This is a genomic window from Psychrobacillus sp. FSL K6-2843, assembly GCF_038626375.1.
GTDB classification, from domain to species: domain Bacteria; phylum Bacillota; class Bacilli; order Bacillales_A; family Planococcaceae; genus Psychrobacillus; species Psychrobacillus faecigallinarum.
In genome coordinates, this window is the sequence record NZ_CP152021.1 from 1 (window position 1) to 230,686 (window position 230,686).

At 38.4% G+C, this 230,686-nt stretch carries 214 protein-coding genes, 14 tRNA genes, 12 rRNA genes, 1 other RNA gene, 3 pseudogenes, 2 riboswitches and 1 other annotated feature (1 of these 247 cut by a window edge); of the genes and pseudogenes, 180 read left to right on the forward strand and 64 right to left on the reverse strand.

Annotated features, from left to right (window positions below; genetic code table 11):
• From dnaA to MKY94_RS00060, 12 genes are all read left to right on the forward strand, one after another.
• A complete protein-coding gene (dnaA, locus tag MKY94_RS00005) occupies positions 1-1,344 on the forward strand; it encodes a chromosomal replication initiator protein DnaA (protein WP_144540297.1) in 1,344 nt (447 codons plus the stop codon).
• A gap of 170 nt (positions 1,345-1,514) precedes the next feature.
• Complete coding sequence (gene dnaN / locus MKY94_RS00010) at positions 1,515-2,651, forward strand: DNA polymerase III subunit beta (protein WP_144540300.1); 1,137 nt, start codon at positions 1,515-1,517, stop codon at positions 2,649-2,651.
• Positions 2,652-2,816: 165 nt separating this feature from the next.
• Positions 2,817-3,044: a S4 domain-containing protein YaaA gene (yaaA, locus tag MKY94_RS00015; protein ID WP_144540301.1), complete on the forward strand. Its 228-nt coding sequence runs from the start codon at positions 2,817-2,819 to the stop codon at positions 3,042-3,044.
• A gap of 1 nt (position 3,045) precedes the next feature.
• Positions 3,046-4,158: a DNA replication/repair protein RecF gene (recF, locus tag MKY94_RS00020; RefSeq protein ID WP_144540304.1), complete on the forward strand. Its 1,113-nt coding sequence runs from the start codon at positions 3,046-3,048 to the stop codon at positions 4,156-4,158.
• Between the two features lie 48 nt (positions 4,159-4,206).
• Positions 4,207-6,129 carry a DNA topoisomerase (ATP-hydrolyzing) subunit B gene (gene gyrB, locus MKY94_RS00025; RefSeq protein WP_144540335.1) on the forward strand — a complete coding sequence of 641 codons (1,923 nt, stop codon included), beginning with the start codon at positions 4,207-4,209 and terminating at the stop codon, positions 6,127-6,129.
• 27 nt (positions 6,130-6,156) lie between these two features.
• On the forward strand, positions 6,157-8,667 hold the full coding sequence (gene gyrA / locus MKY94_RS00030; protein ID WP_144540306.1) for a DNA gyrase subunit A: 2,511 nt from the start codon (positions 6,157-6,159) through the stop codon (positions 8,665-8,667).
• 106 nt (positions 8,668-8,773) lie between these two features.
• The gene (locus MKY94_RS00035; protein ID WP_151111899.1) at positions 8,774-9,883 is read left to right on the forward strand and encodes an HD-GYP domain-containing protein; all 1,110 of its coding nucleotides are present in this window, start codon (positions 8,774-8,776) and stop codon (positions 9,881-9,883) included.
• A 384-nt stretch (positions 9,884-10,267) separates the two neighbouring features.
• Positions 10,268-11,821, forward strand: a 16S ribosomal RNA gene (locus MKY94_RS00040).
• A gap of 196 nt (positions 11,822-12,017) precedes the next feature.
• Positions 12,018-14,945, forward strand: a 23S ribosomal RNA gene (locus MKY94_RS00045).
• Between the two features lie 133 nt (positions 14,946-15,078).
• A 5S ribosomal RNA gene (gene rrf, locus MKY94_RS00050) occupies positions 15,079-15,194 on the forward strand.
• The 16S, 23S and 5S rRNA genes sit together here, the layout of an rRNA operon.
• 604 nt (positions 15,195-15,798) lie before the next feature.
• Entirely contained in the window at positions 15,799-17,265 is a 1,467-nt protein-coding gene (guaB, locus tag MKY94_RS00055; RefSeq protein WP_151111895.1) for an IMP dehydrogenase, read from the forward strand.
• A gap of 93 nt (positions 17,266-17,358) precedes the next feature.
• Complete coding sequence (locus tag MKY94_RS00060; RefSeq protein WP_191963799.1) at positions 17,359-18,729, forward strand: serine hydrolase; 1,371 nt, start codon at positions 17,359-17,361, stop codon at positions 18,727-18,729.
• 127 nt (positions 18,730-18,856) lie between these two features.
• Here the strand turns inward: MKY94_RS00060 and MKY94_RS00065 are convergent, their stop codons facing one another.
• Positions 18,857-20,260: a PLP-dependent aminotransferase family protein gene (locus MKY94_RS00065; RefSeq protein ID WP_151113807.1), complete on the reverse strand. Its 1,404-nt coding sequence runs from the start codon at positions 20,258-20,260 to the stop codon at positions 18,857-18,859.
• A gap of 108 nt (positions 20,261-20,368) precedes the next feature.
• Between MKY94_RS00065 and pdxS the strand changes: the two genes are divergently transcribed.
• The 3 genes from pdxS to serS all read left to right on the forward strand — a co-directional run bounded on the left by pdxS (position 20,369) and on the right by serS (position 23,441).
• Entirely contained in the window at positions 20,369-21,253 is an 885-nt protein-coding gene (pdxS, locus tag MKY94_RS00070) for a pyridoxal 5'-phosphate synthase lyase subunit PdxS (RefSeq protein WP_191963915.1), read from the forward strand.
• 1 nt (position 21,254) lies between these two features.
• The gene (gene pdxT / locus MKY94_RS00075; RefSeq protein ID WP_151113805.1) at positions 21,255-21,848 is read left to right on the forward strand and encodes a pyridoxal 5'-phosphate synthase glutaminase subunit PdxT; all 594 of its coding nucleotides are present in this window, start codon (positions 21,255-21,257) and stop codon (positions 21,846-21,848) included.
• A gap of 24 nt (positions 21,849-21,872) precedes the next feature.
• Positions 21,873-22,087: a binding site (T-box leader), on the forward strand.
• 79 nt (positions 22,088-22,166) lie between these two features.
• Complete coding sequence (gene serS, locus MKY94_RS00080) at positions 22,167-23,441, forward strand: serine--tRNA ligase (RefSeq protein WP_144541964.1); 1,275 nt, start codon at positions 22,167-22,169, stop codon at positions 23,439-23,441.
• A gap of 220 nt (positions 23,442-23,661) precedes the next feature.
• On the opposite strand, the gene tadA is transcribed toward serS, so the two are convergent.
• Positions 23,662-24,138 (reverse strand): tRNA adenosine(34) deaminase TadA, encoded by a 477-nt coding sequence (gene tadA / locus MKY94_RS00085; protein WP_144541962.1) that lies wholly within the window; start codon positions 24,136-24,138, stop codon positions 23,662-23,664.
• Positions 24,139-24,214: 76 nt separating this feature from the next.
• Here tadA and MKY94_RS00090 point away from each other — a divergent pair, with 76 nt between their 5' ends.
• The 4 genes from MKY94_RS00090 (at position 24,215) to MKY94_RS00105 (ending at position 27,374) form a co-directional block, all read left to right on the forward strand.
• Positions 24,215-25,351, forward strand: a complete 1,137-nt coding sequence (locus MKY94_RS00090) for a glycosyl hydrolase family 18 protein (RefSeq protein WP_151111888.1) — start codon at positions 24,215-24,217, stop codon at positions 25,349-25,351.
• Positions 25,352-25,456: 105 nt separating this feature from the next.
• Positions 25,457-26,089 (forward strand): deoxynucleoside kinase, encoded by a 633-nt coding sequence (locus MKY94_RS00095; protein ID WP_144541958.1) that lies wholly within the window; start codon positions 25,457-25,459, stop codon positions 26,087-26,089.
• Position 26,090: 1 nt separating this feature from the next.
• Positions 26,091-26,765: a deoxynucleoside kinase gene (locus tag MKY94_RS00100; RefSeq protein WP_151111886.1), complete on the forward strand. Its 675-nt coding sequence runs from the start codon at positions 26,091-26,093 to the stop codon at positions 26,763-26,765.
• 93 nt (positions 26,766-26,858) lie between these two features.
• Entirely contained in the window at positions 26,859-27,374 is a 516-nt protein-coding gene (locus tag MKY94_RS00105) for a GNAT family protein (RefSeq protein WP_342577780.1), read from the forward strand.
• A gap of 119 nt (positions 27,375-27,493) precedes the next feature.
• On the opposite strand, the gene MKY94_RS00110 is transcribed toward MKY94_RS00105, so the two are convergent.
• Positions 27,494-27,586: transfer RNA gene (locus MKY94_RS00110), tRNA-Ser, on the reverse strand.
• 151 nt (positions 27,587-27,737) lie between these two features.
• On the opposite strand from MKY94_RS00110, the gene ffs reads away from it, so the two are divergent.
• The 19 genes from ffs to rsmI all read left to right on the forward strand — a co-directional run bounded on the left by ffs (position 27,738) and on the right by rsmI (position 44,580).
• Positions 27,738-28,004, forward strand: an RNA gene (gene ffs, locus MKY94_RS00115) — signal recognition particle sRNA large type.
• A gap of 149 nt (positions 28,005-28,153) precedes the next feature.
• Complete coding sequence (gene dnaX / locus MKY94_RS00120; RefSeq protein WP_342577781.1) at positions 28,154-29,905, forward strand: DNA polymerase III subunit gamma/tau; 1,752 nt, start codon at positions 28,154-28,156, stop codon at positions 29,903-29,905.
• A gap of 14 nt (positions 29,906-29,919) precedes the next feature.
• Entirely contained in the window at positions 29,920-30,240 is a 321-nt protein-coding gene (locus MKY94_RS00125; RefSeq protein WP_144541950.1) for a YbaB/EbfC family nucleoid-associated protein, read from the forward strand.
• A gap of 11 nt (positions 30,241-30,251) precedes the next feature.
• A complete protein-coding gene (gene recR, locus MKY94_RS00130; RefSeq protein WP_144541947.1) occupies positions 30,252-30,848 on the forward strand; it encodes a recombination mediator RecR in 597 nt (198 codons plus the stop codon).
• Between the two features lie 17 nt (positions 30,849-30,865).
• Positions 30,866-31,078, forward strand: a complete 213-nt coding sequence (locus MKY94_RS00135) for a YaaL family protein (protein ID WP_144541945.1) — start codon at positions 30,866-30,868, stop codon at positions 31,076-31,078.
• 58 nt (positions 31,079-31,136) lie between these two features.
• Entirely contained in the window at positions 31,137-31,394 is a 258-nt protein-coding gene (locus MKY94_RS00140) for a pro-sigmaK processing inhibitor BofA family protein (protein ID WP_186318286.1), read from the forward strand.
• A gap of 289 nt (positions 31,395-31,683) precedes the next feature.
• Positions 31,684-33,237, forward strand: a 16S ribosomal RNA gene (locus MKY94_RS00145).
• Between the two features lie 196 nt (positions 33,238-33,433).
• Positions 33,434-36,361 (forward strand): 23S ribosomal RNA (locus tag MKY94_RS00150).
• Positions 36,362-36,540: 179 nt separating this feature from the next.
• A 5S ribosomal RNA gene (rrf, locus tag MKY94_RS00155) occupies positions 36,541-36,656 on the forward strand.
• 741 nt (positions 36,657-37,397) lie between these two features.
• Positions 37,398-38,819: an aminotransferase class I/II-fold pyridoxal phosphate-dependent enzyme gene (locus MKY94_RS00160; protein WP_151111876.1), complete on the forward strand. Its 1,422-nt coding sequence runs from the start codon at positions 37,398-37,400 to the stop codon at positions 38,817-38,819.
• A 2-nt stretch (positions 38,820-38,821) separates the two neighbouring features.
• Positions 38,822-39,463, forward strand: a complete 642-nt coding sequence (gene tmk / locus MKY94_RS00165) for a dTMP kinase (protein WP_151111874.1) — start codon at positions 38,822-38,824, stop codon at positions 39,461-39,463.
• Between the two features lie 49 nt (positions 39,464-39,512).
• Positions 39,513-39,842: a cyclic-di-AMP receptor gene (locus tag MKY94_RS00170; protein WP_151111872.1), complete on the forward strand. Its 330-nt coding sequence runs from the start codon at positions 39,513-39,515 to the stop codon at positions 39,840-39,842.
• Between the two features lie 24 nt (positions 39,843-39,866).
• Positions 39,867-40,307: a YaaR family protein gene (locus tag MKY94_RS00175; RefSeq protein WP_151111870.1), complete on the forward strand. Its 441-nt coding sequence runs from the start codon at positions 39,867-39,869 to the stop codon at positions 40,305-40,307.
• A 138-nt stretch (positions 40,308-40,445) separates the two neighbouring features.
• Positions 40,446-41,456: a DNA polymerase III subunit delta' gene (gene holB / locus MKY94_RS00180; protein WP_144541583.1), complete on the forward strand. Its 1,011-nt coding sequence runs from the start codon at positions 40,446-40,448 to the stop codon at positions 41,454-41,456.
• The gene (locus MKY94_RS00185) at positions 41,449-42,279 is read left to right on the forward strand and encodes a stage 0 sporulation family protein (protein WP_151111868.1); all 831 of its coding nucleotides are present in this window, start codon (positions 41,449-41,451) and stop codon (positions 42,277-42,279) included. Before holB ends, MKY94_RS00185 begins: the two co-directional genes overlap by 8 nt.
• A gap of 9 nt (positions 42,280-42,288) precedes the next feature.
• Entirely contained in the window at positions 42,289-42,645 is a 357-nt protein-coding gene (gene yabA / locus MKY94_RS00190) for a DNA replication initiation control protein YabA (protein WP_144541563.1), read from the forward strand.
• A gap of 64 nt (positions 42,646-42,709) precedes the next feature.
• Positions 42,710-43,456 (forward strand): tRNA1(Val) (adenine(37)-N6)-methyltransferase, encoded by a 747-nt coding sequence (locus MKY94_RS00195; protein ID WP_342577782.1) that lies wholly within the window; start codon positions 42,710-42,712, stop codon positions 43,454-43,456.
• The gene (locus tag MKY94_RS00200) at positions 43,443-43,700 is read left to right on the forward strand and encodes a GIY-YIG nuclease family protein (protein WP_151111862.1); all 258 of its coding nucleotides are present in this window, start codon (positions 43,443-43,445) and stop codon (positions 43,698-43,700) included. Before MKY94_RS00195 ends, MKY94_RS00200 begins: the two co-directional genes overlap by 14 nt.
• Before the next feature lie 4 nt (positions 43,701-43,704).
• The gene (gene rsmI / locus MKY94_RS00205; RefSeq protein WP_144541557.1) at positions 43,705-44,580 is read left to right on the forward strand and encodes a 16S rRNA (cytidine(1402)-2'-O)-methyltransferase; all 876 of its coding nucleotides are present in this window, start codon (positions 43,705-43,707) and stop codon (positions 44,578-44,580) included.
• A gap of 45 nt (positions 44,581-44,625) precedes the next feature.
• Here the strand turns inward: rsmI and MKY94_RS00210 are convergent, their stop codons facing one another.
• Positions 44,626-44,901 (reverse strand): AbrB/MazE/SpoVT family DNA-binding domain-containing protein, encoded by a 276-nt coding sequence (locus tag MKY94_RS00210; protein ID WP_144541581.1) that lies wholly within the window; start codon positions 44,899-44,901, stop codon positions 44,626-44,628.
• Between the two features lie 333 nt (positions 44,902-45,234).
• Here MKY94_RS00210 and metG point away from each other — a divergent pair, with 333 nt between their 5' ends.
• Positions 45,235-47,196 carry a methionine--tRNA ligase gene (metG, locus tag MKY94_RS00215; RefSeq protein ID WP_342577783.1) on the forward strand — a complete coding sequence of 654 codons (1,962 nt, stop codon included), beginning with the start codon at positions 45,235-45,237 and terminating at the stop codon, positions 47,194-47,196.
• Between the two features lie 409 nt (positions 47,197-47,605).
• Here metG and MKY94_RS00220 read toward each other — a convergent pair whose 3' ends face one another.
• From MKY94_RS00220 to MKY94_RS00230, 3 genes are all read right to left on the reverse strand, one after another.
• A complete protein-coding gene (locus tag MKY94_RS00220; RefSeq protein ID WP_225216180.1) occupies positions 47,606-47,821 on the reverse strand; it encodes a spore coat protein in 216 nt (71 codons plus the stop codon).
• 230 nt (positions 47,822-48,051) lie between these two features.
• On the reverse strand, positions 48,052-48,474 hold the full coding sequence (locus MKY94_RS00225; protein ID WP_151111857.1) for a spore coat protein: 423 nt from the start codon (positions 48,472-48,474) through the stop codon (positions 48,052-48,054).
• A 30-nt stretch (positions 48,475-48,504) separates the two neighbouring features.
• The gene (locus MKY94_RS00230; protein ID WP_144541551.1) at positions 48,505-49,014 is read right to left on the reverse strand and encodes a spore coat protein; all 510 of its coding nucleotides are present in this window, start codon (positions 49,012-49,014) and stop codon (positions 48,505-48,507) included.
• Between the two features lie 758 nt (positions 49,015-49,772).
• On the opposite strand from MKY94_RS00230, the gene MKY94_RS00235 reads away from it, so the two are divergent.
• From MKY94_RS00235 to MKY94_RS00360, 26 genes are all read left to right on the forward strand, one after another.
• On the forward strand, positions 49,773-50,543 hold the full coding sequence (locus MKY94_RS00235) for a TatD family hydrolase (protein WP_144541549.1): 771 nt from the start codon (positions 49,773-49,775) through the stop codon (positions 50,541-50,543).
• 122 nt (positions 50,544-50,665) lie between these two features.
• Complete coding sequence (locus MKY94_RS00240) at positions 50,666-51,883, forward strand: G5 and 3D domain-containing protein (protein ID WP_144541547.1); 1,218 nt, start codon at positions 50,666-50,668, stop codon at positions 51,881-51,883.
• A gap of 173 nt (positions 51,884-52,056) precedes the next feature.
• A complete protein-coding gene (rnmV, locus tag MKY94_RS00245; protein WP_144541545.1) occupies positions 52,057-52,623 on the forward strand; it encodes a ribonuclease M5 in 567 nt (188 codons plus the stop codon).
• Complete coding sequence (gene rsmA / locus MKY94_RS00250; RefSeq protein WP_342577784.1) at positions 52,620-53,501, forward strand: 16S rRNA (adenine(1518)-N(6)/adenine(1519)-N(6))-dimethyltransferase RsmA; 882 nt, start codon at positions 52,620-52,622, stop codon at positions 53,499-53,501. The genes rnmV and rsmA overlap by 4 nt, the downstream gene beginning before the upstream one ends.
• 154 nt (positions 53,502-53,655) lie before the next feature.
• Positions 53,656-53,919, forward strand: coding sequence for a Veg family protein (locus MKY94_RS00255; protein ID WP_144541541.1), 264 nt, complete (start codon positions 53,656-53,658; stop codon positions 53,917-53,919).
• A gap of 134 nt (positions 53,920-54,053) precedes the next feature.
• Entirely contained in the window at positions 54,054-54,230 is a 177-nt protein-coding gene (locus MKY94_RS00260) for a small, acid-soluble spore protein, alpha/beta type (RefSeq protein ID WP_144541539.1), read from the forward strand.
• A 152-nt stretch (positions 54,231-54,382) separates the two neighbouring features.
• On the forward strand, positions 54,383-55,249 hold the full coding sequence (gene ispE / locus MKY94_RS00265) for a 4-(cytidine 5'-diphospho)-2-C-methyl-D-erythritol kinase (RefSeq protein ID WP_144541538.1): 867 nt from the start codon (positions 54,383-54,385) through the stop codon (positions 55,247-55,249).
• Between the two features lie 55 nt (positions 55,250-55,304).
• Positions 55,305-56,135, forward strand: a complete 831-nt coding sequence (gene purR, locus MKY94_RS00270) for a pur operon repressor (RefSeq protein WP_144541536.1) — start codon at positions 55,305-55,307, stop codon at positions 56,133-56,135.
• Positions 56,135-56,506 carry a RidA family protein gene (locus MKY94_RS00275; RefSeq protein WP_144541577.1) on the forward strand — a complete coding sequence of 124 codons (372 nt, stop codon included), beginning with the start codon at positions 56,135-56,137 and terminating at the stop codon, positions 56,504-56,506. Before purR ends, MKY94_RS00275 begins: the two co-directional genes overlap by 1 nt.
• Positions 56,507-56,697: 191 nt before the next feature.
• Complete coding sequence (spoVG, locus tag MKY94_RS00280; protein WP_144541534.1) at positions 56,698-56,994, forward strand: septation regulator SpoVG; 297 nt, start codon at positions 56,698-56,700, stop codon at positions 56,992-56,994.
• A gap of 422 nt (positions 56,995-57,416) precedes the next feature.
• Positions 57,417-58,787, forward strand: coding sequence for a bifunctional UDP-N-acetylglucosamine diphosphorylase/glucosamine-1-phosphate N-acetyltransferase GlmU (gene glmU, locus MKY94_RS00285; RefSeq protein WP_144541532.1), 1,371 nt, complete (start codon positions 57,417-57,419; stop codon positions 58,785-58,787).
• A gap of 22 nt (positions 58,788-58,809) precedes the next feature.
• The gene (locus MKY94_RS00290; RefSeq protein WP_144541530.1) at positions 58,810-59,769 is read left to right on the forward strand and encodes a ribose-phosphate diphosphokinase; all 960 of its coding nucleotides are present in this window, start codon (positions 58,810-58,812) and stop codon (positions 59,767-59,769) included.
• Positions 59,770-59,857: 88 nt separating this feature from the next.
• A complete protein-coding gene (locus MKY94_RS00295) occupies positions 59,858-60,460 on the forward strand; it encodes a 50S ribosomal protein L25/general stress protein Ctc (protein ID WP_144541528.1) in 603 nt (200 codons plus the stop codon).
• 169 nt (positions 60,461-60,629) lie between these two features.
• On the forward strand, positions 60,630-61,193 hold the full coding sequence (gene pth, locus MKY94_RS00300) for an aminoacyl-tRNA hydrolase (protein ID WP_144541526.1): 564 nt from the start codon (positions 60,630-60,632) through the stop codon (positions 61,191-61,193).
• 46 nt (positions 61,194-61,239) lie between these two features.
• Complete coding sequence (locus tag MKY94_RS00305; RefSeq protein ID WP_144541524.1) at positions 61,240-61,470, forward strand: anti-sigma-F factor Fin; 231 nt, start codon at positions 61,240-61,242, stop codon at positions 61,468-61,470.
• 93 nt (positions 61,471-61,563) lie between these two features.
• Positions 61,564-65,091, forward strand: a complete 3,528-nt coding sequence (gene mfd / locus MKY94_RS00310; RefSeq protein ID WP_340843969.1) for a transcription-repair coupling factor — start codon at positions 61,564-61,566, stop codon at positions 65,089-65,091.
• 88 nt (positions 65,092-65,179) lie between these two features.
• Entirely contained in the window at positions 65,180-65,716 is a 537-nt protein-coding gene (gene spoVT, locus MKY94_RS00315) for a stage V sporulation protein T (protein ID WP_144541520.1), read from the forward strand.
• A gap of 84 nt (positions 65,717-65,800) precedes the next feature.
• Positions 65,801-67,411 carry a polysaccharide biosynthesis protein gene (locus MKY94_RS00320; protein WP_342577786.1) on the forward strand — a complete coding sequence of 537 codons (1,611 nt, stop codon included), beginning with the start codon at positions 65,801-65,803 and terminating at the stop codon, positions 67,409-67,411.
• A gap of 12 nt (positions 67,412-67,423) precedes the next feature.
• The gene (gene mazG, locus MKY94_RS00325; protein WP_144541516.1) at positions 67,424-68,881 is read left to right on the forward strand and encodes a nucleoside triphosphate pyrophosphohydrolase; all 1,458 of its coding nucleotides are present in this window, start codon (positions 67,424-67,426) and stop codon (positions 68,879-68,881) included.
• A 7-nt stretch (positions 68,882-68,888) separates the two neighbouring features.
• Positions 68,889-69,179: an RNA-binding S4 domain-containing protein gene (locus MKY94_RS00330; protein ID WP_144541514.1), complete on the forward strand. Its 291-nt coding sequence runs from the start codon at positions 68,889-68,891 to the stop codon at positions 69,177-69,179.
• A 210-nt stretch (positions 69,180-69,389) separates the two neighbouring features.
• A complete protein-coding gene (gene yabP / locus MKY94_RS00335; protein ID WP_144541512.1) occupies positions 69,390-69,692 on the forward strand; it encodes a sporulation protein YabP in 303 nt (100 codons plus the stop codon).
• Entirely contained in the window at positions 69,689-70,195 is a 507-nt protein-coding gene (gene yabQ / locus MKY94_RS00340) for a spore cortex biosynthesis protein YabQ (RefSeq protein ID WP_144541510.1), read from the forward strand. The genes yabP and yabQ overlap by 4 nt, the downstream gene beginning before the upstream one ends.
• Before the next feature lie 11 nt (positions 70,196-70,206).
• Positions 70,207-70,605 (forward strand): septum formation initiator family protein, encoded by a 399-nt coding sequence (locus MKY94_RS00345; protein ID WP_225321614.1) that lies wholly within the window; start codon positions 70,207-70,209, stop codon positions 70,603-70,605.
• Positions 70,606-70,745: 140 nt separating this feature from the next.
• Positions 70,746-71,177 (forward strand): S1 domain-containing RNA-binding protein, encoded by a 432-nt coding sequence (locus tag MKY94_RS00350; protein WP_144541508.1) that lies wholly within the window; start codon positions 70,746-70,748, stop codon positions 71,175-71,177.
• A gap of 321 nt (positions 71,178-71,498) precedes the next feature.
• Complete coding sequence (locus MKY94_RS00355; RefSeq protein ID WP_151111847.1) at positions 71,499-71,957, forward strand: DinB family protein; 459 nt, start codon at positions 71,499-71,501, stop codon at positions 71,955-71,957.
• A gap of 119 nt (positions 71,958-72,076) precedes the next feature.
• Positions 72,077-72,268 carry a hypothetical protein gene (locus MKY94_RS00360; RefSeq protein WP_342577787.1) on the forward strand — a complete coding sequence of 64 codons (192 nt, stop codon included), beginning with the start codon at positions 72,077-72,079 and terminating at the stop codon, positions 72,266-72,268.
• 435 nt (positions 72,269-72,703) lie between these two features.
• On the opposite strand, the gene MKY94_RS00365 is transcribed toward MKY94_RS00360, so the two are convergent.
• The 3 genes from MKY94_RS00365 to MKY94_RS00375 all read right to left on the reverse strand — a co-directional run bounded on the left by MKY94_RS00365 (position 72,704) and on the right by MKY94_RS00375 (position 73,653).
• Positions 72,704-73,435: a nucleotidyltransferase domain-containing protein gene (locus MKY94_RS00365; RefSeq protein ID WP_154311957.1), complete on the reverse strand. Its 732-nt coding sequence runs from the start codon at positions 73,433-73,435 to the stop codon at positions 72,704-72,706.
• Positions 73,436-73,501: 66 nt separating this feature from the next.
• A tRNA-Glu gene (locus MKY94_RS00370) sits at positions 73,502-73,573 on the reverse strand.
• Between the two features lie 6 nt (positions 73,574-73,579).
• Positions 73,580-73,653 (reverse strand) — tRNA-Met (locus MKY94_RS00375).
• Between the two features lie 297 nt (positions 73,654-73,950).
• Here MKY94_RS00375 and MKY94_RS00380 point away from each other — a divergent pair.
• The 36 genes from MKY94_RS00380 (at position 73,951) to MKY94_RS00555 (ending at position 105,410) form a co-directional block, all read left to right on the forward strand.
• Positions 73,951-76,323: a SpoIIE family protein phosphatase gene (locus MKY94_RS00380; protein ID WP_144541500.1), complete on the forward strand. Its 2,373-nt coding sequence runs from the start codon at positions 73,951-73,953 to the stop codon at positions 76,321-76,323.
• 62 nt (positions 76,324-76,385) lie between these two features.
• Entirely contained in the window at positions 76,386-77,780 is a 1,395-nt protein-coding gene (gene tilS / locus MKY94_RS00385; RefSeq protein ID WP_151111838.1) for a tRNA lysidine(34) synthetase TilS, read from the forward strand.
• A gap of 12 nt (positions 77,781-77,792) precedes the next feature.
• Positions 77,793-78,335 carry a hypoxanthine phosphoribosyltransferase gene (hpt, locus tag MKY94_RS00390; RefSeq protein WP_144541496.1) on the forward strand — a complete coding sequence of 181 codons (543 nt, stop codon included), beginning with the start codon at positions 77,793-77,795 and terminating at the stop codon, positions 78,333-78,335.
• Positions 78,336-78,520: 185 nt separating this feature from the next.
• Positions 78,521-80,554, forward strand: a complete 2,034-nt coding sequence (ftsH, locus tag MKY94_RS00395; protein WP_144541493.1) for an ATP-dependent zinc metalloprotease FtsH — start codon at positions 78,521-78,523, stop codon at positions 80,552-80,554.
• 113 nt (positions 80,555-80,667) lie between these two features.
• Positions 80,668-81,450: a type III pantothenate kinase gene (locus tag MKY94_RS00400; protein ID WP_144541491.1), complete on the forward strand. Its 783-nt coding sequence runs from the start codon at positions 80,668-80,670 to the stop codon at positions 81,448-81,450.
• Positions 81,451-82,332 carry an Hsp33 family molecular chaperone HslO gene (hslO, locus tag MKY94_RS00405; protein ID WP_151111834.1) on the forward strand — a complete coding sequence of 294 codons (882 nt, stop codon included), beginning with the start codon at positions 81,451-81,453 and terminating at the stop codon, positions 82,330-82,332.
• Positions 82,316-83,245: a peptidyl-prolyl cis-trans isomerase gene (locus MKY94_RS00410; protein WP_151111832.1), complete on the forward strand. Its 930-nt coding sequence runs from the start codon at positions 82,316-82,318 to the stop codon at positions 83,243-83,245. Before hslO ends, MKY94_RS00410 begins: the two co-directional genes overlap by 17 nt.
• Before the next feature lie 310 nt (positions 83,246-83,555).
• Entirely contained in the window at positions 83,556-84,479 is a 924-nt protein-coding gene (gene cysK / locus MKY94_RS00415; protein ID WP_144541485.1) for a cysteine synthase A, read from the forward strand.
• Positions 84,480-84,651: 172 nt separating this feature from the next.
• Positions 84,652-86,031, forward strand: coding sequence for an anthranilate synthase component I family protein (locus MKY94_RS00420; RefSeq protein ID WP_342578637.1), 1,380 nt, complete (start codon positions 84,652-84,654; stop codon positions 86,029-86,031).
• Positions 86,028-86,615, forward strand: a complete 588-nt coding sequence (gene pabA, locus MKY94_RS00425) for an aminodeoxychorismate/anthranilate synthase component II (RefSeq protein WP_342577788.1) — start codon at positions 86,028-86,030, stop codon at positions 86,613-86,615. The genes MKY94_RS00420 and pabA overlap by 4 nt, the downstream gene beginning before the upstream one ends.
• Positions 86,616-87,455, forward strand: a complete 840-nt coding sequence (gene pabC / locus MKY94_RS00430) for an aminodeoxychorismate lyase (protein WP_151111826.1) — start codon at positions 86,616-86,618, stop codon at positions 87,453-87,455.
• 1 nt (position 87,456) lies between these two features.
• Positions 87,457-88,314 (forward strand): dihydropteroate synthase, encoded by an 858-nt coding sequence (gene folP, locus MKY94_RS00435; RefSeq protein WP_342577790.1) that lies wholly within the window; start codon positions 87,457-87,459, stop codon positions 88,312-88,314.
• Between the two features lie 3 nt (positions 88,315-88,317).
• Complete coding sequence (gene folB, locus MKY94_RS00440; protein WP_342577792.1) at positions 88,318-88,683, forward strand: dihydroneopterin aldolase; 366 nt, start codon at positions 88,318-88,320, stop codon at positions 88,681-88,683.
• Positions 88,680-89,198, forward strand: a complete 519-nt coding sequence (gene folK / locus MKY94_RS00445; RefSeq protein ID WP_151111820.1) for a 2-amino-4-hydroxy-6-hydroxymethyldihydropteridine diphosphokinase — start codon at positions 88,680-88,682, stop codon at positions 89,196-89,198. Before folB ends, folK begins: the two co-directional genes overlap by 4 nt.
• Before the next feature lie 2 nt (positions 89,199-89,200).
• Complete coding sequence (locus MKY94_RS00450; RefSeq protein ID WP_340843977.1) at positions 89,201-89,371, forward strand: helix-turn-helix transcriptional regulator; 171 nt, start codon at positions 89,201-89,203, stop codon at positions 89,369-89,371.
• Entirely contained in the window at positions 89,371-90,396 is a 1,026-nt protein-coding gene (gene dusB, locus MKY94_RS00455; RefSeq protein ID WP_151111818.1) for a tRNA dihydrouridine synthase DusB, read from the forward strand. Before MKY94_RS00450 ends, dusB begins: the two co-directional genes overlap by 1 nt.
• A 169-nt stretch (positions 90,397-90,565) precedes the next feature.
• The gene (gene lysS, locus MKY94_RS00460; protein ID WP_151111816.1) at positions 90,566-92,056 is read left to right on the forward strand and encodes a lysine--tRNA ligase; all 1,491 of its coding nucleotides are present in this window, start codon (positions 90,566-90,568) and stop codon (positions 92,054-92,056) included.
• A 372-nt stretch (positions 92,057-92,428) separates the two neighbouring features.
• Positions 92,429-93,982 (forward strand): 16S ribosomal RNA (locus MKY94_RS00465).
• 196 nt (positions 93,983-94,178) lie between these two features.
• Positions 94,179-97,106, forward strand: a 23S ribosomal RNA gene (locus MKY94_RS00470).
• Positions 97,107-97,231: 125 nt separating this feature from the next.
• A 5S ribosomal RNA gene (gene rrf / locus MKY94_RS00475) occupies positions 97,232-97,347 on the forward strand.
• A 26-nt stretch (positions 97,348-97,373) separates the two neighbouring features.
• A tRNA-Val gene (locus MKY94_RS00480) sits at positions 97,374-97,449 on the forward strand.
• A gap of 13 nt (positions 97,450-97,462) precedes the next feature.
• A tRNA-Thr gene (locus MKY94_RS00485) sits at positions 97,463-97,538 on the forward strand.
• Between the two features lie 6 nt (positions 97,539-97,544).
• Positions 97,545-97,617 (forward strand) — tRNA-Lys (locus tag MKY94_RS00490).
• Positions 97,618-97,640: 23 nt separating this feature from the next.
• Positions 97,641-97,725, forward strand: a tRNA-Leu gene (locus MKY94_RS00495).
• 17 nt (positions 97,726-97,742) lie between these two features.
• Positions 97,743-97,817: transfer RNA gene (locus tag MKY94_RS00500), tRNA-Gly, on the forward strand.
• Positions 97,818-97,832: 15 nt separating this feature from the next.
• Positions 97,833-97,921: transfer RNA gene (locus MKY94_RS00505), tRNA-Leu, on the forward strand.
• 16 nt (positions 97,922-97,937) lie between these two features.
• Positions 97,938-98,014: transfer RNA gene (locus MKY94_RS00510), tRNA-Arg, on the forward strand.
• Between the two features lie 6 nt (positions 98,015-98,020).
• Positions 98,021-98,097: transfer RNA gene (locus MKY94_RS00515), tRNA-Pro, on the forward strand.
• 15 nt (positions 98,098-98,112) lie between these two features.
• A tRNA-Ala gene (locus MKY94_RS00520) sits at positions 98,113-98,188 on the forward strand.
• Between the two features lie 135 nt (positions 98,189-98,323).
• Positions 98,324-99,877, forward strand: a 16S ribosomal RNA gene (locus MKY94_RS00525).
• A gap of 107 nt (positions 99,878-99,984) precedes the next feature.
• Positions 99,985-100,061: transfer RNA gene (locus MKY94_RS00530), tRNA-Ile, on the forward strand.
• A 16-nt stretch (positions 100,062-100,077) separates the two neighbouring features.
• Positions 100,078-100,153: transfer RNA gene (locus tag MKY94_RS00535), tRNA-Ala, on the forward strand.
• Positions 100,154-100,270: 117 nt separating this feature from the next.
• Positions 100,271-103,198 (forward strand): 23S ribosomal RNA (locus MKY94_RS00540).
• A gap of 179 nt (positions 103,199-103,377) precedes the next feature.
• A 5S ribosomal RNA gene (rrf, locus tag MKY94_RS00545) occupies positions 103,378-103,493 on the forward strand.
• 85 nt (positions 103,494-103,578) lie between these two features.
• A complete protein-coding gene (locus tag MKY94_RS00550; RefSeq protein WP_144538267.1) occupies positions 103,579-103,764 on the forward strand; it encodes a hypothetical protein in 186 nt (61 codons plus the stop codon).
• Between the two features lie 428 nt (positions 103,765-104,192).
• Positions 104,193-105,410, forward strand: a complete 1,218-nt coding sequence (locus MKY94_RS00555; RefSeq protein WP_342577793.1) for an alpha/beta hydrolase — start codon at positions 104,193-104,195, stop codon at positions 105,408-105,410.
• 103 nt (positions 105,411-105,513) lie between these two features.
• Here the strand turns inward: MKY94_RS00555 and MKY94_RS00560 are convergent, their stop codons facing one another.
• Positions 105,514-106,419, reverse strand: a complete 906-nt coding sequence (locus tag MKY94_RS00560; RefSeq protein WP_144538268.1) for a DMT family transporter — start codon at positions 106,417-106,419, stop codon at positions 105,514-105,516.
• Positions 106,420-106,438: 19 nt separating this feature from the next.
• A complete protein-coding gene (locus MKY94_RS00565) occupies positions 106,439-107,008 on the reverse strand; it encodes a GNAT family N-acetyltransferase (protein WP_144538269.1) in 570 nt (189 codons plus the stop codon).
• Between the two features lie 85 nt (positions 107,009-107,093).
• Between MKY94_RS00565 and MKY94_RS00570 the strand changes: the two genes are divergently transcribed.
• The 6 genes from MKY94_RS00570 to MKY94_RS00595 all read left to right on the forward strand — a co-directional run bounded on the left by MKY94_RS00570 (position 107,094) and on the right by MKY94_RS00595 (position 110,998).
• Positions 107,094-107,291 (forward strand): PLDc N-terminal domain-containing protein, encoded by a 198-nt coding sequence (locus tag MKY94_RS00570; RefSeq protein WP_225216048.1) that lies wholly within the window; start codon positions 107,094-107,096, stop codon positions 107,289-107,291.
• The gene (locus MKY94_RS00575; protein WP_144538270.1) at positions 107,288-108,187 is read left to right on the forward strand and encodes an ABC transporter ATP-binding protein; all 900 of its coding nucleotides are present in this window, start codon (positions 107,288-107,290) and stop codon (positions 108,185-108,187) included. The genes MKY94_RS00570 and MKY94_RS00575 overlap by 4 nt, the downstream gene beginning before the upstream one ends.
• A complete protein-coding gene (locus MKY94_RS00580; protein ID WP_144538271.1) occupies positions 108,184-108,966 on the forward strand; it encodes an ABC transporter permease subunit in 783 nt (260 codons plus the stop codon). The genes MKY94_RS00575 and MKY94_RS00580 overlap by 4 nt, the downstream gene beginning before the upstream one ends.
• A gap of 17 nt (positions 108,967-108,983) precedes the next feature.
• Complete coding sequence (locus MKY94_RS00585) at positions 108,984-109,688, forward strand: CBS domain-containing protein (protein ID WP_144538272.1); 705 nt, start codon at positions 108,984-108,986, stop codon at positions 109,686-109,688.
• Between the two features lie 100 nt (positions 109,689-109,788).
• Entirely contained in the window at positions 109,789-110,076 is a 288-nt protein-coding gene (locus tag MKY94_RS00590; protein ID WP_229653977.1) for a hypothetical protein, read from the forward strand.
• A gap of 121 nt (positions 110,077-110,197) precedes the next feature.
• Entirely contained in the window at positions 110,198-110,998 is an 801-nt protein-coding gene (locus tag MKY94_RS00595) for a metallophosphoesterase (protein ID WP_342577794.1), read from the forward strand.
• A gap of 52 nt (positions 110,999-111,050) precedes the next feature.
• Here the strand turns inward: MKY94_RS00595 and MKY94_RS00600 are convergent, their stop codons facing one another.
• The 5 genes from MKY94_RS00600 to putP form a co-directional block, all read right to left on the reverse strand.
• Positions 111,051-111,650, reverse strand: a complete 600-nt coding sequence (locus tag MKY94_RS00600; RefSeq protein WP_154311947.1) for a hypothetical protein — start codon at positions 111,648-111,650, stop codon at positions 111,051-111,053.
• 114 nt (positions 111,651-111,764) lie between these two features.
• Positions 111,765-112,364, reverse strand: a complete 600-nt coding sequence (locus MKY94_RS00605) for a response regulator transcription factor (RefSeq protein ID WP_144538275.1) — start codon at positions 112,362-112,364, stop codon at positions 111,765-111,767.
• Between the two features lie 2 nt (positions 112,365-112,366).
• Positions 112,367-113,497 carry a sensor histidine kinase gene (locus tag MKY94_RS00610; RefSeq protein WP_154311946.1) on the reverse strand — a complete coding sequence of 377 codons (1,131 nt, stop codon included), beginning with the start codon at positions 113,495-113,497 and terminating at the stop codon, positions 112,367-112,369.
• A gap of 86 nt (positions 113,498-113,583) precedes the next feature.
• Positions 113,584-114,624, reverse strand: coding sequence for a fatty acid desaturase (locus MKY94_RS00615; protein ID WP_144538277.1), 1,041 nt, complete (start codon positions 114,622-114,624; stop codon positions 113,584-113,586).
• Between the two features lie 155 nt (positions 114,625-114,779).
• Positions 114,780-116,273, reverse strand: coding sequence for a sodium/proline symporter PutP (putP, locus tag MKY94_RS00620; protein ID WP_342577795.1), 1,494 nt, complete (start codon positions 116,271-116,273; stop codon positions 114,780-114,782).
• Between the two features lie 146 nt (positions 116,274-116,419).
• Between putP and MKY94_RS00625 the strand changes: the two genes are divergently transcribed.
• Genes MKY94_RS00625 through MKY94_RS00635 form a run of 3 tightly spaced genes read left to right on the forward strand, consistent with a single transcriptional unit; the run spans position 116,420 to position 121,176 of the window.
• Positions 116,420-117,586: an exonuclease SbcCD subunit D gene (locus tag MKY94_RS00625; RefSeq protein WP_342577796.1), complete on the forward strand. Its 1,167-nt coding sequence runs from the start codon at positions 116,420-116,422 to the stop codon at positions 117,584-117,586.
• Positions 117,583-120,663 carry an SMC family ATPase gene (locus tag MKY94_RS00630; RefSeq protein WP_342577797.1) on the forward strand — a complete coding sequence of 1,027 codons (3,081 nt, stop codon included), beginning with the start codon at positions 117,583-117,585 and terminating at the stop codon, positions 120,661-120,663. The genes MKY94_RS00625 and MKY94_RS00630 overlap by 4 nt, the downstream gene beginning before the upstream one ends.
• Positions 120,664-120,675: 12 nt before the next feature.
• Complete coding sequence (locus tag MKY94_RS00635) at positions 120,676-121,176, forward strand: nucleoside deaminase (protein ID WP_154311945.1); 501 nt, start codon at positions 120,676-120,678, stop codon at positions 121,174-121,176.
• A 318-nt stretch (positions 121,177-121,494) separates the two neighbouring features.
• Here the strand turns inward: MKY94_RS00635 and MKY94_RS00640 are convergent, their stop codons facing one another.
• A complete protein-coding gene (locus MKY94_RS00640) occupies positions 121,495-122,844 on the reverse strand; it encodes a M48 family metallopeptidase (protein ID WP_154311944.1) in 1,350 nt (449 codons plus the stop codon).
• 122 nt (positions 122,845-122,966) lie between these two features.
• On the opposite strand from MKY94_RS00640, the gene MKY94_RS00645 reads away from it, so the two are divergent.
• From MKY94_RS00645 to MKY94_RS00660, 4 genes are all read left to right on the forward strand, one after another.
• Complete coding sequence (locus MKY94_RS00645; protein ID WP_144538283.1) at positions 122,967-123,794, forward strand: ABC transporter permease; 828 nt, start codon at positions 122,967-122,969, stop codon at positions 123,792-123,794.
• Between the two features lie 4 nt (positions 123,795-123,798).
• Positions 123,799-124,578, forward strand: coding sequence for an ABC transporter ATP-binding protein (locus tag MKY94_RS00650; protein WP_144538284.1), 780 nt, complete (start codon positions 123,799-123,801; stop codon positions 124,576-124,578).
• A 12-nt stretch (positions 124,579-124,590) separates the two neighbouring features.
• Positions 124,591-125,673: an ABC transporter substrate-binding protein gene (locus MKY94_RS00655; protein ID WP_342577799.1), complete on the forward strand. Its 1,083-nt coding sequence runs from the start codon at positions 124,591-124,593 to the stop codon at positions 125,671-125,673.
• 262 nt (positions 125,674-125,935) lie between these two features.
• Positions 125,936-126,382, forward strand: coding sequence for a YaiI/YqxD family protein (locus MKY94_RS00660; RefSeq protein ID WP_144538286.1), 447 nt, complete (start codon positions 125,936-125,938; stop codon positions 126,380-126,382).
• 2 nt (positions 126,383-126,384) lie between these two features.
• Here the strand turns inward: MKY94_RS00660 and MKY94_RS00665 are convergent, their stop codons facing one another.
• On the reverse strand, positions 126,385-127,251 hold the full coding sequence (locus MKY94_RS00665; RefSeq protein WP_342577800.1) for a glycerophosphodiester phosphodiesterase family protein: 867 nt from the start codon (positions 127,249-127,251) through the stop codon (positions 126,385-126,387).
• A 220-nt stretch (positions 127,252-127,471) separates the two neighbouring features.
• Here MKY94_RS00665 and ugpC point away from each other — a divergent pair, with 220 nt between their 5' ends.
• The 7 genes from ugpC (at position 127,472) to MKY94_RS00700 (ending at position 134,634) form a co-directional block, all read left to right on the forward strand.
• Positions 127,472-128,602, forward strand: a complete 1,131-nt coding sequence (gene ugpC / locus MKY94_RS00670; RefSeq protein WP_144538288.1) for a sn-glycerol-3-phosphate ABC transporter ATP-binding protein UgpC — start codon at positions 127,472-127,474, stop codon at positions 128,600-128,602.
• Positions 128,603-128,622: 20 nt separating this feature from the next.
• A complete protein-coding gene (locus tag MKY94_RS00675; RefSeq protein WP_144538572.1) occupies positions 128,623-129,534 on the forward strand; it encodes a sugar ABC transporter permease in 912 nt (303 codons plus the stop codon).
• Positions 129,531-130,343 carry a carbohydrate ABC transporter permease gene (locus MKY94_RS00680; protein ID WP_154311942.1) on the forward strand — a complete coding sequence of 271 codons (813 nt, stop codon included), beginning with the start codon at positions 129,531-129,533 and terminating at the stop codon, positions 130,341-130,343. The genes MKY94_RS00675 and MKY94_RS00680 overlap by 4 nt, the downstream gene beginning before the upstream one ends.
• Before the next feature lie 34 nt (positions 130,344-130,377).
• Positions 130,378-131,739 (forward strand): ABC transporter substrate-binding protein, encoded by a 1,362-nt coding sequence (locus MKY94_RS00685; RefSeq protein ID WP_151111800.1) that lies wholly within the window; start codon positions 130,378-130,380, stop codon positions 131,737-131,739.
• A 126-nt stretch (positions 131,740-131,865) separates the two neighbouring features.
• Complete coding sequence (locus MKY94_RS00690; RefSeq protein ID WP_340843991.1) at positions 131,866-132,660, forward strand: endonuclease/exonuclease/phosphatase family protein; 795 nt, start codon at positions 131,866-131,868, stop codon at positions 132,658-132,660.
• A 321-nt stretch (positions 132,661-132,981) separates the two neighbouring features.
• Positions 132,982-133,926, forward strand: coding sequence for a rhodanese-related sulfurtransferase (locus MKY94_RS00695; protein WP_151111798.1), 945 nt, complete (start codon positions 132,982-132,984; stop codon positions 133,924-133,926).
• A 270-nt stretch (positions 133,927-134,196) separates the two neighbouring features.
• A complete protein-coding gene (locus MKY94_RS00700; RefSeq protein ID WP_342577801.1) occupies positions 134,197-134,634 on the forward strand; it encodes a GNAT family N-acetyltransferase in 438 nt (145 codons plus the stop codon).
• A 72-nt stretch (positions 134,635-134,706) separates the two neighbouring features.
• On the opposite strand, the gene MKY94_RS00705 is transcribed toward MKY94_RS00700, so the two are convergent.
• Entirely contained in the window at positions 134,707-134,910 is a 204-nt protein-coding gene (locus MKY94_RS00705) for a hypothetical protein (protein ID WP_144538294.1), read from the reverse strand.
• Positions 134,911-135,160: 250 nt separating this feature from the next.
• Between MKY94_RS00705 and MKY94_RS00710 the strand changes: the two genes are divergently transcribed.
• The 3 genes from MKY94_RS00710 (at position 135,161) to MKY94_RS00720 (ending at position 137,623) form a co-directional block, all read left to right on the forward strand.
• Positions 135,161-135,805 (forward strand): FMN-dependent NADH-azoreductase, encoded by a 645-nt coding sequence (locus tag MKY94_RS00710; protein WP_144538295.1) that lies wholly within the window; start codon positions 135,161-135,163, stop codon positions 135,803-135,805.
• 322 nt (positions 135,806-136,127) lie between these two features.
• Complete coding sequence (locus MKY94_RS00715; RefSeq protein ID WP_151111794.1) at positions 136,128-136,511, forward strand: GntR family transcriptional regulator; 384 nt, start codon at positions 136,128-136,130, stop codon at positions 136,509-136,511.
• Positions 136,511-137,623: a DUF5808 domain-containing protein gene (locus MKY94_RS00720; protein WP_342577802.1), complete on the forward strand. Its 1,113-nt coding sequence runs from the start codon at positions 136,511-136,513 to the stop codon at positions 137,621-137,623. Before MKY94_RS00715 ends, MKY94_RS00720 begins: the two co-directional genes overlap by 1 nt.
• A 201-nt stretch (positions 137,624-137,824) precedes the next feature.
• Here the strand turns inward: MKY94_RS00720 and MKY94_RS00725 are convergent, their stop codons facing one another.
• The 7 genes from MKY94_RS00725 to MKY94_RS00755 form a co-directional block, all read right to left on the reverse strand.
• A complete protein-coding gene (locus tag MKY94_RS00725; RefSeq protein ID WP_151111790.1) occupies positions 137,825-138,784 on the reverse strand; it encodes a glycosyltransferase in 960 nt (319 codons plus the stop codon).
• Between the two features lie 14 nt (positions 138,785-138,798).
• Positions 138,799-139,842: a glycosyltransferase family 4 protein gene (locus tag MKY94_RS00730; protein ID WP_342577803.1), complete on the reverse strand. Its 1,044-nt coding sequence runs from the start codon at positions 139,840-139,842 to the stop codon at positions 138,799-138,801.
• Positions 139,843-139,927: 85 nt separating this feature from the next.
• On the reverse strand, positions 139,928-140,734 hold the full coding sequence (locus tag MKY94_RS00735) for a hypothetical protein (protein ID WP_342577804.1): 807 nt from the start codon (positions 140,732-140,734) through the stop codon (positions 139,928-139,930).
• A gap of 439 nt (positions 140,735-141,173) precedes the next feature.
• Positions 141,174-141,383 carry a YjcZ family sporulation protein gene (locus MKY94_RS00740; RefSeq protein WP_144538299.1) on the reverse strand — a complete coding sequence of 70 codons (210 nt, stop codon included), beginning with the start codon at positions 141,381-141,383 and terminating at the stop codon, positions 141,174-141,176.
• A 131-nt stretch (positions 141,384-141,514) separates the two neighbouring features.
• Positions 141,515-141,706: a hypothetical protein gene (locus tag MKY94_RS00745; protein ID WP_144538300.1), complete on the reverse strand. Its 192-nt coding sequence runs from the start codon at positions 141,704-141,706 to the stop codon at positions 141,515-141,517.
• Between the two features lie 376 nt (positions 141,707-142,082).
• On the reverse strand, positions 142,083-142,256 hold the full coding sequence (locus MKY94_RS00750; protein WP_186318151.1) for a hypothetical protein: 174 nt from the start codon (positions 142,254-142,256) through the stop codon (positions 142,083-142,085).
• 224 nt (positions 142,257-142,480) lie between these two features.
• The gene (locus MKY94_RS00755) at positions 142,481-142,921 is read right to left on the reverse strand and encodes a peptidylprolyl isomerase (protein WP_144538301.1); all 441 of its coding nucleotides are present in this window, start codon (positions 142,919-142,921) and stop codon (positions 142,481-142,483) included.
• A gap of 471 nt (positions 142,922-143,392) precedes the next feature.
• On the opposite strand from MKY94_RS00755, the gene MKY94_RS00760 reads away from it, so the two are divergent.
• The 3 genes from MKY94_RS00760 (at position 143,393) to MKY94_RS00770 (ending at position 146,604) form a co-directional block, all read left to right on the forward strand.
• A complete protein-coding gene (locus MKY94_RS00760) occupies positions 143,393-144,040 on the forward strand; it encodes a GntR family transcriptional regulator (protein ID WP_342577807.1) in 648 nt (215 codons plus the stop codon).
• 302 nt (positions 144,041-144,342) lie between these two features.
• Positions 144,343-145,374 (forward strand): amidohydrolase, encoded by a 1,032-nt coding sequence (locus tag MKY94_RS00765; RefSeq protein ID WP_342577808.1) that lies wholly within the window; start codon positions 144,343-144,345, stop codon positions 145,372-145,374.
• Between the two features lie 384 nt (positions 145,375-145,758).
• Complete coding sequence (locus MKY94_RS00770; protein ID WP_342577809.1) at positions 145,759-146,604, forward strand: helix-turn-helix transcriptional regulator; 846 nt, start codon at positions 145,759-145,761, stop codon at positions 146,602-146,604.
• A 169-nt stretch (positions 146,605-146,773) separates the two neighbouring features.
• Here the strand turns inward: MKY94_RS00770 and MKY94_RS00775 are convergent, their stop codons facing one another.
• Entirely contained in the window at positions 146,774-147,586 is an 813-nt protein-coding gene (locus tag MKY94_RS00775) for a hypothetical protein (RefSeq protein ID WP_191697324.1), read from the reverse strand.
• Positions 147,587-147,767: 181 nt separating this feature from the next.
• Here MKY94_RS00775 and MKY94_RS00780 point away from each other — a divergent pair, with 181 nt between their 5' ends.
• The 7 genes from MKY94_RS00780 to nhaC all read left to right on the forward strand — a co-directional run bounded on the left by MKY94_RS00780 (position 147,768) and on the right by nhaC (position 154,274).
• Positions 147,768-148,253 carry a hypothetical protein gene (locus MKY94_RS00780; protein WP_151111770.1) on the forward strand — a complete coding sequence of 162 codons (486 nt, stop codon included), beginning with the start codon at positions 147,768-147,770 and terminating at the stop codon, positions 148,251-148,253.
• Positions 148,254-148,846: 593 nt separating this feature from the next.
• A complete protein-coding gene (locus tag MKY94_RS00785) occupies positions 148,847-149,206 on the forward strand; it encodes a hypothetical protein (RefSeq protein WP_154311935.1) in 360 nt (119 codons plus the stop codon).
• Between the two features lie 98 nt (positions 149,207-149,304).
• A complete protein-coding gene (locus tag MKY94_RS00790) occupies positions 149,305-149,550 on the forward strand; it encodes a cold shock domain-containing protein (RefSeq protein WP_154311934.1) in 246 nt (81 codons plus the stop codon).
• 486 nt (positions 149,551-150,036) lie between these two features.
• Positions 150,037-151,014, forward strand: a complete 978-nt coding sequence (locus MKY94_RS00795) for a M20/M25/M40 family metallo-hydrolase (protein ID WP_154311933.1) — start codon at positions 150,037-150,039, stop codon at positions 151,012-151,014.
• Between the two features lie 376 nt (positions 151,015-151,390).
• Entirely contained in the window at positions 151,391-151,585 is a 195-nt protein-coding gene (locus MKY94_RS00800) for a YwbE family protein (protein WP_342577811.1), read from the forward strand.
• A gap of 53 nt (positions 151,586-151,638) precedes the next feature.
• Positions 151,639-152,742 carry an amidohydrolase gene (locus MKY94_RS00805; RefSeq protein WP_340843995.1) on the forward strand — a complete coding sequence of 368 codons (1,104 nt, stop codon included), beginning with the start codon at positions 151,639-151,641 and terminating at the stop codon, positions 152,740-152,742.
• Positions 152,743-152,834: 92 nt separating this feature from the next.
• A complete protein-coding gene (nhaC, locus tag MKY94_RS00810; protein ID WP_340843996.1) occupies positions 152,835-154,274 on the forward strand; it encodes a Na+/H+ antiporter NhaC in 1,440 nt (479 codons plus the stop codon).
• Positions 154,275-154,452: 178 nt separating this feature from the next.
• Here the strand turns inward: nhaC and MKY94_RS00815 are convergent, their stop codons facing one another.
• On the reverse strand, positions 154,453-155,685 hold the full coding sequence (locus MKY94_RS00815; RefSeq protein WP_342577812.1) for a transcriptional regulator: 1,233 nt from the start codon (positions 155,683-155,685) through the stop codon (positions 154,453-154,455).
• A gap of 87 nt (positions 155,686-155,772) precedes the next feature.
• On the opposite strand from MKY94_RS00815, the gene MKY94_RS00820 reads away from it, so the two are divergent.
• The 12 genes from MKY94_RS00820 to MKY94_RS00875 all read left to right on the forward strand — a co-directional run bounded on the left by MKY94_RS00820 (position 155,773) and on the right by MKY94_RS00875 (position 168,215).
• Positions 155,773-156,885: a dipeptide epimerase gene (locus tag MKY94_RS00820; RefSeq protein ID WP_191697316.1), complete on the forward strand. Its 1,113-nt coding sequence runs from the start codon at positions 155,773-155,775 to the stop codon at positions 156,883-156,885.
• A gap of 14 nt (positions 156,886-156,899) precedes the next feature.
• Positions 156,900-157,586, forward strand: a complete 687-nt coding sequence (locus MKY94_RS00825) for a GNAT family N-acetyltransferase (RefSeq protein WP_340843998.1) — start codon at positions 156,900-156,902, stop codon at positions 157,584-157,586.
• A 390-nt stretch (positions 157,587-157,976) separates the two neighbouring features.
• Complete coding sequence (locus tag MKY94_RS00830; RefSeq protein ID WP_151111748.1) at positions 157,977-159,212, forward strand: MFS transporter; 1,236 nt, start codon at positions 157,977-157,979, stop codon at positions 159,210-159,212.
• Between the two features lie 52 nt (positions 159,213-159,264).
• Positions 159,265-159,387, forward strand: coding sequence for a hypothetical protein (locus MKY94_RS00835; RefSeq protein ID WP_255475357.1), 123 nt, complete (start codon positions 159,265-159,267; stop codon positions 159,385-159,387).
• A 284-nt stretch (positions 159,388-159,671) separates the two neighbouring features.
• A complete protein-coding gene (locus tag MKY94_RS00840; protein ID WP_144538308.1) occupies positions 159,672-160,628 on the forward strand; it encodes an ABC transporter permease in 957 nt (318 codons plus the stop codon).
• Entirely contained in the window at positions 160,615-161,571 is a 957-nt protein-coding gene (locus tag MKY94_RS00845; protein WP_154311930.1) for an iron chelate uptake ABC transporter family permease subunit, read from the forward strand. Before MKY94_RS00840 ends, MKY94_RS00845 begins: the two co-directional genes overlap by 14 nt.
• Complete coding sequence (locus tag MKY94_RS00850) at positions 161,568-162,332, forward strand: ATP-binding cassette domain-containing protein (RefSeq protein WP_154311929.1); 765 nt, start codon at positions 161,568-161,570, stop codon at positions 162,330-162,332. Before MKY94_RS00845 ends, MKY94_RS00850 begins: the two co-directional genes overlap by 4 nt.
• 218 nt (positions 162,333-162,550) lie before the next feature.
• Entirely contained in the window at positions 162,551-163,591 is a 1,041-nt protein-coding gene (locus MKY94_RS00855) for a siderophore ABC transporter substrate-binding protein (RefSeq protein ID WP_340843999.1), read from the forward strand.
• A 266-nt stretch (positions 163,592-163,857) separates the two neighbouring features.
• A complete protein-coding gene (locus MKY94_RS00860; protein ID WP_342577813.1) occupies positions 163,858-165,516 on the forward strand; it encodes a hypothetical protein in 1,659 nt (552 codons plus the stop codon).
• 145 nt (positions 165,517-165,661) lie between these two features.
• Complete coding sequence (locus MKY94_RS00865) at positions 165,662-166,441, forward strand: alpha/beta hydrolase (RefSeq protein WP_340863945.1); 780 nt, start codon at positions 165,662-165,664, stop codon at positions 166,439-166,441.
• A 147-nt stretch (positions 166,442-166,588) separates the two neighbouring features.
• Positions 166,589-167,320, forward strand: coding sequence for an SDR family NAD(P)-dependent oxidoreductase (locus MKY94_RS00870; protein WP_191697312.1), 732 nt, complete (start codon positions 166,589-166,591; stop codon positions 167,318-167,320).
• Positions 167,321-167,393: 73 nt separating this feature from the next.
• Complete coding sequence (locus MKY94_RS00875; protein WP_340844003.1) at positions 167,394-168,215, forward strand: phytoene/squalene synthase family protein; 822 nt, start codon at positions 167,394-167,396, stop codon at positions 168,213-168,215.
• Between the two features lie 122 nt (positions 168,216-168,337).
• On the opposite strand, the gene MKY94_RS00880 is transcribed toward MKY94_RS00875, so the two are convergent.
• The 5 genes from MKY94_RS00880 to MKY94_RS00900 all read right to left on the reverse strand — a co-directional run bounded on the left by MKY94_RS00880 (position 168,338) and on the right by MKY94_RS00900 (position 172,373).
• Positions 168,338-169,672, reverse strand: coding sequence for an NAD(P)-binding domain-containing protein (locus MKY94_RS00880; RefSeq protein WP_340862348.1), 1,335 nt, complete (start codon positions 169,670-169,672; stop codon positions 168,338-168,340).
• Positions 169,673-169,743: 71 nt separating this feature from the next.
• Positions 169,744-170,190 (reverse strand): MarR family transcriptional regulator, encoded by a 447-nt coding sequence (locus MKY94_RS00885; protein ID WP_154311925.1) that lies wholly within the window; start codon positions 170,188-170,190, stop codon positions 169,744-169,746.
• Positions 170,191-170,282: 92 nt separating this feature from the next.
• Complete coding sequence (arsC, locus tag MKY94_RS00890) at positions 170,283-170,702, reverse strand: arsenate reductase (thioredoxin) (protein WP_144538316.1); 420 nt, start codon at positions 170,700-170,702, stop codon at positions 170,283-170,285.
• Between the two features lie 21 nt (positions 170,703-170,723).
• Entirely contained in the window at positions 170,724-172,019 is a 1,296-nt protein-coding gene (locus MKY94_RS00895) for an arsenic transporter (protein WP_342577814.1), read from the reverse strand.
• A gap of 18 nt (positions 172,020-172,037) precedes the next feature.
• A complete protein-coding gene (locus MKY94_RS00900; RefSeq protein ID WP_144538318.1) occupies positions 172,038-172,373 on the reverse strand; it encodes a metalloregulator ArsR/SmtB family transcription factor in 336 nt (111 codons plus the stop codon).
• A 140-nt stretch (positions 172,374-172,513) separates the two neighbouring features.
• On the opposite strand from MKY94_RS00900, the gene MKY94_RS00905 reads away from it, so the two are divergent.
• Positions 172,514-172,939 carry a GatB/YqeY domain-containing protein gene (locus MKY94_RS00905; protein ID WP_144538319.1) on the forward strand — a complete coding sequence of 142 codons (426 nt, stop codon included), beginning with the start codon at positions 172,514-172,516 and terminating at the stop codon, positions 172,937-172,939.
• A gap of 697 nt (positions 172,940-173,636) precedes the next feature.
• Here the strand turns inward: MKY94_RS00905 and MKY94_RS00910 are convergent.
• The gene (locus MKY94_RS00910; protein ID WP_342577815.1) at positions 173,637-174,830 is read right to left on the reverse strand and encodes a class I SAM-dependent rRNA methyltransferase; all 1,194 of its coding nucleotides are present in this window, start codon (positions 174,828-174,830) and stop codon (positions 173,637-173,639) included.
• 305 nt (positions 174,831-175,135) lie between these two features.
• Between MKY94_RS00910 and MKY94_RS00915 the strand changes: the two genes are divergently transcribed.
• Both MKY94_RS00915 and recQ read left to right on the forward strand, forming a co-directional pair.
• Positions 175,136-175,381, forward strand: a complete 246-nt coding sequence (locus MKY94_RS00915) for a hypothetical protein (RefSeq protein WP_144538321.1) — start codon at positions 175,136-175,138, stop codon at positions 175,379-175,381.
• Between the two features lie 40 nt (positions 175,382-175,421).
• Positions 175,422-177,188, forward strand: coding sequence for a DNA helicase RecQ (gene recQ, locus MKY94_RS00920; protein ID WP_342577816.1), 1,767 nt, complete (start codon positions 175,422-175,424; stop codon positions 177,186-177,188).
• On the opposite strand, the gene MKY94_RS00925 is transcribed toward recQ, so the two are convergent.
• Entirely contained in the window at positions 177,173-177,394 is a 222-nt protein-coding gene (locus MKY94_RS00925; protein ID WP_144538323.1) for a DUF2187 family protein, read from the reverse strand. The genes recQ and MKY94_RS00925 overlap by 16 nt on opposite strands.
• A gap of 275 nt (positions 177,395-177,669) precedes the next feature.
• Here MKY94_RS00925 and MKY94_RS00930 point away from each other — a divergent pair, with 275 nt between their 5' ends.
• Positions 177,670-179,109, forward strand: coding sequence for a DEAD/DEAH box helicase (locus MKY94_RS00930; protein WP_144538324.1), 1,440 nt, complete (start codon positions 177,670-177,672; stop codon positions 179,107-179,109).
• Positions 179,110-179,831: 722 nt separating this feature from the next.
• Here the strand turns inward: MKY94_RS00930 and MKY94_RS00935 are convergent.
• Positions 179,832-180,143, reverse strand: a complete 312-nt coding sequence (locus MKY94_RS00935; RefSeq protein ID WP_144538325.1) for a PepSY domain-containing protein — start codon at positions 180,141-180,143, stop codon at positions 179,832-179,834.
• Between the two features lie 188 nt (positions 180,144-180,331).
• Positions 180,332-181,249 carry a hypothetical protein gene (locus tag MKY94_RS00940; RefSeq protein WP_342577817.1) on the reverse strand — a complete coding sequence of 306 codons (918 nt, stop codon included), beginning with the start codon at positions 181,247-181,249 and terminating at the stop codon, positions 180,332-180,334.
• A gap of 310 nt (positions 181,250-181,559) precedes the next feature.
• Here MKY94_RS00940 and MKY94_RS00945 point away from each other — a divergent pair, with 310 nt between their 5' ends.
• A complete protein-coding gene (locus MKY94_RS00945; RefSeq protein WP_342577818.1) occupies positions 181,560-182,417 on the forward strand; it encodes a helix-turn-helix transcriptional regulator in 858 nt (285 codons plus the stop codon).
• A gap of 174 nt (positions 182,418-182,591) precedes the next feature.
• Here MKY94_RS00945 and MKY94_RS00950 read toward each other — a convergent pair.
• Positions 182,592-182,822, reverse strand: a pseudogene (locus MKY94_RS00950) (cupin domain-containing protein); the annotation flags it as partial.
• Positions 182,823-182,868: 46 nt separating this feature from the next.
• Here MKY94_RS00950 and MKY94_RS00955 point away from each other — a divergent pair.
• A pseudogene (locus tag MKY94_RS00955) lies at positions 182,869-183,642 on the forward strand (cupin domain-containing protein); the annotation flags it as partial.
• A gap of 136 nt (positions 183,643-183,778) precedes the next feature.
• Here MKY94_RS00955 and MKY94_RS00960 read toward each other — a convergent pair.
• A complete protein-coding gene (locus MKY94_RS00960; RefSeq protein WP_144538328.1) occupies positions 183,779-184,219 on the reverse strand; it encodes an NUDIX hydrolase in 441 nt (146 codons plus the stop codon).
• 139 nt (positions 184,220-184,358) lie between these two features.
• Between MKY94_RS00960 and MKY94_RS00965 the strand changes: the two genes are divergently transcribed.
• Genes MKY94_RS00965 through MKY94_RS00975 form a run of 3 tightly spaced genes read left to right on the forward strand, consistent with a single transcriptional unit; the run spans position 184,359 to position 186,304 of the window.
• The gene (locus MKY94_RS00965) at positions 184,359-185,447 is read left to right on the forward strand and encodes an AI-2E family transporter (RefSeq protein WP_144538329.1); all 1,089 of its coding nucleotides are present in this window, start codon (positions 184,359-184,361) and stop codon (positions 185,445-185,447) included.
• A gap of 11 nt (positions 185,448-185,458) precedes the next feature.
• Positions 185,459-185,905 (forward strand): PH domain-containing protein, encoded by a 447-nt coding sequence (locus MKY94_RS00970; RefSeq protein WP_342577819.1) that lies wholly within the window; start codon positions 185,459-185,461, stop codon positions 185,903-185,905.
• Positions 185,906-185,914: 9 nt separating this feature from the next.
• Complete coding sequence (locus MKY94_RS00975; RefSeq protein WP_340862352.1) at positions 185,915-186,304, forward strand: DnaJ family domain-containing protein; 390 nt, start codon at positions 185,915-185,917, stop codon at positions 186,302-186,304.
• Between the two features lie 255 nt (positions 186,305-186,559).
• Here the strand turns inward: MKY94_RS00975 and MKY94_RS00980 are convergent, their stop codons facing one another.
• Both MKY94_RS00980 and MKY94_RS00985 read right to left on the reverse strand, forming a co-directional pair.
• Positions 186,560-186,772: a hypothetical protein gene (locus MKY94_RS00980; protein ID WP_144538332.1), complete on the reverse strand. Its 213-nt coding sequence runs from the start codon at positions 186,770-186,772 to the stop codon at positions 186,560-186,562.
• Entirely contained in the window at positions 186,762-187,076 is a 315-nt protein-coding gene (locus MKY94_RS00985) for a DUF3243 domain-containing protein (protein WP_144538333.1), read from the reverse strand. The genes MKY94_RS00980 and MKY94_RS00985 overlap by 11 nt, the downstream gene beginning before the upstream one ends.
• Positions 187,077-188,003: 927 nt before the next feature.
• Here MKY94_RS00985 and MKY94_RS00990 point away from each other — a divergent pair.
• Together MKY94_RS00990 and MKY94_RS00995 are read left to right on the forward strand one after the other, a co-directional pair.
• On the forward strand, positions 188,004-188,351 hold the full coding sequence (locus MKY94_RS00990) for a DUF6054 family protein (RefSeq protein WP_144538334.1): 348 nt from the start codon (positions 188,004-188,006) through the stop codon (positions 188,349-188,351).
• A 145-nt stretch (positions 188,352-188,496) separates the two neighbouring features.
• A complete protein-coding gene (locus MKY94_RS00995; RefSeq protein WP_342577820.1) occupies positions 188,497-190,653 on the forward strand; it encodes a YhgE/Pip domain-containing protein in 2,157 nt (718 codons plus the stop codon).
• A gap of 67 nt (positions 190,654-190,720) precedes the next feature.
• Here the strand turns inward: MKY94_RS00995 and MKY94_RS01000 are convergent, their stop codons facing one another.
• The 5 genes from MKY94_RS01000 to MKY94_RS01020 form a co-directional block, all read right to left on the reverse strand.
• Positions 190,721-191,686, reverse strand: a complete 966-nt coding sequence (locus MKY94_RS01000; protein WP_191697302.1) for a multidrug resistance efflux transporter family protein — start codon at positions 191,684-191,686, stop codon at positions 190,721-190,723.
• Positions 191,687-191,698: 12 nt separating this feature from the next.
• The gene (gene pepT / locus MKY94_RS01005; RefSeq protein ID WP_191697301.1) at positions 191,699-192,925 is read right to left on the reverse strand and encodes a peptidase T; all 1,227 of its coding nucleotides are present in this window, start codon (positions 192,923-192,925) and stop codon (positions 191,699-191,701) included.
• 33 nt (positions 192,926-192,958) lie between these two features.
• The gene (locus tag MKY94_RS01010; protein ID WP_191697300.1) at positions 192,959-193,612 is read right to left on the reverse strand and encodes a lysoplasmalogenase; all 654 of its coding nucleotides are present in this window, start codon (positions 193,610-193,612) and stop codon (positions 192,959-192,961) included.
• A 223-nt stretch (positions 193,613-193,835) separates the two neighbouring features.
• Positions 193,836-194,246, reverse strand: coding sequence for an RDD family protein (locus MKY94_RS01015; protein ID WP_342577821.1), 411 nt, complete (start codon positions 194,244-194,246; stop codon positions 193,836-193,838).
• 27 nt (positions 194,247-194,273) lie between these two features.
• Positions 194,274-195,971, reverse strand: a complete 1,698-nt coding sequence (locus MKY94_RS01020; RefSeq protein ID WP_342577822.1) for a M3 family oligoendopeptidase — start codon at positions 195,969-195,971, stop codon at positions 194,274-194,276.
• Between the two features lie 154 nt (positions 195,972-196,125).
• On the opposite strand from MKY94_RS01020, the gene MKY94_RS01025 reads away from it, so the two are divergent.
• Positions 196,126-196,875: a DUF2087 domain-containing protein gene (locus MKY94_RS01025; protein ID WP_342577823.1), complete on the forward strand. Its 750-nt coding sequence runs from the start codon at positions 196,126-196,128 to the stop codon at positions 196,873-196,875.
• 157 nt (positions 196,876-197,032) lie between these two features.
• Here the strand turns inward: MKY94_RS01025 and MKY94_RS01030 are convergent, their stop codons facing one another.
• Together MKY94_RS01030 and MKY94_RS01035 are read right to left on the reverse strand one after the other, a co-directional pair.
• Complete coding sequence (locus tag MKY94_RS01030) at positions 197,033-197,620, reverse strand: YdcF family protein (RefSeq protein WP_342577824.1); 588 nt, start codon at positions 197,618-197,620, stop codon at positions 197,033-197,035.
• Positions 197,621-197,633: 13 nt separating this feature from the next.
• On the reverse strand, positions 197,634-198,275 hold the full coding sequence (locus MKY94_RS01035) for a glycerol-3-phosphate acyltransferase (RefSeq protein WP_154311911.1): 642 nt from the start codon (positions 198,273-198,275) through the stop codon (positions 197,634-197,636).
• Positions 198,276-198,420: 145 nt separating this feature from the next.
• A riboswitch (SAM riboswitch) is annotated at positions 198,421-198,536 on the forward strand.
• A 120-nt stretch (positions 198,537-198,656) separates the two neighbouring features.
• Between MKY94_RS01035 and MKY94_RS01040 the strand changes: the two genes are divergently transcribed.
• Together MKY94_RS01040 and MKY94_RS01045 are read left to right on the forward strand one after the other, a co-directional pair.
• On the forward strand, positions 198,657-199,949 hold the full coding sequence (locus MKY94_RS01040; protein WP_342577825.1) for an aminotransferase class I/II-fold pyridoxal phosphate-dependent enzyme: 1,293 nt from the start codon (positions 198,657-198,659) through the stop codon (positions 199,947-199,949).
• 123 nt (positions 199,950-200,072) lie between these two features.
• Entirely contained in the window at positions 200,073-201,059 is a 987-nt protein-coding gene (locus MKY94_RS01045) for a homoserine dehydrogenase (RefSeq protein ID WP_144538345.1), read from the forward strand.
• Positions 201,060-201,119: 60 nt separating this feature from the next.
• On the opposite strand, the gene MKY94_RS01050 is transcribed toward MKY94_RS01045, so the two are convergent.
• Positions 201,120-201,350 (reverse strand): excisionase family DNA-binding protein, encoded by a 231-nt coding sequence (locus tag MKY94_RS01050; protein ID WP_342577826.1) that lies wholly within the window; start codon positions 201,348-201,350, stop codon positions 201,120-201,122.
• 94 nt (positions 201,351-201,444) lie between these two features.
• On the opposite strand from MKY94_RS01050, the gene MKY94_RS01055 reads away from it, so the two are divergent.
• The 5 genes from MKY94_RS01055 to MKY94_RS01075 all read left to right on the forward strand — a co-directional run bounded on the left by MKY94_RS01055 (position 201,445) and on the right by MKY94_RS01075 (position 205,515).
• Positions 201,445-202,329, forward strand: coding sequence for an EamA family transporter (locus tag MKY94_RS01055; RefSeq protein WP_154311910.1), 885 nt, complete (start codon positions 201,445-201,447; stop codon positions 202,327-202,329).
• A gap of 1 nt (position 202,330) precedes the next feature.
• Complete coding sequence (locus tag MKY94_RS01060; protein ID WP_342577827.1) at positions 202,331-202,930, forward strand: CPBP family intramembrane glutamic endopeptidase; 600 nt, start codon at positions 202,331-202,333, stop codon at positions 202,928-202,930.
• A 152-nt stretch (positions 202,931-203,082) separates the two neighbouring features.
• Positions 203,083-203,532 carry a hypothetical protein gene (locus MKY94_RS01065; protein ID WP_342577828.1) on the forward strand — a complete coding sequence of 150 codons (450 nt, stop codon included), beginning with the start codon at positions 203,083-203,085 and terminating at the stop codon, positions 203,530-203,532.
• Between the two features lie 113 nt (positions 203,533-203,645).
• A complete protein-coding gene (locus tag MKY94_RS01070) occupies positions 203,646-204,170 on the forward strand; it encodes a sigma-70 family RNA polymerase sigma factor (protein WP_144538349.1) in 525 nt (174 codons plus the stop codon).
• A complete protein-coding gene (locus MKY94_RS01075; RefSeq protein ID WP_342577829.1) occupies positions 204,163-205,515 on the forward strand; it encodes a DUF4652 domain-containing protein in 1,353 nt (450 codons plus the stop codon). Before MKY94_RS01070 ends, MKY94_RS01075 begins: the two co-directional genes overlap by 8 nt.
• 24 nt (positions 205,516-205,539) lie before the next feature.
• Here MKY94_RS01075 and MKY94_RS01080 read toward each other — a convergent pair whose 3' ends face one another.
• From MKY94_RS01080 to MKY94_RS01090, 3 genes are all read right to left on the reverse strand, one after another.
• Positions 205,540-205,710, reverse strand: coding sequence for a hypothetical protein (locus MKY94_RS01080; protein ID WP_154311906.1), 171 nt, complete (start codon positions 205,708-205,710; stop codon positions 205,540-205,542).
• On the reverse strand, positions 205,703-206,080 hold the full coding sequence (locus tag MKY94_RS01085; RefSeq protein WP_144538351.1) for a nuclear transport factor 2 family protein: 378 nt from the start codon (positions 206,078-206,080) through the stop codon (positions 205,703-205,705). Before MKY94_RS01085 ends, MKY94_RS01080 begins: the two co-directional genes overlap by 8 nt.
• A gap of 223 nt (positions 206,081-206,303) precedes the next feature.
• Complete coding sequence (locus MKY94_RS01090; protein WP_191697293.1) at positions 206,304-206,960, reverse strand: LytTR family DNA-binding domain-containing protein; 657 nt, start codon at positions 206,958-206,960, stop codon at positions 206,304-206,306.
• Positions 206,961-207,159: 199 nt separating this feature from the next.
• On the opposite strand from MKY94_RS01090, the gene aceA reads away from it, so the two are divergent.
• From aceA to MKY94_RS01105, 3 genes are read left to right on the forward strand one after another with little or no spacing between them, the layout of a single operon-like run.
• On the forward strand, positions 207,160-208,443 hold the full coding sequence (gene aceA / locus MKY94_RS01095) for an isocitrate lyase (RefSeq protein WP_342577830.1): 1,284 nt from the start codon (positions 207,160-207,162) through the stop codon (positions 208,441-208,443).
• 27 nt (positions 208,444-208,470) lie between these two features.
• Complete coding sequence (gene aceB / locus MKY94_RS01100) at positions 208,471-210,066, forward strand: malate synthase A (protein WP_342577831.1); 1,596 nt, start codon at positions 208,471-208,473, stop codon at positions 210,064-210,066.
• A 12-nt stretch (positions 210,067-210,078) separates the two neighbouring features.
• Complete coding sequence (locus MKY94_RS01105; protein ID WP_191697291.1) at positions 210,079-210,201, forward strand: YhfH family protein; 123 nt, start codon at positions 210,079-210,081, stop codon at positions 210,199-210,201.
• Positions 210,202-210,242: 41 nt separating this feature from the next.
• Here the strand turns inward: MKY94_RS01105 and MKY94_RS01110 are convergent, their stop codons facing one another.
• Positions 210,243-211,124, reverse strand: a complete 882-nt coding sequence (locus MKY94_RS01110; RefSeq protein WP_342577833.1) for a BsuPI-related putative proteinase inhibitor — start codon at positions 211,122-211,124, stop codon at positions 210,243-210,245.
• Positions 211,125-211,314: 190 nt separating this feature from the next.
• On the opposite strand from MKY94_RS01110, the gene MKY94_RS01115 reads away from it, so the two are divergent.
• From MKY94_RS01115 to MKY94_RS01125, 3 genes are all read left to right on the forward strand, one after another.
• Entirely contained in the window at positions 211,315-212,229 is a 915-nt protein-coding gene (locus MKY94_RS01115) for a S16 family serine protease (protein WP_342577834.1), read from the forward strand.
• A 106-nt stretch (positions 212,230-212,335) separates the two neighbouring features.
• Positions 212,336-212,800, forward strand: coding sequence for a DinB family protein (locus tag MKY94_RS01120; protein ID WP_144538357.1), 465 nt, complete (start codon positions 212,336-212,338; stop codon positions 212,798-212,800).
• A gap of 330 nt (positions 212,801-213,130) precedes the next feature.
• The gene (locus MKY94_RS01125; protein WP_154311900.1) at positions 213,131-213,427 is read left to right on the forward strand and encodes a transporter suffix domain-containing protein; all 297 of its coding nucleotides are present in this window, start codon (positions 213,131-213,133) and stop codon (positions 213,425-213,427) included.
• A gap of 32 nt (positions 213,428-213,459) precedes the next feature.
• Here MKY94_RS01125 and MKY94_RS01130 read toward each other — a convergent pair.
• Positions 213,460-213,769: pseudogene (locus MKY94_RS01130) on the reverse strand (MarR family transcriptional regulator); the annotation flags it as partial.
• Between the two features lie 360 nt (positions 213,770-214,129).
• Here MKY94_RS01130 and MKY94_RS01135 point away from each other — a divergent pair.
• Positions 214,130-214,822, forward strand: coding sequence for a response regulator transcription factor (locus tag MKY94_RS01135; RefSeq protein WP_144538363.1), 693 nt, complete (start codon positions 214,130-214,132; stop codon positions 214,820-214,822).
• A 138-nt stretch (positions 214,823-214,960) separates the two neighbouring features.
• A complete protein-coding gene (locus tag MKY94_RS01140) occupies positions 214,961-217,168 on the forward strand; it encodes an MFS domain-containing histidine kinase (protein ID WP_154311899.1) in 2,208 nt (735 codons plus the stop codon).
• Between the two features lie 319 nt (positions 217,169-217,487).
• Here MKY94_RS01140 and MKY94_RS01145 read toward each other — a convergent pair whose 3' ends face one another.
• Complete coding sequence (locus MKY94_RS01145; RefSeq protein ID WP_229653974.1) at positions 217,488-218,444, reverse strand: nuclease-related domain-containing protein; 957 nt, start codon at positions 218,442-218,444, stop codon at positions 217,488-217,490.
• 88 nt (positions 218,445-218,532) lie between these two features.
• Here MKY94_RS01145 and MKY94_RS01150 point away from each other — a divergent pair, with 88 nt between their 5' ends.
• Together MKY94_RS01150 and MKY94_RS01155 are read left to right on the forward strand one after the other, a co-directional pair.
• A complete protein-coding gene (locus MKY94_RS01150) occupies positions 218,533-218,997 on the forward strand; it encodes a DinB family protein (RefSeq protein WP_342577835.1) in 465 nt (154 codons plus the stop codon).
• Positions 218,998-219,000: 3 nt separating this feature from the next.
• Positions 219,001-219,504, forward strand: a complete 504-nt coding sequence (locus MKY94_RS01155) for an AAA family ATPase (protein WP_154311897.1) — start codon at positions 219,001-219,003, stop codon at positions 219,502-219,504.
• Positions 219,505-219,556: 52 nt separating this feature from the next.
• Here the strand turns inward: MKY94_RS01155 and MKY94_RS01160 are convergent, their stop codons facing one another.
• From MKY94_RS01160 to MKY94_RS01185, 6 genes are all read right to left on the reverse strand, one after another.
• Entirely contained in the window at positions 219,557-219,850 is a 294-nt protein-coding gene (locus tag MKY94_RS01160) for a hypothetical protein (protein WP_144538367.1), read from the reverse strand.
• 21 nt (positions 219,851-219,871) lie between these two features.
• Positions 219,872-220,513, reverse strand: coding sequence for a response regulator transcription factor (locus MKY94_RS01165; protein ID WP_144538368.1), 642 nt, complete (start codon positions 220,511-220,513; stop codon positions 219,872-219,874).
• A gap of 1 nt (position 220,514) precedes the next feature.
• The gene (locus tag MKY94_RS01170; protein ID WP_144538369.1) at positions 220,515-221,588 is read right to left on the reverse strand and encodes a sensor histidine kinase; all 1,074 of its coding nucleotides are present in this window, start codon (positions 221,586-221,588) and stop codon (positions 220,515-220,517) included.
• Positions 221,585-222,286, reverse strand: a complete 702-nt coding sequence (gene liaF / locus MKY94_RS01175; protein ID WP_154311895.1) for a cell wall-active antibiotics response protein LiaF — start codon at positions 222,284-222,286, stop codon at positions 221,585-221,587. Before liaF ends, MKY94_RS01170 begins: the two co-directional genes overlap by 4 nt.
• A gap of 98 nt (positions 222,287-222,384) precedes the next feature.
• Complete coding sequence (locus MKY94_RS01180; protein WP_144538371.1) at positions 222,385-223,023, reverse strand: PspA/IM30 family protein; 639 nt, start codon at positions 223,021-223,023, stop codon at positions 222,385-222,387.
• A 13-nt stretch (positions 223,024-223,036) separates the two neighbouring features.
• The gene (locus tag MKY94_RS01185) at positions 223,037-223,384 is read right to left on the reverse strand and encodes an ABC transporter permease (protein ID WP_144538372.1); all 348 of its coding nucleotides are present in this window, start codon (positions 223,382-223,384) and stop codon (positions 223,037-223,039) included.
• A gap of 161 nt (positions 223,385-223,545) precedes the next feature.
• Between MKY94_RS01185 and MKY94_RS01190 the strand changes: the two genes are divergently transcribed.
• From MKY94_RS01190 to MKY94_RS01200, 3 genes are read left to right on the forward strand one after another with little or no spacing between them, the layout of a single operon-like run.
• Complete coding sequence (locus MKY94_RS01190) at positions 223,546-224,634, forward strand: metallophosphoesterase (protein WP_340862364.1); 1,089 nt, start codon at positions 223,546-223,548, stop codon at positions 224,632-224,634.
• Entirely contained in the window at positions 224,634-225,236 is a 603-nt protein-coding gene (locus tag MKY94_RS01195; RefSeq protein ID WP_144538374.1) for a DedA family protein, read from the forward strand. The genes MKY94_RS01190 and MKY94_RS01195 overlap by 1 nt, the downstream gene beginning before the upstream one ends.
• Before the next feature lie 9 nt (positions 225,237-225,245).
• Complete coding sequence (locus MKY94_RS01200; RefSeq protein WP_191697226.1) at positions 225,246-226,073, forward strand: undecaprenyl-diphosphate phosphatase; 828 nt, start codon at positions 225,246-225,248, stop codon at positions 226,071-226,073.
• Positions 226,074-226,109: 36 nt separating this feature from the next.
• Here MKY94_RS01200 and MKY94_RS01205 read toward each other — a convergent pair whose 3' ends face one another.
• Positions 226,110-227,756 (reverse strand): HAMP domain-containing sensor histidine kinase, encoded by a 1,647-nt coding sequence (locus MKY94_RS01205; RefSeq protein WP_342577837.1) that lies wholly within the window; start codon positions 227,754-227,756, stop codon positions 226,110-226,112.
• A gap of 2 nt (positions 227,757-227,758) precedes the next feature.
• A complete protein-coding gene (locus tag MKY94_RS01210) occupies positions 227,759-228,460 on the reverse strand; it encodes a response regulator transcription factor (RefSeq protein ID WP_342577838.1) in 702 nt (233 codons plus the stop codon).
• A 104-nt stretch (positions 228,461-228,564) separates the two neighbouring features.
• Here MKY94_RS01210 and MKY94_RS01215 point away from each other — a divergent pair, with 104 nt between their 5' ends.
• Positions 228,565-229,770 (forward strand): DUF418 domain-containing protein, encoded by a 1,206-nt coding sequence (locus MKY94_RS01215; protein ID WP_342577839.1) that lies wholly within the window; start codon positions 228,565-228,567, stop codon positions 229,768-229,770.
• A 207-nt stretch (positions 229,771-229,977) separates the two neighbouring features.
• Positions 229,978-230,157, forward strand: a riboswitch (cobalamin riboswitch).
• A 157-nt stretch (positions 230,158-230,314) separates the two neighbouring features.
• A protein-coding gene (locus MKY94_RS01220; protein ID WP_342577840.1) for a ribonucleoside-diphosphate reductase subunit alpha crosses the window boundary here: on the forward strand, positions 230,315-230,686 show its 5' end (the start). 1,854 nt of this gene lie beyond the right edge of the window; the window shows 372 of its 2,226 coding nt (coding positions 1-372); the start codon lies at positions 230,315-230,317; its stop codon lies off the right edge, out of view.

The window sequence follows — 230,686 nt, forward strand, 5'->3', positions numbered from 1 at the left end:
TTGGAACACTTAGAAGAACTTTGGGCTAAGGTTCTCTCTGAAGTTGAAAAGAAAACATCCAAACCAAGCTTTGAAACGTGGTTAAAATCTACTAAGATGCTTTCTTACAAAGGAGAGACTGTGACCATAGCTGCGCCAAATTCCTTTGCAAGGGATTGGCTAGAGAATCATTATGTTCACCTAATTGCTGGTATTCTTACAGAGTTGACTGGCAATGAACTACTTATTTCTTTTGTAGTTCCAAAAGGACAAGACTTTGAAGATTTTGATGTACCAAAGCCAAAAACACCGGTACCTCCAGACAATCAACCTGACTTTTCACCTGGGATGCTTAACTCCAAGAACACCTTTGATACCTTTGTCATTGGTTCCGGCAACCGTTTTGCCCATGCAGCTTCTTTGGCAGTCGCAGAGGCACCAGCAAAAGCATATAATCCTCTTTTTATATATGGAGGGGTAGGATTAGGAAAAACCCACTTAATGCATGCGATTGGACATTATGTTCAAGAACACAATCCGAATGCAAAAGTGGTTTATTTATCTTCTGAAAAGTTTACAAATGAATTTATCAACTCCATTAGAGATAACAAAGCAGTTGATTTCCGTAACAAATACCGAAATGTCGACGTGCTTCTTATAGATGATATTCAATTCCTTGCAGGAAAAGAATCAACTCAGGAAGAATTTTTCCATACTTTTAACGCTTTACATGAAGAATCGAAGCAAATTGTTATTTCAAGTGACCGTCCACCAAAAGAAATACCGACATTAGAGGACCGTTTGCGATCTCGTTTTGAGTGGGGATTAATAACTGATATAGCTCCTCCAGATCTAGAAACGAGAATTGCAATTTTACGTAAAAAAGCCCGCGCGGACGGCTTAGATATTTCCGATGAAGTAATGGCCTACATTGCAAATCAGATAGACTCAAATATACGTGAACTAGAAGGCGCCCTAATACGTGTGGTGGCCTATTCTTCACTTGTCAATAAAGATATAAATATAGATTTAGCTGCTGAAGCATTAAAAGATATATTGCCAAACGCACGTCCAAGAATCATTACTATATTAGATATTCAAAAGGTTGTAGGAGAACATTTCCATATTCGCTTAGAGGATTTTACTGCTAAAAAGCGTACAAAATCTATAGCTTTTCCTCGTCAAGTAGCAATGTATCTCTCTAGAGAATTAACCGACTTCTCTTTACCTAAAATTGGAGAAGAATTTGGGGGAAGAGATCACACAACTGTGATCCATGCTCATGAGAAGATTTCCACAATGCTAAAGGTAGATATGAATTTGCAGGACGATGTAAAGCAAATTAAATCTATCCTCGGAAGATAATCACATTGTGGATAAGTTGTATTTTAGGTGCTATACTTAAGAACAACTTATACACATGGGGATATGTGGCGGATTATAGCGAAATATGTAGTTATCAACATATCCACAGGTCCTATTACTATATCTATTAATCTTTTAATAAATAATAATTATATAAGTGAGGTATAAAAATGAAATTCGATGTAATGAGAGATAGTTTATTGAATGGACTAAATGATGTTATGAAAGCAGTTAGTTCTAAAACAACTATTCCAATATTAACTGGCCTAAAATTAGAAGTAACAAAAGAAGGATTATATATAACTGGTAGTGACTCAGATATTACAATTCAAACTTTCATACCAGTGGAGAAAAACGGAGAACAAATAATAAAAGTAATAGAAATAGGATCTATTGTATTACAAGCTAGAGTATTTAATGAGATTGTACGTAAATTACCTACCAATGATGTTGAAATTGAAGTAACAAATCAATTTCAAACATATATTCGCTCAGGTAAATCAGAATTTAACTTAATTGGTCTAGACGCTAGTGAATATCCTTTGCTTCCACAATTAGAAGAGGAACATCAATTCTTTATTCCGTCTGATTTGTTAAAGTCAATAATTAAAGAAACTGTTTTTGCCGTTTCCACATCTGAGAACCGTCCTGTTTTAACCGGTGTAAACTGGCAGGTTAACGATGGAGAATTACACTGTGTTGCAACAGACAGCCATCGCCTTGCTAAAAGAAAAACAGCTTTAAAAGATTTACCTGAAGAAGCATACAGTGTGGTTATTCCAGGGAAAAGCTTAAATGAACTGAACAAAATTTTAGAAGAAACTTCTTCAGAAGTAGCTATTGTTATGACACAACAACAAATCTTATTTAAAACTGAAGATGTATTGTTCTATTCTAGATTGTTAGAAGGAAATTATCCTGACACATCTCGTTTAATCCCAAGTGAATATAAAACCACCATTGTCGTAAATAGTAAATCATTGTTACAAGCAATTGACCGAGCTTCATTGTTGGCTCGTGAAGAAAGAAACAACGTAGTTCGCTTTTCCACAATCGATCAAAGCTCAGTAGAAGTTTCTTTCAACTCTCCCGAAATAGGTAAAGTTGAAGAAGAAATTCAAGCAGAAACAATTGATGGTGAAGAACTTAAAATATCTTTCAGTGCTAAATATATGATGGATGCTTTAAAGGCAATCGATGGACAAGACGTAAAAATTCTATTCTCAGGCGCAATGAGACCATTTGTATTGAAGTCTGTCCATGACGATTCTATTTTACAACTGATATTACCGGTAAGAACTTACTAAGAAACATGTAAGCACCCTTGTTTGCTCCGATAAGAGAAAACTTTTTTATCTTTAAAAAAACAATATAAGCAGAGATAGTCACTAATTGTGGCTATCTTTTTTACTTATTTACTTTATTAGAGTAAAATGAAGGGATAAAGAAAATGAGAAGAGGTTGGATGATTAGTGGAAGAGATTCGATTTGACTCGGAATATATTACGCTTGGTCAATTACTTAAAATGACAGACGCTATAGATTCAGGTGGAATGGCCAAATGGTTTTTGAGCGAAAATCCAGTATATATAAATGGAGAAGTAGATCAAAGAAGAGGAAGAAAATTAAGAAACAAAGACGTAGTGAATATTCCAGGAGTAGGAAAATTTCTAATGATTGGACCTGAGAACGGAGAGTAATATGTATATTGAACGACTCGAATTAAATGACTTCCGTAACTACGATTCAATCGAGCTGGATTTTTCCTCGAAGATTAATGTTCTTATTGGAGAAAATGCTCAAGGAAAGACGAATTTAATGGAATCCCTTTACGTTTTATCTATGGCAAAATCTCATAGAACTTCCAATGACAAAGAATTGATACGTTGGGAAGCAGAGTATGGTAAAATAAAAGGTGATATTCAAAAAAAATATGGGCGAATCCCTTTGGAATTGATCTTGTCTAAAAAAGGTAAAAAGGCTAAAGTTAATCATTTAGAACAAAGCAGACTCAGTGACTATATTGGTCAATTGAACGTAGTGATGTTTGCTCCAGAAGATTTATTTTTAGTAAAAGGAAGTCCGCTAGTTAGAAGACGATTTTTAGATATGGAAATTGGACAAATATCTCCAAGATATTTACATGATTTGCTTCAATTCCAAAAGATATTGAAACAAAGAAACCATATATTAAAACAAAATCAAGGAAAACCTAAGTTAACGGATGTCATGTTCGACGTATATACAGAACAATATATAGATGCAGCGGTAAAAGTTATCCAAAAAAGATTTCAATTTATGGATTTGCTTCAAAAGTGGGCGGAACCGATACATTTCGGTATTTCTAGAGGGTTAGAAAAACTCACAGTTGTATATGACTCTACTATAGGTATCAAAGCGGATTGGTCTGAAGATGCTATGAAGGCCAGCATGGAAAAGAAGTTATTTGATAGTCAAAAAAGAGAGTTAGATCGGGGAGTTACATTATATGGACCACATCGTGATGACCTCCAATTTTTTGTGAATAACTATGATGTCCAAACATACGGATCACAGGGACAACAACGAACCACGGCTTTATCTCTTAAATTAGCTGAAATCGAATTGATAAAACAGGAGGTAGGTGAAGCTCCTGTTTTATTGCTGGATGACGTATTATCGGAATTAGATGACTACAGACAATCTCATCTATTGACGACTATTCATGGCGATGTTCAAACCTTTGTTACGACTACAAGTGTAGAAGGAATTGCCCATGATACTATTCAACAGGCGAGAATGTTCCACGTGGAGCAAGGAGCAGTTATAAAGTAAAGATTCACCATTATTGAAGTGATGAAAGAGTGGGTGAGCAAGTTGGCAATGGAAGAAAAAGAATTACAACCATCTTATGATGCTGATCAGATACAAGTATTAGAAGGTTTAGAGGCAGTAAGAAAACGTCCAGGGATGTATATAGGTACTACTAGCTCTAAGGGTCTTCACCATCTTGTATGGGAAATTGTTGATAATAGTATTGACGAAGCTCTTGCTGGGTATTGTGATCACATTATAGTGACGATTGAAAAAGAAAATTGGATTCGAGTAGAAGACAATGGCCGTGGTATCCCAGTAGACAATCAAGAAAAAATGGGAAAACCAGCAGTTGAAGTAATCATGACAGTGCTCCATGCCGGCGGTAAATTTGGCGGCGGAGGCTATAAAGTCTCAGGAGGACTTCATGGTGTTGGTGCTTCAGTTGTAAATGCCTTGTCCGAACATACAGAAGTATATGTAAAACGTGATGGAAAAATGCATAGTATTAAATTTGAACGTGGTGCTGTTGTTTCTTCTCTTGAAATCATTGGAGATGCATCAGAAACAGGAACTACTACAAGATTTAAAGCAGACCCAGAGATTTTTACTGAAACTACAGTGTATGAGTATGATATTCTAGCTCACCGTGTAAGAGAATTGGCTTATTTGAACCGAGGATTATCTATTACGATTGCAGATGAAAGAGATGGCCAAGAAAAATCAGTTAAGTATCTATATGAAGGCGGTATTAAGTCTTACGTAGAAGATTTAAATAAATCAAAAGAGCCTATTACGGAAGAAGCAATATTTGTAGAGGGAGAAAAAGATGGAATATCTATAGAAATTGCTATGCAATACAATGGCGGATATTCATCTAATATTCTTTCTTTCGCAAATAATATTAATACGTATGAAGGCGGAACACATGAGTCTGGCTTTAAAACTGCGCTTACACGCGTTATCAATGACTATGCAAGAAAAAATGGATTGCTAAAAGAGGCAGATACTAATTTATCTGGAGATGATGTACGAGAAGGTTTAACAGCTATCGTATCGGTAAAACATCCAGATCCTCAATTTGAAGGCCAAACAAAAACGAAGCTAGGTAACTCAGAGGTAAGTACTATAACAAATAGTTTATTTGCTGAAGGTTTCGATAGATTTTTATTAGAAAATCCTCAAATTGCTCGAAAAATTGTCGACAAGGGGCTGATGGCTGCACGTGCTCGTGTTGCTGCGAAAAAAGCACGTGAGTTAACCCGTCGCAAATCTGCACTAGAGGTTTCAAGTCTACCTGGTAAACTAGCGGACTGTTCTTCCCGAGTTCCAGCTGAAAGTGAATTATATATTGTAGAGGGTGACTCTGCAGGAGGCTCTGCTAAGTCTGGTCGTGATCGACATTTCCAAGCCATTCTACCTTTAAGAGGTAAAATCCTAAATGTAGAAAAAGCTAGATTAGATAGAATCCTAGGTAATGCAGAAATCCGTACAATGATAACAGCGCTTGGTACAGGTATCGGTGAAGAATTTATATTGGAAAAAGCACGTTATCATAAAATTATAATCATGACGGATGCCGATGTAGACGGAGCACACATCCGAACATTATTACTTACATTTTTCTTCCGATTTATGAGACCATTGATTGAAGCAGGTTATGTATATGCTGCACAGCCGCCTCTATACCAAGTGAAACAAGGTAAACATGTGGAGTATTGTTATAATGATGAGCAATTGAAAGAAATTATAGATAGATTGCCGAAAACTTCAAAACCAAATATTCAACGATATAAAGGTCTAGGAGAAATGGATGCTACTCAATTATGGGAAACTACTATGGATCCTGACAATCGTACATTACTTCAGGTCAACCTTGACAATGCGATGGAGGCAGACGAAGTCTTCACACAATTAATGGGGGAAGAAGTAGAGCCAAGACGTCAATTTATTGAAGATAATGCTGTTTATGTGAAAAATTTAGATATTTAAGAATGTGTTTAACTGGAGGTCTTTAGGATGTCAGAAATACCGAATAAAGGTGTCAAAGGGATCAATATTAGTACAGAAATGAGAACATCCTTTCTTGACTATGCGATGAGTGTAATTGTGTCCCGTGCTTTACCAGATGTTCGTGATGGATTAAAGCCCGTACATCGTCGAATTTTATATGGGATGCAAGAGTTAGGAAATACACCAGATAAGCCTCATAAGAAATCTGCTCGTATCGTTGGGGATGTTATGGGGAAATACCATCCTCATGGTGACTCATCTATATACGAAGCAATGGTACGTATGGCACAAGATTTTAGTTATCGTTATATGCTCGTAGATGGTCATGGTAACTTTGGATCCGTAGATGGAGATGGAGCAGCTGCGATGCGTTATACGGAATCGCGTATGTCCAAAATTGCTTTAGAGTTATTGAGAGATATAAATAAAAATACAATTGATTATAAAGATAATTATGATGGACAAGAAAGAGAGCCTGTTGTCTTACCAAGTAGATATCCTAATTTACTAGTAAACGGTGCTTCAGGTATTGCAGTAGGAATGGCTACAAATATTCCTTCTCACAATTTGGGAGAAGTTATTAATGGTGTTTTAGCTTTATCTGAAAATCCTGCTATTACTATAGAGGAATTGATGAATATTATTCCTGGTCCTGATTTCCCAACGGGCGGGATTATTTTGGGTCGAAGCGGTATTCGTCGTGCTTATGAAACTGGTAAGGGCTCTATTTTAATCCGAGCAAAAGTGGAAATTGAGCAAAAACCTAGTGGAAAAGAAGTTATCATTGTTAAAGAAATACCTTATCAAGTTAACAAAGCTCGTTTAATAGAGAAAATCGCTGAACTAGTACGCGATAAAAAGATTGATGGAATTACTCATTTGGCCGACGAGTCAGATCGTAATGGTATGCGTATTGTAATTGAGGTACGCAAAGACGCTAACTCTCACGTTTTACTTAACAACTTATATAAACAAACAGCTCTTCAATCCAGCTTTGGTATCAATATGTTAGCTTTAGTAGATAACCAACCTAAAGTACTTAACATTAAAGAAATGCTTTACTATTACTTAGAACATCAAAAAGTGGTTATTCGCCGACGTACACAATTTGAATTGAATAAAGCGGAAGATCGAGCACATATCTTAGAAGGTTTACGTATTGCTTTAGATCATATCGATGAAATTATTAAATTGATCCGTTCATCTCAAACAGGTGAGGAAGCTAAAAGAGGCTTAACTGAACAATTTAATTTATCAGAACGCCAAGCACAAGCTATTCTAGATATGCGTTTACAACGTTTGACAGGATTAGAGCGCGATAAGATTGAGGAAGAATATAAAGCTTTAGTAGAACTAATTGAAGAACTTAAATTCATTTTAGCTAATGAATATCGAGTGATAGAAATTATTCGTGAAGAAATTACTGAAATTAGAGATCGATACTCTGATGATCGTAGAACAGAAATTGTAGCTGGTGGAGTAGAGGTATTTGAGGACGAAGATTTAATACCGGTTGAAAACTCTGTGCTTACTTTAACAAATAAAGGGTATATTAAACGTTTGCCTGCAAATACGTACAAGAGTCAAAAACGTGGTGGTCGTGGAGTTCAAGGAATGGGCACCAATGAAAATGACTTCGTAGAACATTTATTGAATACATCAACTCATGACACAATTCTATTCTTTACTAATAAAGGTAAGGTTTATCGTGCAAGAGGATTTGAGATACCAGAGTATGGACGCACAGCTAAAGGTCTACCACTCATTAATCTATTAGGAATTGAAAAAGACGAGCATGTTACTGCTATGATTCCAATGGCAACGTTTGAGGAAGATAGCTATTTTATCTTCACAACTAAGCATGGTGTAACAAAACGTACACCAGTGTCAGGTTTTGCTCATATTCGTGCTAATGGCTTAATAGCTATCTCTTTACGTGATGAGGACGAACTCATTGCAGTTCGTTTAACAGACGGTAAAAAACAAATTATAATTGGTACACGACAAGGCAAGCTTGTAAGATTTGAAGAAACTGATATTCGTTCTATGGGTCGTACAGCTGGTGGAGTAAGAGGAATTCGCTTGAAGGATGACGATTACGTTGTCGGTATGGAAATTATTGAACCTGGTCAAGAAATCCTAGTAGTAACTGAGAAGGGATATGGAAAACGTACCCCAGAATCAGAATATCGATTACAAACTAGAGGTGGGATGGGTGTGAAAACATGCCAAATCACTGAGAAAAATGGACCTTTATGTGCTGTGAAGGCAGTGGAAGGTTTAGAAGACTTAATGTTAATCACGATAAATGGAATGTTAATCCGTATGGATGTTAATGACATTTCAATTACAGGAAGAAGCACTCAAGGAGTGCGCCTGATGAGATTATCAAATAATGAGTTAATAGCTACCGTTGCTAAAGTTGCAAAAGAAGATGAGGAAGAAGAAACAGACGATGAAATTGTAGAAGAAGTAGCTTCTAACAATGAAGATGATTCTACCTCAATAGAAGAATAATTACTAAATCACCCTTAAACTTAGTTTAAGGGTGATTTTTTTACATATACAAAATTGAAAAAAATTTAGTATAATTAAGGAAAATAAAAGAAAAGCAGGGTATAAAATGGAATATACTTTACAAAATTTAGATGAAATTAGAATTGGTAGTATCGTTGCCGAAGATCTTTTTGTGAACACTAAATACCCAATTATGCGTAAAGATACAAGGCTGACAAGAGAGCATTTAGAAGTACTAAGAGCCTTCAACGTTACTAAAGTACCTGTGTCAATTGAAAATATCTTTAATAGGTCAGAAGAAGAAATTCTAGAACTTAATAACAAGGAACGTGTTATTGTAGAAAAAAGTAATTCTCTATCCCTTAATAAAACTAACTTTAAAACGTTATATAATGAATCTGTAAGTAACTTCTATAAAGAATTTTCTTCCTGGGAAGCTGGAGTGAAGGTGGATGTTGCAAAGTTAAGGCATATAGTAATGCCTTTAATAGATCGAGCGATGCAAGAAAAACAAATATTTTCTCTTCTAAATAGTTATTCATCCATTGATAAATACATAGCACATCATTCGTTGGCAGTGGGGATGCTATCTGGAGCAATTGCAAGGAAACTTCAATACACTTCTGGACAAATCAATCAAATAGCTACCGCAGGCCTTTTAGCTGATGTAGGAATGGCTAAGATTGATCAGAAGATTAGAGAAAAGAAGACTCCTCTTACAGAAAATGAATTCTCAGAAATTAAAAAACATACTATTTTTAGCTTTCAAGCTATCAAAGATAGTCCGCTGTTAAAGCCAGAGACAAAATTAGGAATCTTCCAACACCATGAACGTCTAGACGGTAGTGGTTATCCTAAGGGAGAAAAAATGGAAAATATCTCTTTGGTTGCTCAAATAATTGCAGTCGCAGATGTATACCATGCAATGACCTCTGAGAGAATATATCGAGCAAGAGCCTCTTCTTTTAAAGTATTGGAAATGATTAAGGAAGAAGAGTTTGGAAAATACAATATTGAAGCAGTTAATGCACTCATCTCTCTTGTATGCGATTTACCAATATCCACTCGAGTGAGATTATCAGATGGAGAGCTAGGAGAGATTATCTTTATCCATAGAGATTCTCCGATGAGACCTATGATACGATTGTCTGAAACTGGCCAAATCTTAGACTTAGCAGCTAAACGATCTTTACATATAGAAAGTATAATTGATTAATAATCTTTTTAGAGTTATCTATATGTAAGTATAGAAGTAAAACTTTGAGAACCAGAAAGACTTACCAAGCATTATAAAAGTAGTCGATAATTATATAGATTCATTAGGAAACATGACTAAAAACTTAAAACTATTTAAAGAATATCTCTTTCTTAAAATAGTTTTAAGTTTTATTTGATTAAAGTGTTGACTTATCTTTGAAACCTTGATAATATAGAGAAGTCGTCAAAACAAGACGAAAAAAACACATGAACATTGAAAACTGAACATGCAAAACGTTAAGACATATAGCATCAAACAACTTCGGTTGTATTGACGCAAAACAATTTTTGACATCATTTAATGATGATGCCAGCAAAACAAAATGAGCTTTTTAAGTTCTCTATTATGGAGAGTTTGATCCTGGCTCAGGACGAACGCTGGCGGCGTGCCTAATACATGCAAGTCGAGCGGATGATGAAGAAGCTTGCTTCTTCTGATTTAGCGGCGGACGGGTGAGTAACACGTGGGCAACCTGCCCTGTAGATTGGGATAACTCCGGGAAACCGGGGCTAATACCGAATAATCCATTTCCTCACATGGGGAGATGTTAAAAGACGGTTTCGGCTGTCACTACAGGATGGGCCCGCGGCGCATTAGCTAGTTGGTGAGGTAACGGCTCACCAAGGCGACGATGCGTAGCCGACCTGAGAGGGTGATCGGCCACACTGGGACTGAGACACGGCCCAGACTCCTACGGGAGGCAGCAGTAGGGAATCTTCCACAATGGACGAAAGTCTGATGGAGCAACGCCGCGTGAGTGAAGAAGGTTTTCGGATCGTAAAACTCTGTTGTGAGGGAAGAACAAGTACGAGAGTAACTGCTCGTACCTTGACGGTACCTCATTAGAAAGCCACGGCTAACTACGTGCCAGCAGCCGCGGTAATACGTAGGTGGCAAGCGTTGTCCGGAATTATTGGGCGTAAAGCGCGCGCAGGCGGTCCTTTAAGTCTGATGTGAAAGCCCACGGCTCAACCGTGGAGGGTCATTGGAAACTGGGGGACTTGAGTGCAGAAGAGGAAAGCGGAATTCCAAGTGTAGCGGTGAAATGCGTAGAGATTTGGAGGAACACCAGTGGCGAAGGCGGCTTTCTGGTCTGTAACTGACGCTGAGGCGCGAAAGCGTGGGGAGCAAACAGGATTAGATACCCTGGTAGTCCACGCCGTAAACGATGAGTGCTAAGTGTTAGGGGGTTTCCGCCCCTTAGTGCTGCAGCTAACGCATTAAGCACTCCGCCTGGGGAGTACGGTCGCAAGACTGAAACTCAAAGGAATTGACGGGGGCCCGCACAAGCGGTGGAGCATGTGGTTTAATTCGAAGCAACGCGAAGAACCTTACCAGGTCTTGACATCCCGCTGACCGGCCTAGAGATAGGCTTTTCCCTTCGGGGACAGCGGTGACAGGTGGTGCATGGTTGTCGTCAGCTCGTGTCGTGAGATGTTGGGTTAAGTCCCGCAACGAGCGCAACCCTTGATCTTAGTTGCCAGCATTCAGTTGGGCACTCTAAGGTGACTGCCGGTGATAAACCGGAGGAAGGTGGGGATGACGTCAAATCATCATGCCCCTTATGACCTGGGCTACACACGTGCTACAATGGACGGTACAGAGGGTCGCAACCCCGCGAGGGTGAGCTAATCCCATAAAACCGTTCTCAGTTCGGATTGTAGGCTGCAACTCGCCTACATGAAGCCGGAATCGCTAGTAATCGTGGATCAGCATGCCACGGTGAATACGTTCCCGGGCCTTGTACACACCGCCCGTCACACCACGAGAGTTTGTAACACCCGAAGTCGGTGGGGTAACCCTTTTGGGAGCCAGCCGCCGAAGGTGGGACAGATGATTGGGGTGAAGTCGTAACAAGGTAGCCGTATCGGAAGGTGCGGCTGGATCACCTCCTTTCTAAGGATATATTCGGAATACAGATCTTTATCTGTATCTTAACGTTTTGCAGTTCAGTTTTGAGTGTTCATTTTTATGATGAGCATTTAAATTGTTCTTTGAAAACTGGATAAAACGACATCAAAAAAGAAACAAACGCAAGATATTCAAATTGTGATCACTTACGTGATTGCAAGTGTAGTACTTTTAACTTTTAGGTTAAGTTAATAAGGGCGCACGGTGGATGCCTTGGCACTAGGAGTCGACGAAGGACGGCACTAACACCGATATGCTTCGGGGAGCTGTAAGTGAGCTTCGATCCGGAGATTTCCGAATGGGGAAACCCACTGCCCGTAATGGGGCAGTACATTTGCGTGAATACATAGCGCATCTGAGACACACCCAGGGAACTGAAACATCTAAGTACCTGGAGGAAGAGAAAGAAAATTCGATTCCCTGAGTAGCGGCGAGCGAAACGGGAAGAGCCCAAACCAAGAGGCTTGCCTCTTGGGGTTGTAGGACACTCTATACGGAGTTACAAAAGAATGAGTTAGATGAAGCGACCTGGAAAGGTCCGCAGGATAGGGTAAAAGCCCCGTAGTCCAAAATTCATTCCCTCCAGAGTGTATCCTGAGTACGGCGGAACACGTGAAATTCCGTCGGAATCCGGGAGGACCATCTCCCAAGGCTAAATACTACCTAGTGACCGATAGTGAACCAGTACCGTGAGGGAAAGGTGAAAAGCACCCCGGAAGGGGAGTGAAATAGACCCTGAAACCGTGTGCCTACAAATAGTCAAAGCCCGTTAACGGGTGATGGCGTGCCTTTTGTAGAATGAACCGGCGAGTTACGATTACATGCGAGGTTAAGTTGAGAAGACGGAGCCGCAGCGAAAGCGAGTCTGAATAGGGCGAATGAGTATGTGGTCGTAGACCCGAAACCAGGTGATCTACCCATGTCCAGGATGAAGGTAAGGTAACACTTACTGGAGGTCCGAACCCACGCACGTTGAAAAGTGCGGGGATGAGGTGTGGGTAGCGGAGAAATTCCAATCGAACCTGGAGATAGCTGGTTCTCTCCGAAATAGCTTTAGGGCTAGCCTCAAACGTTAGAATCTTGGAGGTAGAGCACTGTTTGGACTAGGGGCCCATCCCGGGTTACCGAATTCAGACAAACTCCGAATGCCAATGATTTATGTTTGGGAGTCAGACTGCGAGTGATAAGATCCGTAGTCAAGAGGGAAACAGCCCAGACCACCAGCTAAGGTCCCAAAGTATTTGTTAAGTGGAAAAGGATGTGGCGTTGCTTAGACAACCAGGATGTTGGCTTAGAAGCAGCCATCATTTAAAGAGTGCGTAATAGCTCACTGGTCGAGTGACGCTGCGCCGAAAATGTATCGGGGCTAAACAAATCACCGAAGCTGTGGATTGATACCTTTGGTATCAGTGGTAGGAGAGCGTTCTAAGGGCGTTGAAGTCAGACCGGAAGGACTGGTGGAGCGCTTAGAAGTGAGAATGCCGGTATGAGTAGCGAAAGATGGGTGAGAATCCCATCCACCGTATGACTAAGGTTTCCTGAGGAAGGCTCGTCCGCTCAGGGTTAGTCGGGACCTAAGTCGAGGCCGATAGGCGTAGACGATGGACAACAGGTTGATATTCCTGTACCACCACCCCACCGTTTGAGTGATGGGGGGACGCAGTAGGATAGGGTAAGCGTGCTGTTGGTTATGCACGTCCAAGCAGTGAGGTGTGAGTGTAGGCAAATCCGCACTCTGTAACATTGAGCTGTGATGGCGAGGACTTAGTCCGAAGTTCCTGATTTCACACTGCCAAGAAAAGCCTCTAACGAGGTGGGAGGTGCCCGTACCGCAAACCGACACAGGTAGTCGAGGAGAGAATCCTAAGGTGAGCGAGAGAACTCTCGTTAAGGAACTCGGCAAAATGACCCCGTAACTTCGGGAGAAGGGGTGCTCTTTTGGGTGTATAGCCTAGAAGAGCCGCAGTGAATAGGCCCAGGCGACTGTTTAGCAAAAACACAGGTCTCTGCAAAACCGTAAGGTGAAGTATAGGGGCTGACGCCTGCCCGGTGCTGGAAGGTTAAGAGGAGTGCTTAGCGCAAGCGAAGGTGCGAATTGAAGCCCCAGTAAACGGCGGCCGTAACTATAACGGTCCTAAGGTAGCGAAATTCCTTGTCGGGTAAGTTCCGACCCGCACGAAAGGCGTAACGATCTGGGCACTGTCTCAACGAGAGACTCGGTGAAATTATAGTACCTGTGAAGATGCAGGTTACCCGCGACAGGACGGAAAGACCCCGTGGAGCTTTACTGTAGCTTGATATTGAATTTTGGTGCAACTTGTACAGGATAGGTAGGAGCCTTAGAGCCCGGAGCGCCAGCTTCGGAGGAGGCGTCGGTGGGATACTACCCTGGTTGTATTGAAATTCTAACCCATACCCGTAACCCGGGTAGGAGACAGTGTCAGGCGGGCAGTTTGACTGGGGCGGTCGCCTCCTAAAGTGTAACGGAGGCGCCCAAAGGTTCCCTCAGAATGGTTGGAAATCATTCGAAGAGTGTAAAGGCAGAAGGGAGCTTGACTGCGAGACCTACAAGTCGAGCAGGGTCGAAAGACGGGCTTAGTGATCCGGTGGTTCCGCATGGAAGGGCCATCGCTCAACGGATAAAAGCTACCCCGGGGATAACAGGCTTATCTCCCCCAAGAGTCCACATCGACGGGGAGGTTTGGCACCTCGATGTCGGCTCATCGCATCCTGGGGCTGTAGTCGGTCCCAAGGGTTGGGCTGTTCGCCCATTAAAGCGGTACGCGAGCTGGGTTCAGAACGTCGTGAGACAGTTCGGTCCCTATCCGTCGTGGGCGTAGGAAATTTGAGAGGAGCTGTCCTTAGTACGAGAGGACCGGGATGGACACACCGCTGGTGTACCAGTTGTTCTGCCAAGGGCATCGCTGGGTAGCTATGTGTGGACGGGATAAGTGCTGAAAGCATCTAAGCACGAAGCCCCCCTCAAGATGAGATTTCCCATTACGCAAGTAAGTAAGATCCCTCAAAGACGATGAGGTAGATAGGTTCGGGGTGGAAGCGTGGCGACACGTGCAGCTGACGAATACTAATCGATCGAGGACTTAACCAAATTGTTTGTTTCCATTAATGATGTCTTTTATCCAGTTTTGAGTGAACAACTCAAGAGGATTTCAAAACACAAGCAGTGCTAGGAAACGAGCGAAGTTGACAACGCAATGCGCAGTGGATTGAAAGCCGACAAGTCTAGTGATGATGGCGAAGAGGTCACACCCGTTCCCATACCGAACACGGAAGTTAAGCTCTTCAGCGCCGATGGTAGTTGGGGGTCTCCCCCTGCAAGAGTAGGACGTCGCTGGGCACTATAGGAAGTCGTTACCGAGTAATCGGTGGCGGCTTTTTTGTATTAAGAGAAAAAGGCCGAAGGCAATCATCATTATCTAAGCAAGTGTGCGAGAAAGCAGAGGGGCAAAGAGTTCGAGGAAGCAAGGAAGAGAGGCTCGGAGCGTATAGCATACGCGAGAACCGATCGGCTGCGGCTGACAAAGAAATCTGCCGTCCATCTGGTTTCGCAGCCGAGCCGATGGTAGTTGGGGGTCCCCCTGCAAGAGTAGGACGTAGCTGGGCACTGGAAAAAGTCGTTACCGAGAAATCGGTGACGGCTTTTTTGTTTGTTCCATAAAGAAATTAGAAGTGCCGAAGGCACCTAACCATTTCTAACTAAGCAAGTGTGCGAGAAAGCAGAAATACAATTTAGAATACAATTTCAAATTAGATTAATTTTAAAGCTAGAGGACATTCCACTTCTTCGAAGTAAAAGAAAAATAAGATATCTCTTGTAAATATAATAAATATACAACTCGTCATAAAAGTCAGAATATATATATTATTTATCGATTCTTGACATGCCCTGTGACCGCTGATAACCTTGTAATAATATTTAAACAGAGGAGGAAGTCAGCGTAATGTGGGAATCAAAATTTCAAAAAGAAGGTTTAACGTTTGACGATGTTTTATTAGTTCCAGCTCAATCAGAGGTTCTACCAAAGGATATTAACTTATCAGTACAATTAACTTCAAAAATTAAGCTAAATATTCCTGTAGTAAGTGCTGGTATGGATACAGTTACAGAAGCGAAGATGGCTATTGCTATGGCTCGTCAAGGTGGACTGGGCATTATTCACAAAAACATGAGCATTGAGGAACAAGCAGAACAAGTGGAAACAGTTAAACGTTCAGAAAATGGAGTTATAACCGATCCTTTCTACCTTACACCAACTCACCAAGTTTATGATGCAGAGCATTTGATGGGTAAATACAGAATCTCTGGTGTGCCAATTGTAAACAATGAAGAAGAATTGAGACTTGTAGGGATTATTACAAATCGTGATTTACGCTTTATCCAAGACTACTCTTTACAAATATCCGATGTAATGACTAAAGAAAAATTAGTAACTGCTGCTGTTGGTACTACGTTAGAGCAGGCTGAAAAGATTCTTCAACAATACAAAATTGAAAAATTACCGATAGTGGATGACAATGGCATTCTAAAAGGTCTAATTACTATTAAAGATATTGAAAAAGTAATTGAGTTTCCAAATGCAGCAAAAGACCATCATGGTCGTTTGCTAGTAGGGGCTGCGGTTGGAGTAACGAAGGATACGATGATTCGAGTGCAGAAATTAGTAGAAGCACAGGTAGATGCAATCGTAATTGATACTGCTCATGGACATTCTAAAGGTGTTATTGAAGTAGTGAAAGAAATAAGAGCAACTTATCCAGATTTAGATATCGTTGCTGGAAATGTTGCAACTGGTGAGGCAACAAAGGCACTATTTGAAGCAGGGGCAGATGTAGTAAAAGTAGGAATTGGTCCAGGTTCTATTTGTACAACTCGTGTGGTGGCAGGTGTGGGAGTACCACAAATTACTGCAATCTATGACTGTGCTAACGAAGCTAGAAAGTCCGGAAAAACGATCATTGCAGATGGCGGTATTAAATTTTCCGGAGATATCGTGAAAGCATTAGCTGCTGGTGGACATGTAGTAATGCTTGGTAGTTTACTTGCAGGAACTACAGAAAGTCCAGGAGAAACAGAAATCTTCCAAGGTAGACGTTTTAAAGTATACCGAGGTATGGGTTCTATCGGTGCTATGGAAAAAGGTTCTAAGGACCGTTACTTCCAAGAGGATGCAAAGAAATTAGTACCAGAAGGAATTGAAGGGCGTTTGCCATACAAAGGGCCACTATCTGATACGATTCACCAACTTCTTGGTGGGGTTCGTGCAGGTATGGGGTATTGTGGTACAGGCACTCTAGAGGACTTACGTGAAAAGGCCCAATTTATACGCATGACTGGCGCTGGCCTACGTGAAAGTCATCCTCATGATGTACAAATTACAAAAGAGGCACCAAACTATTCTATCTCTTAATAAAGAAACTTTCGCACCCATTCACCGTCTATATATAGGCCGAATGGGTGCTTTTTTAAAGTGTTATGCACCTAGTTCAAAAAGTATGATAAAATGAGCAGTGATAATAGAAAAAGTGGAGGTACAGTAGTGAAGAAATTTTGGAAAACAACAATGGTAAAGTGGCTAGTACTTCCGATGTTGCTTGTGTCTTTAGTAGGTGTAATACCAGCTACCACAAAAGCAGAGGAAAGTTTGAATTTAAATGTGGACGCTGCAATCTTAGTAGATGCGGATTCCGGAAAAATTCTTTATGAACAAAATGCAGATGCAGCTTTAGGTATTGCGAGTATGACAAAAATGATGACGGAGTATCTTCTTTTCGAAGCAATTGAAGAAGGTAAAATCTCATGGGACCAACAATATTCAGTAAATGAATATACATATAAAATTTCTCAAGATCGTCGTTTAAGTAATGTACCTCTACGTGAGGATGGTACTTATTCAATTCGTGAATTATATGAAGCAATGGCTATCTATTCTGCAAATGCAGCAACTATTGCTATTGCAGAAACTATTGCTGGAACAGAAGAAAATTTTATAAAACTAATGAATGAAAAAGCTGGAGAAATGGGCTTAGAAAATTATAAGTTTGTTAACTCTACTGGTTTAAATAATGCTGATTTACAAGGGATGCATCCAAAGAGTACAGGGGCAACAGACGAGAATGTGATGCCTGCTAGCTCAGTAGCAAAATTGGCTTACCTTCTTATGAAAGACTACCCAGAAGTTTTAGAAACAACTAAAATACCTAAAAAAATCTTCCGTGAGGGTACACCGGATGCTATTGAAATGAGTAACTGGAACTGGATGCTACCAGGATTAGTTTATGAATATCAAGGCGTAGATGGTTTGAAAACAGGAACAACAGATTTTGCTGGTCACTCCTTCACTGGAACTGCTGAAAGAAATGGTATGAGAGTAATCGCTGTAGTGATGAAAGCAGTAGATGCTAATGGAAAGGGAAGTTATAAGGCTAGATTTGATGCAACTAGAGCTTTGTTTGATTTTGGATTTGCTCAATTTACTAAAGTAGAGCTAATACCAGCAGGATATAAAATTCCTGACCATGAAACTCTAGAAGTAAATAAAGGAAAAGAAGACAAAGTTGCAATTGCAGTCAAAGAACCTATTTCTATGATGATTAAATCTAGCGATAAAGATCTGTACAAGCCTGTATTTACTCCAACAAAAGACAAGTTAGAAGCTGAAGTTAAAAAGGATACAGTTGTAGGAACAGTACACCTTGAAAAAACAGAAGGCACTGATTACGGTTATATTATTGGTGACCAAGCAAGTGTCGATGTTGTAACAACAGAAGCTGTAGAAAGAGCTGGTTGGTTCAGTTTAATGTTCCAAGGTATTGGCAAATTCTTTAGCGGCTTGTGGGATAGTACGACCGACTTTGTAGGCGGATTATTTTAATAAATAAGAAAGCATGTGCAAAGTGTTACTAGTTAACCTAGACTTAGACACTTGCACCACCTTCTTACTATACTTAAGCACTGAAACTCAATTAGAGTTGTCAGTGCTTTTTTGTATAGGAAAGAAATTAAGAATGCTTGATTTTTATTGCCTTCATTAGCTCATGTATGGTTGTCGAAATATTTGAGAACTCTAATCCACCGAATCCTAATACCAATTTTGGGTGAGTTTCTTCTATGGGAAAGGTTATATACTTATTCAGACCATAGATTTGAATATTTGCTTGTTGAGCAAGGGCAACCAGTTCCTCTTCCTTCTTTTGTGTATGAATGGTCAATAAAAGATGCATTCCTGCCTGTTCTCCAGAAAGGGTAACAGCTGGCTCATATTCTAAAAGAGACTTCGTAATAATTTCTAGCTTTCTTTTATAAATTTTTCTCATTTTATTTAGATGCTTCCCGAAGTGACCGTCCTCCATAAACTTTGCAAGTATATATTGGTCCATTCGTGGGACAGTAGCTGAATAATAGTAATATTTCGCCTTGTATTGCTTTATAAGTGGTTTTGGAAGTACCGCATAGGCGATCCTTAAGGAAGGCATCAGAGACTTAGAAAACGTGCTTAAATAAATTACACGGTCGTTTTGGTCCATTCCTTGTAAAGAAGGAATTGGTTTACCAGTATATCTGAATTCACTGTCATAATCATCTTCAATAATATAACGTTTCTCATGTTGATAAGCCCAGGCTAGCAGCTGACTTCTTCGTGAAGCTGACATAACAGAACCAGTGGGAAATTGATGAGACGGAGTGACATACATAACAGTTGCATTAGTGTTTTCTAACTCCTGAACGACTAATCCCTCATCATCTACCCGGACAGGCACCGATTTTTCCTCATGCTCTAAAAAAAGATGATGAGAGAGTGGATAACCAGGGTTTTCATAGCCATAGACTGCCTCATTTCCAAGGAGGCGTATGAGTAGTGGCATAATCTGTTCTGTTCCTGAGCCTAAAATAATTTGTTCGGGTGTACTTTTTACACCACGAGATTGATAAAGGTATGAAGATATTTGCTGTCTTAGTATATAGTCTCCCTGAGGATGTCCAAGCTGAAGAAGCTCTTTATTTTCTTCATGAACCAAATCCCTTGCATATTTTCTCCACAGTGTAAAAGGAAAGGAATCCTCATCTATCCTTCCCGGAGAAAAATCCAAATGGTAGGATGGAGTTTTTTCTTCTTTAACAATTTGAGAATCTTCTATTTCGATCAAAGCAAGCTCCTCAATATTTTGAACAAAATATCCCCTTCTAGGTTCTGAATTTATGTAACCTTCTGCTAGCAGCTGACTATAAGAAAGCTCAATTGTAGTTTGGCTAAGATCAAGATAGTCAGCAAGCTTTCTTTTAGAGGGAAGCTTATCTCCTTCCTTAATATTGCCTTGTACTATGGCATCTTTTATAAATTTATATAGTTGTTCATATAATGGGCTGTTTGAATTTTTTTCTAAAGGAAACATGAGGAAATCCATAGTATCATCCAATCTGACCACTTTCATTTTAGTGTTTCTGGCGCTTTTCATATGGTCATATATCATTATACTAAATTTTATAACAGTTAGGAGGTATTCAAGATGAAAATACATATGACAGGTACTGAGATAGTAAAAAGAGGTATGGCAGAGATGCAAAAAGGTGGAGTTATAATGGATGTTATTAACGCAGAGCAAGCACGAATTGCGGAGGCAGCCGGTGCTGTGGCTGTAATGGCATTAGAACGTGTACCCTCTGATATCCGTGCAGCAGGGGGAGTTGCTCGCATGGCCGATCCACGCATAATGGAAGAGGTAATGGGTGCTGTAACGATACCAGTCATGGCAAAAGCTCGCATTGGACATATAACGGAGGCAAGAATTTTAGAGGCAATGGGTGTGGACTATATTGACGAATCAGAGGTGCTGACACCAGCCGATGAAGAATTTCATTTGCGTAAAAGTGAGTTCACAGTGCCATTTGTTTGTGGGTGTAAGGATTTGGGAGAGGCAGCTCGACGTATAGGTGAAGGGGCATCAATGCTTCGGACGAAAGGCGAACCAGGGACAGGTAACATTGTAGAAGCAGTTCGCCATTTACGAAAGGTTAATGCACAGGTTAGAAAAATTGTGCATATGAACGAGGATGAACTAATGACAGAAGCAAAAAAATTAGGAGCGCCATATGAGATTTTATTGCAAATCAAACAAAAAGGAAAATTACCAGTAGTAAACTTCGCAGCGGGAGGAGTTGCTACTCCAGCAGATGCTGCGCTTATGATGGAACTTGGAGCAGATGGAGTGTTTGTCGGATCTGGAATATTCAAATCTGATAGTCCAGAGAAATTTGCCCGTGCTATTGTGGAAGCAACTACTCATTATCGCGATTATAAATTTTTAGTGGATATTTCAAAGGATTTAGGAATCCCTATGAAGGGAATTGAAATCTCTCGATTAACAGATGCAGAACGTATGCAAGATCGAGGTTGGTAAGATAGTGAAAATTGGAGTAATGGCTCTTCAAGGAGCTGTCATGGAACATATTCGTTCGGTAGAAGAATGCGGCGTAGAGGCAGTATTGGTCAAAACAAAAAGTGATCTTCAAAATATAGATGGTTTAATCTTTCCAGGTGGCGAAAGTACGACAATGCGCAAGCTTATAGATCGCTTTGATTTGCTAATTCCTTTAAAACAATTTGCAGAATCAGGCAAGCCAATGTTCGGTACATGTGCGGGCCTTATATTATTGGCAAGGAATATCCATAATCAGGATTCCCATCATATTGGTGTATTAGAAGCTACTGTCGAAAGAAATTCCTTTGGCCGTCAAGTGAATAGCTTTGAAACTATTTTAGAAATCCAAGGAGTAGCAGCTGACTTTCCTGCTGTTTTTATAAGAGCTCCCCATATTGTGGATGTAGGGAAAAGCGTAGAAATACTTGCAACTCATGAAAATAGAATTGTAATGGCTAGACAGGACAATATATTAGGATGTTCCTTCCATCCTGAATTAACGAACGATCATCGTATAACTGCCTATTTTATACAAATGGTTCAGGAATCACTTGCCAAACAGGTCAACCTATAGTAAAGTATGATTAATTTCATGAATTAAAAAACGATGATAGGAAGTAGTAACAAGTAAGTTTTTTTTAGAGAGTCAGCGGTTGGTGGAAGCTGATAAAGACCCTTGTGAATCCGTCCTTTGAGTTGCGCAGCTGAAAAATAGGTAAGCTGTGGCCGGTTGAAAAGCCGTTATTAGACAAGTGGATCTGATCATGTGTCAGTTCAATCAGGGTGGCAACGCGGGTAGCTCTCGTCCCTTTTTTTAGGGATGGGGGCTTTTTTGTCGTTATTTAATTAATGGTTGGTTAAAATTGTCGAAATATTAAGAGGAGGAATTCATATGTTAGATGTAAAATTTGTACGTGATAATTATGAAGAAGTGAAAGCTAAACTTGCGAAGCGTGGAGAAGATATCTCTGAGTTCGATCAATTTCTTCCTTTAGACCAAAAGCGTAGAGAATTAATAGCAAAAACAGAAGTATTAAAGGCAGAAAGAAACGAGGTTTCTCAAAAAATCTCTCAAATGAAACGAAACAAAGAGAATGCTGATGATTTAATTGTGCGTATGCGTGAGGTTGGCGATGAGATTAAAGCGTTGGATGAAGAGCTACGTCAAGTAGAAGAAAAGTTTGACTACATGATGATGCGTATTCCAAATATTCCGCATGATGACGTTCCGGTTGGTGACTCCGAGGATGATAATGTGGAAATCCGTAAGTGGGGAGATGTCCCTTCATTTGATTTTGATACAAAAGCTCACTGGGATATCGCCACAGATTTAAAAATAGTGGATTTTGAGCGTGCTGCAAAAGTAACTGGAAGCCGTTTTGCATTTTACCGTGGTCTAGGTGCAAGATTAGAGCGCGCGCTATGGAATTTCATGATGGATCTTCATTCAGAAGAGCATGGCTACGAGGAAATGCTTCCACCTTATATGGCGAACCGTATGAGTTTAACGGGCACTGGTCAGCTTCCAAAGTTTGAAGAGGATGCTTTCCTAGTTAACGAGGAGGATTATTTCTTAATCCCAACTGCTGAGGTTCCAGTAACCAACTTCTACCGCGATGAGATTTTAGATGGAGCAGAACTTCCACAAGCGTTTACTGCATTTAGTGCTTGTTTCCGTTCGGAGGCCGGTTCTGCAGGTAGAGATACACGCGGACTAATCCGTCAGCATCAATTCAATAAAGTAGAGCTTGTACGTTTTGTAAAACCAGAGGATTCTTACGAACAGTTGGAGCTTCTAACAGGACATGCAGAAAAAGTGCTACAACTTTTGGGTCTTCCATATCGAGTGCTACGTATGTGCACTGCCGACCTTGGTTTCACTGCTGCTAAAAAATATGATATTGAAGTATGGTTACCAAGCTATGGGGAGTATAAAGAGATTTCTTCTTGCAGTAACTTTGAAGACTTCCAAGCTCGTCGTGCAGGAATCCGTTTTAGAAGAGAACCGGGCGCTAAACCAGAGTTTGTACACACATTAAACGGAAGTGGACTAGCAATTGGGCGCACAGTTGCCGCTATCCTAGAAAATTATCAGCAACCAGATGGTTCTGTTAAAATCCCAGAGGTACTACAACCTTACATGGGTGGCAAAAAAGTTATCCAATAAACTAAGAAAAGCGCAAGCGCCTATGTCTGCCCCGACAAGCAAATGGGGAAAGCGAGGAGGCAGTTCCTCAGCCCCCACAGCTTTATCCCATTTGACCTCGAGGGGCAAGGCGGTGGAGCTAGACAAAAAGAAAAGCGCAAGCGCCTATGTTTGCTCCGACAAGCAAATGGGGAAAGCGAGGCAAACAATTTAAAAAACTTCTGTTTAGAACCAAAAATGCTCAGAGCTCCTGGCGTTTTTGGTTCTTTTTTTTCATTCGTAGCTCTCGAAAAAAAGTGGTTAGTAAATTACCGCAAGTCTCTGCAAGAACTCCCTCTGTTACCTCACAGACATGGTTAAATCTATTGTCATTTAATAGCGTATATAATGAGTCTACACAACCCGCTTTAAGGTCTCGAGCACCATAAACGACTCGTGGGATACGCGATTGCAATATTGCTCCTGCACACATAGGACAAGGTTCTAGAGTTACATAAAGAGTAGTTTCCTCTAGTCTCCAACTCCCGATTTTGGCACAAGCTTCTTGAATAGCCAGTAGCTCAGCATGGGTTGTCGCATTCTGTGTTGTCTCTCGTAAATTGTAACCTCTCGCAATTACCTCATTTTTATGTACGATAATCGCACCTATAGGGACTTCTCCTATTGTAGCTGCTTTCTTTGCTTCTTCAATTGCTAAATTCATATAATACTCGTCCATTTGGAGTCAACTCCTTACGCGTATTTTAGCATGTTTTGTATGTCCCTTGCATAATTTAGTTTGAAGGAGTGATGGTATGAATTATGTAGTGAAAACTGGTGATAGTTTATACTCTATTGCCAAGCGTTTTGGAACGAGTGCGGCTACTCTTGCCTCTATTAATGGTTTACCGGATCAAGATGTATTGGTTGTAGGTCAGGCGATTGTTCTACCCTCCACGCCAGATCCAAACAGACCCTCTATTGAATCTAATTTATATGTTGAATGGTATACCGATGTCCCCTCGGAAACAGTGATTGAAAAAGTAAGAAATGTAGCTGCAGAACTAACTTATATGATGCCCTTTGCTTTTGACGTTAAAAGAGACGGATCGTTAACTCCAATGAATTGGGGAAGCTTGTCGGAGATAGCAGAAGAAAACAATGTTGAGACGGTTATTGTATTGACCAACATTGAAGAAGGAGCATTTAGTGACACGCTTGCCAATACAATTTTTACAAATGAAGAAGTTAAACAAAAGGTATTTGAAGAATCCGTGAAGGAGGCAAATAAAAGGGGTACAAATCATCTACACACTGATTTTGAATATATAAATCCCAATGATCGTGAGAAGTATGTACAATTCTTAAAAGAATTCCGTGAGTTTGCCCCTAGTTTTATTTTTTCTGCTAGCCTTGCTCCGAAAACTAGTGCCAATCAACCTGGTAAATGGTATGAGGGACATGACTATAAAGCCCTTGGCGAGGTTTTAGATTTTGTTGTTATTATGACCTATGAGTGGGGGTATAGCGGTGGCCCTCCAATGGCAGTTTCTCCAATAGGTCCTGTAAGAGATGTATTAGAATATGCAATTACAGAGATACCTTCTCAAAAGGTAATGATGGGTCAAAATTTATATGGCTATGATTGGACTTTGCCTTATAAACCAGGTAATCCTTTTGCTAGGGCGATAAGTCCACAGCAGGCTATTCAATTAGCCAGAGATCGAAATGCTGCTATTGAATATGATGAAGAGGCACAGGCACCGTTTTTTAATTACTGGAGAGACGGGAAAGAGCATGAAGTGTGGTTCGAGGATGCAAGATCTATTCAAGCAAAATTTAATCTGTTAAAGGAATTAAATTTATTGGGGATTTCCTATTGGCATAGTGGCTTTGACTTCCCTCAAAACTGGTATCTTCTAAATGCTACATTTCGTATCAAGAAAAAATAGGGGATATTTGTCTTTCTTTGGAAAGACAAATATCCTCTATTTTTCGTTATATCCCTATGCTAAAATAGAGGGTACGACTTGAAAATTTAGAGTGAGGTTAGAGATATGTCTATTCCATTTATAACGGTAGAGGGTCCAATAGGTGTTGGTAAGACCTCACTGGCTAAAGCAATTGGTAATACTTATCAATTTGAATTGTTAAAAGAGATCGTGGATGAAAACCCCTTTTTAAATAAATTCTATGAAGATATAGCAGAGTGGAGCTTTCAAACAGAGATGTTCTTTCTATGCAATCGCTATAAGCAATTAAGCGATATTGAAAAAAAATACTTATCGAAAGACACCGCTGTTGTAGCGGATTATCATATTTTTAAAAATCTTATCTTTGCTAAACGCTCCCTAAGTAAGGAGGAATATGAAAAATATGAGGCAATTTATCATATTTTAACGAAGGATATGCCAGTTCCTAATTTAGTTATTTATCTGGATGCTAGCATAGATGTGTTAGTAGACCGTATTGATTTGCGTGGGAGAGAGTTTGAAAAGAAAATTAGTACAACCTATCTGGAGCAGCTTTCTTCCGATTACCGAATGTTTATAGATGATTTTGAATTAAAGCATCCAGAAATACCGGTTATCCGCTTCAATGGAGATGAAATGGACTTTGTTCAAAATAACCAAGATTTACAGATAATTTTAGAAAAAGTAGATGAAACACTACATAGAAGGAGTTTATAACATGAATTTAAGAGAAAAGTATGGCATACCTTCCAATGCTGTAATAACAATAGCAGGAACTGTAGGAGTAGGTAAATCTACTATGACTAAGATGCTTGCTGAAGCACTACACTTTAAAACCTCTTTTGAAAAAGTAGACACTAACCCTTATTTAGATCGTTTCTATGAGGATTTCTCTAAATGGAGCTTTCATTTACAAATCTATTTCCTAGCAGAGCGTTTTAAGGAACAAAAGAGAATGTTTGAGTATGGCGGAGGTTTTATTCAGGACCGTTCCATTTATGAAGACACAGGGATTTTTGCACAAATGCATAAAGAAAAAGGAACAATGGACCCGGTAGACCATGAGACATATACAAGTCTTTTCGAAGCGATGGTTATGACTCCATACTTTCCACATCCGAACCTTCTCATCTATTTAGAAGGATCTTTGGATGATATTATAGACCGTATTCATGAAAGAGGTCGCCCAATGGAACAACAAACTCCAATCGCTTATTGGGAAGAGATGCATGGCAGATACGAAAAGTGGATTGATGGATTTAATGGCTGTCCAGTACTTCGTCTCAACATCAATGACTATGATATCGTAGAGAATCCAGAAGATGTTGAAGTAATTCTTGAAAGAATTGGCCATTTCATGGAGCAAACACAGACGATTACTTTACGTAAATAATAGAAAAGCTTCTGCATTTATTGCAGAAGCTTTTTGCTTTCTAAAAGGGATTTTAAATAGGAGAGAGAATAGATTAGAAAGGGGGAATATAAAATGAGCATAGAAATAAATATTAGAAAAGCGATGGTTAATGATGCAGAACAAATAATAAAACATATCAAAAGAATATTAAAGGAAAACCCTAGTTTCATGGCTACCACAGTTGAAGAATTTACGGTGTCGGTGGTGGAGCAGAGAGAAAAAATTGTGAATTGTAGTGAGAGAGGCTTAATGTTAGTAGCAGAACAGGAGAATCAAATAATTGGAATCCTTGATTTTCATCTATCCTCACGTAAAAGATTCAGTCATCAGGGTCTTTTTGGAATAAGTATTCAAGAAACCTTTGCCAATAAAGGTATAGGCACTTGTCTAATTAAAAAATTGTTAGAATGGGCTAGGAAACAGGAACATATAGAGAAGATATCGTTAGAGGTTTTTTCTAATAATGAAAGAGCAATTCATTTATACACAAAGCTAGGCTTTAAAGAGGAGGGAAGAAGGCATAAACAGGTGAAATTTGGACCAAATGAATATGTAGACGACATTATTATGAGTCAATTTGTAAAATAAAAAAAGAAATTGACTTTTATAGTCAACTTCTTAATATTCTGAACACATATGGCTAAGAAAAATTCGTTACAAGAGCAACGAATTCAATCTCAAATTTATGCGTGTGTGTTGTTAAAAAATGGAGGAGGAAGAGGGATTCGAACCCCCGCGCGGTATGACCCGCCTGTCGGTTTTCAAGACCGATCCCTTCAGCCAGACTTGGGTATTCCTCCGAAGTACAAGAATTAATTTATCACGGATAAAAATTAAAGTCAACATATTTGAAAAAAATTTAATAATATTTTTTTAGTATAGAAAATATAAAGAAAGAAATCAAATCGTAACCATTGATTTTTAAGTTTAAAATGCGTATACTAGTTATTGCCGTGCTAGGTGGGAAGGTAGCGGTGTCTTGTAACTCGCAATCCGCTCTAGCGAGACTGAACTCCTTCTCGAGGTTGTTTACATGTTAGGTCTGGTATTTGCACGTGATGTTGACGTCTGGGTCCTGCGCAATGGGAGCCCATGAACCATGTCAGGTCCGGAAGGAAGCAGCATTAAGTGGTGCATTCTCATGTGCCGCGGGGTTGCCTAGGCCGAGTTAACGACAAAGGTGCCGCTTATGTGTATCAATCGAAGGAAGGTGCACGGCTTTAATTTAATTATTATCAAACTCATTCATCCTCGGAGGAATGAGTTTTTTTTATTTATACTTATATGTACTTGTAAGGCGAAGTCAAGTTTTCTTTATGTTATAATATTTACATACTTTATCTAAAAAGAAGAGGGAGGGGAACTTGTTGTCGTATCAAGCTTTCTACCGCGCATATCGACCTCAGTCGTTTGCGGAAATGTCCGGTCAAACTCATATCAAACAAACCCTTCAAAATGCCCTCATTTACAATAAAACTACTCATGCATATTTATTTTCAGGACCAAGAGGTACAGGTAAAACAAGTGCTGCGAAAATTTTTGCTAAAGCGTTGAACTGTGAGAATGGGCCTGACAAGGAACCATGCAATAAATGTGCAACTTGCAAAAGTATCACAGAGGGTTCCAATACAGATGTAATTGAGTTTGATGCTGCTTCCAACTCTCGTGTGGAAGAAATGCGTGACATTATTGAAAAAGTACGTTTTGCTCCTTCTAATGCGCGCTACAAAGTTTATATTATTGATGAAGTGCATATGCTCTCTACGAGTGCCTTTAATGCTTTGTTAAAAACATTAGAAGAGCCACCAGCTCATGTTGTTTTTATACTTGCAACAACAGAACCACATAAAATACCACTCACCATTATTTCAAGATGTCAAAGATTTGATTTTAAAAGGATTACATCTGCTGATATTGTTTCCAGGATGATAGAAGTGCTGACCGATGCAGGGATAGAATATGATGTGAATGTACTGAAAATTATCGCACAAGTGGCAGCTGGCGGTATGCGTGACGCACTCAGTATGCTAGATCAAGTAGTATCTTTCAGTGGAAAAATGATGACAATAGAAGATGCCCTGCTTGTAACGGGTTCTATTGGTCAGGATGTTTTTTATCAGTTGGCTGATGCTCTAAGTGAGAGAGATGTAGCACAGGCTTTAAGTAGTATCGAAAAGCTTGTAGAGGATGGAAAGGATCCTGTTCGATTAACGGAGGATTTTATCACATTCTATAGAGATTTGTTGGTACTTCAGGTTGCTCCAAACCAAGCGGAACTATTAGAAATTGCTACGGGCGATGAGCGGTTTAGAGAGCTGGCTACTAAATTTCCTGTGGAAACACTATATAAGAGTATTTCTATTCTCACAAACACTCAACAAGAAATGCGATTTTCCAATCATGCAAAAGTGTATTTAGAAACGGCAGTTATCCGTTTAGCGCAGGTCCCACAAGAGGCTGCTGTGGGGAATGCAAATAATGCTGAGTTGGAAAAGAAAGTTCAGTTACTAGAAGGGCAGCTTCAGCAGTTGCAGCAACAACTGAGCCAAGGTACGTTTGCACTTGGAACCAATCAAGGGACACAGCAAGAGCAACCAAAGAGAACAAGACAAAAAGCCTCTGGCGTGAAGGTGTCAAGTGGTCGAATACAAGAGATTTTAAAAACAGCAACAAAGTCAGATATTCAAACTATTAAATCACAATGGGCGAATATATTACAACAGCTTCAAAAATCACATGCTGCTTTGTTAAATGATGCAGAACCAGTTGCAGCATCTTCCAGTGCATTTGTGTTAAAATTTAAATATGATATACATTGTCAAATGGCAATGGAGAATAAAACTTTCTCTACCTCTTTTCCACAACTTATTTCAAGCTTAACCGGAACGATGTATGAGGTTGTATATGTACCGGAAGAAAGTTGGTTAAAGATTAGAGAAGAATTTATTCGGCAAAATGGATTGAAAAAGGACTCTACAGAGTCTACGCAGGAAGCTTCCTCTGAATCATCTGAAGTGATGGAACTGTTACAAGGAATGGAAGAAATCACGGAAGATCCTTTAATCGTGGAAGCAGAAAAACTATTTGGAAAAGAATTTGTAGAAGTACATGATGACTAAGGAGGAAAATAATTATGCGTGGAATGGGAAATATGCAAGGTATGATGAAACAAATGCAAAAAATGCAAAAGAAAATGGCTGAGGCTCAAGAGGAACTGGCAACCCAACGCTTTGAAGCAGTTGCTGGCGGAGGAATGGTAAAGGTTATCGTCTCAGGACAAAAAGAAGTATTAGAGGTAGCTCTAGATTCAGCAGTAGTAGACCCTGATGATGTGGAAATGCTACAAGATTTAATCGTAATTGCTACAAATGAAGCAATGAAAAAAGCGGAAGAAACAGCTAATGCCACTATGGGTCAATTCACGAAAGGGTTGAACCTTCCTGGCATGTTCTAGGAGGAAAAATAATGCATTATCCTGAACCGATATCAAAGCTAATAGAAAGCTTTATGAAATTGCCAGGAATCGGGCCGAAAACTGCGGCCCGTCTGGCATTTTTTGTGTTAACTATGAAGGAAGATACAGTACTAGACTTTGCAAAAGCACTAGTAGATGCCAAAAGAAACTTAAGCTATTGCTCTATTTGTGGACATATCACGGACATAGACCCTTGTCATATATGCCAAGACAAACAACGTGATGTATCAATGATTTGTGTAGTACAAGATACTAAAGACGTAATAGCAATGGAAAAAATGAGAGATTACAATGGTTTATACCATGTACTTCATGGAGCTATCTCTCCTATGGATGGAATAGGTCCAGAGGATATTAATGTTCCGTCTTTATTAAAAAGATTACAGGACACACAAGTAGAAGAACTGATTCTAGCAACCAACCCTACAATAGAAGGAGAAGCCACAGCTATGTATATATCTCGTCTTGTAAAACCTTCTGGTATTAAAACAACGAGAATTGCACACGGGCTACCTGTAGGGGGAGATTTAGAGTATGCAGATGAAGTTACTCTGTCTAAAGCTCTAGAAGGACGTCGGGAATTATAAGGAGAGTGTAGGGGTACGTGTTTTTTAAAAAGGGAAAATTAAAAAAAGAATTTGATCAACAATTTGTAACCCTCATTAAAGCCACCAAAGAAGATTGGCAGCAAGCACAGCTAATAGAAGATTATTTGAATGACTATGATCTTAATGCGGTGGCCAAAAGAAAAATAGCAGAGAGTATACATTTCTATCTATATAAAGAAGCAAAGATTAGGAATGTGATTATAAAATAGAATATTAGTAGTACTAGCTTCATACAATAAGGATATTGATTTTATGGAGGGATTGTACATGAAGTTAACCATTATTGTGTGTTCGCTAGTATTATTGTTGTTTTTAGTATTCAAAAGCTCTTTCTCTAATTTATTTGAAAGTCTAAGTATATTTTTATTTCGTTTAGGGTTTTCTATATTATTATTGTTTGGAGTTCATTTATTACTTGGTATGGCAGGATATGTGGTTCCTATAAACCTCTTCACAGGAGCTGTAGTAGCAGTGTTGGGAGTACCAGGGGTAGCCTCTGTAGTGACTATTTCTATACTGCTATAAAAAAATATAAAAAAGTTATCAAAAAGTGTTGACTTATATTTAAAACGAGAGTAATATAGTAGAAGTCGCCAAGAGGTAAACAAGTTTGGCTGACATGATGAACATTGAAAACTGAACATGCAAAACGTTAAGAAATATAGCGTCAAACAACTTCGGTTGTATTGACACAAAACAATTTTTGACATCATTTAATGATGATGCCAGCAAAGAACATCGACTAAAAGCGCCACATCCGTGTGGCGACGTCGATGCCAGCACTTCGTGTGCAAGTGAGCTTTTTAAGTTCTCTATTATGGAGAGTTTGATCCTGGCTCAGGACGAACGCTGGCGGCGTGCCTAATACATGCAAGTCGAGCGAATGATGAAGAAGCTTGCTTCTTCTGATTTAGCGGCGGACGGGTGAGTAACACGTGGGCAACCTGCCCTGTAGATTGGGATAACTCCGGGAAACCGGGGCTAATACCGAATAATCCATTTCCTCACATGGGGGAATGTTAAAAGACGGTTTCGGCTGTCACTACAGGATGGGCCCGCGGCGCATTAGCTAGTTGGTGAGGTAACGGCTCACCAAGGCGACGATGCGTAGCCGACCTGAGAGGGTGATCGGCCACACTGGGACTGAGACACGGCCCAGACTCCTACGGGAGGCAGCAGTAGGGAATCTTCCACAATGGACGAAAGTCTGATGGAGCAACGCCGCGTGAGTGAAGAAGGTTTTCGGATCGTAAAACTCTGTTGTGAGGGAAGAACAAGTACGAGAGTAACTGCTCGTACCTTGACGGTACCTCATTAGAAAGCCACGGCTAACTACGTGCCAGCAGCCGCGGTAATACGTAGGTGGCAAGCGTTGTCCGGAATTATTGGGCGTAAAGCGCGCGCAGGCGGTCCTTTAAGTCTGATGTGAAAGCCCACGGCTCAACCGTGGAGGGTCATTGGAAACTGGGGGACTTGAGTGCAGAAGAGGAAAGCGGAATTCCAAGTGTAGCGGTGAAATGCGTAGAGATTTGGAGGAACACCAGTGGCGAAGGCGGCTTTCTGGTCTGTAACTGACGCTGAGGCGCGAAAGCGTGGGGAGCAAACAGGATTAGATACCCTGGTAGTCCACGCCGTAAACGATGAGTGCTAAGTGTTAGGGGGTTTCCGCCCCTTAGTGCTGCAGCTAACGCATTAAGCACTCCGCCTGGGGAGTACGGTCGCAAGACTGAAACTCAAAGGAATTGACGGGGGCCCGCACAAGCGGTGGAGCATGTGGTTTAATTCGAAGCAACGCGAAGAACCTTACCAGGTCTTGACATCCCGCTGACCGGCCTAGAGATAGGCTTTTCCCTTCGGGGACAGCGGTGACAGGTGGTGCATGGTTGTCGTCAGCTCGTGTCGTGAGATGTTGGGTTAAGTCCCGCAACGAGCGCAACCCTTGATCTTAGTTGCCAGCATTCAGTTGGGCACTCTAAGGTGACTGCCGGTGATAAACCGGAGGAAGGTGGGGATGACGTCAAATCATCATGCCCCTTATGACCTGGGCTACACACGTGCTACAATGGACGGTACAGAGGGTCGCAACCCCGCGAGGGTGAGCTAATCCCATAAAACCGTTCTCAGTTCGGATTGTAGGCTGCAACTCGCCTACATGAAGCCGGAATCGCTAGTAATCGTGGATCAGCATGCCACGGTGAATACGTTCCCGGGCCTTGTACACACCGCCCGTCACACCACGAGAGTTTGTAACACCCGAAGTCGGTGGGGTAACCCTTTTGGGAGCCAGCCGCCGAAGGTGGGACAGATGATTGGGGTGAAGTCGTAACAAGGTAGCCGTATCGGAAGGTGCGGCTGGATCACCTCCTTTCTAAGGATATATTCGGAATACAGATCTTTATCTGTATCTTAACGTTTTGCAGTTCAGTTTTGAGTGTTCATTTTTATGATGAGCATTTAAATTGTTCTTTGAAAACTGGATAAAACGACATCAAAAAAGAAACAAACGCAAGATATTCAAATTGTGATCACTTACGTGATTGCAAGTGTAGTACTTTTAACTTTTAGGTTAAGTTAATAAGGGCGCACGGTGGATGCCTTGGCACTAGGAGTCGACGAAGGACGGCACTAACACCGATATGCTTCGGGGAGCTGTAAGTGAGCTTCGATCCGGAGATTTCCGAATGGGGAAACCCACTGCCCGTAATGGGGCAGTACATTTGCGTGAATACATAGCGCATCTGAGACACACCCAGGGAACTGAAACATCTAAGTACCTGGAGGAAGAGAAAGAAAATTCGATTCCCTGAGTAGCGGCGAGCGAAACGGGAAGAGCCCAAACCAAGAGGCTTGCCTCTTGGGGTTGTAGGACACTCTATACGGAGTTACAAAAGAATGAGTTAGATGAAGCGACCTGGAAAGGTCCGCAGGATAGGGTAAAAGCCCCGTAGTCCAAAATTCATTCCCTCCAGAGTGTATCCTGAGTACGGCGGAACACGTGAAATTCCGTCGGAATCCGGGAGGACCATCTCCCAAGGCTAAATACTACCTAGTGACCGATAGTGAACCAGTACCGTGAGGGAAAGGTGAAAAGCACCCCGGAAGGGGAGTGAAATAGACCCTGAAACCGTGTGCCTACAAATAGTCAAAGCCCGTTAACGGGTGATGGCGTGCCTTTTGTAGAATGAACCGGCGAGTTACGATTACATGCGAGGTTAAGTTGAGAAGACGGAGCCGCAGCGAAAGCGAGTCTGAATAGGGCGAATGAGTATGTGGTCGTAGACCCGAAACCAGGTGATCTACCCATGTCCAGGATGAAGGTAAGGTAACACTTACTGGAGGTCCGAACCCACGCACGTTGAAAAGTGCGGGGATGAGGTGTGGGTAGCGGAGAAATTCCAATCGAACCTGGAGATAGCTGGTTCTCTCCGAAATAGCTTTAGGGCTAGCCTCAAACGTTAGAATCTTGGAGGTAGAGCACTGTTTGGACTAGGGGCCCATCCCGGGTTACCGAATTCAGACAAACTCCGAATGCCAATGATTTATGTTTGGGAGTCAGACTGCGAGTGATAAGATCCGTAGTCAAGAGGGAAACAGCCCAGACCACCAGCTAAGGTCCCAAAGTATTTGTTAAGTGGAAAAGGATGTGGCGTTGCTTAGACAACCAGGATGTTGGCTTAGAAGCAGCCATCATTTAAAGAGTGCGTAATAGCTCACTGGTCGAGTGACGCTGCGCCGAAAATGTATCGGGGCTAAACAAATCACCGAAGCTGTGGATTGATACCTTTGGTATCAGTGGTAGGAGAGCGTTCTAAGGGCGTTGAAGTCAGACCGGAAGGACTGGTGGAGCGCTTAGAAGTGAGAATGCCGGTATGAGTAGCGAAAGATGGGTGAGAATCCCATCCACCGTATGACTAAGGTTTCCTGAGGAAGGCTCGTCCGCTCAGGGTTAGTCGGGACCTAAGTCGAGGCCGATAGGCGTAGACGATGGACAACAGGTTGATATTCCTGTACCACCACCCCACCGTTTGAGTGATGGGGGGACGCAGTAGGATAGGGTAAGCGTGCTGTTGGTTATGCACGTCCAAGCAGTGAGGTGTGAGTGTAGGCAAATCCGCACTCTGTAACATTGAGCTGTGATGGCGAGGACTTAGTCCGAAGTTCCTGATTTCACACTGCCAAGAAAAGCCTCTAACGAGGTGGGAGGTGCCCGTACCGCAAACCGACACAGGTAGTCGAGGAGAGAATCCTAAGGTGAGCGAGAGAACTCTCGTTAAGGAACTCGGCAAAATGACCCCGTAACTTCGGGAGAAGGGGTGCTCTTTTGGGTGTATAGCCTAGAAGAGCCGCAGTGAATAGGCCCAGGCGACTGTTTAGCAAAAACACAGGTCTCTGCAAAACCGTAAGGTGAAGTATAGGGGCTGACGCCTGCCCGGTGCTGGAAGGTTAAGAGGAGTGCTTAGCGCAAGCGAAGGTGCGAATTGAAGCCCCAGTAAACGGCGGCCGTAACTATAACGGTCCTAAGGTAGCGAAATTCCTTGTCGGGTAAGTTCCGACCCGCACGAAAGGCGTAACGATCTGGGCACTGTCTCAACGAGAGACTCGGTGAAATTATAGTACCTGTGAAGATGCAGGTTACCCGCGACAGGACGGAAAGACCCCGTGGAGCTTTACTGTAGCTTGATATTGAATTTTGGTGCAACTTGTACAGGATAGGTAGGAGCCTTAGAGCCCGGAGCGCCAGCTTCGGAGGAGGCGTCGGTGGGATACTACCCTGGTTGTATTGAAATTCTAACCCATACCCGTAACCCGGGTAGGAGACAGTGTCAGGCGGGCAGTTTGACTGGGGCGGTCGCCTCCTAAAGTGTAACGGAGGCGCCCAAAGGTTCCCTCAGAATGGTTGGAAATCATTCGAAGAGTGTAAAGGCAGAAGGGAGCTTGACTGCGAGACCTACAAGTCGAGCAGGGTCGAAAGACGGGCTTAGTGATCCGGTGGTTCCGCATGGAAGGGCCATCGCTCAACGGATAAAAGCTACCCCGGGGATAACAGGCTTATCTCCCCCAAGAGTCCACATCGACGGGGAGGTTTGGCACCTCGATGTCGGCTCATCGCATCCTGGGGCTGTAGTCGGTCCCAAGGGTTGGGCTGTTCGCCCATTAAAGCGGTACGCGAGCTGGGTTCAGAACGTCGTGAGACAGTTCGGTCCCTATCCGTCGTGGGCGTAGGAAATTTGAGAGGAGCTGTCCTTAGTACGAGAGGACCGGGATGGACACACCGCTGGTGTACCAGTTGTTCTGCCAAGGGCATCGCTGGGTAGCTATGTGTGGACGGGATAAGTGCTGAAAGCATCTAAGCACGAAGCCCCCCTCAAGATGAGATTTCCCATTACGCAAGTAAGTAAGATCCCTCAAAGACGATGAGGTAGATAGGTTCGGGGTGGAAGCGTGGCGACACGTGCAGCTGACGAATACTAATCGATCGAGGACTTAACCAAATTGTTTGTTTCCATTAATGATGTCTTTTATCCAGTTTTGAGTGAACAACTCAAGAGGATTTCAAAACACAAGCAGTGCTAGGAAACGAGTGAGCGAAGGAAGGAGCGTACTTACGTACGTGACTGACTGAACGAGCGAAGTTGACAACGCAATGCGCAGTGGATTGAAAGCCGAAAAGTCTAGTGATGATGGCGAAGAGGTCACACCCGTTCCCATACCGAACACGGAAGTTAAGCTCTTCAGCGCCGATGGTAGTTGGGGGTCTCCCCCTGCAAGAGTAGGACGTCGCTGGGCACTATAGGAAGTCGTTACCGAGTAATCGGTGGCGGCTTTTTTGTATTAAGAGAAAAAGGCCGAAGGCAATCATCATTATCTAAGCAAGTGTGCGAGAAAGCAGAGGGGCAAAGAGTTCGAGGAAGCAAGGAAGAGAGGCTCGGAGCGTATAGCATACGCGAGAACCGATCGATTGCGGCTGACGAAGAAATCTGCCGCCCATCTGGTTTCGCAGCCGCGCCGATGGTAGTTGGGGGTTCCCCTGCAAGAGTAGGACGTCGCTGGTACATAGAAAGTCGTCACCAAGTGACTTTTTGTTTTGGTTAAGTTAATTACAAAGAGAAAGACCAAAGGAATATATAATTAGAGTAAGTATCTTTAAATACAGCCAGATAGATAAAATAATCAATTCTTTATAGAGTAAATGACACCTTCCTTTTATTTCATATGCATTTCTTACATATGAAGTGTTCTATTACTATTAAATAGAAAATAAGCAAGTAAGACATGAATAAAGAAACAAGGATTATCCTCAAGACTCTTGTGGTCAAAGGGAGGACTCTCGCTCAAAAAAATCCTACTATTATCTTATAATCAAAGATCATTCAAAGTCATTAAAAGAAAATGACACCCTTCAAAAAATTTCCCGGAAAATAAATATATATTATAATATCCATCTTTTTAGGCCAAAAATAGGTTCAAAACATCTACTCCTATTTCATGTATAATAGAAAGATAATAAAATTTCGCGGGGTAAAAAAAATGCATGAAAAACGTCCATTAGTAGAAGCATTAGAAAAATTTCATAATCAAAAAAATATATCCTTTCATGTTCCTGGTCATAAACATGGACTCTTATCTAATCTTCCAGCTCCTATTAAAGGTGCACTGTCCTACGACTTGACCGAATTAAATGGTTTAGATGACTATCATCATCCTGAAGAAGCTATTAAAGAAGCAGAAGAATTACTGGCATCGACTTATGGAGCAAAAAAAAGCTATTTTCTTGTGAATGGAACAACAGTTGGAAACTTAGCGATGCTATATGCTACCTGTCAGTATGGAGAACAAATAATTGTTCAAAGAAACGCCCATAAGTCTATTTTTCATGCAATTGAATTAGTAGGCGTTGAACCAATTTTTGTCTCACCGGAATGGGATGATCGTACAAAAACAGCCACTTATGTATCGGCAAAATCTATTCAGATTGCCATGGAAGAATTTCCACAGGCAAAAGGTGTAATACTTACTTACCCAAGCTATTATGGAATGGCTTCGGAGGAGATTAAAAAAATTATAGACTACTGCCATGCAAGAAACCTTCCAGTATTAGTGGATGAAGCACATGGTGCCCATTTCCTAGTTTACAAAGGACTACCACAATCCGCTCTTCAATATGGTGCAGACATAGTTGTTCAATCGGCTCATAAGACATTGCCGGCTATGACGATGGGATCTTTTTTGCATATAAACTCTTCAATTATTGAAGCGCCCCGAGTAAATAAGTATTTAAGGATGCTTCAATCAAGCAGCCCTTCCTATCTACTGATGGCTTCACTAGACGATGCTAGGAGCTATGTGCAAAGATACAATGAAATGGATTTCAAGCAGCTACTATATAAAAGAGAGCTATTTAAACAGGCATTACAATCGATTAAACAAGTGGAGATTATAGAGGTAGATGATCCATTGAAACTGTTAATGCGTGTGGGAGATTATTCTGGATTTCAAGTTCAAAGGGCGTTACAAGATCAGCACATTTACGTTGAGCTTGCTGATACATATCAGGTTTTAATAATATTACCATTATTGAAAAAAGAGCAAGATTATCCTTTTGCAGAAGTAAGAAAGCGTATAAAAATGGCAGTAGATGAGCTTCAAAAAGAGGAGCCGATAGTTCCTAAGGCAATATCAAAAAGTTCTTTGAAAACAGTATCTACGATTGAAATGAATATAGGTTTGTTAAACTGTAAGCAAGGAGAATGGATTCCCTATGCTCGGTCAATAGGTAGAATTGCAAAAGGAATCATCATTCCATACCCACCTGGTATTCCATTAGTTATACCAGGGGAGAAAATTACGATCTCTATGTTAACAGAGCTAGAAGATTGGATTGATAAAGGTGCTTTCTTTCAAGGAGAGCATAGGCTTGCAGAAAAGCTAATATATGTAGTGGAGGATTAATAGTGCAGAAAAAAGGGTATTTTATATCAAGTGAAGGTCCTGAAGGTGCAGGGAAAACAACTGTTATGCAATTACTTGGGGAAAGATTAGTGAAAGAGGGCTACGATGTTGTCATGACAAGAGAGCCTGGTGGTATTAAAATCTCCGAGAAAATTCGTAGCATAATTTTAGATAACGAGCATACAATGATGGATAGCCGCACGGAAGCTTTGTTGTATGCAGCGGCTAGAAGACAGCATCTAGTGGAAAAAATTCAACCTTCCCTAGAGGCTGGAAAAATTGTTATTTGTGATCGTTTTATCGATAGCTCACTTGCATATCAAGGCTATGCAAGAGGAATTGGAGTAGAGGAGATATTATCCATTAACCAATTTGCAATTGGACAAACGATGCCAGACAAGACGCTTCTATTTGATATTGAGCCGAGTCTTGGACTGAAGCGAATTAATGCTCATAGCACCAGAGAGAAAAATAGATTAGACGTGGAAAGTCTTTATTTCCATCAAAAAGTGAGAGAAGGGTACCTATCATTAGTGGAACAATATCCTGAGAGAATACAAGTGATAGATGCCTCTAAATCATTGGAAGAGGTGTTGGAAGAGGCTTATAAAATGGTAAAAATGGAATTAGGAATTTTTAGGTAATAAATGCTATAATAAAATAAACAGAAAATAAAAGTAGGAGTGAGTAGCGATGAAATTAATAGTAGCTGTAGTGCAGGACCAAGATAGTAATAGATTATCGAATGCGTTAACGAAAGCAAAGTTTCGAGCGACAAAACTTGCTAGTACAGGTGGATTTCTAAGATCTGGGAATACTACATTTTTAATCGGTACAGATGACTCCTTGGTACCTTCTGCGTTAGAACTAATAAGAGATAATTGTCGTGCCCGGGAGCAGATGGTTGCTCCGGTTTCTCCTATGGGAGGAAACGCAGACTCATATATACCGTATCCGGTTGAAGTAGAGGTCGGTGGAGCAACGGTATTCGTACTCCCAATTGAACAATTCCATCATTTTTAATAATGAAGGAAAGGACAGAAAACGTTGAAAATTAATCAAGATTTACGAGTAGGGATAGATAAAATACGTAAAGATTCTATACAGAATAATACGAATTCGGCAAAATTTGGGCAAATGGTAACGAAGCATGACCAAAGAATGCAAACTGAAGCTCTGACTAGGCTGTTAGGTGATATTACAACAGCTGGTGATCGTCTAGCTCGGTCAAGAAACCTACGTGATATGGCAAAGTTTAAAATGCTAATTAAAAAGTTTTTGGAAGAAGCAGTAGATTTCGGTATGGGGCTAAAACAGTCTCATACGTGGAATAGATTTGGTGAAGGTAGAAAGCTAAAAATAGTAGAGACAATTGATGAGAAATTAGTAGAGCTAGCGGAAGAAATTCTAAGCCAAGAAAAGAGTTCCATTGAATTGTTGGATAAAATAGGTGAAATTAAAGGCTTACTTATTAATTTGTATACGTAGAAGCTCCCGTGTTTTCGCACAAAGCGAGACACGGTTTTTTTTAGAAGATAGGAAGTATATGCTTTTTTGCAATTTATTTATTCGGTGTCTAGCTTCAGGAGCTTACGTTTTTATGAGAAAGGTGGAACAAGATTGAGCATGGTAGAAGAATGGTCAATACAAAACATAGAAAGAATGCAACCAGTAGCTATAAAACATATTCAATCTATTGTAGCTAAAAATCGTATTGGACATGCTTATATAATTGAAGGGGCCAAGGGTACAGGAAAAACAAAGGTTATGCAGTTTTTTGTACAACTGATGTTTTGCGAGAATTCGACAGGAAATGTTCCATGTGAAACATGTCGAAGCTGTAAAAGGCTAAAATCGCATAATCATTTAAATCTTAGTCAGATAGAGCCAGATGGACAAAATATAAAAAGAAATCAAATAGATGATCTGATACATGAGATGAGTAAAACCTCTTTAGAAAGCGGAAGAAAAGTTTATGTGATCCATGAAGCAGACCGATTAAACATTAGTTCCTCTAATACGCTGCTAAAATTTTTAGAGGAGCCACAAAGTGAGATTACAGCAATTTTATTGACAGATAAGATGCATGCTTTGCTTCCAACTATACGTTCAAGATGTCAGCATATCGGCTTGGCTACTATGCCTCAATCGATATTAAAGCAGAAGTTAATAGAGGAAGGAATCACAGATTCTATGGCTTCCACTGTAAGTAGAATGACGAATGAGGTAGAAGAAGGTCTAAATTTAGCGAAAGACGAGCAATTTGGACTTGCAAGGAAATCAGTGTTAAAATTGGTGGAAGCAAGTGAAAAAAGTGTTCAAGATGCATTAATGTGTATTCAAGAAGATTTTGGCCCACTTCTAAAAGAAAAGGAACAAGCAGAACAAGTATTAGATTTACTACTATTTGCTTATCGTGATATAGTAGCTATAAAAGCAACTCCACTCGCAGTTTGTACTTATCCAGATATGATTTCTTTTTGGAAACAGGTAGCATTGTATAAGACATACGAGCAATTGTCTAAACAGTTAGAACTAATTTTAGATGCAAAACAGAATTTGCATAGGAATATGAACCGGACACTGATGATGGAGCAGCTAATGCTTAACCTGCAGGAGGGGTATAGTTTTGTATAAAGTTGTAGGAGTCCGCTTTAAAAAAGCGGGTAAAATATATTATTTTGATCCAGTGGATTATGATTTAGAAAAGGATGATTATGTCATCGTAGAAACTGCTCGCGGGGTAGAGTACGGAAAAGTTGTCGTACCTATTAAGCAAGTAGGAGAAAATGATGTAGTTTTACCTTTAAAACAAGTAGTACGCCCTTCCACAGAAAAGGATCGAATCCAGGTGGAAGAAAATCGTTTAGAATCAGCTCAGGCATTAGCTCTGGGGACTGAAAAGATACTACAAAGAGAATTAGAGATGAAGCTTGTTGATGTTGAATATACATTCGATCGCAACAAAATAATCTTCTATTTTACAGCTGAAGGACGAGTAGATTTTCGTGATTTAGTAAAAGATCTTGCTTCAGTCTTCAGAACACGAATTGAACTTCGACAAATTGGAGTTCGAGATGAAGCTAAAATGTTAGGCGGCATAGGGCCTTGTGGAAGAATGCTCTGCTGTTCAACCTTTCTAGGAGATTTCGAACCAGTGTCTATTAAGATGGCAAAGGATCAAAATCTATCTCTAAATCCTTCTAAAATTTCAGGTTTATGCGGCCGCTTAATGTGTTGCTTAAAGTATGAAAATGATGAATACGAGACGGCAAGAGAGCAAATGCCTGACATTGGTGATAGAATTGAGACACCAGATGGATATGGAAAAGTTGTCAGCATGAATATTTTAGAAAGAATTTTACGTATTGAGTTGGGCGATCCTTTACGTGTGTTAGATTATACGTTAGATGAGATTGTAAACTATGCTAAAAACCCAGTTCAGTGGACGGGGCAATGAGGTGAATAGGTGATGGACCGTAATTTTTTGGATACAATTATAGAATTTGAAAAACAATTAGAGTCCACGCAACTCCAGTTTCGCGCGTTGAAAGAGTTTGTAGCGATTATGATAGAAGAACGACAAGCGTTACAAGAAGAAAATAATCATTTAAGACAAAGGCTAGATGAGATACATGAAAAAGAAGCAATGGACGAAAAGATACGAGAAAATCGATTGAACAAAGCTGATATAGGAGAAGGCTATGATAACTTAGCTAGGCTATATCAGGAAGGGTACCATGTATGTCATGTTCACTTTGGAAGTCCTCGTAAGGAGGAAGATTGTTTATTTTGCTTATCTTTTTTAAATAAACAAAATGTCTAATCAATTGACTGATGCCACTCCATAAGGTGGATGTCAGTCTTTTGTTTTTATGGAGGTAGGATTTATGGAACAATGGCTCAAGGATGATGAAAGGCTAGATTATTTATTGGCAGAGGAATTACGAATCATACAAAGCCCTTCTGTTTTCTCCTTTTCCCTGGATGCAGTATTACTGGCTCGATTTACATACGTGCCGATTAAAAAGGGAAAAATAGTTGATTTGTGTACAGGGAATGGTGCAATCCCTCTATTTCTAAGTGCTCGGTCAAAGTCAGAAATAATAGGTATTGAGTTGCAAGAAAGATTATCCGATATGGCAATTAGAAGTACCAAATACAACCAACTAACCGATCAAATTCGTATTATACAAGACAATGTTATTGGTATCGCAGGAAAATTAGGTTCAGAGAAATACGATGTGGTTACCTGTAATCCCCCTTACTTTCCTGCTCATGAAGCAAGTGAAAAAAACCTAAAGGAACATTTGGCCATTGCTAGGCATGAAATTCATCTAACCTTGGAAGAGGCTGTGCAATCTGCGAGTGAGCTGCTAAAGCAGGGCGGAAAAGCAGCATTTGTACATCGACCAGGTAGATTGTTGGACATTGTTACTGCAATGAGGGCCAATCGGTTAGAACCAAAACGTATTCGCTTTGTGTATCCAAAGAAGGGGAAGGAAGCAAATACATTATTAATAGAAGGAATAAAGGACGGTAAGCCTGATTTGAAGATTCTTCCTCCTTTATATGTGTACGAAGATGATGGAAAGTACACAGATGAAATAAAAGAGATGCTCTATGGAGACAAATAAAATTCATACCTTTTATGTATTACAATGTAAAGACGGTTCCTATTATGCCGGTTATACGAATGATTTAACGAAGCGGATTAAAACTCATAATGAGGGAAAAGGAGCCAAATACACACGAGCAAGAATTCCAGTTCAGTGCGTATATAAGGAAACCTTTGATACAAAGCAAGAGGCTATGCAGGCGGAGTATGCTTTTAAACAGTTAACTAGAAAGCAAAAAATAGCCTATATGAGAGGAGAGTAAGGAAATGAAATCACAAAAATCTACTGAGCACGAACAGAGTAGCTGTTTGTATTTAGTGGCAACTCCAATTGGCAATTTAGAAGATATGACTATGCGGGCTATTCGTATTTTGAAAGAGGTAGATTACATAGCAGCAGAGGACACAAGAAACTCAAAAAAACTGTGTAATTATTTTGAGATATCTACCCCTTTAATGAGTTATCATGACCATAACCAACAAGTTGGCGGAGAAAAAATATTAGAAATACTGAGAGAAGGAAAACAAGTAGCTTTAGTCAGTGATGCTGGTTTACCTTGTATTTCAGATCCAGGAGCAGATATAGCAGCAAAAGCTATAGATGAAGGATTTGCGGTTGTCCCGGTGCCAGGAGCCAACGCTGCATTGAGTGCACTAATAGCTTCGGGTATGTCAACTCAGCCATTCTTTTTTTATGGATTTCTTAGCAGAAATAAAAAGGAACGAAAAAAAGAAATTACATTGCTCCAAAAGAGACAAGAGACGATACTATTGTATGAAGCTCCACATCGCCTGAAGGATACATTAAAAGATATACAAGCGATCATGGAAGGGTCACGTCGCATTGTGTTAGCTAGAGAACTTACTAAAAAGTTTGAGGAATTTTTAAGAGGAACGGTAGAGGAAGCATTAGAATGGGCCGAGTCTAATGAAATTCGTGGTGAATTTTGCATTGTGCTAGAAGGCAATGATACAGAAGAAGTACTAGAAGAAGAGGCATGGTGGATTAATTTAAGTATTGAGGAACACGTGGAACATTTAATGAATGAAAAACAATTAAAATCGAAAGAAGCTATTAAAGAGGTGGCTATTCAAAGAGGACTATCTAAAAGAGAAGTTTATCAAAGCTATCACGTAACATAATAAAACATCCGCCATAAGTTATGAACGGATGTTTTAATTAAGTAATTATTTTAAGCTGCTTTGAATTTCTTTGATTAACTGTTCTGCACCTTCTGGGCTAAGAATCAGTTTACCACCAACAAGACGAAGGTTTTCATCTGATACTTCACCAGTAACTGCACAAGTCATATTTGGCATATATTTTTTTAAGATGATTTTATCATCGTCAACATATATTTCAAGCGCATCTTTTTCAGCTATACCTAGTGTACGACGAAGTTCGATAGGAATAACTACGCGTCCTAATTCATCAACTTTACGAACAATACCTGTAGATTTCATTATTAAAGTTTCTCCTCTCAAGAGTGTATATTTTTCGCCAAAATTCGACATTAACCTCTTTTATGTACTTAATCATACCAAGTACTACCATATTGGTCAATAATTATTCTTCTGTTTTCATTAGATTTGATGATAAAAATATGACTACGCTTACATAATATTCCTCTAAAAAAGATGAATTATATCATTCTTAGGAATAATATTGATATTTTTGGAAATAATATGTGGAATAAATATAATTCGACAAAAATGCTTAGATGAATAGATTGAAACCCATAACCCATTTAGATAAAATGAATATTATAGAAGATTCAGCATTGGAGGCAGCAATCATTGAATGCACAAGACAAAACTTTTTATATAACGACACCAATTTACTATCCGAGTGGTAAATTCCATATTGGAACGGCTTATACAACTGTAGCTTCCGATGCAATGGCAAGATATAAACGCTTACGAGGTTATGATGTACGTTTCTTAACAGGTATGGACGAGCATGGACAGAAGATACAGGAAAAAGCCCAGGAAGCTGGAATGGAACCACAAGCTTACGTAGATGAAATTGCGGAAGCTTCTAAGAAAACATGGGCGACTATGAATATATCTTACGATGACTTTATTCAAACTACGGAAAAACGCCATACTCAAGCGGTAGAGAAAATTTTTAAAAAGTTCCTAGATAACGGAGATATTTATAAAGGTGAATATGAGGGTTTATATTGTACTCCTTGTGAATCTTTTTTCACAGAAACTCAATTAGATGAAGGAAACTGTCCTGATTGTGGTAGACCTGTTCATAAAGTAAAGGAAGAATCCTATTTCTTTAATATGAAGAAGTATGCTGATCGCTTGCTAGATTACTACGAAAATAAAGTGGAATTTATCGAGCCAGAGTCTAGAAAAAATGAAATGATTAATAATTTCATCAAGCCAGGCCTAGAGGACCTATCAGTCTCTAGGACTTCCTTTGATTGGGGAATCCATGTTCCAGGGGATGCGAAGCATGTTATTTACGTATGGGTGGATGCTTTAACTAATTATATTACTTCACTAGGTTATATGTCAGATGATGATTCTCTATTCAAAAAGTACTGGCCTGCAGATGTACATGTAGTAGGGAAGGATATTGTACGTTTCCATACAATCTATTGGCCAATATTCTTAATGGCTTTAGACTTACCTCTACCTAAAAAGGTTTTTGCACATGGGTTTATCATGATGAAGGACGGTAAGATGTCTAAATCTAAAGGAAACGTTGTATACCCAGAGATGCTAGTAGAGAAATATGGCTTAGACGCTACTCGCTATTTCTTACTTCGTGAGCTTCCATTTGGTCAAGATGGTGTATTCTCTCCAGAATCCTTTGTAGAACGTACAAATTTTGACCTTGCAAACGACTTAGGGAATCTATTGAATAGAACAGTTTCTATGATTAATAAGTATTTTGGTGGTCAGATTCCTGTAAACCAAGGCGAACCTACTGAATTTGATAGTACATTACAACAATTTGCTAAAGAAGCAATTGAAAAATATGAATCAAATATGGAGAAAATGCAATTTAGTATTGTATTGGGAGAGCTTTGGTCTCTAGTATCTCGCACTAACAAATATATTGATGAGACACAACCATGGGTGCTTGCAAAGGATGAGGCTACTAAAGCGCAGCTAGCTAGTGTCATGACTAACCTAGCAGAAAGCCTTCGCCAAATAGCTACATTAATTCAACCATTTATGCCTAACAGCCCAAAAGAAATTATGGAGCAGCTGGGATTAACAGAAATGTATCTAGAATGGGATAAGTTAGGGAAATTTAATGTTATTCCTGAAGGTACACAAGTAATAAGTACAGGAGTACCGATTTTCCCTCGCTTAGACGTAGATGAGGAAGTTGCTTATATTCGTGAGAAAATGCGAGGTTCTGTTATGACTTCACAAGAAGAGGTGAAGGAAGAACCAGAAGAAGAGCAAACAGAGGAAATCTCAATTGACGATTTCTTTAAAGTTGATCTACGTGTAGCAACTGTTTTAGAATGTGAAGCAATCCCTAAAGCAGACAAGCTACTTAAATTACAATTAGATTTAGGTTATGAGAAGCGCCAAGTAGTATCTGGGATTGCAAAGAATTATAAGCCGGAGGAACTTATCGGTAAGAAGGTAATTGTAGTGGCTAATTTAAAACCAGTTAAACTTAGAGGAGAGCTATCTCAAGGTATGATTTTGGCTGGTGAAAAAGCTGGATTTTTAACTCTAGCAACTGTAGATGAAAAATTAGAAAATGGTGCACAAGTAAAATAATTGATTATCCAAAAAACTGTCGCATGAGCGGCAGTTTTTTTGTACTAATAAAGAGAATTTTTACTTTGAAAGCTTCTCCTTGGTGAAAGGTGGAAAAGCTGTAGTGTCAATTGTGTAGCAGTATTCAAAAATAAAACGCCTTTGTTAAAGGCGCTTTAGTAAATATCTATTTGAGGTATTACCTTAAATATTAATTGTCAGTACAACTTGGACATTAATTGTTGAAACTGCAGGTGACGATTCCAGTGGGATGAGTGAGACAGAAAGCCTTCACAAACATGCGTGAGCTTGTAGTGATGGCTTATCCGCTCTCCCTACTTAAAAGCTTCCGCCTATAGCGGAAATCAAATATACGTTATTCTCTTCCATATTTCTTTAATATCGTTCTTCAGCGGAAATTGAATTTAATTCATTTAGCATCCTTTTTATGGGATGTCGGTTGATCAACAAATTGATCAACTTGCATGGTTAGTTCTTCCACAAGCTCTTTAAGTAACTGCTTTTGCTCTGTGGATAATTTTCCTTTAACATCATCTAGATTTACGCCATTTTTACGCAGTGTATCACTTACTATTAAATCAATGACCTTTTCAGGAATTGCATTTTTTTTAGGTAAATCGCTCACGTCCATCACTCCTTCTTGTAATATCATTTGTATTATTATATGCAACTATGAATTAAGAGGAGACGAGGGATGTTTTTCGTTTTCCAAACCTACTAATTTTTAGACTCATTAAAAATCTTAGCTGGAGGTTAAATAGAAAATATTTTAAACATATATTCGCTCGAATCCATTTTGAGCGTACTATAATTATATTTAAGTTTTTCTAGACTCTTCGATTTATTTCGAATTTATTATAGAATATCTAACCTAGCTACTAAAGCAAGAAGGATTTGAAGCATTGCCTGAATGTTCACTGCCAAGTCGGTATCAGTGGTTGTAACTGTTATATTTCTTGACCCCTCGACAATCGTTTTTTGAACGTTTCGTTGTTTAGTTTTTATAAATTGTTTCATATCTTGAGCAACTGCTCTAGCTTGATCTGTATCTCCTAGAGTAACGCTAATAACTGCTGCAATTGCAGCTTGAATTCCTAATTGTAACGACAAAGCTGCTTGGGTATCTGTTGTTTGAATTTCAACACCTTCTGAATCCCTTACAATAATCCATTCATATGATTGTTGCTTATTGGAAACGATTTGTTCTCCGTTTTGCTGAACATCCGCATTGTTATTTCTGGTGTCATTGCAATGATCTAATGCTCTCCATTTATTCATATTTTCACCTCTTTTCATTTTATATTAAATTTAAAGAACATCTAATCTAACTACTAATGAAACCAATACTTGTAGCATTGCCTGAATATTCACGGCCAAGTCTGTATCAGTAGTTACAATGTTAACGTCATTTGAGTTATCAATAATGATTTTTTGTCTATTGGTTTGTTCGTCATTAAATTGTTGAAAAATGTCATTTGCAACAGCTTGACCCTGATCAGAATCCCCAATTGCAATACTTACTACTAGAGCAATTGCAAGTTGTAAGCCTACTTGAAGGGATACCGATGCTTGAGTATCTGTTGTCTGAACAGTAATGTTGCATGAATCCTTAATCCAGATTAGTTCATCGGATTCTTGGTCTACAGATGAGACCTGATCAAAATCTTCTAAGACCGTTGCTTCACTAAAGTCATTATTATAATGCCAGTGATTCTTTTCCTGGGCGCTATCCTCAGAATTAAAGCCGTTACAACGTTGGCAGTTCCTTACTGGATAATTACTTTCGTAACTACAATGTTTACATTTCCAGTGACTCATATAAAATCTCCTTTCCTATTTACTAGCTTGGTTGTAAAAAATGTTTAATTTGCAACCTCACTTCTGTATCATATGAACAAGTTAATTACTGATATAGTTTTTTTGACTATCTAAAAAAACTATGTTTTTTTTAAAATGAATATCTATTTTTAGAAGAAATCTTAAAAGCACAGTAGGTGTGTTAAAAACCCAGATTTAATCTGACCTGAGGACTTCAATATACGGAGATAAACAGTTTGATTATGGTGGAAGGTATAAATGATTTAGGAATTTTGTGTATTAAAGTTGATCATGAAGGAATGCGTTATCAGGAGGAAATTAGATGAGAGATTGGACATTTTTATATCTATTAAATTAATGTCATTAATAAAGCAATATAAAATTATTCTCCAAAGAGTAGTTACCTATATAAAGCATAAAAACGAGTCATTATTAATGACAAATACCCTATTTATGGTATTGTTTTAAAGTTAATTAACACATTATTTAATCGAAATTTACCTAAAGAAAACCTTTCCTATTTAAAATTATTTAAGTCAATTTGGTTAATAATATTAAATCGATTAAGTTCCTAAAACATCTAAATAGTATTCGATAAATACTATTTTTAATTGAATATTTTTGGGAAACTTGTCATTTTATAAGGTGAAATTAATCAAAATAATTGAAAAAATGACTCATTTAATGTAAATGTAATAGTATTGTGATGATTGTAAACAAATAAAAAAGTAAAATGAAGCTCAGATAGGAGAATGAATATGCTAATAGATACACATGTCCATTTAAACGCAGACCAATATGACGAAGATCTTCAGGAAGTAATTCAAAGAGCCTTGGAGGCAAATGTGAACAAAATGGTCGTAATTGGTTTTGATCGTAAAACAATTGAACGTGCAATGGAGTTAGCAGAAAAATATCCGTTTATCTACGCAGTAATCGGCTGGCATCCCGTGGACGCAATCGATTGTACTGAGGATGATTTACAATGGATTGAAGAGTTATCTGCTCATAAAAAAGTAGTAGGTATTGGTGAAACAGGGCTAGATTATTATTGGGACAAGTCTCCAAAAGAAATTCAGCAGACTATCTTCCGCAAGCAAATACGTTTAGCACAAAAGGTAAACTTGCCAATCATCATACATAATCGCGAAGCAACAGAAGATGTAGTAAGAATTCTTAAGGAGGAGGAGGCTCATCTTACAGGTGGGATTATGCACTGCTTCGGTGGAAGTGTAGAAACAGCTAAACAATGTATTGATATGAACTTTATGATTTCACTTGGTGGGCCAGTAACATTTAAAAATGCCAAAAAGCCAAAAGAGGTGGCAACTGAAATTTCTTTAGATCATTTGTTAATCGAAACGGATGCTCCTTATTTGGCCCCACATCCACATAGAGGTAAAAGAAATGAACCGGCACTTGTTGCCCTAGTAGCGGAAGAAATTGCACGATTGAAGGGTATCTCGGTTGAAGAAGTAGCTGAAGCAACAACCCGTAATGCCAAGAGGTTTTTCCACATCGAAGACTAAAATTTATCTGTAATTTTCAATTGGTATACGCACAGTTATGTAAAAATTGGTAAAAACCTAAAGTGTTGACAAGCTTAAAAGTACTCTATATAATCACACGAGTGAACAAGGAGGCGTTTTTCATGCAAGATAAAACCATGAAAAACCTGTTCTTTCATTCATTGAGGAGCAAGAAAACACTAGTAACGATAGCATCTTTACTATTGTTTTTTGCAGTAGTTTCGTTCGTTTTATACGAAGGAACAAAGAAAACTGTTGCTTTAACAGTTAACGGAGAACAACAAGAAATAACAACACATGCCAATACAGTTGGTGAGCTGCTAGATGAAAATAATCTAGTAATCACTAACGATGATTTTTTACATCCCTCAGTGAACACTTCAATCAAAAATAATTTAGAGATTGAGTGGGAGCAGGCAAGACAAATAGAAATTACGGTAGATGGTAAAATTCAAACTGTCCAGACTACTGATGATTTAGTTTCAGAAGTACTAGCAAAGGCAAATGTTCCATACACCGAACATGATGCGATTACCCCTGCTGCAGATGCAGAGGTGGGACCCGATAATCGAATTGCAATTGAGAAAGCATATGAAGTAACGCTTATAGATGGCAAGGAAGAGAAAAAATTATGGTCCACTTCGACTACGGTCGCTGACTTTTTAAAAAAACATAAGATTCCATTGAATGAATTGGACCGTGTAGAACAGAAAATGGATGAAATTATACTTCCTAATTCTGCAATACAAATAGTGAGAGTAGAAAAGGTCACCGATGTAGTTGAGGAAGAAACAAACTTTGCAGTAGTTACAAAGAAAGACGATTCTCTTCTAAAAGGAAAAGAAAAAGTAGTTGAAACAGGCGAAAAAGGATCTATTGCGCGCACTTATGAGGTTATTAAAGAAAACGGAGTGGAAGTTTCTCGTAACATAGTAAGTGAAAAGGTAACAAAAGAGCCTAAGAAAAAGGTTGTTTCTGTGGGAACTAAAGTGATGACTGCCAGTGCCAACGTATCGCGTGGTACTAATACCTCAGCAGCCCCATCTGGAGGAAGCGAGTTTTATGTTACAGCTACAGCATACACGGCTAGCTGTAATGGCTGTACAGGAGTAACTGCTACTGGTATTAACCTAAAAGCAAATCCAGACGTGAAAGTTGTGGCGGTAGATCCTAGTGTCATTCCACTTGGATCTAAGGTGTGGGTTGAAGGCTATGGTTATGCAATAGCTGGAGATACTGGTGGAGCTATAAAAGGAAACAAAATAGATCTATTTATGGCTTCCAAATCGCAAGCCTATGATTTTGGTCGCAAAAAAGTACGTGTAAAAGTTTTAAAATAATACAAATGGGAATGTAAGTGGTTAGCATAGTATGAATTATCGGGTGTACTAGGTGCTAGCTTGCAATAACATATGTATATAAATTTTCCGTATAGCTTTCCCTCTCGTTGATAGGGAGAGCTTTTTTGCGTTATGATAGAGGCTAGCATAGAAGCAGAAAAGAGGGAAAATGCTTGCGTATAAATGAAATTATTGTCGTAGAAGGAAAAGATGATACGACTGCTATAAAAAGAGCAGTAGATGCTGATACTATAGAAACCAATGGGTCAGCCATTTCTAAAGAGACACTAATGAAAATTCAGCACGCACAGGAAAAAAGAGGAGTCATAGTATTTACTGACCCAGATTATCCTGGAAGAAGAATTCGTGCAATTATAGAAGAGCAAATACCTGGTGTGAAGCACGCTTTTTTATCGAAGGAAAAAACGATAGCGAAAAACGGTAAGAGCCTGGGAATTGAACATGCCAAGGATGAAGATATTCAACAAGCTCTTAGTGATATTTATACCCCAAAAACTGACTCGGAAACTCATATTTCAATACCTTTAGAGGTGTTAATAGAAGGAAGGTTAATTGGGCACCCCAAAGCCAAGGAACGGAGAACAAGACTGGGTGATTTTTTAAAAATTGGCTATACCAATGGAAAGCAGCTACAAAAAAGGCTATCTATTTTTCAAATACACAGGGAGCAGCTTGAAGCAGCTATTCTGCAACTCGATTTGGAGGACAACAAGGAATGACACAAAAAGATATAGCGACCCCGGTTCGCACACAAGAGATACTTAAAAAATATGGATTTTCATTTAAGAAGAGCTTAGGGCAAAATTTCTTAATAGACCCTAATATTCTTAGAAATATTGTAAGTCATGCTAATTTAACGAAAGAATCAGCAGCTATTGAAATAGGACCTGGTATTGGTGCCTTAACAGAGCACTTGGCAAGAGAGGCAGGAAAAGTAGTTGCATTTGAGATAGACCAACGTCTTTTACCAGTCTTAGATGACACACTGTCACCATATAATAACGTAGAAATCATTCATGGGGATATTCTTGAAGCAAATGTGCTACAAATGTTTGAAGAGAAACTGTCTGATTATAAGGATGTCATGGTTGTAGCTAATTTGCCATACTATGTAACAACCCCTATTTTACTAAAGCTGTTAATGGATCGCTTACCTATTCGGGGAATGGTTGTGATGATGCAAAAGGAGGTGGCAGATCGAATTACCGCTTCACCGGGTACCAAAGCATACGGATCCTTATCAATTGCCATTCAATATTACATGAAAGCAGAAGTAGCGATGACTGTTCCAAAGGCAGTATTTATGCCACAGCCTAACGTTGATTCTGCGGTCATAAAGCTAACTCGCCATGAAACACCGCCAGTCCAAGTTATTGATGAGGACTTCTTGTTTAAAGTTTCAAGAGGCTCCTTTGTTCAACGCAGAAAAACGATTATTAATAACCTTCAATCTTCTCTGCTAAATGGCAAGGAAAAAAAGGAATTAATCGTGCAAGCGTTAGAAAAAGTGGGGGTTAACCCTACTCGCAGAGGAGAAACATTAAGTATTGAAGAATTTGGGCGATTGGCAGATGAACTATATCCTAATTTCCATTAAATTTACTTGTTACAATATTAGTAATGTTAATAAATAAAAGTATCCTAAACTAATAATAAAAACGTTGACAAGAGTATGCTTATGTTGATAAAATGTTTTGTTTGACAAAAAAATGGTTATGTGTTAATATTGTAATCAGTGAGGTGTAAGCGGAATGCCAAAAACTTTAGCTGATATTAAAAAGTCATTAGATCATCATTTAGGGAAACGTTTGCAGTTAAAAGCAAACGGAGGACGTAAGAAGACAATCGAACGAGCAGGTGTACTAAGAGAAACATATCATGCTGTATTCGTAATCGATTTGGATCAAGATGAAAATTCTTTTGAACGTGTATCTTATAGTTATGCAGACATTTTGACAGAAGCAGTAGAAATCACTATTTATGACGAAGCAAATAATTCAATTGTAGTAAAATGATTGTTTAGAACTTTTATTTTTACATTTTTATATGACAAAAACTTCTTTCCTCATTCGATTGAATGGGAAGGGAGTTTTTTTCTTTATATCGGACATACTAATATTGCTAGTTGTTATTAGGAGGATTCACCAATATGGCTAGAAGAGGAATTATGTCTAAAGAATTAAAAGAAGAGATTGCAAAAGATCTTGGATTTTATGATGTAGTTAAAACTGAAGGCTGGGGTGGGATTAAATCCCGTGATGCAGGTAATATGGTGAAACGCGCAATTGAAATGGCTGAACAACAAATGAACAACCAAAGTAAATAAATCTTACCGAGCACGATATCCAAAAATAACGTACAACTAGCAAAGAAAAGGCGAATTATTAGCCTTTTCTTTTTGATTGTTCTCATTTTTTTCAAAAAGGTAGTACTATGGTAAAATAGGGAACAGCATAAGTAGGAAAAGGAGCAGATGGGATGTACTACGTAAAAGCACCTGCTAAGATAAATTTAACACTCGATGTATTACATAAACGCCCCGATGGTTTTCATGAAGTGGAAATGATTATGACCACGGTTGATTTGGCAGACCGAATTGGGCTTGAATTGAGAGACGATGGAATCATACATATTATTTCAGTAGACCGCTTTGTTCCAAATGATCATCGTAACCTTGCCTATCAAGCGGCAAAGGTACTGAAGGAAATGTATAAGGTGAAATCTGGTGTCTCTATTAAAATTGAAAAGAATATACCAGTAGCAGCTGGTCTTGCTGGTGGTAGCAGCGATGCAGCAGCTACCTTGAAGGGTTTAAATATACTTTGGGAGTTAAACCTTACATTGGATGAGCTAGCTCAAATCGGAACAAAAATAGGATCAGACGTAGCATTTTGTGTATATGGAGGAACTGCTTTGGCAACAGGCCGAGGAGAAAAGATTCAAGAGCTTCCAACGCCAGCTAACTGTTGGGTGATATTAGCTAAGCCGACACTAGGTGTATCAACAGCTGATGTATATGGAAACCTAAAAGTGGATCAGATTGTTCATCCTAAAACGACGCAGATGTTGAAGGCTATACAGGAAAAAGATTATGAATTAATGTGTAACTCCTTAGGTAATGTTTTAGAGGATGTCACCTTAAAGCTCTATCCTGAGGTGGCAAACCTAAAGGAGCAAATGCAACGTTTTGGTGCAGATGCAGTATTGATGAGTGGAAGCGGTCCAACCGTCTTTGGTCTTGTTAACCAAGAATCTAGAGTTCAGAGAGTATATAACGGACTAAGAGGATTTTGCGACGAAGTTTATGCAGTAAGACTAATGGGAGATAGAGAATTTCTTGCTTAAACACGTATAATTGTGTTAAGTTTTCTATAAAACATTCGTGATTAGAGGTGATAAGATGAAATGGAAAAGAAGCGAACGACTAGTTGATATGACTCAATATTTAATGGAACATCCTCATAAATTAATCCCTTTGACTTTTTTTGCTTCCTTATACCAATCTGCCAAGTCTTCTATTAGCGAAGACTTGACGATAGTTAAAGAAACATTTGAGGAAAGAGGTAAAGGTTTGCTAGTCACCATACCCGGTGCAGCAGGCGGAGTAAAATTTATCCCTACGATGACCGAAGAAGATGTGAAAAAGGTTGCTCAAGAACTGATGGTTCAGTTGTCGAAAGCAGAGCGCCTTCTACCAGGCGGTTATTTATACATGACAGATTTATTAGGCGAACCTGCTCTTATGAATAAGATAGGAAAAGTCTTTGCATCTGCATTTGCGAACGAAAAAATCGATGCTATTATGACAGTCGCAACTAAAGGTATTCCTATCGCACATGCTATAGCTAGACACTTAAACGTGCCTGTAGTCGTAGTTAGAAGAGATAGTAAGGTTACGGAAGGACCGACTGTCAGCATCAATTATGTTTCTGGTTCTGCTAGAAGGATTCAAACAATGGTTCTATCTAAGAGAAGCATGGAAAAAGGGCAACGCGTTCTTATTACCGATGACTTTATGAAAGTCGGTGGAACAATTAACGGGATGAAGAGCCTGTTAGAAGAATTTAATTGTGAGCTTGCAGGGATTGCCGTTCTAGTAGAGGCGGAGCATGAAGGAGATCAACTAGTTAAGGACTACTTGTCCTTAGTTAAATTGCATGAAGTAAATGAAAAAGACGGAACCATCGCTTTAACAGAGGGAAATTATTTTTTAGAGGGGAGACAACAATGATGAAAATAGTATCAACAAATAATGCACCGGCTGCAATTGGTCCATATGTACAAGGTATGGTAGTAAACGGGATGTTTTATAGTTCTGGACAAATTCCTTTAACACCTGAAGGTAAGGTAGTAGAGGGATCTATTACAGAACAGACTGAGCAAGTATTTGCTAATCTAGATGCTGTTTTAACAGAAGCTGGGTCCTCCTTGACTCAAGTAGTCAAAACCTTAGTATTTTTGAAGGATATGAATGACTTTGCAGAGTTTAACCTAGCTTATGAAAAACATTTTGGTGAACATAAACCAGCTCGCTCAGCAGTAGAAGTAGCACGCCTACCTAAGGATGTAAAAGTAGAAATTGAAGTAATAGCAGTTGTTTAATAGTAAAACACATGTTTTCCTCGGAAACCATGTGTTTTTTTGTATGAATAAACAGAACTGGCCGTATTACATAAATATTATTATAATCTATAAAATATTAAAAATATTCCCAAACTAAGAAGGAAATTTTAAATTTTTGTGGAATAGTAAGTTAATATAGATATTTGCAACTAGGGGGAAGGAGAAATTACATGGAAGTCACAGATGTAAGATTACGCAAAGTATTAACCGATGGTCGTATGAGAGCGATCGCTTCCATCACACTGGACAATGAGTTTGTAGTCCATGACATTAGAGTTATTGAGGGAAATGCAGGATTGTTTGTAGCCATGCCAAGTAAGCGAACACCTGAAGGAGAATTTCGAGATATAGCTCATCCCATTAACGTGGGCACTCGATCTAAAATCCAGGATGCGGTGTTGTATGCCTATCATTTAAGCGATGATGCAGTTCCTGAAGTAGAAGAAGCAACGGCAGAAGCATTATGATAAGATGCTGAATCATTAAGGTGTTTATCTCCTAAAGGAAGCTTATGACGTAAAATTATCTGTCGAAATTAGATAGGCAGCTTTTTAATATTGTTGAAAAGCTGCCAATATAATCCTCGTTATTATTTTTTAACTACAATAAAGCTCTTCTGCTAGCCTTCATCATTTAACCTATCAAAACAATTATCCCTTACCTATCATTATCTGATATTATTCCCCGATGTAAGATTCATTTCTTCATGTATTATACGCCTATTAATATCCAAAGCTGTGGAAAAAGTTGTTTAATTATTAATAGAATAGGATAAAAAATATATATATTACTTGTTTTGTCATGTATTTGTCAAGAGAATTCCTTGAAAAAAACCCTCATTTCCTATATAGTCAAAAGAGGAAATTAGCCCACTGGAGGGAAATATCAAATGACAAATACCTATGCGGTTGTTTTAGCAGCCGGTAAAGGCACTCGTATGAAGTCTAGTCTATATAAAGTATTACATCCTGTATGTGGTAAGCCAATGGTAGAGCATGTTATTGATAACATGGAAAAAGTAGGAGTAGAGAAGATTGTTACAATCGTAGGCCACGGTGCTGAAATTGTAAAAAGTGAGCTTGGCAATCGAAGTGAATACGCATTACAAGCTGAGCAATTAGGTACGGCTCATGCAGTTTTACAGGCAGAAGAATCACTTGCTAATCTTCAGGGAACTACAATCGTTGTTTGCGGGGATACTCCATTAATTACTGCAGAAACTATTAAGGCTTTGCTAAAGCATCATGAAGAATCCAAAGCAAAAGCAACCATTTTAACTGCTATAGCAGATGATCCTACTGGTTATGGAAGAATTATTCGTAACGAGGCGGGACACGTTAAATCTATAGTAGAACATAAAGATGCAACAGCAACGGAGCAGCTAGTAAAAGAAATTAACTCTGGTACTTACTGCTTTGATAATGAAGCACTATTTAAATCACTAAAGTTAGTAAAAAATGAAAATGTTCAGGGTGAATATTATTTACCTGATGTAATTGGTATACTACAGCAGGACGGAGAAATTGTTTCTGCTTACGCAGCAAAAGATTTTGACGAAACTCTTGGTATTAATGATCGTGTAGCACTTTCTCAAGCAGAACAAATTATGCGCTCACGAATTGCTCATCATCATATGCGTGAAGGTGTAACAATCATAGACCCTCAAAGTACATATATAAGCAGTGAAGCAGTTATTGGCGCTGACACTGTATTACAGCCCGGAGTCATTATTGAGGGAAAAACAATAATTGGAGAAAAGTGTACAATTGGTCCTAACAGCCATATTGTATCTAGTGTTATTGGGGCAGAAACAACTGTCCACTCCTCGGTTGTATTATCTAGTGAAGTTGGAAATCATACAGCTATTGGCCCGTTCGCACATATTCGTCCACAATCGGAACTTGGAGACCAAGTTAAAATTGGTAACTTCGTTGAAGTGAAAAAGTCGGTTGTAGGTAATGGAAGTAAAATTTCTCATCTAAGTTATATGGGAGATGCAGCCATTGGTACAAATGTAAACATTGGTTGCGGAGCAATTACGGTTAATTATGATGGTAAAAACAAATTTATGACGACAATTGAAGACGATGCATTTGTTGGATGTAATTCTAATCTTATAGCACCGGTAACGATAGGTAAAAAAGGATATGTAGCAGCAGGATCTACAATAACCAAGGATGTTCCTGGTGAAGCACTGGCTATTGGCCGAGCAAGACAAGAGAATAAAGAAGGCTACGTAAAAAAACTCAAACTAAAATAACCAATTATTCAGGAGGATTATCATGACTCATCGATATGAAAATGCCAAACTAAAAATATTTACTCTTAATTCTAATAAAAAATTAGCTGAAGAAATTGCAAAAGAAGTTGGAGTTCCGCTAGGGAAAAGTACTGTTACAAGATTTAGCGATGGCGAGGTCCAAATCAATATCGAAGAGAGCATTCGTGGGTGTGATGTATTTATCGTTCAATCCACCTCAGGTCCTGTAAACGAACATATAATGGAACTATTAATAATGTTAGATGCAGTAAAACGTGCTTCTGCTCGTAGCGTAAGCGTAGTTTTACCTTATTACGGATATGCTCGTCAAGACAGAAAAGCTCGTGCACGTGAGCCAATTACAGCTAAGCTAGTAGCTAATCTACTGACTTCTGCAGGTGCAACTCGAGCAATCGTTCTAGATTTGCATGCACCACAAATTCAAGGTTTCTTCGATATTCCAATAGACCATTTAGTGGCTGTGCCTATTCTATCTGACTATTTCTTAACGAAAAACCTAGATCCTTCTGAGGTTGTTATAGTGTCACCTGACCACGGTGGAGTTACACGTGCTCGCAAAATGGCAGACCGTTTAAAAGCACCAATTGCTATTATCGATAAACGACGTCCACGCCCGAATGTTGCTGAAGTAATGAACATAGTTGGTAATGTAGAAGGTAAAACGGCTATTTTAATCGATGATATCATTGATACAGCAGGGACAATTTCAATTGCTGCTAATGCCTTAATGGAGAGTGGCGCTAAAGAGGTTTACGCATGCTGTACACATCCTGTGTTATCAGGTCCTGCAATTGAACGTATTGATAACTCTGTTATTAAAGAATTGGTTATTACAAATTCTATCCAATTACCAGAAGATAAGCATTCTCCAAAAATTAAAGAGCTATCTGTAGCCAAACTATTAGGAGATGCGATTGTTCGTGTATTTGAAGAAAAATCTGTAAGTACGTTGTTTGATTAATGCTTATTTAACTTAATATATGTTTGAATCATCCTTCCGAAGGGTATCTTATTTATAGTTACTTATACATCGGGAGGATGATTTGTTTATGGCTACTATTATAAAGGCACAAAAAAGATCACAAAAAGAAAATTCCAAACTAAGAAACAGTGGTTACATACCAGCAGTAGTTTATGGTTTTAAGGTCGATTCCCAACCAATTGCGGTTGATGAAAAAGATTTAACAAAAACACTACGTGAGGTTGGAAGAAATGGTGTAATGAAGCTAGATGTGGAAGGCAGTTCTGTTAATGTAGTATTGAATGATTATCAAATGAACATCCTAAAGGGACAAATGATTCATGCAGATTTCCTTGCGATTAATATGAAGGAAGAGTTAGAAGTAAGTGTAACGGTCAATACTACTGGAACTTCTATTGGTGTTTCAGAGGGTGGGTTACTGCAACAACCAAATAGAGAAGTAACTGTATTAGTAAAACCTTCTGATATCCCAGATTCCATTGAAGTAGATGTTACAGAAACTGCTATTGGTGATACTATAACAGTCGGAGATGTTAGGGAAAAGGTAAATTATACTATAGTAGAAGATGATGATTTCACTTTAGTAACAGTATCTGCACCAAGAGTAGAAACAGAGCCTGAAACAGAAACAGAAGCTGAAGACACAGAAGAAGCACCATCAGAGGAATAGGTAGAAGAGATTGTCATAGACAATCTCTTTTTTTCAGGTAAGTAAGAAGTTTGGACTTTCCCGATTTCATGCCGTGTATACACACCAAGACATTCCACTCGCTTTATAGATGTTTATATCCACTGTTATGTTAGAATAAAAGAAATAAGAGTTAAAGGAATGGAATGTAATGAAAATGATCGTTGGCCTTGGAAATCCAGGCAAGCAGTATGAAGCTACGAGACATAATATTGGTTTTCAAGTAATAGATGAGCTTTCAAAACGTTTGAGTATCCCACTTAACCAATCGAAGTTTAATGGTATGTATGGGACAGGACATATTGGAACTGAGAAAGTGATGCTCTTAAAGCCATTAACTTACATGAATCTATCGGGAGAATGTATTGTTCCCCTGATGGATTATTTTGGGGTAGAGGATGAAGAATTAGTTGTAATTTACGATGACTTGGATCTTCAAGTAGGAAAACTAAGACTACGACAAAAGGGAAGCGCTGGAGGACATAACGGGATAAAGTCAATCATTCAACATCTGGGTACGCAGGAATTCAATCGTATTCGCATAGGGATAGACCGACCCAAAAACGGCATGAAGGTTCCAGACTATGTCCTCTCAGATTTTACGAAGGAAGAAAAAATTGAAATAGAAATAGCTACCCAAAAGAGTGCAGATGCATGTGAACAATGGTTTAATAAGAGCTTCTTAGAAGTCATGAATATTTTTAACGGTGCATAAAACAAGAAGTAAAAGCCTATACTTCCTAAAAAGGGGGTTAATGGCTATGCCAATTCGTTATAGATGTCGCCATTGTGAAACAGAAGTAGGCCAGCTACCATTGGATTCCATAGACGAGGCTTTTCTACAAAAAAATAATATTGAGCCAGAAGAACAACATATATATATTCAAACGGGAGCTGAGGGAGATTATACAATCCAGTGTATTTGCGAAGAGTGCCAAACCTCTTTGCAGAAATTTCCGAGTTACTACGCATTAAAAAAATGGATACAGTAAATGCTTTGGCACATTTTGTGCACAAAGCCTTTTTCTGTTTTTGCTGTTCCGAATAAATCGTTTTATTTGTTTATTAGATAAGGGTGGGTGGAAATGGAACTGCTAAGTAATTTATTGATCGAAGATATACAAATGCAAAAGCTAGTGAAAGATTTAGAGAGTGGTACTGATCAAACTTTAGTGACGGGCCTCTCAGGGAGTGCCAGGGCTGTCTTTACTAAAATGCTGCATAAAGCATTAGAAAAACCAATCCTTATTGTCACACCAAACCTGCTACATGCGCAGAAGCTTACTGAGGATTTAGTTAAGCTCCTAGGAGAAGAATTGGTGAGATTGTATCCTGCAGATGAATTGATAGCTGCAGATATATCCATTGCAAGCCCCGAGTTGCGTGCGCAACGGTTAGAAGCACTAGACCATATGCTCAATGTTAAACGAGGAGTCTACATTGTCCCGGTGTCTGGCTTGAAAAAGCGTATGGGAAATGTAAATGATTGGAAGAATAGCTCCATCGTCCTTGTAGAGGGAGAGGACCTTATATTAGACACCTTCCTGCAAAATCTAGTGGATATGGGTTATGTCCGTCAGCCGATGGTTACCGCACCTGGGGAGTTTGCGCTTCGTGGCGGCATAATTGATATTTATCCCTTGTATTTAGAGGATCCAATTCGTATTGAATTGTTTGATACTGAGATTGATTCAATCCGTACCTTCTCTGCGGAAGATCAGCGTTCCTTAAAGAAGTTAAAGGATATTCGTATACTACCAGCTACTGAATACGTACTGACTAAGGGGAAAAAGGTATTGCTTGCTCAAAAGCTAGAGGACGCATTAGCGGAGAGCCTGAAAAAGGTAAAGCTTCCTGACATGAAGGAGAAGTTCTATCAAAACATTCAACAGGATATAGAGTTATTAAAACAAGGCGAACAACCGAAAGAATACATGAAGTATATTTCGTTAATAGAAGAAGATAGTTTCTTAGGAGATTATTTTGATCCGAGTGGAATTATTTTATTTGACGAGCTCGGACGTATTCAAGAAGTAACGGAAACGTTAGAAAAGGAAGAGAATGATTGGTATCTTTCATTGCTCGAAGAAGGAAAAACAGTCCACGATGTAAAACCATCGTATAACTTAAAAGAGATTATCCAAAAGCTTCCCAACTTTAAAGTATATCTATCCTTATTCTCGCGCACGTTCTCCGGGGTAGTTATTAAGAAAGCGATGAATGTATCTTGTAAGCCAATGCAAAATTTCCATGGACAAATGCATTTGTTGAAGAACGAAACGGAGAGGTTTGCCCAAGGTAAATTTAGAGTAGTCATTTTGGCAGACGGTAAGGACCGTGTACAAAAAGTTCATACTGTACTAGAAGACTATGAAATAGTATCTAAGATTGGGCCAACTGCAAAGGACTTTGACAAACCTGGTATTTTTATCGTTGAGGGTGATTTAGAGGCTGGCTTCGAATTGCCTCTGCAAAGAATTGCGGTTATTACAGATTCTGAATTGTTTAAGCAAAAGCATAAGAAAAAAGCGAGAACACAAAAAGTAACAAACGCAGAACGTATTAAAAGCTACTCAGAGATAAAACCTGGAGACAACGTTGTACATATCCATCATGGGATAGGGAAGTATATAGGAATAGAAACATTACTTGTAAACGGAATCCATAAAGACTATTTGCATATCCGCTACCGTGGAGAAGATAAGTTATTTGTCCCTGTAGATCAAATTGACTTAATACAAAAATATGTAGCTTCCGGAGAAAAGGATCCAAAGCTTCATAAACTGGGTGGAGCAGACTGGAAGAAAACAAAATCTAAAGTATCTGCAGCAGTGCAGGATATTGCAGATGAGCTTATCAAGCTCTATGCAAAACGAGAGGCCGAGGTGGGATATGCATTCGAACCAGATGGGGAAATGCAACATACCTTTGAGGCAGCATTCCCATACGAGGAAACAGAAGACCAGCTTCGTACAATAGAAGAAGTTAAAAGAGACATGGAAAGACCGAGGCCGATGGATCGCTTAGTATGCGGGGATGTTGGTTATGGTAAGACAGAAGTTGCTATTCGTGCTGCGTTTAAAGCAGTCATGGAAGGTAAACAAGTAGCATTCCTATGTCCTACGACCATACTTGCACAGCAACATTACGAGACGATGATGGAGCGTTTTCAAGATTTTCCGATTCAAGTAGGTCTGTTAAGTCGCTTTAGAACTAAAAAGCAACAGGCGGAAACTATTAATGGTTTGAAAAAGGGCCTTATAGACATTGCTGTGGGTACGCACAGAATCTTGTCAAAAGACGTGGAGTATCAAGATCTCGGACTATTAGTCGTCGATGAGGAGCAGCGTTTTGGGGTGAAGCATAAAGAGAAGATTAAACAGCTAAAAACCAACGTAGATGTTATTACACTAACAGCTACACCAATTCCTCGTACACTTCATATGTCGATGATAGGCGTACGTGATTTGTCCGTCATCGAAACTCCTCCTAAAAACCGTTTTCCAGTACAAACCTATGTAATGGAATATAACGGTGCGTTAGTAAGAGAGGCAATTGAAAGAGAGCTAGCAAGGGGAGGACAGGCATTTTTCCTCTACAATCGAGTAGAAGACATTACACGCAAAGTGGATGAAATTCAAATGCTTGTTCCAACTGCTAGAGTTGGATACGCACATGGACAGATGTCTGAAACAGAGTTGGAATCCGTAATCATCAGTTTCTTAGAGGGTGAATATGATGTGCTTGTTACGACGACTATTATAGAAACTGGGATTGATATACCGAACGTTAATACATTAATTATTCATGATGCTGATAAGATGGGGCTATCCCAGCTATACCAATTACGAGGTCGAGTGGGTCGTTCCAACCGTGTAGCCTATGCCTATTTAATGTATCAAAGAGATAAAGTATTGACTGACGTAGCGGAAAAAAGACTACAGGCAGTGAAGGAATTCACAGAGCTAGGTTCCGGGTTCAAGATAGCAATGCGAGATTTATCGATTCGTGGAGCTGGAAATCTACTTGGCTCCCAACAGCATGGGTTTATCGATTCAGTAGGTTTTGATCTATATACGCAAATGCTAGAAGACGCTATCCAAGAAAAACAAACCGGTATTAAAAAGGAAGAATTACAGGAAATCGAAATAGTATTAGGAACAGATGCTTACATTTCAGATGAATATATTCCTGACGGATATCAAAAAATTCAAATGTATAAGCGTGTTAAAGCAATGGAAAAAGAAGAAGAGTACCTCGATCTAGTAGATGAACTACAGGATCGTTTTGGAGATATTCCTTTAGAAGCTGAAAGATTGCTCCGTATTGCTAGGATGAAGGTTTGGGGCAAAGAGGCCGGTGTAGAATCTATCAAAGAATCCGATAAAGTTACTACTATCCGTTTAAGTGCAGAGGGTACCAAGACAATTGATGGAGCGAAGCTTCTGGAGGAATCGATGAAATATGGTCGTGCCATAGGCTTTAATGTAGACAAGACAAATCTAGTTTTAACGATCGATGAACGTAAAACTGGGAAGTATAATGCGTTTGATGTTTTAGAAGATATCATGAGTTTATTGCCTAAATCAAAAAAGATATTAGAAGTAAATTAACGTATTGCATATTATTAGGAGATGTGAGCCATACTATGGCAGAAATGAACTTTAATTTCCATTCTGTCGAAAGAGAGGCACACATTACATGAAAGCAACTGGCATAGTACGTCGTATCGATGATTTAGGTAGAGTTGTAATACCCAAAGAAATTCGTAGAACCCTTCGTATCAGAGAGGGAGATCCATTAGAAATCTTCACTGACCGTGAAGGGGAAATCATCTTAAAAAAATATTCTCCAATTAGTGAGCTTGGTGACTTTGCAAAAGAATACGCAGAAACACTATATGAAACATTGGGCACACCAGTGCTTATAAGTGACCGTGATGAAATGATCGCGGCAGCCGGGTTATCTAAAAAGGATTATTTAAAACGAAGATTGAGTCCAGATGTGGAAGACGTCGTCAACAATAGAACGATGGTTATTGAAAAACATGAAAACTCTGTGGAATGGGTTCCGGGAGTGGTAGAAACAGTTAAGTCTTACTGCATCGCTCCAATTATCGCATCTGGAGATCCAATAGGTGCTATATTCCTTTTCTCTAAAGTGCACTTTATTGGAGAAGCAGAAATGAAGGCTATCGAAACTGCAGCTAATTTCTTAGCAAAACAAATGGAAAATTAAACCGACCTTCCTCTTATACAAGAGGAAGGTTTCTTTATATTCATGTATAATAGTGCTATTGCTGGATGGAAGAAGGATTAACAGATGAGCAACGAATGGAATATGAAAACTTATATGAAGGGTGCTGCCATGCTAACAGTCGCGGCTATTATCGTGAAACTGTTAAGTGCTATTTATCGGGTACCCTTTCAAAATCTAGTTGGGGATGAAGGCTTTTATATATATCAACAGGTTTACCCTTTCATTGCGATTATTACCACTTGGACATCTTTTGGCTTTGCTGTAGCCCTATCTAAAATTATGTCAGACTATCGAGCTTCTGGTAAATCCTTTGCAATTCCCCAAATAAGAAGGATTGCTTTTTACTATATAGCAATTATTTCGGTAGTATTCTTTTGCTTATTATTTTTTGGTGCCAATTTATTGGCTAATTTTATGGGAGATATCCAACTAGCTCAGCTTTTAAAAGTAGGTTCATATGTTATTCTGCTTATGCCAATGCTTGCTGTCTTAAAAGGAGAATTTCAAGCTGACGGGCGAATGGGATACGTTGCGTATGCTCAAGTAGTCGAGCAGGCAATTCGAGTTTCTGTTATCTTATTTGGAACTTGGGTGGTCCTCTTAAACAGCATGGATCTATACAAAGCAGGAAGTATGGCTATGTATGGTGCAGTTGCAGGAGAATTAGGTGGGGTATTCTTTTTAGGGATAATCTATTGGAAAATAACAAGAAAAACACATACTAAAGAAAACAAATTATTGGTGCCTATTTGGCCAATTGTAAAGGAATTGACGATGCTAAGTGTAAGTGCAAGTATTAGTGCATTGCTGTTCCTACTCCTTCAATTGGTGGATTCCTTTACGGTATTTCAAATACTAGTAGATAATGGAATGGCAAGACAGGAAGCGATGGAAAAAAAGGGTGTGTATGATAGGGGCCAACCATTAGTACAGCTAGGGATTGTCATTGCTTCCACTCTTTCACTTGCCATTGTACCTCTTGTTGCTCATCGTTTAAATAAAGAAAAAGGAAGAACAGCCCTACCTTTTATGCAGCTGACATTTAGAGTAGCATTTACATTTGGAGTCGCTGCAGCGTTAGGACTTATCGCAGTACTGCCTTATTTGAATGAGATGTTGTTTAAAACGCGTGCAGAATCTATTACTCTAATGGTATTTTCATTTCAGATTATTTGGATGTCTTTAATCTTAACGCTAATGGCTATGCTTCAGGGTGGCGGTAAAACTAGAATTCCAACTACTATCTTATTGCTTGGTGTGTGCGGTAAATGGATATTAAACAACATACTAGTACCTAGCTATGGTGTATTAGGTGCTGCTTTAGCGGGTAATATTAGTTTAGCTCTTATATGTTTCTTAATGCTTTTCTACTTTAAGAATCTCTGGAGAATCCGTTTTGCTACGTTAAAATTTTATAAAGGAGTTTCTCTAGCGGCATTTATGATGCTTCTTGCCGTGATTGCATACACTAAGCTGGCAGAGAATATCTTCCTAGCGAGTCTCTCAAGCAGAATGCAGGCAATAGTAATTTCAATTAGTGCCGTATCATTGGGAGCCGGTGTCTTTATATTTATATTGACGAAGAAGAGAGTTATCGGGGAGAAAGAATGGTTTTTACTTCCCTTTGGAAGAAGAATGGCCAAACTTCAGCTTTGGTTGAATAAAGAAAAGTAAGGTTGTGAGAAGATGAATGAAATCACGATAATTGGACTTGGAGCCGGCGATATAGACCAGCTTCCTCTAGGAATTTACAAAAAGTTAAAAAATACAGCACACTTATATGTTCGGACGGAACAGCATCCCGTGCTTCAAGAGCTACAAAAAGAGGGAGTGTCGTGGACTAGCTTTGATGAAATTTATGAAAAAAATGATCAATTTGAGAATGTGTACAAAGAGATTGTAGAAAGTCTTTTACAGCAGGCAGAAAATTTCCCACTAGTCTATGCTGTTCCGGGACATCCACTAGTAGCAGAACAAACCGTACAGCTTTTAATAGAAGCGGAAGAGCAAGGTAAGATAAAGATTAAAATAGAAGGTGGACAGAGCTTTTTAGATCCTATCTTTGGTGCTCTTCGTATTGATCCTATTGAAGGATTTCAATTATTAGATGGAACGAGCTTTAAACGAGATGAAGTTCAGATGAATGCCCATGTGTTAATAGGACAAGTATATGATGCGTTTAGTGCTTCCGAGGTGAAGCTAACTTTAATGGAGAAGTATCCTGACGATTATGAGGTGACCATCGTTACGGCAGCGGGCTCCTCGGAGGAGATTTTAAAGAAGGTGCCTTTATTTGAGCTAGACCGAGAAATGGAATTAAATAATCTCACTACTCTATACGTTCCACCAATTCATGAAAAAGAAAATCGTATAAAGGAATGGCAGACCCTTAGAGAAGTGGTAGCCCAATTAAGAGGTCCTGATGGCTGTCCTTGGGATAAAGAACAAACTCATACAACCTTGAAAAAATATGCAGTAGAAGAAGTATATGAACTACTTCAGGCGATAGATGAGGAAGACGACGATCATATTGTTGAAGAGCTAGGAGATGTCTTGTTACAGGTGTTTTTACATGCACAAATTGGGGAAGATAATGGATACTTTAGTTTAGAGGATGTTTTAGCTTCTGTAACTGAAAAAATGATTCGAAGACATCCACATGTTTTCGGGGATGCAGTAGCAAACAATACAGATGACGTTTTACGTAACTGGCAGACGATTAAAGCGCAAGAGGGTAAGGAGTCAACTAAATCTCTACTTGAGGATGGACTGCGAACAGATTCTTCCTTGCTAACATCTTTTAACTATCAAAAAAAAGCAGCCAAAGTAGGTTTTGATTGGCCGGAGGTTTCTGAAGCTTGGGAGAAATTTGAGGAAGAATTACAGGAGTGGAAGGTTGAGCTCCAGTCAAACGATAAAGAAGCTCAAACAGATGAGTTAGGAGATTTATTATTTACTGTAGTGAATTTAGCACGTTTCTATGGGCTATCTCCAGAGCTTGCTATGATGCAGGCCAATCAAAAATTTAAAAGAAGATTTGAATATATAGAAAAATGTGTCAACCAAGGTAGAAGAAGCTTTGAAGAATATAATTTAGAGGAGCTTGACCAATTTTGGAACGACGCAAAAAAATTAGAGAGGTAGTGAGTACATGAGATTAGATAAGTTTTTAAAGGTTTCAAGACTGATTAAACGAAGAACGTTAGCCAAAGAAGTAGCAGATCAAGGGCGTGTCACCATCAATGGGAAGGTGGCAAAGGCCAGTTCAGATGTAAAGGTTGGAGACGAATTATCTATTCGTTTTGGACAGAAGGTTGTCACTGCTTCAGTGGACGGGATTAAAGATTCTGCCAAAAAAGAGGATGCTGCTTCCATGTTTACGATTATTAAAGAGGAGAGATTAGAAAAGGTCGACTCTCAATTTATTGATGACGAAGATTAATGGTAGATTCTTAAAGAGGATAATAATTAACTGGTCAACTAGTTTAGATCAAGTGTAACAAGTTTCGTAGCAATACCTCTGCTAAAATGTAATCTCCTTATCCAACTAAATCTATCACGAATAAATTCTTTTTAAAAAAAGCGTGATAACAAGTCATGCATCTTTTCAATGCTGCATACAATAGATTAGGACAAGGAGAGGAGAGAGTATATGCAATATCAAGCAGAGAATCAAACTATCACAATTCCGTCGGGGGATCATTTAATTTCACTAAGAAATCGTAAAAGAATGGACTTAACATCTGTAAAAACAATCGAACGATTTGATCAGCAAGAGTTTTATGTACGTACATCTCAAGGAACCCTTCATATTAAAGGAGAGGACTTGAAGATTGTCCATCTAGATGTTGATAAAGGGCTTCTAACTTTGGAGGGCATTGTACGATCAATGGAGTATGATGAGGAACAAAGTTCAGACGGCGCTAGAGGATTACTTCATAAATTATTCGGATGACACTTTCTCTACAGTTTTATAGTTTATTATTAATGATTGCTAGTGGTATCTTAGTAGGTGCAATAATCGAAGGAACGCGATTTATAACGGAGCATACTCCGAGGCGTTCCTTTGTTTTTAAATACCGAGTAATTTTAGAAATAATAGTCTGGATTCTTATGGGACTAGCAACCTTTTATATTCTTTTCAATGTACGCGACGGGATATGGAGAATTTATGATCCACTTGCTCAAGTATTTGGAATTCTCCTGTATCAGTTATTTTTTCAGCCCGTCTTTCGACTAGCTGGAAGAATCTTTTTGCGTTTAGTAGTAATGCCGATTTGGTTTATAATTCGTATCATTTTGACGATTCTTAGAAAAATTATGCATTTAATACTATTCATTATTCGTTTTATCCTAACGCCGTTTCTTATTCTATATAAAAAAATAAAGCAATTGGCCCTACAGAAATTGCCAAAAATGAGTTATAATAAAAGATACAAGAAATCTAAGAAAAGATAGGAGAGAACGATGTGAGACAGAGGCAAATAAAAGAAGAACCATACGAAAAACAAGTGGCATCTATAAATACAGACTATTTACGCTCTGTTCAACGTCGCGATTCTCGTATTAAATCTAAAAAAGTTCGGTTGTTTAGACGCTTAGTAAGTTTCTTCATTGTTTCTATAGCAGTAATAGGATTTTTAGTTACCATCTTGGTTAACAGTCATCAAACCTTGGCTGAGAAAAAAGAACAGCAGGTGCAGGTAGAAGAAGAACTGGCAAAAGCGCAAGAAGACCAAGAAATGCTTAAAATTCAAATATCTAAGTTAAACGATGATGAATACATTGGGAAGCTATTAAGAAAAGAATTTTTCCTTTCAGAAGAAGGAGAAATTATCTTCTCCTTACCAGAGGAAAGTGACAAATAACATAAAAAATCTAACTTGAAGAGAGTGGTCTTGTTGACACTCTTTTTTTGTTAGCTATAATAAAAGATAGGGTCTGTATAAAAAATATACAAATTCATTTATAAAGAACCGCTTAAATTCTAAGGAGGAGCATTTTTTTTATGTCAATTGAAGTAGGCAGCAAGGTACAAGGTAAAGTAACAGGAATCACTAACTTCGGAGCGTTCGTTGAGCTTCCTGGGGGCTCAACAGGTCTAGTTCACATTAGTGAAGTTGCAGATAACTATGTGAAGGATATTAATGAGCATTTAAAAGTAGGCGATATGGTCGAAGTAAAAGTGATGAATGTTGAAGCGGATGGCAAAATCGGCTTATCTATTCGTAAAGCAAAGCCACAAGCAGAAAGACCAGAGAGACCAGAACGTCCTCAGCGTCCACGCAATAATAACCGCCCGAACGATCGTGATCGTCCGAGCAAAGAGAATTTTGAGCAAAAAATGGCAAGATTCTTAAAGGATAGTGAAGATCGTTTGTCTACGTTAAAACGCGCAACAGAGTCTAAACGCGGTGGTAGAGGCGCAAAACGAGGATAATATGCTGTCTGTTTTATCGGTAGAAAAAATGTTTAATAGATGTGGAAAGGTGTTAGCATGGCTAACGCCTTTTTTGTATGGTAAATATTTTCACTATTGGAACAAATGAGGTAAAATATATATGTAATTTAAAATAAATGAATTTTATTAATAGAACACACAAGCATCTAGTTGAATGTTCGATACAGACAAGAACCCCTAACGGCACCCGTACTTTGGGTTTATCTCATGGGAAATGTGAATTGACTTAAATGAAAAATGATTAATTGTAGAGTGATTGGGTAGTTAAATATTACGAACTATCAGTTTAGGAGGCAAAGCATGACTAAAGATGAAATACTAAAAGCGCATCAGCAATATTTAGAGTGGTTGGATTCTCTTGAGAGCTTAAGTGAAGAAGAAGGGAACACTCCTTACCGTGAAGGAAAATGGACGCCAAATGAAATTATTATGCATATGGCGGAATGGGACAAGTTTACGTTACAGGAACGTCTACCTTTAATGAAAGAAGGAGAAAAACATCAAGCGTATCCAAATTTCGAAGACTTCAATGCAAAAGCTGCAGCCCTTGCTAATGAACAAACATTTAAAGAAACCATTGCTCATGCAAAAGAACAGCGCAAAGCCATCATGGGAGAGCTTAAGAAGATTGATGAAATAGAATGGGATAAATATTTTTATATTGGGGATCATTCCAGCACTATACGCAACTATTTCACTGACTTCCTGGAGCACGACCTACATCATCAAAAACAGATTTCACCAGGCTATAGTAGTTAAATTCATAGTTAAAATTGCAACCCGTAGACCAATTTGAAAGCAATATATGGTCTGCGGGTTTTTAATGTTTAGGAGATTAATAAAATTTTGGGAAAGAAGTATGCTAGGGGGATTAATGAATGATAAAGAGAAACTCAGCGAAGGCTATTATAATTGATGATAAGAGAATATTAGTTATAAGCTCCATGAAAATAATGAAATCTACTATATTTTGCCGGGAGGAGGGCAAGAGACGGGGGAAATTTTACATGAAGCCCTCAAAAGAGAGTGTAGGGAAGAGGCAGGAGCAGAGATTATCATTGGAGATATAATATTTGTGCGAGAATATATTGGGAAGAACCATGAATTAGCAGGGAGACACGGAGATTATCATCAGACGGAGTTTATGTTTTTATGTAAAGTCGAGCCGTTAAACTTCGCAAAAAGTACTTTACCTGATAGAGGCCAAATCGGTTTAGAGTGGATACCTATTTCCAGCTAATGGAATATAATTTTTCTCCTAAAGGCTTGAGACAACATATAGTTACTTATTTTAAGGAAGGAAAAGCACAGGTCTATGTCGGAGACATTAATTAATAGATAGAGCTTTAGGGCTTTAAGAAGTGCAGAATACAGATTGTGAAGAAAATTTCTCATAGAGAAACTCCGACCTCTTTGAAAATGTATACAGTTTGAGCCCACTTTATAGTGGGCCTATATTTGGTTGGCTCAAAACAAAATAAGTACTTTTCTATGTCGGAAAACGGTTAGTGATCGTTACTGGTAGATTTACCTAATGAAAAACCTTCAAACAAGCGACCACCAAATGGTTCTAGTATTTCGTCGACAAGCTCGATAATTTTTACTTTATCCCGATGCTTGTAATAGGCGTCGAAGACTTCAATAAATTTATGAGCAAACGATTCGTCAAATTGCTTCAATGCGCGATATCCCCACTTAGAAGTACCAACCCACTGACGATTCACTCTTAACACAAATTCGCTAGCTAGCTCTAGGAGGGTATGGACAATAAAGATATCCTCTTCGGGGGTTGTACTTCCGATAAAATCGTCTAAAACATCTGTAAGAAAATAGCGCTTCAATGTAATGGTAGCTTTTGACCATTCCTTCGGTCCATTCGACAATAACAAGCGGGCTTCTCCTTGAATAGACGATAATAACCCATCATCCTTTAAAACCATTCCCTCGACTATCATCTTCGGAAGCGATGGCTTAGCCCTCTCGCAATCCAACTCAAAGTAATGTTTGTAGGAACTTAAATTATGGATAAATACTTCTACAGGCCACCCTTCTACATAAAAGGACTCTCTAAAAGCTGAAAGAATACTATTATCAAAAATTACAATATCCAAGTCAGATGTGGAAGTACCTTCTCCACGAACAATACTCCCAGCCAAAATGGCACCCTGACAGTGAGGATAATATTGCTGAATAAAGTGATTAGCCACTGCAATTGGATCGTTTTTTTCCTTAAACACTTTCTTGCCCCCTTTTATTAAAGGATAGCAAAAAAGAGGCTGCATTTGTGCAACCTCTTTTTAAGATGACCCCTACGGGATTCGAACCCGTGTTACCGCCGTGAAAGGGCGGTGTCTTAACCGCTTGACCAAGGGGCCGTATAATGGCGGCCGAGGGGATCGAACCCCCGACCTCACGGGTATGAACCGTACGCTCTAGCCAGCTGAGCTAGGCCGCCGTTTTAACGAACAAATATCATATTACAAGCGTTTGGACAAAGTGTCAATACTTTTTTGAAAAGATATTTTAAAAAATATATCTACAAAAAAAACTGACAATTTACGTGGCTGCAAAAGCACCTAAATTACTAGGTTTTTAAAGAAGTATGGACCTTAAGTGTAGGCCTCATATTTTAATATTCAAATCATGGTATATCAGGTCGAAAAGTTTTTGAGAGGAGTGTCAGGAAGAGACATACTTTTTGAAATGCAGTAGGTATACTTCGAACATGAGTTGAATAGGGAGGTATACAAATATGAAAACGATTTACGAACAAGAACAAAAAAGAAGCTTTGCGTGGAGAAGGGTAGTAGAAAATATTCAGGCAAGAAAGGTCACCATCTCTTTAATGGTCACATTCTTTGTTCTTTCTTTTTTCTTAGCCCAGGTTGTTCTATTCGAGGCATCGGTCCCATTTTTCTTACCTATATGGGCGTTGGTTAATTTAAGGTTTCAACGTTTTATACCTTGGACGTTTGCAGGAGCACTTTTGGGTAGTATGACGCTTGGGCTAGGACAATTACTAATCCATGTATTTCAAGCGGTATTTTTTACACTTCAAGGAAAAAGGTTTATAGAGAAAATCCCAATACCTTTATTTGTCCTGATAGATGTTGTCCTTATTCAATTGATTTGGCAATTTGTATCGTATGGCGGCGCCGTTCCAATGTCTATTTTGTTAGCTATAGGCTATGAGGGAATCTTAAGTTTGTTCATGACTATCTTTTTATTTCAGTTATTTCTTCCTTTACCTGAGTTCCTCCATAAGAGATGGACTATGGAAAGGATGGGATCAGCTTTATTGATAGGGGCATTAGTCTTGACTGGCATGTCTTCTTTAATAGTTGGTTACGTCTCTGTTCCGTTAATTATTGCGCATTTAGTAATTGTTGTAGCTGCCGCGGTAGGGGGTGTTCAGCTTTCTACTGTTGTAGCAGTCCTGGCAGGTACGATATTAAGTATCTCCACCTTAAGCTTCAGTGGAATGATTGCCGTTTATGCCTTGACTGGTTTTTTAGCAGGCTTGCACAAAAGATTTGGCCGGCTTTGGCAAGCATTTAGTATGCTAGGTGCAACTTTTTTCTTTATCTTATATGATCATACACTGCCATTAGATTCCGTTTATATCGGTTCTCTAGTAGCCGCCTCACTAATCTTTTTTATGATTCCCTCGAAGTGGATTAAAGATGTGAAGGAGCAGCTATACCCAGATACGACTCATGTCCTTTTGAGAAGGCAAAAGTGGATGACAGAGAAGGTGAATCATCAGCTACAGGAATTTCAGCATTTTGTAGATTTTATCACACGTTTTATATCGGATCGTTTTGAACCTAAATCGGCAACCGAGGAAGTAGTGGAGCCATTAGCAGCTTGTCAGTCTTGCTTTCATTATGAAAAATGTTGGGGGGAGAAATCTAACGGAATACCGAGTCTTATACAACAATGGGAGGACCAACCAAGAAAAGCGAGAATTCAGCTGGAGAAGAAGATGCAATATAAATGCGTTAAACCACTTCAAATATTGCAAGAGTTAAAGGAAAGAGAGGCGAAAAGACAGCTAGCATATGAAATGCAGCACGGTAAGAAAATGTTCGCACTAAAGCTGAGAGATATGGGAAATCATATGAGTGAGCTAATGAACAACTTAGAAAATAATGTATCGTTATATACATCACATGAAGAGGAAGTGAAGCAAAAATTTCAACAATGTAATATTCCGTTTTATCAAATAGACATTTTAAATATTGATGTAGGACAGATGGAGGTAGTCTGCTGTTTGCCAGTAGAGTCGAGAGGCAAAATGATAGGCGAACGATTGATCATACCAATCCTCTATGAACTATGGAAGGAGCCTTTTGAGATAACCTCCATGAAAGAAGTGCATCAGCCGTATGAGCATATTCAAATGACATTTAAATCATCCGTTAGATTTAATATTTCCCACGATATATTTACTTCCTCAAGTAGAAATACAATCTATTCTGGGGATGCTCATGCTGTATTTCCTTTACATCCCGGATTACTTGCAGTTATTTTATCGGATGGAATGGGCAACAATGTAGAAGCACACCGTGAAAGCAGAAGGGTTATGCAATTTATGAGAGAATGCCTTAACAAAAAAATGGATCCTGAAACGACCATGCATACGTTGCATTATATGATGAGCCTACAGGATGACTCTGATAGCTACGCAACCGTTGATCTGGCACTAATTGATCTTCAGAAGGGGGAACTATGGTCTTGGAAAGCAGGCAGTATGTCTACTTATCTAATTCGAGGAAATGAGATGAGGAAAATAGAAAGTAAACACGTTCCATTCGGCTTCTTACCTACGTTCTCGATAGAGGCGAGAAAGGTCGATATTAAGGACGGCGATATATTATTAATGTTATCGGATGGGGTGTTTTCAGCAAATACAACTATAGAGAAGCAGGAGGCATATTATAAAAAAGTATTACAGGATCCTTCTATGAACGCAGAGAAATTCGTAAAAATATTAGAAGAAACTTACTCATTACCAGGAGATGATCGCACGGTTATTTTTATGCACGTAAAGCATACTGTTCCGGAATGGTCAATATTTTCACCTAGACAAGCATCTAAGTTCCATGAAAAAATGGTACACTAGACTAGTATAAATGCTTATATAGAAGAGAATTATGTAGATAGATTGAAGGGAGAGATGAGAAGATGCATTCATTCGTTCGGAAGGTGAAGCAATATATAGACCGATACCGATTGATTGAGAAAGAAGAGCGTCTTCTTATCGCTTGTTCTGGTGGAACAGACTCTGTTGCTATTGTACTTGCGATGAAGGAATTGGAAAGCTTTTATCATTGTGAGTTAGGCATTGTTCATACTGACCATCAGTTAAGAGGTAAGGAATCTGCAGAAGATATGGAATTCGTTAAAGAGTTGGCGAATCAGTTAAACCTTCCTTTCTATTCTGCAGCATTAGAGGTTATGCGAAGAGTGGAGGAAGAGGGGGGCAATGTCCAAGTAATTTGTAGAGAAGAACGGTATGCCTTCTTTAATCACGTTATGAATACCAATAGTTACGATAAGCTTTTACTAGGGCATCATGCTGACGATCAAATTGAAACTGTCTTAATGTCTCTAATCCGAGGTACTAATAGTTCCACTATTACCGGGATACCTAAAAAAAGGCCTTTTTCTAGGGGACAAATTATCCGTCCTTTTTTAGGAGTTACAAAGCAAGAAATTGAAGAATATCTTTTAGACAAAAATCAACTTCATAGACATGACCCAAGCAATGACAAACATACATATACAAGAAATCGAATCCGTCATCGATTAGTGCCTCTCTTGAAGGAAGAAAATCCAAATGTAAGCGATCGAATAATGAATTTCGTAGAAAAACAGCTTCAGGATGAAGAGTATCTTCAAGAGGTGGCTAATGAAAAGTATGAACAGCTTGTGACAGTTAATGAGGAAGGGGTATTTGTTATAGATTCTGTAAGCTTTTCTACAGTTCCCATTGCTTTACAAAGAAGAGTGATTCTACTACTATTAGAGTATCTATACAAAAACTCCGATATACTACTTAACGATCGAATGATTGAATCCATTCTTACAGCTTGCAATAATCATGATGGCAACACAGTATTAAACTTGCCAAATGCTGTTACTCTCACACGCCATTACAATCACATACAATTTACTCCGTATCATAAGGAACCTGTAGTTAGTCAGGAAATTGTAATGAAGGAAGATTGTTGGATTGATTGTGGTGCAGGTTTTTTCATCTACTTGACGAGAAATTTAACAGACCAAATTACCGGTGAAAAGTATTTTGTACAATTAGAGGGTGAATCTTTGCCGCTTACTATTAGACAAAAGACTCAGGGCGACCGGATCCATATCAAAGGAATGTCCTCCTCTAAAAAAGTTTCCCGTTTATTTATCGATGAGAAAATCTCTCCTGAGGCCCGTTTATCTTGGCCATTACTAGTAACAGCTAAAAATGATATAATTGCAGTAATTGGCTTACGCTATGGAGAACAATTTTCGAAGCAATACAACTCGCAAAATTATGTAATGTATTTAAAGCGTATTAATCATTAGGGGGACTAAAAAATGCTAGAGAAAGACATACTAGAGATTTTATTGACAGAAGAACAGATTCAAGAGAAAACAATTGAGCTTGGGGCACAACTGACTGCTGACTATGCGGACAAGTTTCCACTTGCAATAGGAATCTTGAAAGGTGCAATGCCATTTATGTCTGATTTGATGAAACGTGTAGATACATATATTGAAATGGACTATATGGATGTTTCTAGTTATGGAAATGCTACTGTTTCTTCCGGAGAAGTAAAAATTGTAAAAGACTTGAATACAAGTGTGGAAGGGCGCGATATTCTAATTATTGAGGATATCATTGATAGCGGTATGACGTTAAGCTATTTAGTGGACCTATTTAAGTACCGCAAAGCAAAATCAATTAAAATTGTCACACTGTTGGATAAGCCTACGGGTAGAAAAGTAGATTTAGAAGCAGATTATGTTGGTTTTAATGTCCCAGATGCATTTGTTGTTGGTTACGGATTAGATTATGCAGAAAAATACCGAAACTTACCATATGTTGGTGTGCTAAAAAAAGAAGTTTATTCTTTTTAAGCTAGGTTTTGTAAACGTCTAATTGCTCATTTCTAGCAAAATTAGAATTTTGAAAGAAAAACAGCAATAGAGGACATAGCCTTAAATTTAAGTTCCTTTTTAAGAAGGCTTTTCATTGTACGCCAAAAAAAACGTATGTTAAGATAATCATTAGTTTTTCTGTTTACCTTGTGAGGAGGCTAGGAATGAATCGAGCATTGCGCTACGCCATATTGTATTTATTGATATTTTTTGTGATTGTAGGTATTTTTGCTACGTTTAACACAAATAATACCCCTACTAAAAATATTCGCTATGATGAATTTATGACTTCACTTTCAAAAGGTGATGTTACCAACTTTTCAATGCAACCAGAACAAGGTGTTTACTTTGTAGAAGGTTCCATGAAAGGATATGAGGAAGGAGAAAAGTTTTTAACTAAACTTCCTTATAATAGTGAAAAATTGCTAGATAGAATAGATTCACTAGCAACAGCAAATTCAGTGAAAATTGATGTAATTGAAACTTCTAAAACAAGTGGCTGGGTACAATTCTTCACTGGCTTACTACCTTTCTTGATTATCATCATTTTATTCTTCTTCTTATTGAGCCAATCTCAGGGCGGTGGTAACCGTGTGATGAACTTCGGTAAGAGTAAGGCAAAACTGTATGATAACGACAAGAAAAAAGTTAAATTCCCAGATGTTGCAGGTGCAGATGAAGAAAAAGCAGAACTAGTAGAAGTTGTAGATTTCTTAAAAGATCCACGCAAATTCGTGGAAATTGGAGCACGTATACCGAAAGGGATTCTTTTGGTAGGTCCCCCAGGTACTGGTAAAACATTACTTGCTCGTGCTGTAGCTGGCGAAGCTGGAGTACCTTTCTTCTCAATCAGTGGTTCTGATTTTGTTGAAATGTTCGTCGGTGTCGGGGCATCACGAGTACGTGATTTGTTTGAGAATGCGAAGAAAAATGCGCCATGTATCATTTTCATCGATGAAATTGATGCAGTTGGTCGTCAACGTGGAGCAGGTCTTGGTGGAGGTCACGATGAGCGTGAGCAAACACTAAACCAATTGCTAGTTGAGATGGATGGTTTTGGAGCAAATGAAGGTATTATTATCATTGCGGCTACAAACAGACCAGATATTTTAGACCCAGCACTTCTTCGTCCTGGACGCTTTGACCGTCAGATTACTGTAGGTCGCCCGGACGTGAAGGGCCGTGAAGCAGTACTTCAAGTACATGCACGTAACAAGCCTTTAGATGACACAGTGGACTTGAAAGCGATTGCTCAACGCACACCAGGATTCTCAGGAGCAGATTTAGAAAACTTATTGAACGAGGCTGCACTTGTTGCTGCTAGAAGAAATAAGAAAAAAATCGATATGTCTGATATTGATGAAGCAACGGATCGCGTTATCGCTGGACCAGCTAAATCAGGTAAGGTTATATCGCCAAAAGAACGTAAAATTGTTGCCTTCCATGAGGCTGGGCACGTAGTTGTTGGGTTAACTCTAGATGACGCAGAGATCGTTCATAAGGTAACCATTGTCCCTCGTGGGCAAGCTGGAGGATATGCAGTAATGCTTCCAAAAGAAGACCGTTACTTCATGACTAAACCAGAACTTCTGGATAAAGTTTCAGGATTACTTGGTGGACGTGTTGCTGAGGATATCGTCTTTGGAGAGGTATCTACAGGTGCTCACAATGACTTCCAGCGTGCGACAGGTATAGTGAGAAAAATGGTCACTGAATATGGTATGAGTGACAAGTTAGGACCAATGCAATTTGGTCAAACTCAAGGAGGAAATGTATTCTTGGGCCGCGACTTTAACTCAGAGCAAAACTATTCGGATAAGATTGCTTATGAAATCGACCATGAAATGCAAACGATGATTAAAGAGCAATACGAACGAACTAAACAGATTTTAACAGAGAAACGCGATTTGTTAGATTTAATCGCAAATACGTTATTAGAGGTTGAAACGTTAGATGCTGCTCAAATCTTACATTTACAAGAGCATGGAACTCTTCCGGTTCGTGAATACGACCAAGATAACCAAGCTGTTGATTTAAGTAAAGATGAGAAATCTGATGCTACAGGTGCAGTTTCTGACCCTACTATTGGTGACTTACCAAAAGAGGATGGAGAAACTAGCGAGGCAGGTCCTATTCAAGAGGAACGTCCAGATGATACATCAGGTCCAATTCAAGAAAAACGACCTACAGATAAATAATAATATATAAAAGCTGAGTGATTTTCGTCATTAGACGAGTCACTCAGCTTTTTTATTCCGTGGGAAATATGGTATGATGTTTTGGAAATCTACGTAAAGTGAGGAAAAGCTTCATGATACTTGTGCTTGATACAGGAAATACGAACATTGTTTTAGGAGTTTATCAAGATGATCAGCTGATCCATCACTGGAGAATGGAAACAGACCGTCGTAAAACAGAGGACGAATTCGGGATGCAGGTCAAAGCACTTTTTTCCCATGTGAATATATCCTTTGAACAAATAGAAGGTATTATTATTTCCTCGGTGGTTCCACCAATCATGTTTTCATTAGAGGCAATGTGTAAAAAATATTTCGGTATAAAACCCTTAGTAGTAGGTCCCGGTATAAAGACGGGATTAAATATAAAATATGAAAACCCACGTGAGGTCGGTGCAGATCGTATTGTCAATGCAGTAGCGGCAATTCATGAATATGGTGCTCCTTTAATAATTGTTGATTTTGGAACAGCAACAACATACTGTTATGTCAACGAAAAAGGAGAGTATATGGGAGGAGCAATAGCGCCCGGCATCGGAATCTCCACAGAAGCATTGTTTGAAAAGGCTAGTAAACTTCCTAGGATTGAACTTACTACTCCCGAGCATGTTATAGGAAAAAACACAGTTTCTGCCATGCAGTCAGGGATTGTTTTTGGATATGTGGGGCAGGTTGAGGGCATCGTAAATAGGATGAAAAAAGTTTCTAAAAAGGCACCAAAAGTTATCTCCACAGGAGGGCTAGCTTCTTTAATAGGAAATGAGTCGACTGTCATGGATATCATTGATCCCTTCTTGACATTGAAAGGGTTATATTTAATTTATCAACGAAATTTAGAAGAAAGAGGTATAAAATAAATGAATGATTATTTAGTAAGAGCTCTGGCTTTTGAAGGCAGTGTACGAGCATTTGCAGTTCGCACAACAGATACAGTAGGAGAGGCGCAACGACGTCATCAAACGTGGCCAACTGCCTCTGCAGCACTTGGTAGATCAATGACAGCAGCCGTTATGATGGGGGCAATGTTAAAAGGTGAGGACAAGTTAACGGTTAAAGTGGAAGGCGACGGTCCTATTGGTCCAATGATCATTGATAGCAATGCAAAAGGTGAGGTTCGTGGATATGTAACCAATCCTCAAGTACATTTTGACTTGAATGCCGTTGGTAAGCTGGATGTTCGTCGTGCAGTAGGAACAGAAGGTACTTTGACTGTTGTGAAGGATTTAGGTATGCGTGATTTCTTTACAGGACAAGTACCAATTGTTTCTGGCGAAGTAGCAGAGGACTTCACGTACTATTATGCAGTATCTGAACAGGTTCCTTCCTCTGTAGGGTTAGGGGTTTTAGTAAATCCAGATAACTCTATTTTGGCGGCTGGAGGATTTATCATTCAGTTATTACCAGGAACAGATGATGAAACAATTACAATTATTGAAGAACATTTAAATAAAATGGAACCAGTGTCCAAGTTAATCGAAAGAGGATTAACTCCCGAGCAACTATTGTTTGAAATTTTAGGGGAGGACAATGTACAAATATTAAATAATATGCCTGTGGCGTTTGAATGTAATTGCTCTAAAGATCGATTTGGCAGTGCTATTATTAGCTTAGGAGAAAGTGAAATCCGGGACATGATAGAAGAGGACGGAGGAGCAGAGGCTCATTGTCACTTCTGTATGGAAAAATATAATTACTCAGTAAATGAACTGGAGTCCTTTATCGATGAAATCAATTCATAATAATATTCCATCTCAACCTAAACGACATTTAAAAACTAAACCGGTACTTGTAGTACTTGGTATACTTTTACTTGGCAACCTACTTTGGTTTATAGCTTGGTTAATACCAAATGATCGACAAGCAAAAGCATCTGAAGAAGTCGCGTCAGTTGATGGAAAGGTTATTACGAAAGAGCAATGGATGGCTTCAATGGAAATGGTGTATGGGAAAGAAGTACTCTTGGACATGGTTAATGCAGAGGTAATGGAAGCTGCAGCTAAGAAAAATGATATTAAGGTAACAGATGATGAAATAAATTTAGAACTGGCATTAATACGTTCTACAAGGGAAGGCACAGACACTTCCCTTCAAGCATATGACGAAGAGGTATTAAGGAAAAAAATTCGCGCTCGTCTAATTTTAGAAAAGGTATTGGCAAAAGATATTAACGTAGAGGCGAAAGAGATGAAAGATTTCTATGAAAATAACAAAAATCTCTACAATATCCCAACTTCCTATCGTACTAGTTTAATTTATATTGCTACAGAAGAGGAAGGTAATGCTGTTTTAACAGAATTAAAGGATGGCTCTTCCTTTGATGGATTAGCAAGAGAGCGCTCCATAGATCCTAGCTCCGCGAGCTTAGGGGGAGATGTCGGCTACATTTCAAAAGGCACTGATTCGATAGATGAGGCTATAGTTGAAGCTTTAGCTAAGGTTAAAGAAGGAAAAACGAGTGGGGTAATTGAGCTTAAGGATGGCAGGTACGCGATAGCACTTGTACAGAATATATTTGAAGGGCAAGCCTTCTCTTATGATGAAGTAGAAGGTCATATAAAGCGAGAGCTTGCGCTGAGCCAAATACCCCAATCCGTAACTCAAGAATCATTCTGGCAGGAATATAAAGCAGAGTGGATATACGGTGAACAATAAACAAAAATATTTTTTAATGCAATAGGCGATGGACAAAGAAAAGTGAGAATCTCAATTCTTGGTTTTCTTTGTCTTTTTATTTATCGTAAAGAAAATAAGTAGTTTTGTATTGATCGAGAGAATTGTAGGTAGACTATTTTTGTTTGAAGTCGCATAAAATTAAGAGAGGCTCCAATAATTTAGTGGATCTTACCTCGAAAAAATTTACTTTATTTGGCGAACTGTATTAATTGACAGTAGTTCTCTAAGATTGATATGATATAGGAAATAAAACCTATCAATCAAGTAGGGATTAGGAGTGAATCGTAGAATGGCAAAGTTAGCGAATAGTGTAGCGGATTTAATAGGTAAAACACCGATTGTCAAACTAAACAGAGTGACTAACCCAGAAGATGCTGAAGTTTACGTAAAATTAGAATACTTCAACCCAGGTAGCAGCGTAAAAGACCGTATTGCTCTAGCAATGATTGAAAATGCTGAAAAATCGGGTAAATTAACTGCTGACAGTACTATTATCGAACCGACTAGCGGAAACACAGGGATTGGACTTGCGATGATTGCCTCAGCTAAAGGGTATAAAGCGGTATTAGTAATGCCTGATACAATGAGCTTAGAGCGTAGAAACCTACTTCGTGCTTACGGTGCGGAATTAGTTTTAACTCCTGGAGCAGACGGTATGAAGGGAGCAATTGCGAAATCGCAAGAATTAGCGGACAAAAATGGCTGGTTCATGCCCCAACAATTTAATAACCCAGCTAACCCAGAGGTACATCGTTTAACAACTGGTCCTGAAATTGTTGAAGCGTTTGACCAATTAGATGGATTTGTTGCAGGAATAGGTACTGGTGGTACAATCACAGGTGCTGGTGGCGTGTTGAAGGAAAAATTCCCAAACATTCATATTGCTGCTGTTGAACCAAAAGATTCTAGTGTTCTTTCTGGTGGTAAACCAGGACCCCATAAAATCCAAGGAATTGGAGCAGGATTTGTACCAGAAGTATTAGATACAGAGTTATACAATTCCATTATTCAAGTTTCTAACGAGGACGCTTATGCAACTTCTCGTGAAGTAGCTAAAAACGAAGGGATTTTAGGCGGAGTATCTGCAGGAGCTGCTATATATGGAGCGCTTCAGCTGGCAAAACAGCTTGGCAAAGGTAAAAAAGTTCTTGCTGTTATCCCTGATAACGGTGAGCGTTACTTAAGCACACCTCTTTATCAATTCGAAGACTAATTAAGTGCTTGGGATGTTAATTTCATAATAGTTGATTTCATGAGAGGAAGTTTATTTACTTCCTCTCTTTTTTGTGGCAAAAAGCAACAGTTTCGCGTTAAGATGAAGTCAGATTGTTTTTTTAGGGGGATAAAAAATAGTGGAATTACACCTTGATACACATTCTTTTCAAATGTCTAAAGAGGCATTTTTTTATGGATATAAAGAACTTACCAAAAATGAAACACATCATTTGTTCTTAGAGAGCGGGAGAGGTGGGCATCTTTCTGTTGCAGCATGGAATCCTTTAGCTACTGTCAAGTCTGATGAGAAGGGAATCCACATTGTTTGGAGAGAAGGAGAAAAAGAATTTAGAGAAGGTGAACCTTTAGAGGAGCTAGAGCGACTCATTGCTGAATATAAAATCCTTTACGATGAAAAGCTTCCCGATTTTCAAGGAGGGGCTGCTGGTTTTATTAGCTATGATTATGCTAGAAAGATAGAATCCCTACCAAATCTCTCAAAAGACGATTTGCAAATACCGGATATCTATTTTTACCTGCTAGACTGCTGGGCTGTTTTAGATGTGGAGACAGAAGTGGTAACACTGATGAAGCTCTCCAACAGTAAAGAGGACTTAGTTAAAATGGAGGAACAATACAGACAGGCAGCTGACCAGGGCATATCGTCCAGAATATTTCTACCGGGAGCTGCCACGGAATTTCATGAGGATTCAGCTCAGCTACATGTATCTGTTAGTGCAGAGGAATTTAAAGCCGCTACTCTAAAAATTCAAGATTATATTGCTCAAGGAGATGTATTCCAAGTTAATTTATCAGTTCGCCAATCAAAAGAGTTAAAGGCATCACCCGTCGAGATGTATGAGGCATTACGTACTTTCAATCCTTCTCCTTATATGGCGTATATACATTCTCCGGACTTTGCTGTTGTATCGGGATCTCCAGAACTGTTAGTGAAGAAAAAGGGAATGGAACTTTCTACACGTCCTATTGCTGGTACAAGATCTAGAGGAAAAGACGAAGCAGAGGATATATTGTTGGCTAATGAGCTGATTGAGAATGAAAAAGAGCGTGCTGAGCATGTAATGCTTGTTGATTTGGAACGGAACGATTTAGGACGTGTTTCTGCCTATGGCACCGTTGAAGTGAATGAGTTCATGGCGATTGAGCGATATTCTCATGTCATGCATATCGTCTCCAATGTAAAAGGAGAGTTACGTCCTGGTGTCACAAAAGCAGATATAGTACGGGCAATGTTCCCAGGTGGTACTATTACTGGCGCTCCTAAAATAAGAACGATGGAAATAATTGAAGAATTAGAGCCTGTGCGAAGAGGTTTGTATACAGGTTCTATAGGATGGCTTGGTTATTCAGGGGATATAGAGCTTAATATTGTTATCCGGACGGCGTTTATTCAAGATAGAATGGCACATATTCAAGCTGGAGCAGGTATTGTGATTGATTCGAAGCCTAGCGCAGAATATAAGGAGTCGATTAACAAAGCGAAGGCATTATGGCAGGCGAAGGCAATGGCAGAAGGGGGAAGCAAATGATATTAATGATTGATAACTACGATTCTTTTACCTACAACCTTGTGCAATACATCGGAGAGCAGGGTGTAGAGGTAAGGGTCGTCCGTAATGATGAGCTTTCTATAGAAGAGATTGAACGATTGTCACCTCAAATCATCGTGGTGTCTCCCGGTCCTTGCACTCCGAATGAGGCAGGCATTAGCTTAGATGTAATAACCTATTTCGCAGGAAAAATTCCTATACTAGGGGTTTGTTTAGGGCATCAATCAATTGGTCAAGCTTTTGGCGGTAAAGTAATTCGCGCAGAACGATTGATGCACGGGAAAACGTCTCTAGTCTTTCATGATGATAAGGGTGTAAATAAGGATATGCCTAACCCGTTCCATGCTACTCGCTATCATTCTTTAATAGTGGAAAGAAAATCCCTTCCAGACTGTCTTGAAGTTACATCGTGGACGGAAGAGGGAGAAATAATGGGGCTGCGTCACAAAGAGTTTGCGGTAGAAGGTGTACAATTCCATCCCGAATCTATTATGACGGAGGAAGGGAAAAAGCTTATCCAAAATTTTGTAAAAGATCACTGTTACGCTAAGGAGATGCTTTAAATGGAGGCATGGAAGGATGGACAGCTATTTAAAGCAAGTGAACTGACAGTATCAGCCTATGATCATGGCTTTTTGTATGGTCTAGGTTTTTTCGAAACGTTTCGAACTTACAATGGCGAAGTTTTTTTGTGGGACGAGCATTGGTCAAGACTCTCGAAGGCGCTGTCAGACTTTCGAATAGCAATACCATATGAGAAGCAGTCTATTCTGAAGGCTGTGAATTTATTAACAGCAGCGAATAACGGGGAAGATGGATATTTTCGATTAAATGTCTCTGCAGGCATTCATGACATTGGTCTTCAGCCAAGCGATTATCCTCAACCAACCGTTATTATATTTCGAAAGCCTCTTCCTTCTACCGTACGAGGAAAAGAGAAGTCAGCAATTTGGTTAAAGACTGTCAGAAATTCTCCAGAAAGCTCCATACGTCATAAATCCCATCACTTTGCAAACAATGTTCAAGCTAGATTTGAAATAGATTCTTTGGCCACGCAGGAAGGAATTTTTGTAAATGCAGAAGGTTTTGTTGCAGAAGGCATTACTTCTAATGTCTTTTGGGTGAAGGACGGTAAAGTATATACTCCCTCAGTAGAGACTGGTATTTTAAATGGCACGACTAGGAAATGGATTTTAAAAAACTGTACAATGGATATAGCGGAAGGTCTTTATACAAAGTCTCAACTAGAATTGGCGGATGAGGTATTTATAACAAACGCAGTTCAGGAAATAGTTCCGATTAAAAGTATTGGGGAGAAACAGTTTTTGGGTAACCAGGGCCCTGTTTATAAAGTGCTTCATAAACAATACGTAGAATGTATAGAGGGAGAAAGGAGGACATAGCATGAATTTACAATACAACTCGCATCCACTTGAAATGGGAGGAGTCACTCTAGATTTTCGAAATGAAACAATCATAATGGGTATTCTAAACGTGACGCCAGATTCTTTTTCAGATGGAGGAAAGTTTAATGAGATAGAACAAGCTGTTGCTAGAGCAAAACAAATGGTGGCAGAAGGAGCAAAGATAATAGATGTGGGAGGAGAATCTACAAGACCGGGATACACACTCATATCTGACGAAGAAGAAATTGCACGTGTGGTACCTGTCATTAAGGCTATCAGTCAGCAGGTAAATGCTATTATTTCTATTGATACGTATAAATCTACTGTTGCAAGAGCAGCTATAGAAGCTGGTGCCCACATTATTAATGATATTTGGGGAGCCAAGAGAGATACCAAGATTGCCGAGGTGGCAGCAGAATTGAATGTCCCTATTATTCTAATGCACAATCGAGATAATGAAGACTATGTAGATTTTTGGACAGAAGCGAAGCGGGATTTAGAAGAAAGCATTCAAATTGCAAGGTCAGCAGGTATTCCTCATGAAAATATTTGGTTAGACCCCGGTATTGGATTTGCGAAGTCTCACGAACAAAATATTTTAATGATGCAGCATTTAGCTGACCTAGTGGATATGGGCTACCCAGTATTGCTTGCTACATCCCGTAAGCGCATGATTGGCAATGTGTTAAATTTACCTGTGGACGAGCGAATGGAGGGCACAGGAGCCACTGTTTGCTATGGTGTCCAGCTTGGCTGTCATATAGTAAGAGTGCATGATGTCATGGAGATTGCAAGAATGACAAAAATGATGGATGCTTTAATGGGCAAAGGCACCGATATGAAAGTGGAGGGTTAACGAATGGATTATATTCATTTAAACGATTTAGAATTTTACGGCTTTCATGGAGCGCTTCCAGAGGAAACAAAGCTTGGTCAAATTTTTAAAGTGACAGTGACGCTTGCTTGCGACTTAAAAAAAGCTGGAGAAACAGATAATTTAGACGAAACGGTTAACTATGCTGAGGTATTTGAGCTTTGTAAGGAAATAGTGGAAGGAAAACCTTATTTGTTAATAGAAGCTGTGGCTGAGAGAATTGCCTCTCGAATACTGGAGGAGTATAAAGAAAAGGTAAGTGGATGTCGAATACATTTAGTGAAACCAAATCCTCCGATTATTGGGCACTACACTTCGGTGGCTGTCGATATAACGAGAGGTACAATATGAATTTAGCATATATTTCTCTAGGTTCTAATATTGGAAATCGTTTAGAGTTTTTACAAGAGGCAGTCGGTTTATTGAAAGAGACAAAACAGATAGAGGTAAAAAGGATGTCATCGGTCTATGAGACAGATCCAGTGGGATACGTGGACCAAGCCGCTTTTTTAAATATAGTCGTAGAGCTTAAGACTTTATATTCTCCTCATGAATTATTAAAAAAATGCAACGAAATAGAGGACTTGCTCGGAAGAAAGAGATTAGTTCGCTGGGGTCCGAGAACTGTAGACCTTGACATTTTGTTGTATAATGAAGAAAATATGAAAACGGAAGACCTAATCATTCCTCATCCTAGGATGACAGAAAGAGGGTTCGTGCTTGTTCCGCTTGTGGAAATAAACTCTGAATTAGTCCATCCAAGTACAAAACAAGCTTTTTCGAATATAGTGCATGATCAGAAAGAGGGCGTCCATTTATGGAAATCGTTCGATGGGGTCGACGCATTCGTGCATTTCGAAGGTTAAAGATGATTAAGCAAGTAGAACTTGCAAAAGAAATGGATATGTCTGTGTCTATACTTGGCAAAATAGAACAAGGTAAGCGTGTTCCAACCGAAAAACAGTTGGAAAAAATAGCTGCCATACTCGATATAAAGCTAGAAGAACTAAAAGGAGTAGCAGAAGAAGGTGAAGAATAATGACTAACGCATCAACTAAACCATTTCAAATTGGTAAGCACGTAATGGATAACCGAGTAGTTTTAGCTCCTATGGCTGGCATCTGTAATTCAGCATTCCGCCTAACAGTAAAAGAATTTGGAGCAGGACTAGTCTACGCTGAAATGATCAGTGATAAAGGGATCGTGTTTAAGAACGAAAAGACTTTGAGCATGCTTTATATTGATGAGCGAGAAAATCCACTATCACTTCAGATTTTTGGTGGTGAGAAGGAAACACTTGTAGCAGCTGCTAAGTATGTAGATGAACATACTTCTGCAGACATTATAGATATTAACATGGGGTGCCCAGTTAACAAGATTATAAAATGTGAAGCTGGTGCAAGATGGCTTCTAGACCCTAACAAGATATATGAAATGGTTTCTGCAGTTGTAGATAACGTAAAAAAACCGGTAAGTGTTAAAATGCGCACTGGCTGGGATGAAGAGCATTTATACATGGTTGAAAATGCTCAAGCTGTGGAACGAGCTGGTGGAGCAGCGGTTGCCGTTCATGGACGTACTCGTGTACAAATGTATGAAGGTCATGCAAATTGGGATTTAATCCGCCAAGTAAAGGAAGCAGTAAATATACCAGTCATCGGTAACGGTGATGTAAATACACCGCAAGATGCGAAGCGTATGTTAGAGGAAACAGGTGTCGACGCAGTAATGATTGGACGCGCTGCTTTAGGGGATCCATGGATGATTTATCGTACAGTGGAATACCTAGAAACAGGAGAATTGAAACCAGAGCCGACAGTCCAAGAGAAAATAGATGTGTGTTTATTACATTTTGATCGTTTAACAGCTTTAAAGGGAGAGGGCATTGCGGTTCGTGAAATGCGTAAGCATGCATCTTGGTACCTTAAAGGCATTCGAGGGAATGGTACAGCAAGAAATATGATTAACCAAACAGAAACTGCTCAAGAGCTTAAGGACTACTTACGATTCTTTGCAGAAGAATCCTCAAAGGAATATAATGAGGCTAGTACAATTCTTGCTTAATTAGTGGGCTGTCACGACAAGTGGCGGCTCTTTCCGTTTTTATCATACGTCAGAAAAATGAAAAATCTTCGATTGTGAAATAAAAGATGAAGAGAACCCTGAAATTGTGTACAATAAATGCAACGTAAATGATACTTGCGAATAATAGATTGCAAAAGGAGTGAAGGAAATGTCTAACATGGAAGAATTAAATGATCAACTTTTGGTGAGACGCCAGAAGATGACTACCATACAAGAAAAAGGATTAGATCCTTTTGGTGGTAAATATGAAAGAACTCATTTAAGTGATCAAGTTATTGCTGAATTTGATGAGTTCACAAAAGAACAGTTAGAAGAAACATCTCACGAAGTAGTGGTTGCAGGTCGAATTATGACCAAGCGTGGAAAAGGGAAAGCTGGCTTTGCGCATATCCAAGACTTGGGTGGGCAAATTCAGATATATGTACGAAAAGATGCAATCGGTGAAGATGCCTATGAACTATTTACAACAGCTGACTTAGGAGACATTGTAGGAGTTCGCGGAAATGTATTTAGAACTCAGGTAGGTGAATTGTCAGTAAAAGCAACAGAATTTACCTTCTTAACAAAGTCATTACGTCCAATGCCGGAAAAATTTCATGGCTTAAAAGATGTGGAACAACGCTATCGCCAACGCTATTTAGATTTAATGACTAGCGAGGAAAGCAAAAATACATTTATCACTAGAAGTCGAATCATTCAATCGATGCGTCGTTACTTAGATAGCCAGGGCTACTTAGAAGTAGAAACACCATTGTTACATACTGTAGCAGGAGGGGCAGCAGCTCGTCCGTTTATTACGCATCATAATGCGTTAGATATGGAGCTTTACTTACGTATTGCAATCGAATTACATTTAAAACGCCTAATTGTAGGTGGACTGGAAAAGGTATACGAAATAGGTCGTGTGTTCCGTAACGAAGGTGTATCTACTCGACATAACCCAGAGTTTACAATGATTGAGTTATATGAGGCGTATGCTGATTATAAAGATATTATGAACCTGACAGAGAACATGGTAGCGCATGTAGCGCAGGAAGTTCTAGGTTCTTCTACCGTTAAATATGGAGACGATGAGATTAACTTAGCGCCTGGCTGGAGACGTTGGCATATGGCTGATGCGGTTAAAGAGACAACTGGAGTTGATTTCTGGAAAGAGATGACGAAAGAGGATGCTCATGCATTGGCTAAAGAACATGGTGTAGATGTGAAACCTTCTATGGAAGTAGGTCATGTGTTAAATGAATTCTTTGAGCAAAAAGTAGAAGAGACTTTAGTTCAACCAACATTTATCTATGGTCATCCAGTAGAGGTTTCTCCGCTTGCGAAGAAAAATCCAGAAGATGGACGCTTTACTGATCGCTTTGAGTTGTTTATAGTTCGTCGTGAGCATGCTAATGCGTTCACGGAGTTGAACGATCCTATCGATCAACGTCAACGCTTTGAAGCGCAATTAGAAGAAAAAGCTGCTGGAAATGATGAAGCACATGAAATGGATGAGGATTTCTTAGAAGCTTTAGAATATGGAATGCCACCTACAGGAGGACTAGGAATCGGGATAGATCGTTTGGTGATGTTATTAACAAATTCTCCATCTATTCGCGATGTCCTATTATTCCCTACAATGCGTCATAGAGATTAAAAGGAACAAGGAAAGAGATACTACCATTGGTAGTATCTCTTTTAATTTATATCACTATATATAGTGCGCCGAAAGTTTTATTTATTTTTTTGTATAAAACCCTTGTAATAGGTGCACACATGGTGGTATAGTAATCAAGTTCTCATTTTTACTTCGAATTTCACGAAAAACAATTTAAAAAAAGTTGTTGACATTGAAAAGTAGATTTGGTATGATATTAAAGTCGCCAAAACGAAATGGCGCAATGAACATTGAAAACTGAACATGCAAAACGTTAAGAAATATAGCTTGATAGACTAGTTCTTCAAGCAAAAGAAATGACATCATTTAATGATGATGCCAGCAAAACAAAATGAGCTTTTTAAGTTCTCTATTATGGAGAGTTTGATCCTGGCTCAGGACGAACGCTGGCGGCGTGCCTAATACATGCAAGTCGAGCGGATGATGAAGAAGCTTGCTTCTTCTGATTTAGCGGCGGACGGGTGAGTAACACGTGGGCAACCTGCCCTGTAGATTGGGATAACTCCGGGAAACCGGGGCTAATACCGAATAATCCATTTCCTCACATGGGGAGATGTTAAAAGACGGTTTCGGCTGTCACTACAGGATGGGCCCGCGGCGCATTAGCTAGTTGGTGAGGTAACGGCTCACCAAGGCGACGATGCGTAGCCGACCTGAGAGGGTGATCGGCCACACTGGGACTGAGACACGGCCCAGACTCCTACGGGAGGCAGCAGTAGGGAATCTTCCACAATGGACGAAAGTCTGATGGAGCAACGCCGCGTGAGTGAAGAAGGTTTTCGGATCGTAAAACTCTGTTGTGAGGGAAGAACAAGTACGAGAGTAACTGCTCGTACCTTGACGGTACCTCATTAGAAAGCCACGGCTAACTACGTGCCAGCAGCCGCGGTAATACGTAGGTGGCAAGCGTTGTCCGGAATTATTGGGCGTAAAGCGCGCGCAGGCGGTCCTTTAAGTCTGATGTGAAAGCCCACGGCTCAACCGTGGAGGGTCATTGGAAACTGGGGGACTTGAGTGCAGAAGAGGAAAGCGGAATTCCAAGTGTAGCGGTGAAATGCGTAGAGATTTGGAGGAACACCAGTGGCGAAGGCGGCTTTCTGGTCTGTAACTGACGCTGAGGCGCGAAAGCGTGGGGAGCAAACAGGATTAGATACCCTGGTAGTCCACGCCGTAAACGATGAGTGCTAAGTGTTAGGGGGTTTCCGCCCCTTAGTGCTGCAGCTAACGCATTAAGCACTCCGCCTGGGGAGTACGGTCGCAAGACTGAAACTCAAAGGAATTGACGGGGGCCCGCACAAGCGGTGGAGCATGTGGTTTAATTCGAAGCAACGCGAAGAACCTTACCAGGTCTTGACATCCCGCTGACCGGCCTAGAGATAGGCTTTTCCCTTCGGGGACAGCGGTGACAGGTGGTGCATGGTTGTCGTCAGCTCGTGTCGTGAGATGTTGGGTTAAGTCCCGCAACGAGCGCAACCCTTGATCTTAGTTGCCAGCATTCAGTTGGGCACTCTAAGGTGACTGCCGGTGATAAACCGGAGGAAGGTGGGGATGACGTCAAATCATCATGCCCCTTATGACCTGGGCTACACACGTGCTACAATGGACGGTACAGAGGGTCGCAACCCCGCGAGGGTGAGCTAATCCCATAAAACCGTTCTCAGTTCGGATTGTAGGCTGCAACTCGCCTACATGAAGCCGGAATCGCTAGTAATCGTGGATCAGCATGCCACGGTGAATACGTTCCCGGGCCTTGTACACACCGCCCGTCACACCACGAGAGTTTGTAACACCCGAAGTCGGTGGGGTAACCCTTTTGGGAGCCAGCCGCCGAAGGTGGGACAGATGATTGGGGTGAAGTCGTAACAAGGTAGCCGTATCGGAAGGTGCGGCTGGATCACCTCCTTTCTAAGGATATATTCGGAATACAGATCTTTATCTGTATCTTAACGTTTTGCAGTTCAGTTTTGAGTGTTCATTTTTATGATGAGCATTTAAATTGTTCTTTGAAAACTGGATAAAACGACATCAAAAAAGAAACAAACGCAAGATATTCAAATTGTGATCACTTACGTGATTGCAAGTGTAGTACTTTTAACTTTTAGGTTAAGTTAATAAGGGCGCACGGTGGATGCCTTGGCACTAGGAGTCGACGAAGGACGGCACTAACACCGATATGCTTCGGGGAGCTGTAAGTGAGCTTCGATCCGGAGATTTCCGAATGGGGAAACCCACTGCCCGTAATGGGGCAGTACATTTGCGTGAATACATAGCGCATCTGAGACACACCCAGGGAACTGAAACATCTAAGTACCTGGAGGAAGAGAAAGAAAATTCGATTCCCTGAGTAGCGGCGAGCGAAACGGGAAGAGCCCAAACCAAGAGGCTTGCCTCTTGGGGTTGTAGGACACTCTATACGGAGTTACAAAAGAATGAGTTAGATGAAGCGACCTGGAAAGGTCCGCAGGATAGGGTAAAAGCCCCGTAGTCCAAAATTCATTCCCTCCAGAGTGTATCCTGAGTACGGCGGAACACGTGAAATTCCGTCGGAATCCGGGAGGACCATCTCCCAAGGCTAAATACTACCTAGTGACCGATAGTGAACCAGTACCGTGAGGGAAAGGTGAAAAGCACCCCGGAAGGGGAGTGAAATAGACCCTGAAACCGTGTGCCTACAAATAGTCAAAGCCCGTTAACGGGTGATGGCGTGCCTTTTGTAGAATGAACCGGCGAGTTACGATTACATGCGAGGTTAAGTTGAGAAGACGGAGCCGCAGCGAAAGCGAGTCTGAATAGGGCGAATGAGTATGTGGTCGTAGACCCGAAACCAGGTGATCTACCCATGTCCAGGATGAAGGTAAGGTAACACTTACTGGAGGTCCGAACCCACGCACGTTGAAAAGTGCGGGGATGAGGTGTGGGTAGCGGAGAAATTCCAATCGAACCTGGAGATAGCTGGTTCTCTCCGAAATAGCTTTAGGGCTAGCCTCAAACGTTAGAATCTTGGAGGTAGAGCACTGTTTGGACTAGGGGCCCATCCCGGGTTACCGAATTCAGACAAACTCCGAATGCCAATGATTTATGTTTGGGAGTCAGACTGCGAGTGATAAGATCCGTAGTCAAGAGGGAAACAGCCCAGACCACCAGCTAAGGTCCCAAAGTATTTGTTAAGTGGAAAAGGATGTGGCGTTGCTTAGACAACCAGGATGTTGGCTTAGAAGCAGCCATCATTTAAAGAGTGCGTAATAGCTCACTGGTCGAGTGACGCTGCGCCGAAAATGTATCGGGGCTAAACAAATCACCGAAGCTGTGGATTGATACCTTTGGTATCAGTGGTAGGAGAGCGTTCTAAGGGCGTTGAAGTCAGACCGGAAGGACTGGTGGAGCGCTTAGAAGTGAGAATGCCGGTATGAGTAGCGAAAGATGGGTGAGAATCCCATCCACCGTATGACTAAGGTTTCCTGAGGAAGGCTCGTCCGCTCAGGGTTAGTCGGGACCTAAGTCGAGGCCGATAGGCGTAGACGATGGACAACAGGTTGATATTCCTGTACCACCACCCCACCGTTTGAGTGATGGGGGGACGCAGTAGGATAGGGTAAGCGTGCTGTTGGTTATGCACGTCCAAGCAGTGAGGTGTGAGTGTAGGCAAATCCGCACTCTGTAACATTGAGCTGTGATGGCGAGGACTTAGTCCGAAGTTCCTGATTTCACACTGCCAAGAAAAGCCTCTAACGAGGTGGGAGGTGCCCGTACCGCAAACCGACACAGGTAGTCGAGGAGAGAATCCTAAGGTGAGCGAGAGAACTCTCGTTAAGGAACTCGGCAAAATGACCCCGTAACTTCGGGAGAAGGGGTGCTCTTTTGGGTGTATAGCCTAGAAGAGCCGCAGTGAATAGGCCCAGGCGACTGTTTAGCAAAAACACAGGTCTCTGCAAAACCGTAAGGTGAAGTATAGGGGCTGACGCCTGCCCGGTGCTGGAAGGTTAAGAGGAGTGCTTAGCGCAAGCGAAGGTGCGAATTGAAGCCCCAGTAAACGGCGGCCGTAACTATAACGGTCCTAAGGTAGCGAAATTCCTTGTCGGGTAAGTTCCGACCCGCACGAAAGGCGTAACGATCTGGGCACTGTCTCAACGAGAGACTCGGTGAAATTATAGTACCTGTGAAGATGCAGGTTACCCGCGACAGGACGGAAAGACCCCGTGGAGCTTTACTGTAGCTTGATATTGAATTTTGGTGCAACTTGTACAGGATAGGTAGGAGCCTTAGAGCCCGGAGCGCCAGCTTCGGAGGAGGCGTCGGTGGGATACTACCCTGGTTGTATTGAAATTCTAACCCATACCCGTAACCCGGGTAGGAGACAGTGTCAGGCGGGCAGTTTGACTGGGGCGGTCGCCTCCTAAAGTGTAACGGAGGCGCCCAAAGGTTCCCTCAGAATGGTTGGAAATCATTCGAAGAGTGTAAAGGCAGAAGGGAGCTTGACTGCGAGACCTACAAGTCGAGCAGGGTCGAAAGACGGGCTTAGTGATCCGGTGGTTCCGCATGGAAGGGCCATCGCTCAACGGATAAAAGCTACCCCGGGGATAACAGGCTTATCTCCCCCAAGAGTCCACATCGACGGGGAGGTTTGGCACCTCGATGTCGGCTCATCGCATCCTGGGGCTGTAGTCGGTCCCAAGGGTTGGGCTGTTCGCCCATTAAAGCGGTACGCGAGCTGGGTTCAGAACGTCGTGAGACAGTTCGGTCCCTATCCGTCGTGGGCGTAGGAAATTTGAGAGGAGCTGTCCTTAGTACGAGAGGACCGGGATGGACACACCGCTGGTGTACCAGTTGTTCTGCCAAGGGCATCGCTGGGTAGCTATGTGTGGACGGGATAAGTGCTGAAAGCATCTAAGCACGAAGCCCCCCTCAAGATGAGATTTCCCATTACGCAAGTAAGTAAGATCCCTCAAAGACGATGAGGTAGATAGGTTCGGGGTGGAAGCGTGGCGACACGTGCAGCTGACGAATACTAATCGATCGAGGACTTAACCAAATTGTTTGTTTCTAATGATGTCAGTTTATTCAGTTTTGAAAGAATAATATTTTTTTGATAATAAGGCTTGTAAAACTCTACAAACTTGTTATAATAGAACTTGTCTTTCAATTAAATTATTCAAGTCTAGTGATGATGGCGAAGAGGTCACACCCGTTCCCATACCGAACACGGAAGTTAAGCTCTTCAGCGCCGATGGTAGTTGGGGGTCTCCCCCTGCAAGAGTAGGACGTCGCTGGGCTTGTAATAAGAAATTAATATTACCCAGGAGGATTAGCTCAGCTGGGAGAGCATCTGCCTTACAAGCAGAGGGTCGGCGGTTCGAGCCCGTCATCCTCCACCATAACTTTACTCCTGCCGGAGTAGCTCAACTGGTAGAGCAACTGACTTGTAATCAGTAGGTTGAGGGTTCAAGTCCTTTCTCCGGCACCATTTTTCGAGCCATTAGCTCAGTTGGTAGAGCATCTGACTTTTAATCAGAGGGTCGTAGGTTCGAATCCTACATGGCTCATTCACTTTTTGTGAAATAAATATGCGGGTGTGGCGGAACTGGCAGACGCACTAGACTTAGGATCTAGCGCCGCAAGGCGTGGGGGTTCGACTCCCTTCACCCGCACCATTTAACTTAATAACCGAGCGGAAGTAGTTCAGTGGTAGAACACCACCTTGCCAAGGTGGGGGTCGCGAGTTCGAACCTCGTCTTCCGCTCCAAAGATTCATCAAAGTGCCGGGGTGGCGGAACTGGCAGACGCACAGGACTTAAAATCCTGCGGTAGGTGACTACCGTACCGGTTCGATTCCGGTCCTCGGCACCACTTTTATGAAACATTAGCGCCCGTAGCTCAATTGGATAGAGCGTCTGACTACGGATCAGAAGGTTGTGGGTTCGACTCCTGCCGGGCGCGCCATATATACGGGAAGTAGCTCAGCTTGGTAGAGCACTTGGTTTGGGACCAAGGGGTCGCAGGTTCGAATCCTGTCTTCCCGACCAGTTATTTATAATATTGGGGCCTTAGCTCAGCTGGGAGAGCGCCTGCCTTGCACGCAGGAGGTCAGCGGTTCGATCCCGCTAGGCTCCACCATGAACATTGAAAACTGAACATGCAAAACGTTAAGACATATAGCATCAAACAACTTCGGTTGTATTGACGCAAAACAATTTTTGACATCATTTAATGATGATGCCAGCAAAACAAAATGAGCTTTTTAAGTTCTCTATTATGGAGAGTTTGATCCTGGCTCAGGACGAACGCTGGCGGCGTGCCTAATACATGCAAGTCGAGCGAATGATGAAGAAGCTTGCTTCTTCTGATTTAGCGGCGGACGGGTGAGTAACACGTGGGCAACCTGCCCTGTAGATTGGGATAACTCCGGGAAACCGGGGCTAATACCGAATAATCCATTACCTCACATGAGGAAATGTTAAAAGACGGTCTCGGCTGTCACTACAGGATGGGCCCGCGGCGCATTAGCTAGTTGGTGAGGTAACGGCTCACCAAGGCGACGATGCGTAGCCGACCTGAGAGGGTGATCGGCCACACTGGGACTGAGACACGGCCCAGACTCCTACGGGAGGCAGCAGTAGGGAATCTTCCACAATGGACGAAAGTCTGATGGAGCAACGCCGCGTGAGTGAAGAAGGTTTTCGGATCGTAAAACTCTGTTGTGAGGGAAGAACAAGTACGAGAGTAACTGCTCGTACCTTGACGGTACCTCATTAGAAAGCCACGGCTAACTACGTGCCAGCAGCCGCGGTAATACGTAGGTGGCAAGCGTTGTCCGGAATTATTGGGCGTAAAGCGCGCGCAGGCGGTCCTTTAAGTCTGATGTGAAAGCCCACGGCTCAACCGTGGAGGGTCATTGGAAACTGGGGGACTTGAGTGCAGAAGAGGAAAGCGGAATTCCAAGTGTAGCGGTGAAATGCGTAGAGATTTGGAGGAACACCAGTGGCGAAGGCGGCTTTCTGGTCTGTAACTGACGCTGAGGCGCGAAAGCGTGGGGAGCAAACAGGATTAGATACCCTGGTAGTCCACGCCGTAAACGATGAGTGCTAAGTGTTAGGGGGTTTCCGCCCCTTAGTGCTGCAGCTAACGCATTAAGCACTCCGCCTGGGGAGTACGGTCGCAAGACTGAAACTCAAAGGAATTGACGGGGGCCCGCACAAGCGGTGGAGCATGTGGTTTAATTCGAAGCAACGCGAAGAACCTTACCAGGTCTTGACATCCCGCTGACCGGCCTAGAGATAGGCTTTTCCCTTCGGGGACAGCGGTGACAGGTGGTGCATGGTTGTCGTCAGCTCGTGTCGTGAGATGTTGGGTTAAGTCCCGCAACGAGCGCAACCCTTGATCTTAGTTGCCAGCATTCAGTTGGGCACTCTAAGGTGACTGCCGGTGATAAACCGGAGGAAGGTGGGGATGACGTCAAATCATCATGCCCCTTATGACCTGGGCTACACACGTGCTACAATGGACGGTACAGAGGGTCGCAACCCCGCGAGGGTGAGCTAATCCCATAAAACCGTTCTCAGTTCGGATTGTAGGCTGCAACTCGCCTACATGAAGCCGGAATCGCTAGTAATCGTGGATCAGCATGCCACGGTGAATACGTTCCCGGGCCTTGTACACACCGCCCGTCACACCACGAGAGTTTGTAACACCCGAAGTCGGTGGGGTAACCCTTTTGGGAGCCAGCCGCCGAAGGTGGGACAGATGATTGGGGTGAAGTCGTAACAAGGTAGCCGTATCGGAAGGTGCGGCTGGATCACCTCCTTTCTAAGGATATATTCGGAATACAGATCTTTATCTGTATCTTAACGTTTTGCAGTTCAGTTTTGAATGTTCATGTATATTAACATATAATAGATATGGAAATTCAAAGAGGGCCTATAGCTCAGCTGGTTAGAGCGCACGCCTGATAAGCGTGAGGTCGATGGTTCGAGTCCATTTAGGCCCACCATACCTTTTTTTATTTCGGGGCCTTAGCTCAGCTGGGAGAGCGCCTGCCTTGCACGCAGGAGGTCAGCGGTTCGATCCCGCTAGGCTCCACCAACGAAATAATTTTGTTCTTTGAAAACTGGATAAAACGACATCAAAAAAAGAAACAAACGCAAGATATTCAAATTGTGATCACTTACGTGATCGCAAGTGTAGTACTTTTAACTTTTAGGTTAAGTTAATAAGGGCGCACGGTGGATGCCTTGGCACTAGGAGTCGACGAAGGACGGCACTAACACCGATATGCTTCGGGGAGCTGTAAGTGAGCTTCGATCCGGAGATTTCCGAATGGGGAAACCCACTGCCCGTAATGGGGCAGTACATTTGCGTGAATACATAGCGCATCTGAGACACACCCAGGGAACTGAAACATCTAAGTACCTGGAGGAAGAGAAAGAAAATTCGATTCCCTGAGTAGCGGCGAGCGAAACGGGAAGAGCCCAAACCAAGAGGCTTGCCTCTTGGGGTTGTAGGACACTCTATACGGAGTTACAAAAGAATGAGTTAGATGAAGCGACCTGGAAAGGTCCGCAGGATAGGGTAAAAGCCCCGTAGTCCAAAATTCATTCCCTCCAGAGTGTATCCTGAGTACGGCGGAACACGTGAAATTCCGTCGGAATCCGGGAGGACCATCTCCCAAGGCTAAATACTACCTAGTGACCGATAGTGAACCAGTACCGTGAGGGAAAGGTGAAAAGCACCCCGGAAGGGGAGTGAAATAGACCCTGAAACCGTGTGCCTACAAATAGTCAAAGCCCGTTAACGGGTGATGGCGTGCCTTTTGTAGAATGAACCGGCGAGTTACGATTACATGCGAGGTTAAGTTGAGAAGACGGAGCCGCAGCGAAAGCGAGTCTGAATAGGGCGAATGAGTATGTGGTCGTAGACCCGAAACCAGGTGATCTACCCATGTCCAGGATGAAGGTAAGGTAACACTTACTGGAGGTCCGAACCCACGCACGTTGAAAAGTGCGGGGATGAGGTGTGGGTAGCGGAGAAATTCCAATCGAACCTGGAGATAGCTGGTTCTCTCCGAAATAGCTTTAGGGCTAGCCTCAAACGTTAGAATCTTGGAGGTAGAGCACTGTTTGGACTAGGGGCCCATCCCGGGTTACCGAATTCAGACAAACTCCGAATGCCAATGATTTATGTTTGGGAGTCAGACTGCGAGTGATAAGATCCGTAGTCAAGAGGGAAACAGCCCAGACCACCAGCTAAGGTCCCAAAGTATTTGTTAAGTGGAAAAGGATGTGGCGTTGCTTAGACAACCAGGATGTTGGCTTAGAAGCAGCCATCATTTAAAGAGTGCGTAATAGCTCACTGGTCGAGTGACGCTGCGCCGAAAATGTATCGGGGCTAAACAAATCACCGAAGCTGTGGATTGATACCTTTGGTATCAGTGGTAGGAGAGCGTTCTAAGGGCGTTGAAGTCAGACCGGAAGGACTGGTGGAGCGCTTAGAAGTGAGAATGCCGGTATGAGTAGCGAAAGATGGGTGAGAATCCCATCCACCGTATGACTAAGGTTTCCTGAGGAAGGCTCGTCCGCTCAGGGTTAGTCGGGACCTAAGTCGAGGCCGATAGGCGTAGACGATGGACAACAGGTTGATATTCCTGTACCACCACCCCACCGTTTGAGTGATGGGGGGACGCAGTAGGATAGGGTAAGCGTGCTGTTGGTTATGCACGTCCAAGCAGTGAGGTGTGAGTGTAGGCAAATCCGCACTCTGTAACATTGAGCTGTGATGGCGAGGACTTAGTCCGAAGTTCCTGATTTCACACTGCCAAGAAAAGCCTCTAACGAGGTGGGAGGTGCCCGTACCGCAAACCGACACAGGTAGTCGAGGAGAGAATCCTAAGGTGAGCGAGAGAACTCTCGTTAAGGAACTCGGCAAAATGACCCCGTAACTTCGGGAGAAGGGGTGCTCTTTTGGGTGTATAGCCTAGAAGAGCCGCAGTGAATAGGCCCAGGCGACTGTTTAGCAAAAACACAGGTCTCTGCAAAACCGTAAGGTGAAGTATAGGGGCTGACGCCTGCCCGGTGCTGGAAGGTTAAGAGGAGTGCTTAGCGCAAGCGAAGGTGCGAATTGAAGCCCCAGTAAACGGCGGCCGTAACTATAACGGTCCTAAGGTAGCGAAATTCCTTGTCGGGTAAGTTCCGACCCGCACGAAAGGCGTAACGATCTGGGCACTGTCTCAACGAGAGACTCGGTGAAATTATAGTACCTGTGAAGATGCAGGTTACCCGCGACAGGACGGAAAGACCCCGTGGAGCTTTACTGTAGCTTGATATTGAATTTTGGTGCAACTTGTACAGGATAGGTAGGAGCCTTAGAGCCCGGAGCGCCAGCTTCGGAGGAGGCGTCGGTGGGATACTACCCTGGTTGTATTGAAATTCTAACCCATACCCGTAACCCGGGTAGGAGACAGTGTCAGGCGGGCAGTTTGACTGGGGCGGTCGCCTCCTAAAGTGTAACGGAGGCGCCCAAAGGTTCCCTCAGAATGGTTGGAAATCATTCGAAGAGTGTAAAGGCAGAAGGGAGCTTGACTGCGAGACCTACAAGTCGAGCAGGGTCGAAAGACGGGCTTAGTGATCCGGTGGTTCCGCATGGAAGGGCCATCGCTCAACGGATAAAAGCTACCCCGGGGATAACAGGCTTATCTCCCCCAAGAGTCCACATCGACGGGGAGGTTTGGCACCTCGATGTCGGCTCATCGCATCCTGGGGCTGTAGTCGGTCCCAAGGGTTGGGCTGTTCGCCCATTAAAGCGGTACGCGAGCTGGGTTCAGAACGTCGTGAGACAGTTCGGTCCCTATCCGTCGTGGGCGTAGGAAATTTGAGAGGAGCTGTCCTTAGTACGAGAGGACCGGGATGGACACACCGCTGGTGTACCAGTTGTTCTGCCAAGGGCATCGCTGGGTAGCTATGTGTGGACGGGATAAGTGCTGAAAGCATCTAAGCACGAAGCCCCCCTCAAGATGAGATTTCCCATTACGCAAGTAAGTAAGATCCCTCAAAGACGATGAGGTAGATAGGTTCGGGGTGGAAGCGTGGCGACACGTGCAGCTGACGAATACTAATCGATCGAGGACTTAACCAAATTGTTTGTTTCCATTAATGATGTCTTTTATCCAGTTTTGAGTGAACAACTCAAGAGGATTTCAAAACACAAGCAGTGCTAGGAAACGAGTGAGCGAAGGAAGGAGCGTACTTACGTACGTGACTGACTGAACGAGCGAAGTTGACAACGCAATGCGCAGTGGATTGAAAGCCGAAAAGTCTAGTGATGATGGCGAAGAGGTCACACCCGTTCCCATACCGAACACGGAAGTTAAGCTCTTCAGCGCCGATGGTAGTTGGGGGTCTCCCCCTGCAAGAGTAGGACGTCGCTGGGCACTATAGGAAGTCGTTACCGAGTAATCGGTGGCGGCTTTTTGTATTAAGAGAAAAGGCCGAAGGCAATCATCTTTATCTAAGCAAGTGTGCGAGAAAGCAGAGGGGCAAAGAGTTCGAGGAAGCAAGGAAGAGAGGCTCGGAGCGTATAGCATACGCGAGAACCGATCGACTGCAGCTGACGAAGAAATCTGCCGTCCATCTGGTTTCGTAGCTGCGCCGATGGTAGTTGGGGGTTCCCCTGCAAGAGTAGGACGTCGCTGGGCACTATAGGAAGTCGTTACCGAGTAATCGGTGGCGGCTTTTTTGTATAAAGAGAAAAAGGCCGAAGGCAATCATCTTTATCTAAGCAAGTGTACGAGAAAGCAGAGGGGCAAAGAGTTCGAGGAAGCAAGGAAGAGAGGCTCGGAGCGTATAGCATACGCGAGAACCGATCGACTGCGGGTGACGAAGAAATCTGCCACCCATCTGTTTTCGCAGCCCAAGGGACATGCAAATTTAAACCCTTTAAGCTTATGATGAATAATTATAATAATTATTTTAAACAACAATTAAAATATTTACTCCTTTATGCACTACTGTTATACTTAAAATAGAACAGAAGGGGGATGGAAATAATCAATAAAAAGGGCCTTATATTAACTTTAATACTTCTTTTTATAATACTTTCAGCTTGTAGTAACAAACAGGGGGTGAACGATGTGTCCAAAGGTAAGGATGAATCAAAGAAAACTGTTTCCTTAGAGACTGTAGAAGGGATATGGGAAGGATCTATTAATGTGCCTGATCAGCCGTTACCAATCACTATACAGTTTACAAAAGAAAAAGGAAGTATTAGTATCCCTATCCAGGGTTTAAATGATCACCCGCTTACCAACATTACTCTAAACGATACTGATATTACTTTTAACATGCCGCTACCGGGACAAAAGATATCCTTTCTAGGAAAGCTGGAAAATGAAAAAATCGCCGGGACGTTTACACAACAAGGGCAGTCGTTCCCGTTTGAAGTGAGCAAAGTAAATGAACTTGAAGGAACTGCTGAGCATTTAGAAGAAATTGAAGTAAAGGGTGGCAAAATGATTGGTCAAATAGAAGTTCCTGAGGGGGAAGGACCTTTTCCGCTTATGATTATTCTTGCAGGTTCAGGACCCACCGATCGTAATGGAAACTCCTTAGTTATGGTAGGGAAAAATAATAGCTTAAAAATGATTGCAGAAGAACTAGCAGCAGAGGGAATTGCTAGCATTCGCTATGATAAAAGAGGAGTAGGACAAAACATTGATCTTGCCACAAAGGAAGAAGAACTAAGATTTCATCACTATATTGAAGATGCAGAAGCTTGGGCAAACTTTGCAAAAGATGACGAACGCTTTAGTGATATAGGCTTCATAGGTCATAGTGAAGGATCTCTTATAGGTATGGTTGCTGCAAAAGAGGTAGAAGCCTCTATCTTTATATCACTAGCAGGTGCGGGAAGACCAATAGATGAGATATTAAAAGAGCAATTAAGCGCTCAGTTACCAAATAATCTTATGGAGGAATCTCAAAAAATATTAGAAAAGCTTAAGCAAGGTCAACAGGTGGATGAAGTCTCTAATGAATTACAAAGCATATTTCGTCCGTCTGTTCAACCATATATGATTTCATGGTTACAATACAATCCAGCTGAACAAATTCAACAATTAGATTCAAGAGTATTAATCGTGAACGGTACATTAGATATGCAAGTTCCAAGTAACGATGCAAAACTTTTACATCAAGCAAAGGGAGATTCTGAACTATTGATCATTGAGAAAATGAATCATGTATTAAAGGAATCCCCAGACGATGAAGCAGGAAATATGGCAACATATACAGATCCGAGCCTCCCGCTAGCAGATGGATTGGTTGAAGGAATCCTTAAGTTTATTAAATAAGAAAATGAAGGTATCTACCTTAAGTAAATGAGTGATAGAAAGCTATTCCTAAATCTTTTCTTATCATAAAAAAAACGCTGAACTAGTAGTTCAGCGTTTCAAGTTAAAATATAGCCTTCTGTTGTTTTTGTTTTCTTCGGATGTCTGCAATTGTAGGTATACACATACCTATCAATATGACAACGATTCCTAGTACCTGTAGCCAGGTAAGAGCTTCACTTAGAACAAGTACGGATACCATAACAGCAACTGGCAATTCCATAGCACTTAAAATAGATGAAACTGCACCGCCTACTTTTGGTACAGCAATTACGAAGAAATAAATTGGGATAATGATACCTAGTAATCCTAAGCCTAGTCCCAAGAAAAGAAGAGATTCTGTGAAAAGTTTCCCATTCCACATAATTTCTGGGCTTTGGAAAACCGAAATCATCAAAGCAGCGATAAAGGAAACCCATAGCAGACGAGTAGTAGTATTCATTCCCTCTACTTGTTTAGTATTGATGTTCATGTTAAGTGAGAAGGATACCGCGGCTGCGAAACCATAAACCCAGCCTCTCCAGTCGATTCCACTTAAATCGACGTCTAGTACACCTGCAGCTAGTAAAGTACCAGCAAATAAAATAATAAGAGAGATAACTTCTGCTCGAGAAGGTAATCTTTTTCTTATAATACAATCAATCAATGTGCCAATCCAAGTAAACTGGAAGAGCATGACTACTGCTAGAGAGGCTGGTAAATATATAAGAGCTTGTCCATAGACAATACCCGTAGTTGCTGTAAAAATACCTGCTAACAGTACAATTTTAAACCCGCCATAAAGGCGTGGTATTTTTCTTTGTGTAACCATGTAGATGAGTAATGCTAATAGGAAACCAACAATATATTGACTGGAAACAGCTTCAGAAGCTGTATATCCTTGTCCAATTGCTAACTTCACCATTGTTGATAAGGTCCCATAACAGCTGGCTGCGAAGACAACCATTAATGGGTAAATCCATAATTTCATAACCTTGCTTCTCCTTCAATCAGGGGCCTACCGTTTTCACCATGTGATAGAAAGGCTCGCCGATAATGGTCCAAGGACAAACATTTTCAAATCCTAGACGATTATATAAGCGTATTGCAGCCTCTTTCTCAGTTTCTACATTCAAGGAGAGTTTCCCGCCACCGTTATTTTTAACTACTTGTTCAGCAAAATTTAACAGTTTCGTTCCAATCCCATGTCCACGATAGGTTGGATCAACGACTACAGTATCTATATACCATTCTCCAGGTAACGTCTCTTTATCGATTGTAACCTGTGTTCCACTTTTGGCTGAAAGATACTTCTCTAAATTAGCATCCAAAGTAACTGCTTGTTCAGCAGTATAAAAAACTAGAACTCCAGCAACTTGACCTTCCATTTCTGCAACGTATGTATTTAAAAATGAATGACGATTGCTGGTTTGAGTAAATAAGTGAATGAATTCCTGGGTAATTGCTGATTCTTCAGTTTCACCAGTCATTTGCATAGAAATATCTCCAATTGCCTCCATGATCAGCGGAACTGAGGCTTCGGCGTCTTCTCTTTTAGCTTTTCTTATAATAGTTTCCATTCAATTCACCCCCCAATTTTTTATTATAACATAATTTATGAAACCTTTCTTTTATAAAGGTAGGAATTAAAAAGGAGGAACTATATTGAATTTTTCAACTATACCTTGGGAATTAGTATTACCAATTATTATTTTACAATTCATTTTAATGTTGGTAGCCTTTATTGACCTTATAAGAATATATGCAACAAATGGTCCTAAGTGGCTATGGGCAATAATTATATTAATATCTGGAATATTAGGTTCTATTTTATATTTTATAGTGGGGAGACGTAACGAATGACAATATTATTAAGCGTAGAATCACTAACAAAAGAATATGGAAGAGAAACAGTAGTTCGAGATGTATCCTTTTCATTGATGAAAAATACTTCTACTGCTTTGATTGGGCCTAATGGGGCGGGTAAAACGACTACTCTCTCTATGCTGACAGGTCTTGTGGAGCCAACATTTGGTGATATTAAGTTAGATGGAAATAAGAGTGATCTTAGGAGCATGATTGGTTTTTTACCCCAGTATCCTAAATTTTTTTCGTGGCTCACAGCACTTGAGTTTACCGAGATGACAGCAAAATTAAGTGGGATAGAGACGAGAACGGCCAAATTAGAAGCAGAGAAAATATTAGATTTTGTAGGTTTAGAAAAAGCAAAGAAGAAAAAAATAGGAACATTTTCTGGTGGAATGAAACAAAGGTTAGGATTAGCACAGGCTATTGTACACCAACCATCCCTCCTTTTGTTAGATGAGCCAGTATCGGCTTTGGACCCAGTAGGTAGACGAGAGATATTGAATCTCTTAAAGGAGCTTCAAGAAAAAACGACTATCCTATATTCCACGCATATTTTAAATGATGCAGAGGAAATGACAGATCAACTATTATTTTTAAGAAACGGAGAACTAGTCGAACAAGGATCTCTATCGATGGTTCGTGAAAAGTATGCCAATCCAATGATTAAAGTCTTTTTCTCTAACGAGCAAGATTCTGGAAGGTTTGTGAGTAGTTCCCCATGGAAAGCCATTCAAAAAGGGAAATCTGTCTGGATTCCTTTACGAGGAATGGAGCCTGAAATGAGAGAGATTCTAGCGTATGTTGCCCTGGATGACTGGAATATCCAAAAGATAGAGAAGGCTGCAGCTAATCTCGAGGAAATATTTATGCAGGTGGTGAACAAACAATGAGGACATTTCTAGTGTTATTTCAAAAGGAATGGAGAGAAAATACTCGTAATTTCAAACTTCTATGGATTCCTCTCGTATTTGTTCTCTTTGGAATTACTGAGCCAGTAGCTAATTACTATATGCCACAGATTTTAAGCTCTGTTGGCAATCTACCAGAGGGTACAGTCATTCAATTCCCTCCAATGACGCCTGAGCAAATACTAATGTCCACCATTAATCAATATCAATTAATCGGAATGCTAGTAGTGACATTAGCGTTTGCAGGGCTAGTATCTAGGGAACGAAAAAATGGAACAGCTACTTTGTTATATGTTCGGCCTATTTCATTTACCGACTATGTAAGTAGCAAACTAGCTGTAATGAGTATAATCGTTGTAGGAAGTTTTATTATAGGAATTATGGCAAGTCTATATTATACGTCGATTCTTTTTGGAACAATTGAATTCTCCAGCTTCTTTGGATTTTCAGGTACTTATATCATATGGCTTTTATTTGTCGTAAGTATTGTTTTGTTTTCAAGCGCTGCATTCTCTACAGGGATTGCTTCTACCATATCTGTCATTTTGGTAATATTTGTTCAGTTTGTAGATGGATTGTTAGGCACATACTGGACTATCTCTCCATGGAAGCTACCGATGTATGCGGGGCTAGTCTTAAATGGGGATATACCACAGAGTTCTTTCATGTGGAGCATGTTAATCACTATATTGGTAATTGGCATTTTACTGATTGGAGCAGTGTATTTTGCTAAAAAGAATATATTTAAAGCAAAAATATAATACGAGGTGACTAAAGCATGGAGTTACGTAACTCGGATCGTTTCATTACATCCTATAACCGTTTAGACAAAATCATGAGAGAGATGGTTGGTACGCAGGAGCACCTATCTTTTTTTAGGCTAATTGACTTCGCGAAAAAGAAGAACGCTATTATTAGAAGATATGAAGCAGATTTACGAGAGTATGGCGATTTAAGAAATGCCATTGTACATCATAGAACAACAATGGAATATGCTATAGCTGAACCTCATGAAGAGGTCGTAGCAAGGATGGAAGAACTAGAGGGCGCTCTTAGTAAACCTATAACTGTGGCTCAAATGTTCTCAGGTAATGTGACTACCTTTCAAGAAACAGATTCTTTAATCTATGCACTAAAGATTATTAAGGACAAAAAATATAATCAGTTTCCTGTATATAGTGATGATAAATTTAAGGGGCTCATTACACCTGTAGGGATTACTATGTGGATGGCAAGTGAGGCTGAATCCGAGAACTTCTCCCGAAAAAAAGCTACTTTGGGTGAAATTCTGAAGCATGAAAGTAATAGAGAGAATCATCGGTTTGTAGAAGCTGATATGTCTGTCTATGAGGCGCTGGAAATATTCAAATCTGCAATTGGAAGAGGGAAGAGATTAGAAGCTCTTCTCATTACCAAGAATGGAAAATTAAGCAATCAATTAATTGGAATTGTAACTCCGATGAGTATGATGAAAATTCAATAATTCTTTTCTATAATTAGATGACTATTTTACCTTTTATAACGTAAAATGGAAATAGACATGATTTTCTCATGTAATTATAATAGGGAATGGAGGAATTGATTTGAACACATATGAAGAGGAGCAGCTACAAAAGTACAAACCAGAAGGCTCGACTTCAAAGACTTCTACTGAGATGTCCGTAGGAGATTGGCTAATTACAATGCTTATTATGATTATTCCAATCGCCAATTTAGTTATGCTGTTTATCTGGGGGTTTGGAAATCCAGATCCAAGACGTAACTATGCACGAGCAACACTTATTTGGATGGCTATTTCTATAGTGTTAACTATTTTGCTTTATGCTATTATATTTTTCTTTGTTTTTTCAGCCACTAGTGGAATGAACTAGCACTTATTTCCTGGGAAATAAGAAAAGTCGACAAATTTAGCAATCCCCATATAAATGTATGGGGATTATTTTGAATCTCACGTGAACAACCTCTTTGTACATACAAACTAGGAGATTTTAGATGAAAAAATGGATTTTTTTATTAGTAGTAATATTAGCTGTGTCGCTTTACATAGGGAACACTCGCGTAAGTATTAACGAAGTTACAATTGAATCAAAAAAGATTCCAGCTAGCTTTAATGATTGGACAATACTACAAATTTCAGACTTACATGATGCAACATTTGGGGAAAAACAAGTTAAACTCGTCCATAAGATTAAGGACATAAACCCGGACATTATTTTTATAACGGGTGATATAATTGACAGCAATCGCTATGACTTACAGAATAGTCTAGATTTAGTCAATCAAATTATTAATATAGCACCAGTTTACTATGTTACAGGGAATCATGAAATTGCCACCAATGATGTAAATCATATTAAAACTTCCTTACAGAATGTGGGTGTCCATGTTTTAACCAATGAAGAAGAAATGATGGAATATAACGGTGAAAAGATGCGTATTATCGGCATTGAAGACCCCTTAAGCGGTTTCTCAGTTAATGAGCAGCTTAAGCGGTTTGAAGATAGCGAGGATTATACGCTAGTGCTGTCCCACCGACCAGAGGTATTTCAAGACTATGTAGATTATAAAATGGATTTAGTGTTCTCTGGTCATGCGCATGGAGGCCAATTCCGAATTCCCGGATTAGGAGGTTTAGTTGCTCCTGGGCAGGGAGTGTTTCCTAAATATACATCAGGAACCTATGAAGCAGAGGATACAACAATGATTGTAAGCCGTGGTTTAGGTAACAGTTTGGTACCTATTCGTGTATTTAATACTCCTGAGTTAGTCGTTGTCACATTAAAAAGTAAGTAAAACCCCCTGCAAATTTCACATTTAGAGTGAATAAAAGCAGGGGGTTTTATATTTATTTATCTACTATTTGAAATGTCTCTAGTATACTTCGGAAATTCGAACCGTGACCTTCAGCAGCTTCTAGAAAATACTTCTGTGTAATAACAAAGCTGCCACCATTACCATTGTCAATGATATAAATGTCGCCGACCGGACTATCCCAATTAGTTAACCCCGTAGTATCATGGCTAATTGCGTGCAACCAGTATCCTCTCACTGGTTCTGTAACAGTCTCTGTTTCTTTCGGACTGGTATAATCCAATTCTATTTGTTTTTCTAAAATGGGGAGCAGCTCATCCGGTGTTTGATCTTTGATTTGTTCAATTTTCATAGAAACCTCTGGATACTTTTCCTCTAAAGGCTCTCTTGTTGTAAGAACGTCCGACTGGTCGCCTACGATTAGCTTATAACGATCTTCGTCAAAGTTAATCGTGTAATGCACTTGCTTGTCAGTGCTTTCCTGTTCCCGCTCCGTCATAATTGCCTCTTGATTCTCCTCGGATACTTCCTTGTCGGGAGCTTCAACATTGCTAAATACATTTGGGACAAAAACAATTAATAGTACGACACATGCAATTAGGACAAGGGTTAAAATAAGATACTTTTTTTTCATATTTCACTCTCCTCCTTTTATTAAAGGATTATTGACTTGACTAGTACAATTCAAAAGTGTGTAAAGTATTAGACGCGAAATATGGAAAAAAGTAACTATAAAAATGGAGAATTATTATTTGAACCAACCTTTTTCTTTAAAACGAGAGATTGCTTCAATTCGATTACCCACTTGAAGCTTTTCTAAAATCACTGATATATAATTTCGGACAGTCCCTGTTGTAATGAAAAGCTCATTTGCAATTTCTTTTGTATTTTTGCCATCGGCAATTAGTTCAAGAACTTGGCTCTCTCTTTCGGTTAAAGGATTCTCTTCTTCAAAGGCCATATCTACTAATTCTGGAGCATAAATTCTGCGGCCATCCATAATTATACGGATAGAATTTGCGAGCTCCTCACTAGGACTATCCTTTAAAAGATAACCATTAACTCCTGCTTTACGTGCTCTTTCAAAATATCCTGAGCGGGCAAAGGTAGTTAATATAATTACCTTACAAGGGTTATCTTTTAACTCTTCCGCAGCATCTAGTCCACTTTTAATAGGCATTTCAATATCCATAATACAAATATCAGGTTGAAGCTGTTGAATAAGTTTAAGAGCTTCCTCTCCATTATTTGCTTTACCGATTACTTCCATGTCTTCTTCTAGATTGAGAAGAGAGCCAAGTGCCCCTAACACCATCCGTTGATCTTCAGCTATAACAATTCGTATCATGTCTAATCCTCCTGCCGTGTTTGTAATATTACATTTGGAACTCGTATATTGATGGTAGTGCCATTTTTTGAATAGATATCAAGACTGCCATTTACAAATTCCAATCGTTCCTTAATACCTTGCAATCCATGTCCTTTAATCCAATCCTTACTAAGATCTAAACCCTTGCCATTGTCATGTACCTTCAGTAGGGTTTCTTTAGCAGACTGCTTGAGAGAAATCGAACACGATGTAGCTCCACTATGTTTTACTACATTCGTGACTGTTTCCTTCAGACACATACTTAGCATATTTTCTACAATTGGAGGGAGTTTAACAGTGTTGAGAGAACCACTAAACTTACAAGAAATTTCCGCCGCGTTTAATATTTGTTGCACTCGATAAATCTCATCCTCTAATTTAGTACCCCGCATGTTTGTAACTAATTCCCGTACTTCCTTCAAAACGGAACGTGCAGTCTGGTGAATATCTTGAATTTCATGCTTGGCTGCCTCAGGGTCCTTATCCATTAATCTTCCAGCTAAGTCGCTTTTCAATCCTATCATTGATAGCTTTTGACCAAGCGTATCGTGTAAATCTCTTGCTATTCTTTCTCGTTCCTCTATAACCATATACTGAGCAATCCGCTTATTAGCATCCTCTAATTGGCCTTCTAACATTTCTCGTTTATGTCGATTATAGGTGCTAAAAGGCAATAGGATTACACCAAGCATACATATGACTAAAAATGGCCATTGAGAGATAAATAGCTCTATTTCTACAAAGAAACCAATGATGACTACAGTTAAGGTTGCAACAATATTTAAGCTATATATCAAAAAGAAGCCTACCTTTTGTGTGATATTACCAATAAAGAAAGAAAGAAAAATAGAGAAGTATATATAGCCGTAAAAGAAGGTCATAAATAAGCTAATCGTTATTTCAATAGCTAAACAAACGTATAAAAACCAACCTGTAGACTTAAAAGAAAGACGATATGCAAGAAAGAATATGCCGGTTAAAAGTAAGCCGAAAATAATTTCTGAAAGCTCATTTGAACGAAAGATGAAGAAGAAAGGGAAGATACAAAATACTATCCAAGCATAAATACTTAACCAGGGAGATTTAGGGAAAATTTGATACCACTTTGTCATTTATAAGACACCTCTCGCATATACGCTTTCCTATATTATAATAGAAAAACCATTCCCTCGTAAAAAGGAATGGTTAAATTAGGGATTTATTTTCCTTCAAATGTTGTATTTTTAGCATTTAGATTGGATTGCTTCAGCAAATGCTTAATCTCTTTAAAGCTTACAAAGCTTTTATTTTCTTCATCAAACAAACGGAAATGAATGGACTGTAAGCTAGTACGAAGATTGATGGTTGTTGCCTTGTGTAAAGGTGGTGTCGATTCATGTGCTTTTTCTAAATTGTAATTAGGAACTCTTGGACTTAGATGGTGCACATGATGAAAGCCGATATTGCCAGTTACCCATTGTAGTACACGTGGTAACTTGTAATAAGAGCTTCCTTCGATGGCAGCTTTCACATAATCCCATTCTTTCTCATCCTCGAAATAGGAATCCTCAAACTGATGTTGTACGTAGAATAACCAAATACCTAATGCTCCTGCTACAAAAAGAATAGTTCCTTGAATAATTGCAAAGGCTTGCCAGCCAATCATCCAAATCATGAAAGAGTAAATTGCAATCACTGAAATGTTAATGATATACGTATTATTACGCTCTTTTCCTCGAGCGCCTTTACGATTAAAACGATTACTTACTAAAAATAGTAATGCAGGTCCTAAGCCAAACATAACGATAGGATTGCGGTATAGTCGATAAGAAAGTCGCTTCATAGGTGAAGCCTCTACATACTCTTCAACGGTCATCATCCAAATATCCCCGACTCCACGTTTATCTAGGTTACCGCTAGTTGCATGATGAATGTTATGCTCACGTTTCCACTTTTCGTAAGCAAATAATGTGATAATACCAGTAATAGTTCCTGTTATATTGTTAGCTTTTTTGTTCTTAAAGAAGGATCCATGTGTGCAATCATGAAAAATAATAAATATACGAACGACAAATCCTGCAGCAATGACAGACAATCCAACAGTCAGCCATACAGAAATGTCGAGGCTTAAATAGGCTAAAAACCAGAGGATAAAAAATGGTGGAATCGTATTAACCAACTGGACGATACTTTTCTTTAACTCGGAATTTTCAAATGGCTTTACATTTTTACGTAACTCGAGTGTTTTTTCTCTACTCATTATTATTCCTCCTACATATAGAACTTGTTAGGTTAACTATATAGAAGTGTTGGTATTAGGAGTAGGCATAAACGTCAAGTCAACACTATGACAAATATCATATAGGACAATATATAGAAAAAGAGCTAACCGTTGATATGCGGTTAGCCCTTTGCTTATTTTTTACTACGTTCTTCTTTTAACAATCGAACTGTTTCATCAAATTCTTTTTCAATCTCTGCATTAGGCTTGTAGGTTAACAAGCTTACTACAACAGTGAAAATAAGAGCTAAAAGGAAGCCTGGAACAATTTCATATAATGTATCTGAAAGTGTTTCGTTAGTACCCCAAATGACAACAGTTATTGCTCCAACGACCATTCCCCATACTGCGCCTTGTGAAGTTAGCTTTCTCCAATACAAAGAAAGTAAAATAACCGGTCCGAAAGCAGCTCCAAAGCCAGCCCAAGCAAAGGAAACAAGTTTTAAGATAGTAGACTCTTGATCCCAACCAATTACCAAGGCTATTATAGATACAACTAGTACTGCAAGGCGTCCATATAAAACATACGTTTTATCAGAAGCATCTGTTTTAATCACTGCTTTGTACAAATCTTCTATTAGGGCCGAAGAAGTAACTATTAGCTGAGATGAGATGGTACTCATTACTGCAGCTAAAATAGCAGCTAGCATAATGCCTGCAATAAATGGATGGAATATAATTTGCCCAAGAGCAATAAATACAGTTTCAGGATTATCTAAACTAAGGTTTGGATTTTGTTGATAATATGCAACTCCAACTAAAGAAGTTCCAATTGCTCCAGCTAAACTTAAAATCATCCAACCGATACCGATGCGACGAGCTTGTTTAGTTTCTTTTACAGAGCTTATAGCCATAAAACGAACAATGATATGAGGCTGCCCAAAGTAGCCAAGTCCCCATGCAACGGCAGAAACAATTCCAACAAAGGTAGTACCTGCAAATAAGCTAAGATGAGTAGGATCTACTGCTTTTATCGATTCTACAGTTTCACTTAACCCACCAGTTGTAAATACTCCCACTATTGGAACAGCTATTAAAGCAAGGAACATGAGAAGACCTTGAAGAAAATCTGTGTAACTAACTGCAAGGAATCCCCCAAATAGTGTATAGGCTACTGTTACTCCAGATACAATTAACAGACCCGTGTGGTAGTCTAATCCAAAAGAGCTTTCAAAGAAAACTCCGCCTGAAACCATTCCTGAAGATACATAAAATGTAAAGAATAAAAGAATAATCAGGCCTGAAGCCACTCGTAATAAACGAGAAGATTGCTTTAAACGACTTTCTAAGTAACTTGGAATAGTAATGGAATCATTGGAAACTTGTGTGTATACACGTAATCGTGGAGCCACATATAACCAGTTTAAATATGCTCCAATGGTTAAACCAATCGCTATCCAAGCTTCTCCCATCCCACTAAGATATATTGCTCCGGGTAACCCCATCAATAACCAACCAGACATATCGGCAGCTCCTGCACTTAATGCAGTAACAGCTGGACCGAGTGAACGTCCGCCTAGCATATAATCTGTCAAATTAACCGTCTTTCTGTACGAATAATAACCAATAGCAAGCATGGCCACCATATATATGGCTATGGCTATTATTTGATAAGTTTCTGCTGACATATAACATCCTCCTCTGGTCATAATCATAACATTTTTACTTTTTAACTTCATTAGGAAATCTTAGCAAGTTAATATAACCTGTTATTTATAAATGATAAAATAGATATAAATAAACATACTAACTTTTTATAGGAGGGTATTTTCTCTTGAAAATATTTCATACAGCAGACTGGCATTTAGGTAAATTAGTACAAGGTATCTATATGACCGAAGATCAGAGACTTGTGCTAGCCCAGTTTTTAAAAGCAATAGATGAAGAAAAACCAGATGTGGTGATTATAGCTGGTGATTTGTATGACCGAGCTGTGCCACCTTCTGATGCTGTAAATTTATTGAATGATATACTGGCTGATATCGTGTTAAAACATCAGACTCCTGTACTAAGCATCGCTGGAAATCATGACAGCCCAGGTCGTTTGAACTTTGGTAGCAACATTATGAAAGAAACTGGTTTACATATAGTGGGACAACTAACAAAAGAACTTACATCAGTGACAATAAATGATGACTATGGAGAAGTAGAGTTTCATCTAGTACCGTATATGGATCCTTCACAGGTTCGATTTATAATGGAGGATGAGACAATTACTAGTCATCAGCTAGCCATGAAAAAAATAGTGGAAGAAATAGAATTACAAATGGATTCTACTAAAAGACATGTATTAGTAGGACATGCCTTTGTTACACCTCAAGGACAAGAGGAGGAAAATACTAGTGAGTCAGAAAGACCACTAGCAATTGGAGGAGCCGAGTATGTCGACGCTTCTCTATTTAAGAACTTTCATTACACGGCATTAGGCCATCTTCATCAAGCACATTATGTGCAAAATGAAACCATTCAATACGCCGGATCACCTTTAAAATATTCAATATCGGAGGAACATCATAAAAAAGGTTTTTTAATAGTAGAACTTGATAAAGAGGGTAATTTAAAGGTAGAAAAGAGGCTGCTAATCCCTAACAGAGATATGCGTACAGTGGAAGGCTATTTAACTGACATTCTTCAGCACCCGACAAGTGAGGATTATATTTTTGTTAAGTTGCTAGACGATACACCAGTACTTTCGCCAATGGAGCAAATTCGAACTGTGTATCCTAATGCGATGCATGTAGAAAGAAAGGTATTTCAATCCATTGGATTAGGTAAAGCAGAAGAACAGAGAAGCCGCCATAAAATGGATGACTTTATGTTATTTGAATCCTTTTATGAGGAGATAAGGGGACAAGCTCCGGCAGAGGAAACTAAGGAGCTATTTAAGGGAGTGCTTTCCGGCTTAATGCTTGAAGAGAGAGAAGGAGGGAGCGGAGCATGAAGCCAATTCAATTGAAAATGACCGCATTCGGTCCTTATAAATTTACAGAAACCATTAACTTTTTGGATTTGAAGGACCATCGCCTATTTGTTATATCAGGAGCTACTGGAGCGGGAAAGACTACTATATTTGATGGCATAAGCTTTGCTCTATATGGCTCCGGAAGCGGGGAAGATAGAAAAGATACAAAAATGTTGCGAAGCGACTTTGCACTGGACAATACGCACACTTCTGTTGAATTGATTTTTGAAATATTTAATAGGAAATATCGTATTTTTAGACAGCTTCCTCATGTTAAAAAAGGAAATAAAAGCTCAACAGGTGAAAGATATGAGTTCTTTGAGATTAAGGAGACAGGAGAAGTACCTGTTGTCGAAAGACAAATAGTTTCAGAGATTAACAAAAAGGTTGAGGACATCATTGGACTTACGCAAGATCAATTCAGCCAAATCGTCATGCTTCCCCAGGGGGAATTTAGGAAACTGTTAACCTCTTCTACAGAAAACAAGGAAGCAATCCTTCGAAAAATTTTTAAAACCGAACCTTATAGAATGATTAATGAAAGGTTAAAAGAGAAAAAAGTAGTCGCTGAAGCTGAGCTTAAAAAAGAAGAAAGTACTCGCAATAGTTATTCCGAACAAATTGTGGCTTCGTTTCCGAAACGAGAATCTAGACTTTTTGAGTTACTGGAGGATGGTCAATTTAATATCTTCCAATTACAAGATGCCTTGCAGGAGGAGACTAAGTTTTACTGCCAAAAGATTAAAAAAGATGAAGTTTCCAGTGAGGAAGCATATGAAAATCAAATTGCCAAGCAGTCTGCATACTACAATGCTAAAAATACAAATATACAACTGGAAGAGCTAGAGTTCAAAGAGCAGAAGTTACAACAGCTTCTTGGGCAGGAGATTGCGTATGTAGAAGAAGGAAAAAGGTTAGAGGCTGCAGAGAGAGCAAGCTCAATAGAAGCAATCGAAAACTACTATAGAGAAACAGTGACGGAAGAAAATCTAAAGGCAAGCCTAATGGAGAAAGCAAAGGAAGAGCTAGCTTTAAAGGCTAATTTCTTTAGCCAAATGGAGAAAGAATTTCTTCAAGAATCAAACAGGAAACAAGAGCGAGAGCTAAGTGTAAAGGCTTTAATCCAGCTAAATGCTCTACTGCCATTAATGGAAGAGCTAGAGCAAAAGAAAACGCAATTAAAAGAAACTGACGATAGCCAAAATAAATTAAAAACACAGCTAGATTTAAAAATAGGCAAGTACCAGCAAGCTAAGGCAAGCATCCTTTTGTTGAAAGAGAAAAAAGAAGAACTAGAAGAGCGGGTCGATCTGTTAGATAACAAGGTTCAACAATATTCTCAGATTAAAGAGCATTATCAGCTAATGCAGGAATTTATACAGCAGGAGAAGACGTTTGAAGAATTGAAGCGTCTAGAAGAAACGGAAGAAAAAGTATTTCTGGAAGCCAAGCTAACACTTCAACATGAAGAGGAGAAATGGCTAACTAGCCAAGCAAGTATTCTGGCCTCTAAGCTCGTTGACGGGGAAGCTTGTCCTGTGTGTGGCAGTACCGAACATAAGCCAACTAGTATGCGAATTCATGAAGATATATTAAACGATGTCCAAATGCAAATGCTTAAAGGTAATTTAACCCAAAAGGAAACTAGCTTTTTAACCGTCCGTACCAAAAGAGAACATGCTCAGAAAAATGTAGAAAAAATATTAGAGCAATTAGAAGAGCTTCAATTATCTATTTTAGAAATAGAGCAAGTGAAGCTAGATGTTGAAAAGCTAGAAATAGAAATAGGAGAGCTACGTTCCGATAAAGTAAACCTAAATTCCTTAAAAGAAGCATACAAAAAGAACTTAGAACAAATAGAGCAATTAGAAGATGAGAAAAATAATATAGAAAAATTATACCTTCAGATAAAAGGTGAATATGAGCAGGTAAAAGCAGTAGTAGATTCAAAACAGAGTTCTATTCCAAGTACAGTGGCTAATTTAGACGACCTACAGGACCAAATTGGAGCGGCTAAAAGACTTAAGGAGCAGCTAGAAGATACGTGGGAGCAAGTGCAAAAGAAATATAAAGAAGCTGAGGATTCGAATACGAAAGCTGAGTTGAAGCTCGAGCATGCCATTCAATCTGCGAAGGAAGCCATACGCAAGAAAGAGAAGGCCGATCACCAGTTCAAAGAAGCATTATCTAAGGCGGGCTTTGAGACGACAAGAGCTTATGAGGAAGCAAAAATGGGTGAACGTGACCGAGAGACACTAAAGGAACGCTGTGAAGCTTACAAACAGGCAGTACATACCTTTACTGAGCAAGTTAAGGATGGGCAGAAGAAGCTTGAAGGTAAAAGTAAGGCTGATTTAAAGTTACTTGAAGAGGAGCTAACTCACCATAAAAATGCATACGAATCAGCGTTAAACACTCTAAACAGTACAAAGGAATACGTAAAAGCTGGAACAGAAATACAAGAAAAATTATCATTATCTAGCGAGCGTATAGCCAAATTAGAGCAACAAGTAGGTCATATCCTCGATTTGTATGATTTGCTTAGAGGGCAAAATCCTTTAAAGATCTCATTTGAACGATATATACAAATTGAGTACTTAGAGCAAATCATTCATGCAGCCAATGAGAGGCTGAAGTTTTTATCGAATGGCCAGTACCAACTAATGAGAAGCGATAGACAGGAAACCCATGGGAAACAAAGTGGGCTTGGATTAGATGTATATGATGCCTATACCGGTCAAATTCGTGATGTAAAAACATTCTCAGGAGGAGAAAAGTTTAATGCCTCCCTATGCCTTGCTCTCGGTATGTCGGACGTCATCCAGGGTTATCGTGGAAGTGTAAGGATTGAAACGATGTTTATCGACGAAGGCTTTGGTTCTCTAGACGAGGAATCATTAAATAACGCAATAGATACACTAGTAGACCTTCAGAAATCTGGACGAATGGTTGGTGTAATTTCTCATGTTAGTGAGCTTAAGTCGGCCATTCCTGCGATTCTTGAAGTGGAAAAGCTAAAAGAAGGCTACAGCCAAACAAAATTTGTGATTAAGTAACGGGGGAGCACCATGGACATAGATCGACACTTCTTAGAGATGGCATTAGAGGAAGCAGAAAAAGCTTTAGAGGAGAATACCTATCCAGTTGGTTCAGTTATTGTAGATGAACATTTTAACCTCATTGCAAAAGGCAGAAACAGAGTGCATCCAAGTCAGGATATTACGGCACATGCTGAGATTGAAGCCATACGAAACGCAGGATCAGCAATGTTTGATGCTAAAATAAAAAACAAGAAGTTTACGCTTTATAGCTCACTCGAGCCCTGCCCGATGTGTACGGGAGGAATATTGTTTGCTAAAATCCAGCGGGTAGTATGGCTACTAAATGATGACGAGGGATTCGGAGGATATAAGAGGCTAAGGGACACCTCCATCTTCCTAGAAAAATTTGACCGCATTGAAGTGATAGAAGAACCGTTTGAGGATCTAAAGCAAAGACAAATGATATTAATGAATAGCTGGAAGACAAACATTAATAATGTAACATCATTACGTAATAATTTGTCATAGAAGGAAAAAGAGCTCCAAGCGCTTTAGTTCTGGAGGAAATGATGGTGGCTTATCGCTCACCCCACGGAAAGCGTCCGCTAGAGCGGAAATCTATCATATTTGATTACTTAGCTTTTATTATTATTTATTAGTTGAAGAAAGAATATGGATGGCTTTACTCATAAAATTACCGAAAAAGGTGTCTGGTCATATCACGACCAGACACCTTAAATTTAGACGATAATGTTATAGAATAAGACTGTTTCAACTTAAGGCTTTTAAAGTTGCTTTTGTATTTCTCCTATTTCCAGTAGCGCCCTTTAATGGTCTACTATAAAATTATTCTGGGATTAACCCTTTTACTGTATCTGCGAATTGTTCCTCACTAACCCCTAGAATATTAGTCCCAGAGTATCCTTCTGGATCAATCTTAGTAGGATCGGCTCCATACACATGTAATAAGGCTGCCAATTCGTAGTTATCTTCATAAAAAGAAGCAGTGAGAGCGTTTGAATAGAGATCCTCTGTATTAGCGTTAGCTCCAGCTTCGAGTAAAATATATGCTAACCTAGTATCGTTTGCATATACTGCATGATGTAAAGCTGTTGTTTCTTCTGCATCTCGTTCCTCTAAATCAACTCCACTGGCCACAAGCTCCTGAACCGTTATATAATCGCCATTCACAACAGCTTCCATTAAAGGAGTCATATTAAGGGATTCCATTGGTAATGGTGCGGAGGATGCGTCAACTGTTGACTCCTCTGAAACAGAAGTATTTAATGCTGCTTCATTCTCAAAAAAATCTTCAGGGAAAATACTAGCATAGGTTAGAGATCCTGCTAGAACTATAGCTATGATTCCAAAATAACCAATGAAGAAAATACCAAACAGGGCACCAACTCCAAGAGCTATTTTGTTTGCGTTAGGATAATAGGTAGGAGTTCCTTCTACCTGCATAAAATGCCCGACTGCTTGGACTCTTTTAGGAGTTGTTGGATGGGAAGAAAGTATTTCACCAAGCCATGTAATTACGTTAGACTCCGTCGAAATTTGTTCTAAATATGCATCCTCATTTACTTCTTTATAAAGTTCCTTTCCAATACTCAAAATGGTCAGTCCACGCTTAGCTGCTGCCCCGTCTTGGATGAAATAAGCTGCTTGGCGGTCGCATGTATACTCACAAGCACGGCTATAAGCTTGTGATAGAAATGGAAGTAATCGAGCTGGCATGATTAAAATGTTTTTCCATATATGATTTCGTTTAATATGTGTAAGCTCATGGGCGATGATAAAATCAAGCTCTGCTTCGCCCTGCTCTCTAGCCAGCTCAAAAACTTCTGAATATAGAACAACCATATTTTTTCCTAAAAAGCGTGTTGCAAATGCGTTAAATGCCCCCTCTGAATGAACCACAAATATATCCGGTACACGTTTTAGTTTCATATCGTGAGACATACGTGTTATGCGTTCATACACATCAGGAAATTGCCTTTCACTAATTCGAATTCCATTTGCCCTAACATAGCCGAGGTGCATAATAAGTGCATATGTACTGATTAAAAACAAGACTACAAAAATAGCAATCCCAAAAATAGTTGCTATAGCTATAACATAAATTAGCAGACTAAATAGGATACATAAAATAAAATATGGCAATTCTCGGTTAGATCTTAACTGTTTGTCTGTCATATTCTTCCTCCTTTTAATGATATTAAATTAACAAATTCTACAATTTAAGTCAATTTTCATTATAGGCTCTTTCACACATTTTCGCCATTCGACATATTATTTTTAGAAAGAGGTGGTGAAAGATGCGCGATGAAAAAGGGCTTGTAGACAGGGATTACGAGCCTTATGAAACGGAACAAAAGGAATGGAAAAAGCAACAACTAAGAGAACGAGGTAAGCAACTTTTAACAATTACTTCACCAATACTCATCTTAATCCTTTGGGAGGTTTTTTCGCGAACGGGAATTTTAGATATTCGCTTTTTCCCTCCTCCTTCAGCCATAGTATCGACATTTTTTGAACTAGCTACAAACGGGATGCTCTGGACCCATGTATCAGTTTCGCTCTATAGAATTGCGATGGGTTTCCTGCTTGGTGTCATTCCTGGAGTGGTCATCGGGTTGTTAATGGGATTGTATGCACCTATTCGACATTTTATATCTCCAATTGTCATGGCTTTTATGCCAATTCCTACTCTCGCTTTAATGCCAATTATCATTATTCTTTTTGGTATTGGAGACTTCTCTAAAGTAGTAACAATTGCTGGAAGTGTATTTTTTCCTGTTGTTATTAATACAGTTGCTGGTGTGTTGAACATAGACCAAGTACATTTGGACGTAGCTAAAAATTATGGGGCAAGTCCAAAGAACTTCTTCGTAAAAATTGCTTTTCCTGGAGCCTTGCCCGTGATGCTAGAGGGCATTCAAATGGGGCAGGCAATCGCATTATTAACCATCGTTGCAGCAGAAATGATGGGAGCTACATCCGGTATTGGATTTTTAATATGGACCTCTTATAAGGCATTCATGTTAAAAGAAATGTTCGTTGGTTTAGTACTCATTTCTTTTTTTGGGTTTTTATTTTCCCTTCTCCTGCGTGGACTGCAAAAGAGAATCGTACCATGGAGGTGAGTAAATGAGTAGCAAAGTAAAAATATCGATTGATAACATGACTAAGGTTTTCTATAAAAAAAATAACAGTGTCACGGCTATAAAGAACATTTCCCTTCAAGTAAATGAAGGGGAATTCATCTGTTTAGTTGGACCAAGTGGGTGTGGAAAGACAACTCTTCTACGAATTCTTGCTGGACTTGAAACACCGAGCTCTGGATCTTTTTCAATTGATGCAGAGGCAGGCAACCGTCCTCTACAATCCATGGTTTTTCAAGAAAAAGGAGTTATTCCGTGGCTGACAGTTGAAGAAAACGTCGCCTTTGGATTAAAAATGAGGCATCTACCTCAGGAGTTTGTAAAGAAGCAAACTGACTATTACTTAAAAAAGGTAGGATTAATTAACTTTTCAACGCTTTATCCAAAGGAGCTTTCTGGAGGAATGAAGCAAAGGATTAGTATCGCTAGGGCTTTTGCCAATGACCCAGAAATACTTTTAATGGATGAACCATTTGCTGCTTTAGATGAACAGAACAAATTTATACTGCAGGAAGAATTATTATCTATCTGGTCTGAAAATAAAAAAACCGTTTTATTTATCACTCATAGCATTGACGAGGCATTGTTACTGAGTGATCGGATAGTATTATTAAGCTCTCATCCAGGTGAGATTGTTAGAGAGATAAAAGTTCCTATGCCAAGACCACGTACGATGGAGCAGGTTAGGGCAAATGCAGAGATGGCTGAACAATTTATATCTATATGGAATCATTTACAGCAAGAAGTTCAAAAATCGAGAAAATAAAGGAGGAAAGTTGTGAAGAAACGCTGGTTCATACTATTTGCGTCCACTATTCTATTACTTGGTGCTTGTAGTTCGAAGGAAAAAGAAAGTTCTGGCAGCAGTGACGATCAAGTCAGTAAGGATAACCCATCTGGAGATTTAGCTCCACTGGATAAAAAAGCGAAAGTAATTATAGCCGAGGATGGTGCTGCCTCAGGAGCAGGCTTTTACATTGCCAAGGAGAAAGGTTACTTTGAGGACTACAATATTGAAGTAGAATTTGCCCAATTTGCAAATAGTGATGAGATGCTTCCTGCCCTTGCTTCGGGGGACGTAGATATCGCTGGTGGAGTTTCTACTGCTTCATTTTTTAATGCCATTGCGCAGGGAATTGATGTGAAAATTATTGCAGATAAGGGTCATAACGTCCCAGGTAAATCGTATTTCACTTTCGTCATTGGAAACCATATGAAGGACGTCATCAAGGAGTATAAGGATTTTGAAGGAAAGCGTATTGCCGTTTCCTCCAAAAACTCGATCGATGAATATATTTATCTAGAAATGCTGAAGCACGCAGGTTTGACGCAGGAAGATGTGGAATTTGTACTGCTTGGTGATTTCGGGAGCATGCTTGGTGCCATTGAAAATGGATCTATAGATGCTGCACTTCAAATTGAACCATTAATCACGCAGGGAATTGAAAATGGATTCCATGAGCGTTTTGGAGATGCAACGGATTATGCACCGGAATCTCAAATAGCGATGGTTTTAGGATCTCCTCAATTTATGAGTGAGGAACAAGATGTATCCCTTCGATTCATGGCTGCTTATCTAAAAGGAGTTCGTGATTATAATGATGCCTTTATAAAAGGGGAAGGAAAAGCGGAAATCATTGAAATCATGACAAAGCATACTTCCTTAAAGGACCCTGCATTATGGGAAAAGGTATTTGTCACAGGCTTAGACCCTGATGGTAAAATGTTTTTAGATGACGTTGTTAAGCAATATGATGCATACAAAGAAAATGGTGCAATTAGTGGAGATGTAGACTTTGATAAAGCAGTAGATACCTCCATCACAGAAAAAGCAGTAGAAATACTTGGTGAATATAAATAAATCCAATCGACAAAAGGTATGGAGATATACTTCTTCATACCTTTTTAACTTAAAAAGAATTGTAATGCTTTTTCTACTTTAAGATATAAAAAGCCTGCTTGCCCAAGGAAGTGGAGAGTTTCTGTAAAAGCAAAAATCAGAAATTTTGCAAGTAGATTCTAGCGTTTTTTTATAAGCTAAGCTAGAAGCGTTGTTTCCTAAATTCATAAAAATGCTCATTTAGTATACAATGAGGGATAAATAGCTGATAGGGGTGCTCGACATGGTGAATGTACTAGTGGATGCAGATGGTTGTCCAGTAGTGGACTTAACGATAGATATAGCAAAACAGTTCAATTTGAAGGTAACGTTATTATGTGACACTGCACATTATATGCAAAGAGAAGGAGCAGAAACAGTCATGGTTTCTAAAGGTGCGGATGCGGTGGATTTTGTACTTGTAAATAAAGTAAAAAAGGGCGACATTGTTGTCACCCAGGATTATGGATTAGCAGCGATGGTTCTAGCTAAGCAAGGCTTTGCGATAGACCAAAATGGAAGATGGTTTACACCAGAAAACATAGATCAGCTGTTAGATAGTAGACATATATCTAAAAAAATCAGACAAGCAGGTGGTCGAACGAAGGGACCACGGAAACGTCAAAGAGAAGATAATGAAAAGTTTGAAATACATTTTAAGCGAATTTGTGAGCACGCTTTAAAGCAATAGATTTAATCCTCGGTATTTTGTAAAATGTCTATTGCTATATTGGGAGCATCTGCGAAAATACCATCAGCCTTGTAAATCAAGGCTTTTTTTATGTCTGCTTCACTTTTAAGGGAAAACAGATGAACCTTTAACCCATTTTCCTGGGCTTCATGAATAAAGGTACCGTCCACGGCATTCACGTTTACACCTATGCCGCTAGCATAGATGTTTAAGCTTTTAATCTCTTGGTTAGTTAGCTCTGCTTTCTCCTTATAGCTGAGCAATTGAATAAGGGAGATACTTGGCTCCAGCTCATGAAACTCTATTAAACTAGCACGATTAAAGGATTGAACAATCACTTTTGGTATTTCTGATTGGTGATTTAGCAAGTTATATTCCTCTAACATAGCAAGCAATTCTTCTTCCATGTCCTCATATATTTTGGGGGACTTCATTTCAATATAATAGTTTACTCTATCCCCAAAATTCTCAAATATTTCTCTTAGTGTGGGAACTCGAACCTTTTCATACACATCGTTAGCGAATTCTGGATACGCATCATTAAACCACTTTCCTGCATTCAATTCTTTTAATTCTTCTAATGTGAAATCCTTTACTAAACCTTCCCCATCTGTGGTTCGGTCCACTTTTTCGTCATGCATGGCTATTAGTGCGCCATCCTTGGTCATTTGTAGGTCAATTTCAATATAGGTCGCACCTAGTTGCTCAGCAACCTCGTAAGCTACCATTGTATGCTCTGGTGCATAGGTGGATGCCCCTCTATGCGCGATGACAAAAAACTCATCTGAAGCAATAGGTGTTACTTCGCTCCCTTTACATCCGCCAATGAGCACAATGAAAATCAATAAAATTAAACTACTTTTGCGCATAAATATGTCCTCCAAAGGTGTAAACTTTTTATCTAAAAGTAAATATTCTGTAAAAATTGTAAATTTCTTTACTTTAGAATATTCGGTTTAGTAATATAGTTATGAAAAGATAACATAACTATGGAAGCTGAATAGAATCATTTTTTGCTAGCTTTCATAGTAAACTCTATAAACCTAATGTTTATAGTTACATAATTGAATAGAGGATGGGGGAAATCTTTTGAAGCGAGTAGAACTGATTGACATCTCTAAGTCGTATGACAAACAATCTAGCGTTATCTCTAATATTAACGTAACGATTGAACCAGGGGAATTCTTTGTACTTGTTGGGCCATCGGGGTGTGGAAAAAGTACAATGCTACGAATGATCGCAGGGCTAGAAGAGATAACAGGAGGAGTGCTCAAAATTGGTGAGCAGGAAGTGAATGATTTACCTCCAAGTAAGCGTGATTTGTCCATGGTATTTCAAAATTACGCCTTATATCCTCATCTTACTGTGGAGGAAAATATTCAGTTTGGTTTGCACGTAAAGAAAATTTCTAAAGAAGAACGGGCTAATCGAACAAAGGAAGTTGCTCAGATGCTTGGACTTTCTGATTACTTAAAGCGCAAGCCGAGAGAGCTTTCAGGAGGGCAAAGACAACGCGTTGCTCTTGCTCGAGCTATCGTAAACCAAGCACCAATTTGCTTAATGGATGAACCATTATCCAACTTAGATGCGAAGCTTCGCGCACATATGAGATCGGAAATAAGACAGATTCAACGCAGACTTGGAATTACAATGATCTATGTAACACATGACCAAATTGAGGCGATGACTATGGGTGATCGCATTATGATTCTGCATGAAGGATCCATTCAACAGATAGGCAAGCCAATTGATATTTATAATAATCCAGCTAATCCATTTGTAGCTACTTTTATTGGTTCACCACCAATGAATATTGCCGAAGGCGTTGGAAGTAAAGAGAAGCACGCTATTGTATTGAATGATTTAATTACTATCCCAGTGCCTGCCGAGGACGCACATTACCTCACAGACAATGTAATTGTTGGCATCCGTCCGGAACATATTAAAGCCGCAACTAAGGAATCAACTATTGAGGAAAAAGTAGTTGTCGAAATTGTAAATGTCGAGATTTTAGGAAATGAAACGGTGTTTTCATTTTTATTGAATGATCAGCAATGGCAAGTAAAATGGAGCGGCCAATGGCAAATAGCTGTAGGTGATAAAATTCCAGTAATTATGAATTATGATTCCTTTTGTTTCTTTGATAGCGTGACGAAGGAGATTATTAAAAAACCTTCTGATGTAGAAAACCATGTATTTGGTAAAGAGGTATTCGTATGACAGTAGTGAAATCGAAGCATATGACAGCCGCTAAATCTAAGCAAAAGAAAAGCATTTGGAAGCGTTCATTGGATGCCCGGACTGCTCTCCTATATTTATTGCCATCTATTATTTTATTTTCCGTGTTTGTTTTTTATCCGATGTTTCGAACAATTTATTTAAGCTTTTTCTTAACCAATCAAGCAGGAGAGGCTGCAGTATTTGTTGGTCTTGAAAATTATGCGTATTTGCTTGAATCGTCAGCATTTCTAAATAGTATAAAGGCCACATTCCTATTTGTATTGTATACAGTTCCTACAGGAATTATTATAGCGCTAGGGCTCGCACTCCTTGCCAATGAAAAGCTAAAAGGAATTGGGTTCTTCCGTACGATCTATGCTTCTACTATGGGAGTTTCTGTGGCAGCATCTTCTGTTGTATGGTTATTCCTGTTCCATCCGAGTATTGGAATGTTCAATAAAGTGCTTGCCATTTTAAATCTTCCACAAGTTGAATGGCTGCTAGACCCGACATGGGCATTGCTATCTGTGTCATTGACTACTATATGGTTGAACACAGGCTTCTGCTTTCTGATATTGCTAGGAGGACTACAAAATATTGATGAGCACTTATATGAAAGTGCACGTATTGACGGAGCAAGCTATTGGTATCGTTTGAGAAGAATAACTATCCCGATGTTATCTCCTACCTTGTTTTTTATCATTACGATCTCACTCATTAATGCATTTCAAACGTTTGGACAGGTGGATATTTTAACGAAGGGTGGACCTTCCCAATCTACTAATCTTATAGTGTATTCCATTTATCGAGAGGCATTTGTTAACTACCAATTCGGTACAGCAAGTGCGCAGGCAGTGTTCTTGTTTGTATGTATTTTAATCGTTACGATATTACAGTTTAAGCTAGGGGAAAAGAAGGTGCATTACCAATGAGAATATTTAAGCGCTCGGTCGTTTATTTTTTATTGATCATTACTGCCCTTATTATGTTTTTCCCAATTATCTATGCCTTAATGGTAAGCTTCATGACTGGAGGAGAAATTTTACAGGGAAAATTCCTCCCTTCTACCTTTAGCTTTGATAATTATGTGAAGGTGTTTGATCGCCTGCCTTTGTTAAATTATTTGATCAACAGCTTTATAGTTTCGTTTGGGGTCATGCTAGGGCAGCTAGTTGTTTGTAGTTTAGCAGCCTATGCATTTGTTTTTATCCCATTTAAAGGAAGGGACTTTGTATTCTTCCTGTTTATCTCCACAATGATGATACCTTGGGAAGCGACGATGATACCAAATTTCTTTACCATTCAAAATCTGAATTGGATTAACACATATCAAGGTATGACACTACCGTTCTTTGCATTAGCATTCGGGACATTTTTACTCAGACAGCACTTCAAAACAATACCGAAGGAGCTACACGAGGCTGCTCAAATTGCAGGACTGAGCCGATTCGCTTTTTTCATTCGTGTGATTCTACCAGTTTCTAAAACTAGTTTAGTAACACTAGGAGCATATGGGTTCTTAACAACATGGAATATGTATTTATGGCCGCTGTTAGTTACAACCAATAACTCCGTTCGAACGGTACAAATTGGTTTGAAGCAGCTTCAGTCGCAAGAGGTTGCAACAGAATGGGGGGTGGTGATGGCAGGGGTAATCGTAGTTATTATTCCAACACTACTACTATTGTTTTTAGGTCAAAAGCAATTGCAAAAGGGGTTAACGCAAGGGGCTTTAAAATAACAGTTGTTCCAAACTAAAAAAAGAGGTGTATGAAATGGGAAAGAAGTTTAAGTTTACGTGGTTGTTCATGATTTTATTAGGTATTCTAGCATTAGCTGCCTGTACAAATAGTGATGAGGGATCGTCAACAGAACCTGTGCAAAAAAGCGATGAAGATGTTGAAAAATCAGAAGAAGGTAAAACAGTCATTTCCTTCTGGCATGCTATGTCAGGATCAGGGCAGACTGCTCTAGACAGTCTTGTCGCAGACTTTAATGCATCACAGGATGACTATGAAGTTAAGGCAGAATTCCAAGGATCTTATGAAGAATCATTAACTAAGCTTCGTAGTGTTGGTGGTACTGCAGATGCTCCAGCCATAACGCAGGTGTTTGAGGTAGGGACTAAATATATGATTGAAAGTGGATTCATCGAGCCAATGCAAAAATTTATCGATGAAGATAACTATGATTTGTCTCAATTAGAGGAAAACATTTTAAATTATTATTCTTTAGATGGAGAATTATACTCTATGCCGTTTAACTCTTCTACACCGGTAATGCTTTATAACAAGGATGCTTTCAAGGAAGCTGGCTTAGATCCTGAAAATCCTCCTAAAACTTTCCAAGAGGTAATTGATGCAGCTGCTAAGCTTAAAACAGATGAAATGAAGGGCTTCTCTATGCTGACATACGGCTGGTTCTTCGAGCAGCTAGTAGCGACACAAGGTGGACTGTATGTAAATGAAGAAAATGGTCGCGCAGGTGACGCAACCGAAGCAGTTTTCAACGGAGAAGAGGGTCAACGTGTATTTGAATTCCTAAATACAATGAATAAAGCTGGCACATTTGGTAACTTCGGAACGAACTGGGATGACATCCGAGCTGCCTTCCAATCAGGGAAAGTGGCTATGTATATGGATTCTTCCGCAGGTGTACGTGGAATCATTGATAACGCACCATTTGAAGTAGGGGCAGCATACATTCCTTATGCAGATGAAGTAGATCGTAAAGGTGTTGTAATCGGAGGAGCATCTCTATGGATGTCTAAGGGAATCGCAGAAATTGAGCAAAAAGCGGCCTGGGAATTCATGAAATATCTAACTACTCCAGAGGTCCAAGCAAAATGGCATTTAGATACAGGTTACTTTGCGATCAACCCATCCGCATATGAAGAAGACATCGTAAAAAAAGCTTGGGAAGAGATGCCACAGTTAAAAGTAACGGTGGAGCAGCTTCAAAGCACGGAGCCTTCTATTGCTACTCAGGGAGCTTTAATCTCGGTTTTCCCAGAATCTCGTCAGCAAATCGTCACAGCTTTAGAGAATCTATACCAAGGGATGGATCCTAAAGAAGCGCTAGATGCAGCTGCAGAAGGAACTAATCGTGCAATCGATATAGCAAACAAAACAAAATAATAAGAAAACAAGCAGAGAGCAAAGGCTTTCTGCTTGTTTTATGGTTAAAGAGAGAATCAACTTAAGTCTAAACGAAGACATTCCTTTAAAAGTGACAGCCAAATACAAAATACCATAGGAGAAGTAATGAGAATAGCGACCTTTAATATTTGGAATAAGCAAGTAATGTGGAAGGACCGATTAATAGCAATTTGTGAAGAAATAAAAAAAGTAAATCCTGATATTATTTCTTTACAGGAAGTAAAGGCGTGCATTGAAGAAGGTGAGAATTTAAATGTCGCTCAATATATAGCAAACACTACCGGATATCCATATGGTATTTTTAACGAATATCCTGATTCTCCAGATGAAGGACTAGCTATCTTGAGTAAATATCCAATAAGTAGTGAAGATGTAATTTGGAGCAAAAATATTAAGGAAACAAATTACTGTGCAAATAGAATTACTTTCAAATATGGATCCTACGAATTTGGAATAACAAATGTTCATTTAAATTGGAAATCTACTATAGTAAGAGAAGAACAGATTAGAGCGGTACATGAATGGATTTTAGAGGACAATAAATCATACGAGGTTCTTTGCGGAGATTTTAATGATGAACCTAATTCAAGTATTCATCAATACCTAACTAATAATAAATGGATAGATGCAGCACAGCTAAATGAAGAAATAAATAATATTAAAGCTCAGCCTACTTTAGACTATATAAATAATCCAAACATAAAAAACGAATCAAGTTTAACCATACAAGCTCGATATGACTGGATTTTATTAAAGCTACATAAGAATTTGAAACTACCATCTATAAGTGTGGAAGTGTTTGGGAATAATCCAACTGCCAAAGCACAAATATTACCTAGCGACCACTATGGAGTGGTATTAGATATTATAAATGTTAATGAAAGAATGAAAAATCCATGAAAACAAGTAAAAGAATCCCGTTTGGAACCAGCGAGTATAGACTTATGACCGGATAGATTTTTTTATGACCGTTCGGAAAGGATTTATGACCGGATAGAAATATTTATGACCGTTCAGCAAGGATTTATGACCGGATAAAATTATTTATGACCGTTCACCAAGTTTCTTGGAAATTTTGTCGAGCGAACTTGAGATTCAAGCCTGTAGCATTACATGGAAAACTCCTCGTGGTCAAATTTTGATAAAACTAACTATTTAACTTCTCACATTAAATTTGTTATGATAAATTGATGGACAAAATTTAAAAAGGTGGAGTAAAAAATGGACACAAATGCATACAGAGTATTACTTTACTACAAATATGTCCCGATTGAAGATCCAGTAATATTTGCACAAGAGCATCTTGCTGCATGTAAGGAAATTGGGTTAAAAGGGCGTATTTTAGTATCGAACGAAGGTATTAACGGAACTTGTTCCGGAACAATTGAACAAACAGACGCATACATGGACATGATGAAAGCGGACAATCGTTTCGCGGATATGGTGTTTAAAATAGATGAAGCGGATGGACATGCATTCAAAAAAATGCACGTTCGACCTAAGCGTGAAATTGTTCATTTAGGATTAGAGGAAGACATCAATCCTAATGAATTAACAGGAAAATATTTGTCTCCAAAAGAATTTTATGAGCAAATGCAAGCAGAAGATACAATAGTGATAGATGCTCGTAATGATTATGAGTTTGACTTAGGTCATTTCCGTGGGGCAATTCGTCCGGATATTCGTAACTTCCGTGATCTTCCTGAATGGATTCATGACAATAAGGAATTGTTTGAAGGCAAAAAGGTATTAACATATTGCACCGGCGGAATTCGTTGTGAAAAATTCTCTGGCTGGTTAGTAAGAGAAGGATTTGAAGACGTTGCTCAATTACACGGCGGTATTGCTACCTATGGTAAAGACCCAGAGGTTCGTGGTCAGCTGTGGGATGGCCAAATGTACGTTTTTGATGAGCGTATAGCTGTGCCGATTAACCAAGTCGAGCATGTAGTGGTAGGGAAAGATCATTTCACTGGAGAACCTTGCGAGCGATATGTAAACTGTGCAAATCCAGACTGTAATGACAAAATTCTTTGTTCTGAAGAAAATGAACACAAATATCTTCGTAGCTGTTCACATGAGTGTCGTGTGCACCCAAGAAATCGCTATATTGTAGAACATAATTTAACTGAAGAAGAAGTAGAAGCTAGATTAGCTGCTATTTAACATAATTTTTAATCAACCATGCTATTTAATTAGCATGGTTTTTTTATTATATTTCATTTTTAGAGCAAGAAAGAATGTGTAAACATATTGTCTCCATTATAATGCGAAACATATGGAAAAACTGTACAAGAGGATTCACCATTGATGTATAATCTGTGACTGTATAATATAGTAGGAAACAAAATATAATAATAGGTATAAAGGGGTTTAGTGGTCTTATCTAGAAAGATACTAGGAGTTCGTTTTTTATAATAGAATGGAGGAACGTATATGGCAATCGAAGTGAGAAGAATTTCTGATTTGAAAGAGGTCGACGTATCCAAGCTAATTGAAGAAAGCGAAAAAGAAGGGTATCGTTTTGTTTCCAGACTGGCATCTGAATATGAGGATGGTACAAACAGATTTAGTGAACAGGGAGAAGCACTGTATGGTGCTTGGGAAGCAGAAGAGCTAGTTGCGATTGGTGGCCTGAATCGTGATATCTTGGGATCAGACTCTGCTAGATTACACCGATTTTATACTTTGCCTGATTACCGAAGAAAGGGAATCGGGAGTGAGCTATTTAAAGTAATTTTAGAAGACGCAAAAGGCCAATTCAATGAAATCACTACTAAAACCGAATCAACAAAAGCTGATGCTTTTTATCGGGCAAACGGCTTTATATTTGACCGAAGATCTCCGGACACAACTCATGTAATAGGATTATAATAACTCAAACCAATTATGGTGCTCTTTGTGAAGGTATTTACAAGGAGCACCTTTTCTATTTATTAACTCCATTTATTCCTCCAGCTGTTTTCCTTCTCGTATAGCTTTTCGCTCCAAAAGCATAAAAGCTTCATTTTCTAAACGCAAAAGCTCTATCTCTAATTCCTTTTGCTTATGCTGCTGTTGTTTTACTGTTACGTAGCCTCCAATAGCAATTACGCTAAGCAAGGATAAGCCAATAGCAGAAAAAATAAATATAGCAATAATATCCTCCAAGCATGGCACCTCCCTTTGTATAAATAGTATAACAAATACAGGAATAGTTAAAGTTTCCAAATGGATGAAAAATAAGAATAATTTATTTGGTATAGCTGCAAATATTCTGGAGAAATCTATTGTAATGATCAAATAACTAACATGAGCTAACTTTTTGACAGTCACCTTATATTAATATAATATAGAGAAGTCTCGAAAGTGAGATAAATAAAACCTAAAAAAACATATAGATATATAGAGGAGTTTTAAAATGAACGTATTAGTAGTAAAAGCAAATAATCGTCCAGCAACAGAGGCAATTTCAAGTAAAATGTATGAAACATTCATGGCTGAGCTTGAAGGTAAAGACGTAAACGTAACTGTTTATGACGTATATGAAGAAGACACTCCATACTTTGGACAAGATCTTTTCAATGCTTTCGGTAAAGTACAAAATGGTGGAGAGTTAACTGATGTTGAATCTCGCTTGTTATCAGCTAAACAAAAAGCAATGGATTTATTAACTGCTGCAGATGTTGTAGTATTTGCATTCCCATTATGGAATCTAACTATTCCAGCTAAATTACAAACTTTCATTGATTATGTATATGCTGCAGGCTTTGCATTTAAATATGATGCGCAAGGCAACATGATTCAATTGATGACAGATAAAAAAGCAATCTTCCTAAACGCTCGCGGTGGTATTTACTCTACACCTGAGGCAGCACCAATGGAAATGGCTGTAAACTACATGCGCGCAGTATTTGGTGGAGTTTTCGGTATGCAAATTATTGATGAAGTAATTATTGAAGGACATAACGCAATGCCTGATAAAGCACAAGAAATCATTTCTTCAGGTATGGAAGAAGTAAAAGCTTCTGCTCAACGTTTAGTAGACTTAGCAGTTAAAGCCTAATTAATTATATAAAGCCGTCAAGGTCCTTAAGCGACCTTGGCGGCTTTATTTTTATGCGGAAATAAGCTAAGTGAAATGCAGGAAAGATGGTCGAGAGCGCTCATCTTAGGAGTGGATTGTAGTAAACTATCGGTTGATTGTAGTAATCTAGTGGCTGATTGTCGTAAAATAAGCTCTGATTGTAGTAAACCAGTGATCAATTGTCGTAAAACAACCAGGAACCATCCAACTAACACAGGAGAATGATTAATTAGTTTTGATATACTATACATAGAACAGTGTGTTATAATATTAATAGAACAACGTAAATAGGAGGCATAATATGTTTATAGAGATAAAACCAAATTCATCCGTACCGATCTATTTACAGTTAGCTCAACAATTGATAGAAGGCATGGCTAGGGGTGAGTTAAAGCCAGGGGATTCTCTACCATCTGTAAGAAGTTTTGCAGCAGATTTGGGGATGAATATGCATACAGTTAACAAAGCATATCACCTTTTAGAAGAAAAGGACTTCATTCAAATTGTCCCAAAATCTGGGGTCATTGTGCAGCCAAAAGGATTGGAAAAAGCAACACAAATACAACAGCAATTGCTTGCAGAACAAATTCGCCCATTATTAGCGGAGGGAATGGTATTACAGCTTTCAGAGGAAGAAATGGTTGCGATGGTAAGAGAGCTTGTTCAACATATTAAGGAGGGGTAATGATGATTTTATTGTTATTTGGATTTATTCTTTTATTTATTACGATATTACAGGCGTTCATTCCGGTATTTTTAAAGCCAACGCTCATCTTCGGTTTAAATGTTCCTGATCAGCATGCAAAGGATAAGGAAATACTTCTACTAAAAAAAAGATATACCGGAGTCGTTCTCTCGGTTGGCTTAGTTATCTTTGCGATCTATTTAGTATGGGCGCTCAGTCAAAAGCCTGCAGAGGAGACTCTTGCCCTTGTTAGTGTGGGGATTCAATTTGTCGTTCTTTTTTTGAGTATCGCTTATTACTTTATCATGCATACAAGAATGAAGAAGTTAAAAGAGGAGCGTCGTTGGTACTCAGATAAAAACGAAGTGAGAGTAGTGGATTTGAAGTTCCATGAAAAGCTTCAATTACTTCCAAAAATGGCTTTTATCGTCCCAATGGTTGTAACAATCGGACTTATCGTTTATACAATTATGAAATATCCACAGATGCCGGAATTGATTCCTACCCATTGGGGTCCAACAGGGGAAGCAGATGCATTTAGTAAGAAAAGTTATTTTACTGCCATTTCTCTTCCACTGATATTATTGGTTGTTCAGGGAATGTTTTTATTTACAAGCGAGGGGATAAAATTATCAGGAACAAGTATAAGCCCTCGAAACAAAAAAACCTCTGTAAAGCAGCAGCTAGTATTTCGAAAATATTCAAGCTGGCTTTCTTTTGTCATGTCGGTAGCGATTACTTTGATGATGGGGTATTTTCAGTTACAAACCATTCATCCGGAAATAACCTCCTCGATAGTTATGCTTGTCCTGCCACTTGGGTTTTTGGTCCTAGCTTTTGCTAGCGTTGCTATTTTTACAATAAAAGTAGGGCAAGGTGGTTCACGTATAAAAGTAGGGGAGGATGAAGCAGAAGTAAATCATCATATTACATCTGTAGACGATGATCAGTTTTGGAAGGGCGGTATTTTCTATATTAACAAAGACGACCCTAGCATTTTTGTGGAAAAACGTTTTGGAGTCGGTTGGTCCATTAACTTTGCAAGACCATTAGCCTGGTTATTTATTTTAGGTCCCATTCTTCTCATTCTTGCTATTTCGTTTCTTCTGTAAAACGATGTCCCTAGAGTATAAAATGCTCTAGGGACTATTTTTATATTGCGCATATACAAAGAGACAAAGGATATAGGAATCCCCAATTATCTAGATAGGTTATTTTATTCCATCTAAGAATGTGAAATAAGACAATGTATGTGAAAACATTTTTTTAATCATTTATTTGGAAAAGCGGCAAGTTGCTCAATATAATTTTATTCAAAGATCAATTTGATCCTTGTTCAATAATTGTCTTTCGCTTAGAATCTCATAGATCATTGTTTTTAATAGCATTGCACGTTTTGCTGTAGAATATTTTTCATGGACCATTTTATATCCCTCTTCAGTAATTTTCATTCGCTCTTCAGAATGATGTAAATAGTAAAAAGCTTTTTCTATGAAATTATTTTCATCAATCTCTACATAATTGACCCCAGGGATAAAACCTAAGTCAGCTAGCTCCTTGGAGGAGGAAGCAAGCAATAAAGTCTTGCAAGCAAGGACTTCATAGTATTTAGTAATGGGATAATTATAAATAGAATCACATGTAAAAAACATTTTAGCGCGGTTAATTTCTCTGGCATATTGCTCACCAATAAATATATTATTTTCTTTCTCTTCATATATATCCCGATATCCAGGGTGCTCGTGATAAACAAAACCATTGTGCCCATACATGGTTTGGACAATCTTCTCACGAAGTGGATAAACCCATCCTGTAACTGCTCCCATTAGCAACCAGTCAATATCCTTTTCTATCTTATAATCTTTGAAAATGTTTGTATTCGTATGTTGGGGAAGCCACCGTAACCGCTCTTTAAATTCAGGGTACCATTCATAAAACTTGTCACGGTAAATAGAGAAGATATAAGGGACATCATTATTCCAAATAAACTCTTTTCTTTTGTTAATAGCGTAATGAAGATCATGTATAATAATACCAAAAGGAATGGATATCGAAGGCCAACCTGTTACTTCTGGACCTTCCTTCATATCGTTCAATATAATGAAGTCTGGAATATCGTTTATTTTTGATAAAATATCCCTAATATTGCCGGCTTCATGCCATAGAATTAAATTTGATATTTTTGCAAGTTCTTGTGTTAAATAAAAGGAGTTTCTATCGACGTTACGTTTGTTATCAAAGGTAATAAATAAAATGGTTAATTTTTTTTTCATAACTTTACACCTCCCTAAAACTCATGGTTACCTAAATTAGTAATCCAATTTAAGTATTCCTTAATATTTTGATCAAGGTTATTTTTGGAGAGGACGCTTTTTCTTGCCCTTTTTCCAACTTTTTTGCGTAATTTGCTGTTATTTAGGAGTTCTTGAGTCTGTAATATTGCAATATTGTCGTTTATAACAGGAAATGTAAAGCCAGTTAATTTATCAGTTACTATTTCATTGCTGCCACCAATATCTGTGCAAACGATTGGGCATTCACACGCTTGTGCTTCTAGTAAATTTAGTGGGTATCCTTCAGATAAAGAAGTAGAAAGAAATACTCCTCTAGATTGAGTTATTAATGAGTAGTAAGAGGGCATTTTTTCAAATGGTACGTTAGGAAGTAAAATTATTTCGTCTGAGAGATTAGACTGTAGTACTTTTTCATTGAAGAGGTGGACATCTGGACTGGAAGTGATATCGCTCACAATTGCTAATTTAACTAATGAATTTTTAGTTTTAATTGCAGTAAAAATACTTAATAGCTTCTCCCAGTTTTTATTGCTATCTAGTCTACCGACCCAACCAATTATAGGAATACCTTTCCAAGTTTTTAACTTTGGATACATATTTACTATTGCATTTGTTGATTGTTTATAAAAAACAGAGGTATCTATTGGATTTCTTGCAACAAAGATAGGCAGATCTTTTCTATTTGTTAGATTAGCTTTTGCAATTTCCGCTACATAACTACTTGGTACAACTATAGCCTTTACATAGCCTTTATCTTGTCCACTATTTATTTTGTATAGTTCCTGTGAAATACTTGAGTTATAACCGTGGAATTCAAAAATTACTTTGCCTTGATAGTCAATACGTTCTAGTTCTTCAATGTTATAAAGTGTATTGATAAATGTCACAATGTTAAATTGATATTTTTGGATGTAAGCCCCTAAATCTTTTTCTATAGAAGATATATGATAGGGAATATCCTTATAGAGTGATGCGCCTGAACCACCATGATAAAAATAAGCATGTGCATTAACATCCAGAGAAGTCAAAATTCTCAAACGGTTATAAAGTGCAGTTTCTACTCCTCCCTGATAACAGGCCCAACTAATGGTTAAAGAACTTGGGTAATCTATTTTTTTTTTTCTATATCCTATAAAATTCTAAGAATCGTGAAAATAACTTTATTTTATTTGTTAGCCATTTTCTAGCAGGATTATCCATTGTTCGTTCGATAGGGTGAACAAAAAACACATTTTCATTCTCTAGAGCTATTTCTATTTCGCTAATTGATAGAGGGGTCCATCCTACAAATTCCGCACATTCACTAGGATATGGTCTGTGTTTACCGCCGCACCGTACAGCAAGGGTCGCATATAGTATTTCTTCGAGCGCATATACATCTGTTACCTGGAAAAGTGTTTCTAGTTTATCAATGTCTAAATTGGTGATCATTTTTTTAACAATTTCTTTACGGTATACCTGCATGGAATTAAGGGAGCCGCAAAAGTAATCTGTTCCAAAAAAAGGTTGCCATATTGCCCATTCGCTCCACATGTTCATTCCAGGAACCCAGTGGGGAGCATCCAGGGGTGAACGTTGGATTCCCATATTAATTCCCATGCAGTCATACCCCTGCATATGTTTATTTAAATACTTTTCATATCCTTTTTTTATAAACATAACATCTGAATCCAAATTAACTAGATAATCATAGTCTATTTGTATTTCTTCAAGCCACGTCATGATATCCAAAAAAAAGCGACCTAATTTTTCTTTTTTTAAAGGTCTACTTTTGGGACAAATAGGTATATTGGATTTTAATCCAAATTTGGTATCCAATCCGCCGTTGTAAAGGATAACTTTACAGCCTGGATTATAGTATTTAATATTTTTTATTTGATTAACCAGCACTTCTTCATTCTCATGTGCTAATATTGCAAAGCATATCAACTTAAATTCTCCTCAACTTCCTAAAAAACAGGGAATAATCTCCTGTCTGTAATGAATGTTTTAACTTTCCGTTTATGTATTTTATTCAGTAATTAGTTTCTGATCTAAGTTAAAATGCACAGTCTAATCCGAATAACCTTAAAGTTTTTTTGAAAAGGAATGGAGGGAGAAGAGAGTGAAAAGATGTGATTTAGGATAAAAAACATTTAAATATTTGGTGTAGTTGGAATGTGAGGAACGTGGAGAAAAATGGATAAACAATAAATTATTTTTTAGTTGTAAAAAGATAATGGTAGCTTATCCACTTTTAAAGAGAAATGAAATTTCCTGAGAACGAGCATGCCTAACTATAACAACTATACTTTATGTAAATAGAGACAGGCTATAAGCCCGTCTCATGAATGAAAACGAAATAACTAGGAGGTACAGGAATCCTTACTTAGCAGGATTCACCGCCAACATTACCGCCGCCGTTACCATATCCAAAAGTACCAATTACGATAATTAAAAGAATAAATAATACTACTAATAAAGCGAATCCTGATCCGAAGCCGACTCCACCAACGTTACCGCCAGTGTTGCCACAGTAACCGCCATATCCGCCAGTATTACCACCACCATAGCCGCCACAATAATTTGAATAACTCATTATTAACACCTCCTCGCTAAGAGTTATCTTATTTTATGTGGGGAATTATGGTTAGACTGAGGAATATGTGGTAGTTCTCCATATTTTTTTAAAATAGAAGAAAAAAATGAAAATAAAAAAACGAGCAGTTATTATAACTGTTCGTTCTTCGCCTCTTTCATATTTTCTGTAACCGTCCAATGTTTAGATGGAATAATATTTTGATTTAGCTTTTGGACGAAGTTATGTGCATCTTCATAGTTCGTAAAAGATTTATCTAATTGGCTATTGGAATTTTTCAAGGTCTCTGTTGTACCATTTGATTGACGGGTAATAAGAAACATAGGTACACCTCCGACTATGACTTTTTATGTATATGATTATATCAACAAAAATAATGGAAAGGAATAAATATACAAATTTATATTCTTATTGTTATTTTATTGTAATATAACGACCATTTATTTTAAAAACAAACAATTATAACTATGAAAGTAAATATGTTACAAAATGATATTTATTTTTAGTGATTAATGAAGAACTTTGTGTGTAGAATCAAAATCTATAGATTGGAGCTATGGAGGAGTTAAATAACGTTGTCTAAAATATGATATTACAAAGCAGGCTCTCGGAAGTTTAATAAGAGCCAATTAAGGATTCTCTATTCGGCCATTAATTTATGGTAACTGGTAGCAGTCGTTCACTTTTAAATATAGGCATCTATTGATTTTCCTTTTCCATCAGCTTTCGAACGTTTTCTTTCGGGTTCCAACAATTAAATTTATATGTGGGCGCAGTTTGAAAGCCCAACCGTTTGCATTTATAAAACATTCCATTTTTCGTTTTTTCACTGATGAAATGAATACAAGTTGCACAGCAATGAAAATCCTTCATGCTAAAACCTCCTAAACGAAGTACTTGGTGGGGTAGAGATAATTATGTATATGAAATAGAAAAAAGAATGGTGCAGAAGGATCTTGCTGGGGGAAAGAGAACGTATGGAATAAAAATCACAGAGATGTTCATTTTTTGTATCTGTTCCCATACATCAAATAACTAGTAAAAATGTAGGCTTTGGAACAAAAATTCCAAAGCCTAAACAGTTGTCTGTTATTTACTTACTCTTCGTCAAACACTTCAACTTTTTCCATTTTATCGCCATTTTTCATAGCTTTTGCAGCTTCTAAACCGCTTGTTACTTTACCGAAAACAGTGTGAACACCGTTTAGATGTGGTTGTGGTTCGTGCACGATGAAGAATTGGCTTGAGCCAGTGTCTTTTCCTGCATGAGCCATAGAAAGGCTACCTGCTTCGTGTTTGTGTGGGTTTCCAGCAGTTTCACATTTGATTGTTTTGCCGCTTCCGCCCATGCCCGTACCAGTTGGATCTCCACCTTGGCTTACAAAGCCAGGAATAACACGGTGGAATACTACACCGTTGTAAAAACCACTGTTAGCTAATTCTTCAAAGTTTGCTACTGTGTTTGGTGCTTCGTTTGGATATAATTCAAATTCAATTTTGTCCCCAGATTCCATAAGGAAATAACCTTTTTTCGCCATTATAAAACACTCCTTTTGTAATAAAAAATTCTTTCACAGTATAGCATGAACTCTAGCTTTTTCCAAAGAACATAACTGCAAAGAGGCTTAATAGATGATTAGAAAGAACCAGCCACCTCCGAAGTAAAATTATTCATTTAGCTTTAAACATACAATAACTTTGGAAAATAGCGTGTAAAAAAGAATAACATCTAAGCAGAGGGTCTATTGCAAACTAGTGTTAAAAGTAAAGCTTAATTTTTCCAATTGATGTACAATAATAGTTAAATACTTCATATTCCATACTCAACAATGGTAGATTATTAAGTAAGAACCTATCCTAAAAAGCTTAGGTTAATTAATCTAAAGTAGGCTTTTAGGTAACTCGTTATTATTTACTTAAGAATACAGATTAATAATTATCCTATATACGCTCCAAGTTCAAATTCATACGTTTTAGTTTATATATTAAATAATGCAAGGAGTATTTTTATGACAGAATATTTATCTTTAAAAGACCACGTTTATAATTATATAGTAGAAAAGATTAACAATGGAGAATTAATCGCCAATAGTAAAGTAAATGAAACCGCGATTAGTGAAAGTTTAAAGGTTAGTAGAACTCCAGTTAGAGAGGCACTTATACAGCTTTCTTCCGAAGGTCTATTAGATAATGTGCCAAGAAAAGGGTTCGTGATAAAAAAACTTACAAAGGAAGAAGCGAAAGAAACGTATTTTATTATTGGTGCATTGGATGGCTTAGCTGCTTCACTTTCAGCACCGCTCTTGACTGAGAACCACATGAAGGAAATGGATTTCTATATACAGAGTATTGAACTAGCAATAAATACGGAAAATTTCCAAATGTATCATAAAATGCAGGAAGCTTTTCATAATGTCTATCTTTCGGTGTGTCCAAACAAAAGCCTTGTAAGCCTTCTATTAAAATCAGAAAAAAGATTTTTAAAGAGCGTTTATCATTTTGAAGACAAGGAAGAGCTGAAAAAAAGGCTCTTAGTGACGAACGATGAACATAGAAAGATGATGGAGCTTTTTAAAAATGGTGAGTTAGGTGAATTAGAAAGGTATATAAAAGAAGTACATTGGGATACAGATAAAGTGGAGATAATACCATTGTAGAAAATATAAAGGACAGTAGACAACTCAAGTCAATTGAGTCTGTTTATTTTTTATGTGACAGTTAATGGTCAAATACAAAAGGATTCGGAATGAACTTATTCCGAATCCTTTTGTATTATGTAAGGGTTTGATTTATAAACATTACTTCAAATAATGTAAATAATTATTTTATTGTAAAAATTAAAAACATAAAATATAATATACAATATGAGAAAATGAATTTAATATACAATATGCATAAATATATTATAATGGTTACTTTTGCTTTTGAAACGAAGATGTATTTAAAGGAGATGGGTTAATTGATTCAAAAAAACTTTGAACTAGCGAAAAAATTACGACATACATTACATCAGCATCCAGAGCTCTCTAACGAGGAGGTTTGGACAAAAAAATATTTAATAGATTTTTTGAAAGCGTATACAAAACTAGAAATCGTAGATAAAGGAAATTGGTTCTATGCGGTTTATCGTGCCGGCTTAGATAAGCCTAGCATTGCATTCCGTGCAGATTATGATGCACTACCAATGGATGAGGTCATTGATCTTCCTTGGGCTTCTCAATTTCCCGGAAAAGCACATAAATGTGGACATGATGGTCATGCTGCAACATTAGCAGGATTTGCACTTGAAATTAATGAGAAGGGTGCAGACAAAAATATTTTCTTTCTTTTCCAGCCTGCTGAAGAGACTGGAGATGGTGCTATTCAATGCGTGGAATTAATTAAGGAACACAATATTGATGAAATTTTTGCTTACCATAATATGAGTGGATTATCTTATAAGGCTGTTGGGATTATTGATGGTACAAGTTTTTGTGCTTCAAAAGGGATGACGATACATTTGGAAGGTTCTCCTGCCCATGCAAGTCAGCCAGAAACTGGTACCAATCCATCTTTAGCTTTTGCTAATATTATCAAAGCAATTTCCGAATTTACATCTCCAGAAAAAAGCAAAGGTCTTGTTTTATGCACGGTCGTACAAATTGATGTTGGTGAAAAAGCTTTTGGTATTGCAGCTTCTAAAGGAGATCTTCGAATGACAATTCGAGCTCTATACGAAGAAGAGTTGGAACAACTTCAAGAAAATCTTGAAAACTTCGCGAAAGCTCAAGGTGTAGAACACGGGTTAAAAGTAAGTTTCTCTTATAACGACGAATTCCCAGAAACTATAAACCATAAAGAAAGTGCCGATAAGATTCGCTTAGCTGCAAAATCCAAAAACATAGAATTAATTGAATTAGATGAGGCTTTCCGTGGCTCTGAAGACTTTGGTCACTATACAAAATTAACAAAGGGTGCCTATTGTTTTATTGGTACAATACGGTTTTTTTGATGCCCGCTAATCAAATATGAACATTCTTATTTTTATTTTTCAAAACTTTCTTAAATTAATTGAACACTGCTAATACATCTCATACTGACATGCACACTATGTCACAAGTGAGGTGTATTTTTGTATATTTTATACCAAACAAAAAGGCCCCAGATAGGGCCGTATTATTTAATAGAAAAAGAGCTATCTCTTATAGTTTTTCAAAATTAAGAATTCAAAATCCTACTCCTGTTAACCAAACTAATATCGTTACGATTTGATCCATATAATTTTCACCTCCTATTTTCAAAAATAGGGTAAAATATAATGAATCTACCAAAATATTCATAATTGAATAACATACAAAACCAATTTAATAAGTATATTAGTGGAGGGGATTGGTACATGTTAGGTAAATTAATAAAAAAAATAAGAACTTCCAAAGGATTTACCCAAGCAGAAATAGCTAAAAGTGCTCATATTTCACAAAGTAATTATTCGAAGTTTGAGGTAGATGCAATTGAAATAAGAGCTACCTCATTTATGATGATTCTTGATAAAGTCGGGTTGGATTTAGAGGAATTTGAATTTATCAAAAATGGTTATAGTTATTCAGATAAAAGGAAACTATTAATTAAATTTTTTTATGCCCCTTATAACAGTAATTTAAAATTAAAAGAAATTTATAATGAATGTGAACTAATTCTAAATAGTAGATACGATGAGGATATAAAAGACATTAGAACGTTATGTAGTGCATTGATTCACTTGAATAACGACAATGACATTGAGCAAGCTCGTATACCTGCTTTTGAGATTTGGGATAGATTAAAAAAAATGGAACAACTATATATTTCCGACATCTATCTTTTTAATGCAATTATGTTTATATTTCCATTAGAAACAATAATGGAAACAAGGAATTTTATACAAAAAAGTATTGACCGGTATAAAGACTTCCAAAACATCGATCGTATGTCAATAAACATAATACTTAACCTATCATATCTATATATTTCTAATAAAAAATACTCAGAGGCATTAACAGAGATCTTAAATATAGAACCCAAATGCAAACAATTAAATGCTTATATTCCGCTTGCTATATGTTACATTCGTAAAGGAATTTGCATGGAACGAACTGGGAGTGAGGAACAAGGTAAACAATGGATTAAGAAAGGGTTAAACATTGTCGAGGTATTAGAAGAGGAGAAGTTGCTGGAAGCACTTAAATTAGAATTAACATTGTAATATCCAAAATTTAGAGGGTTATTCTTATCTTGCCCTTTACAAAGTAATATATTCGTAATAACTCCCTCTAATAGCTAGAGAAAAATATGAATATATTTTTCTAACAAATTAATGGGAGTTATTGTACACCTGGAACTAATAGAGGTTAAGGTTATATGCCATAAATTACTTAATAGTATAGGGTATTGTCATCCCATTTTTGCCATGTAACAACGTTTGTTTTTTGTTGGATATTAAAGGTAAACCCACCTGTAATTCCACCTCTTTCGAAGTTAATACCTGCTTCGCCACCGACATCAGCATTAAAAGTTGAGTAAGAATGAATATATTTAATACCATAGAATAATTGTGAAGATGATTTTTTAGTTACATATACAGTTGCGTATCCATCAAACTGACCATCGTCAACAACTGTGAACATAACTATTCCCTGACCTTTTTGCCCTACATCTGAAACTGAAGATACGTTGTTATCTCCCGCTGAGCCATAATATGTAGCGGCACTTGGGTCCCATTCAATAGAAACTGGATCTTCTGTTGCAGAATAAACTTCTCCAATTGATGCATCCCACATTCCACTGATGCGATAATAAGAATCTCCAGAACGTTTTGAAGAATAAGCAGTTAAAGTCACATCATTAGACTTAACAGCATTAATTGAGATTCCTTCGTTCCCTTTAGGTTTAATTGCAAATTCAACTCCAACTTCATCGAGTTTTTTTGTTAAAGTATCGGTACTTTCATCGTTGTTTTTAACGACATTATACATAAAACGATCAAACTCTTCGTCAGATAGTTGGGCAATTGATTTGGTAAGATTAGTGCCTTTTAAATCTAAAGAAGATAAGCTAGTCTCATTAAAAATATTTGATAATTGAACTTCAGTTTTCTGTTCATATTCCTTCTCAGAAATGCTACTAGCTTCGGTAGTAGAGCTACCCATTATAGATAGGCCTAAAATAAATGGAGATAATGCAAACAATAAATTTTTCTTCTTCAAAATCTTCAGCTCCTTTATAATTGTTTTTAACCTCTATAAAAATATTATAATTTTTAGAACATTTAATTGTTTATAATATTCATAAATGAATATTATGTGAAGAGGGATACTGATAAACTATAATAAAAAATATGTAATAACTAAATTCAAAGGGGAAATAGTTATGAAGAGGCTCATAATCATACTAATAGGGATCTGCAGCATATTAACCGCTTGTAACAATGCAGAACCTGAAATCACAATTGGAACGGTAATTTCTAACTTAACAGAAGAAGATTTCAATACCTTAGGGCGACCAGTTGAATACAGCGAATCAAAAAAAGAAGACTTTAAAAAACTTACTTTCAATTTCTATATGGAGCATAAAAGTGATACAGAAAGAAAAATTGAAATGTTTGATAATTGGAGCGGTGTATTAGATAATCATGACCAAATAAAGCGTTATTGGGGAGGGAAGGGTACTTCACAAGATAACTCTGAGGAGAGTTTTGCTGAATATCAATATGAGCTGACTTTTTATTCAAAAGGATTAAGTGAAGAGGATATTAAAGAAATATTTAATGAATCAGAGATAGTTGTTGAGTGGACAAATGGCGACGGTTCTCAGAGTGAAACATTTATTATTGGAGATACAATTACATTTGAATAATTTACACGATATATAAAGTATTTTAAAAAGTCTAGAAATTTTTGTCCAATTTTGAGGCAATAATTTCCGGACTTAATGAAAAAAGAACAATAATTTTACACACAGGATTTTTTTCTGTCCAATTTCGACGTTTTAATGTTAACAGAATACTGACTATTATCCTTTTAGAAATAAGTGAAAGACGAAATAGGGGAAACTTCAAATAATTTTATTAGGTTTACAAACAATTCGTATAATCGTAATTAACTCAAATAACCTGCTGTACTTAAAACGGCCAATACCCTTATATGACAGGGTTTTGGTCGTTTTAGTTAGGAGTTAATGTTGTTGAAAGAAGGATGAACGCAAAAATGCCGGAATATCGAGCAAATAGGATGAATTAAAGGAAAAAAGGGTAGTTTTCAACCGAGGTGGAGAAAAGGATGTCAGGAGATCCGAGCTTTCAATTATTAATTTATTTAAAAACAGATAGGAACAAATTGGATGGTTATGTTAAGATTTGAATAAGATTGTGAAGGTTTTCACTTAAACTAACGAAGCAGTTTAGTTGAATAAGAAATTATAAATACAATTGTTCAGGAACGGGAGAAAAAATGGAATATAAAAACTTAGCAGTACACTTTACAGATGAATTTGAAGAGTATAAGCGTTATTTGCAAGAACATATTGAATTTAATGGAGAAATATTAAATCATGTCTTCTTCGGTGAATGCAGCAATTATTTTATTGAACTCATTGGAAAAGAGAAGGATATACCAAAGATAAAGGAATTGTTTGATTACCTTGAACTGATGGCAACTTCAGGAGACGATGAAGTTAAAGAATTACTAAGCGTTACTATACTTGCACAACTTGGCGACTCTAAAAAGCTATTAAAAAAAGCTTATAAGTATATGGGTTCAGAGACGAGGAAAGCCTCAAATGAAATTGAAAGGTATTGGGGTAGAAATTGATACTAACTGGTGCTTTAAGAAGGAGTAAAGCCTTTTTTCTTAGTTAACTAGCGCGGCAGTTTAGTTGAGTAAAAAAATGAATTGGAGGTCGAACAGATATGAAACGAGAGGGAATTGTTAAATGGTTTAAAGAAGAAAAGGGTTATGGTCGTATTATGCTTGACGGTGAGGATGGAAATCATGTTTTTGTTCATTTCAGTTCGATTTTACCTGATAAAGAAAGATTTCCGAATGGGTTCATATTCCTTAAACAAGGTCAAAAAGTATCCTTTGATTTAATTGAAAACCCAAATTCTACCGACCAAGAGCAAGTTGCAGAAAATGTAATCATCATCTCTGACTAAAAAAATCTTATTCAACTCCCATGAAAATTAAAAAATGCTCAAAATATACAAAAATGCATAACAAAAGAGACTCAGAATAAGATTTTTTAAAAAAAGCTGAGCCTTAGAATGTTTATATTAAGTTAAAAGGTAAATCAAGAATCAACTCCATATTCTTGTAAGAATAAAGGCAGGCTGGTGCAATAACCAGAGTAGGATTAATCTCCCATGAGTGCTACTCATATAGAGTGCGACAGTCTGTGATGCACCGTGGTCGTTGGAGTCAGACTAACGGATGGGCTCAATGGCACCATAGTTGATCGACCTTCTTCGCCAGCCATAGTATCCTATACCCGTTTTTCACATTTTCATTCTCTGTGGTGTAGCGCTGGTTTTGCGCTACATGGATGGCTAACGGGTGCTTTACTTCAAGAAGAAGTAAAGCCTTTTTTCTTATTGAATTAATGGGGCAGTTTATTTTAATAAAAGATTATAAGGGGTAGAGATATGGTTAATAATCAATTATTTAAAAAGTTAAGTGATGAATCCCAACTTGGTGAAATAATTGGGGTTCCAGTATCAATATCAGGCGGTCTTTTACATAAGACGTATGCTATTGAAACAGATAAAGGAAAATATGCCGTAAAAATCTTAAATCCTCAAATTATGTTAAGACCAGATGCAATGATGAATTATATTAATTCAGAGAGGGTTGCAAATTTGGTGTCAAAGAAAGTACCTGCTGTTCCAGCTAAAATAATTTATGGAAATTTTATTCAAACTATAGATAGTCAATTCTATATTGTTTTCGATTGGATAGAGAGTATAACTCTTGAATCAAGTGTAATTAATAGTAGTCATAGTGAAAAAATAGGTTCTATCCTCGCTGACATCCATGGTACAGATTTTTCGGAACTTCAATTAAAGAAAGATTTGGGCAACAATGAACAGTCCGTAAACTGGAAATATTACATTCAACAAGGACAAAAAAGTAATGCTGAATGGGTTGAATCTCTACTTGAAATTGTTGATAAACTTTATGAGTGGAGTACTTTAGCATACAAAGCAAATAGAGTACTTTCAACAAATTTAGTTATTAGTCATAGGACACGGGATCATTTATGTAAACGAATACCGGAGATGATTGACCATGTAGTAAAAGCATGGCGCGGAGAATACAGTTTGATTGAATTCCATACACCAACCACATTTAACAACCCTGAATTCGTTGAAGAAATAATGCCCACCCTAGAAAAAGTAATGGGCCTCGAGAACATTATCGAGAATGGAGTAATGAGTGGTTCAGAAGATTTCTCTTATATTTCTCAATCTGTACAGTCTGCATTTCTTATTTTAGGGACAGGTAAAGAAGGAGAGGCACCGGTTCATAATCCACGCATGCAACAAAAGGAAGAAATCTTTAAATATGGTGCTAGTTTACATGCGAATGTGGCAATAGAGTGGTTGAAGCAACAACATAAATAATATATTGAAAAAATTTGCCTAGTAGTATGTAATAAGATTCCTATAGGGATACCAAAATTAGAGCGCTTTGGTTCAGAGCTTCGTGTTACCAAGTATGTAGAGAAGCAGTACAACTAATCATTTTCCTCCTTTTTATAGGGAGGATTTTTTGATTATTAGCTAAATTATATGTATGTTGAGAATATCTCATATGACAGCCTTATACCTAGACCTGGGATGTTTCCAAAAACGTAGCGACAATTACAAGTGATTTGTAGTTGAGTGATGTTTAAAACCGCTAAGGGATAGGAATTATTTTTCTACAATTTATATAGTATTAAACAAATGGATGTAAGCACAGCATGAAAGTGGTACGATACAAAAAGAGGTGAATTATATGAACGGACAAAATAGAAAAGATATTCATGCAGGACTAGAAGTGTATATAATTTTAAAAAAGGATCAGCGCTCAGGCAATAAAACAAAGGGAGTAGTTCAAAATATTTTAACGAATTCAACCTTTCATCCACACGGCATTAAAGTAAGATTGACGGACGGTCAAATAGGCAGAGTCTGCGAAATTATAAAATAAAGGCTTAATAGGGGTCTGTACATACATTAACAGTAAAGGGAGAGCGAGAAAAGATGCAGGTAGAATCTCAAATATTAGAGTGGTTTGAACATTTTCATAAATATCCGGAAGTTAGCTGGAAGGAATTCGAAACAACCAATAAAATTGCTGAAATCCTTGATTCACTAGAAGTTCCTTACCGACGATTTGAAGATGTAACAGGCCTCTTGGCAGAAATAGGCGAGGGAAAAGAAGTGATTGCAATTCGTGCAGATATCGATGCATTATGGCAGGAGGTAGACGGGATATACCGAGCAAATCATTCTTGTGGTCATGATGCAAATATTTCAATGGTTTTAGGAGCTCTTCTTTTATTGAAGGATGCAAAGCTGGATAAACGTATTCGCTTTATATTCCAGCCTGCGGAGGAAAAGGGAAATGGTGCGAATTCTATGATTGACAGAGGGGCACTAGAGGATGTTACCCATCTCTTTGGAGTGCATTTAAGACCCGTGGAAGAGCTACCTTTTGGTAAGGTGGCACCAGCGATCCACCACGGTGCAGCAATGTTCCTTGAAGGGAAAATTAAAGGGATTGATGCACATGGAGCTCGACCTCATCAAGGAAAGAATGCGATTGATGTAGCAGTTGCAATCCATCAATCTTTAAAAAACCTATACTTTTCTCCTTTTGAGGCATACTCTGCAAAACTGACTAAAATACAGGCTGGTGGGGAAAGTTCCAATATTATCCCTGGTACAGCAAGCTTCTCGATCGATGCACGTGCTCAAAAAAACAATGTGCTTAAACAAATGAAAGAGCAAATTGAGAAACACTTACTTTCTCTTCAAGGGCTTTTTGATATAGAAATAGAATGGGAGTGGCAAGATATTACTCCTGGAGCAGAAGTTTCAAAAGAAGCCGCTTCAATAGCTAGAGAAGGTATCATTGAAGCGATTGGAACAGAGAACCTAGCAGAAGAGGTAATCACATCTGGTAGTGATGATTTCCATTTTTATACGATTAGACAGCCGAAATTAAAGGCTGCAATGATTGGCATAGGAGCAGACCTTTCTCCTGGTCTTCATCATCCTCATATGACTTTTGATCGCAAAGCCCTCTATATCGGTGCTCAAGTGCTTATGAAAGCGCTTTTAAAAATTGCTAAAAAAGATTGACGTAATTTTAATAAAAGATTAATATATCCCTAATAGCGACTAATAAACGACAATTGTAAATTATTGAACAAGTCGCGAAGGGGTGAATTGGTATGGTAGAAGAAAAGAAACCATTAGAGAAAAAAGAAATGTCCTTGATATGGGCGATCACGCCTTTATTAGTAATGATTTTAACAATGATTATTACTGTAGTTAAGTTGGAGCAAGGGCCTCACATTCCGTTAATAGTTGGTACAATCATAGCAGCATTTGTTGCTTGGAAACATGGCTTTAAATGGGATGAAGTCGAGGAAATGATGTACAAGGGGATTAAACTAGCGCTTCCAGCGGTAGTCATCATTATATTGGTAGGTCTTATCATAGGAGCATGGATCGGCGGTGGTGTAGTTGCTACGATGATTTATTTCGGACTAAAAATCATAACGCCAGCTTTCTTCTTAGTTACAATTTGTGTGATTTGTATGATAGTATCGCTTGCAATTGGTAGCTCTTGGTCCACGATGGGGACAATTGGGGTTGCAGGTATGGGAATCGGTTTAAGTATGGGAATTCCGGCTGCTATGATAGCTGGAGCAGTTATCTCTGGAGCTTATTTTGGAGACAAAATGTCACCGTTGTCCGATACAACCAATCTAGCGGCTGGTCTTACAGGAACAGATTTATTCGTACATATTCGACATATGTTTTACACTACTATACCCGCAGCAGTTATTGCGTTAGTAGCTTATGGTCTATTAGGAATGAAATATAAAAACAGCAGCATTGATCAGGAAAGCATACAGCAAACAATAGACGTGCTTGATCAAAGCTTTGTTATATCACCGTGGTTATTGCTAATTCCGTTAGCAGTAATTGTATTAGTTGCTCTAAAGGTACCTGCTATTCCAGCTTTAGTAGTTGGTATTTTACTAGGATTCCTATCTCAGATTTTTGTTCAAGGAGGAGACGTGGCTTCAGCTGTTAGTGCTCTTCAAAGTGGATACGTTATTGAAACAGGTAACGCAATGGTAGATGAACTCTTTAACCGTGGTGGGTTAGATTCTATGATGTACACGGTGTCAATGACGATTGTTGCAATGACCTTTGGTGGGATACTTGAGTTTTCAGGGATGCTTCAGTCTATTATGAATCAGATTTTAAAGCTTGCAAAGACAGCATTTTCTATGGTAGCTGCTACTATATTAGCTTGTTTTACAACGAATGCTACTTGTTCAGAGCAATATATCTCGATCGTTGTACCAGCTAGAATGTTTTCTAAAGCGTACACGAATATGGGACTGCACTCTAAAAACTTATCACGAGCTTTAGAGGATGGAGGAACTTTGACATCGGTATTTATACCTTGGAACACTTGTGGTGTTTTCATATTAGGGACACTAGGGGTAGGTGCTTTTGAATATGCACCATATGCTATATTAAACTATACAGTGCCAATTCTATCTATTATTTATGCAGCAGTAGGTTTCTCCATTGTGAAAATCTCAGAGGAAGAAAAGCAAGAGATTTTAAACAAAGAGATTGCAGAAGCATAAAAAAGGAAAGTTCAGTGATAAGCTGAGCTTTCCTTTTCTTTTTAAGTGGCTTTTTAATGCCAAAAAGCTTTTTATGACCGGATAGAAAATTTTATAACCGGATAGAGGAGATTTATGACCGGATAAAAAAATTTATGACCGTTCAGCAAAATTACCTAGAACTCAGCAGGCTTTAAATTTAATAGGTAGGAAAGTTAAATTCATATACCGCTCGAGGTCGCCCCTGCTGATAGGTCATTTCTTCACCAACGATGGATGCATAACCGTGATCCGACAACTTTTTAAGAATCCTTTCAGTTGTTCGCCTACTGACCTTTAAAAAGACTTCTAAATCATGTGCAGTAAACTCGACGGAATGGTGGATGCGACTAAATTGCATAATTTTAGAAAGATTAGCTGGGCTTAATTTTGTCTCTTTGGCTACTATAACAAGCCTAGGATCGTTCGTTCTTAAGTCGATTTTAGTTTCATTTTGAAGGAGTTGCCCAGTTAGTTGTTTTTCCTGGTTCATTAGATAGATATTGTTTTTTGTGGCATGTTTTAAGGCATCCTTAGCGTTTTCACTAGCTTCTAACACTGTCGTGCCATACCCAAAGGCAATGCGGACGGGGGTGCTAAAAAGGTCGAACCAGCTATTCACCACGTTGCTCTCCAAGGCAAGTTGAACCTTTCCTTGAGTAGTGAAAAGCATATAAAGCAGGTCATCGACTTTAACAATCGAAGCGTCTATAGAATCTGTTACTTTATTCAAGGAGGTTGCTGAGCTAGAGTCCTCTTGGTCTAGTAAAATAGAGCAAACGGCAATTTTGGAGGCTTCACTTTTTGCGAGAATTGCTAATGAATTGGTTTCTTCAATCGCTTTTAAAATAGAGTTTTTTGGGTCAATCATTCGAACGACAGGTATTCCACTTTGCATCAAAGATTCATAAACAGCGTGGACAGAAGTAATTGCAAGCTTTGTTTTTCCGGCATTTTGTAGGCTAATATGAAAAGACACCACCTCTTCTAAAGAGAATGCAGGATCAATTTGCATAAGAAAGGGAACGGCAGCTGTTTGGTTGATATCCTGTAAGACACTTTCTACAAGCTTTGGTTCTATTAAGTCCATGGAAATTTGATGAATAGGAGTATGACAAGTTGCTAATAATGTAGTAGCAACGGAAGTACTGTCCTGCTTTAAATAATAGGAAGGTACAGGCAAGAGCTCTCTCTCTTTTTTCGCATATAGGTAGGGGAGCGAACCAGAGAAAAATACAGCGGCGCATGGTTTTATATTTTTTACTAGTTCCTTCGCCTCTTTTGGAGTATTATAGTGATAATAATCCAAACGGATAAAAGGCATCTCATGTTCGAAATGCTTCAAGCGATCTATAAAGTTTGTAGAGCCAAGAACTGCTATACGTGATTGCATGATATCCCCCTTTTTTTATGTATTTAACGACTATTTAACGACAACTATAACCAAAAAATAAAAATATGTAAAGGAAGTTAGAAAAATATGAAAATTAAAGAAATAGAAATATCTGCTATTAGATTACCATTAATCGATCCATTTATCATTAGTTATCATACGTACGATGATATGCCTTCTATCATAGTGAAGCTCACAACAGAAGAAGGTCTAGTTGGGTATGGAGAGGCAGTCGCAGACGAGCACGTAACAGGAGAAACATGGGAGAGCACATATGCTATGCTAAAAAATACTTTAGCACCAGCTTTAATCGGAGAAAATCCGATGGAATTTGAGCGACTTCATGAAAAGATGGATAAAGCTGTCTACCAAGCACCAGCAGCTAAAGCAGCCTTAGACATTGCTTGCTACGATGTGGTCGGTAAAAAACTAGGTGTTCCAGTATACCAATTGCTAGGTGGGCGTTATCATGAAAGATTTCCAGTTACTCATGTATTGAGCATAGGCTCCCCAGAATCTATGGCAGAAGAAGCAGAAAAACGTATGAAAGAGGGCTATACTTCATTTAAAATGAAAGTAGGAACAGAAGTACAGGCTGATGTAAAACGAATCCAAGCAGTTAGAGAAAAAGTAGGCAATGAGATTGCCATTCGAGTAGACGTAAATCAGGGTTGGAAGAATAGTGCTAATACTATTTCTGCGATGCGTCAGCTAGAGCATACAGGACTAGATTGGCTGGAACAGCCTGTAATGGCAGATGATTTTAACGGAATGGTGGAGGTCAAGGCAAAAACTAGTACCCCCCTTATGATGGACGAAGGCTTGAGAGGGCTTCGTGATATGCGTGAGTTAATAGAGAAGCAAGCTGCACACAAAGTGAATATTAAGCTGATGAAATGTGGCGGTATATATCCCGCTATGAAGCTTGCTCATATGGCTGAAATGGCAGGCTTAGAATGTCAAATCGGTTCTATGGTCGAGTCTTCCATTGGCTCAGCCGCAGGATTTCATGTAGCATTCTCTAAAAAAGCATTTACGAGTGTCGAATTGACGGGTCCACTTAAGTTCTCGAAGGACGTTGGAAATTTGCGCTATGATGTTCCTTTTATTAAACTTAATGAGCGACCAGGTTTAGGTATAGACGTGGATGAAGAAGTGTTAAAAGAGTTAACAGAGTTCTCCGATAAAGTAATGAAGTAAGAGGAAGTGCATCAATGAAAGAGTGGATAGTCAGTCTTGGGGAAAAAGAGTACCCAGCTCGAGAGTTAACAAAGGACAATATAGAACAAATTTTAGCCTTACAGGACATTGTCTTGCAAAACTTAGATAATAAAGAGTTTTTACAGCCCCTTACAAAGGAGGAATTCGAAGACTCTCTAGAGCACCGTTTAATGGTAGGTGTATTTGCTGGTGAGGAGCTAATCGCATTTCGTACCCTTGCGATTCCAGCAATGGACAAGCATCATTTAGGATATGATATTGGTCTTTCGGAAGAACAATTAGGTGACGTTGTTTATCAAGAAATTACGAATGTCCATCCTGAATACCGCGGTTACGGTCTCCAAAGAAAACTAGCGGACCTTGTAATGGAGCTTATGCAGGATTCTACATACATCTATATTTGTGCGACGGTAGCACCATTTAACTTTGCCAGTTTAAAAGACAAGCTAAGCCAAGGAATGGTTATTAAAGCTCTCAAACGTAAGTATGATAATATGCTGCGTTACATATTTTACAAGAGAATCGCTGGAAATGATTTTATAACATTTGGCGAAAAAGAGCTCCATATAAAAATGGGGGGCATAGAGGAACAGCAAAAATTACTAGCAGCGGGCTGGGTAGGCACAAGCATCTTCCAAAAAGATGAAGAGTGGTTTGTTGTATTTAAGGAAACTATATAAAGCGATTAGACCCTTAATGAAAATTCATTAGGGAGTCTATAATCGACAAAGCTCCCTATATAGTTTTGAAGTAACCAAAAGGTTTTATCTCACTTGAGGTCTTAAAATAATATGTAAGGCAAATACATCATTTTTATCTACTGGGATTACGACCCATTAAGGTAAAAATGATTTTTTTTATTAGAAAATCAGGTATATATTTTTTCAAATTTTTTATGAAGTTCCTGTGCAAACTTGTTACAAACAGGAGTATTGTGTTGGATGAAGAGCTGCATCCTCTCTTTTCTTCAGTCAAATGTATGAGAACCATTCAAGACCTTTGACTGAATGCGCGATACTTCGATTCCCTTATATTTAAAATAGTAAGAATATTTTAAGGGGTGTTTGACGATGAAAACTTTATATCAGGATTCACGATTTTGGTTAATTATATTTGCTAATATAGCTTCCTCTATTGGCTCAGGAATAACGATGATTGCAATTCCTTGGATGCTAGTGACGAGTGACGATGGCAATGCTGTATTTGGGTACATTACAATTTCTATGACAATCATTAGTTTTATAATTACGCCCTTTGTAGGTTCTTTAGTGGATAGAATGTCCAGAAAGAAATTACTTTTAATCAGCGAAGTGGTTTGTTTAGTTGTATTATTGTTTTTTGCCTCTATTGGATTTTTAGGTTTATCCTATGAAATCTGGCACTATACACTAATTTATATGATTGGTAGTCTATATTACACAATTTTTTATCCAACCATGTTTGCGATGAATCAAGAAATTTTCCATAAGGATCAGTATAAGTCTTTAAATGGAACGATGGAGGTACAGGGCCAGCTTTCTAGTATGATTGCTGGGGGAGTGGCGAGTATTTTACTGATGAAATGGGATTTACATTATATTTTATTATTAGATGTATTGACGTACGGAGCAGCGATATACTTTTATGTTAAGCTACCTTACACAAGAGTAAAACGACCGAAGGCAGAAAAGGTGGAGAAAGGTAAAACGTGGGAAGGCTTAGTTTATATGTTGGCTCGTCCAACCATGTTTGTCTTTTTAGTATTTTCTTTTATGCCTTTTATAGGGGTCATGCTAACAAATTATTTGTTTCCTGTTTATCTAGTTGAGGTGTTAGACGCGGATGCAAGTGTATATGGTTTAGAAGGGATGATATATGCTGCTGGTGCAGTGCTAGCAGGTATTGTTGTTCCTATTCTGGCGCAAAAACTAGGAAATGAGAAGACAATCATTTTAGGAGTGCTTATTTATACGGTTGCGATTTCCATGATAGTCTTTGTTGAACTACCTATTTACTTAACATTAATGTTGTTTTTAGCGATTGGAAACAGTGGAGCTCGGGTTGCGAGGAATTCCTTCCTGATGGATCAAATTCCAAACGAAATCATTGGTAGGGTTGATAGTTTGTTTCGTTCCATTGGTTTACTCATAAGAATTTTATTGCTAGCCCTTTTTACTGGAATGGTTTCTTCAGGTCTAATTGTCATGTGTTTCTATGTTCTAAGTGGCGTATTGGTCGTGTCTGCCTTTATGGTGACGATCAGCTGGAAGAGGGGCTTTGAGGTTAAAAAGAAAAAGACGATATGTCTAGAAGAAGTTAGTATGTAGAAGTATACATTTCAAATAATAAGTTGTATGTTTGGGGGGCTTAGGGTAATGGATGAAGTCCCAAATGATGAACGAGCAAATGGATTTCGCTGAAGAATCGCAACCATGGAGATGCTTAGAAGTATATATAAGATTTACATTTGAACAGGATGATAAAATTTTAATAAGTAATTAAATGCTACTACAAAAAGTTAATAAGTAATATAGCTGCCTAATAAAAATGGGCAGTTTTTTTATATTCGCTTGATAGGGAAAGTAAGCGAGAGTCGAATTGCCCTTCTTCCATATCTTTTTATGAAGTCTCGTAATTTTAGAGTACAAAGAATAGTGAAAATTAATAGTGTTATCGAGTAGAACAGGTTGATTTTACTATATTCCTTGTTTATAATGAAAGACGACTCAATAATGATAATCGTTATCAATAAAATTGAGAAAAATAATTTTTTATGGGGATTACAAATGAGATTATGGATATTAGTAGTAGCAACTATTATCCTATCCTTTATTTCGCTATTTATAGGAGCCATTGATATTAAACCGAGTGATCTGCTTGATTGGGACTCCCAAAAGACCCAAATCTTTTTAATGAGTCGATTGCCACGCTTAATGGCAATTATATTAGCTGGTGCAGGAATGGGTATTGCGGGCTTAATTATGCAAAGCTTAAGCCGAAACAAATTCGTATCACCGACAACGGCTGGTACACTTGATGCAGCAAAACTAGGTGTTATAGTTTCGATGATATTCTTTACAAATATGTCTTATATGGGACAGATTTTCTTTAGTTTTACATTTGCTCTAATTGGAACTTTTATCTTTATGCAATTGCTTGAGCGTATTAAATTTAAGGATGTTATTTTCGTACCTTTAATCGGTATTATGTACGGTAATATCATTGGGGCCATCTCAACATTCTTAGGATATGAAGCAGATGTTTTACAAAACGTTGAATCATTCTTTTTAGGGAGCTTTACATTAGTTGTCTCTGGGCGCTATGAATTACTATACGTAGCTGTACCAGCGATTATTATTGCTTATATTTATGCAAATAAATTCACTGTAGCTGGTATGGGTGAGGATTTTGCAAAAAACTTAGGTCTAAGTTATCGTACAGTGTTAAATATAGGTCTTGTTATTGTAGCGATAATTTCTACAACGGTTGTTTTAACAGTAGGTATTATCCCATTCTTAGGTTTAATCGTTCCTAACCTTGTTTCTTTGTATCTGGGAGATAATTTACGCAAGACAATACCGCATACTATTTTCATGGGTGCTGCATTCTTACTCGCATGTGATATTATAAGCCGTTTAATTGTCCATCCATATGAAATTCCGGTAAATACAACAGTCGCCGTAATTGGCAGTGCGATCTTCTTAATTATGTTGTTTAGGGGGAAAGCATATGCGAAAAAATAGTACCAAGCTAATTATTTTAGCTGTTATTGCATTAATATTTATGGCGTTGTTTGCATTTTATAATATTCAGGGTGGTTTCAGTTATGCCTTTCCAAAGCGTTTAGAGCGTTTAGCTGCGATGGTTATTACTGGAACGGCAATTGCATATGCGACGGTTATATTCCAGACTGTAACACATAACCGTTTATTAACACCTTCCGTAATGGGTATTGACTCTATGTATCAAGTAGTGCAAACGGTAATATACTTTACAGCAGGTTCAGCTTCTGTTTTCGTCGTAAGCCGTTACTTAAACTTTAGTGTATCTATTATTGCGATGGTAATTTTCGCTTTAATCTTATATCGTTTTTTATTCCGAGCAGATAAATATCCAATTTTCCTTCTATTGTTAGCGGGTATGATTATTGGAACCTTGTTAGGAAGTCTAGTAACATTCATGCAAGTTATTATTGATCCTGTAGAGTATGAAAGTCTACAAGCTCGATTGTTTGCAAGCTTTATGAATGTGAAAACAGAATTGTTACTTATTGCAATAGTTATACTGGGACTTGCATTTTTGTATGGTTCTCGATTATTGAGAGATTTGAATGTTGTATCATTAGGTCGAGATAATGCCATCAATCTAGGTGTTAACTATGACAGAATCGTACTACAAGTTTTAATATTATCTTCTGTGTTAATAGCAACTTCAACAGCGTTAGTTGGACCTGTTACATTCTTAGGTTTAATTGTAGCGAATGTAGCGTATCAATATTTAGACACCTATAAACATTCTGTATTGATTGTTGGGGCGAGCCTGATTAGTATTATAGCGCTTGTCGGAGGACAATTTCTCGTGCAGCATGTATTCCATTTGAATACAACGATTAGTGTAATAATTAACTTTGTCGGTGGGATTTACTTTATTTACTTATTACTAAAGGAAAGTAGGAAAGCAGAATGATTGAAATTAAAGAGCTTTCTAAAAGCTTTGGGAAAAAAACGGTCGTTGAAAATGTAACATTAAAAATCCAACCAAAGGCTATCACTTCTTTTATTGGCCCAAATGGTGCTGGTAAATCCACTTTGTTATCAATGGTGAGCCGACTATTAGATGCTGATACAGGGGAAGTATTTTTAGATCAAACGGACGTAAAGAAAATGAAGTCAGATACTTTTGCAAAGCGAGTAGCTATTTTAAAACAGGCAAACCACTTAAATATACGTTTAACTGTTCGCGAGCTTGTTTCCTTTGGTCGCTATCCGTATTCCAAGGGCCGACTAAATGCAGAGGATGAAAAATTGGTCGACCAAGCACTGGAATATATGAACTTAACCGAGATGCAAGATAATTTTTTAGATGAGTTATCGGGTGGTCAAAAGCAGCGTGCATTTATTTCAATGGTTATTGCTCAGGATACAGAATATATTTTATTAGATGAGCCCTTAAATAATCTAGATATGAAACATTCTGTACAAATTATGAAAATTTTACGCAAGCTTGTAGATGATTTAGGGAAAACTGTAGTCATTGTATTACATGACATTAACTTTGCTTCTGTATACTCTGATCGAATCGTAGCATTAAAGGATGGCCGTCTTGTAAAGGATGGTCCAACGCATGAGATTATTAACTCGGAAGCTTTACGTGATGTATATGATATGGATATTCCTGTACAAGTGCAAGATGGTTGCCGTATTTGCGTATACTTCAATTCCCATTAATTTTCAGCAAAATGTTTTATCTCTAATAGGTAGAAGATTCAATATGCGTGCATGAGTCTAGTCACTTATGCACGTATTTAATGCGGTTTAAATGAGAATGAGAATTAATTGCAAAAATGAGTTGACAAATTTTGTGCGTTTCATTTAAACTGATTACAGACGATTGAAAATGATAATCATTTTCAATTAAAGATAGTATTTCTAGGAGGAAGCAAAAGATGAAGAAATGGAAATTTTTAACTGCGTTAGCAGCTTTAACATTAATGCTGGGAGCATGTAACTCAGATGACGACTCATCAGCTGGAGAATCTACTGATAAAGAAACACCTGTTGCAGAAAATGAGGTTGCGGAAACTTCTGCATTCCCAATGACAGTATCTTCCTTAACTGCTTCACGTGAAGATGAAGAAAAAGGTACAACAATCACATTTGAAGATGTAACATTAGAAAAAATGCCTGAACGTATTATCACATTGGACTATGGTTTCTTAGACACACTTGATGCTTTAGGTGTGGAAGGTATCGTAGGAATCGCAGCTGGCGGTGGTAAAGGTAACATCCCTCCGCACTTAAAAGAAAAATATGTTGTTGACGGTGTTGCTGATGTTGGTACATTAAAACAAATTGACTTTGAAGCAGTAGCAGCTGCTGAACCAGATGTTATTTTTATCTCTGGTCGTCAATCTCCATTCTATGAAGAATTGAAAGAAATCACACCGAACGTAGTATTCATCGGTTCTGATAACCAAAACTATATTGATGCTGTAAATGAAACAGTTGACTTAGCAGCTCAAATCTTTGATAAAGAAACAGAAGCTAAAGAATTAAAAGCAGCGTTACAAGAGAAAGTAGATGCTGTGAAAGAAAAAGCAGCAGGTTATGAAAATGCATTAGTAGCAATGTACAACGATAAGAAAATCTCTGGTTTCGATAATGGAGCAGATTCTCGTTTTGCTTACGTATATAATGACTTTGGCTTTAAACCAGCGACTACTGACATTGAAGCTTCATCACACGGTTCTGATTTCTCTTACGAGTCAATCCTTTCTGTTGACCCAGAAGTATTACTAATTATTGATCGTACTGCTTCTGATGTAGAAACAATTAAAGCAGACATCGAAAATGATATTATCAAACAAACTCGTGCTTACAAAGAAGGCAAAATCGTATACCTAGACGGTGTTAACTGGTACTTCTCAAGCAACGGTGTAACAACAGAAACAGAAAAATTAGATGAAATCTTAAATGAATTAAAATAATTTCTTGAATCTCAACATTAAGTACCCTATAAGATAGACACTTTGAAAAAAGGTCATCTTATAGGGTATTTTTGTTTTAAAGAAAATCCTATATGAGAAAAAAATAGCTATGAAAATCGTATAAGGAGCGTATAGAAACGGTAAAATGGCGCCAAATTAATCAGCTCTTATGGCTACTTTCAAAAATCAATATAACGTAAAGCTTGAAACTATTTCTTCTTTCGACCGTATAAAGAAGTATGAATAAAAGAAAGAAGGATGGATAAATGGCTTATGTATTTATTATTTCAGCCGTAGTCGCAGTTGTCACTGCATTACTAGTTGTCCCGCTTAGCGGCGATCGAAAGGATAAAATTTCTTCTATTGCTTTACTAACAATCCTAACGTTCGTTGCAGTCGCAATTATATACTATGTAACCAATTTAGATAGAAACTGGACTGCCTTATGGCCTTGGCTAGTGATTATAACTTTTGCAGGAACATTTTTGGCGAGAGGTGCAGAACAAAAAGTAAAAGGAGTTCTTTTACTAGGAAGTTTAGCTTTAACGGTTTATATGCTTTCAGCTCCTGTATGGAATGCTGATAAGAAGTACGAAGTAGCGAAAATGGATGAACAAGTGGAAATTGAAGCATTCGATGAAACAAAGACGCCAGCGAGTGTTCCTCCTAAGTTTGCTCGTAATAAAATGAAGAAGGCATTTGGGCAAGTGCCAAACACAAGCTATTATGAATTGGGTAATTTACAAATTCAAAAAGTAGATGGCAAGTACGTTTATATTGCACCCGTAGAATTTTCAGGATTCTTCAAGTGGTGGAATGGGGATGTTACTCCAGGGTATTTTACAATGAGTGCAACCGATTCTGCGGATAATCCGAAATTTGTAAAAGCAGATATGACTTATACACCGTCTTCGTATCTTCATAAAAACTTGGAAAGACATATGCGTATGAAGCATCCGAATAAAATCTTTTATGGAGATGCACAATTAGAAATTGATGAAGATGGTAAGCCGTATTATATACGATCATATGGTAAATTCATCACAGCTCGTAACGGTTTTGATGTAGAAGGTATTGTCGTAGTAGACCCTTCGACAGGCCAAACAGAATCATTTGCGCTTGCAGATGTCCCAGAATTTATCGATGGTGCGGTGTCACCAGAGACTGTTAGCTTACAAAATAGCTATTACGGAAAATATGTACATGGGTTTATCAATAGCTTGATTGGTAAAAAGGACGTGAGACTGCCTTCAGATGAGGGAACAGAGGCAAACGTCAGCCCAATCTTCACTGAAAATGGGGAAATGTATTATTTTACAGACTTTACGAGTCCAAAAGAAGGTGTAGATTCTATGCTTGGCTATTCCTTGACGGACGGACGAACAGGCAAAGCGACCTACTACACGGGAAACCTTGAGGATTCCTATATGGACTCTCAAGGGGCACTTCAAATTATTGAAAAGAAATTTATTGAAAAGAAATGGTCCGGTGAAATGCCAGTTCTGTATAATTTCTACGGAGAGGCAAGCTGGCTAACACCAGTACTGGATTCAAACGGATTCTTACAGAATTACTTTATCGTCTCAGCTGCTAACCCAGAAATATCGGTGTATGGTAATACACCGAATGAGGCATTAAAACTCTATAAAACAGCAATTCAGCGTGGAGGAAGTACAGTAGATGGCAGTTCAAGCGCTGAGGAAAAATCAGTCTCTGGCACAGTAGTACGTGTATTTAAAGAACGTGTGGGGGACTTCACGCAAGTATCGTTCTTGCTAGACAATAAAACAAATTACATCGTCTCTTCAGAAATGGCGCCATTCGTTGTTTATATGGAAGTAGGCGACAAGGTACAGGTGAAGTACTTAGAAACTGGAGAGCTATTCTTACCAGTGAAGGAAGTAACGATAGAAGGTATTGAATAACTGAATAGAGAGTGACTTACTCTTAATAGCTGAGCCCATTCTATGCCCTCCCAAGGCTAGAATGGGACTTTTTATGTCAAAAGTAACTCATGTCTAATGAGATGAATACGCTAATGAAAATCAATTGAACAATGGAGGAAGTAGTATAGGGTATTTTGTAAACGTAGAACCAGGTGTGAATTTATATGTGGAAGACATAAATCCTACCGGCTCAAAAACCATCTTGTTTGTTCATGGCTGGCCGTTAAGTCACAAGCAGTTTGAGTATCAGTTTGATGTGCTCCCACATATGGGGTATCGCTGTATAGGTCTGGATTGGAGAGGATTTGGCCAGTCTGATAAACCAATAGACGGGTACACGTATGATAGGCTGGCGGATGATATTCTAGCAATAGTAGATGCACTTCAATTAGATGATTTTGCACTAGTAGGTCATTCAACAGGAGGGGCAATAGCTATACGCTATATGTCTAGGCACAATGGAAAAGGTGTTACACATCTTGTTTTAGTGGATTCTGCAGCACCAACAGGTTTTACAAAAGACACAGCTGACCATTTTTTACATTTAGCATTGAATGATCGACCTAAGATGATGCGAGAAGTAACGGATAGTTTCTTTTTTCAATATGCTACGGAGGAGTTTTGTGATTGGTTCTTTCACATGGGATTGCAAGCAGCTGGGTGGTCTACAGCAGCAGTCATCGAGTTACTTAGAGATGAAAATGTTCAACAGGATCTACGCCAAATAGTTTCACCAACGATTATTGTACATGGCATCCATGATAGGGTTATCCCTTTTTCTCAAGCTGAGGAAATTCATCAGCAAATTTCAAACTCACAATTGTTGCCGTTTTACTACAGTGGTCATGGTCCCTTCTGGGAGGAAAGAGAAAGGTTTAATAGCTTGTTAATGGACTTTATTTAATGAAAGCTTGCTGGTGATTCTGACTAGACCTAGAAAAATATTTTCGAGGTCTTTTTTTATTTTCTCCAAACTTGTACATAAACATAATTGAAAGTAGCTAAAAGGAAAGATATGCTAATAGTAATAGCAATTGAAGGGGGAAATGAAATGGATGTATTTATCGTAACGGGATCAACTAACGGTATTGGACAAGAGTTAGTAAAGCAATTACTAGACAACAATAAAGTGGTATATGGGATTGCTAGAGGAGAAAGTAAATTTGAGCATTCTAATTATCATCACTTCATATTAGACTTAGCTAAAACTGAAAAAATAGCGGAAACTATGGAAGAGTTGATGAATGAAGTCATAGAGGGTGCAACGACTATAACACTTATCAATAACGCAGGAACAATTGAACCTATCGGGACAGCGGGAGATATAGATAACAATTTAGTGGCAAAAAGTATTGCAGTAAACTTAACTGCGCCTATGATTTTGACGGGAACATTTATAAAGATGACAGAACAAAAAGAAATTCCAAAGAAAGTTATGCAAATCTCTTCTGGCGCGGGCCGTAAGGGATATGAGGGGTGGAGCAGCTATTGTGCTGGGAAGGCTGGTCTAGATCGATTTACTGAAGCAGTTCAGCTGGAGGAGGCAAGCAAATCTAATGGAGTGAAATTGGTTTCGATTGCGCCAGGAATTATTGATACAAATATGCAAGGTAGAATTCGGGAATCCACGGAAAGTGAGTTTCCATTAGTAGATCGTTTCAAGGAATATAAGAATACCGGTCAGTTAAGTAGTGCGGAGGAAGTTGCTTCCAAACTAATTAGATTTGTGGAAAGCGAACAATATTATACAAGCGAAGTTGTAACAGATTTACGACAACTGTAAGGAGTCGTTTTATCTTTTTGTGAAAATCCGATACAATAGAGGATAGAGTAGATTGTGAAATGGAGGCCTAGTTGTGCGTGAAGTAGCAACATTACAAAAAGAAGCAATGGATATGCTGAAGAAAACAAGCAGAACCTTTTATATACCAATTACTTTTTTAGAACCTACTCTAAAAAAGGCGGTTGCCTCTGCGTATCTCTGTATGCGTGCAATTGACGAGATTGAAGACCATGAAACATTAGATTCACAAGCAAAACAGCGTTTACTATTAGAAACTAGCAAAATGCTGGTAAATGATTTTGATAAAAAAGAATATGAAATGCTTGTAGCTCCCTATGAAGAAACTCTGCCAGCAGTTTCCTTAAGACTGGGAGATTGGCTTGAAATTTGTCCGAAAGATCTAGTAGAGACTGTTAAGACCTATACTGCTGAAATGGCAGAAGGAATGGCAAAGTGGACAAAGAAGGAATGGCAAGTAAAAACAAAAGAAGACTTGGACGAGTATACGTACTATGTAGCTGGGCTTGTTGGTGTAATGCTTTCTGACCTATGGAAATGGAATGCTGACATTGAAACAGACCGTGATTTAGCAATTGCTTATGGTCGAGGCCTACAGGCAGTAAATATTTTACGTAATAAGGAAGAGGATAGTGAGCGCGGGGTTCAGTTTTTTCCAGAAGGATGGACACGAGCAGATATGTTTGAATATGCTGAGGGCAACCTAGCTAAAGCGGATGAATATATTAAAAGCATTAATCGCAAAAGCATCCTACTATTCTGCAAGCTACCTCTTGCATTAGCTCATAAAACATTAAAAGCACTAAAGAATGGACAAGAAAAAATGTCTCGTTCGGAAGTTGAAGAAACCGTTGTAGAAGTACAAGCGGAAGTTTAAATATACGTAAAAATCCCGAGACATAAGTTCTCGGGATTTTTTTAAAGAGATATATTTTTGTGAAGTTTAGTATAGCTTCTTGATTCTATATTAGAAAAAACTATAGAGCCTACACGCTTTTCCTAGCAACAAGTAGATGCTGGGTCATTCAAATTCACACTACAAACACCGGTTTCTGGCAAATCTAACTCAACATTTTTGGCAGAAACCAAATCTCCCGTCAGATATGCTACGATAGAGCGCACTTGCTCATATCCTGTAGCCATTAGAAATGTAGGTGCTCGACCATAGCTTTTCATACCAACAATGTAATATCCCTTTTCAGGCTGTCGTAATTCTTCTTCTCCATGAGGACGAACTGTTCCACAGCTATGAAGATTAGGGTCGATTAACGGAGCCAGAGCCTCTACGCTCTCGGTAGCAGTATCAATGCTTAATCTAATCTCTCTTGTCATGGAAAGATCTGGACGACTACCTGTATTAGCAATTATTTCATCGACAGGTGGGAGAACCATCTCTTTGCTCGCGAATTCTCCACCAATCTCAATACCTTTCTCTGTCTTGATAAGCTGGTGGATGTGGAATGGTGTAAATACTTGAATCTTGCCTGAATCGATTAACTGGTGAATTTTACTTCCTAATTCCCCTCGAGCTGCAAGTGCGTCCTTTTCCTCTCCTCCATATGCAGATTCTACATTTTTCTTTCTCATAATCCATGTGATTTTCACATTGTCTTTTAACTGAGCGAGCTCTAGAATTGTATTGATAGCCGAATGACCACCACCAACAACCGCTACTCGTTTTCCTTTGTATTTTTGTAAAGCTGATCCAAGAATATGAGGAATTCCATAATATATATGATCTTTTAAATCTTTTTCCTTATTAGTCCATATATTGTCTGCATTAATGGGATTTGGATTGGACCAAGTTCCAGTTGCATCAATAACAGCTCTCGCTTCGATTCTATTCGATAGTCCGCCTTGCTCCGTGTAAAGTATGAAGGGGGCATCTGATCGATTAGCAGTCTTCATTTTATCTAATCCTTTTTTGCTAATAGATAATACTCTCGTATTAAGGAAAAGATAGCTCTTTATTTCTGGAAGACTAGCTAAAGGCTCTAAATAATTGCTAACCAGTTCTTGACCTAGAGGAAGTTCCTCAGGATTTGGAGCAATCCACCCCTGTTTCTCCAACAATTTCTTCGCAACTTTATCCACGTTATATTGCCATGGGGAAAATAAACGAACATGCCCCCAAGAAGTAATATGGTGGCCAACATTTTGACCTGACTCAAGAATTATGAAACGTTCTCCTGCATTTACCAAATGAGCAGCAGCAGCTAAACCAATTGGTCCAGCACCAATAATGGCAATAGGTAAATCTTTGCTCGGTTCAACTTTTTCAGAAGGAGAACAACAGCATCCAGTGCTAATAGGCTTTAATTGTATTTTATTCATTTAAATAACCTCCAATATATTATTTGTAAATTGCAAGTAATTACTGTTTTTTTAAGCAAGCTTTCACTTGCTTAAAGTAGTGGGGTACAACAAACAGTTGATTTGGCCATCGCCTGATTCAATAATTGAATCGAGCGAATGACAGTTTCTTTTTCAAAATCATTCATATGGGAAAATACTTCTTCTAAATAGTCATTCATCGATTGGTCTATAGTTGTAGCGACGAACTTGCCTTGAGTTGTTAAAGAAAGTAGATAAACTCTTTTGTCCGTATGTAATGGTGTTTTCTTTACTAATTCCATCTTAACTAATGTTTGAATTTGTCTACTAAAGGTGGTGATATCTACTGCAAGAGCTTCAGCAATTTGTTGCATGGACCTTTCTGGCTGTTTATCGATTTCATAGAGAATATGGCTTTGTATGGTGGAAACGTCCACCGCCCCTATTGTACAGCAATTTTTATTTAATAATCCAAATCTACGTGTAAGTATTTGAAAAAGCTCTCGTTTATTATCCATGTGTTTCACCTCTGAATATAGCATATGCTAGTTATTTGTAAAATACAACTATTTTCTGTATAACTTCGAGCTTTTTATGCTCGAAGTTATATTTACTTTCCGTATTCGCTAAAGTGCTTAATTCTTTCTCCAATTTCATCACGAACTCGCTGGAAGGTGCTCCATTTTTGTGCTTCCGAGCCATCTGCTTTGGCAGGATCATCAAACCCCCAATGCACTCTCTTTACGTGAGGAGGTGTGACGGGGCATTTATCTGCAGCATCTCCACATAGAGTGACAACTAGTTCTGCTTGATGAAGTGTTTCCTCATCAATAATATCCGAAGTGTGGTTAGAAATATCAATGCCAGCCTCTTTCATGGCTTTTATAGCGTTGGGATTAAGACCATGAGCTTCAATTCCAGCGCTTTTTACTGTCCAGTCTTTGCTTAAATAGTGTTTAGCCCAGCCCTCTGCCATTTGACTTCTGCAGGAATTACCCGTACACAAAAAGTAAATTATTTTGTTGGTCATATTAGATCTACTCCTTTATTTTTAGTAGGCTATTAAGGACAAATATAATCCTAAGAGTGTAATGAATAATATAGGTATTGTTAAGATAAGACCTGTTTTAAAATATACTCCCCAAGAAATCTTAACGCCTTTTTGTGAAAGAACATGAAGCCAAACAAGGGTTGCGAGTGATCCGATAGGTGTAATTTTAGGACCTAAGTCGGAACCTATTATATTGGCATATATAAGTGCCTCCCTAATCGTGCCCGTAGTATTCGTCTCGGCTATAGCTAAGGCATCGACCATTACAGTAGGCATATTGTTCATGATTGATGATAAGAATGCGGCAATGAAGCCCATAGACATCGTTGTAGTAAATAATCCGTGTTCTGCTGCTCCCTCAATAATCTTTGCCAAAGCATGTGTCAAACCAGCATTTCCAAGGCCATAAACGACTACATACATACCAATAGAGAAAAAGACAATATTCCAGGGTGCTCCTTTTACTACAGCTCGAGTATCCACAACCGTACTTTTTCTTGCCATAACAATAAAAAATATTGCAACCAAACCTGCTACAAATGAAACTGGAAGTCCTATAAATTCGCTTGTAAAGTAACCAACTAATAAAATAGAAAGCACAAACCAGGATAGATGAAACATTTTCTTATCTTTTATAGCTTCTTTAGGCTCTTTTAACCTTGTTAAATCATACGTTCTTGGGATACTTTTTCTAAAATAAAACAACAATACAAGGATAGTTGCAGCTAAAGAAAATATATTCGGTAGAATCATTCGAGAAGCGTATTCTATAAAACCAATGCCAAAGAAATCAGCAGAAACAATGTTTACCAGATTACTGACGACAAACGGTAAAGAAGTCGTATCTGCTATAAAACCACTGGCCATGATAAAGGGAAATATCATTTTCTCCGAAAAATTCAAATTACGAACCATTGCCAATACAATTGGTGTAAGGATTAGAGCAGCCCCATCATTAGCAAAGAAAGCTGCTACTATTGCACCTAGGAGACTGACATAGACAAACATTTTAATACCGTTGCTTTTTGCTGCTCTAGCCATATGAAGAGCAGCCCATTCAAAAAGTCCAATCTCATCCAAGATTAAAGATATAAGGATAATGGCAATAAAGGAAAGGGTCGCATTCCAGGTGATATCTATAACTTCTAGGACATCATTAAATCCGACGACCCCAACTAACAATGCTACAATTGCCCCTGCGCAGGCAGACCAACCAATATTCAAGCCCCTCGGCTGCCAAATGACAAAGATAAGTGTGACGATAAAAATAATCGTTGCTAAAATAAGTGGTGACAATCTATAAACCTCCAATAATTACTTGCATGAAATACGTCGTCCTTGTTCCTCTAGTTGCTTCAGGTTAAAGTCTTGATTCGGCAGGTGTGCAAGAATGCTCTTCACAAGCGAAAAGAGTTCATTATCTCTATTTAGTGAATAGATAATCCATTGGCCCCGTCTAGACTCTTGAACTAACTCGGCATCCCTTAATTTTTTTATGTGCTGACTAATGGCAGGCTGGCTAGTTTTGAATATCTCCACAAATTCACAAACACAATAATCTTGAGATTCAAGCATCTTAATCATGCTGAGTCGTGTTTTATCACCCAACAGCTTGAATATATTCGCTGCTCGTTCTATTTCCTGTGTCATATGATATTTCTCCTTTTGTATATAAGTAATCGCTTATATAATACTTTGCTTATATATTAAATGCAACTAAATTTTACAGCAGAAGAAGAGGTGGACTATAATAAAATAAATGAGATGTAAAGTAGAAGGGAAGTATTAAAATGTTAAAAACAGCAGTATTTGATCAATTGAAACAAGCCATGCGTGATAAAGATGTGCTTTCTAAGGGAGTATTAACCCTTTTAAAGGCAGCTCTAGATAAAGCAGAAAAAGAAAAAGGATCCTCTTTAACTCCAGAAGAGGAAGTAGCGGTAGTAAACCGTGAAGTAAAACAAACAAACCAAGCATTGGATGGCGCAAAAGATGCAGGACGTGAAGATTTAATCGAAAAAGAGGAAGCAAAGCTGGTATTACTGAAGAGCTTCTTGCCTAAACAATTAAGTGAGGAAGAAATTGCTGCAGCTCTAACAGAAGCTGGAGTTACTAAGGGAATGAACATGGGAGATGCAATGAAAATTGCTAAACCATTACTAGCAGGAAAAGCAGATGGCGCTACAACATCTAAAGTGGTAAAGAGCTTAATCTAAAAAAAAGGGATGGCCGTGACTTGAATCACGACCATCCCTTTTATATTTGCTTGGAGCGCCAAACAAAGTAGCTTATCGAGCGCATTGTAAACCTTGCGGGAAATGGGTTAAACCTTGCACAAATGGTCCAAATCCTTGCGGAAAAGGGTTAGAACCTTGCACAAATTTACTTAACCCTTGCAGAGAACACCCGGAACCTTGCAGTAATGATAAAACATTGTCCCATTACTTACTTGTCCGGTTCAGCGCAACCAAGGATATTTGCATCGAATGAAGAAATGCCTCCATTTGCTTGTCGGTGCAGAACAGCCGCTTACCCTTTTCTTATTGTCTAGTTTCAGCGGCTTGCCCCTCGAGGTCAAATGAGGAACTACTGCGGTGGCTGAGGAGCTGCCTCCTCGTATTTCCGCATTTGCTTGTCGGTGCAGAACAGCCGCTTACACTTTTCTTATTGTCCAGTTCCATCGAATTGCCCCTCGAGGTCAAATGAGGAACTACTGCGGTGGCTGAGGAGCTGCCTCTTCGCATTTCCTCATTTGCTTGTCGGTGCAGAAACAGCCGCTTACCCTTTTCTTATTGTCCAGTTCCAGCGGCTTGCCCCTCGAGGTCAAATGAGGAACTACTGCGGTGGCTGAGGAGCTGCCTCCTCGCATTTCCTCATTTGCTTGTCGGTGCAGAACAGCCGCTTACACTTTTCTTATATAGCTCGTATGAAAAGTACTTTTAAATAGTTACCCTCTTTAAAAAGTGGGGAAGTACGGAAATCATTTGGTAAAGAGAATTCTTCCTCAATTACGTACTTTTGACTGCTTTCTTTAAAAGCTTTTTCTACAAAGCTTTTAAATTTTTTCATTCCAAAGGTTGCATTGTTCGTGGAGGCAACTATTACACCATTTTTTTCAGTAATAGCAATTGCATCCTTCAATAATTTTGTATAATCTTTGGCAGAGCTGAATGTATACTTTTTCGAACGTGCAAAGCTAGGGGGATCTAAAATGACCATATCAAAGGATAGCTCCTTGCGCTTCGCGTACTTGAAATAATCAAAGACATCCATGACGATGATATCCTGCTTCTCAACGTCAATTCCATTTATCTCAAATTGCTCAGTTGTTTTGCTCAAACTACGCTTAGCTAAATCGACGCTAGTAGTTTTCTTAGCACCACCAGCTGCAGCAAAAACAGAAAATGCACCAGTATAAGAGAATGTATTAAGAACATTTTTTCCTTTGGCATACTCATCACGAATTTTTTTTCTGACTTCCCTTTGATCTAGAAAGACTCCGACCATCGCACCGTCGTTCAAGTATATTGCAAAATTTTCCCCATTTTCTTTTACTAGGAGAGGGAATTCTCCTCGATTGCCTTTGACAAAATCGTCGTCCTCTAAATATTGTCCCTTAGTATCAAATCGTTTCTTTTCATAAATTCCTTTGTAGGAAGGGACAGCAGATTCCAATGCTTCTAAAATTAGCTCCTTAAATGCAAAAATCCCCTGGCTGTACCAGCTGATTAAATAAAAACCATCAAAATAATCAATAGTTAAACCGCCGATTCCATCTCCTTCCCCATTAAAGATGCGGAAAGCAGTTGTATCATCGCTATTAAAATAATCATCCCGATGCTTCAAAGCATTGGTGATTTTCTTTAGGAAGAAGTCAGTATCAATTGCTTCGGCTTCATTTTTGGTAAGTAACCAGCCAATCCCTTTATTTTGCTTTCCGACGTAGCCTTTCCCGATAAATTTTCCACCGGGATTACGCAGCTTTAAGATTGTGCCCTCTACTAGCGAATCTATTTCATGAAAGCCATCCTTCAATAAAACAGGGACGCCCTTCTGTAAATCATTTGCTAACAACTCTTTTACTTTTATATCTATTTCATTTCTCATCAAATTCATCCTTAAAATGTGTTTTCTCTATTATCACATAAGAAACTAGATTTAAAAAGGAATGGGGTATTTGGTGTGGAGCTTAAGGAGTTTATGGAGAAGAAGACGATAAGTGCTTATACGAGACAATTAATGAGTTGTAGGAGAGCTTGTCGAGTAGGTACAAAATACGTGGCATATCTTATATAACTTTAATTGGCTCATTTCAAGAAGATAACAAACTCATTCCATATTTCACCCATGTACTCACATTCTCCCTATGATTTTATGGTATACTAAACTATATGTCGGAAAGGAAGTTCGCTTTGAAAAAATCAAAAGTTATCATACCGATCATGGTAATTGTGGCTGTATTGGCATCGATTATTTTATCTCAAGAAGAATATAATGAAGTGACTATTATAAATAAGATCCTTATCGCACTTGGTGCAGCTATTGTGTCCTCTCTCTTAGGATATATCCTCTTAAAACCAGACATCGACAAAGTTGATCCAAAACCCCAAACAAATCAAACTAATACAGGGAATAAAAAGAAGGGAAGCGGAAAATAATCTGTTTCCCTTTTTACTTCACTAGATAGGAGCGACCAGCATGCTAGAAAATGCAACACAACTACTACAGGAATATTATGGGTATGACTCTTTTCGAGAAGGACAAGAGACTATTATAAACTATGTAATGGATGGCAAGTCGAGCCTATGCGTAATGCCAACAGGAGGCGGAAAGTCTCTTTGCTATCAAATTCCGTCCCTATTATTAGATGGTACAACGATAGTAATCTCTCCTCTAATCTCTCTGATGAAGGATCAAGTCGACACATTGTTGCAGGCTGGGATACCAGCAACTTTTATCAATAGTACATTGAAGGCAGAAGAAGTCAGAGAAACGATGGAAGAGGTTTTGAATGGCCAATATAGAATGCTATATATTGCACCAGAGCGTTTGGAGTCTCAAAGTTTTTTAAACCAATTAAAAAAAGTGAAGGTGCCATTAATAGCAGTTGATGAGGCTCACTGTATCTCGCAATGGGGACATGATTTTCGACCTAGCTACCGTGCTATCCATCGGTTAAAGGACGTATTTACAGACCCCCCTGTTGTACTAGCACTAACAGCGACAGCAACACCAGCTGTACGAGACGACATTTGTCGTTTACTCCAAATTAATGACGACAATACCGTCATTACTGGATTTGCTCGTGCCAATCTTTCGTTCTCTGTTGTACTTGGACAAGACAAGAATAAATTTCTGAAGGATTTTATTAAAAAGAATGCGCACGAAGTTGGTATTATTTATGCAGCAACAAGAAAAACTGTAGATTTGCTGTATGATTTATTAAACAAATCAGGGGTTCAAGCAGCTAAATACCATGCTGGATTGCCTGAGGCATTTAGAAATAAGGAGCAGGAGCGATTTCTAACAGACGAGGCACAAGTTATGGTGGCTACAAATGCTTTTGGAATGGGAATTGACAAGTCCAATGTCAGATATGTCATTCACTATCAGCTTCCAAAAAACATGGAAAGTTATTACCAAGAGGCTGGAAGAGCTGGTCGTGATGGACTCGCAAGTGAATGTGTCGTGCTATATGCATCACAAGATGTACAAACTCAACGATTCTTAATAGATCAGGCTTTGGACCGTGAACGAATTCCCCAAGAGCTAGAAAAGCTACAAGGAATGGTAGACTACTGTCATACAGAAAGTTGCTTACAGCAGTACATTGTCCAATATTTCGGTGAGCCAAATGGAGAACCTTGTGGTCAATGTGGAAATTGTACGGATTCCAGAGAAGTGCAGGATGTAACAAAGGAAGTACAGATGGTTCTATCTTGTGTGGTAAGGATGGGACAAAAATTTGGTAAGACGATTATCGCTCAGGTATTAACTGGTTCTCAAAACAAAAAAGTAGTAGATTTTGGGTTTACTAAGCTATCTACTTATGGGATTTTAAAAAATAAATCCTCTAAAGAAGTTTTAGGGCTTATGGAGTTTATGATTGCGGAAGGATTACTATTAGTAAAGCAGGGTAGTATGCCGACAATTTATATATCAGATGCAGGAAAAGATGTGTTGTTAGGAAAGAGAAAGATAACTCGTAAGGGAGTGGCGGTCACAAAGCAAATCGCTAAGAATGACCCATTATTTGAAGGTTTAAGGGTACTTCGGAAAAAAATTGCGGACGAAGCTGGTGTTCCACCGTTTGTTATATTTTCTGATAAAACATTACAAGACATGTGTGTAAAGCGTCCGCAAACCGAAGATGAATTATTAGATGTACATGGAGTAGGTGCTAATAAGCGAGACAAATATGGTCAAGCTTTTCTGGAAGAAATACTTCGTTATAGCACCGTATAATTTTTATGAGATACTACTGTAAGGTTGGAAGGAACATTAATTTTCTTCGCATCCTCCATAGATATTTCGACAATAACAGATTGCTCTAAAATTTTAAAAATAGTACCTTGTACTTCAACATCATTACGTGTAAAAGAGATCTTCTCATCAATTTTCCGTGCTGCCACGAAAGGTGAAACGTCCTTAGGTTGTCGTTGGAAACTCATGTATCTGCCTCTTTTCAATTATTTTCACTCACAGAGCGATATGGTAATTATACCACAGTTCTATGATGAAAATTGTAGATTAAGATTATTAAAAAGAGTTTCCTTGCGAAAGCTGTCGAACTCTCTTTAGAATTTAAGGAGAAGTTTTGGGGAAGTATTAGAAATATAACCTATTTAGATATAACGTATAGATCCAAGGGTTTGAGAATAACGAATTTGTTCATGATAGAGATAGATGGCAAGATAAAAACGGTTTCATATAGAGGAGATAATGCATGATGCATTTTAAAGAATTTAAGTTAGATGATAAAATATTGCAAGCTATAGAACAATTAGGATATATAGAACCAACCGAGGTACAACAGAAGGTGATACCAGTAGCGTTGTCAAAGCAAGATATTCTAGTGAAATCCAAAACCGGTAGTGGTAAAACGGCAGCTTTCGCTACACCTTTATGTGAGTTAGTGGACTGGGAAGAAAATAAGCCTCAGGCATTAGTGTTAACTCCAACAAGAGAGCTTGCAGTACAGGTTCAAGAGGATATTACGAATATCGGTCGCTATAAGCGAATTAAAGGATTAGCGTTATATGGAAAATCGCCTTTTGCAAAACAAAAGCTGGCATTAAAACAAAAAACACATATTGTTGTAGGTACACCAGGTCGAGTGCTTGACCACATGGAAAAAGGAACATTGGATGTGTCCAAGATAGAATACTTAGTTATCGATGAAGCAGACGAAATGTTAAATATGGGCTTCCTAGATCAAGTGGAATCTATTATAAAGCTACTTCCTAAAAAACGAACTACAATGCTATTTTCTGCTACTTTGTCACAAGAAATAAAAACGTTAAGCGGCAAATATATGAATGATGCAGTATCAATAGAAATAGACGCAGGTGAAGAAGACGCCCCTAAAATTGAACACGTAAAATATGTTGTAAAGGATGATCAGAAGTTAGCATTTTTAGAAAAATTAACTATCGTAGAAAATCCTGATAGCTGTATTATCTTTTGCCGTACGAAAGAGCGCGTAGATCAGCTGGTAGATGCACTGGATCAAAAAGGTTATACAGCAGATAAGATTCATGGAGGCATGATGCAGGAGGATCGTTTTGAGGTAATGGACGATTTCCGAAGAGGAGAGTTCCGTTATTTGATAGCTACGGATGTTGCAGCCCGAGGTATAGATATTGAAGATATTACCCATGTTGTACATTATGATGTGCCATTAGAGCAAGAAAGCTATGTTCACCGGACAGGTCGAACAGGACGAGCAGGCAGAAGTGGAAAATCCATTATGCTAGCAACTCCTCATGAAGATAAATTTGTGAAAGAAATAGAAGCGTTTGTTGGCTTTGAAATTCCTAGTGGAAGTGAAATGAAGGCAGAAGCAGTAGCTCAGAATCGCGCGGCATTTGATTTGAAAATGCAGGAGCAGCCTGAATTTAAAAAGTCGAAGGGCGAGCAGCTGAACGCTAATATTACTAAGTTATATTTCAATGGCGGGAAGAAGAAGAAAATCCGTGCAGTAGATTTTGTTGGAACAATAGCTAAAATTGAAGGCATTTCTGCGGATGATATAGGTATTATTACTATTCAAGATAATGTTTCCTACGTTGAAATCCTAAATGGAAAAGGTCCTCTTGTTTTGAAAAAGATGAGAAATACAACGATAAAGGGTAAACTTCTAAAAGTTCATATTGCCCATAAATAAGCAATTTATTAGAACAGCGAAAAATACCACTAGAGAGTTATCTCTTGGTATTTTTTGTTTAGTCTATTAAAATTAAAGGTATGTTATATGTTAAAGGTAGGGGTCGCTCTAATAATACACATAAAAATGAACTGGAAAACGTATTTCCAAGTTCGTTTTACTTTAACGTTGTTTTTATACAGATAGTTAAGCCCTTGAAGTTATAGCTACTTCTCCCCTTGTTCATACCATAAATGAAAAATGAAACTGTCACTTCATCCTGCGTTCCAACTAGTCCAATTCTTCCGTTTCAATAAGTTGGAGCCTCCCGAAGGAGGTAAGGTAAGAAACGAACAGGAATAGTTGTCCCTCATGCCAGGTTATGCATCTCATATTATTTCTTAGCTCGAAAAGAAATGTAGGTAGACTTAGGCCAAGACTACTTTGATAAAGAGACAAACCTCAATTGCTCGTCATTCCTTACGAAGACTTAAGGGTTTAGGATACACAGTTATGTTACACGATACCTGAAGCATCTTAATCCAGTAAACCTACCTACAATAGTTCAATAAATTAGGTGCTCTCCCTTTTTAAAAACTAATGAACTGAGTCTTCTTAAGTATGCCTTCTTTTATTCTTTTCTTAAAATCGTATTAAGCGATGCGGCTCAAATAAGAGCATGCTTTGCAGTAATTGCAAGCATGCTCTTATTATTTTCTTAAATAATTACTCTTTAAAATAGATTATTTAAGTATAAATATCTCTTTCGAATATGGGTTGAACGTGAACACTAATCTTTGTGAATCTTTAAGAGCAGTAATTTTATAAACTTCTTTGTCAATGTCTCTATCTAATATCGACTTAACTTCAGTTTCTACTACTGTTACATTATATTCCTTTTCTATTATTCCCTTAGCTTCATTATAGGTATAATTTGGTTTAGTTAATTCAAATACAATGACTAGAACTACTAATATAGCGGTAAATGTAATGAACAGTTTAAAAAAAAGGATTTGTCTATCTTTAAGAACTAAGATATATACGTAGAAACTCAATGCTATAAACAAAAGAAGTGGTAAGAAAATAAAGCTTGAAATTGAATTAATATGTTCGTAAACGGTGGTTCTATTAAAAAAATAAAATGAGCATGAGCTCGCGATAATGAAGTAAAAAATCAAAATAAATATATCTTTTCTCTTCATGATTTATGTCTTTATGCTCCTTATCTATGAGACTATTATTCTTAATACCAAGCAAATTCTTGGCCGTAAGGACCCTCGCTTCTTAAACTTGCAATGTAACGGTATTGTTGATATGCTACGTCCGCTACTTGCGAGTCTATACGAGCATTATACCATGTAGCATAATCATCAGAACTATAATATTCTAAAGAGTTTTTCCCTTCGTGTGTAGTTTCTAAATAGTTATCCCATTTTTTTGTTTTTATTGTATGTCCTTTACCATAAACATAGAATATTCTTGCAGTGTAATATGTCTTTACTCCTATGCCAAGTTCTGTTGCGTGAGCTAAAATTTCGCTAACTACCGATACCCCTAACCCCGTCAAGATACTTGTAACTGCTCCAATTGTGAAGCCAACTCCAGATACAGTAATAATCACTCCTAAGATTGTAGAAATTGCTGTACTTTTAGAAAAGCTATATTTTTTCATGGTTTTTGTATAAGCATTCCAAGTGAATTTATATGGAGTAACGTCTAAAGCATTATTAGTATATGTTTTACCCGTTGTCATAGTTGCAGTTGTCGGCATTCCTAATGCACTGTAAGGATCCGTAATGTATGATCTATCCGCCTTAATGCTACTCATATCATCTGTTGATGTATCTTCCTCTGCATTTTCATTCTTATCATCTTCCACAACAAAATCATTTGCATTATAGGTAACGGTATTTCCGTTAACGTCAGTTATTGTAAAATCTTCAGTTTCAAGATTTACAACGATAGAGTCACTAGTCTTTTCTCCGTTTAGTTTTAAACTAACTTCGGATTTTGAAGAATTTTCTACTTCTAATTCAAACTTTACACCATCAAGATAAAACGAAGACTTTTCATTCTCCGTCTTTTCAGCATTTGCAATTGGAGAAAATAGAGTCGAGAATAATAAAACTAATGCGATTAAATAAATACTCTTTTTTGCCATATAGAATTCCTCCTATTATATAGTAGTTTAACTTCGTTAATTAATGTTACTAAGAATTCTTTTCAGTGCTTTCCCTCTATTAAGTCGTCTTCTAAAATACTTATCATTGTCTTATTTGGGGTAGACAAACTAACATTTACATTAGCTGAGATGTTAATGAAGAAAACAAATGCTAAAAGGAATCCGATTAATATATTTTTTTTTTTTTCATAATTTCCTCCCTAACTTATGTCTTAGGTTTAATATAAAGTATAATAAAAATAGAATATATAGGATGTTATGCAAAAATGTGACATAAAGGAGAGTCTAAATGGAGGGTTTTGGCGATAAAATAGCTTATTTTAGGAAATCTAAGGGTATTTCTATCAAGGTGTTAGCAGAAAACATGTGTGATGAATCAACTATATATAGGCTAGAAAAAGGTAAACAGCTACCACGAATAGAAATATTAAATGATATTTGTATGAAACTTGTTCCATTTAAAGCTTTATTTCCTTATAACGAGGAAATCGAAGCACTAAAAGAACTTTGCAGAGAGTCTACTTATGCTGAAGACTATCTATCTTTAGAACTTACTTTAGAAGAAAGTGAAATGGTTTTAGAAAAATTAATCTCAAAGTATTCTAAAATAGAGTTTAGCAGATTTATAAAATGGCATAGAGCTATACTCTTCCATAAAAAAGAAAAAAACTATTTTGAAGCTTTGAGTATTTTGGACGGTCTTGCAAGTTTAGAAACCTGCGGCTCAGAACTTGATATTTCAATATTAAATTCAAAAGGACTTGTATATCTTTCTGCTAATAATTTGAATGCTGCCTTTAAAACGTACAAGATAATTTTCCAAAAAATTAAAGCTAGAAAGATTGTAGAGGACTTAACTCTTTTACCTAGAGTCGGATATAATTTTGCTTTTACTATGAGTAAACTAAAAAACTATGAGGATGCCCTAAATATTGCAAATGAAATTCTTTATTATGTAGAATCCCGACACTTATCCTATATGCTTGGAGAAATTTATCACATGATAGGGATATTATCTAAGAGAATGGATCATTTGCAAGATGCTAAAGAAGCTATTAAAAATGCGATTTTAGTATTTACTTTAACTAAAAACCACCATAATTTAGAGAGAGCGAATAATGATTTATTAAAACTTAAAAGTAATTAATTTATGTAAAATAAAAAATAGGGAGAAATTCTGTGAGAAATGGAATATATCGTATAAAAAAATCACAGAAGGCTTACTTTTATAATAAAGTTTGATTGTAAGTACTCCCAAACTCATATTTTACATTTAAAAACATGAATCTATTTCAGATTGAAAATAGGTTCTTATTTATGGGAAGTACCATATATCACCTGCTCCTACATGAGCTATAAAATTTTTCCCATTCTCATCAACAGCTGTAATACGTGCTCTACCAGCCAGCATATAAGACCATTCGACTTCCTTATGCCAGTGCAATTCCCTAACGCCTCCTGGGGTTAGTCTCATATTAACTCCTCGTATAATGTCTCTTGGTCCCAAATCAGTTGCGCCAGCTCCATCAGATTTTCTAATTGGTTGGGGAATATCCTGTGGGGAACACTTCTCAATAGATCCGCATAAGTGAATTTATTTTTACTCAGGCTTTTCACCTGGCATACCACATTCCATACAAGGGCTAGAAGAGGGTTGTGAATTTTTACTTGTTTTTGATAACGGAAATTTTTCGGATTTAGATACCTTTACTATTTCAGACTGGTTTGCCCATACTCCTAAAGAGGTACTGTCTGCTAATTTCGGTATACCGGAAACAGCTTTTAAAGAAATACCTAAAACTGAAGCAACATTTATCAATCCACTGTGCCAGGTCCAATAAGTGAAGTAGAGCCGTTAGCCCTTTTGGAACTAGGAAATTTTCTCACTCCTTATTAGGCCAAATACCTATTACTTCTCCAGGTGGCTCGGTAAGAGTAGTCGATTCAAGGAATTTCCTGTTTCCCAACGCATTTCTGCTGCATTAGTTGAAATTCTACCAGGAGCGATGCGTGAACTTCACTGGCATCAAAATAATGATGAGTTTCAATATTTCCTTACTGGTCAGGGAAGAATGACTGGTTATGCAGCAAATGGAACGGCAAGAACTTTTGATGTTCGCTCTGGTAGTGTAGGCTATATGCCATTTTGTTATGGACATTATATTCAAAATACCGGGACTACTCCTTTATGGTATTTGGAGGTTTTTAAATCTCCAATTTATAAAGATGTGTCTCTCACACAATGGATGGCTCTTACACCAAAACAAATTGTTGAAAGTAATTTAAATGTTGGGGAAGAGGTTATTTCATCCTTACGCAAGACGAAGTGGGAAGTAGTAAAATTCCCACGATTTGAATATAAAGATAAGTAGGCATATCATGAATAAGATAAAATAAGTCAGCATCCATTAGGCCGCTGACTTTTTACTAATCATTTTATTCCTTTGTATATTCTTGGATCAAAAGAGACAGATTTTCACCTAGTATGTTAAGTTTAATAACTAGTGATTAGAATAGCTCGTTCTCTATAAAGGTGCGATAAGATGCTACAATACCTTCGGGCAAGTTATTTGGAGGGAAAAATTGAAGAGAGATAGTTTCCAAGCCATCTGGAGTAAGAATACCTTCAAATTCGTTTGTTTTGTAGACAGCTGTAACCGAATAGAAAGTATCTCCGTTTGGGTTTTCAATATAATAATCTTGACCAGAATAGACATGACATAGTGTAAGTTTACCTATACGCAAGCCTGTCTCCTCAAAGACCTCTCGGCGTGCAGTATCTTCCAAGCTCTCACCCAGCTCCATTAGACCGCCAGGCAGACCATAAACTCCTGTCGCTCTTTCTTGAAGTAGTACCTCTTTATTATTGTTTAGTATTAGCACGACTGACCCAGGAAGTATAAGAGGCTGATGACCAACATATTGGCGCAGTGTTTTATAGTATTCCAAAAGTCTTCCCCCCTCTCCAAATTAAGATTTATTAACAGTTTACTATAAAAATGTTACGATACGTATATAAGTGAAACTTACCTAAAGATAATGCGTATAGAATATTAAGTTAAACATACATTGAGGATGTGAAAGTTAGTTGACTAAAAAACTATGGTTTCAAGTTGGAACTGCAATTTTATTTACGTTATTGATTATTTTTATGTTCATGCAAGTTAAGTCTATTTTCTCTCCATTTATGATAATAGCTCAAGCAATTTTTATGCCGTTATTATTAGGAGGGGTGCTCTTCTACTTATCAAGACCTCTTCAAAAATGGCTAGAATCCAAAAAGTTTCCTAGATGGGCAAGTATTATATCTGTATTTATCGTAATTGGTCTACTTATATGGGGCTTTATAGCACTTGTAAGCCCGGTATTGACCAAACAGGTGAATGCTCTGGTAAATAATACACCGGAAATGGTAGAAGAAATAGAAGATTTTATTAATTACACAATTTCTCAACGAGAGAAAATAGGAGAACTACCAAAGGCCCTCCAAACAACTTTGGATAGCGCAAGCGGAAAAATTGAAACAATAGCAGTATCTGCCGGTGGTTTTATAGTCAAGTTCATCCAGAATGTTTTCCAAGGGGTATTTTTACTAGTTCTTGTACCATTCTTCCTTGTCTATATGTTGAAGGATCACGAAAAGTTTGTTCCTTTCATTACGCAGTTCTTTAAAGGTGAAAAGAAAATCTTCATACGTAAAACTTTATCGGATATTGACGATACACTTCGTTCTTATGTTCAAGGGCAATTGTTTGTTAGTTTTCTAGTGGGAGTTATGCTATTTATCGGATATACAGCTATTGGTCTAGAGTATGCATTACTGCTAGCACTGTTTGGGATGATTATGAATGTTATTCCTTTCTTAGGGCCGTATATATCATTAGTGCCTGCTCTCATTATTGCTTTAATTCAAGAGCCTAAGTTAGCTATCTATGTGGCAATTATTATGCTAGTTGCTCAGCAGATTGAAAGTAACTTCATTACGCCTAATGTAATGGGTAAATCATTGGATATTCATCCGTTAACGGTAATCACGATTATTTTAGCAGCAGGAAATATTGCCGGTCTTATGGGCATCATTTTAGGGGTACCAACCTATGCGGTAGTAAAAGCGATTTTGAAAAATATTTATGCCCACCGGGAAGGTATTAAGGACACAGCCACGAAATCTGTTTAGGAGGCGATGGGATGACCTTTAAATCTAAAATTGATAAAACCTTTACTTATATAATCATGAGTGCGATATCTATAGTAGCTCTTGCTACTCTGGTACCTGTAGTTTATGAACTATGGTCAGATAATGTAGATGTAAAAGCTGTAATTATTATTAGTTCATTGTTTGTCATGTGTGTTGCGTTTATTTTGTGGTTGACCTTTGATATTGAATACTCCTTCAAGGAGAATTATTTATTTATTAAAGGGGGACCATTCAGAAGTAAAATTCCATATGAAGATATTACGAAGGTAAATAAAACTTCACAGATTCTAGCTGGTTATCGGATTCTTTCTTCCAGGGATGCAATTGAGATTCACTATAAAAAAGCATCCCTTGGTAGTGTGATTATTTCGCCTAGTGAGCAACAGAAATTCTTATTAGTTTTGTCGGAAAAAGCTCCACATATCTCTTTGAAATGAGGATTAATGATGGACAAAGACGAATATATTCCTCCTGTGAATGATTTGATGGGGGACATTCTAAGGAACTATGAAAAAACTGGTGGGATGGAAAACTTAAAGGGCGCTGGAAAGCCGCTTTCTGAAGAGTATTTTAAGGGGGACATCTTTCAGCACTTTCAGAAAGTAGCTAAGGATGCCGGATATAAACCACATTGGCTCAAGCTACAGCATGAGATCCGTGATGAATTACAGCATATCGCTACGAAGTATGCACAGGGTCTTAATGAGGACCTGCACTTCCGAGTTACAAAGGTGAATGAAAAGATTTTAGCCTACAATAAATCCTGCCCACCTCCAATGCAAAAAAGTACGGTGAAATTAGAATCGGTAGAAAATGCATTAAACAGTTGGCATTAAGAAATAGTCTTACCTCGTGCACCTAAAATAATTAAATATATAAATCAATTAAGCGGGGTTATTTGGTTCTACTGGCGGCTATATTTTACCAACTTTTACAGCTGCGATATGTATTAGCTTTCTTTTAGACACATTAGGCTATAGTAAAAAAACAGCTATCGGTGCTAATATGCTTAGTATATTTATAATAAAAAAAAGAATGCTCCGAGGGGAACGGAGCATTCTTTTTTGTTGCTACTAGGAGCATTTTGAAACTTATCTTGGGGGAAATCGTTCTTCACTTGAAGAACGGTCTTTTGTGTGGGTATGATTTCTTTCATCTTGCACCTGTATGTTTAAATCCTCTACAGAAATTGCATCGACGGTTTGCATATCTTCATGCATATCAAACAGACTCATTTTCGTTGTCTTTACCCTATCGGGATTATCGAGTAAGCGACCATCTGATTCTTCCCGTCTATCCTTCATTTCTTGTAAGCTTTAAAAGCATATGACTAAGCGCATGTTGTTGATCTTTATCTGCACTTTTCCACAATTGCTGTAATAGGTGTTCTTCTCGGTTTTTCGGTTCTTCGTTAGCAGCAAGGTATCCAGCAACTTTTTCAGTAGCTTTCGCTAAAGTATCATCGCTAAGACCCATTTTTTCACCGATTCTCACTTTGTCAGATAGATAGTCCTTAAACGTAGTAAAGTTTTTTAGGATATCATTTTTTTCATCAGTACTGAAGCTTTCCAATGCGACTTCCACTTGTTTGTCTATTTTGCGATCCATTCTTTCTCACTCCTTTTTTTTGGATTGTTCTTAGCTATTCCCAAAGTTTTAGGGAATATGCATATTAGATTTTAATCAAATTTTTATAAAAAGTATAAGAGCTATAATTCCAAGTAAAAACCAAAATTTATAAATAGTTGACAACCCAATTGAAAATGATTATCATTATCGTATAGAGCTTGCTCAAATAGTGAGAAGGTTCTTACCAGCAACTTTTCTCCAAATTGTGGCTGAATTTTTGCAGACTTAACCCCCTCAACGTTAAGTTCGTGCATATTTTGAACGACATCCTAAGTGATGTCGTTTTTTTATGAATTTTTTACCTCGCCTGGCTTTCAAGGTTAGTTGGAATAGTAGCGGTGGGATTGTATCTTCAATTTTTTAATGTTATCTGGATTGTGAATAACAGAATGAACCAGACATAAAAGAAAGCAAAACAGGACAAATTATAAGGAAATGTGAAGGTATTAATGGATAGCGAGTGGACAATGACATTAAGAGATCGATCATTAAGGATTCGTAAGAGAGTAAAGGTAAATTAGAAGCAGAATCCTCATTACTTGTGATGACAGGAGATGATTAAAAAAGATTTGAAATTGTAGATGCATTCCCAATTAACTTTTAGAGCGATAAATTTTTTCATGGAAGTGCAAGTAATAATAATCATATATTATTGATGATGCTGGAGCAGTAGGAATGGCTATTATAAAGGTCCTTGTCCAATTTGTTTGTATATTAATTATTATGAGCGATTCAACAGTAGTTATTTACGAGAAAATGGAATGAACCGCATGACAATTTTATAGCCTACCTAAAGATTGCAATTAAGATGCTGATTATTTTTTGCGCTAAATCAAATAGATACTCCCGTTAGTATTTGGAACCTTTTACCTTTTTAACCGTAAATTTAGAAAGGGGGAGTTTACAATGAAAGATGTGCGAGATTTTTATGTGAAAATTACACCTATTAATGCTCTGAGAGTGATAGAAGAATCAATTGTTACAGGGTCTATTTCTGGTAAGGTTCTAGACGTTTATAAACGTTCTGTGGGAAGTCAAGAGGTTGTTGTTTGTGTAATAGAAAAATTTTATTATAGAACTAGCAATAGAGCTTCTCTAACTATTACATTGGATAACCTAGAAGGAGACACAAAAGTTCATGCTGTTGCCTCTGGAGGAGGACAAGGGGCTTTTCTCCGTTTTGATTGGGGAGCTGGTGGAGACTTTGTGAATAGTGTCCGAAGAGCATTGGAAAATCATATTGTAGAACAGTGATATTTTGATATTTGTAGTCTATTATTACTATTCAACAAAAATAATGAAAAATCTAAAAATTTAAAATATAATTAATGTAGAAATAAAAATGAATGGCCATTCATTTTTTATTTCTGCATTTTTTAATTTAAATAGGGGGTTATGTATGGGTGCGTTCCAAATGTTAGGCAAGGAGTTATCCAAGTTAACAGAGAAAAAAGGGGTGTTATTTTCACTAATTGGAGTTTTGTTAATTCCAGTATTCTATGTAGCTGTTTTGTTATCTGCTACTTGGGGACCGTATGACAATCTTGACAATTTACCAGTGGCATTTGTTAATAATGATGCCGGCGCTGAATCAGGGGGAGCTCCAATAAATGTGGGGAATGATTTAGTGGCAGACTTGAAGAAAAATCCTTCACTTGGTTGGAACTTTGTATCGAAGGAAGAAGCTGAAAAGGGGCTGAAGAGTCAGAAGTATTATATGGCAATTGAAATTCCAGAGGATTTTTCTAGAAAAGTAACGACTGTACTTGATGCTAATCCAGAGGTGGCAGAAGTAATTTATACTCAAAATGAAGGTTTAAATTTCATGGCTGCTCAGGTAACCAAAAGTGCAACAGAAAAAATTCGAGAACAGCTAGGAAACAAAATTACTGAGACTTACACCAAAACATTATTTGCTAGATTTGGTGATATTTCTAATGGATTCGCTTCGGGAGCAGATGGTTCTAGCAAACTATATGAGGGGACTGCTAATCTTTCCGCAGGTACGAGTCAATTATTACAATCTCTAAATGAGAAGTCTGGAGATATCCAAAAGCTAGCATCTGGAGCTAAGACAGCCGAGGATGGCGCTAGCCAATTACTTAGTTCGATTAAAGGCGGAGAGAAAGATATTAAAAGGTTGGCTGCAGGTTCAAAAGAGGTTGTTCAAGGCTTAGACTCTCTTAAAGCAGGATCTGACCAAGTACTAAATGGATTAAAGACCGTTAGTACAGGGAGTACAACATTATCGACAGGCTTAGAGAAACAGTTAAAGCCAGGAGCGGAGCAGTTAGCAGGCGGAATGGCTAAAGTGACGGAATCCACGAAAACGCTTTCAGGAGGTTCTCAAGGGTTAACAGAAGGTTTGAAAGGTTATTTAGCAAAACATCCTGAGCTTGCAACAGATGTTGAGTTTATGACTCTTGTTGGTACGAGTGATGCGATTACAAAAGGTCTTGCTCAATTTGATCAACAGGTTCAGCCGTTAAAGCAGGGAGCAGATGCATTAGTGGCAGGAGCGACTCAGCTAACCATTGGATCTAAGCAGCTGGATGCTGGTATCAATCAATTAGTGGAAGGGCAAACAGCAGCTAATGCTGGAATTACTCGACTAAAAACAGGAGCAAATCAGGTAGCAAATGGAAATGCTACTGTAGCTAGTTCTTGGACGAAGATTGGAAATGCAGTAAACGACTTAAAAGCAGGACTTACACAAATTAGTGATGGAAACCAAACTGTTGCGGTTGGTTGGGAGACGATGACTTTAGGTGTAACATCACTAAATGATGGTGCTAATCAATTGCAATCTGGAAGTCAGGAGCTTCAAACTGGTTTAGCTGGTGGAGCTGATCAGGTTAGCGGTATTCAAGTGAGTGAAGCCAACATTACTAAATTCTCTAATCCAGTTAGCTTTAAAGGTGAAACGGTGAATAGCTATAACTATTATCGCGATTCTACTGCCCCATACATTATTTCTTTAGCTTTATTTGTTGGCATTTTAATATTATCATTTATAGTTGACTTCAAACGTCCCGTTACTTTACCTGGTTCACTGTTTAGTTGGTACGCAAGTAAACTAATGCAGCTTTCATTATTTGCTATAGCACAAGGTCTAATGGTATCCTTATTTTCATTATTCATTTTAAAGCTTCAAGTAAATAACGTTGGATTGTTTATATTGTTTACAATCTTTGTTAGCTTGGCGTTTATGTCTATTATTTTCTTCTTAGTGGCAATAGGAGGAAACATTGGTCGCTTTATCGCTCTAGCTTTCATCGTACTTCAGCTTTCTACAACAGGATCCAATCTGCCGATACCTATGTTACCGGAAAATTTACAGGCACTTAGTAAGTTTTTACCGCTGACATACTCAAATGCAGGTCTGAAAGCTGTTATTTCTTTAGGTGATCCTGGATTTATGATGGCAAATGCATTTGTGCTTCTAATCTGCCTAGTAGCATTCCTTGTACTCACGTTTATCGTATTTGCTGTTAGCTACAAGCATGTAGCTCGCTACATCGCAGAAAAAAACCAAGTGGCAGAAGCTACAGTGTAACAAGGAGTTAATCAAAATATAAAAAGAGACACTCGTCAAAGGACTTAACGAGTGTCTCTTATTTTTTCTAGTTATCTGGCCTAGTATTAGAAGTTATCAGTTTAGTACTTTGAACCGTTGTATAGTAGCAGTGTAATACCATACCGAAGATAATAACTCCTAAGCCTACTAATGCTAAGGCAGGAGGTAAAGGGATACTTAATAAAATCATTTCTCCAATTATTACAAAGATAATTTCTGTAGATTGTGTAGCCTCCACTGCCGCTAATTTTCCTTGGTTGTTTCGTACTCGATCGGTTGCCATAAAAAAGAGGGTGGTAGCGATAACTCCAGAGCTAACTCCCACGATAAAGGACTGAAATACTTGACTGCTGGAAGGAAGTCCTACAGTAAAGGCTGCATAGAGAGCAAGTATAATCCATAATGGCATAGAAGCAATAGTCATTCCAAGGACTCTTTGAAATGTATCAAGCCTGCCTTCTAAGTGCTCCATCATCTTTCGATTTCCGAGTGGATAAGCAAAAGTGGCTATTAGAACGGGTAAAACTCCTAAAAGCAACATGCTCCCGTTTAAGTTTTGGACATCAGGTACTTGTATAAGTACAATACCTACCAAAATAATCAAAGATATAAGAAGGGACACCCGTGGAATCCTCTGCCTTATGAGTCGATCTCCAACCTTTACAAGGAAAAAGGGGGCTAATAATACTCCTGAGACTATGGTAAATTGCCACATTCCAGAAATCAGCCAGCCAGGACCATAGGCAGCGGCAAAGGTTAAAGGAGCGTAGAACAAACCAAATCCTACAAAACTCCAGATTAACCAAGTTAATGGAGCAATTTTAAGCTCCTTAACCATAGTTGGTAATCCATTTCTAAAGAAAACAATGAAGAATAAAAATGGGACCATAAAAAAGTAACGAAGAGAAGAGCTCCAAAGCCAGCTCCCCCCCGATACTTCCATAGAACGATTAAGTATAAATGTAACAGCAAAAAATAGTGAGGCTAGAATTCCTAATAATATTTCACGCATGGAAGCACCTACTTAGGCCTGTTTTTCAAAAGATTGAATGATTCCCTTCATCACTTCTGTAGCCTTTTCCATTGCATCTACAGAGATATACTCGTATTTTCCGTGATAGTTTTCTCCACCTGTAAAAATATTTGGAGTTGGCATACCCATGAAGGAAAGCTGAGAACCATCTGTTCCTCCGCGAATAGGAATGATTAATGGTTCGATATCTAATGCAACCATAACATTCTTCGCTATATCCACAATTTCCATAACAGGGGTAATTTTTTCGCCCATATTATAGTATTGGTCTTTTACGTCAACAGTAATTGCTTTCTCTCCATATTCGGCTATAATTTTTTCAGCAGTATCTTGGAAAAGCTGTTTTTTAGCTTCAAATTTTTCGCGATCATGATCACGAATAATGTAGCTTAACTCAGATTTTTCTACATCTCCATTAAAATTCATCAGATGAATAAATCCTTCATTGCCATCTGTTTTTTCTGGCACGGCATCTGTAGGCATATGAGACTGGAATTTAGTAGCCATTGTAATGGAATTCACCATTTTTCCCTTAGCAGAGCCAGGGTGCACACTCTTACCATGAGTGGTCACTTTAACGCCAGCTGCATTGAAGCTTTCATACTGCAGTTCCCCAAGTGGACCTCCGTCCATTGTGTACGCATATTTTGCTTCGAATCTCTCTACATCAAATTTATGTGGCCCACGACCAATTTCCTCATCTGGTGTAAATGCTACACGGATTTTCCCATGTTTAACTTCCGGATTTTGCAGGAAGTATTCCATAGCAGTCATAATAATAGCGATTCCTGCTTTGTTATCAGCACCTAGTAAAGTTGTTCCATCTGTAGTCATCAATGTCTGACCTACATACTGTTTTAGTTCTGGAAAGTCTGTAACAGACATTACAGTATGATCATTTAGTTGAATATCCTGTCCATCATAGTTTTCGATTAGCTGAGGATTTACGTTTTTGCCTGTGTAGTCTGTTGCTGTATCCACATGTGCTAAGAAGCCAATTGTAGCCACTTCTTTATCTGTGTTAGCAGGAAGAGAAGCAAATAAGTAACCATTCTCATCTAATGTTATTTCTTCCATTCCAAGCTCTGCTAATTCCTTCTCCAATAAATGAAGTAGGTCCCATTGACCTTCGGTAGAAGGGCAAGAAGTGCTCGAAGCGTTGGATTGAGTATCTATTTTTGCGTATCTGGTTAAGCGTTCAATCAGTATTTCTTTCATGTTAAAATCTCCTCCAATATGCAAAGCATATGTTTATTTTAACAGATTATTCCGTGTAGCGGAATAATGGGAAATTATACTGAATGCAAATAGAAATTGTGCTCCGTAATATGAAAGCATTACTAGCGCATGCTCATAAGGAACGTCTATTATAAATTTGTTAATTGCAAGAATAGAGTCAGAGAATATAAACAAAGTAGCACCAATAATGACGAATTTATTCCCTGTTTGGAAAGCGTTCCATCCCATAGTTAATATCACTGCTATGTAGAGAACTACAGCAACAGCTAAAATGGTTTCCTTTTCTGACCATAACGTTCCTGCTAGCCAAATGGTCATAATGAGACCATATATTAATAATAATGCGGCTGCCCACTTAGGAATTGAATGTTTCTTAATTTTTCTAAAGGCAAAAATGTAAATAATATGTCCAATCAAAAATGTGATGAGACCAACTATAAACCAATAAATTAATCCATCTGCAAGCATACATACAAAAAGTCCTAAAATAATGAGTGTTTTATAAATCTTTGGCAAACCAGGCGCTTGATGGAACGCAAATAAAATAATAAGCAGCATAGGAATTAATTTGAACGTGATTTTTAATCCAACTGGATCATGAGGAATCAAGAATATATAGATGATTCCCATTAACGCAATAGCAATGGATAAGATTTTACTCCACATAACTGCACCCCTTTAAATTTGTTATTTACAAATATTTTCCTGATATTGTATGAGGTCCTAGTCTAATAAATTCTATATAACCACACTAAAAGGACTGAGACATGCTGTCCCAGTCCTATACTTCGGACACTAGAGATCAAATCTCAAAAAGCTGAGACCGCTCACCGCTCGGGAACTGCCTCTTCGCTTTTCTAAATTTGCTTGCCGGGGCAGATATAGGCGTTTAATCTTCATAATAAGGAGGATTATGTGTTACATAAGTTCCCCCTATAAAATCATGAAGAGCTCGCTTATCTTCACGTAAACCTACCATGAAGGCACTTACAATGACACCAATACCTAAAGTCAACCCATAAAGAAGCCCTGCGATTAAATCTCTCTTTACCATCGTCCAAATATCTACATTAGATCCGTCTATCTGGACGATTCGAATACCTGTGATTCTTTTACCTACCGTATATCCCACCCAAAAAATAGGTACTGCAAAGGAATAGAATGTCTGACCAATTGTGGTAAGCCAAGTATCACCTTCTCCTAAAAATATGAAGCTAATTAGTGATAACGGTATTCCAATAATAATTGCATCTAACAGACTTGCCCAAAAGCGTACCCAAAAACCAGCAGGATTGCTCATAAAGTATAAACCCCTTATTTTCTAATATTAAAGAGCAGCGTCGTTTACGCTATTTAAGTAATCTTCAATCGTACCAATAACTGATTCCACGCAACCTTCTTCAAAAGGAGAAATGAGATGAGCTTCCTCTACAAGCTTGGTGAAGGACATAGAGCCTCCTAATTTACAAAGGTGTAAATAATCTCTCCACGCGGCTTCACGATCCTCTCTGGAACGTTTCCAAAATTGGAATGCACAAATCTGCGCCAATGTGTAATCAATGTAATAGAAAGGACTTGCGTATATATGTCCCTGACGGTGCCAGAAGCCACCAGCTTCGTAATAACTGTTGCCATCATAATCACGGTGAGGTACGTAAATTTGTTCAATATTTCTCCACGTGGCCTTTCTTTCTGCAGGAGTCATTTCTGGATTTTCATATATAGCGTGCTGGAACTCGTCTACAGCTACTCCATAAGGCAAGAAGAGAAGCCCACTGCTTAAATGAGCAAATTTATATTTTTCTGTTTGGTCTTTGAAGAAAAGTTCCATCCAAGGCCAAGTAAAAAACTCCATACTCATCGAGTGAATTTCACAGGATTCGAAGGTTGGCCAAATATATTCCGGAATCCCAATGTTGCGACTAGTATATACCTGGAATGCATGACCTGCTTCGTGAGTAAGAACATCAATATCTCCTGAGGTTCCATTGAAGTTAGAGAAGATATATGGAGACTCATAGTCATCTACAAACGTACAATAGCCGCCAGCTTCTTTCCCTTTTTTAGCTTCTAAATCCATCAAGTCACGATCGATCATAAATTGAAAGAACTCAGCTGTCTCTGGAGATAGCTCTTCATACATTTTCTTCCCATTATCAATAATCCATTGTGGAGAGCCTTGTGGAGTAGCATTCCCTGTTAAGAAGTTAAGTGGTTCATCGTAAAATTTAAGTTTATCTACTCCAATGCGGTTAGCCTGTCTTTCATATAGCTTATTTGCGAGAGGAACAATGTGATCACGTACTTGGTCGCGGAATTTTTTAACCATTTCCGCGTTATAGTCGATTCGATTCATACGAACATAGCCAAGCTCAACAAAGTTTTTATAGCCTAGTGTAGTTGCGATTTCATGACGAATTTTAACAAGTTGATCATAAATACTATCAAATTTTTCTTCGTTTTCTTGAAAGAATCCAGCTGAAGCTTCTCTAGCCTTTTTTCTTACTTCACGATCAGTAGACTCCGTAAATTTTCCGAGTTGTGCGAGTGTATATTTTTCCCCTTCAAACTCGACTTCGGCCGATGCAACAAGCTTAGAGTAGTCAGAAGTTAGTTTATTCTCCTTTTGCATTAAACTGATTACCTCTGAAGAGAACCCCTTGATTTGAAAGTCCGCAAGATCAAATAGTTGGCTACCCCATTTCTGTTCCAATACGTTTCTATATGGGGAATTTACTAGAACTTTATAGTATTCCGTTACAAGCTCATCTACTTCAGGGCTAATTTCATCAAAGAAATCTCGTTCTTTTTGATAAAATTCATCATTTGTGTCAATAGAAGCTCGAATATAAACAAGGTTAGCCTGAGTAGAAAAATTGTTGCGAATTGCATTTATTTCTTCAATCACCGAGTTCTGCTCTTCAACAGATGTTGCTTCCTTCATTTTAGCCAATAGTTCATGAAAAGCCGTCTTCATTTCTTGTAAATCTGGTCTCTTATATTTGTATTCTTTAAATGTAACCAATGTATTTCCCCCTATATATATATTAATCTATTCCTTCTAATTGTTTATTATTTTCAGATAAATTGCAACTTATAATTTTACTTGTTTTGTTATAGATAATAATATAATATGTTTGTAAATAAATAAACATATTAAGGAGTTGTTTGTTGTATTCATGATAGAAAAATTTTGGGAAGCTACAATTGAAGAGATGAAAAAGGGATACGTGGAAGAAACAAACGTTTTTCAGTGTTTGCTATGTGGGGAACAGATAGAAAAGGGTGTCATCTACCCCGAGAATAACGTGTTATATGAAGCAGAGAAGTTTATGATTCGTCATATCGGCAACAAACATGTGTCAATTTTTGAGTATTTAAGTGGTTTAAACAAAAAGCTAACGGGCTTGACCGAACATCAAAACAGTCTGATTCGTCTATTTTTTGAGGGGAAGAGTGATTTAGAGATCCAAAAGGAGCTAGGAATAGGGAGTGCCTCAACTATTCGAAATCATCGGTTTGTTCTAAAGGAAAAGGAAAGACAGGCGAAAATATTTTTAACAATGATGGAACTGTTGAAGGAAAGAGATAATCATGCTCCTGCATTCCTGCCTGTTCACAAGAATGCAACCATGGTGGATGATCGCTACAATATCACGGAAGAAGAACAAGCTGAACTCGAAAGCAAATTTTTTCCCGAGGGGATTAACGGACCAATGCTAAAATTTCCAAAAAAGGAAAAACAAAAGCTTTCAACACTTAGAGTTATTATTCAACGTTTTGAACAAGAGAAAAATTACACTGAAAAAGAAATAAATACGATTTTAAAAAATGTCTATGAGGATTATGTGACGTTAAGACGTTATTTAATCGAATATGGGTTTTTAGATAGAAAAGATGATGGCAGCACTTATTGGGTAAAGGATTAACGATGAATTAAAAAGAGCCTCAAGTAAATTCTGCAAGAGCTTATAGTGGATAGAAAGATAGAGAGGAGAATCGATGCAACAAAGGGAGCTTGAGTAAAGAAGTCAATTCGTTCTTTTAGCTGGGGAGAGATTATAATTTTTGCATCTCTCCCTTTTATTATTTTCCAGATACAAAGGTTTTGAGCAAGGCAGCCCTTTCACGTAATCGCAATTTTGCCTCTGAAATTTGTGGTGTCTTAGCAGCAACCACATCTGCATTCCATCCTATTCCTTCTGCAATAATCTTTGCCCGTTGTAGATGAAAATCGCTCGTAATAATTGTGACAGAGGTAACGCTATCGGGTAGAAGCTGTTGGGAGAACAGAAGGTTTTCATACGTAGAAGTGGATTGATCTTCTACGATTATTCGACTCTCGGGGATTCCATTCTCCATGAGATATTCCTTCATAACCGCTGCTTCCTCTATATCCTCGTCCGGTCCTTGTCCTCCAGTCACAACGAGCTTTACATTATGATATGTGTTTGCATATTCTAGTGCGGCCTCTAGACGATATCGTAGTGCAAGAGAAGGGATCTGGCCTTGTTTAACCTTGGCCCCTAATACAATTGCGTATTCATTGGAGCCGTTTGCCTTAGGTTTTAACCCATCCTCTAGCCATTTGCTTGTAAGCATCCACATACCGAATCCACTAGTTGCCATTATTATTAAAGGAACTAGCACAATCCACCTCTTTTTTTTGCTCATTTAACCACTCCTTTTACAGTGATGGCTTTTTTTTCTTCATAACAGAGGAAATCTTTACTTCTTCTTTTCGAATTAACCGCTGAACATTCTCTATATGTAAGAACGATGCCATTAGAAATAGAAATCCTGCAACTATGATTGGGCCTATTCCATCTGCGGTCCATATAGAGGCTCCTATAAAGATAAGGTAGAAAAAGAATACACCTATCAATAAATAATCAGTCAAAAGTGTGATGCAGATTAACAATAATAGTCCTGCTAATCCAACCGGCCAATGTAACGCTAGCAGTACTCCAATGATGGAAGCTGTGCCTTTACCGCCTTTAAATTTCGTGTAAATAGGAAAGTTATGCCCTAAGATTACAGCAGCACCAGCTATATACAGCAAAAAATCAAGCTCAGAGGTACTAAGTGAGGTCAGCTGCGGAGCAATTAATCTTGCCCCAATAATCATAATTGCGCCTTTTAAAATATCTATGGCTCCTACTAAAACGCCATACTTCCATCCAAGCACTATGGTGGCGTTGGAAGCTCCTGAATTATTTAAGCCTTCTTTTTTTATATTAACACCACTCATCCATTGGGCTAATTTTGATCCATGAATCGAACCAACTAAGTAGCCTATTAAAAGAATGCTAACACTCCAAATAATCATTCTATGACACCCCCAAAAATAATATTCTATCTATTATATTAAACGATTATAAAATGATGAAGTTTCAGAATTTTATATAAAATAACTTGACTTATAAATAACGGAGGATTTATACTGTGTAACAAGATGGAACACTAATCTAATACTCTTATCAAGAGTGGCGGAGGGAATAGGCCCTACGATGCCCGGCAACCACCAAGTTCTTTTACTTGGAAAGGTGCTAAATCCTACAAATTCTTTTATGAATTTGGAAGATAAGAGGAGGAACATGTCAATTTGACCCCTCTTCTTAAGTGAAGAGGGGTTTTTACATTGGCAGTTCTATAATCCTCTCCCGCCTCCAAGCATCCATCTAATCTACTAATAACGGAGGAATTCAAAATGACAAATCTTCAAAAAGAAACACTTCTATTGCATGGTGGACAACAACCGGATCCAGTCACAGGATCAAGAGCGGTACCGATTCACAAAACAACCTCATATGTATTTCAAAACACTGAGCATGCTCAAAATCTATTTGCATTAAAAGAGACTGGTAACATCTATTCCCGAATAACAAACCCAACAGTTGATGTTTTTGAGCAAAGAATTGCATTACTTGAAGGAGGTACTGCCGCAGTGGCCCTTTCATCAGGGATGGCAGCCATTGCATTTTCTATTTTAAATATTGCAGGCGCTGGAGATGAAATTATCGCAGCTGAAAACTTATATGGAGGGACCTTTAATCTTTTTGCTCATACACTTCCTCGCTATGGAATTACTGTAAAGTTTATAGATTCAACGGATCCTGAGAATTTCAGATCAGCAGTTACTGAGAAGACAAAAGGTTTTTTTGCTGAAATTATTGGAAATCCAAGCTTAAATGTACTGGATGTGGAGCAGGTAGCTACCATTGCGAACGAAGTGGGGGTTCCATTACTAGTAGATAATACTTTCGCTACTCCGTTTGGTTCAAATCCAATTGAGCATGGCGCTCATATTGTTATCCATTCGGCGACAAAATGGATTGGAGGTCACGGTACAACAATTGGTGGAGTAGTAGTTGATGGAGGTAACTTCAACTGGAATTCTGAAAAATTCCCGGGCTTTACAGAGCCAGACGTAACCTATCATGGTTTGCGCTACGGAATCGATGTTCCAGGCGTGGCATTTGCTATAAAGCTAAGAGTCCAGTTGCTACGTGATTTTGGCCCTTCTCTAAGCCCAGAAGCAGCTTTCTCCTTTCTTCAAGGATTAGAAACACTTCACTTACGAGTGCCAAGACATAACGAAAATGCCCAGAAAATTGCGGAGTACTTAAATGACAATGAGGAAGTTTCATGGGTTAACTATTTAGGGCTTGAAAGCCATCCTACACATGAACTTGCTAAAAAGTATTTAAAGAATGGATACGGTTCTATTTTGACATTTGGAGCAAAGGGAGGTAGAGAAGCAGGTAGACATATTATCGATAATATAGAGATTTGGTCACATGTAGCAAATGTGGGAGACGCAAAATCTCTAATTATTCATCCAGCTTCCACTACTCACCAACAACTTACACCGGAGGATTTAGTAAAAACAGGGGTTACAGAGGATCTAATTCGCTTGTCTGTAGGCTTGGAGGCAGTAGAAGATTTACAAGAAGCACTTGGAAAAGTACTTTTAGAGAAAACAAATGTCCTCTCTATATAGAATTTTGTTGTTAACTGAGTGGAAATAGTCTACAATATGTAAAATAGTCAATTAGTTAATTGAAATTTTATTCAAGTACGATTATTTAAATTCAATTGTACAGATTCATTTGGAGGAGACAGCATGGCAAAAATAAAAGCAGCAATCTTAGGATTTGGAACAGTCGGCCAAGGGATTTATCACATTGTGAATGAAAAACGAGAAGACTTAAAAAAGTCATTAGGATTGGACATCGAAATTTGTGCGATTCTCATTAATAATTTAGCTAAAGAAAGACCCGAGACCCCAGGCGTATTAGTGACAGATGACTTTGAGGATATTGAAAATATTCCTGGGCTTCAAGTAGTTTTTGAAGCAATAGTTAACGAAGAGCCGGCTTATAGCTATTTATGTAGAGCGATAGACAAGGGCTGTCACGTCATTACAGCAAATAAGGTCATGTTCTCAAAATATAGTATCCCATTGCAGGAACGCGCAAAGTCACGAGGAGTTTTTGTAGGGTATGAGGCGACCACTGCAGGTGGAGTCCCAATTATTAAGACATTAAAAAATCTACTTCAAGTAAACTCAGTAAAAAAGATTCAAGGTATTTTAAACGGAACGTCCAATTATATTTTGACACAAATGCGTTTAGAAGAATCTCCATTTGAAGATGCGTTAAAAGAAGCACAGTTATTAGGGTATGCGGAGGCAGATCCTTACAATGATATCTCTGGTCAGGATGCATTTCGCAAATTAATGATTTTAAGTGCATTAGCGTTTGGAAAACAGCCTGATTGGAACGAGGTACGTGTAGTAGGAATCGATGAAATTACATTAGAGGATGTGCGTAAAGCGAAGGATACCGGGCTCCGTTACCGCCATGTGGCAGAAATCGAACAGGATGAAAACGGAGAGCTTTATGCTTCAGTAGGACCTCAATTAGTGGGACCAGATCATCCGTTATATGCTATTGAAGGTGTAAATAATGCTGTATCCTTAGATACGAACTATATTGGAACACTAACATTGGTAGGACCTGGAGCTGGTATGTATCCTACTGCTAGTGTAATGGTAGAGGATTATGCAGAGATCATTGGAAAACGCGCAGGTTTTTTCATTACTATATAAAAAAACAAAAGGACATTTCCCAAGGAAACGTCCTTTTTGTTTGATGTATGCTTAAAACGGTTAGTCTTCGTCTTTTACGTCTATGTCTTCTGGAATAGGAGTGTTTCGCCACTCGTCGATTTGGCGTTTCAATTCTTCCACTTGCTCTAAATGGGTTTCGAACTGTGCACTATTGACGACATACTGCTCTCCGTCAAAGACAGCACGTATCTTTTTTTCGGCTATATACCTTTTGACCTGAACAAGTGGCATAGACAAGAAATCAGCCGTTTCTTCTACTGTCATGTACATGTACAAATCCCTCCTACATATTAGTATAATGGAGAAAAAGAAGTAACTCAACGCTCCTACTTATATTTTAGTGATAGCAGAAAGGATGAAATGAGTGACTGTTATACCATACATATTCGTATTACTCGGTGCCATGCTTTGGGGAACGACAGGCACTGCCCAAACATTTTTACCAGATAATGCACATCCATTTATTATTAGCGCAGGGCGTTCAGCAACGGGAGGAATTCCTTTGCTGATCGTTATGATTTTACTAAAAAAATTTAAGTTTCGCTCTTGGCCATGGAAAGAAACATTATACGCTGCTATTTGCATATCCCTGTTTCAATTATTATTTTTCTCATCGGTTCGTTTAACAGGAGTGGCGATTGCTAGTGTGGTGGCTATAGGAAGTGCACCGGTATTCTCCGGAATGGTTGAGTGGATCTTCTTTAAAATGAGACCGACAAGAGTATGGGGTCTCTCTACTGGACTAGCAATAGTAGGCTGTCTGTTTTTATTTTTAACGAAGGGTGAAGTCACTATAGATCCCGTCGGCATTTCGTATTCATTGATCGCCGGACTTATTTTTGCCTTTTATACATTAACAAGCAAATCTCTTTTGCAAAAGGAAGAAGCGATACCCGTGGTAGCGATGACATTCTCGCTTAGTGCGTTTCTGTTAACACCATTTCTCTTTGTGTATGACATAAGTTGGCTAGCTGATGCAGGGAACGTGGGAATCATCTTCTATTTAGGATTAGCTACAACAAGCGTGGCCTACGTTTTGTATGGTTGGGGTCTTCGCAAAATCCCAGCCTCCTCTGCACTGACCTTGTCTCTGGCAGAGCCGACTACAGCAGCCCTTCTTGGTGTGGTTGTCGTAGGTGAGATATTGAGTGCTACTTCTTGGGTCGGTATTGGCCTCCTGCTTGGAAGTATTGTCATTCTGACTGTAGGCAGTAAAGCAAACAAAGAATCGAAACAGGTGGAGGTATAGGTTGAAAAATGTAAGCAAAAGACAAGTAAATCACATGAATCTGAAGAGTGCTATACCAGCATTTATGGGCTTGAATCTATGTTGCTTGGCAATCCTCCTTTTTATGGTGATAGAAGACTATTTGGCACTTTCAAGCGTCTTATCATTTAATGAAGTTTCGAAAATGATTATCTTAATAATCTTCGCATCGATTGTTTTAACCCTATATGGAATTTTACTTACCTATTTAACCTCAGCAGAACATATAAATGATACGAATAAGGGATATCAAAACAACTCGATTTTTGAAATTGTCTCGTTTATGTTTGTAGCTGCACTTTTTGAGGAACTACTTTTTCGAGGAATTATCCAAAATGTCTTATTTTTAACCTTGGAACATCAATGGCTTGCAATTATTTTAACTGCTTTTTTGTTTATTGCATTTCACATACAGTACTATAGGAAGCCGTGGATGCTGCTAAATATCACAGTTCCAAGCTTAGTGTTAGGCTGGAGTTATTTTTATACAGACAATTTATTGGTCCCTTTATTTATTCATTTTGTAAACAATGTTGGTATTACGATATTATTTAAATTTAATGTGATAAAACTAAAATCTTAATTGGAACCGCAGCCTTTTAAAAGGGGCTGTGTTTTTTGTTTTCAGGGAAAGGTGAATGAGTGCGACTTGTTGAATAATATAAAAAGAAGTCCTAATTAGGAGAGGAAAGCTTAGTTTTATTATTGTGGCTCCAAAAGGGAGGAGGTTGGACGATGAAGAACAGATTCGCAACAATCATTTATTTTATTGTCTCAATTGCTTTCTTTCTCCACTTACTTTATGATTCACGCCAATATTTACGAATTGATCCAACTTTATACTTTTTATCAGCTTCGATACCTTTAATATTATTATCGTATGTTCATATTTATATAGTGTTGATGGATGAAAAAGAAAAACTCTTTAAAACGATCGTATCGTGCTTAATTGGAATTGGTTGCATTACTTTGTTCTATGAAATTGTTAAGCCTAATTATACGTATGTAGAAGCACAGGAAATAGTGGAGAGGGAGTACAAGGTAGAGGTAATAGAAAGTTTTTTAACCACATCAATTCAAATTGAAACTGGAAAAGAAGTTTATTCTATAAAAGCTATTCAGGATTCAAAAAAAATTTCATTAGTGTTTAACCCATATACAAAAGAGATAATCATTCTAAAGTAACAAGCTGTTTCGTGCATATATCGAAGCAGCTTTTGTTAATATATCCACATTTTAAAACGTGCGAGTAGGGAGCCTCGTCTATTAGTAAAAGGTAATGGGAAGGGGGATGGGAAGTGAACGGTTATCTAGAGGAACAGAGATTTCAGCAGGTCATGCAAGAGCATATGGATTATTTGCTGAAGATTGCCTATTTATATGTAAAGGAATGGCCGGCAGCAGAGGATATTGTTCAAGAGGTTTTTTTGGCCTTTTATCAAAAATTCGAGCAGTTTGAGGAACGTGCATCCTTGAAGACGTATCTTGGACGAATGACCATTAACCGATGCAAGGACTATTTAAAGAGCTGGCGATATCGAACTCATATATTAACTAATTCATTTAAGACACCATCCAAAAAATCAAGAAATCGAATCGTAGAAAACGATGAAAAGTCAGAACTGGCAGAGTCCGTGCTGGAACTGCCCTTAAAATATCGCGAGGTTATCATTCATTATTATTTTGAAGAGTTATCAGTGCTGGAGATTTCACAGCTATTGACCATTTCAGATAATACTATAAAGACAAGGCTCAGGAAGGCCAGGGCACTTTTGAAGGAAAAATTAAAGCATGGTGAATGGGAGGTGCTTATACATGAATGATATCAAACGACAACTGCTATTGAAAATAGGGGACACCTCTGACCGTGCTGCTAGAGTGCAGGAACAAATCCAAAAGAATAAGAGAAAGCGCGTAAAAAGAACACCAGAGCGATTGACCTATTATGCAACTATTCTTGCGTTTCTCGGCATGATAACTGTCGCTAGTATATTAATAATTCCTAACTTTTTAACCGAAAAGCAAGCGCAGCCTTCAGAGGAATCACCTATGACGGTTACTCCTAACGAGGAAAACAAAGAGGAACCGAATCAGGAAGAAGACCTTACTTGGACTTTAAGAGAGTATTTCCCGAGCAATAGCAAATCTGTATTTGCAGGAGGATATGAGGATAGTGGTTCTACTATAGATACAATTTGGATCAATCAATTCTATATAAAACAAATAATAAGTAATGCAGGAGAAACTTTCGAAAATATTTATCGAATAAAAGAAAATAAGTTGGAACTAGTGTACAGAGAAGTGATGGAGGCTACTTCTCCAACAAATATGACATTCGAAGAGTTAGAGTCCTTGCCTACCATAGAAATAATTTTAGAAGCTCCTTTTCAAGCAGGAGATCAATATGGATATGGAGGTACACTTGGTGAAGGAGTTATTGTCTCACTAAATGAAGAGATTACAACGCCCTTAGGCACCTTTACCGATGTCATGGTAGTAGAAACAACCGCAGATGCTTATCGTGCTAGAAGCTACTATGCTCCTAATTATGGATATGTAAAAGGGATATCTGAATACTGGGATGAAGAGAAAGGCAACTATGTGATTGGGGTAATAGAGGATATTACAGAATTTAAGCATACTAAGGAGACTGATGATGTTGACAACAAAACTCCAGAGACATTTGCAAAGACTATAAAATCTGATTACGAACCTGAGTTCCACTCTACTTGGGTACCTTCTCCAAATGGTGGACTTCGAGCGACAATCGAAGGTCTTGGAGAACAAGCAGGAGAGGAGGGCATTGGCACACTAGTGATTGAAAACATTGAAACTAAAGATTCGCTTATTTTTAAACTGCTTGAGGCAGAGCAAAACAGTCAGTATACACCAAAAGATGTAGCGTGGATTGACGAACAACGATTATTTGTAATTATCGGATATGGATACGGAATGGTAACGGCTGGTGGAAAGCTGTACATGTTGGATATCGATAAGAATGAAGTGAAACCAATTATTACAGATTTAACTAACAAGGAAGAGGTTATGTCTGTAAAGGTTAATGAAGACGGAACTTTCACATACCAGTTACATGTATATGATACAGATGCCATGGAAAGTTCGGAGAGTCATATAGAAGAAGAAACATTGGCTTTACCAAAGCATTGAGAGAGGGATCGTTATCCCTCTCTTTTAATCTAATTTGTTTGTGTTCTGAAGATTGTCTAGCTTTCTAGAAATCTCTTTTAATAGTTCATTGCGCTCTTTGCTCGAATGAACCAATGTAATGACAAACCAGATAATAAAAATCCAGAATGCAAAGAAAAGAATAAGAGGGATAATTGCAATAATTGTATTAATCATACTTCTCCTCCTTTACTATTTTATTGCTTAAATGCTCATGAATGAGTAACCACCTTCCTTCTTCCTTCACGAACACATTCGTAGCTCTACCTTCTCCACTTGAATACTCTCCATTGATGTACCCTTCATAAAAGTAAGTATAAATACAAGTGGCTGAAGTTTCACCTTGATGAAGCCAGTATACATTGCGAGCTTCATAGTTTTCGTCTTTTACAATGGTCCAAGCATTTTCAAAATAAGTCTGAATTGCTTGATGAGTGGTACAGGTTTGATCAGAAAAAAAATAAACGGCATCTTTGTGCAATACTTTTTGTACTTCTTCAAAGTTGTGGGTATTAGTTGCTGCTATATAAGTGTTCAATATTTCCATGATTATCCTCCAAATATGTATTATTTTTATAATATAGAAAACTTTTCGTGAAAACAACCGAGGTTTGAAACTAAAAAGGAGCTTCCAATTGGCAGCTCCTTTTGTTTATGTCCATTTAGCGAGATTTATGACCGCATAAAAAATTTTATGACCGTTCATAAGGAAAATACGACCGTATAGATTTTTTTATGACCGGATACAAGTATTTATGACCGTTCAGCTTTCAAAATCCCAAAACGTTCCTAACCTCCGCCATATAAGATTGGCTAACGGGTAATTCCGTACCGTTCGTTAATACAACTAATAAATTTGATGAAAAGTCTCGAATGATTCGATCAATAAAGGAGATGTTGACGATATAAGAGCGATGTATACGTATAAAATTATCGGGTAGCCGCTTTTGAAGATCCTTTAAAGGAATAGTTGTTTTATACGTCTCTCCGTCTGCGTAAAACCAGGTCTTCTTTTGCAAACTTTCCATGTATTCTATTTTTTCAATGGGCACTGGCTTCCATTCATCTTCCTTTTTTCCTGTAAGAAATCGAAAGGGTTGAAACTTCTTCACGCTATGTTGTGGAGGGAGTATTACAACTAATACTGCATCTTCGCCATTAATCTCTATTGGGTATCCCACCCCGTAATAAGGTATATGAAACAATTTATCGTCTAACACAGCTTCCGCTCTGCATCCACTCTTCAAAACTACATCTGCAATACTTCCTGGCTGTACCTTCTGTCCTTCTTTTAACTGGAGATCATGCTCTCCTGCGTAGTAATAGATGTACTGGTCTTTAACGGCAATTGCGATGGAAGCCTCCTTAGGAATCCACTCCTCTAGCAGGCTACTATATCTCTTTAATTGGTTTTTCGTTATTTCCATTTATACACCTCCAAGGTCAATTATTTGCATTCATCCATCCTATTTCTAATTCATCCCTTTAAAAAAGCAACCTATCCAAAAACCGATACAGAATAAATCCTTCTGTTATATATTAGATTACAAGAAACGATGCTGTTATGATACAGTAAAAAAGACATATTTTCAATTATCGAAAAATTAAGGAGAGGTGTGTTGAATTATGATAAATAGACAACAACAAGTAGAAGAGCTTAGAAAGCAATGGGAAGAGGATAGCCGTTGGAAGGGAATAGAGCGCCCTTATACTCCAGAAGAGGTTATTAAACTTCGAGGATCGCTACAAATCGAGCATACATTGGCGCGCAAGGGAGCAGAACGCCTTTGGAAATCTCTTCATACAGAAGATTTCATAAATGCCTTAGGAGCCCTAACAGGAAACCAAGCAGTACAGCAGGTAAAAGCAGGTCTTCAAGCAATTTACTTGAGCGGCTGGCAGGTGGCAGCAGATGCTAACCTTTCAGGTCAAATGTACCCAGATCAAAGCCTTTACCCGGCAAACAGCGTGCCAGCAGTAGTTAAGCGTATTAACCAAGCTCTACAACGGGCAGACCAAATTGACCAAGCAGAGGGGCGTGAGGATGAGTTTGATTGGTTTGCACCGATCGTTGCAGACGCTGAGGCTGGTTTTGGTGGACCACTAAATGTATTTGAATTAATTAAAGGAATGATTGAAGCTGGGGCAGCAGGCGTTCACTTAGAGGACCAATTAGCCTCCGAGAAGAAATGTGGTCATTTGGGAGGGAAAGTTCTACTTCCTACGCAAAATGCTATCCGCAATTTAGTAGCAGCTCGTCTAGCAGCAGACGTGTCAGGGGTACCAACCGTTTTAATCGCACGTACAGATGCAGACGCTGCAGATATGGTTACAAGTGATATCGATTCAAATGACCATGAATTTATTACTGGGGAAAGAACGCCAGAAGGCTTTTACCGAACAAAGGCAGGTATCGACCAAGCAATTGCACGTGGTTTAGCATATGCACCATACGCAGATCTAGTTTGGTGTGAAACGTCCCATCCAAGCCTAGAGGAAGCAAAACAATTTGCTGATGCCATCCATGCTAAATATCCAGATAAAATGCTTGCATACAACTGCTCTCCATCCTTTAACTGGAAGGCTAATCTGGATGAAGAAACGATAGCTGAGTATCAAGTAGAACTAGGCAAGATGGGTTACAAGTTCCAATTCGTTACACTTGCAGGTTTCCATTCACTGAATCACAGCATGTTTGAGCTTGCGCATGAATATAAAACTAAAGGCATGGCAGCTTATTCTAAATTGCAGCAAGCAGAGTTTGCCAATGAGTCAAAGGGGTATACAGCTACCAAACATCAGCGTGAGGTTGGTACTGGCTACTTTGATGAGGTATCTCAAATTATATCTGGTGGAACTTCCTCTACAACTGCAATGAAGGGATCCACAGAAACAGCACAATTTGCTTGATCATTGAAGAAATGGGAGGGTAAAGGAATGGAACAAACAACTGCAAAAAATATTGAAGTAGTAGGGAATGAAGTTGAAGGAATGTACGAAATATTAACGCCAGAGGCTTTGGATTTCATCGCTTCACTTCATCAAACATTTGATGATCGAAGAAAGGGATTACTGATTGCTCGGAGAAAACGCCAAGAAAGGCTAGATAATGGTGAAAAGTTAGATTTTCTAGCAGAGACGAAGCATATCCGAGAAGGGGATTGGACAATTGCCCCAATCCCTCAGGATCTACAGGATAGAAGGGTAGAGATTACAGGGCCGGTCAATCGGAAAATGGTCATCAATGCCATAAACTCTGGAGCCAAAGCATTCATGGCCTGCTTCGAGGATGCAACATCTCCTACGTGGGAGAATATGATTGAGGGTCAAATCAATGTGAGGGATGCAGTTAAAAAGACGATTTCTTATATTCAACCTGAAACGGGTAAAAGCTATCATTTAAAGGATGAAACAGCAGTGTTGCTCGTGCGTCCAAGAGGTCTACATCTCATGGAGAAAAATATTCATATAGATGGAAAACCGATTTGCGGCAGCTTCTTTGACTTCGGTTTATATTTTTTCCATAACGCAAAAGAGGCAATCGAGCGGGGAACAGGACCGTACTTTTATCTGCCAAAGCTAGAAAGTCATCTAGAGGCTAGACTGTGGAACGATATCTTTGTTTTCGCTCAGGAGAAGCTAGGTATTCCACTGGGGACTATAAAAGCAACTGTATTAATAGAAACAATTATGGCGTCATTTGAAATGGATGAGATTTTATACGAGCTAAAAGAACATTCTGCAGGATTAAATTGTGGACGCTGGGATTATATTTTCAGCTACATCAAGCGCCTCGGCAATCAGCCAGGGGTAATCTTACCAGACCGAGGCCAGGTGACAATGACTTCTCCGTTTATGAGAGCATATACGCAGCTTTGTATTCAAACCTGTCACAAGAGAAATGCTTCCGCAATCGGTGGCATGGCAGCCCAAATCCCCATTAAGAATGACGAAGAGGCAAACGAGGCAGCCTTTGCCAAAGTACGGGAAGATAAAAGAAGAGAAGCCTCTGATGGTCATGATGGAACTTGGGTGGCCCATCCAGGGCTAGTACCAGTAGCATGGGAGCAATTCGATGAGCATATGCCAACCCCAAACCAAATCCATCGTAAACGAGAGGATGTGCAGGTAACTGCGGAGGATTTACTTGAAGTGCCAACTGGAACAATTACGGAAGAAGGACTTCGATTAAACTGTAGTGTTGGGGTTCAGTATATCGCTTCTTGGCTTCAAGGAAATGGAGCTGCACCTATTAACAACTTAATGGAGGATGCAGCGACGGCAGAAATTTCTCGTACGCAGGTTTGGCAATGGGTTAGACATCCAGAAGGAAAGCTAGAGGATGGAAGGAAAATTACAATGCCGCTTGTCGAGCAAGTTCTAACAGAGGAGCTAGGAAAGCTAAAAGCAGATTTCGGCAATGATATCTATTTGTCCGGTAGATATATGGAGGCAGCAGAGCTTTTTTTGACTCTTGTAAAAGAGGATAACTTCATTGAATTTCTAACAATTCCAGGCTATGCAAAACTATAGGAGGTGATTGGAATGAATAAACCTACAAGTGAAAAAAATTCAAAGATTTGTCGCGAATGTGGATGTGTCATCCAAGAGCAAGTAGAATCTCCATTATTCGAATGCGAACGCTGTCTAAACAAAAGAAGTGAATAAATAAAAAGAGCTTGGAGGCAATCCAAGCTCTTTTCATTTCATTAATTTGGTTTTGTATATTGTTCATCTCTTGTAAAGGTGCTAACTGCTCCCATATGTGGAAGAACAGCCGGGCTTCCATCTTGTTGCACGAAATCAATCTCCTCTAATTTAGGGAAGTTCTCAAAGTAGGAATGAAGGACTTTACCAATGAATAAATACTCCCCAGCCGTACCTTGTACGTTTCCTGTAGTTTTATCCATAACAAGCACTAGCTTTTTATCGTCATTTTCAAATCGATAGTCCAACAAACCGACTTTAGTTGTATCTATTTCCTCAAATATTTGCTTCACCATATCACCAGATGGATCGATTTCTACCTCATAAGGCTCCACGAATTCAGCATTATCGTCCTCGCGATAAAGAGTAACTTTACTTATTTCTTCTGCAGGAGGGGCGCTCTCCTCTGCTTTTTCCGTACCAGCCCATTCATAAGTAGTTTCAACTTTTTGGTCACTAAGTTCAGGTGCTAATGACCAAGCCACCAGCGTATACTTTCCAGCAGGTACATCCACGAGCTCATTTTCCAGGTCTAGCTCAAAGGTAATTTCTTCATTTGGCTGAAGCTTTTTTTCTTGAATTGCTTGTGTAAAGCTTTTATTTGCAGAGTACGTATATACTACTGTTTTATCTTGGTCCAGTAGCTGATATTCCACTTCCTGGCCACTGGTAAATGACAAGGTACTTTCTTTATTTGACTCGTTTTTTATAAGGAAAACTGCTTCTCCATTAGCGTCCACGTTTAACTGAGTAGACACTTTAGACTCAGTTTCTTGCTGCTCGCTTCCCGTCGTAGAATTATTTTCATCATTATCATTAGTTCCGCAGCTTGCAAGAATTAAGAGCATAAAAACAGTTAGCAAACTCCATAGCATTTTTTTCATCTTGTTCACTCCTTTAAAACATTAGACAGTTTTTGCGCGAGAAAGTTTCAGATAAGACGGAAAAATAATAGAATAGATGCTACAATTAGATAAAAATGGTATTTTATAGGGTGAAATATTCTTATTTAGTTGTTAATTAATTTATATATAAGAACGATGACATATAAGGTGAACAACATATAATTTTAGATTGGAGTTGAAAATTATTGATAAATTTCGTTCATTAAATGTAGTCCAAGTCATTTTAACGATCTTTTTTTATCTTTTATTTCTAATATTATATCTTCAAGATTACATTGATGGAATCTCGTTTTTACTAATATTACTGATTAGCCTTATTGTTTTATCTATCTCAATGATTGTGCTTCGAAAAAAACGAGCAACGAGACGAAAAATTGGAATTTCTCTATCCATACTTCTCCTATTATTTTGCTATGAGCTGCCGCTGTTAGGGTTTATTTCAAAAACACAGGTAGCAGACGTATACTTAGAGCCAAGGCAGACAGTAGTAGGTTCAGGGATCTATATAGTAAGCGTTGCTTCTATACCTTTAGATAATATGGAAAGCAAACAGGAGGCACAGGAATATTTGATAAGAACAAATGAAGATTTTTATAAGATTACTAAATTGACGAATCAAATACTTTATAAAGAAAAAAATAAGACGCTATTAAGTTGGATACACCTAAATGAAAAATCTCCAAAAGACAAGATGAGAGAGAATCTGAAGCAATATTTCGGGAAAGAAGAGGTAAGGCTTACCGATTATTTTAAACATGATCAAGCTATAGGAGATAGCTCGGGGCTTAGCTTATTACTAACAGAACTCATTATAAAAGGCGAATTGCAAAATAGGTTAAAAATTGCTGTTACAGGGGCAATAGATGGAGACGGAAACGTATCAGCTATAGGAGGCTTGAAGGAAAAGCTACAAACTGCAGATAAATACGATTTTCACTTTATGATTATCCCGAGCGAAAATGCAAAAGAAGCGGTAGCTATTCAAAAAGAATTAAAACTAAATATGGAAGTCTATGATGTTGAACATGTAGATGGAGCGGTTGAACTTATTAATGATTTGAACGAAAAATATAGAAATAACTGAGAAGGTTTTTTGAAGAAAGAGGGATTATTTAAGTGGATGTTGAATAATTTTAATAGGTTAGTGAGGCTGGTTGATTAAAAAATGTTTTTTAAAGGAGGGCGATAAGATGGATGTTTTCAAAACCCAGTATGATTGGATACAACGTACAAGGGAATCTTTATTTGATTATTGCGAAACGTTGTCACCTGCAGATTATGTTAAAGAGCTTGAAAATTTCGGTGGTGATTCAGTTCAAAGTCTACATGTTCATGTAGCTAACTGTTATCGAGTATGGTTAGGAAATCGTGCACTTGGGAAATCACTTTCCAAAATAGAAATAGAATCAGTAAACAATGTCGAGAAAATGCGCGAGATTTTCAGGGGAACGGATGACTTGGTTTATGAATTTCTAAAAAAATTTAGTGGTAAATGGGATGAAATTAATAAGGTTGATGGAAGAGGGGAATTTACAGCATTGTGGCTTTTTACCCATACCATCACTCATGAATTTCACCATAAAGGACAAATCGTTAAAATAGGAAGACAACTTGGGTATATCCCGCCAGACACTGATCTCATTGAACCTCAATAGTTAGAGACTAGCAGTTTTGAGATGGCTTCGGATCGTAGAGTCCTACTATCGTAACGGTTAAAGGGCAGTAATTTAATAAAAAGTAACATTGAGGGCATCCAATCGGGTGTTCTTTTAATATTTGATAGGAATAAAATGCACTTTCCTTATTGAACTTATACAGTAGGAAAGTTGAATTAGGAAAGGTGAAAATCGTAACGTATTTATAGAACAAACTTTTATATAATAGCTTGATTTTAGAGGATGCATTACCTAGTAATTAAACCATCTTTCCCATATAATTTATTTTAGTTAAGTTAACTAAAATAAATTATATGGGAGGGCTTAGCATTGGAAAAAGAACTATTGGAAAACAAAAATAAACAAAAGAAACCATTTCTATTTAAACTTGGAATAGTACTTCTAATCCTTTATCCTATATTTTGGGGGGCCGCAGCCATCGTACCTTTCACCTCATTGCCAACCCATATAAAGGCTACTATCATTCCCGTATGTATAGTAGTTGGCGAAATCATATTCTTGATAGGTGCTGTATTTGTTGGGAAAGAAGTGGTGAACAAATACAAAAACAAGTTAAACCCGAAAAACTGGAGAAGAAAAGGTGACAGTCAAGAGCATGAAGAATGAAAATATAGCTGAGAAAGTCAATCAAACAATTGAACCTGTGGCATAAATACGTCACACTCTTTTTTATACAATAACCCCTTTTCTCCAAGTTCCACTGAAAATGTACGCTTATCTTCCACTTTTGCTTTCTAATAATATATCCTTCTGCCTCAAGTTTAACTAACTGTTGACTGATTGCACTCTTGGTTATATTCATTTTTTCCGCCAACTTTGTAGTAGTAGATGATGGGGCTGAATAATTAATGTTAGCAACGTATATTGTTGATTATTTAATTGAAAATTCATATAATTTATTTCTTTTTCTTCTAGCAACAGCCATAGCACTATGCTGCAGAACGTCAATTCATGACAACATTTTGAGTGCGTTGGTGCAATTCTTCATTAATGTTTCTAAAGACAACGATATGTATAAGCTAATATAGAGACTGATTAAATTCATATCTTTAAAACCACCGACTAGAGAATATGTTAGGTGGTATTTTTATGAGGAAAAGTATATTTAGTGTACCCCGTTTAAAAATGCTCATGACGTATTTAAAATAAATATTGTAAAACTGTAAAGTTCTGCAAGTCAACAATATCAAAGAAATCAATTAAATATATAAATTTCTTAAGATTTTCTTCAGAATTATACTGCTGGAATGTTAAGAAATGAAGGTTACAATAAGAAACATAAGAAAGCGATGCGGAGGAGGTATAAGGATGCCTGAGTTTACTGTACTAGTGACGGACGATGATCAAGATATTCGAGATGGAATAGAAATATATTTAAAAAATGAAGGCTACCGTGTATTGAAGGCGGGAAATGGATTAGAGGCACTGGAGCTGTTGGAGGAAAACGAGGTTCATGTCATTGTACTAGACATTATGATGCCTCAAATGGATGGGATTTCTGCTACGTTTAAAATAAGAGAGCAAAGAAATATACCTATTATTATGTTAAGCGCTAAAGCCGAGGATTCAGACAAGATTCATGGATTGTCTGTTGGAGCGGATGATTACGTGACGAAGCCCTTTCACCCAATGGAGCTTGTAGCTCGAGTGAAGTCTCAACTAAGAAGGTATACAAAGCTTGGGACATATCAAGGGAAACAAGCAACCGTAGAGGTAGATGGACTTATATTAAATCAGGAAGCAAAGGAGCTCTCCGTGGAAGGCGAAGCAGTTAAGCTTACACCTATTGAGTATAAGATTACAGAGTTGCTGATGATTAATGCAGGTCGAGTTTTTTCTATTAATGAGATTTATGAGAGAGTTTGGAACGAGCCAGCTTATAACGCAGAAAATATTGTAGCCGTCCACATTCGAAAAATACGTGAAAAAATTGAGACGGATCCTAAAAACCCAAGATATTTAAAGGTGGTGTGGGGAGTTGGCTATAAAATCGACAAGTAAATGGAGTCTGATATTTTCTATAACTGCTATTTTATGTGGTGCACTTTGCTTATTTTATTGCACAATTCACCTAATTCCCATCATGGATATTAGTAGAACATTTACCGAAGCAATTGAATTAATGAAAGGGGGAGCAAGATGAAACGTCCGCTAGGAAAAGTAGTTATATTGAGTGTGTTAGCAGTAATAGCAATTGGTGCTCTATATACTCTCACAAATAAAGCCAGAGAGTACGTTGGTACTTCTTATTTTGATAGTTATGATTTTCAACAAGAGTTAAGTGAATATGAATCTGCACTAGTCCCATTAGTATTGGCTGTCCCAGATATAGAAGAAGTAAAGAAAAGTATAACAGTGTCCTCTAGTGAGATTGAAGAGTATCGAAATCGTTTTGGAAATTTAGAGGAGCAGATTTATTCAATTGAGCAAAATTATGAGGAAAGAATAAATTCTACAACAACAGAGGAGACCTCAACTGATGGTGATGCAGCACAGGAGCAGACCAAGGAAAACTCACTAAAAGACGGTATAATAGCAGAACGTGATGCAAAGATTGCCGATATTAGAAAGAACTTTGAAAGCGATGAATATGTAGAAGATAAGATTCGAAGAGAAAAAGAAGACGAAGTGGATGCTTACTTTCGAAACTTAACTAAGGCCAAGAATAGATTTCTCATTGAAAGAGATGATTTTAACTACGAATTAAAAAATATTGAAACTGGAGAAGTATTTACCAATGGCGATATTGGGAAGAAAAATGCATTTAAGAAAGTGTTCTCTAGTGATAATGGATTTTTAAAGAAAAGTAACGTTTATGATTTAGCAGAAATGGAACGTAATTATTATGATGGTGAAGAGTGGGATCTGAGAGATGCCATTGGAGATCAGTATTCTCGTTTTGAAGGCACAATTGCCATATCTGAAGCAAGTATGCTAAGTGGAAATAGAGCTGATCAATACAATTACTTTAAAACACAACAGCTAATATTCTACGGTGTCATTGTTATAGGGATTCTTTCAGCAATATTTTTTGTTTCCTTATGGAGGAAGAATCGAGATACATTCCAATTTGAGCCAGGGCGAGAAAAATTTCAGAGCTTGCCTATTGATGTTCGTTTTGTGTTAGTTTTCGTTAGTGCTTATCTAGCAATCCTATTTTCTAAGGAAGCAATGCTATCTATCTTTTATTATGGCGGATATGATATTCCAATCGGTAGTTTTATTGCAGCAGTTATATTAACGGCATTAACCTTATATCAATTGCCATGGCTGAAAAAATCATTTAATACAGCAGATTGGAAAAATAGCTTAACAGTAAGTTGGATTAATTCATTAGAAGGTTTCTTCCTGAGACGTTCTATAGGGGTACAAACGATTATTCTGTTAGTAGTGATTTTCTTCTGGGGATTTGGAACAATGTTAACCTTTCAGTTATGGGAGTTAATTTTGGTTTGGATTCCAGCTACATTATTTATCGGTATTCCGGTATTAGGTATTTTAACTTCTCGGATGGCTTACTTGAACAGGATAATAGGAAAGACAGAAGAGATGGTTAAAGGTAACAATGGAACGGAAATAAAAGTAAAAGGCAAATCACCAATAGCAGAGCTTGCAGCTAATGTTAATGAGCTTAGAGGTCGTGTGCAATCCTCTCAAACAGAGCAGGTAAAGAGTGAACGATTGAAGACCGAGCTAATCACAAATGTCAGCCATGATTTGCGTACACCTTTAACTTCTATTATTACGTACACTGACCTATTGAAAAATCCCGATATTACGGAGGAAGAGCGAGCTTCGTATATCGCGATTTTAGACAAAAAGTCATTACGTTTAAAAACATTGATAGAGGATCTATTTGAAGTTTCCAAAATGGCTACAGGAAATATTGAATTAGACAAACGTAAGGTAGATTTAACCCAGCTTTTGCAACAGGCAGTTGCCGAGCACCAGGAGGATATTGATAAATCAGGTCTCGATTACCGAGTAACTATCGGCACAAAACCGATCATGTCCTACGTAGATGGTCAGAAATGGTGGAGAGTTCTAGACAACCTTATTATTAATACGTTGAAGTACTCCCTACCTAACACACGGGTCTATATAAATTTAGATCAGGTGGATGGATACGCGGTGTTTGTTATTAAAAATATCGCTAAATATGAGCTAGGTGATGATGTGGCAGAACTTACTGAGAGATTTAAGCGCGCCGACACATCTCGTCATACAGATGGCTCTGGTCTAGGGCTTGCTATTGCACAATCCATCGTAGACCTACATGGCGGAATTCTAAGAATGGAAGTAGACGGAGACTTGTTTAAAGTTACTGTGAAAATACAAACAATCTAGTTAGAAAATGTACCCCCTCCTTTTGCGGAGGGGGTTTTTAGTATGGAAATGGATTGTAGTAAACCAGCGTGTAATTGTCGTAAAGTAGAGCTCGATTGTAGTAAAGGAGCTCCAGATTGTCGTCAAACTGTCTCGAAGTAAGGGGGAGGAAGTGCATTGTAGTAAAGTATCGTGTGATTGTCGTAAAGTAGAGCTTGATTGTAGTAATCGAGCCCCCGATTGTCGTAAAACTATCTCGAGAGAAGGAATAGGAATTGTAAATGAGACCCTAATCCAGCCACACTCTGTAAACACATGTATTATTCAGAGACAGTGGCATTTATCTTTTTTGGATTACATAATATCTGCTTCTCGTGTTGTTTACCGGATATAATTTAGAGGTCTTCATTAAGTATGACGCCATATGCTTATCTTTTAGATTCAGGAAGTCCACACACTCTTTGTTAGAGATAGATTCTTTATACAAATAAAACCAGTCCTCTAATGCTTGATGCTGCATTATCTTTTTTAATGTTCCACAAGTAGGGCAATTACCTTCTATAAATTGAAAGCATTGTGAACATAGCATTCCTCGTTTTATATCTGTAAGTTCCAACGGATAGCTATGAGATAGAGGCTTCGGAACAAACTCTGTCGAATGTGTCATTAGATATTTTATTAGTTGTTGAAATTTAGTAATGGATAAGACATCAGGGAGTGCATTGAGTGAATCGATGTGGGTGGCAATATCGCAGCCCATAACTGCTTTCACTTGTTTAGGAGGTTGTGCCACTATAGTTTTGGTAGATGCAAATACAATAAAAGATTTAATTGGAATTTGAAATTTTAGGGGATGTAGTAGTAAAGCTAGCTTTTGGGTATTGCGTATTACTTGTTGCTCGGGACATTTAAATGCAGTGATTTGGTCGTCGATTTCTCGTATAAGTTGTTCGGGATTTCTTTGGAAGGAGATTTTCCCACGAATATTTTTGACTTCAAGGATTGCTAAATACTTTGGGGTAAGAATTATGGTGTCTATTTGAAGATAGATGGAATCAGAAATAGAAAAGTGGAGGTCTTTTAAAATTGAGTAATGTTTAGAAAAGGGGATCTGTTTTAAAAAATTATCAACGTAAGTCTCACCAGCGTAACCAGCTTCAAGACTGTAAATCCGATTTTCTATGTGCGGTATTAGTGGGTGTTGAGTAGAAAGACGATGAATGGAGCGCTTGTAAACTTCGATTGTTTTAGGAATACTTCGTGGTTGGTCTATATTAATCTCTCCTTTCTTGTACAAGATACCACCTAGTAAAATATAAAACAAGTAGTAGGAGACAGAATTTTCCCATAAATGATATACTCAAATTAAAAGGAGGTGGGAAGCCATGGAATCTTTATACCAACTTAACTTTGCGAGAATCTATACACTAGGAAGGATTAAACAGTGCAAGGAAGATATGTGGGATATAAAGCCTAAAGGATTCTCCAACACCGTTCGATGGAACGTAGGACACATCTATGTACAAATGGAAATATTGGTTCAAAAAGCAATTCCAACCTACAGTATTGTTCATCCCGAATGGATACAATTTTTTGCTCCAGGGACAGATCCGGATGACTGGCAGGAGGTCCCACCCTCAAAGGAAGAGCTTATAGTTAGTTTAAAAGATCAGCTAGACCGTGTGCTGGCACTTTTAGCACCTAATCTTCAGGATTATTTAATTGAAACATTAGAAATAGGAAATCTAAATAGCATGGAAACAGTAGAAGCAATTGTCCAATTCATTGTTTGGCATGAGGGGGTTCATGCCGGAGTTATTCATTCTATCAATCAAGCAAATGCGGTGTAAAATATGAAAATATATATTGTAGGCTCTGTAGGAAGTGGCAAAACAACACTTGCTCGCCAGTTGGCACAGCATTATAGAATTCCCCATTTTGAAACAGATAACTTTGTTTGGACTAGAAATCATCAAGGGCAAGGGGATATTAGGAATTCTGTGGAAAAAAGGGATGAGCTACTAAAAGAAGCAGTGAACCTCGACCAATGGATAATCGAGGGTGTACATATAGATTGGACGGACCCAGGATTAGAAGCCTCCGATTACATTATTTTTCTAGATATTCCTGTGTCTATTAGGTATTTCCGAATTACAAAGAGGTATGCCCGTCAAGTGCTTAGATTGGAAGAGGCTAACTACCAACCGACCTTTTCTATTTTTCTAAAAATGTTTCAATGGACAAGCTACTTTGAAAAACAGATGAAACCAGAATTTTTAACGAAGTTTAGTAAGTATGAGATGAAAGTGGTACTACTGACAAAAAATGATTCATCAGTAGTTCAAAAAAATATATAGTTTTACTGGCACTGCTAAAACAGACAAAAAGATGACCCTCTTATGTATAGGGTCATCTCTTTCTTTTTAATGCTTCAAGTTCATTAATGACGTAGTCTAATTTTTTTTCTATTTGAGAAAGCTGAAGTTTTTGATTGCTCTTAGATTTTTTTTCGGATTGCTCTTCTTCTAAGTTTTCTTGGAGGGTAATTCCTTCTCCAATCGTGCCAATAAGAAAACCTAATGTCACGACGACAGAGCCCAAGAAGTCCAAAGTTGCGCCTAAGTTTGGTTGCTCACTGGATTTGTCGTTGTTTTTGGGATTCATATGTTGTCTATCATCCTTTGGCTGTCTTTTTAATAGCATATGACAGCTCGAGAGGATTGGTTATTTTTTTGTAGAGACTAACTTATGCTCATACGCATAAATGACAGCTTGAGTTCGATCATTGACCTCCAGCTTAGATAATATGTTGCTTACGTGTGTTTTTGCAGTTTTTAAAGCAATGTATAAAGTGTCCGCTATTTCCTGATTAGTTTTACCTTCAGCCATGAGAAGAAGTACCTCTCTTTCTCGATCGGTTAAATCTTCATGTAGTGCATGCCCGGAGCCTTGGCGCATTCGCATCATCATTTTATTGGTTACCTCTGGCTCTAATACGGCATTCCCACTTAAAGTTTTACGAATAGAATCAGCTATATGAGAAGCTTTCGAGGTTTTCAATAAATAGCTAATTGCTCCTGCCTCTAGTGCGGGGTATACCTTGTCATCGTCTATAAAACTAGTGACAACCATTACCTTTGCTGTGGGCCATTTTTGGATAATTTCCCGAGTTGCCTCTGCACCGTTTAAAATAGGCATGACCATGTCCATAAGGATGATGTCAGGTCTGTGCTCAAGAGCCAAGTCAACGGCTTCTTGACCATTCACTGCCTCCGCAACGACCTCCATATCTGGCTGTGCCTGTAAGTATGCCGAAACCCCAATTCGTACCATTTCATGATCGTCAGCTAACAAAATACGTATCATTCTATTCACTCCTCTCTGCGGTTGTAATTTTTTCTAAATTTATTGGTTGGGCTACTGGCTTTTCAATCGGCAGTTTAACTTCTACAATTGTCCCTTGAGAAGGAACAGATACTACCTTACAAGTAGCTCCAATTTCAACCGCACGTTCTCTGACACTTTGAATTCCGTAAGAGCCATTTTTACCTTCTCCAACTTCAAAGCCAACCCCGTTATCCTGTACACGGAAAATGGCAAGATTGTCTCTTTCAACAAATAGAATGTCTACTTCAGTTGCTTTAGCATGTCTTAACGTATTTGATAGAGTTTCCTGTGCAATACGGAATAAATGATCCTCAGCGCCTTTAGATAAGGAAACCTCTTCTAATCTGTATCGAATAGTAAAAAACACTTTCTCCTGAAGCTCCTGAAGTAACTCTTCTAAGCCTTCCTTCAGAGTTTTATTGTGTAGAGCAGCAGGACGTAAATGAAGAAGTAAAGCACGCATTTCTAATTGGGCCTGTTGCACAATTTTTTCCGTTTGCATTAATGTCTTTGGCACTTCTCCATTTTTAGCTTCCTCTATTTCAACCATAGTAGAGAGGAGCATGGAGGCTGCAAAGAGCTGCTGAGAAACAGAGTCGTGAAGCTCTCTCGCCAGTCTTTGTCTTTCTTGGACTAGTCTTTCCTGAATAATTCTGTCCTGGGTTTCTGCCTTTTCGTTGGTAATACGTTGCAAAGTTTTTCGCTGAGTTAATATTAGCTGTTCCAGTTGAGTAACAGTCGCCTGCATTCGCTTTGTTTGAGTATATTTTTTCTTACTCGGTTCAAAGGTTTCTGCAAGTAAAGGTCGTAGGCTCGTTTCTATTTTCTTTTCTTGGCTCCGTACCTTTTGGAGTGTGTTCAATGAAAAACCAAAGCTTATGAAGGCTAGAACAAATACAATCCACACACCAAAAGGGATTTGGGCATAGGTCGTCTCTAATAACGACAACCATGCCTCTTCATTAGGCCATCCCCAAATAACATACAAAAGCAAAGCGATAATAATAACTAAATAGGTAAAGATGGAGATTCCTTGCCCCAAAAATATTCTCATTTCCGGATCACCTCGATATCTCCAATCCAAGTAGAAACAGTAATCACTAGCTCAGCAGAATGAGCAACATCTTCCGAATACCCATCCTTTACAAGAACGGTTTGGTTCCACAAACGACGAGCACCACGAGAAAGAATATGGGCTTCGCCGATAATGGTAGTATAATGTATGCGGACTGGGATCTCATATGGTACATAAATAGTGACCTTACCTAAAGACTGACGAATAGAAATAAGGGAGGTACCCTTTGGGAGCACCGTTTCCGTCACGTCAATCAAGTAGTCACCGTAAAAGCTTTGCACATGTACATCTTGCCATTCATAGGCTTGAAATGGAGTAGACTGTGATGTGAATAGCTTATTTTGAATAATACTATTCGGTGTTTCTTCATATACCGTTCCAAATGGTTTAATCACCTGGCTGATGGGTTCATTTTTCCAAAGCTTATAAAGGGAATAAACAATGATGGCTACTAAAAATAATCGTAGACTCCACATCGAAAAGACAGCCAAAATAAGAAAAATAAAACCTAGCCAGAAAATATACTTAGACTGCTTTCGCAAGCTAAAGTACATCATTCCTATGCCAAGAAGGACTAATATAATATTGCCATTCCCAAATATAGTAGCTTCTATAAAAATGAGAAAAACAAAACAAATAAGAAAAAAAGCTAGCTTGTTTGTTTGGTTTTCTTTCATGCTTGTATTCTCCCTTCTTCGCATAGTAATGCATGAGAAGGAGAAGGCGCTTGCCTTCTCCTCATTAGTCCTAAAAAATGGACAACCTTTTCTATATTTTACACAATTTCAGCCTTTGGTTGTTCGTTTTTTTCTAATTGTTCTAAACGTTGTTCCATTGAAGTGATTTCATGCTCTTTTTCGATCTTCTGTCCTAGACGTTCAATGTATTGCTCCATGTCTTGGAAAGTACCAAAGTTTTTCTGTGTTTCTTCAGGCTTTAATAATTGATCCATTTGGTGGTGGGCGCGAGTTACATTTTCTTTCCCCATCAGCTGTAATTGTCGGACCTTCATATCTTTCACCTTGTGTTTCATCTCTTCATACTTACGTTCTAATCCAAAGAGCTCCTCCATTGTTTGACGAATGCTGTTTTGTAAAGTTTTAGCACGCTCGTTATAAGCATTTACCTCAGCTTGAGCAAAGGAGATTAGATCCTCTTCGCCTGTAGCGGTAGCTAGCTCCACTTGTTTTTGACGTTTCTCTGCCATTTGTAATGTTTCTGTTAATTCTTTTTCAAGCTCTAATTTTAGTTTGCCTTGGCGCTCTAACCATTTACCTGTTTGTTCAGTTTGCTTTTCCGCTTCACGAATGTATTGGTTAAGCATAGCAATTGGGTTTTTTTCCTCTTTTTTATCAAATAATCGGTGTAGATCTGCTTCGACTGAATACTTTAATCGTTGTAGTAATGATGTCATGATAGTTTCCTCCTTATTTGTTAAGTTCGTTCCACTGTTTTTCGAAGTTTACGAATGGGTCATCAGTTTTGGGTATCGAAAGGGAGATGTCGTCCTTTTTCCACTTCTTCCAGATGAAATAAAGTGCGACAATAGATAAGATACCAACAAATCCAGGTATGTTAGAAATAGCTGTTAATAACCCGATAATTCCAACAATTGCCCAAAAGATTTTCAATAAGCTAGAGTCGCTCTTTAGATAAAAATGTACACCTGCAAAGACGAATAGCGCGGATATCCCTAATCCTAACAACGGACCAAGATTCACCAAAGCGACAATTCCTGCGATTATTCCAAGTGTAACTAAACCAAATTTTTTCATATGTTTGTTCCTCCTCTCGTCTGTATATATAGCTTACCAATTCCTTGTGTTTAGCCAAACGGTCTTAAACATGATTTTCTTCTCGGTCTAGAGGCTGAGAAAGAGTAAATTATTCAAATCTGCTATACTAATGGGAAAAGACAAAAATGGAGAATTTCACAATGAAAAAAATTGGCTCTATTATATTAGCTATCATTATATATTCGTCTATTGTTTTTTACTTTGGTTGGAGCGTTTCAACATGGTTAGAAGCTTTCTTTACCATCAATTCTTGGCTGTTTTTAGTTATCTGGTTCTTATTTGCTTTTGCGATTATTATCGCAAGGCTTGACCACAGACTTAGAACTTTTAGTATAATAGGTTCTTATTGGCTTATCGTCATGCAATATGGGATTCTCCTTTTTCCTGTTGCAACTATATTTGCATGGGTTTTTCCAGGGCAGTTAAAGCTGATAGGTGGGATTGTTTTATTATTTTTTGTGTTAATAATGCTACTAGGAACATATAACGCTTTCTCGCCAGTTGTTCGCGAGCTTAAAATTACCATGCCAAAAAAGGATGCATCAGTGGACAGTCTAAAAGTTGTCGTTGCATCTGATTTCCATCTTGGCTTATTGTCCAATAAAGCGCATTTAATGCGATTTGTAAAAAAATCAAATGAACAAAATCCTGATCTTGTCTTATTGGTTGGAGATTTAGTGGACGATGACCCGATTTGGTTTGTAAAAAAAGGCATGTCCGAGGTGATGAAGCAGCTACGATCAACGTATGGTAATTATGGGGTTTTGGGAAATCACGAATACTACGGAAAGAAAATTCCACTCTTAATAGAAGAAATGGAAGCATCTAGTGTGCAAATGCTATTAGATGAAACAATCTTAGTGGCAGATACGTTCTATTTGACAGGACGTGAGGATTTAACAAATAGAAATCGAAAAGAGTTATCTGAATTGGCTCCCAAAGAAAAGAATTTACCTTGGTTTGTGATGGATCACACACCTTCCAATTTACTTATACCAGAGAAAGAAAAGGTAGACTTTCATGTTTCTGGCCATACGCATCGTGGACAAATGTGGCCGAATCATTTGTTTACTCAAAGAATTTTTGAGCTGGATTATGGGTATAGGGAAAAAGGGAGTATGCACGCGATTGTATCTTCTGGTTTTGGATTTTGGGGACCACCAATTCGACTAGGTAGTCGATCAGAGCTTTGGTCGATTGAGATTAAGTTAGAGGATGTGGAAGTTTAATGGAAGCCTGGATCACAGAATGGATGAACCAGTTTGGATATTTTGGCGTATTTTTATTGATTTTATTAGAGAATGTTTTTCCGCCAATCCCTTCTGAGGTCATTTTAACGCTCGGAGGATTTATGACGACATCTACTTCCATGACCAAGCTAGGTGTTATTTTGGCAGCTACAGCAGGGTCAGTGATAGGGGCAGCCATTCTATATGGGATTGGTTTGTTATTAGATGTAGAGCGTTTAGAGAAGATTGTAAAGAAATACGGTAAATTCTTGAGATTGACTGTAAAAGATATTCATAAGGCAGATGCCTGGTTTGATAAATACGGCGTATGGGCAGTATTTTTTGGACGACTTATTCCATTAGTAAGAAGCCTGATTTCTATTCCTGCAGGGATGTCAAACATGAAGTTTTGGCTGTTCCTTCTATTTACTACTTTAGGTACTCTTATTTGGAATACTATTTTAGTTTCAGTAGGATCAGCAGTTGGTGAAAATTGGGAAGATATCGTAGGGTATATGGATATCTATTCGAACGTAGTTTATATTATTTTAGCAATTGTAGGTATTGCATTTTTAGTATGGTATTTTAAAAAACGTGACTAAGGAGATCTTATGGAAATTCTAGAATTATTTAAAGCACTAATATTAGGTTTTGTAGAAGGTATGACAGAATTTGCTCCAGTATCATCTACGGGTCATATGATTATTGTGGATGATATGTGGCTGCAAACAAAAGATTTTTTAGGGGAATATTCAGCAAATACATTTAAAATTGTTATTCAACTTGGGTCGATTCTCGCTGTAGTTGTTGTTTTTTGGAAAAGGCTACTAAGTTTAATAGGCTTATATCGAATAAAGGATGCGCCAAAAGGTGAACAGTTAAAACTGACTCACGTAATTGTTGGTCTTATTCCGGCTGGTGTACTTGGTGTGTTATTTGAGGATTATATCGATGAGCATTTATTTACAACAAAGACGGTTTTAATAGGTTTAGTGCTTGGTGCTATTTTAATGATTATAGCAGATAAGTTAGGACCTAAGCATCCGAAAACGAATACACTAGACAAGATTACATATAAGCAGGCGATTCTTGTAGGGCTTATACAATGTCTATCATTATGGCCAGGGTTTTCTCGTTCTGGATCAACTATTTCCGGTGGGGTATTATTAGGGATGAACCATAAAACGGCGGCAGATTTTACTTTCATCATGGCTGTGCCGATTATGGCAGGGGCAAGCTTCCTTTCTCTTTTGAAAAACTGGGAATATGTAGAGATGGATCACATTGGCTTCTATGCAGTGGGCTTTGTCAGCGCATTTGTTTTTGCATTAATATCGATACGCTTCTTCTTGAAACTGATCGATAAAGTCAAGTTAACTCCGTTCGCAATTTATCGTATTGTATTAGCTGCAGTACTAGCAGTTATTATATTTTTATAAGAAAAACAAAAAGCATTGGGAGCTCCCAATGCTTTTTTATTCTATTGGAAAAGTGACGGTCACTAGTGTTCCTATTTTTGAGGATTCTACCAGTATCGTTCCGTTATGTGCTTCTATTAGTTGCTTGGAGATTGCTAAACCAAGCCCAGTGCCCGAAATTTCAGAGGTAGTATTTGTACCTCTATAATAACGGTTAAACAAGTTGTCTAAAGCTACCTTTGGAATACCAGGTCCCTCATCTCGGATGACCAGACAGGCTAAGCTATCTTTTTCATAAATTTCTAAGTGTACCTTGGTGCCCTTCGGAGTATGTTTTACTGCATTTCCTACAAGATTGTCGAGAACCCGTTCAAATAGCTTTGCATCTAAATAGACGGTAATATCCTTGTTTCCTATAGGTTCTTGAATATCATTCCAATCACAGGCGTAAACATAGGACCTTAAAAAATCAAAGAGATTCAACTTTTCTTTGTTAAGTTGAATCGCATCGTTTTTCAACTGGTAAGTATATGTCAAATCCTCGATTAACGCATTCATATAAATAGATTTTTCCTGCATTGTTTTAGCGAAACGTTGTACCTCTATGGGGGTCCATGTGTACTCATTAGATGATAGCATTATAGAATATCCATAAATAGAACTAAGAGGGGTTTTTAAGTCGTGAGAGAGACCAGTGATCCAATCCTCTCTTAGTTTTTCCGTTTTTATTATTTTCTCTTCGTTACTTTTCAATGTATTTGCTAATCTAGCTAGTGACTTGTCCACTTCCTCGTATATACGGTATTTTCGTTTAAATCTACCGGATTTTGGGGAACGTAATTTTTTGTCATTTGGAGGATCGTAGTCCTTTACGCTTAATTTTTCAATTCTATGTAAGAAATATAGTAAGGGACGACCAAATCGATATCCAATCCAAATGGAAAAAAGAATAGTAAAGATAAACAGGAAGAGATGGAACGCTAAAATGGAGAACACTAGCTTTTTCATAGTATCTATTAAGGCTGGTTCAAAGGGATGGTAATTAGTATTTGGCATTCGTACTACTAGGACTTTTCCATTTTCCATCGTTTGAAAGGCAGTAATTTCTTTTCTTTCAAAGTAATCCTGACTATTTGTAACTATCTCCATGCTACTTAATGCTTTATATACATCACCATAAAGGATTTCTTCTCTTATCCCATCTTGGTTATATATTTCAACGGCTGCATTTACAGATGAAACCTCCTTTTCCAGCTCATCGTTCATTTGAATTTTATTATTAATGTAAAGTTTACCAAGCAACAAATCTACAGGTTGGTTTTCTATGAAAAGTAAGAACAGCTGGTCTGTTAACTCCCAAACAGCGTGATCTTGTTTCTGTATGGCAACCCATTCAATAGATAGTATTTCTTGTTCAGTAGTTGCAAGTACTTCACCTGCTTGGTCTACAAGATATAAATGGCCGGAGTTTTGCTTAGCCAATTTAATAAAGTCCTCCGAAAATACATAGCTGCCATCCGGTTGTTTTGCAATGTTACTTTCTATTTCAAAGGCTTCCAATGCACGAATATCTGAGATAGCTTCCTTTGAAAGCAGGTCGAAAATGATATAAGCAAACATTCCAAATGTGACTAAAAATAATACAGCATAAAATACAACAAAATAAACTAAAAATCTTAGAGATATTTTACTTGAAAGTCTCATTACTATTTCTCCTCGTTTACGAGCTTATAGCCAATCCCTCTAATTGTAATCAGCTGTTTAGGATTACTAGGGTTTTGTTCAATCTTCTCTCGGAGTCTCCGTATATGTACCATGATTGTGTTGTCATCTATATAACTGTCTTCTCCCCAGATAGAAAGAAAAATTTGCTCCTTAGATAAAATCTGTCCGGCGTTTTCACAAAATAGGAGTAGTAAATGAAATAGTTTGCCCGTAACAATGCTTTTTTCTCCGTTCACAGTAAGTTCTGCGCTTCCTTTATCTAACAAAAAATGGCCGAATTTATATACTTTTTCATCGGAAGCTTTAAAGGAAGAAGTATAGCGTTTCATGTGTGCTTTCACTCGAGCAGCTAATTCCAGTGGATTAAAAGGTTTTGTTATGTAATCGTCAGCTCCATTCATAAATCCTCTTATTTTGTCAGCATCACTTTCTTTTGCTGTTAGAAAAAATATAGGAGCATCGGATTTAAACCGAATTTGTTTAGCTAAATCAAGTCCCACTCCATCCGGAAGCATTATATCGATAATATATAAATCATAATGCATATTAGAAATATAATTACTTGCCTTCTGGTAAGTTTCACAAATAACAATATGTCGAAAATTTTCTTTTCTTAAAATAATTTCTACCATCTCAGCGATAGCAAGCTCGTCTTCAACTATCAAAATATTAGTTTCTTCCATTAGTAAATCACTCCTAGAAATATTTAAGGTTTCTGTAAGGTTAGTTTCAATTTATTATAAGCTTACCATTTTATACTAACTAAGAGATATTTTTAGGAGGTTTCATGATGAAAGAAGAAAGAGTGCGTTTTATAGATGCTTTAAGAGGAATCAGTTTGTTTGGTATATTATTAGCGAATTTGTTAATTTTCCATTACGGTATATGGGGAAAGGAAGAATTAGAGTACTTTACGGCTTCTGCCACAGACAAGACTATTTATGCTATTCTTAAAATAGCAGTAGAAGGTAGTTTTATGCCGATATTCACTTTTTTGTTTGGTTTTTCATTAATAAAACTAGCAGAATCAATTAAAAAAAAGAACGGAAAAGTAAAAAGGCATTTATGGAGACGTTTTATATTTCTTTTTATTCTAGGTTTACTTCATTCAACCTATTTATGGGAAGGGGATATTCTAGCCTTTTACGGGTTAATGGGATTATTCCTATTACTTTTTTTAAATAGAAAAAAGAAAACTTTAATTATATGGGGAACTGTTTTGTTTGTATTGACTGGTGCTCTTAGTTACGGAATGGAAGAAAAAAGTAAGGAAGAGTTGGAAAAGCAATCATTATACATAGAAACCACAAATGAAGTCTATCAAAATGGCTCTTATGAGGAAATTAAGCAACACAGAAATACAGAGGATCCACTGTATTTTGAAAGTGAAGGGGAGAAAGTATTTTTTAGCTTGTTTATGCTTTTGTTTGGACCATTGTTGACGTCACCGATGTTTTTGTTTGGTATGGCAGCTGCAAAGGGTGGCTTATTTCTACACATGGAACGAGAACAAAAATGGTATATATTAAGTATGGCTCTTTTGCCAATTAGTTTACTTTTAAAATCTATCGCTATTATTGGAGAAGAAACAAATTGGACAGCAGTTCTATTACAAATGGGTACACAATTACTGTGTATATCCTATATTGGTATATTTGCTATCCTATTTATAAAGTTCTCAGGTAACAAGGTTTTCATTGGTTTTGAAAGTGTTGGGAAACTTTCTTTAACAAATTACATTATGCAAAGTGTTATTTGTACTTTTATCTATTACGGATACGGTTTAGGACAATTTGGCTCTTTGGGCATGCTAAATAGTGTCTTGCTGGGCTTTGTAATTTTTGTTCTACAATGTATAGGTAGCTACTACTACTTGAAGGTATTCAAACGAGGTCCCTTGGAAATGATTCTTCGAATGGGTACAAACCTCTCCTGGAGCGGTCATATGAAAGCTAAGAAAAAGAAGGTAAAGCTGCAAGGTAAGCCTGTATGAATAAATACGAAAGTAAGTTTTCATAATACGGCTACGAAAGCTTATAAAATTTATATAGAATAGAGATTAGAAAGAGCGATTAAAGGGATATGAAATTAGTTTAATGTACAGAAATAAAGCTGTGTATCAAACGTCTAGTCTTTTTACCTATGTACAAGTTTAAACACAATATGTTAGGGTATATAAGTAATCAAAACACAATATATAGTATTTATACGATGAAAAGGTACCGTTATGGTTTAAAAGGGAATTCGGTGAAATACCGAAGCTGTCCCCGCAACTGTAAGTGTGGACGACTGTTGAATATGCCACTGCGATTTTTCGTGGGAAGGCCAGCAGAAGGAAGAAACACGAGCCAGTAGACCTGCCTGTTTATCGGTGAAGCAACACTTTCTTCGGGGGTTGAGAGGTGGGGGCGAGAGACTCTATCTTTAAACGAACGATACGTCTTGTTGTTTCCTACTTTAAAATCGTGAGCGATGACTCAGCCGAAGAGGCTAGAGCCATCGCTTTTTTGTTATGTAAAGACAGGGAGGAATTCTAAATGACCACTATTTCAAACACAGAAAAACAACAGGTACTATACCAATTAACACAGGAGTTTGGGGAAGAAAAGATAGCACCATTAAGGAGGTCACATGACAAGTGGCTACAAAAACACCCAGAGGGCAATATTGCTAGCTGGTCTAAAGCCATGTCCTTAGAGTCGCTGAGCTTTCTTGATGAACATGAACCTTATTGGACATTTGTGGCGGCTCGAATCTATTTAGCAGAAGTATATTCGCAACAAGCGGAACGAAGAAATACAACGGCAGATGCAGTCTATACAAAGTTTGCAGATAACGTTCAAAAGCTATCGGCTAAGGGAATTTATGATTCTCGTATCATAGAAACCTATTCTACAGAGGAATTAGAG

Coding starts and splice junctions, on each gene's coding strand:
- MKY94_RS00680 (WP_154311942.1), top strand. CDS start 129,531: ATGAGAATATTTAAGCGCTCGGTCGTTTATTTTTTATTGATCATTACT.
- tadA (WP_144541962.1), bottom strand. CDS start 24,138: ATGGACGAGTATTATATGAATTTAGCAATTGAAGAAGCAAAGAAAGCA.
- MKY94_RS01205 (WP_342577837.1), bottom strand. CDS start 227,756: ATGAGACTTTCAAGTAAAATATCTCTAAGATTTTTAGTTTATTTTGTT.
- MKY94_RS00820 (WP_191697316.1), top strand. CDS start 155,773: ATGAAAATTAAAGAAATAGAAATATCTGCTATTAGATTACCATTAATC.
- MKY94_RS00320 (WP_342577786.1), top strand. CDS start 65,801: ATGAGCAACGAATGGAATATGAAAACTTATATGAAGGGTGCTGCCATG.
- purR (WP_144541536.1), top strand. CDS start 55,305: ATGAAATGGAAAAGAAGCGAACGACTAGTTGATATGACTCAATATTTA.
- arsC (WP_144538316.1), bottom strand. CDS start 170,702: ATGACCAACAAAATAATTTACTTTTTGTGTACGGGTAATTCCTGCAGA.
- MKY94_RS00760 (WP_342577807.1), top strand. CDS start 143,393: ATGACAGAATATTTATCTTTAAAAGACCACGTTTATAATTATATAGTA.
- lysS (WP_151111816.1), top strand. CDS start 90,566: ATGTCTAACATGGAAGAATTAAATGATCAACTTTTGGTGAGACGCCAG.
- MKY94_RS00260 (WP_144541539.1), top strand. CDS start 54,054: ATGGCTAGAAGAGGAATTATGTCTAAAGAATTAAAAGAAGAGATTGCA.
- MKY94_RS01210 (WP_342577838.1), bottom strand. CDS start 228,460: ATGGAAGAAACTAATATTTTGATAGTTGAAGACGAGCTTGCTATCGCT.
- MKY94_RS00410 (WP_151111832.1), top strand. CDS start 82,316: ATGAAATCAATTCATAATAATATTCCATCTCAACCTAAACGACATTTA.
- gyrA (WP_144540306.1), top strand. CDS start 6,157: ATGTCAGAAATACCGAATAAAGGTGTCAAAGGGATCAATATTAGTACA.
- mfd (WP_340843969.1), top strand. CDS start 61,564: ATGGAACTGCTAAGTAATTTATTGATCGAAGATATACAAATGCAAAAG.
- MKY94_RS00640 (WP_154311944.1), bottom strand. CDS start 122,844: ATGACAGACAAACAGTTAAGATCTAACCGAGAATTGCCATATTTTATT.
- dnaN (WP_144540300.1), top strand. CDS start 1,515: ATGAAATTCGATGTAATGAGAGATAGTTTATTGAATGGACTAAATGAT.
- gyrB (WP_144540335.1), top strand. CDS start 4,207: ATGGAAGAAAAAGAATTACAACCATCTTATGATGCTGATCAGATACAA.
- MKY94_RS00450 (WP_340843977.1), top strand. CDS start 89,201: ATGATTAAGCAAGTAGAACTTGCAAAAGAAATGGATATGTCTGTGTCT.
- MKY94_RS00090 (WP_151111888.1), top strand. CDS start 24,215: ATGAATTATGTAGTGAAAACTGGTGATAGTTTATACTCTATTGCCAAG.
- MKY94_RS00785 (WP_154311935.1), top strand. CDS start 148,847: ATGGAATATAAAAACTTAGCAGTACACTTTACAGATGAATTTGAAGAG.
- pepT (WP_191697301.1), bottom strand. CDS start 192,925: ATGAAAGAAATACTGATTGAACGCTTAACCAGATACGCAAAAATAGAT.
- MKY94_RS01090 (WP_191697293.1), bottom strand. CDS start 206,960: ATGGAAATAACGAAAAACCAATTAAAGAGATATAGTAGCCTGCTAGAG.
- MKY94_RS01050 (WP_342577826.1), bottom strand. CDS start 201,350: ATGTACATGACAGTAGAAGAAACGGCTGATTTCTTGTCTATGCCACTT.
- MKY94_RS00610 (WP_154311946.1), bottom strand. CDS start 113,497: ATGACAAAGTGGTATCAAATTTTCCCTAAATCTCCCTGGTTAAGTATT.
- MKY94_RS00980 (WP_144538332.1), bottom strand. CDS start 186,772: ATGAAGGATAGACGGGAAGAATCAGATGGTCGCTTACTCGATAATCCC.
- MKY94_RS00645 (WP_144538283.1), top strand. CDS start 122,967: ATGCGCGATGAAAAAGGGCTTGTAGACAGGGATTACGAGCCTTATGAA.
- MKY94_RS00780 (WP_151111770.1), top strand. CDS start 147,768: ATGAAGAGGCTCATAATCATACTAATAGGGATCTGCAGCATATTAACC.
- MKY94_RS00750 (WP_186318151.1), bottom strand. CDS start 142,256: ATGAAGGATTTTCATTGCTGTGCAACTTGTATTCATTTCATCAGTGAA.
- MKY94_RS01015 (WP_342577821.1), bottom strand. CDS start 194,246: ATGAGCAATCCTGCTGGTTTTTGGGTACGCTTTTGGGCAAGTCTGTTA.
- MKY94_RS00690 (WP_340843991.1), top strand. CDS start 131,866: ATGAGAATAGCGACCTTTAATATTTGGAATAAGCAAGTAATGTGGAAG.
- rsmI (WP_144541557.1), top strand. CDS start 43,705: ATGAAATCACAAAAATCTACTGAGCACGAACAGAGTAGCTGTTTGTAT.
- MKY94_RS00125 (WP_144541950.1), top strand. CDS start 29,920: ATGCGTGGAATGGGAAATATGCAAGGTATGATGAAACAAATGCAAAAA.
- MKY94_RS00740 (WP_144538299.1), bottom strand. CDS start 141,383: ATGAGTTATTCAAATTATTGTGGCGGCTATGGTGGTGGTAATACTGGC.
- MKY94_RS00930 (WP_144538324.1), top strand. CDS start 177,670: ATGATGCATTTTAAAGAATTTAAGTTAGATGATAAAATATTGCAAGCT.
- MKY94_RS00330 (WP_144541514.1), top strand. CDS start 68,889: ATGAGATTAGATAAGTTTTTAAAGGTTTCAAGACTGATTAAACGAAGA.
- MKY94_RS00755 (WP_144538301.1), bottom strand. CDS start 142,921: ATGGCGAAAAAAGGTTATTTCCTTATGGAATCTGGGGACAAAATTGAA.
- MKY94_RS00805 (WP_340843995.1), top strand. CDS start 151,639: ATGCAGGTAGAATCTCAAATATTAGAGTGGTTTGAACATTTTCATAAA.
- MKY94_RS00855 (WP_340843999.1), top strand. CDS start 162,551: ATGAAGAAATGGAAATTTTTAACTGCGTTAGCAGCTTTAACATTAATG.
- MKY94_RS00605 (WP_144538275.1), bottom strand. CDS start 112,364: ATGATACGAATTGTTATAGCTGAAGATCAACGGATGGTGTTAGGGGCA.
- MKY94_RS00710 (WP_144538295.1), top strand. CDS start 135,161: ATGAACGTATTAGTAGTAAAAGCAAATAATCGTCCAGCAACAGAGGCA.
- recF (WP_144540304.1), top strand. CDS start 3,046: ATGTATATTGAACGACTCGAATTAAATGACTTCCGTAACTACGATTCA.
- MKY94_RS00745 (WP_144538300.1), bottom strand. CDS start 141,706: ATGTTTCTTATTACCCGTCAATCAAATGGTACAACAGAGACCTTGAAA.
- MKY94_RS00585 (WP_144538272.1), top strand. CDS start 108,984: ATGGAGTTACGTAACTCGGATCGTTTCATTACATCCTATAACCGTTTA.
- MKY94_RS00990 (WP_144538334.1), top strand. CDS start 188,004: ATGAAAGATGTGCGAGATTTTTATGTGAAAATTACACCTATTAATGCT.
- MKY94_RS00160 (WP_151111876.1), top strand. CDS start 37,398: ATGCATGAAAAACGTCCATTAGTAGAAGCATTAGAAAAATTTCATAAT.
- holB (WP_144541583.1), top strand. CDS start 40,446: ATGGTAGAAGAATGGTCAATACAAAACATAGAAAGAATGCAACCAGTA.
- MKY94_RS01035 (WP_154311911.1), bottom strand. CDS start 198,275: ATGATTATTTGGAGTGTTAGCATTCTTTTAATAGGCTACTTAGTTGGT.
- MKY94_RS00860 (WP_342577813.1), top strand. CDS start 163,858: ATGGCTTATGTATTTATTATTTCAGCCGTAGTCGCAGTTGTCACTGCA.
- MKY94_RS01170 (WP_144538369.1), bottom strand. CDS start 221,588: ATGAGAATATTTTTGGGGCAAGGAATCTCCATCTTTACCTATTTAGTT.
- MKY94_RS00665 (WP_342577800.1), bottom strand. CDS start 127,251: ATGCGCAAAAGTAGTTTAATTTTATTGATTTTCATTGTGCTCATTGGC.
- MKY94_RS00985 (WP_144538333.1), bottom strand. CDS start 187,076: ATGGATCGCAAAATAGACAAACAAGTGGAAGTCGCATTGGAAAGCTTC.
- MKY94_RS01040 (WP_342577825.1), top strand. CDS start 198,657: ATGACAAATCTTCAAAAAGAAACACTTCTATTGCATGGTGGACAACAA.
- MKY94_RS00560 (WP_144538268.1), bottom strand. CDS start 106,419: ATGAAATTATGGATTTACCCATTAATGGTTGTCTTCGCAGCCAGCTGT.
- spoVT (WP_144541520.1), top strand. CDS start 65,180: ATGAAAGCAACTGGCATAGTACGTCGTATCGATGATTTAGGTAGAGTT.
- MKY94_RS00600 (WP_154311947.1), bottom strand. CDS start 111,650: ATGAAAAAAAAGTATCTTATTTTAACCCTTGTCCTAATTGCATGTGTC.
- MKY94_RS00815 (WP_342577812.1), bottom strand. CDS start 155,685: ATGCAATCACGTATAGCAGTTCTTGGCTCTACAAACTTTATAGATCGC.
- MKY94_RS00575 (WP_144538270.1), top strand. CDS start 107,288: ATGACAATATTATTAAGCGTAGAATCACTAACAAAAGAATATGGAAGA.
- MKY94_RS00700 (WP_342577801.1), top strand. CDS start 134,197: ATGGCAATCGAAGTGAGAAGAATTTCTGATTTGAAAGAGGTCGACGTA.
- MKY94_RS01195 (WP_144538374.1), top strand. CDS start 224,634: ATGGAAGCCTGGATCACAGAATGGATGAACCAGTTTGGATATTTTGGC.
- MKY94_RS01150 (WP_342577835.1), top strand. CDS start 218,533: ATGGAATCTTTATACCAACTTAACTTTGCGAGAATCTATACACTAGGA.
- mazG (WP_144541516.1), top strand. CDS start 67,424: ATGAATGAAATCACGATAATTGGACTTGGAGCCGGCGATATAGACCAG.
- MKY94_RS00830 (WP_151111748.1), top strand. CDS start 157,977: ATGAAAACTTTATATCAGGATTCACGATTTTGGTTAATTATATTTGCT.
- tilS (WP_151111838.1), top strand. CDS start 76,386: ATGCATTCATTCGTTCGGAAGGTGAAGCAATATATAGACCGATACCGA.
- MKY94_RS00360 (WP_342577787.1), top strand. CDS start 72,077: ATGATAAAGAGAAACTCAGCGAAGGCTATTATAATTGATGATAAGAGA.
- MKY94_RS00275 (WP_144541577.1), top strand. CDS start 56,135: ATGAAAATAGTATCAACAAATAATGCACCGGCTGCAATTGGTCCATAT.
- MKY94_RS01165 (WP_144538368.1), bottom strand. CDS start 220,513: ATGATACGTATTTTGTTAGCTGACGATCATGAAATGGTACGAATTGGG.
- pabA (WP_342577788.1), top strand. CDS start 86,028: ATGATATTAATGATTGATAACTACGATTCTTTTACCTACAACCTTGTG.
- MKY94_RS01135 (WP_144538363.1), top strand. CDS start 214,130: ATGCCTGAGTTTACTGTACTAGTGACGGACGATGATCAAGATATTCGA.
- rsmA (WP_342577784.1), top strand. CDS start 52,620: ATGACACAAAAAGATATAGCGACCCCGGTTCGCACACAAGAGATACTT.
- MKY94_RS01030 (WP_342577824.1), bottom strand. CDS start 197,620: ATGAGCAAAAAAAAGAGGTGGATTGTGCTAGTTCCTTTAATAATAATG.
- guaB (WP_151111895.1), top strand. CDS start 15,799: ATGTGGGAATCAAAATTTCAAAAAGAAGGTTTAACGTTTGACGATGTT.
- MKY94_RS00880 (WP_340862348.1), bottom strand. CDS start 169,672: ATGAATAAAATACAATTAAAGCCTATTAGCACTGGATGCTGTTGTTCT.
- MKY94_RS00565 (WP_144538269.1), bottom strand. CDS start 107,008: ATGGAAACTATTATAAGAAAAGCTAAAAGAGAAGACGCCGAAGCCTCA.
- folK (WP_151111820.1), top strand. CDS start 88,680: ATGAATTTAGCATATATTTCTCTAGGTTCTAATATTGGAAATCGTTTA.
- putP (WP_342577795.1), bottom strand. CDS start 116,273: ATGTCAGCAGAAACTTATCAAATAATAGCCATAGCCATATATATGGTG.
- MKY94_RS00170 (WP_151111872.1), top strand. CDS start 39,513: ATGAAATTAATAGTAGCTGTAGTGCAGGACCAAGATAGTAATAGATTA.
- MKY94_RS00305 (WP_144541524.1), top strand. CDS start 61,240: ATGCCAATTCGTTATAGATGTCGCCATTGTGAAACAGAAGTAGGCCAG.
- MKY94_RS00715 (WP_151111794.1), top strand. CDS start 136,128: ATGTTTATAGAGATAAAACCAAATTCATCCGTACCGATCTATTTACAG.
- MKY94_RS00195 (WP_342577782.1), top strand. CDS start 42,710: ATGGAACAATGGCTCAAGGATGATGAAAGGCTAGATTATTTATTGGCA.
- MKY94_RS01080 (WP_154311906.1), bottom strand. CDS start 205,710: ATGATTAATACAATTATTGCAATTATCCCTCTTATTCTTTTCTTTGCA.
- MKY94_RS00725 (WP_151111790.1), bottom strand. CDS start 138,784: ATGAAAAAAAAATTAACCATTTTATTTATTACCTTTGATAACAAACGT.
- MKY94_RS00635 (WP_154311945.1), top strand. CDS start 120,676: ATGGACATAGATCGACACTTCTTAGAGATGGCATTAGAGGAAGCAGAA.
- MKY94_RS01180 (WP_144538371.1), bottom strand. CDS start 223,023: ATGACATCATTACTACAACGATTAAAGTATTCAGTCGAAGCAGATCTA.
- MKY94_RS00910 (WP_342577815.1), bottom strand. CDS start 174,830: ATGAGAAATGAAATAGATATAAAAGTAAAAGAGTTGTTAGCAAATGAT.
- MKY94_RS00105 (WP_342577780.1), top strand. CDS start 26,859: ATGAGCATAGAAATAAATATTAGAAAAGCGATGGTTAATGATGCAGAA.
- folB (WP_342577792.1), top strand. CDS start 88,318: ATGGATTATATTCATTTAAACGATTTAGAATTTTACGGCTTTCATGGA.
- pabC (WP_151111826.1), top strand. CDS start 86,616: ATGGAGGCATGGAAGGATGGACAGCTATTTAAAGCAAGTGAACTGACA.
- MKY94_RS00940 (WP_342577817.1), bottom strand. CDS start 181,249: ATGGCAAAAAAGAGTATTTATTTAATCGCATTAGTTTTATTATTCTCG.
- MKY94_RS00885 (WP_154311925.1), bottom strand. CDS start 170,190: ATGGATAATAAACGAGAGCTTTTTCAAATACTTACACGTAGATTTGGA.
- folP (WP_342577790.1), top strand. CDS start 87,457: ATGAATTTACAATACAACTCGCATCCACTTGAAATGGGAGGAGTCACT.
- MKY94_RS00970 (WP_342577819.1), top strand. CDS start 185,459: ATGACCTTTAAATCTAAAATTGATAAAACCTTTACTTATATAATCATG.
- MKY94_RS00350 (WP_144541508.1), top strand. CDS start 70,746: ATGTCAATTGAAGTAGGCAGCAAGGTACAAGGTAAAGTAACAGGAATC.
- MKY94_RS01190 (WP_340862364.1), top strand. CDS start 223,546: ATGAAAAAAATTGGCTCTATTATATTAGCTATCATTATATATTCGTCT.
- MKY94_RS01010 (WP_191697300.1), bottom strand. CDS start 193,612: ATGTGGAGTAAAATCTTATCCATTGCTATTGCGTTAATGGGAATCATC.
- yabQ (WP_144541510.1), top strand. CDS start 69,689: ATGACACTTTCTCTACAGTTTTATAGTTTATTATTAATGATTGCTAGT.
- MKY94_RS01105 (WP_191697291.1), top strand. CDS start 210,079: ATGAATAAACCTACAAGTGAAAAAAATTCAAAGATTTGTCGCGAATGT.
- liaF (WP_154311895.1), bottom strand. CDS start 222,286: ATGAAAGAAAACCAAACAAACAAGCTAGCTTTTTTTCTTATTTGTTTT.
- MKY94_RS00770 (WP_342577809.1), top strand. CDS start 145,759: ATGTTAGGTAAATTAATAAAAAAAATAAGAACTTCCAAAGGATTTACC.
- MKY94_RS00420 (WP_342578637.1), top strand. CDS start 84,652: ATGTCTAAAGAGGCATTTTTTTATGGATATAAAGAACTTACCAAAAAT.
- recR (WP_144541947.1), top strand. CDS start 30,252: ATGCATTATCCTGAACCGATATCAAAGCTAATAGAAAGCTTTATGAAA.
- MKY94_RS01045 (WP_144538345.1), top strand. CDS start 200,073: ATGGCAAAAATAAAAGCAGCAATCTTAGGATTTGGAACAGTCGGCCAA.
- nhaC (WP_340843996.1), top strand. CDS start 152,835: ATGGTAGAAGAAAAGAAACCATTAGAGAAAAAAGAAATGTCCTTGATA.
- MKY94_RS00100 (WP_151111886.1), top strand. CDS start 26,091: ATGAATTTAAGAGAAAAGTATGGCATACCTTCCAATGCTGTAATAACA.
- MKY94_RS00095 (WP_144541958.1), top strand. CDS start 25,457: ATGTCTATTCCATTTATAACGGTAGAGGGTCCAATAGGTGTTGGTAAG.
- MKY94_RS00240 (WP_144541547.1), top strand. CDS start 50,666: ATGCAAGATAAAACCATGAAAAACCTGTTCTTTCATTCATTGAGGAGC.
- MKY94_RS00925 (WP_144538323.1), bottom strand. CDS start 177,394: ATGAGTTTCCAACGACAACCTAAGGACGTTTCACCTTTCGTGGCAGCA.
- MKY94_RS01120 (WP_144538357.1), top strand. CDS start 212,336: ATGGATGTTTTCAAAACCCAGTATGATTGGATACAACGTACAAGGGAA.
- MKY94_RS00380 (WP_144541500.1), top strand. CDS start 73,951: ATGAAAACGATTTACGAACAAGAACAAAAAAGAAGCTTTGCGTGGAGA.
- MKY94_RS00720 (WP_342577802.1), top strand. CDS start 136,511: ATGATGATTTTATTGTTATTTGGATTTATTCTTTTATTTATTACGATA.
- MKY94_RS00870 (WP_191697312.1), top strand. CDS start 166,589: ATGGATGTATTTATCGTAACGGGATCAACTAACGGTATTGGACAAGAG.
- MKY94_RS00835 (WP_255475357.1), top strand. CDS start 159,265: ATGAAGTCCCAAATGATGAACGAGCAAATGGATTTCGCTGAAGAATCG.
- MKY94_RS00140 (WP_186318286.1), top strand. CDS start 31,137: ATGAAGTTAACCATTATTGTGTGTTCGCTAGTATTATTGTTGTTTTTA.
- MKY94_RS00580 (WP_144538271.1), top strand. CDS start 108,184: ATGAGGACATTTCTAGTGTTATTTCAAAAGGAATGGAGAGAAAATACT.
- MKY94_RS00615 (WP_144538277.1), bottom strand. CDS start 114,624: ATGAGTAGAGAAAAAACACTCGAGTTACGTAAAAATGTAAAGCCATTT.
- spoVG (WP_144541534.1), top strand. CDS start 56,698: ATGGAAGTCACAGATGTAAGATTACGCAAAGTATTAACCGATGGTCGT.
- MKY94_RS00825 (WP_340843998.1), top strand. CDS start 156,900: ATGAAAGAGTGGATAGTCAGTCTTGGGGAAAAAGAGTACCCAGCTCGA.
- MKY94_RS00975 (WP_340862352.1), top strand. CDS start 185,915: ATGGACAAAGACGAATATATTCCTCCTGTGAATGATTTGATGGGGGAC.
- MKY94_RS01140 (WP_154311899.1), top strand. CDS start 214,961: ATGAAACGTCCGCTAGGAAAAGTAGTTATATTGAGTGTGTTAGCAGTA.
- dusB (WP_151111818.1), top strand. CDS start 89,371: ATGACTAACGCATCAACTAAACCATTTCAAATTGGTAAGCACGTAATG.
- MKY94_RS00685 (WP_151111800.1), top strand. CDS start 130,378: ATGGGAAAGAAGTTTAAGTTTACGTGGTTGTTCATGATTTTATTAGGT.
- MKY94_RS00295 (WP_144541528.1), top strand. CDS start 59,858: ATGGCTACTATTATAAAGGCACAAAAAAGATCACAAAAAGAAAATTCC.
- MKY94_RS00060 (WP_191963799.1), top strand. CDS start 17,359: ATGAGCAGTGATAATAGAAAAAGTGGAGGTACAGTAGTGAAGAAATTT.
- MKY94_RS01085 (WP_144538351.1), bottom strand. CDS start 206,080: ATGGAAATATTGAACACTTATATAGCAGCAACTAATACCCACAACTTT.
- MKY94_RS00945 (WP_342577818.1), top strand. CDS start 181,560: ATGGAGGGTTTTGGCGATAAAATAGCTTATTTTAGGAAATCTAAGGGT.
- MKY94_RS00355 (WP_151111847.1), top strand. CDS start 71,499: ATGACTAAAGATGAAATACTAAAAGCGCATCAGCAATATTTAGAGTGG.
- MKY94_RS00290 (WP_144541530.1), top strand. CDS start 58,810: ATGACTCATCGATATGAAAATGCCAAACTAAAAATATTTACTCTTAAT.
- MKY94_RS00695 (WP_151111798.1), top strand. CDS start 132,982: ATGGACACAAATGCATACAGAGTATTACTTTACTACAAATATGTCCCG.
- MKY94_RS00235 (WP_144541549.1), top strand. CDS start 49,773: ATGCTAATAGATACACATGTCCATTTAAACGCAGACCAATATGACGAA.
- MKY94_RS00790 (WP_154311934.1), top strand. CDS start 149,305: ATGAAACGAGAGGGAATTGTTAAATGGTTTAAAGAAGAAAAGGGTTAT.
- serS (WP_144541964.1), top strand. CDS start 22,167: ATGTTAGATGTAAAATTTGTACGTGATAATTATGAAGAAGTGAAAGCT.
- MKY94_RS01025 (WP_342577823.1), top strand. CDS start 196,126: ATGATAGAAAAATTTTGGGAAGCTACAATTGAAGAGATGAAAAAGGGA.
- glmU (WP_144541532.1), top strand. CDS start 57,417: ATGACAAATACCTATGCGGTTGTTTTAGCAGCCGGTAAAGGCACTCGT.
- MKY94_RS01185 (WP_144538372.1), bottom strand. CDS start 223,384: ATGAAAAAATTTGGTTTAGTTACACTTGGAATAATCGCAGGAATTGTC.
- MKY94_RS00995 (WP_342577820.1), top strand. CDS start 188,497: ATGGGTGCGTTCCAAATGTTAGGCAAGGAGTTATCCAAGTTAACAGAG.
- MKY94_RS00850 (WP_154311929.1), top strand. CDS start 161,568: ATGATTGAAATTAAAGAGCTTTCTAAAAGCTTTGGGAAAAAAACGGTC.
- MKY94_RS00800 (WP_342577811.1), top strand. CDS start 151,391: ATGAACGGACAAAATAGAAAAGATATTCATGCAGGACTAGAAGTGTAT.
- aceB (WP_342577831.1), top strand. CDS start 208,471: ATGGAACAAACAACTGCAAAAAATATTGAAGTAGTAGGGAATGAAGTT.
- MKY94_RS00595 (WP_342577794.1), top strand. CDS start 110,198: ATGAAAAAATGGATTTTTTTATTAGTAGTAATATTAGCTGTGTCGCTT.
- MKY94_RS01200 (WP_191697226.1), top strand. CDS start 225,246: ATGGAAATTCTAGAATTATTTAAAGCACTAATATTAGGTTTTGTAGAA.
- MKY94_RS00675 (WP_144538572.1), top strand. CDS start 128,623: ATGACAGCCGCTAAATCTAAGCAAAAGAAAAGCATTTGGAAGCGTTCA.
- MKY94_RS01160 (WP_144538367.1), bottom strand. CDS start 219,850: ATGCTATTAAAAAGACAGCCAAAGGATGATAGACAACATATGAATCCC.
- MKY94_RS00845 (WP_154311930.1), top strand. CDS start 160,615: ATGCGAAAAAATAGTACCAAGCTAATTATTTTAGCTGTTATTGCATTA.
- MKY94_RS01215 (WP_342577839.1), top strand. CDS start 228,565: ATGATGAAAGAAGAAAGAGTGCGTTTTATAGATGCTTTAAGAGGAATC.
- hslO (WP_151111834.1), top strand. CDS start 81,451: ATGAATGATTATTTAGTAAGAGCTCTGGCTTTTGAAGGCAGTGTACGA.
- MKY94_RS00650 (WP_144538284.1), top strand. CDS start 123,799: ATGAGTAGCAAAGTAAAAATATCGATTGATAACATGACTAAGGTTTTC.
- MKY94_RS00630 (WP_342577797.1), top strand. CDS start 117,583: ATGAAGCCAATTCAATTGAAAATGACCGCATTCGGTCCTTATAAATTT.
- yabP (WP_144541512.1), top strand. CDS start 69,390: ATGCAATATCAAGCAGAGAATCAAACTATCACAATTCCGTCGGGGGAT.
- MKY94_RS00795 (WP_154311933.1), top strand. CDS start 150,037: ATGGTTAATAATCAATTATTTAAAAAGTTAAGTGATGAATCCCAACTT.
- ispE (WP_144541538.1), top strand. CDS start 54,383: ATGTACTACGTAAAAGCACCTGCTAAGATAAATTTAACACTCGATGTA.
- ftsH (WP_144541493.1), top strand. CDS start 78,521: ATGAATCGAGCATTGCGCTACGCCATATTGTATTTATTGATATTTTTT.
- pth (WP_144541526.1), top strand. CDS start 60,630: ATGAAAATGATCGTTGGCCTTGGAAATCCAGGCAAGCAGTATGAAGCT.
- MKY94_RS00065 (WP_151113807.1), bottom strand. CDS start 20,260: ATGGATTTCCTCATGTTTCCTTTAGAAAAAAATTCAAACAGCCCATTA.
- hpt (WP_144541496.1), top strand. CDS start 77,793: ATGCTAGAGAAAGACATACTAGAGATTTTATTGACAGAAGAACAGATT.
- MKY94_RS00210 (WP_144541581.1), bottom strand. CDS start 44,901: ATGAAATCTACAGGTATTGTTCGTAAAGTTGATGAATTAGGACGCGTA.
- MKY94_RS00225 (WP_151111857.1), bottom strand. CDS start 48,474: ATGAATAAATGGAGAGCATTAGATCATTGCAATGACACCAGAAATAAC.
- cysK (WP_144541485.1), top strand. CDS start 83,556: ATGGCAAAGTTAGCGAATAGTGTAGCGGATTTAATAGGTAAAACACCG.
- aceA (WP_342577830.1), top strand. CDS start 207,160: ATGATAAATAGACAACAACAAGTAGAAGAGCTTAGAAAGCAATGGGAA.
- MKY94_RS01065 (WP_342577828.1), top strand. CDS start 203,083: ATGAAGAACAGATTCGCAACAATCATTTATTTTATTGTCTCAATTGCT.
- MKY94_RS00840 (WP_144538308.1), top strand. CDS start 159,672: ATGAGATTATGGATATTAGTAGTAGCAACTATTATCCTATCCTTTATT.
- MKY94_RS01110 (WP_342577833.1), bottom strand. CDS start 211,124: ATGAAAAAAATGCTATGGAGTTTGCTAACTGTTTTTATGCTCTTAATT.
- MKY94_RS00230 (WP_144541551.1), bottom strand. CDS start 49,014: ATGAGTCACTGGAAATGTAAACATTGTAGTTACGAAAGTAATTATCCA.
- recQ (WP_342577816.1), top strand. CDS start 175,422: ATGCTAGAAAATGCAACACAACTACTACAGGAATATTATGGGTATGAC.
- MKY94_RS01000 (WP_191697302.1), bottom strand. CDS start 191,686: ATGCGTGAAATATTATTAGGAATTCTAGCCTCACTATTTTTTGCTGTT.
- MKY94_RS00905 (WP_144538319.1), top strand. CDS start 172,514: ATGTTAAAAACAGCAGTATTTGATCAATTGAAACAAGCCATGCGTGAT.
- MKY94_RS00660 (WP_144538286.1), top strand. CDS start 125,936: ATGGTGAATGTACTAGTGGATGCAGATGGTTGTCCAGTAGTGGACTTA.
- MKY94_RS00200 (WP_151111862.1), top strand. CDS start 43,443: ATGGAGACAAATAAAATTCATACCTTTTATGTATTACAATGTAAAGAC.
- MKY94_RS00400 (WP_144541491.1), top strand. CDS start 80,668: ATGATACTTGTGCTTGATACAGGAAATACGAACATTGTTTTAGGAGTT.
- MKY94_RS01075 (WP_342577829.1), top strand. CDS start 204,163: ATGAATGATATCAAACGACAACTGCTATTGAAAATAGGGGACACCTCT.
- MKY94_RS00900 (WP_144538318.1), bottom strand. CDS start 172,373: ATGACACAGGAAATAGAACGAGCAGCGAATATATTCAAGCTGTTGGGT.
- MKY94_RS01155 (WP_154311897.1), top strand. CDS start 219,001: ATGAAAATATATATTGTAGGCTCTGTAGGAAGTGGCAAAACAACACTT.
- MKY94_RS00035 (WP_151111899.1), top strand. CDS start 8,774: ATGGAATATACTTTACAAAATTTAGATGAAATTAGAATTGGTAGTATC.
- MKY94_RS00255 (WP_144541541.1), top strand. CDS start 53,656: ATGCCAAAAACTTTAGCTGATATTAAAAAGTCATTAGATCATCATTTA.